The organism is Alteraurantiacibacter aestuarii (genome assembly GCF_039523595.1).
GTDB classification, from domain to species: Bacteria; Pseudomonadota; Alphaproteobacteria; order Sphingomonadales; family Sphingomonadaceae; genus Alteraurantiacibacter; species Alteraurantiacibacter aestuarii.
Genome location: NZ_BAAAFP010000002.1, coordinates 788,449 through 1,009,559, shown reverse-complemented (window position 1 = coordinate 1,009,559; position 221,111 = coordinate 788,449). Strand labels below are relative to the sequence as shown.

The window sequence follows — 221,111 nt, the reverse complement described above, 5'->3', positions numbered from 1 at the left end:
TGCCGCACGGCACCAGCGCGGATGAGCCATTATCAATCTGCCAGTCGACGAAACGTCGGAAGGCCACTTCATCAAACGATCCGTCGCGAAAAGGAGTCGCCAGAGCCGGAATCGAGCCTGAGAACATGGGTATACCTCTTGCATTGTCCCCAAAAACGAGGCCTTTGCCCCTCAAACACCCTGTATGGGGAGCACTTGTTCAGCCCCTGATAAGGAGAGGCCCACCATTATGTCCAGCATGGTTCGTTCTGCTATGCCCCCCCTTGTGATCGCCCTGCTGCTTGGCGGCACGGTCGCCCTTCCCCTTTCGGCCTGTGCGCAGCCCGCGAACGACGCGGCGAATAACTGGGAGGAAGCGCGCGCCAGCCTGGTCGCCAGCGGCCCCGGACGGATGGCTCCTGAAATTGCCCGCTGGGAACGGCTGACCGGCAATGCGGATCTCAACTTCGCCGATTATGCCAATTTCCTGCTCGCCAACCCCGGCTTCCCCGATCAGGACCGGCTGCGCGGCTATGCCGAGGGCCGCCTGCGCGAGGAATTCGTGCCGCCGGAACAATTGCTGGCCTTTTTCGCCCGCTATGAGCCGGTGACCAATCAGGCCAAGGCGCATTATGCGCTCGCACTGGCCGGGGTGGACCCGGTGGCCGCGCAGGCAAGAGCCGTCAACGCCTGGCGCGAGGGTGAGATGAGCCCGACGGCCGAAGCAACCATTTCCGCCATGCATGGCGACGCCTTGTCTCAGGCAGACCATGATGCGCGCATGGATGCGCTGCTGTGGCAGCGGGACCGCGAAGCCGCAGAGCGCCAGCTGGTGCGCACGTCCGACGCGCGCCGCCCGCTGTTCGAAGCGCGGCTGGCCATCCTGCAGGGCGGTGATGGCGCCACCACCGATCCGGCGGCGCTGACCGATCCGGGCTATCTGTACAATCGCAGCCGTGAACTGCGCCAGGAAGGGCGCCGGTCAGAGGCGATTGCCCTGCTCACCAACCGCCAGCCGCTGGCTCATCTGCCATTCGACCAGACCGCATGGGTGGAAGAACTGCTCACCGTTGCGCGGCTTGCCGATGCCCGCAGCGCGCAGGCGATTGCCGCGTCGATCGACGATGCCTTCGTGCCGGGAGAGGATATCTCCCGCCAGACATACAAATTGCGCGACGATTACACCTCGCTGATGTGGCTGGGCGGGACAAGGGCGCTGTGGGAACGCGGCGCCAGTGCCGCTGCCGCTCCGCTGTTCTATCGCTACGGCGCCGCCGCGCGCACGCCGCAGACACGCTCCAAGGGCTTTTACTGGGCCGGCTATGCCGCCAGCCAGGCAGGGGATACCGCCGAGGCGAACCGTTATTACGAGATGGCGGGCCAGTATGGTGACCGCTTCTATGGCCAGTTGGCGCTTGCCGCGATGGGCCGCGACCTGCCCAGCTTTGCCGGATCGCCCGAAGGTGCCATCGCCCCTGACGAGCGCGCCGCATTCCTCTCCGCCCCATTGACCGCAGCCGTGGCCGAAGTGGCCCGCGATGCGCCGTGGCGCACCGGTATCCGCTTTTACCGCGCGATTGCCGACCAGGCCGAAACCATGAGCGAGCATCTGCTGGTGGCGGAACTGGCCCGCGACATCGGCAGGCGCGATCTGGCCGTGAACCTGGCCGATGCGGCGATGGCCGATGGCCACGATGGCTTCACCCAGATCGGCTATCCGCGGCTGGATGTTCCGGCCGGAACGGACTGGACGATGGTTCACGCCATTACCCGGCAGGAAAGCCAGTTTGCCGAAAATGCCATCAGCCATGCAGGGGCCACCGGCCTGATGCAGCTGATGCCCGGCACCGCGCGCGAGGAAGCGGGCCGTGCAGGCATACAGTACATGTCCGCATCGCTGATCGATGATCCGGCGTATAATATCCGCCTTGGCTCCAACCATATCCAGCGCCTGCTGGCCCGCTATGACGGGTCCTATCCGCTGGCGGTGGCGGCTTACAACGCTGGTCCCGGCAATGTGAACAAGTGGCTGCGCGAGAACGGCGATCCGCGCACCGGGCAGATTTCATGGACCGAATGGATCGAGAAAATCGGCTTTTTCGAGACCAAGAACTACGTCCAGCGCGTGCTGGAAAACGCCGTGGTCTATGAACACCTCTATCCCGATCAGGCCGGTCGCACCCGCACCCTGGCCGATTTCCTGCGCTGAGCGCGCCCGCCGGATTCGTGAAGCCCGCCAGCAATCCCATCACGCCAGCCGGTCTTTCCGCGCTAAAGGCCCGCTATGACCATTTGCTGGGCACGGAGCGGCCCGAGATTGTCGCCATTGTAAGCTGGGCGGCGGGCAATGGCGATCGCAGCGAAAATGGCGACTATATCTATGGCCGCAAGCGCATGCGCGAGATCGACCGCGAACTGGCTTTTCTGGCGCGGCGGATGAAGGCGGCCAAGGTCATCGTCCCTTCCGAACAACCCGACCACAGCCGCATCTGGTTTGGCGCCCATGTCACCATCGCCGATGAGGATGACAATCAGCGCAGCCTCACCTTGGTGGGCGATGACGAGCAGGATGCATCGAAGGACATGGTCGGCTGGAGCGCCCCCATCGCCCGCGCGCTGCGCGGGGCAGCCATCGGCGATCTGCGCACCGTCCGCCTGCCCGGCGGCACGAAGGAATGGGAAGTGGTGGAAATATCCTATCCGCCCTCACCCCAACAGGGAAACAGCTGATGCGCTCGACATTCTCAGAGGCCACCGTGCGGCTGTATCATCTGGACGGCGCGGCGGAGGGCGGCGCGGTCACCACATTGTTCTACGGCACGCTGGAGCAGGCGCTGCAGATGGCCGCAAACCAGCCCGAGGATATGCAGGAGGGCCTGTATCTGGCGACGGACAATGATGTGGTGGCCTATCTGGACATGCATGAGGGCTGAAAGGCTGGCTTAAAGGCTGGCCGAACCACGGGCTGAAAAGTTTATTTCAGAACCTGTGTGACAAATCCCCCCGCAGGTGGACTATCCTTGCACCAGGGGAGGAAATTTCCGCAGTGCAACGCGCCCACATCAGCCAGGATGAACAATATGCCGAAGCGGCTGCCAGTTTTGGCGCCGCCATCCAGCGATTGGCGCGCGGCTATGAAGCCGATGCCGATCTCTGCCGCGATCTGGTGCAGGATATTCACGCCGCCCTGTGGCGCAGCTTCGCTTATTTCGAACAGCAGTGCTCCATCCGCAGCTGGGTGTACCGCATCGCGCATAATGTTGCCGTCAGCCACATCCAGCGCAGCCGACGCCAGCGCGGCGGTGGGCTTGAAACGCTGGAGGTGATCGAGGAACTGGCCGCGCCGGACAACCCGGAGGCCGAGACGGGTGAAGCCCAGATGGCTGCCCGCCTGCTGGCCACCATTCACCGGCTGGCCCCCACTGACCGGCAAGTGATGCTGCTGTTTCTGGAAGATCTGACCGCTGCCGAAATTGGCGAAGTTACGGGCCTTTCCCCCACCGCAGTCAGCAGCCGCATCCACCGGCTGAAGGCACTGCTGGCCAAGCCCTATGCCGACAAGGAGATCGACTGATGTCACCTGAAGATGAAGCCCGCCGCAGCTGGCAATCAAGCGGCTCCGCAAGCGCACTGCCCCCGCTGGAAGAATTGCGCACCCGGGCCGACACATTCCGCCGCAAGATCCAGCGGCGCAATCTGATCGAGTATCTTGCCGGCGTCTTGGTGTTGCTGGGCTTTGGATGGATGGTGATTGTCGGCCCGCTGCCGTGGACCCCGGCGGTGATCCCCGCGGCAATCATTCGCCTGGGGTCAGCGCTGGTCATGATCGGCACGGTCTTCACCCTGTGGCAGCTGCATCGCCGCACCGCGCCGCTCGATCCACCGGTGGATGGCGGGCGCAATTCGGTGCTCGACTATCAGCGTGCGGAACTGGTGCGCCAGCGTGACGCGATAGACAGCGTGTTCTACTGGTACATCCTGCCCTTCGTGCCTGGGCTGGCTGTGCTCCTGCTCGCCCCTCTCGCCCTGTCACCGCAGATTGGCGAATTGTCCTGGTTCAAGGTCGTGCTGAAGGTTTCGCTTGCGCCGCTGGTGTTCGCCGCAGTGTGGTGGCTGAACAAGCTTGGCGCCCGGAAGCTGCAGGCCATGATCGACGAGATCGACGCGCTGCGCCGCGAGTAGTCCCTGACCCGGCAGTAGCTTACTCAAAAGCAAAGGCGGGCGCGGAGGGTATCCGCGCCCGCCCTTCCTGTGTGAACCGCGCGGGGCCTATTCGGCCTTGTCGGACTTTCCAGCCTTCTGAGCCCCGCCCTTTTCCGAAATCTCGGCTACCGGCGGAGTATCCACCTCCAGCGCAGCGCTGGCCTGCGCCAGCGGCGCTGCGGGTGCATATTCGCTGCTCGCCGCGCCTTCGACCAGCTTGCCGAGCGAGGAACCGTCCAGTCCCAGCTCCTTCATCAGCCCGTCCAGGACCGGCGCCTGCGCGCGGTAGGACAGGGCTGCTGCCACCGCATCGCTGGCCAGATTGCCAGTGCTGCCCCCGCCGCCAGATGTGGTGCCCGGCGCGCCGCTGCGCTGGGTCAGGCCGTCAACCTGGACGATCTTGATTGAATCGATCGCTTCCAGCGGCTTGGCACTTTCGCGCACCAGTTCGGGCAGGACCTTCAGCAGTGCCAGCTTGGTTTGCAGGCTGATCTGATCGGACGAAAGCAGGTTGGCCGCTTCATTGATCGCCCGCTGACCGGCTGCTTCCACCTCAAAGCGAACGCGGTCCGCTTCGGCGCGCAGGATTTCGGCATCGGCATCGCCCTTGGCCGCCAGACGGCTGGCCTCGGCGCGGTTGGTGGCGGCATCCTTTTCCGCCTCGGCCTGGACCTTGACGCCGATGGCGTCGCGCTCAGCCACCTTGGCGGCCTCGATCAGTTCGATGCGCTTGTCGCGCTCGGCAATCTCCGTCTCGCGGCTGGTGGTCACCGATTCCTCGGCTGCCACGGCCTTGGCGCGGGCGGCATCGGCTTCGGCCTTGGCCTGGCTTTCCTCCCGGCTCTTGTTCTGAACCGCGATCTGCTGCTCCTGACGGGCGATTTCGAGCGCGCGGGCCTGATCGATCCGCGCCTCTTCCACCAGCCGGTCGGCCTCGATCTGCTGCGCATCGACCTGCTTCTTCGCCTCGATCCGGGCGGAATCCGCTTCCCGGCTGCGTTCGGCCTGCTCTCGCGCCACTTCGGAGCCTTGCTTGGCCCGGCGCATTTCCACTTCGCGCTCCTGCTCCAGCCGGGCGAATTCGTTGTCGCGGCTGATTTCGAACGAGCGCTGGTCGGCTTCGAGATTCTTGGTCTCGATCTGCACGCGCGTGTCCATCTCGATATCGTTGCGCAGCTTCTTGCGCGCCTCGATCTGCTCGGTCAGCTTGGTCAGGCCCTCGGCATCAAAGGCGTTGTTGGCATTGAAGTGTTCGATACTGGTCTGGTCCAGCCCGGTCAGCGAGACCGATTCCAGCTCCAGTCCGTTCATCGACAGATCGTTGGACGAAACCTGCTGCACCTTCTGCACGAAGTCGGCGCGCTGTTCGTGCAGCTCATTCATGGTCATACCCGCCGCGACCGAGCGCAGCGCATCGACGAACTTGCCTTCCACCAGATCCTTCAGCGCCTCGGGCTGCATGGTGCGCTGGCCCAGCGTCTGCGCGGCCATCGCAATGGCCTCGGCATCGGGCTTTACGCGCACGTAGAACTCGGCCTTCACGTCGATCCGCAAGCGGTCGAGCGTGATCAGCGCCTCGGCATCGCGCCGCACCACGCTCAGCACCAGCGTGTTCATGTTGACCGGCATGGTTTCGTGGAACACGGGCAGCACCAGCGCGCCGCCGTTCATCACCACTTTCTCACCCCCGGCACCGGTGCGCACAAAAGCGGTCTCCTTGGACGCGCGCTGGTACAATTTGATGATGAAGATAAACATCGCCAGGAAGCCGATGACTCCGGCACCGCTCAGTATCACGGTGGTGCTCAATAGATTTTCCATGTCCTCTCCTTATTCGTAAACTGGTCAGCTGAGCGGGGCGAGCGTGCGCTCAGCCACCGAAATGCCAAAGAATATCTGTGCTTCGCGGCGCACCAGCAGCAGCTCGTCGCCTTCGTGCAATTCACTGTTCGCGTCGTGCGGCTCCACCATCACGTGGTGCGTATGGCCGAACTGATCGCGCACGCTGGCCCGCGCCGGATAGCCCGTGCGCGCCGTGCCGGTGGTGATCTGCGCCCGCCGCCCGACCAGCGTATTCAGCGCCACCGCACTGGTCTCATCCCTGGGCAGAATGCGCGCCAGCGGCCGCACCAGCGCGCTGGTGACGGGCAAGGTCGCGCCCAGCGTGATCACCGCTGCCAGCCAGCTGTACAGCGGCGCGCCGGTCAGTCTTTGCGCCAGTGACTGAATGCTGACACCAATGCCCGCAAACAGGAACAGGAACACAATCAGCCAGATCAGGAACGGCACCCGGCCAATACCCAGAAGCGTGGTAACCGCGCCCAGCACGCCCACATCCGGCAGACCATCCGCCGATGCGTGCGCATCCAGGTCCGCGCTGACATCAGCGTCCAGATCGACATCCACATCAGAACCGGAATCCAGATCACCCAGACCGATGATCTGCAGCAGCGAAAGCAGCAACATCGCGCCCAGCGCTATGGCGAACGGCAGGTTGTGATCGGCCAGTAAACTCATGGTAATACCGGCCACTGGCAACCGCCTTCGGCCCCTCCCCTGTTCTTTGCTTCTGCCTCAATCATTTAGCGGAAACAGTGGGATAAAGCCAGATAAACCGGATTTGGAAGTATCGATTCCGGAGCTACTTGATCGCCGGAATACGGGATCGATCGCGCGGGCTGAATGCCCGGCTGAAAACCACCACGAATGCCGGGACGAATACCGGGACGAATGTCGCGCCCCCTTGCCCGTGGACCCGGGAACGCTAGAGCAAGGACATGCGCTTCATTCTTGCAGCATCTGCCCTGATCCTGATCGCCGCTCCCCTTGCGGCGAAGGACAGTCTTGGCGTGTTTGGCGACTGGGGCGCGTTTCGCGATGCGCAGATGCCGCGCTGCTATGCCATTGCCGCTGCGCAGGGCACGGGAGCGGGAACGCGTTCGAGAGAATACGATCCCTTTGCCAGCGTTGGCACATGGCCAAGGCGGCAGGTCCGCGGGCAAGTGCACTTTCGCCTGTCACGGCAGGTTCGCGATGGTGCGGCGATCACGCTGACAATGGGCAGCAGCCGGTTCGATCTGAGCGGTGACAACGGCAATGCATGGGCGAAGGATGCGCAGATGGATGCCCGGATCGTGGCCGAAATGCGTGTCGCCTCGACCATGCGCGTATCTTCGCGCGATAGGCAGGGGCGCCGGTTCACGGACAGCTACAGCCTTGATGGCGCCGCCACGGCGATGGATGCCGCCAGCGTGGGCTGCGCTGCCGGCTGACACGAAAAGCGGGCCGGAGATTGCTCCCCGGCCCGCCATTTCACCTGTTCATTCTGATCAGGAACGCCTGATCAGAAGCGATATCCGACACCAACCACGAACTGGTGACGGTCGAGATCGACATTGAAGCGATCGCTTTCCAGCCCGCTGGGAGCCTCGAATTCGCCTTCCTTGTAGTTCGAATAGCGATATTCGCCCTTCAGGAAGAGGTTTTCGTTGATGGCATGCTCAATGCCGGCACCCACGCGCCAGCCGTCCAGATCGACGTCGGTATCGACATCGGTGGTGTTGTCAGTGGCCAGGATGTTCATCTGCGCATTGGTGTAGCCACCCTTGGCATAGATCAGCGTGGAGGGCGTGGCGAGAAAGCCGACACGCGCACCGACATAGAGATCACGGCCAGCTTCGACATTGCCGACACCGAAATTGGTGAAACCGGTGGTGTCAAAATCGGTCGAGGCTTCGGATTCCATCCATTCGCCTTCGACACCCACGACCACGCCATTCATGGCGAAATCATAGCCCAGGCCGACGCCGTAAGTGACGTCTTCGATCGACTGGTCGACATCGTTGTTGTTGTCGATGTCGGTCGTGCTGCCGGGGCGCACGATGTCATATCCGGCCAGAACTTCCGCGCGCGGGCCGGTGAAGGCCGTGTTGTCCTGCGCGGCGGCAGGCATTGCGACAGCACCGGCAGATGCGGCGGCGAGGATGATTGCGAGACCCTTGTTCATAGTAAACTCCATTCATTGGTCCACACGGTCTTGCCGTGCTTGGACTGGCTGAATGGGTAGAAACGCACTTGGTTTCCTGAACCTCACACAACAAATAAATTGTTGTTTTTTAGCAACATACTTGTTCGACCAACTGCATTTCCTGATCGACAAACGGTTGGAACCGCTTGCTGCCTGCGACGTTCGCGCGAGCAAAATTCAGGCAAATTTTTTTCGTGGCACCGGGAACTGGCGAACAAGTTTTGCGTCGGGCGGCGCGCCACCCTATATGCCCCCCATGCCAGACACTGCCCTTATGCCGATTGCCGGACAATTCGATCCGGTTCCCGTCGCGCGCGATATCACGCCGCGTGCCGATGGCCGCGTCGATGTGCTCGGCCTGCCCAAGAAGCGGATAGCCGAACTGTTTGCCGAGGCCGGGCTGGACGCCAAGCAGGCCAAGCTGCGGGCCAAGCAGGTCTATCACTGGCTGTATCACCGGGGCGTGACAGACTTTGGCAAGATGACCGATATCGCCAAGACCATGCAGCCCTGGCTGACCGAGCGCTTCGTGATCGGCCGTCCCGACGTGGTTGAAGCGCAGCATTCCACCGACGGCACGCGCAAATGGCTGCTGCGGACCGATGACGGCCACGATTATGAAATGGTCTTCATTCCCGATGCCGATCGCGGCACCTTGTGCGTGTCCTCGCAGGTTGGCTGCACGCTCAACTGCACCTTCTGCCACACCGGCACGATGCGGCTGGTACGCAACCTCACTCCCGGTGAAATCGTCGGGCAGGTGATGCTGGCGCGCGATGCGCTGGGCGAATGGCCCAAGGGCAAGATGGATTTCGCCGACGATGAGAGCGAGAGCGAATACACCGCCGATGGCCGCCTGCTGACCAACATCGTGATGATGGGCATGGGTGAGCCGCTTTATAATTACGAGAACGTGCGCGATGCGCTCAAGCTGGTTATGGACGGCGAAGGTCTGGCCCTGTCCCGCCGCCGTATCACGCTTTCCACCAGCGGCGTGGTCCCGATGATGATCAAATGCGGTGAGGAGATCAACGTCAACCTCGCCGTCTCCCTGCATGCCGTGACCAAGGAAGTGCGCGACGAGATCGTGCCGATCAACAAGAAATACGGCATAGAGGAATTGCTCCAGGCCTGTGCCGACTATCCCGGTGCCAGCAATGCCCGCCGTATCACGTTCGAATATGTGATGCTGAAGGACAAGAATGACAGCGATGCCGATGCGCGCGAGCTGGTGCGCCTGATCCGGCACTATAATCTGCCTGCAAAGGTGAACCTGATCCCGTTCAACCCTTGGCCCGGCGCGCCGTATGAATGCTCCACGCCGGAACGTATCCGGACGTTTTCCAACATCATCTTCGAAGCGGGCATCAGCGGCCCGATCCGCACCCCGCGCGGGCGCGATATCGATGCCGCCTGCGGCCAGCTGCGCACCGCCGCCATGAAGAAAAGCCGCGCCGAGCGTGACCGCGAAGCGGCGGAGAGCGCGGCGCAAGAATAATAGGCGATAATAATGGGCGATAGGGCAACCCTTGATTTCTATGAGCGCGAAGCTCCCAGCTACACGCTGAGCGGGCGCGAAGGGCCTGCCCGCCACCTCGATAACTTCCTCAGCCGCCTCGCGCCCGGCGCGCGCATTCTGGAACTGGGCTGCGGCGGTGGCAGGGATGCTGCGCATATGCTCAAGCGGGGCTTTGATGTGGTGCCGACAGACGGTTCTGCCGCGATGGCGAAGAAAGGTCAGGAGCGGATCGGCATTGCCGTGCAGGTCATGCGTTTCGATGAGCTTGACGCGGTAGAAGAGTACGACGCCGTCTGGGCGCATGCCTCGATCCACCATATGCCCTTCGACGGCCTTCCCGATGTCCTGCGCCGCATCGCCCGCGCACTGAAGCCCGGTGGTTGGCATTATGCCAATTTCAAGCTGGGTGAAGGCGAGGCGCGCGACACATTCGGGCGGCTGTATAATTTCCCCCCTGAAGAGGAATTGCGCGCCGCCTATGCCGCCATTCCCGATTGGGACTTTGTCGACGTATTGCGGTATGAAGATGGCGGGCTGGACAAGGTGATGCGTGACTGGATGGCGATAACGATGCACAAGAAACCTGCATGAACCATCAGGTGCTCGCCCTGTGCACCGGTTCCGCCCGCCCCTTTCGCGGCGATGAGCAGAGCGCGATCGCCAAGCAGGCCGTTACCGGCACATTGCCCATTACCGCCGCCGGGCTTGCAGGCGATGAGCAGGCGGACCTGGTCCACCACGGCGGGCCGGACATGGCGCTGCATCACTATCCGCTCGACCATCACGATTTCTGGCGCGAGCAATTGGGCGATCATCCCTTGCTGGGCGAGCCGGGCTCCTTCGGATCCAACCTGTCCGTGCACGGCCTGACCGAAAGCGAAGTGCTGCTGGGTGACCGCTACCGCCTTGGCACGGCGCTGATCGAAGCCTGCCAGCCGCGCCAGCCGTGCTGGAAGATCGAGCACCGCTTTGGCCGCAAGAAAATGGTCAAGACGATCATGGCCAGCGGGCGCTGCGGCTGGTTCTACCGCGTGATCGAGGAAGGCGAGGCGCAGGCCGGGGACACGCTGTGCAAGGTCGATGATGGCCTCGAAGGCTGGAGCATGGCGCGCATCTTCGAAGCCATCTGGGGCACCTCCACCCCGCAGGACCCGGCCTTGCTGCGGGAAATCAGCGAACTGGGCCCGCTGGCAGACAAATTGCGCGCCAAATTGCATGCCAGGCTGGCGGCGGAATAGGCGGGCAGAGCCTCCACTCGTCGCAATATTCGAACTTTTTGCCCTGACTTGCCTATTACAACAAGCCGTTCATCTGACGTTGGGGATACATGAACGATTTCGAGCATTCGGGATTTAACAACAACCGGATTCGAAAGGTTCACATCATGCGAAAGAGCATTCTAGCAATCGCCGCTGCCGCTATGGTTCTTCCCGCAGCACCTGCGGCCGCTGACCCGCCCCGCTGGGCGCCTGCCTATGGCCAGCGCGACAATGATCGTCATCACGGCGATGACCGGCGCGATTACCGGCGCGACGATCGCCGCCAGAGCCGCGTTTATGATGATCGCGGGCGCTACATCGAACCGCGCCGTATCAGCCGCAATGACCGCGTCTGGCGCGGCGACGACAACCGCTATTACTGCAAGCGTGATAATGGCACGACCGGCCTGATCATCGGTGCCGCAGGCGGCGCCTTGCTGGGCCGCGAGATTGACGGCGGGCGCGACCGCGCCGTCGGCACGATCCTTGGCGCTGCCATTGGTGGTCTGCTCGGCCGCGAAATCGATCGCGGTGAGGCGCGCTGCCGCTGATAATACGAGCAACTGCCCGGTCCTGATCTTTGCGGCGTCCTCTCTGTCCCCTCGAGAGGGCGCCGCAAACTCTTTGGGGAAAGTGCTGGCCCCGTGCCCTACCCGCATGCCCTGCCCGCTTTCCTTCCGACCTGATCGCAGGTGCCTTTTGGAGGCATGGTCACGGCGGCAATGTTAGTATACGGACAAAGTCAAATAGTGACACCGGAGAGTCCCCGAATGATCGAAACCGCTTTGGTCTCCTGCGATGACCACCTCGATTTGAACATGCTGCCCGCCAATGTGTGGGCCGATCGCATGAGCGCGAAATGGGGCGACCGCGCTCCTCGCATCGCGGTGCAGGAGAACGGCTCTGCCCTGTGGATGGCCGATGGCGAGAGCTGGGGCTTCTGGTCGGGCAAGCCGATGGGCTTCAAGGGTCCCAAGCCTATCCACACCGCCTATGATCGCGGTGGGATAGAGGATGTGACCGATCTGCGCGCGGGCAATCCGCAGCTGCGCCTGCAGGACATGGACCGCGACAATGTGTGGGCGCATCTGGTGTTTGGCCCCGTTACCAGCATCAAGACGCAGGATGAGGCTTTCATGAAGGCCTGCTATTCCGCCTATAATGACTGGCTGTATGAGGAATTCTGCCCGGTTTCGCCGGATCGCCTGATCGGCGTGGCCATGCTGCCCCCGCATCCAGAAGCGGCGGTGGAAGAACTCACCCGCCTCGCCAGGAAGGGCGGATGCCGCCAGGCCAATCTGCAGATCGCCGTGGCCGAGCCGCGTCTGGACGACAAGCGGTGGGAGCCGCTGTTCGACCTGCTGGAGAAATCGGGCATCGTGCTGTCCTTCCACGTTACCGTATTCCCCGGCGTGACCAAGGCCTTCGACAAGTACAAGGGCAGCCCCGGCGCCACTTTCCTGCACGCCAAGATGTTCATCGACCAGTTCCTCGATCCGTTTGTGGATCTGTTCGCCTGGGGCATTCTGGAACGGCACCCGGATCTCAAGATCGTGATTGCAGAGGCTGGCATCGGCTGGGTTCCGTGGGTGGTGGAAGAGCTGGACTACCGCCATTTCCGCCTGTGGGAATGCAAGGAATTCTGGGACGACAAGGGCGGTATTCCGCACAAGATGAAGCCGTCAGAAGTGTTCAAGCGGCAGGTCTATGGCACCTTCCAGCAAAGCCCCACGGCGATGCGGCTGATCGAGTTCTGGGGACCGGAAAACATGCTGTGGGCCAGCGACTATCCGCATCCCGACAGCATCTGGCCCAACTCGGTCAAGACCATTGCCGAGACGATGAGCCAGCTGGACCAGAGCACCATCTGCGGCCTGGTGGGCGGCAATGCTGCCAAGCTCTATGGCCTCGATCTCAGCCAGGCGACGGTGAAGGCCCGCCTGCCAATCGGCAACGAAAAGGCCGCCGCCTGAGCTGAGGCTGTCAGGCCGGCTTTTGCGGGGTGTCGTCTATCGGAGTGGCCGGTCCATGCTCCGGCATGGGCAGGATCAGGCCGAGCAGCGGCAGGACGATCATCGCCGCGCCCGATACCAGGAAGGCGGTGGCGATGCCGTGTGCGTCGGCGAAATGGCCCCACAGCCAGCTGCCGATCGCTATGCCGCCAAATGTCACGCTGCTGACGAATGCGGTCACGCGGCCCACGATGGCGCGCGGGGCCCACATCTGGCCTGCCACGGCAAAGCCGGAAAGCGCCTGAACCCAGCCCGCCCCGGCAAGAACCAGCAGGATCAGGATCGGTATCAGACCGGGGTTGAGCGCCACCAGAACGCAGCCGGAACCGTACAGAATGCCCGATGCGCGGATGATCTGCTCGGCATTGAAGCGGGAACGGAAGTAGGTTGCGCTGGCCGCTCCGATCACTGCCCCGCTGCCCAGCGCTGCCAGCAAGATGCCATAGACGAATGAGCCTGCGCCCAGCGTCTGGCTGGCGAACAGCGGCATCACCGCCCACGCCGCCGCACCGGTGCAGGTGAAGGTGAAGCCGCGGATCATGATATTGCGCACTTGCGGGGACGCCACCGCGAAGCGCAGCCCCTCTGCCATCACCGGCCAGATCCTGCGCTTGGGCTTGGGTTCCGCAGGCGGCAGGCGCCAGCGCCACAGCAGCGCGATCACCAGCGCATAGGCCGAGGCATTGGCGATGAAGGCCGCGCTGGCCCCGCCCCACGATGTGATCGCCCCGCCCAGCGCCGGACCAAAGCTGCGCGCTACGTTGAAGCCAAGGATGTTGAGCGCCACCGCCGCGGCCAGCTCTGCGCGCGGGACCACGAAATTGACCGAGGATGCCACCGCCGGAATGATGCAGGCGACCCCGCAAGCCAGCACTGCGGTGAGCACGATGATCGCCGCCGGTCCCGCCGCATCGGCCTGCACCAGCACCGCCAGCAGCAGCGACGCCAGCAGCATCACCGACAGCGCGGCCATGAGGATCTTCTTCTTGTCGACCATATCCGCCCATGCCCCGGCGGGCAGGCCCAGCAACATGATCGGCAGATTATAGGCGGTCTGCACCAGCGCCACGATATCGGCAGGCTGGCCCGCCTGTGTCAGGTGCCAGGATGCGCCGACAGACTGGATGGTATTGCCCAGATTGGCCATCAGACTGCCGGCGATGAGCACCAGAAAGGCGCGGTGCCGCAGTGGCGCGAATGTCTTGGAGTTCTGCATCGCAATGGGTGTGGCGCGATTGCCTGCCGTGAGCAAGATGCCGCGCCGCGCCCGGCAGATATATGCACATTGTCTTTCGTATCCTTTTAGGATACTTGAACATCATGCATCTGGCCGGACAGAAACTGCGCGCCTGGCGTGAAGCGCATCAGCCGCCGCTTTCGGCGGAGGACTTTGGCGCGCGGTTCGGTGCGCCCAAACCCTGGCCCAGCCGCACCATCTATGGCTGGGAAAGCAAGGGCAAGATCGCCCGCCCGGCCATTCAGAAACGCCTGGCCCAGTTGGGCATATGCCATCCCGCAGACTGGCTGGAACCAGCCCCCGGAACCGATACGCCAATTTCGAAAGCAGCGCCCCGCATGACCAGCGACACCCATCCCTTTTTCGACATGCACCGGCACGGCTATGTCCGCGTGGCCACCAGCACGCCGCAGGTCCGCACCGCCGACATCGCCTATAACACCGCCGGTATCATCGAGGAGTCGGAGCGCGCCCATGCGGCGCATGTGGACCTGCTGGTCTATCCGGAAATGTGCATCTCCTCCTACATGCTGGATGATCTGGTGATGCAGACGGCGTTCCTCAAAAAGGTCGAGAGCGCGGTGGCGCAGATCGTTGCCGCCAGCCGCGACCTTTCCCCCATACTGCTGGTCGGCGCACCGCTGCTTGCCAATGGCCAGCTGTATAATTGCGCGCTGGTGATCGCCGCGGGCAGATTGCTGGGCGCTGTGCCCAAGAGCTTCCTGCCCAATTACCGCGAGTTCTATGAGAAGCGCTGGTACGCCTCCGGTCGCAATGTCACCGGCGGCACGATCACAGTGAATGGCGAGGCTGTGCCGTTCGGCGTGGACCTGCTGTTCGCATCGACCCGCGATGAGCGTTTCAAGCTGCATATCGAGATTTGCGAGGACATGTGGTCACCTGCCCCGCCCTCCATCGCAGGCGCGCTGGCAGGCGCGACGATCTGCGCCAATTTGTCCGCTTCCAACATCGTGATCGGCAAGTCGGATGAGCGGCACCTGCTGGCGCGCAGCTCATCCTCACGTCTTGCCTGCGCCTATGTCTATTCCGCCGCCGGACATGGCGAGAGCACCACCGACCATGCGTGGGACGGCGAAGGCATGATTTATGAGCTGGGCGAATTGCTGGCGGAAAGCGAGCGCTTCCGCCGCCGCCCGGAACTGTGCATCGCCGATGTCGATTGCGAGCGCATCTATGGCGACCGCATCCGCCACAAGACTTTCGACGATGCGATCGATGAAGCGGGAAGGCCGGAGAAGCGCTTTCGTTTCATAGATATGCCGCATAATCCCGAACATGGCGATATCGGCCTGACCCGGCCTATCGCCCGCTTTCCCTTCGTGCCTGACCGGGAAAACCGGCTGGACGAGGATTGCTATGAAGCCTTCAACATTCAGGTGGACGGGCTGATGCGGCGGGTCGAGGCGACCAGTCCCATGAGCCTGGTGATCGGCATTTCGGGCGGGCTGGATTCAACCCATGCGCTGATCGTGGCGGCCAAGTGCTGTGACCGGCTGGACCTGCCGCGCAGCATGATCCGCGCCTATACCATGCCCGGTTTCGGCACCACGGAGCACACCAAGTCCAACGCCTGGAAGCTGATGGAGGCATTCCACGTCACGGCTGAGGAAATCGACATCAGGCCGGCGGCCAACAAGATGCTGGAGGATATCGGCCATGCCTTTGCCGATGGTCACCCGGTCTATGACGTGACGTTCGAGAATGTGCAGGCGGGCATGCGCACCGATTACCTGTTCCGCCTGGCGGGGCAGCACAATGGCTTTGTGATCGGAACGGGCGACCTTTCGGAGCTGGCCTTGGGCTGGTGCACCTATGGCGTGGGCGACCATATGAGCCACTATGCGGTCAATTCCGGCGTCCCCAAGACGCTGATCCAGCACCTGATCCGCTGGGCCATCCGCTCCGAGCAGTTCACTCATGAAACCGACGCGATACTGGATGCCGTGCTCAATACGGAGATCACGCCAGAACTGGTGCCGATCGGCGCAGACGGCGCGGTGCAAAGCACCGAAAGCGCCGTGGGGCCTTACGAGCTGAACGATTTCTTCCTGCACAATATCATGCGCTGGGGCCTTAGCCCGTCAAAGGTCGCCTTCATGGCATGGCATGCCTGGCGCGATGCGAGCCGCGGTGAATGGCCGCCGCATTTCCCGGCGGATCTGCGCAATCAGTACGATCTGGCCACGATCAGCAAATGGCTGGAGAATTTCCTGCGGCGCTTCTTCCAGTTCAGCCAGTTCAAGCGCAGCGCCATTCCCAACGGCCCCAAGGTATCGAGCGGCGGCGCCCTGTCCCCTCGCGGAGACTGGCGCGCGCCGAGCGATGCCGTGGCCGATGTGTGGCTGGAGGAATTGCGGCAGAACCTGCCGCATTAGGGCTGGCCTTCCGCAATAGGGCTGGCGCTAGTTCGCCGGACTGATCCTGAGCACCACCCCATCGGCCATGTCCGACAGGACATACAGATTGCCGTCCGGGCCGTTGCGAACATCGCGCCAGCGCTGGCCGAGATCCTTGAGCAGAATTTCAGGCTCACCCCGCGGCATGCCGACAACGTCCGTGTCATAGCGCAGCAGGCCCTGGGTGAAGCTGGCGAGGAACAGGTCGCCGTGCCAGTTTGCGAACTGCGTGCCATCGTAGAATGCCAGATTGCCCGGATTGAGCGAGGGCGGGCCATAGACCAGCACCGGATCGATCATGCCGGGACGGTTGCGGATGCCTTCCTGCTGTGTCCCATCGTAATGAAAACCCTGCGTCACCGTGATCCAGCCGTAATCGCCGCCGCGCGTGATGCGGTTGACCTCGTCCCCGCCGCGCGGACCGAACTCGCTCTCCCAGATTTCGCCGGTCAGCGTGTTGTAGGTCAGGCCCAGCGGGTTGCGGTGGCCGGTCGACCACACTTCTGACGCGTGACCTGCCAAGCCCACCCACGGATTGCCCGCAGGAACGGAACCGTCATCGTTGAGGCGCAGGATCTTGCCGATGTGGTTGCTCGGATCGCGCACCAGCTCACCGTAATTGCGATCGCCGCTGGTGATGTAGAGATAGCCGTCCGGATCGAACAGGATGCGGCCGCCGAAGGAGCCGAAGGCCGGCCCCTGCCCGCAGCAGCGTTCTGGCTGCGTCTCGGAGCCGTACCAGGGCGTGGACACGAAGATATCCTCGACATTGGTCAGCGCGTGGGCGCCATCCCAGCGCGCCCGCATCACGGCCAGCGCCTGTTCCTTGCCGTCAGGACTGTTCTTGGAATAGGCCATGTAAACCAGCCCGTTCTCGGCAAAATCGGGATGCAGGGCGATATCCATCAGCCCGGCGATGCCGACCGCGAACACATCCGGCAGGCCGGAAATCGGCGTGGGATCGAGCACGCCATTGCGAATGAGGCGCAGACGGCCCGGGCGTTCCGTCACCAGCATTCCGCCATCGGGCAGGAAGGCCAGGCCCCACGGATGATCCAGTCCGCGCGCGACCACATCGACGTCAAAATCGGCCTGTGCGGTCTGGAACGACCATGGCCCGGTTGCCAGATCAGTGCCCTGGAATGGCGGCGGACCGGGAGGCGGCGCTGCCGGCGCATCCTGTGCCATCGCCGCGGCGCTCCACATAGCCAATGCCGAAACGGCAGCCAGAGCCTTCAAACCCTTCATATTCAGTCCTTTCCCTCCGCCGGTCCATTCATCGGGACCGCCCTTTGTCCGTATCCTATGCACTTGCTGCGTGCGGCACAATGACTCTGTCCGAAATGAACCACAGCGGCTTTACTTTCTTATCCCGGCTGGCTGTGCTGGAAGGAGCCTATGCAGGAATTCTCGCCCACCACGACCAAGGCCGTCCTGATCACCGGGGCCGCGCGCAGGATCGGATCGGCAATCGCCCGCCGCTTTGGCGACGCGGGCTGGCATGTGGTGGTACATTGCAACAGATCCCTCGATGCAGCCCAGGCGCTCGCCAGCAGCCTGCCCAGCGCGCAAGTGGTGCAATGCGACCTTGCCAATGGGGATGCGGCCAAGGCCATGATCGCAACTCTGGCCGGGCAACTGGCTGACTGGCGCGTGCTGGTGAACAATGCATCGGTTTTTGCAGAGGACGATGTAACCGCCCTCGATCCGGCCACGAACACAATGGCCATGCAGGTCAACGCAGTCACTCCCGCCATCATGGCACAGGCCTTCCTGAACGGCGCCCGATCATGCGCGGGGCGGCGGGTGATTCAGCTGACCGACCAGAAGCTGGCCAATCCCAATCCGGATTTCTTCAGCTACACGATGAGCAAATATGCCGCCGATGGCGCAGCGCGGATGATGGCCATGGCTTGCGAGCCCGATGACCGCGTCTATCGCCTTGCGCCCGGCGCCATTCTGGCCAGCCATGACCAGACCCCTGCCGAAGCCGAAACATCGCACCGGATGAACCTGCTGGGTCGGCGCACCGCTGCGGCGGAGATTGCCGATGCGGCGCTGTTCATGGCCGCAGGACCGCTCACCAGCGGGCAGGCGATATTTGTCGATTCAGGCCAACATCTGCTGTCGCAACCGCGCGACGTGCTGTATCTTGCGCGTGGAGAGGATTAACAATGGCCAATCCGAACAAGCCGAAGAAGCGCCACGCGCTGTCCACGCGCATCTGGCACTGGGTCAACGTGCTCAGCGTGAGCATATTGTTCATGTCCGGCCTCAACATCTCCAACGCCCACCCGCGCCTGTATTGGGGCGACTGGGGATTTGCGGCGGAGCAGGCATGGCTGTCCGTCCCGCGCTTTCCCGGCTGGGCCACTATTCCGGGCTATTACAGCCTCGCCTCCGCGCGCGACTGGCACGTGGTGTTCGCCTGGGTCTTCGCCCTTGGCCTGCTGGTGTTCATGATCCGCGCGGTGATGAACGGCCATTTCCGGCGCGACCTGTTCACCCGCCTGGCCGACTGGAAGCCGTCTGCGATCTGGCATGACATTCGCCAGCACCTGAAGCTGAATTTCGATCATGGCGCGGGCAAGTTCAATTTCCTGCAAAAGGCGACCTATGGTGCGGTGATCTTCATCCTGCTGCCGCTGATGATCTTTACCGGCCTGGTGATGAGCCCCGGCGCGGAAGCTGCCCTGCCCTGGCTGGCAGAGCTGCTGGGCGGCAGGCAGAGCGCGCGTTCGATCCATTTCCTGTGCGCCTTCGGACTGTTCGGCTTCTTCGTGGTGCATGTTGTGCTGGTCCTGCTGTCGAACCCGATCAAACAGCTTCACGAGATGATTACCGGAGGCGAGCACGATGAAGCGGCGTAATTTCCTGGCCGCAATGGGCGCGGCTTTCGTGGCCGGCTGTTCGAAGATCGGTGACAGCGAGCTGTTCGGTTCGGTTGTCGATACCGCAGAGAGCTGGCATCGCGGCATTCACCGCGCGCTGGGCATGGGGCGTATCACCATGGCGCCGGAATTCACCCGGGCGGACATCTCGCCCTTCTTTCGCGGCAATGGCAGCACCAATGTCGAAACACCCGAATATGCCGAAGCACTGGCTGGCGGTTTTGCCCAGTGGCAATTGGCCGTCACCGGCCTTGTCGACAATCCGCTGAGCCTGTCGATGGACGATATCCGCGCCCTGCCCCAGCGCACGCAGATCACCCGGCATGACTGTGTGGAAGGCTGGAGCGCGATCGGCGAATGGACCGGTCCGCAGCTGTCCGCCATTCTGGATATGGCAGGCGTGGAGGACGGGGCGAACTTCGCCATCTTCCATTGCGCGGACAAGCTCAGCGGCGCTGACTATTACGAGAGCTGCGACATGGATGATGCCCGTCATCCCCAGACAATCGTGGCGCATCTGCTGAATGGAGAGCGGCTGCCGGTGATCAATGGCGCGCCCTTGCGCATGCGGATCGAACGGCAGCTGGGCTACAAGCACCCCAAATATCTGACCGGAATCGAACTCGTCTCCAGTCTGGAGCAGGTGGGCGATGGCAAGGGCGGATATTGGGAAGATCGCGCCGGATACCAGTGGTATGCGGGGATCTGACGCCTAACCGGGATAGCGCTCCAGCGAATTATTCCACGACAGCGCGATCATCTGCTCCAGCACGGCCAGATCGATATCGGCCAGCTTGTTGACATACAGACAGCCCTTGCCGCGACTGTATTTGCCCATCTTTTCACGCAGGGCAGCGAATGGCGCCTCATCACCAGCGGCCGAACAGCTAAGCAGGTAGAGCGAATGCTTTGCCTTGCGCGGTGAAAAGCCCACGCGGCAGATGTCACCTTCACGCCCGCTGTCGTATCTATAATGATAGCTGCCATAGCCGATGATCGTTGGCCCCCACATCACCGGATCGACGCCGGTGACATTGCGAAATAGCGCATCGAGGACTTTTGCATCCTCGCGTTTTCCAGGGTGTTCCACCGCCGCGATAAAGGCATCTGCGCTGGTCTGCGTTGGCTGGGTCTTGTTGGTCGACATGGCGCGGCATCTTATCGGGCGATTGACAGGCTGCAAGGCGGCATTCAAACCTGCGTACTGACATTCCAACTGGGGGAGACGTGCCGCTCATGTGGCTGCTCGACAAAATGCTGAACAAGCTGATCCGTAGCGGACAGCTGATAATCACCGACTATGATGGCAAGACCTATGAATATGGTCCCGGCGGCGATGGCGATCCGATTCATGTGCGCCTGACCAACAAGAAGGCTTCGGGTCATATTGCCCGCTATCCGCAGGTTGGCGCTGGCGAGGCTTTCATGTGGGGCTGGCTGCACGTCGATCCGCCGCATGACATTCGCGACATGATCCTGTTCGTCACCGCCCAGTCAAAGGCGCATGGCGACCGCGCCCTGCAACCGCAGGGACCGCTGAAGCGGATGGCGCAGAAGGCCGCCGCCAAGGCCGACAGCATCAATCTGAAAAGCAAGGCACGCAAGAATGCCGAGCACACCTATAATCTGACGCGCCGCCTGTATGAGCTGTTCCTGGATGAGGACCGGCAGTACACCATGGGCTATCACCGCGACCTGAATGACAGCCTGGAAAAGGCCCAGCTGGACAAGAAAGCCCACATCGCCGCCAAGATGTATATGCAGAAGGCGCGAGAGATGGATCGCCCCTTGCGCGTTCTGGATGTCGGCTGCGGCTGGGGCGGCCTGGCGCTGTACCTGCACAAGCATTACGGCTGCGAAGTGCTGGGCGTTGCCCTTGCGCCTGACCAGATCGCCTTCTGCAAGGAACGCGCGAAGGCGCTGGGCGTGGATGACAAGGTCAAGTTCGCGCTGATGGATTACCGCGATGTCGAGGGCGAGTTCGATCGCATCAGCTCTGTCGGCCTGCTGGAGCATGTCGGCACGCCGCACTACCCGCAGTTCATGAAGAAGACGCATCAGCTGCTGGTCCATGACGGGGTGATGTTCAGCCATTGCTGCGGCCGCGCGGGCCCTCCCGGCTTTACCGATGCGTGGACGCGCAAGTACATCTTCCCCGGCGGCTATATCCCCGCCCTGTCCGAATTGGTGACGGAGAGCGAGAAGGCCGGCTGGCAGATCATGGACGTGGAGGCGATGCGCTTCCACTACAGCCACACGCTGGAGGAATGGTACAAGCGCACCGTCATGCACCGGGAAGAAATTACCGAGATGTATGACGAGAAGTTCTACAAGATGTGGCTGTTCTACCTCGCCGGGGCCGAACAGAGCTTCCGCAACGGCACGCTGGTCAACTGGCAGATCCAGTATGTGAAGGACCGCGCCGCAATCCCGATGACAGGCGACTATGTCTATGAGGAAAGCGCCCGCCTGCGCGCACTGGAAGAGCCGCCCGTGTGGCATCTCGATCCGGCACTGAAGGAAGCGGCGGAGTAGGAAGCGGCGGAGTAGGCCAAAAGTAGGGAACAAGCGCGATGAAACGACGATCTGCTCTGGTTGCGCTTGCTCTGCTCAGCCCTGCTGCCGCGCTGGCCCAGCAGCCCCCGCCCGTGGGCATTTCTCCGGTCACGCTGGCGGCAGAGCCTTATCACTTTGACACCGCCGAAGTGCACGGCATCGCCGTATCCGTGGTGGCGAAGGATTTCGGGCGCCCGTTCGCGATGGAATTCCTGCCCAATGGCGATCTGCTGGTGGCGGAGCGCGCAGGCAATCTCAGGATCATCCGCGCGGCGATCACACCGGGCGCGGTGATGGACACCGCGCCGATTGCCGGAATGCCGCAGCCGGGCACATCGCAGGGCAATTTCGGCCTGCACGATCTCGCCGTCGATCCCGGTTTTGCCAGCAACGGCCTGATCTACTGGACGTGGAATATTCCCGTTCCCAATGCCGAGAACCCGGAAGAACCGCCCCAGCAGGGCCGCCTTGCGATCATGCGCGGCAGGCTTACGGCTGATGGCCTGTCCGGCGTGACGACCGTCTTCGCCATGGAGGAACCCGGTTATGCGGGCGGATCGCGGCTGCAGGTCACCGCCGATGGGATCATCTGGATTGCCACCGGGGCGCCCTTTGGTGCCTCCGGACAGGACATGGCCAGCCCGCATGGCAAGGTGCTGCGGATCAACACCTATGGCTCGATCCCGGCGGACAATCCCTTTGTGGGGCAGGCAGGCGCGCATCCCGCCATCTACTCGCTTGGCCACCGGGACCAGCACGGCCTGACCATTCACCCGGCAAATGGCGATGTGTTCACTGCCGAGCATGGCCCCAATGGCGGCGATGAGGTCAATCTGATCCGTGCGGGCGGCAATTATGGCTGGCCCGCCTATACCTTCGGGCGCAATTACGATGGCACGCCGATGGGTGTCCCCATGCAGGGAGAGGGCATTACCGATCCGCTGTTGCTGTGGCAGCCGTCCATCGCGCCCTCCGGCCTGCTGTTCTATACAGGCGCGGCATTTCCGGCGTGGCAGGGCAACCTGTTCATCGGCAGCGCCCGGCGCGGAGAGATCAACTTTACCGGCGGGCTGGAGCGGATTGTCTTCAACGACCAGTTCGGCGAGCTGCGCCGCGAGCGCCTGCTGACCCAGCTGCACCAGCGCATTCGAGACGTGGTGCAAGGCCCCGACGGGCTGATCTATGTTCTCACCGATGGCAATGAGAATGCCGTGCTGCGCATTGCGCCCGGCGAATAGCGCGCTAGGGCGCATGATATGTCTGCTTCTGAAAAACTGATCGATCGATTGCTCGGCAAGCTCGTCCGCAAGGGCAGCCTGCGTGTCACCCATGCCAGCGGCGTTACCCGCACATTTGGAACGCCGACGCAGGGCTTCCCCGATATTGGCGTGCGCTTTGTCGACAAGAAGGTGGCGCGCGACATCTTGCTCGACCCCCGCCTTGGTGTGGGGGAGGCCTTCATGGACGGGCGCATCGTGATCGAACATGGCGATGTGATGGGTCTGGTGTCGCTGATGCGGGCCAACAATCGCTGGGAAGACAATATCCGCCTCGCCCCGCCCTCCCTGCCGCGGCGCATAAAGGGCCGGATCAGCTCTGCCCTGCGCAGCGTCAACAAGCCGGGCAGCAGCAAGAGCAACGTCGCCCATCACTATGATATCGGCAATGATCTGTACCAGCTGATGCTCGACCCGGAGCATATGCAGTACAGCTGTGCCTATTGGACGGATGAGACCGAAACACTGGCGCAGGCGCAGGAAGCCAAGCTGGCGCATATCGCCGCCAAGCTGAAACTGCAGCCCGGCAACACGGTGCTGGATATTGGCTGCGGCTGGGGCGGCATGGCGATCTTCCTTGCCAGCCGCGCCGATGTGACCGTGCTGGGCATCACGCTGAGCGAGGAACAGCTCGCACTGGCCCGCAAGCGCGCAGAGGCCGCCGGCGTGGCCGACCGCGTCACCTTCGAGCTGGTCGATTACCGCGATCTTGCCGCGCGCGGGGCCACATTCGACCGGATCGTTTCTGTCGGCATGTTCGAACACGTCGGTGTGCCGCAGTTCGAGACGTATTTTCGCGCCTGCGCCAACATGCTCAGCCCGGACGGCGCCTTCCTGATGCACACGATCGGCCGCATGGGAACGCCCGGACGCACCGATGCCTTTACCGACAAATGGATCTTCCCCGGCGGCTATATCCCCGCGCTGAGCGAGACCGTGGCGGCGAGCGAGAAAGTGCGCCTGATCGCCAGCGATGTGGAGACGCTGCGGCTGCATTATGCGCGCACCATTCGTGAATGGTATGTGCGCTGCGTGGACAAGCAGACCGAGATAGAGGCGCTGATGGATGCGCGCTTCTATCGCCTGTGGACCTTCTATCTGGCGGGCGCGGCCACCGCGTTCGAGCATGGATCGATGTGCAATTACCAGATTCAGTATGTGCGCGATCGCCACGCCCTGCCGCTGACGCGCAGCTATATCGAAGAGGCAGAGAAGCGCCTGCTGAACAGCTGAGGCCCGCCGCATGGCCCAGACCGCCCATTCCCAATCCACACCGCTGACCCGCGCGAGCATTTTCGCGCAGGCCTGGCCCATCATGCTGGGGCAGGCCTCGATCCCGCTGGTGGGCGTGGTGGATGCCACCGTTATCGGGCGCACGGGCGATGCTGCCGCGCTGGCCGGCGTGGCACTGGGCGCGACGGTGATCGGCCTGATATTCTGGAGCTTTGGCTTTCTGCGCATGGGCATGACCGGCCTGACCGCCCAGGCGGATGGAGCGAATGACCGGCAGGAGGTGGAGGCGCTGCTGCTGCGGGCGCTGCTGATCGGCTTTGGCATTGGCCTTGCCCTGCTGGCGCTGCAATGGCCGCTGGGCAGCCTTGCCTTCTCACTGCTGGCCGGGGGCGAGGATGTGACGGCTGAGGCCAGCCAGTATGTCTCCGCCCGCTTCTTTGGCGCGCCCGCTGCCCTGTGCGTCTTTGCCATCAATGGCTGGCTGCTGGGCCTTGGTCGCACGCGGTCCGCGCTGGTGCTGCAAATCGTCATGAACATCGTCAACGTCATCGCCGATCTGGTGCTGGTGTGGGGATATGACATGGGCGCGGCTGGCGTGGGCATCGGCACCGCGCTGGCAGAATGGACCGCGCTGGCAGTGGGCCTTGTGCTGGCAGGCCGCGTTGCGGGCGGGTCCTTTGCCGCCATCATCCGCCGCATGCCGCGCAGCGCCATCATCGATCCTGCAGCCTTGAAACGGCTGTTCGCAGTCAACCGGGACATCATGATCCGCACGCTCGCGCTGCTGTTCATGTTCACCTGGTACGCCAATGCCGGGGCGCGGCTGGGCACGGTGCAGTTGGCGGCCAACCATGTGCTGCTGCAATTCATCAACATGGCCGCCTTCGTGCTCGATGCCTTTGCCTTCACGGCGGAGAGCCGCGTGGGCAATGCCATCGGCGCGCGGTCCAAGGCCACTTTCCTGCGCGCGGTCAGGCTGGCGGGCGAGTTTTCCCTGGCCGCGGCGCTGGTGCTGAGTGCGGTGTTCCTGATTGGCGGTCCGGCGGTGATCGGCTTCATCACCACCGATCCGCTGGTCCGGGCAGAGGCGATGCGCTTCATGCCCTTCGCTGCGCTGGTGCCGCTGATCGGCATGCCCAGCTGGCTGCTCGACGGCATCTTCATCGGCGCCACGCGTGGCCGCGCGCTGCGCAATGCCGGCGTATTGGCAACGCTGCTCTATCTGGCGCTGGACCTGGTAATGAGGCCGCAAGAAAATCTGGGCGTATGGATCGCCTTTTCAGCGAGCTATTTCTTTCGTGCCGGTGCGCTTGCGCTTTACCTTCCGGGCCTGCTTCGTTCGCTAGATTGCGGCGATGCAGCAAAGATGCTTGACGAGGGACCCCACAACAATGCTCAATAGGACCATGAACATGGCTCACCTGCGAATCAAATCGATAACCCGATGGCTTGGCGCGCTGGTGCTGGTGCTTGGCATCAGTCTCATGGCCAGCGTGCCCGCGCAGGCCGCTGTGCAAGTGTCCTTTCACAGCTTCAACGGATCGGTCCTGTGGGGCCGCTATCCGCACACCTTCGTGGTGTTCCAGGGCGTGCTGGATGACACCGGCCAGATGGTGAATGAGAATTTCGGCTTCTCTGCCAAATATACCACGCAGGCGATAACCAGCGGCCCGGCTGAACATGAGATCATCGTGGAGGAACAGCGCACGATCGCGGACACCAACCGCCACTTCACCATCACCGTATCCGATACGAAATACCGTGAACTGCGGGCCGAGGTGGAGCGCTGGCGCAACCATCCGGGGCGATATTACGATCTGGACGAGCGCAATTGCATCCACTTCGTTGCCCGCATGGCCCAGCTTGTCGGCCTGCAGGTCGATGTGCCCGAAGACTTCCTCCGCCGCCCGAAGGCCTGGCTCAATTACATCACCCGCAACAACCCGCAACTGCACGCCCGCGAGATTGATTGACCATCTGATTGGTGATCTGCGTTGCGACAAGCCGCGCCGCCTGATAGGCGCGCCGCGACCCGAATTGCGGAGCAACCAATGTCCGATATCAAGCGTGTAGTCCTCGCCTATTCCGGCGGCCTCGATACCAGCGTGATCGCCAAATGGCTCGAAACCGAGCGTGGCTATGAAGTCGTCACCTTTACCGCCGATCTTGGCCAGGGTGAGGAGATCGAGCCTGCGCGGATCAAGGCGCGCGCGATGGGTATTCCTGACAAGCACATCTACATCGAAGACGTGCGCGAGGAGTTCGTGCGCGATTTCGTGTTCCCGATGATGCGCGCCAATGCCCGCTATGAAGGCGATTACCTGCTGGGCACCAGCATTGCCCGCCCGCTGATTTCCAAGCGACTGGTGGAGATCGCGCATGAGACTGGCGCCGATGCCATTGCCCATGGGGCCACCGGCAAGGGCAATGACCAGGTACGGTTCGAACTCTCCGCCTATGCGCTCGACCCGGACATCAAGGTGATCGCCCCCTGGCGCGAATGGGAACTGACCAGCCGCACCGCGCTGATCGCCTGGGCCGAGGCGCACCAGATTTCCGTGCCCAAGGACAAGCGCGGCGAAAGCCCGTTCTCCACCGATGCCAACCTCCTGCACACTTCGTCCGAAGGCAAGGTGCTGGAAGACCCGTGGCAGGAAACGCCGGACTATGTCTATTCGCGCACGGTCAATCCGGAAGACGCGCCCGACCAGCCCGAATATATCGAGATCGGCTTCGAAAAGGGCGACGGCGTGTCGCTCAATGGCGAGGCCATGAGCCCCGCCACCCTGCTCACCGCCCTCAATGACCTTGGCCGCAAGCACGGCATCGGCCGGCTCGACCTGGTCGAAAACCGCTTCGTCGGCATGAAGAGCCGCGGCATGTATGAGACGCCCGGCGGCGAGATTTACGCCCGCGCGCACCGGGGGATCGAACAGATCACGCTGGATCGCGGTGCCGCCCACCTCAAGGACGAGCTGATGCCGCGCTATGCGGAGCTGATCTACAACGGCTTCTGGTTCAGCCCGGAGCGGGAGATGCTGCAGGCTGCGATCGACCTCAGCCAGCAGAAGGTTGAGGGCACTGTCCGGCTCAAGCTGTACAAGGGCAATGCCATGGTGGTTGGCCGCAAGAGCCCCGCCAGCCTCTATTCCGAAGCGCATGTGACGTTTGAGGACGATGCGGGTGCCTATGACCAGAAGGACGCCGCCGGCTTCATCAAGCTCAACGCCCTGCGGCTGCGCCTGCTTGGCCAGAGGGACCGGCGCGGCTAACGGCGCAATGATTTCACCCGGTGCGGCGAGCTGTTGAGTTTTCCACCCTTGTCCACCGGCAAAATCACAAAAAGTGGATAAGTCGGCTGCCCCGGTCTTGCCCGACTCGCCTCCCCTGCGCATCTTCAGGTCATCGAAAGCGGAAACGGATTTCCACCCAGGATCGCCTGCCGATCCGAAGCGGAGAAACCAGCCACGATCGACGCGGCGCTGGTAGCCAGCGTGGAGTAGGAAAGAGGACCGGATCACCCGCAAGGGAGGCCGCAATCGGACTGTTGATCCCACCTGGAAATCAACGACGGAAAGGCCGGATCTGCAAATCTGGTTGCCGATGGAAAGGTGATGCCCCCTGGCACCCCCGTTCCGCTCGAGGCAGCAGGACGCGCGATACGGTCTCGGATCGAAGCGAGGCAAGGGACAGGTCTTTCGAGATCACACCCGGCCAAGACAAGATCCGGCACCGGCGCGAGCGCCGGACGACAGAACCATCGGCTTGCCGAAGGTGATAACGTCAGGCGTAAAGTATCCTCCGGGATCCACACGTCGGTGAGAGTGGGGTCGGCAGCAATGCCGGCCCCATTTCTCTTTTCAGACGCCTTTCCTGCCCGCCGCATCTTCATCGATTCTCCTTCGCCTGCGGGCCAATTCGTTCCTGGCGGGGCACGGTTCTCCCCAAATTTGCGACCGGATGCCCCTTTCCAGCGTTCACTCGCCCGCCGCCGGGTGGCGCATTTCCACCCCGCAGCGTATCTGCACCTCCCATGACGGCCCCTAAAGCCCACTCGCTGCGCACGCAGCTGGCCTTTGCCGCCACTGCCCTTCTGGCCCTTGGCGGGGCCGTGGGCGCTGGCCACGCGCAGACCGCGGATTCGGTTGCAACGGCGTCCAGCGCGGCGCTCACCAGCAACCCGTCGCTGCCGGTCTTCACCCCTTCTGCCGAGCCTGCTTTCGACCAGGCGTTCGACCATCTGGACGGCGCCGCCGCCGATCCCGTTCTGCCGCCCCATGCGGTGGACATCACCGCCATCGACCCGGCCGTGGAAGGCGAGGCGCAGAGCCTGGGGCGCGGCGTTGCATCCTATTACGGCCGCCGCTTTGCCGGTCGCCCCACCGCCAGCGGAGAGGCGTTCGACCCGCAGGACCTCACCGCCGCACACCGCAGCCTGCCATTTGGCAGCCGCGTGCGGGTGACCAACCCGCATAATGGCCGATCGGTCGTGGTGCGCATCAACGACCGCGGACCGTTCGTGGCGGGCCGCCTGATCGATGTCTCGCGCATCGCGGCAGAGCAGCTGGGCATGATCCAGTCCGGCCATGCCACGGTGGAGCTGGAACTGCTCAACGGCTGATCGGTTGCGCGGGCGCGCCGTGCCCGGTAGCATTGGCGCACCATGTTCGTGCCCTTGTGGATCATCATCGCCAACGCCATGCTTGTGGCCTTTCTGATCACCAGAGCCATGCGCTCTGGCGGGGGTGACATGCTGGAGCGCCAGCGCCGCACCGCCCCCACCCACTCCGCTGCCGACGAGCACCGGCTGATGACCCTGCCGCAGGTGCAGCAGGCGATGGCCAATGGCCACAAGATCGAGGCGATCCGGCATGTGCGCGAAGCCAGCGGCATGGGCCTGAAGGACGCCAAGCAGATGGTCGAGCGCCACTTCCCGCGCTGACGCCCCTCCCCGCTTGCCCCCTTGCCCGGAGCGGCCGGGGTTTACACAAGTGACACGGTGTCAACTCCGCGCCTCTCCCGATTTTGCTGTTATCTCAGTGTCTTGCGGTGATTTCCGGGCGGAGCGTATCCTACAGGCGAAAGAAATATCCTTAGCAATGTAGGAAATTATCCTGCGTGCATTGCCTTGGCACGCCCTGGCCCGACCTGGCCCGCCCTGGCCCGACCTCAGCCCACTCCGCCCGCCTCAGCGACTGGCGGCGCGCTTGCGGCCCCCTGCGGCATCGGCGGCGTACCAGCTGGATTTGTTGACGAAGGCCCCCTCGGCGGCCTGCGTGTCCTGCGGCGAGGCGCCCAGATCCACGGAGGTACCCGGAAGCCCCTCGCCCGCTTCCCAGTCCAGAGAGGCCACTTCGATCCGTTCCAGCAGCCGGTCAAACGCGGCGGACGAATATTCGCGCGCCACCTGCGATCGCCCCACGCTCCAGGGGTTGGAGAGCACCCACGTGGCCAGCCGGTTATCGAACTTGCGCACCGTGCCCACCAGCTCCCCGTGATAGAAACGCGGCTCCTCCATCCCGTTGATCGCCCGGTCCATCACCGCATGGGCGAGCTGGTGAAAGCCCATTTCCAAGGCCACCTCCCACCCCAGGTCGAACGGCGTGTTCCGCAGGCGATTGCGCAGGGTGTAAGCCGAAGTCCGGCTCATCCCCACATGCCGCGCCGCGCAAGACACCGATTGCGTCGCCGCCAGCTCACGCAGGAACAGCACCATCTTCTGGCGGGTCCACTGGTTGTGGCGGGGTTTGGGGGCGGATGTGGGGAGTTTGCTCATGGCCGGAACACCTCTTCATTGCGCCGATGGCGAGCGAGCTGCTCGGACGTGGTGCTGGGACCGATGCCAATGCGACCAGCAGTGACTTGAACCACCCAGCGACACACATGCTCGCGCATTTCGGGCTCACTGGCCGGGGACTTTGGGAAATACATTAGCTTGCCTCATGGATTGCGGTTTGAGGCAACGAGTGAGGCACATTTACGAGGGTGTAGGAAACTAAAAATACCTAGCAAAAATGTCCTGCGCCATGCGGTTATATTGGCTAGAATGATAATCCTTGAATTTGAATTTCCCAATGTCCCCGAGTTTAGCTCTGACCACCGAACCACTTGTCGACTGCCCATTCTCAATAAGAATGCGCATCAATATAAGAAAGCTGTTTATGTATGTGACAGTCAGAACGCGCTCAGGCACGTTTCGATCTGTAACCCAACGGGCGTTTCCAATTTGACTCTTGAATGCAGCCAAGACTTCATTGATTGCTGACTTGCAAAACTCGACATAGTCCTCAAGCGCAGCCTCATCGTGGTCGAGCAAACGCTCCTGTGTTTCAGATGTTAGCTTCGCAAATAAGCTGTCCGTACCGCTCAACTTTACGAGAGGGGCTAAGCCATAGCTTACAATAGAAGTAGTCTTTAATAGACCCTGCTCATAGAAAAAGCGCTCCACATGTCCTTCTAATGGCCCCTCATCTGCCAAACGCTGCATAACTTTTTTAGCTATCGCCTCGTTGCCGAAGGGCTTCAAAATCGTTTGAATTTCTTGCCGGAGAGCCTTCGGAGCGTTGGTTTGATTCGAGTTAATGTTGAGAAACATGCCAGCCTCAAAACGCTCGCGTTCAGCAGTCGATAGGTTGCCCGGAAATATAACTGCTGTGACGAGAAGGTTTTGGTTATTTCGCAATCCAGCAATTATCGGATCATCGTCCTTTGCTACATAGTAGGAATAGAGCCTATGCTGACCGTCAATCACTCCCAATGAATTCGGAGAGCGAGGAAGTCCAATTTTTACAGGAGATGTTTTTGTAAGCTTCGAAATATCTACCGTTTTGCCATGTTCATCAACTGGATGAACATTATCCGGAAGGGTCGCGACCAGATTGTTTATAAAAACGGTTTTCTCGGTACGCAATTTCTTGCGGATTTGTTCGACTTTACCTTTTTGCAGCATACGTTGATAAGATTCTGAGGAGCCTCTCCAGCCGTCGCGACGAACAACATAGGCTCGCTCCAAAAGCGAAGCTGGATCAGCATAAAATGAGACGACCTTAAAGCCTTTAGGAAAACCCGACGATGCTTCCGGAAGTATCGATCCATCATACGGATCAGAAGCGCCTTTTTTGGGAAATGCGCCATTCACACCAACATCATCAGGATCAATTCCTAAAAATTGGAGTACCTCTTTCTTTGTTGATAGTTTTGCTATGCCCGTAATTTTCTCAAAATACTTTAAGTTGGGATATTCCATATAGATTGGCTCAGGAACATTCGCCTTCGTCACAGAACTTGGCGGATTTACTGTATTATAGACGATCCTTATGATAAAATTGTCTCGATGGTATGAAGTTGAGACTGCATCCGCGAATTCCTTTGACTTCGAGACAAGAAAGTCAAAGAACTTCAGGGGATCCGACGCTATTTTTTGAAATAGGATGTGTTTCTTTTTTAGATGATCACCGACCTTACCCATTGCGGATATGGTATGCTCAATCAAAATTACGACGTTATCGCCGACGTAAATGTCGTCGAAGTCGCCCGTACTCCCGTCATAAGTAAACTCACGATCAGAGAGGCTTCCAATCCTCTCAAAACCGATATTTCTGAAGACGGCGCGCCCCGAGGTGTAGTGTCTACGGCGAAACCGCTCCTCTTTGGATATCTTAGGCTTCTTTTTCCGCGGCATTTGTCCAGAGCCCTTCATTCTCTTCCAGCCATTCTTCAGGAACCTTTGCGACTTGCTGGCCCGGCCTTGGGTGGGCAGTTGGCTTGCCGAAGTCCCTAATAGAAAGGTCGCCATCAAGAGCCAAAGCCACTCTTTGCCGCGCGAGCTCTGCGTAACGTGGATCCCGATCTATCCCGATTGCGTTACGCCCGTTGATAACTGCAGCGACTGCGCTGGTGCCAGCACCTACAAACGGATCGAGGACTGTGTCCCCAGGCTGAGTTAACGCTAAAATGCATCTTTCAGCCAGCTCGACGGGGAATTGACACGGATGAAACGTTTTCTCGGGATGATTCGCTTTAACATTTGGCAAATCCCAGATCGGCTGAAGCTTAAGACCAACCTCTGGCTCGAAGGTCCAGAAATCTGATGGATTCTTCCCTTTTGAGTTGCCACTAAGCCTTCCCGCCTTCGCACCCTTAGTAGAAGGATGCCGCTTGCCTGGATAAAGCTGCCGAACTCGCACCTTGTCTAAATTAAAAACTGGCGCGTCGGACTTACTCCACCAAAGCAGTGTTTCATATCTGCCTGAAAATCGCGAGGTTGCGTTCAACCCGAAATTGAAATGCCAAATAATCCTATTTTTTAACTTAAAACCGAGATCTTTAAAAATTGAATAAAAGAAATAGTCTAATGGAAAAACTTCTCCTCCTTCGACATAATTCCCAGTCTGCCAACAGATCGATCCGTTGTCGGAAACTTTTTTAGCTGTTTGCTGAATTATTGGCTTCAACCACTCAATATATTCATCAATCGAGCGGCGATGGTCCCGCTCGTATTCCTTCCCGATATTGTATGGGGGGGAGGTTAAAACCAGACGGCAAGATTTGTCTTCAATATCCTCCAAGGCATCCTCGGCTGCTGACGATATTATCTTGCCAGTCGGAGTGCTTGCTGCTTCTTGGTTCAAATTCCGTTCCATCCAAATGCTAATACAAATAAAAATCGATTCAGCTGCAAATCTCTGACGTTATATCCTGTGGATAGACTTTTTCTTCATCGACGGTCTACTGAGCTACCACCTACCGCCGCAGCATCCCCGCAAGGTATTGCCCGGTAAAAGACCGCACCTCCTTCGCCACCTGCTCCGGAGTCCCCTCCGCAACAATTTCACCCCCGCGCACACCGCCATCCGGCCCCAGATCGATCACCCAGTCGGCGGTCTTGATCACGTCGAGGTTGTGTTCGATCACCACCACGGAATTGCCCTGGTCCACCAGGCGGTGCAGAACTTCCAGCAGTTTGCGGACGTCTTCGAAGTGGAGGCCGGTGGTCGGTTCATCGAGGATGTAGAGCGTCTGCCCGGTGCTGCGCCGGGCGAGTTCCTTGGCGAGTTTGACGCGCTGCGCCTCTCCGCCCGAGAGCGTGGTGGCCTGCTGGCCGACCTTGACGTAGCCCAGCCCGACCTCGTTCAGCATGTGCATCTTGTCACGGATGGGGGGCACGGCCTTGAAGAATTCCTCCGCGTCCTCAATCGTCATGTCGAGCACGTCGGCGATGGACAGGCCCTTGAACTTCACCTCCAGTGTTTCGCGGTTGTAGCGTTTGCCGTGGCATGCCTCGCACGTGACGTAGACATCGGGCAGGAAGTGCATCTCTATCTTGATCAGCCCGTCGCCCTGGCATGCCTCGCACCGGCCACCCTTGACGTTGAAGCTGAAGCGGCCCGGCTTGTAACCGCGCGCGGCGCTTTCGGGCAGGCCGGCGAACCAGTCACGGATATTGGTGAAGGCACCGGTATAGGTGGCGGGGTTGGAGCGCGGGGTGCGGCCGATGGGCGACTGGTCGATCTCGATCACCTTGTCGCAGAATTCCAGCCCGGTGATCTTCTCATGCGGGCCGGCGATGACGCGGGCGTTGTTGAGCGTGCGGGCGGCGCCGGCGTGCAGCGTATCGATGGTGAAGCTGGACTTGCCGCTGCCCGATACGCCGGTGACGCAGGTGAACGTGCCCAGCGGAATGGCGGCGGTGACGTTCTTGAGGTTGTTGGCGCAGGCGCCGTGGACTGTCAGCTTGTGGCCGTTGCCCTTGCGGCGGGTGGCCGGAATGGCGATTTCCCGCGTGCCGTTGAGATAGGCGGCGGTGAGGCTGTTCTTGGCCTTGAGCACTTGCTTGAGCGTGCCCTGCGCCACCACCTCGCCCCCGTGCACGCCTGCGCCGGGGCCAAGATCCACCACATGGTCCGCCGCGCGGATGGCGTCCTCGTCATGCTCCACCACGATCACGGTATTGCCCAGGTCGCGCAGGCGCTTGAGCGTTTCCAGCAGGCGATCGTTGTCACGCTGGTGCAGGCCGATGGAGGGTTCATCCAGCACGTAAAGCACGCCGCTGAGGCCGCTGCCGATCTGCGATGCGAGGCGGATGCGCTGGCTCTCCCCGCCCGAAAGCGTGCCGCTGGTGCGGTCCAGGTTGAGGTAATCCAGTCCGACGTTGTTGAGGAAGCCGAGCCGCTCGACAATTTCCTTCAATATGGCCTTGGCGATCTGGTTCTGCGTGTCGGTAAGCTGCGCGGGCAGCGCCTCGAAGAACTCCAGCGCATCGCCCACGGACAGGCGCACGGGCATGGAGATATCGCGCCCGGCGATCTTCACCGCGCGGGCCTTTTCATTCAGGCGCGCACCGCCGCATGTCTCACACGGCTGGGCGGTCTGGAAGCGGGACAGCTCCTCGCGCATCCACGCGCTGTCGGTCTGCAGCAGGCGGCGGTTGAGGTTGCCGATCACCCCTTCGAAGGGCTTGTGCACGGTATATTCCTTGCGCCCGTCCTTGAAGGTGAGCGCCACGCGCATGCCTTGCGTGCCGAACAGGATGATGTCGCGCTGGTCGCGCTCCAGCTCGTTCCACGGGGTGGTCAGGTCGAAGTCATAGGCCTTGGCCAGACTGCCCAGCACCTGCATGTAATAGGGGGACGGCGGGTTGGACTTGGCCCACGGCACCACCGCGCCCTTCTTCAGGCTCAGCTCCTCATTGGGGACCACAAGCTGCGGATCGAACAGCTGCTTTTCACCCAGCCCGTCACAGGTGGAGCAGGCACCCTGCGGCGCGTTGAAGCTGAACAGGCGCGGCTCAACCTCCTCGATGGTGAAGCCGGACACCGGGCAGGCGAATTTCTCGCTGAAGACGATGCGGTTGGCGGGCATGCCGGCGCCTTTCATGGCACCCCCCGCAGCGCCCTCTTCCTCACGGCCCGGCACCACGCCATCGGCCAGGTCGATATAGGCCAGCCCGTCGGCCAGCTTCAGCGCCTGCTCGAAACTGTCGGCCAGCCGCGTTTCCATGCCGGGCTTGACCGCGATCCGGTCCACCACAACCTCAATGTCGTGCTTGAACTTCTTGTCGAGCGCGGGCGCCTCCTCGATCGGATACATCTCGCCATCGATGCGCACGCGGGTGAAGCCGGATTTCTGCCATTCGGCCAGCTCCTTGCGGTATTCCCCCTTGCGGCCCCGCACCACCGGCGCGAGCAGATAGGCGCGCGTCCCCTCGGGCAGTTCCATCACCCGGTCGACCATGGTGGAGACGGTCTGCGCCTCAATCGGCAGGCCGGTGGCGGGCGAATAGGGCACGCCCACCCGCGCCCACAGCAGGCGCATGTAGTCATATATCTCTGTCACCGTCGCCACGGTGGAGCGCGGATTGCGGCTGGTGGTCTTCTGCTCGATGGAGATGGCGGGGGAAAGCCCGTCAATATGCTCCACATCGGGCTTCTGCATCATCTCCAGAAACTGCCGCGCATAGGCGCTCAAGGACTCGACATACCGCCGCTGTCCCTCGGCATAGATGGTATCGAACGCGAGGCTGGACTTGCCGCTGCCGGACAGGCCAGTGATCACGATCAGCGCATCACGCGGCAGATCGATATCAAAACCCTTGAGATTATGCTCGCGCGCGCCGCGCACGGAAATGTGTGTGAGAGCCATAGAAGCTGAATGTTCCGCAAATGTTCAATTGGGTCAAGAGGGACGTTTGGTGGTAATCAGCCAGCGCCCGGCAGTCCCCAGACCATGTGGGGGACGCAGGGAGGATTGCAACTTGGCAAATAATATTCCCAGCGTGCTTTGACGAGCGCCGGGGTTAGGGGTGCCGCATTCATGCTGGTCAGGATATAGGACCCTCCATGACCCGCCTGATCCTGCTCAACAAACCCTTTGGTGTCCTCTCGCAGTTCAGCGGGGGGAAGGATGATTCTCCGCATCCTACTCTGGCGCAATATGTCGATCTGCCAGGGATCTATCCGGCGGGCAGGCTGGACCGCGATAGTGAGGGCTTGCTGTTGTTGACCGGCAATGGCGCGTTGCAGGCGCGCATTGCGGAGCCGAAGCACAAGATGCCCAAGACCTATTACGCGCAGGTGGAAGGCGTGCCTGATGCCAAGGCTCTGGCGCATTTGCGCCACGGGGTGCGGCTGAAGGACGGGGTGACTGCTCCTGCGCTGGTACAGGCGATTGATCCGCCCGCATTGTGGGACCGCGATCCGCCGATCCGCTTTCGCAAGAACGTGCCCGACAGCTGGATTTCTCTGACCATCACCGAAGGGCGCAACCGGCAGGTGCGGCGGATGACGGCGGCGGTCGGCTATCCCACCTTGCGGCTGGTGCGCTGGCAGGTGGGCGACTGGAGCGTGGAAGGCCTGGCGCCGGGCGAATGGCGCGAGATCAGCGTGTAGGGCCCGGAGCATGAGCCACCGCCTGTTCATCGCCATCCGCCCGCCCGTGGCCGTGATCGACAGCCTGATCGATACGATGGAGGGGCTGGACAACGCCCGCTGGCAAAGTGAGGAGCAGCTGCACCTGACCTTGCGCTTCGTGGGCGAGGTGGAGCGTCCGCAGGCCGAGGATCTGGCGCTGGCGCTGGCACAAATCCGCTTTGCGCCCTTTGCCATCAGTATTGCCGGTGTCGGCCATTTCGAAACCAAGGGCGCACCGCGAACCCTCTGGGCACGGGTGGAGCCATCGCGGGATCTTTCGGATTTGCAGAAGCGGGTTGAACAGGCCTGCCGCGCCGCCGGGCTGGAGGATGAGACGCGCAAGTTCGTGCCACATATCACCCTGGCCCGTCTCGACCGGTCCGCCGCTGGGATCGGCGCTTGGCTGGCGCGTCACGCCCGGCTGCACGCGCCGCCGTTCATCGCCGAGAATTTCGTGCTGGTGGAAAGCCACCTGTCCACTGGCGGATCGATCTATCAGGACGTGATGCGGTTTCCTTCCTGATGCCCCAACAGGCGGGGACGCGGCCTATTTCACTGGCGACACCGATCGATCGTACCTATGTGCAGGTTTCAGCTGAAACTGGCCCCGGTGGCCCAAAAACAACGGATCTCGCCCCATGAACGATGCCTCGACTGCACCAGTCGTCCCGTCCACCGTCCCGCAAGCCACCGGCGCCTTTGCGCAATTGTCCGCATTGCCGTTCCACGCGCCCGATTTCACGGCCATTGCTGACGATGAATATGAGGCCGCCATCGTGCGGGCCATTTCCGTCTATCTGGCCGAGATCGAGCAGATAGCCGCCAATCCGGACGCGCCGTCATTCGCCAACACAATTGTGGCAATGGAGCGTGCGGGACAGGTGTTCGGCCGCATCTATTCCGCCTTTTCGCAAAAGGTCAGCGCCAATATCAATCCCTCGCTGGCCGCCGCCGATACCGCCATCGCCCCGCAAGTGGCGGCGATGATGGATGCGATCTACCTCAATGCTGATCTGTTCGCCCGCGTGAAGGCAGTTTTCGATGCCCGCGCGGCCCTGTCGCTGACGGGCGAGGATGCCATGCTGCTGGACGTGACCCATCAGGATTTCGTCCACCGCGGGGCGATGCTGGATGAGGCCGCAAAGACGGAGCTGCGGCAGATCAATACGCGGCTCTCCACCCTGTCCTCTGCCTTTTCCAAGACGCTGACCGCAGGCAGCATCGCCGGGGCACTGGTGGTGGACAGCCGCGAGGAACTGGCCGGGCTGACCGAGGCCGAAATCAGCGCCGCAGCCGGTGCCGCCCGCGAACGGGGTCTGGCGGGGAAATATGTCCTGACATTGCAGAACACCACCTCGCAGGCGCTGCTGTCCAGCCTCGACAATCGCGACGTGCGCGAGCGGCTTTACCGCGCCAGCATCCAGCGCAACCAGGGCGGCGAATTCGATACGCTGGCCTCCACGGCGGAAATGATCGCGCTGCGCACGCGCAAGGCCCAGCTGTTTGGCGAGCCCGATTATGCCAGCTGGGAAATGTATGACCGCATGGCCACCAATCCGGCCAGGGCGCTGGATTTCATGCGCCAGATGGTCCCCGCGCTGGCCGCCACGCAGGAACGCGAAGCAGCCCTGTTGAACGATCGGATCGCGCAGGACGGCCACAACTTCACCGTGCAGCCGTGGGACTGGCCCTATTACGCGGAGAAGATCCGGCAGGAGCGCTACAGCCTGGATGAAAACGCCATCAAGCAGTATTTCGTGGTCGACCGCGTGCTGGAAGACGGCGTGTTCTACATGGCCGAGAAGCTCTATGGCCTGTCGTTCGAAAAGCGCACCGACATCCCCGTCTATCACCCCGACGTGAGCGTCTATACGGTGTTCGACGCGGACGGATCGGAGCTGGCGCTGTTCTATTTCGATCCCTTCGCGCGCGAATCCAAGCGCGGCGGCGCGTGGATGAACAGCTTCATCGAACAGAGCCACCTGCTCGGCCTGAAGCCCGTTATCGGCAACACGCAGAATGTCTCTCCGCCGGCCGAGGGCGAACCGGCACTGGCCAGCTTCGATGACGTGACCACCATGTTCCACGAATTCGGCCACGCGCTGCACGGCTTCTTCGCCGATCAGCAATATCCCTCGCTCTCGGGCACCAACACCGCGCGCGACTGGGTGGAATTTCCCAGCCAGTTCCATGAAAACTTCGCCGTGCTGCCCGAAGTGCTGGGTAATTATGCTCGCCACTGGCAGACCGGGGAGCGGATACCCGATGCGCTGATCGATGCTGTCGACCGCGCCAGCAAGTTCAACCAGGGCTATGCGCTGGGCGAGAATCTCACCGCATCGCTGCTGGACATGGAATGGCACGCGCTCAAGCCGGGTGAGGCACCCGATGACGTGATGGCGTTTGAAGCGGCAGCACTGAACGGTCTTGGCCTGCGCACCGATCTGGTCCCGCCGCGCTATCGCACGCCATACTTCCGGCACATTTTCGAACATGGCTATTCGGCGGGCTATTACTCCTACCTGTGGACCGAGGCGCTGCACCACGATGCCTATAGCTGGGTCCGGGAAAATGGCGGGATGACGCGGGAAATGGGCGAACATATCCGCAAGACCTTCCTGGGTCTGGGCCATTCCAAGGGCTATGAGCAGATGTACCGCGATTTCACCGGGCGCGATCCGCGCGTGGAACCCCTGCTGGAGGCGCGCGGCCTGCTGGCCGCCTGACCTCAGCTGATTGAAAGTGCGCGCGTGCCCGGCTCTCCCAGCCAGCGCGCGCGGGTTTTCCAGACCTGACCTATCGTATCGGGCGAAAGCGCCACTTCAGGCGGCCCGCTGGCGTGCAGCGCGCCGCCATCCAGCACCAGCACATGATCGGCATGGTTCATCGCCAGCGGCAGATCGTGCAGCACCAGCACCACGCCCACTCCGCCCTGCGCGGCTGAGCGCAGGTGCCTGAGCATGGCCAGCTGGTGCCCCAGATCGAGCGCGGCGAGCGGCTCATCCGCCAATATCCAGCGTGGGCCACTCGCCAGCACGCGCGCCAGCAGCGCCCGCGCCTTTTCGCCGCCGGACAATGTGGCGATGGGGCGCTGCGCAAAACCCGCCATCCCGGTGGCTTCCAGCGCGGCGTGCACCGCCTGAATGTCGCTGTCCCCATGTGGTAGGCGGCCCAGCGTTGCGAGCGCTTCTACCGACAGGTTCCACGCCACTTCACCCGCTTGCGGCAGGTAACCGATGGCACGGGCGCGCTGCCTTGCGGGAATGGCGGAGAGCGCCTCCCCATCGAGCAGAACCTTGCCCGATGCAGCGGGCAACAGCCCTGCCAGCGCGGCCAGCAGCGTGGATTTGCCCGCGCCGTTGGGGCCGCAGATTGCCGTGACTGTTCCGGGCCGGAAGGTCGCAGTAATACCCCGCAGCACACTTGCTCCGCCCAGTTCCACACACAGGTCCTGCACTTCCAGCATCACGCCAGCTCCCGCCGCATTTTCAGCAGCAGCCAGAGGAAGAACGGCGCGCCGATCAGACTGAGCGCGATGCCGAGCCTGAGTTCGCTCACCAGCGGCAATATACGGCACACCATGTCCGCCACCAGCACCAGCAGCGCCCCTGCCAGCGCACTGGGCGCGATCAGCCGCGAGGGGCGTCCGTCGGTGAGCGGGCGCACCAGATGCGGCACGATCAGGCCGACAAAGCCGATGATCCCGGCCACCGCCACGCCGCTGCCCACGGCAAGACCGGTGCCGACGATCATCGCCCAGCGCAGCCGCGCCGGGTTGATGCCGAGCGAGCGCGCAGCCGCCTCCCCCAAGGTCAGCGCGTCGAGCGATTTGCCTGCCAGCATCAGAACGCCAATACCCGCCAGCGTCAGCGGCGCGGCCAGCCAGACATCGTTCCAGCTGCGGTCTGTCAGCGCGCCCATCAGCCAGCTGACGATCTCGCTCATGGCAAAGGCATTGGGGGCCATGCTGATGGCGAGCGAGGTGAGCGCACCGGCCAGGCTGGCGATCATCATGCCCGCCAGCGTAAACAGGGCAATACCGCCGCTGCGGCCCGCGATCAGCGCCAGCAGCGCCATCGCTCCGCCCGCGCCGACCAGCGCGAACAGCGGCAGCAGCAAGCCGCTCGCAAGCCCCAGCCACAGCGCCATGACAGCGCCCAGCGCCGCGCCCGGGGCGATGCCGAACAGGCCGGGATCGGCCAGCGGATTGCGCAGATAGCCCTGCATCGCCGCGCCTGATGCGCCCAGCCCCGCGCCGATGACGATCGCCAGCAGCCCGCGCGGCAGGCGCAGCTCCATCACGATCAGCGCGGCATTGGGGGTGGCAGCAGGATCGATCCACACCCGCCCCGCCAGCAGCGAGAGCGGCAGGGCAATGGCCAGCAGCAGGGTGAAGAGGAGGACAGGCCGGGTCATATGCTGGCGCGCACCTGAGCCAGCCGCGCCAGCGCGCGGATGATGGTGGGGCCGCCGCAATACAGCAGCGCGGGATCGAAATCGCGGTATGCAGTGCCTTGCATCTTGCCCAGGACCTGATGGGTCAGCATGCGTTCGTCACTGGCGGCAAGAACCAGCGCGGGCGGATCGGCCAGCACGGCTTCGAGCGGCAGATAGGCCCCCTGCGCAAGCCCGCGCGCGGCGGAATGAAGCGCAAAGCCGCTGTGATCCAGCATTCGGGCGATCAGGCTCTCAGGCCCCGGTACGATGCCGCCTTCCTGCCACATCAGGGTGGACATGGGCGGGCCGTAGTGGGCGGATTGCCGCCATGCCGTCTCCACCTGCCGGACCAGCTCCTCTCCCGCCGCCGCATCCCCCGTCAGCGCGGCTAGCTGGCGGATCTGCGACAGGCTGTCCTCCAGCGTGGAGGCAATGCCGATGGTCTCCACCTGAATGCCCAGCCGGTCGAACGCGGCGCGGCTGGCGGGCGGCAGGAAGCTGCCCGCCACCACCACATCGGGATCGAGCGCCAACACTTCCTCCACCGTGCCGCCGGTGATGGCGAAGCGGCGCGCCTGTTCCAGCGGCATCGATGTGGCCGCCGGATCGTGGCTGTAATGCGATATCGCCAGCAATTGTCCCGGCGCGGCGACTTCTGCCAGAATCGCATCGCTGCACGGGTTGAGGCTGACGACGGTGGGCGCATCGCCCTGCTCGCGCTTTGGCGCGGATTGGCACCCCGCCAGCGCCAGCAGCAGCAGGCCAGCCAGCACCCTCAAAGCCTCACCCTCACGCCGATGTAGGCCGCGCGGCCTTGCGTGCCATATCCGGCGGCGGTCTGGTATTGCTCATCCCAGATGTTCTCAATGCGGCCATAGATCTCGAATACTTCAGAGACGTTCCAGTGCGCGCGCAAATCCACCAGCGCATAGCTGCCCAGCCGCACACTGTTGGCAGGATCATCGAAGCTGGCAGAAACCACGCGCAGATCTGCGCCGAGATAGAAAGCTTCATATCCAATCGCCTCCCAATCCAGCGTGAGAGTGCCCGCATGGACGGGGCGGCGCGCCAGCCGGTTGCCCTGGTACAGCGCGCCTGCCGTACGATCCCGCGTATCGATATAGGCCCATGCAAGCCGCGCATTCACGCGCTGGGTGACACCGGTTTCTGCCTCTACTTCAACACCTTGCGCGCGGGCCAGACCGGTGTTGTCATAAGTGCCGAACGGCCTGTCTGTGCAAATGCCCGTGCTTTCACCAAAGCAGGAAACAAAGCCGATCAGGTCCGAACTTTCACGGCGGAACAGGGTGACAGCCATGGATGTGCGGAAGTTCTGCACACCCTTTTGCAGCGAAACGTCAAAGCTTCGGCTCCGCTCTGGCCGCAGGGCAAAATTGCCATAATCGGAATGGAGCTGGAACAGGCTGGGCGCCTTGAACCCCTCTCCATAGCTGGCCTTGGCCTGCCAATCAGGGGCGAAGGAATATGATGCATCCGCCCCAAGGTTCCAGACCCCGCCAAAATCCCGATGATCCTCGCGGCGCACGCCTGCATGGACCTGAAAAATCTCCCCGCGATGGCCCACTTGGACAAAGGCTGCACGGCTTGCGGTGCTGGCCGGCGCATCGAACAGCGTGGCAAAGCGGCTGCGGTCCTGTTCCGCGCCAAATTCCAGCCATGTCCGGTCTGCGCTGTAAAGACCGCTTCCGCCCAGCTGCCAGTCGCCGCGAATCTCCACCCGCTCGCTGCGGCCATCGCTGTTGAAATTGGCATCCGGGCCAACATCGCGATCAAATATCGCCCGCCTTGTTTGCGAGCGTGAATAAGCCGCGGTGATAGTCAGCCGATCGTCCCAATAGGTCAGCGCAGCCCTGCCCGCCCCCAGCTTTGAGCGCTGATGCTCATTGGTATCCGCCAGCTGATAGTCAGGAGCGGGAAAGCCATCGAGATCGGCCCGCGCATCCGCATGACGATAGGATGCTCGCATCTCCAGCCCGTCCACAATCCGGGCGCGCATCTGTCCGCCAGCCTGCCACTGGCGCAACGCATCGGCCTCCGTGCCGTTTGCAGCGGCGGAGATGCCTCCACTTTCCAGAAAGGCGGCCTTGGCAGACGCTTCAAAGGGGGAGGAATAATATCCGCCAGCTGCCTGCGCCGTGAGACTGTCAGGCCCGCCATATTCCGCAGACACTGGCACTTCATTCCACAGGTGATCAGTGGACATGGCAACCACGCCGCCCATCGCCCGGCTGCCCCAGACCGTACTGTTGGAACTGCGCTGAATCTCGATCCTGGAAATTCCCGCCGGCAACATGGCGGCAAAATCATAGCCGCCACCCGGAGTAGCCACATCATTGATCGGCACACCATCCAGCAGCACCAGCGTCTGATCAGCCTCTGCCCCGCGAATGCGCAGCGACGTCAAGCCTCCCGGCCCGCCATTGCGAGAGAAGGTAACCCCCGGTGCGCGTTGAAGAATGCGGGTAAAATCGCTGCCCTGAACCGCATAGATCTCTTCGATGCCGATAATCGATACTGGCACGTCCAGATCATCGACATGCGTGCGCCGACCGTTGACGACGATCGCGTACATATCGTCAGGTGCCGGATCAGCGAAAACGATGGAGGTTCCTTCCTCCTGGGCCTCCTCGTCATCCGCTTCCTGCGCATGGGCAGGCGCGGCACAACAAGCCATCAACCCGAAAAAGGCCAGAATTCTTCGCACAAGATCCCCCACACCGTGAACGCACAAGAGCCGTTCAGGGCTGGAGGCTTGCGCGCCGCGCCCATGCGCCGCGCGTCCGCTTCCGCTGGCAATCGGTACACCCCGCCCGCTGCCGAACGACCGCCTGACGGAACAGGTCTCCTGGCTCGCCGGATCGCCGCGCCCTCCCGCCTTCCCGGTGCCATCCTTGCAGAGGGCGGCCAGTGGCATGATGGGAAAGCGCTCCCCGGTCACAGTTGCGGGGGCAGCGCAGGATTTGAACCTGCTTCCCTCACCGCCCCATTTTGCAAAGGAGCAGCGGTCCGGCCTCCCGGACATTCCGTGACGATGCGGCAGTGTTAGGCCGCGCGCACTGTTCGGGCAAGTTTAACACCTCACCCCTATACGTCCCGATGTGAGACGCGCGGATCGGAGCCGAGGCGCGATGTCAGGATTCGCGATACGCGCCCAAGCGCGAGTTATCGCATGTTTGGGATTTGCCGCGCTGACCTTTGTTGATGGCCTTGATGATGAACGCCCACGGGACTTTTCGGCGCGGATGACGCGCCGGGGTCGCTCGCGTTCCATCGCCCGGCCGATGCAGCGCAGGATCATCTATCGGCGCATGGGCATTCTGGCCGCAGCGATGGCTGTTCCGGCGATGGCCGCCCCTCCCGGCGGTGACGCGCGCGATCATGTGCAGGTGCGCTTTGCCCTGGCCGATGTGCCGCAGGTCATGGCGCGGCAAGAGCCGGCCCGGCTTGTCCAGACAGAGAGTTCCGCCCTGCCCGCAGCGCTGGAGCCGGCATCCCGCCTTATGCCGCAGCCCGCCAGCGGTCCGGCGGCTCCATCCCTGACGGTGACCGGAAGTCTGACCGACATCACCCGGGCAGAGCAATGCATGACCATGGCCATCTATTACGAAGCGGCGAGCGAAAGCGTGGACGGCCAGCGCGCGGTGGCGCAGGTGGTGATGAACCGCGTCAGCCATCCCGCCTATCCCAACAGCGTGTGCGGCGTGGTGTTCCAGGGGTCGGAGCGTGCTACCGGCTGCCAGTTCAGCTTCACCTGCGACGGATCGCTGTCACGCCAGCCGGGACAGGCCGCTTGGCTGCGTGCGGGCCGCGTGGCGCGCGCGGCGCTGGGCGGTTTTGTCTATGAGCCGGTTGGCCTGGCCACGCATTATCACACTGACGAGGTCAGCCCCTACTGGGCCGCCAGCCTGCAACAGGTGAGCCATATCGGCGCGCATCTGTTCTATCGCTGGCGCGGTGCATCGGGCCGCCCATCGGCATTCACCGCCAGCTATCGCGGCGGCGAACCACTGCCGGTGCGCAATTTTGCCAGCGCCACCTATGTTCCGCAGCGCGAACTGATCCCGGCGGCTCCCGCCGCTACGCCGCCCGCCAGCGAAGCGCTCGCCGCTTCCACGACCAGCGCGATCAGCGCGATCAGCGCGCCGCCTGCGCCAGTGCGTGCAGCGTCAGCGGTACAGGAAAATCTTCCCATGCCTGGCAGCGTGCGGTCTGAATATCAGCAAAGCGGGCAGTGGCTGAAGCAACCCTGACCCCGCCACGCGGTGCCTGCAAGCCATTGAAAAGGCTGACGCGGAAACCGCCGATATTTATCGACAATAAATCGGAAACCATTTGCGCGAACCTTCGCTTAGCCTAGGCTTCCTATAAGGCTGACCCCGGCGCTGCGCATGCGGTGCCCTTGATCGTCAGGACGCCCTAAATGACCATTCGCTTTGCCGCACCCAGATCTTCGATCCGCAACCGCATGGACGAAGTCGAGGTGCACCAGGCAATTGCGCTGCCTGCAAATGACAATGGCACGCGCCACGCCAGCGAGACGATGCTGCACGCCGCCCTGCGTCATTTTGCCCAGCACGGACTGGCCGCTGCCAACCACGCCAGCAAGCAGGCGCAGGATGCCCGCGATGCCGGGGACGAGCAGGCCTATGCATGGTGGCTGGACATTTGCCGCGCGCTCGACCGCCGGATGGCTGGCAGGCTGGAAAAAGGCGACGCTTCTGACCTGCAGATTAAGGCCAACTAGGCATTTGCCCGGAAGATGGCTGGTTAACAAACCAGTGACCTATCCACAGTAAAGGTGAACGCGACAAAAAAAAGGAGTCGCGAGATTACCAGCCTGGAGGACTTTCTGGCCGCCAAGTGCGGTTTTGATGCCAAGGACATGAGCGTCCGCGACCAGTTGTCGCAGACCCTGCACCTGCGCCCTACCGGTCTGGCTATCGGTGCTGTCTGCGGTGCCGGTGCAGGGCTGGTCACTGCGATAACCACCTCTTCTAAGACATTGTTCTGGTCTGCCTGCCTGTTGATTGCGCTGGCAGCCATCCGTGTCGGCATGGCTTATGGTGCGCGATCGCTGCAAGGAAGCCTGGGTGACTGGCTGCGCTATGTTTATCCCGCCGGAGCGCTGGCCTATGCCGCAATCGCCGGTTTCACCGCAGCAATGGCCATCCATCATGCGACCAATCCCGATCTTCAGGTGCTGCTGGTGGGGTATGCGCTGCTGTTTGGTGCAGGGATTGCGGTTGGCAATGCCGGGCGCCCGTTGATCGCGCTGGGGCAGATGGGACTGACCTTCCTGCCCATCGTGGTCGCATCGCTTGTCAATGGCAGCCCCCCCTATCTCGTGCTCGCGGCAATCCTTCCAACCCTGACCATCGGCCTGTCAATCGTGACGCTGAATGTGTTTTCAACGCTTTCTCGCCAGGTTCGCAGCGCCCGGCGCAACGCCGAACTGGCCGAGCACCTTCACCTGCAATCGCGCACGGACATCGTTACCGGCCTGCTCAACCGCACCGGCTTTTCTGCCGAGGCCAAGCAGGTTCTCGGCCGCGCCGATCCGGATGCCCGCATCGCCCTGTTCTGGCTGGACATGCACCGCTTCAAGGAAGTGAACGATTCACTGGGTCACAAGATGGGTGACAAGGTACTGAAGGAAACAGCCCACCGTTTGCGCGCGCTTACCGCACCCGGAGCGGTGCTGGCGCGCTTTGGCAGCGATGAATTCCTGCTGCTGGACACATTTGCCAGCGCTCGCGAAGCGGAAAATCTCGCCGGCCTGCTATCCAGCGAGATGGCTGCCCCCATGCGGCTGGGCGGACACCGGATCGAATCCGGCGCTTCGATCGGCATGACTTCGCGAATTGATGGCGAGCAGACGCTGGACGAGATGATGCAGCAGGCAGATCTGGCGCTGTATCATGCCAAGGCCGCAGGCAGGCATCAGATCTGTCAGTTCGCCCCTTCGATGACGCGCATCCTGGTGCGCCGCAAGGAGATTGAGGCAGAGCTGCGCGCCGCGATCCAGCGAGATGAACTGTCGATCTATTTCCAGCCGATACTGGACCTTTCCAGCGGTCGCATCCGCAGCTTTGAAGCGCTGGTACGCTGGTTCCACCCGGAAAAGGGGGAGCTGGCACCGGAAGAATTCATCCCCGTGGCCGAGGAGACCGGCCTGATCATCACGCTGGGCAACTGGATCACCCGGCAGGCTGCACTCGCCTGCGCCAAATGGCCCAATGACATCACCGTGGCGGTCAATCTTTCACCCATCCAGATCAAGGCGCCGGGCGCGGCGCTGGGCATATTGCGGGCACTGGACGATGCCGGGCTATCCCCCGAGCGGCTGCAACTGGAAGTGACCGAAAGCCTGTTCCTGGAAGACGATGAATCCACCGCCGCCTTCATGGATCAGCTGTCTGGCGAAGGCGTGCGCTTTGCGCTCGATGATTTCGGAACCGGCTATTCCTCTCTGCACTACATCAACAAATATCCTTTCCGCACCATCAAGGTGGATCGCAGCTTCGTGTCCGGTCCCAATATCGGGCGCCACAGCGATGCGATCATTCGCGCGGTGGCGGAAATGGGATCGACGCTGGGCATGGAGATTGTCGCCGAAGGGCTGGAAACGGTCGAACAGGTGCAGATCGTGCGCCGGGCGGGCTGCACGCTGGGCCAGGGCTATTACTTCAGCCGCGCGGTGCCAGAGCATATGGCGGCCATCCTGCTGACCGAAGAGGCAGACCGCCTGGGGCTGACGCGGCTCGCCAGTTGACTGGCGCGAGCCAAAGGGGTCAAGCCGGGCTATAATCGCCTTGAAGCGATCAATATTGCACCGCAAAATCGCTATTGCGAACTGATAGCAGAAAACTCTGCAAAATAAGGGACTTTCGCGGTTGCAAAGGCCGGGTGGCGCGCTTAGGGCCGCTTCTGAACTTGTGCCGAATCCCCTGGCGGACGCGGGGCGGCACACCATGTTTTCGCCTGCATACGCGCCCGCGCAGGATGAAGGACACAGGTTGCTCATGGCCCGTAACAAAATCGCGCTCGTCGGCGCCGGCATGATCGGCGGCACATTGGCTCACCTCGCAGCGATGAAGGAAATGGGCGACGTCGTCCTGTTCGACATTGCCGAAGGTATGCCTGCGGGCAAGGCGCTGGACCTGTCGCAGGCCGCTCCGGTTGAGGGTTTTGACTCCAGGCTCAAGGGCACCACCGATTACGCCGATATCGCTGGCGCAGACGTGGTGATCGTTACCGCAGGCATCCCGCGCAAGCCGGGCATGAGCCGCGACGATCTGCTGGGCATCAATCTGAAAGTGATGAAAGCCGTTGGCGAAGGCATCAAGGCCAACTGCCCCGATGCGTTCGTGATCTGCATCACTAACCCGCTGGATGCGATGGTGTGGGCGCTGCGCGAATTTTCCGGCCTGCCGCACAACAAGGTGGTGGGTATGGCAGGCGTTCTGGACTCTGCGCGCTTCCGCCACTTCCTCGCCGATGAATTCAACGTCAGCGTGGAAGACGTTACCGCCTTCGTGCTGGGCGGCCACGGCGATACCATGGTGCCCGTGCTCGAATATTCGACCGTTGCGGGTATTCCCGTGCCAGACCTCATCAAGATGGGCTGGTCCACGCAGGAAAAGATGGACGCCATCGTCCAGCGCACCCGCTCTGGCGGCGGCGAGATCGTGGCTCTTCTGGGCAATGGCTCGGCCTATTATGCCCCCGCAACCTCGGCCATCCAGATGGCCGAGAGCTATCTCAAGGACAAGAAGCGCGTCCTGCCCTGCGCCGCCTATCTCGAAGGTCAGTATGGCGTGGACGGCCTGTATGTGGGCGTGCCCATCGTGATCGGCGCCGGCGGCGTGGAGCGCATTGTCGAGATCGAACTGGACGAGGCGGCCAAGGCCGGCTTCCAGGTCAGCGTCGATGCGGTCGAGGAATTGCTGGCGGCTTGCAAGGCACTGGATAGCTCGCTGGCGTAAATGAGCGGTCTCTGCCTCCCGCTCGGACTCTTGCTGAGCATCTTTGATGCAGCAATGACCCACGACGGGTGGTTCGCTCCCCGAGTTGGAGATGGATTGGGGCAGTTAATTCCGTGGATGGCAGGCCCTCCAGTTCTGCTGGCTGGGCTTATACTTATGGCAATTTCCTACCCATTTATTCGATCATCCGGCCATGCCAGCGACGATCAAGACAAGGACACAAGATGAGCATCCTCGTAAACAAAGACACCAAGGTCATCACGCAGGGGATGACGGGTGAAACCGGCACGTTCCACACGCAGCAGGCGCTCGATTACGGGACGCAGATGGTGGCGGGCGTGACGCCGGGCAAAGGCGGCTCCACCCACCTTGGTCTGCCCAATTTCAACACGGTGAAGGAAGCCGCGGCGGAAACCGGCGCGACGGCTTCTGTCATCTATGTGCCGCCGCCCTTTGCGGCAGACGCGATCCTTGAGGCTATCGACGCCGGGATCGAGCTGATCGTGACCATTACCGAGGGCGTTCCCGTGCTCGACATGGTGACCGTGAAGCGCGCGCTTTCGGGCACCAGGTCGCGCCTGATCGGCCCGAACTGCCCCGGTGTGCTGACACCCGGCGAATGCAAGATCGGCATCATGCCCGGCTCCATCTTCTCCAAGGGCAGCGTCGGCGTGGTCTCACGCTCCGGCACGCTGACCTATGAAGCCGTGCACCAGACCACTGCGGTGGGCCTTGGCCAGACCACGGCAGTGGGCATTGGCGGCGATCCGGTCAACGGCACCAACTTCATCGACGTGCTCGACCTGTTCCTCGATGACCCCGAAACGAAGTCGATCATCATGATCGGTGAAATCGGCGGCAGCGCGGAAGAAGAAGCGGCAGAATTCATCAAGCAGGAAGCCGCCAAGGGCCGCTCCAAGCCGATGGTCGGTTTCATTGCCGGCCGCACCGCCCCTCCCGGACGGCGGATGGGCCATGCCGGTGCCATCGTGTCCGGCGGACAGGGCGGCGCGGATGACAAGATTGCGGCGATGGAAAGCGCGGGCATCCGCGTTTCCCCCAGCCCCAGCGAGCTGGGCACCACGCTCGACGCGTTGCTGAAGGAACTGGTGTGACCTTCATCGCTTTGATGAAGGTATAATCACTTCCCAACCAAGGACCCGCCCCATGGGTAATGAAGCGCAAGATTTCCTCCCCGAACTGGATAGCCAGGACGGACCGCAGCAAGGCCCCAGCTGGGCCAGCACACGCTGGCCGCTGGATTTTGGCGGCGAGGATGATCTGACCGGGGCGATGGACCCCACCACCATGACCATCGCGGTGAAGCAGGCGGTGGCTCAGGCAGGCAAGGCGAGCGATCCCGAAGCGATCGAGAAGGCGGCGGATGCCTCCATCCGCGCCATGCTGCTGATCCGTACCTACCGCGTGCGCGGCCATCTGGCGGCGGACCTTGATCCGCTGCACCTGTCGCACCGCGAATTGCCGCGCGACCTGACGCTGGAATGGCACGGCTTTTCCGGCGCGGCGCTGGATGAAGAGGTGTTTATCGGCGGAAACCTGGGCTTCCACTGGATTACCCCGCGCCATCTGGTGGAGATCCTGCGCAAGAATTACTGCGGCCATGTCGGCCTGGAATACATGCATATCTCCGACGTGGAGGAGCGCCGCTTCCTGCAGGACCGGATCGAGGGGCCGGACAAGGTCATCCAGTTCACGCCGGAGGGCAAGCGCGCCATTCTGGGCGCGGTGATCCGCGGCGAGGAATATGAAAAGTTCCTCGGCAAGAAATATGTCGGCACCAAGCGCTTTGGCCTTGATGGCGGTGAGAGCATGATCCCGGCGCTGGAAGCGGTGATCAAATATGGCGGCTCACTGGGTGTGCGGGAAATCATCTATGGCATGTCCCACCGTGGCCGCCTGAACGTGCTCGCCAATGTCATGGCCAAGCCGTACAAGGTGATCTTCCACGAATTTTCCGGCGGCAGCGCCAATCCTGACGATGTGGGCGGTTCGGGCGATGTAAAATACCACCTGGGCACCAGCACTGACCGTGAGTTTGACGGTATTTCCGTGCACATGTCGCTGGTCCCCAATCCAAGCCACCTCGAAGCGGTCAATCCCGTGGTGCTGGGCAAGACCCGCGCCCAGCAGGCGATCCGCGACGATCTGTCCAAGCACGATCAGGTGCTGCCGGTGCTGCTGCACGGCGATGCCGCCTTTGCCGGACAGGGTGTGGTGTGGGAATGCTTCGGCCTTTCGGGCGTCCGCGGATATTCCACTGGCGGCTGCCTGCACTTCGTGATCAATAACCAGATCGGTTTTACCACCAGCCCACAATTCGCCAGATCGTCACCTTACCCGTCAGACGTAGCCAAGGGCGTGCAGGCGCCCATCCTGCATGTGAACGGCGACAATCCCGAAGCGGTGACCTTCGCCTGCAAGCTCGCCATCGAATACCGCCAGCGCTTCAAGCGCGATATCGTGATCGACATGTGGTGCTATCGCCGGTTCGGCCACAATGAAGGCGATGAGCCCAGCTTCACCCAGCCGCTGATGTATGAACGGATCAAGCAGCATCCGCGCGTGAGCGAGCTGTATTCCGAGCGGCTGAAGGCCGAAGGCGTGATCGAGGAAGGCACCGCGCCCGCGATGCGCCAGGAATTCATCGACCATCTCGAAGAGGAATTCGAGGCCGGCAAGAGCTACAAGCCCAATGAGGCGGACTGGTTCGCCGGTCGCTGGAGCGGGCTGCACAAGCCAGCCGATCCCGAAAGCGCGCGCCGCAACGTGCACACCGCGATCGAGAAGAAGCTGTTCGAAAGCCTTGGCCGCACGCTGACCACGGTTCCCGCCGAACACACCATCCACAAGACGCTGCAACGTGTGCTGGATGCCAAGGCAAAATCATTCGAAACAGGCACCGGCTTTGACTGGGCCACTGCCGAGGCGCTGGCATTCGGCAGTCTGGTGACCGAGGGCTTCGGGGTGCGCCTGTCCGGGCAGGATTCGGGCCGCGGCACCTTCAGCCAGCGCCACGCCATCTGGATCGACCAGAATACCGAGAGCAAGTACATCCCGCTCGCCACCCTGCCGCACGGCAAGTTCGAGGTGTATGACAGCACCCTGTCCGAATTCGGCGTGCTCGGCTTCGAATATGGCTTTGCCCTGGCCGATCCCAAGACGCTGGTGATGTGGGAAGCACAGTTCGGCGATTTCGCCAATGGCGCGCAGGTCATCATCGATCAGTTCATCGCATCGGGTGAGGCCAAGTGGCTGCGCGCCAATGGTCTGGTGATGCTGCTGCCGCACGGCTTCGAGGGTCAGGGACCGGAGCATTCCTCCGCCCGGCTCGAGCGGTTCTTGCAGCTGTGCGCCAACGACAACATTCAGGTGTGCAACATCACCAGTCCGGCCAATTACTTCCACGTCCTGCGCCGGCAGATGATGCGCCCATTCCGCAAGCCGCTGATCATCATGACGCCCAAGAGCCTGCTGCGCCATCCGATGGCCAAGAGCGATGCCGACAAGTTCATGGGCGAGAGCCACTTCATGCGCATCCTTTCCGACAAGTCGCCAATCGACGATGCCAAGGTGCGCCGCCTGGTGCTGTGCAGCGGCAAGGTCGCCTATGACCTGATGGAAAAGCGCGATGCGGAAGGGCTGGACGACGTGTCCATCGTCCGTCTGGAACAGCTCTACCCATTCCCCGGAGAGCCGCTGGCCACGCGCCTCAAACGCATGACCGGGCTTGAACAGGTGATCTGGTGCCAGGAAGAACCGCGCAACAACGGCGCATGGTTCTTTGTCGACAACCAGATCGAGAATGCGCTGACCGCCGCCGGACACACCGGCATGCGCCCGCGCTATGCCGGGCGCGAAGTGGCGGCATCGCCTGCCACAGGGTTCGCCAAACGCCACCAGATGCAGCAGGAGGAGCTGGTTGCCGATGCGCTCGGCCTGTCTGATCGCTCCGCCGCCGCAAAACGCAAATCCACAGCCAGCTAGTCAGGCCCAAGGGAAATCCAATCATGGCCCATGAAGTCAAAGTCCCCACGCTGGGCGAATCCGTTACCGAAGCCACTATTGGCGAATGGCTGAAGAAGCCCGGTGATGCAGTCGCCCTGGACGAGCCGATTTGCAGTCTGGAGACAGACAAGGTTGCAGTGGAAGTGCCCGCCCCTGTGGCCGGTATCCTCAGCGCACAGCTTGTGGCCGTGGGTGACACGGTGGAAGTTGGCGCAGCTATCGCGCAGATAGAGGCTACCGATGGCGCCGCCGCGCCTGCACCCTCGCCCGCGCCTGCCGCTGCTGCACCGGCCCCGTCTCCGGCCCCCGCTCCGGCCGCTATTGCCAAGGAAGCCGCGGACGATGATGCCGGCGATCCGCAGACGCTGTCCCCCGCCGTGCGCCGCGCGGTTCTGGAACATGGGGTGGACCCCAGCACCATCAAAGGCACCGGCAAGGATGGCCGCCTGACCAAGGAAGACGTGCTGGCCGCCGCCAAGGCCAAGAAGGATGGCGGCGCGGCAGCGCCTGCGCCCTCGCCCGCACCGGCCGCCGCAGATGCCGGCGCCACGGGTGAGCGCACTGTCGAGCGGGTGAAGATGACGCGCCTGCGCCAGACCATCGCCAAGAGGCTCAAGAGCGCGCAGGACAATGCCGCCCTGCTGACCACGTTCAACGATGTGGACATGACCGCGGTGATCGAGGCGCGCAACCAGTACAAGGACATGTTCGCCAGGAAGCACGGCATCAAGCTGGGCTTCATGTCGTTCTTCGCCAAGGCCGCCTGCCTGGCGCTGAAGGATGTCCCGTCGGTCAATGCGCAGATCGAGGGCGACGAGATCCTCTACCATAATTTCGTCGACCTCTCGGTCGCGGTCAGCGCGCCCAACGGGCTGGTTGTGCCGGTGGTGCGCAGCGTGGACCAGATGAGCTTTGCCGAGATCGAGCTGGCCATCGCCGAATTCGGCCGCAAGGCCAAGGAAGGCACGCTGACCATGGCAGACATGCAGGGCGGCACCTTCACCATCTCCAACGGCGGCGTGTTCGGATCGCTGATGTCGACCCCGATCATCAACCCGCCGCAGAGCGCCGTGCTTGGCCTCCACCGGATCGAGGATCGCCCCGTCGCCGTAAATGGCCAGGTGGTGATCCGCCCGATGATGTATCTCGCCCTGTCCTACGACCACCGCATCATTGACGGACGCGAGGCAGTGACTGCGCTCAAGATCATGAAGGAAGCGATCGAAGATCCGATGCGGATGCTGATCGACCTTTGAGGAAGAAGTGATGGCTGACAATTACGATTTCGACGTCCTGTTCATCGGCTCTGGCCCCGGCGGTTATGTCGGCGCGATCCGCGCGGCGCAGCTGGGGCTGAAGACGGCCTGCGTGGAAAGCCGCGAGACGCTGGGCGGAACATGCCTCAATGTCGGCTGCATTCCTTCCAAGGCGATGCTGCATGCGTCCGAATTCTATGACGCGGCGGCCAATGGCATGATGGCCAAGATGGGCGTGGACGTGACGCCAAAGCTCAACCTTCCGGTGATGCATGATCAGCGCAGGGATGCGGTCAAGCAGCTGACCGGCGGGATCGAATATCTGTTCAAGAAGAACAAGGTCACCTGGATCAAGGGCTTTGCCAGCTTTGTCGATGCGCACACGGTGAAGGTTGGCGATGCCACCTACAGCGCGAAGGAAGTGGTGATCGCCACCGGTTCCTCCGTCACCCCGCTGCCCGGCGTGGACGTGGACAATGACAAGGGCGTGGTGGTCGATTCCACCGGCGCGCTGGAACTTGCCGCCGTGCCAAAGCACATGGTGGTGATCGGCGGCGGCGTGATCGGGCTGGAGCTGGGTTCGGTCTGGCGCAGGCTCGGCGCGAAAGTCACCGTGGTGGAATTCCTCGACCAGTTGCTGCCCGGCATGGACGGCGATATCCGCAAGGAAGCCGCCAAGGTCTTTGCCAAGCAGGGCATGGAACTGAAGCTGTCTACCAAGGTCACCGGCGTTGCCGTGAAGGGCAAGACCGCCACCTTGACGCTGGAGCCTTCCGCAGGCGGCGCGGCAGAGACGCTGAAGGCGGACTGCGTGCTGGTTTCCATCGGACGCAGGCCCAATACCGAAGGGCTCGGGCTGGAGAATATCGGCCTGGAGACCAACAAGCGCGGCCAGATCGAGATTGACGGAGAATTCCGCACTTCGGTGGCCGGTGTGCGCGCCATTGGCGACGTGGTCCCCGGCCCCATGCTCGCCCACAAGGCCGAGGATGAGGGCATTGCGGTGGCCGAATGGATCGCCGGACAGACCGGCATCGTCAACCACGATGTGATCCCCGGCGTGGTCTATACCTGGCCGGAAATGGCCGGTGTCGGCCTGACCGAGGAAGCCGCGCTGGAGAAAGCCGGCGGCGACAAGGCCGCGATCAAGGTCGGCAAGTTCCCCATGCTCGCCAACAGCCGCGCCAAGACCAATCATGAGCCGGACGGCTTCGTGAAGGTGATCGCCGATGCGCAGACGGACCGCGTTCTGGGCGTGTGGGCCATCGCCTCTGTCGCCGGAACGATGATCGCCGAAGCCGCGCTGGGCATGGAGTTCGGCGCGACCAGCGAGGATATCGCCTATACCTGCCACGCCCACCCGACGCACTCCGAAGCGATCAAGGAAGCGGCAATGGCGGTGCGCGGCAAGCCGATCCATATGTAAGCGCCAGCATGGCAGAGCTTTCCCCCTTCCACCTCGCCTTCCCGGTGCATGATCTGGCGGCGGCGCGGGCGTTCTGGGGCGGCGTGATGGGCTGCCCCGAAGGGCGCAGCTGCGAGACATGGGTGGATTTCGACTTTTGCGGCCACCAGATCGTGACCCACCTCGTTCCCGGCTGCGACCGGCGCGATGAAGCCAGCAACCCGGTGGATGGCCACGGCGTGCCAGTCCCCCATTTCGGCATCGTGCTGTCGATGGTGGAATGGAAGGCGCTGGCCGCGAGGCTGACGGACGCGGGCGTGAAATTCGCGATTGCGCCCTACATCCGCTTTGCCGGCCAGCCGGGCGAGCAGGCGACCATGTTCTTCCGCGATCCATCGGGCAATGCGGTGGAAATGAAGGCCTTTGCCGACCGGTCAAAGCTGTTCGCGACACGCTAGCGCTGCGGCGCCCGCCCCGCTAATCACTGCCAATGGGTATCCAACAAACAATGCAGCGCTTCGCGCGCTGGCACATCTGGCTTGGCTGGCTGGTCGGCGTGCCGATCCTGATGTGGACGATCAGCGGGCTGGTGATGGTGGCGCAGCCTATCGAGACTGTGCGCGGCGATCACCTGCGTGCCGATCCTGCGCTGATCGAGACTGCGGGTCTGGTCTTCCCCACCCGCATCGGCACAGCGCGCAGCATCTCTCTGGTCAATCAGGTGGATGGCCCCGCGTGGATCGTGACCGAGGAGGATGGCGGGCAATATCGCTATTCCGCCACCGATGGCACTCTGATCCCGCCGGTGATCGAGGATGAGGCGCGGCGCATTGCGCTGGCGGCCTATGCCGGCGATGCCGCGCTGGAGACGATCACCTATTTCCCCTCCGACGTGGTGCCCGGCGATCTGCGCCTGCCCACCGCATCCTGGCAGGCCCATTTTGCCGACGGGACCAATATCTACATTCACAATTCCACCGGCCAGCTGCTGGCGGTGCGATCATCTTGGTGGCGCGTGTATGATTTCATGTGGGGCCTGCACATCATGGATCTGCAGACGCGCGAGGATACATCGCACCCGGTACTGATCATCTTCGCCCTGCTGGGCGTGATCGGTTCGCTGCTGGGCTGCGTGCTGATGTTCCGCCGCCGCAAGGCAAAGGTGCGGGTCAAGGCACAGGGTCAGGACTGAAGCATGACTCCGCCGCTGCTTCCTGCACTGCCGCCGTTGCTCGATCTTGCGGGCACGGCAGTGTTCGCGCTGACCGGAGCGTTGATCGCCGCGCGGCTGCGGCAGACATTCGTGACGCTGTGCTTCTTTGCGCTGGTGACGGGGGTTGGCGGCGGATCGGTGCGCGATGTGCTGATCGGCGTGCCCGCCTTCTGGCTGCGCGATCCGTGGGTGGCTCCGGTGATCCTGGCCACCGCGCTGGTGGTGTGGTTCACCCCGCACCGCATCTGGGACAACAGACTGCTGGAATGGGCCGATGCCGCCGGGCTTGCCGCCTTTGCGGTGCTGGGCACGGCCAAGGCGCTGGCCTTTGGCGTGGCGCCTGTTCCGGCGGTGATCCTGGGCGTGCTGACAGGTTGTGCGGGCGGCATTATCCGCGATGTGGTGGCGGGCGTGCCATCGATCATGATGCGGCCCGATCTTTACGTTACAGCCGCAGCACTTTCGGCCACGCTGACCGCGATCTTCGTCTATCTGGGAATGGGTGACTGGTGGAGCTGGGCCATCGCCGCATGCGCAGGTTTTGCCCTGCGCGGTGCGGCGCTGATTTGGCATCTTACCCTGCCCGCCTATTCGAGGGACACCTAACCGCCAAAACTGGCTTCGTAGCCCTCTTCACCGGGCAGCGGACCGCCGGGATAGGCCGGACGCGGATCATCGCGCAGGTCCTGGTCAATCACTGCGCTACTGCTGCTGCCTTGTGAACCGTGCGTACTGGCGCGGGCCGCAGCGTATTGATCATCGGACCACTGGCGGTCATCGCCCGAAAACTGCGTATCGCCGTCTGCGGAATAGGAGAAATCGTCACCCATATCGATGCTGCGGATACGGCCTTCATTGTCGATCCGGCAGGAGAAATAGTCGCCGCTGCTGAGCGATCCGGACACGTTCCAACCGCTGGAATCACGCGCGGCATTGTCCACGCTGTCCACCCGGTCACGCCCGCGTTCGACCTGATCCACGCACATGTCCACCGCGCGGTCCATGCCGCCCGACGACCAGGAGCGCTCAGGGCGGGCCGGTTCGCGGTAACGCACGTCATTATCGCGCACACGGGTGCGGTCATAGGTGCGGTCACGGTTACTGGAGGCAGAGCTGGCAATGGCGGCAATCGTACCCAGCACCAGGACGCCAGCGATCACATCGCCCGTATTCACTCCGCGACGATCGCGGCGCCAGCGGTGGTTCTGCACATTGCCGGCATCGCCATCATAGGCGACCACGGCGGCAGAGGTTCCACTGGCAACATGCGGGAGTTGCGCGGCGGCCACGGGGATGGCGGTCATCGACGTGGCGGCCAGCGTTGCGGCGGCAAGGGCGAATTTGTTGCGGATCACGGCCATTGGCGGCTTCCTATCTTCAGTCTGTTGCGCAGCCCCATCATATTGGGGGCCGACTTTGTCATTGACACAAGAGATAGGCGGCCCAGGCTTGCATTAGCCTGAACCGCCTTTCCCGGGAGATTCATGTCTCAGAGGCCGCGGATGCCGCGATAGTCGATGTCGACCACCCGGCCACGGCGGAAGTCGCAGGTGAAGCGCCCTTCATCCCAGCCTCTGTTGCGGGAATTGCGGCCACGATAATCGTTGGTGCGCACTGCAATCCTGCCGGTCACTTCGAAACCGCCGCGTTCACGCTCGACATCGCGGATCTGGGTCACGTCGGCACGGCCACCGCCCCAGCGTTCTGCCTGGCGTTCAGCGGCCCGTACGCACTGTTCTACCGCGCGATCGGGATTGCCGCGGCCATTGTAGCCATAGCGACTGCCCGAACGACGATCGTCATACCGATCCCGGTCGTTATAGCGCCGGTCATTGTAGTCGCGGTCATTGTAACGGCGATCGTCATAGCGCCTGTCGTCATAGCGGCGGTTGTTGTCGCTGGAAGCGATCACGGCGGCAAGGCCACCCAGGATCACCGCTCCGGCAATGACTTCGCCCGTGCTGATGTGATTGTTATTGCGGTGGTTGCGGTCCTGGGCGTTGGCAGGAGCTGCCATGCCCACGGCCAGCGCGCCAGCCGCGACGGTTGCAATCGTACCCTTGGCAAGAGCTTTGGAAATGGACTTCATGGTCGTTCTCCTCAATCGTCCAGGTGACCATCTGTCACCCATGAGGAGAGTTATAGGCATGCCACGGTGAGGTGACGCTGAACTCGCGTGTTAGCCAGCGTTCACAAAAGTGTTAGCTTTTATGAACAGTTATTCGGGTGCGTCCAGACCCGTCCAATATGCAAGAAAACCCATGATATCCGCGGCTTCGGCAATCGCCTTGTCGGTCGGCTTGCCCGATCCGTGGCCCGCGCGCGTCTCTATGCGGATCAGCTGCGGGCGCTCCCCGCGTTCAGCTTCCTGCATCGCGGCGATATATTTGAAGCTGTGGCCCGGCACCACGCGGTCATCGGTATCGGCAGTGGTCACCAGCAGCGCGGGATAGTCCACCCCGTCCTGAATATTGTGCAGCGGGGAATAGGCGCGCAGGATGCGGAAGTCCTCCTCGCGGTCAGGATAGCCGTAATCGTCCACCCAATAGCGCCCTGCGGTCCAGCGATCGAAGCGCAGCATGTCCATCACGCCCACGCCGGCATTGCCCGCTGCGAACAGGTCTGGCCGCTGGTTGACGACCGCGCCCACCAGCAAGCCGCCGTTCGATCCGCCCTGTATCGCCAGCCCGCCTTGCGCGGTGATGCCCTGTGCGATCAGATATTCACCCGCAGCGATAAAATCATCGAAACTGTTCTGCTTGCTGGCGCGGCGACCGCCATCGTGCCACGCCTTGCCATATTCGCCGCCGCCACGGATGTTGGCCACCACATAAGCCCCGCCCGCCTCCACCCACGCCAGGCGGCTGGCGGAAAAGCCGGGGGTGAGCGAAATGTCGAAACCGCCATAGCCATACAGCAGCGTGGGCAGCGGTTCTCCCGCTTCGGCCAGATCGCGGCGGCGCATGATGAACATGGGCACGCGCGTGCCGTCCTTGCTGTGATAGAAGCGCTGCTCGACCACGAAATTGTCAGGATCGAAGGCCATCTCCGGCTGGGCGAAGATGGTCGTCTCGCCGCTTGCCACGTCCATGCGATAGATGGTGGGCGGGCGGTTGAAACTGGTGAAGCTGTAGAACGCCTCATCATTGCCGGGGTGGCCGGAAAACCCGCCCACGCTGCCGATCCCGTCCAGCGCCACTTCGCCCGCCTCTGCTCCGTCCAGAGTGTAGATGCGCACGGCAGAGCTGGCATCGCGCAGATAGGACAGGATCAGGCGGTCCCCGACGATCGATGCCCCGTCTATCGGCTGGTCCTGCTGCGCCACCACTTCGCGCCACTGCGGATGGCCGGCCGCCAGATCGATGCTGACCACGCGGTAGAGAGGTGCGTCTTCGTTGGTGACGAACCACAGCCGGTCACCGATACCGTCGATGAATTTCCACGCATTGTCGAAGCCGGTCACCAGCGCACGTGCGGTCCAGTCCCCGCTGCCGGTATCGTCCAGACTGACCGCATGAATTTCATAGCGCGCATCGGTGCCGATGGATGAGGTGATGATCGCCCAGCGGCCATCATCGGAAACGCTGGCGCTGTGGTTGCGTTCTGGGTGATCGGGGGTGGAGAAGACCAGTTGGTCGCTTTCCTGCGCGGTGCCCAGGCGGTGGAAATAGACTGCCTGATTGTAGTTCAGCGCCTGAAAATCCTCGCCTTCCTCCGGCTCGGGGAAGCGCGAGTAGAGAAATCCCTCCTCCCCCACCCATGCAAGGCCGGTGAACTTGGCCCAGCGGATCTCATCCTGCCGGACCTCGCCAGTCGCCACATCCAGCACCCGCAGGATGCGCCAGTCGGTGCCGCCATCCTGCACGGAGTAGAGCAATTTGGAGCCATCGGGAGACGGCGCCCAGCCCGACAGCGCGGTAGCCCCGTCATCGGCCCACTGGTTGGGATCGATCAGCAGGCGCGGCGCCGCATCCAGCGTATCGCGCACATACAGCGGAGACTGGTTCTGCAGGCCCGAATTGCGCGAATAGAAATAGCGCCCGCCGCGCTGGTAGGGGGTGGAGAAACGTTCGAAATCGAACAACTCGCTGATGCGCGAGCGGAACCATTCGCGCGCGGGCAGCCGGTCCAGGAAGGCGTTGGTAAGGGCGTTCTGCCGCTCCACCCAATCGGCCACTTCCGGGCTGTTACGGACATCGTCTTCCAGCCAGCGATAGGGGTCGGCAATCGTCTCGCCAAAAATGGTCTCGGTCGCGTCGCCGCGGCGGGTCTTGGGATAATCTGGTGCGCTCATACCCAGCGCCTTAGCGCGATTGGCCAAGGCGGCAAGACGCGATGCACTGCGGACCGGCAGCGCCAAAGGGATCGGGGACATACAAAAAGGCGGTCGCAATCGGATAGAATGCAACCGCCTTTTGAAAGGGTCCGAAGGATCGCGTGCTTACGCGTCTTCGTATTCGTCCTCGGTCATCACCGGGCCGCTGTCCTGGCCCTTGGCGTCCACGTCACGGTCAACCAGTTCGATGATCGCGATGGGGGCAGCGTCCGAAGCACGGAAACCGGCCTTGATCACGCGGGTATAACCGCCTTCACGGTCAGCATAGCGAGCTGCCAGAACGTCAAACAGCTTCTTCAGCTGGGTTTCGTCCAGCAGGCGCGACTGCGCCAGACGACGGTTGGAAAGGCCGCCACGCTTTGCCAGCGTGATCAGCTTTTCAATATAGGGGCGCAGTTCCTTGGCCTTGGCCGTGGTGGTGGTGATCTGCTCATGCTTGATGAGGGCCGCCGCCATATTGCGGAAAAGGGCCTTGCGATGGCCGGTCTTGCGGCTCAGCTTGCGGCCTGAATGTCCGTGACGCATAATTCAATACTCCGTTCGATAAAGGCCCGTGTCAGGTAGCCAGTAGCCGGTGCCAATCAGGGCCGACACCTTCGCCCTTGTGGTAAGTCCCCGCCACTGGCGGGGACTCCCGAAAGGATTAACCCAAGGAGATTAACCGAGCAGCTCTTGTTCGAGCTTCTTGGCCATTTCCTCAATGTTCTCAGGCGGCCATCCGGGGATGTCCATGCCAAGACGCAGACCCATGGAAGACAGCACTTCCTTGATCTCGTTGAGCGACTTGCGGCCGAAGTTCGGCGTGCGCAGCATCTCGGCTTCGGTCTTCTGGACCAGGTCGCCGATATAGATGATGTTGTCGTTCTTGAGGCAGTTGGCCGAGCGAACCGACAGTTCCAGCTCGTCCACCTTCTTGAGGAGGTAACGGTTGAGCTGGTTGGTGTCGCTTTCTTCCGGCTGCGCGGCAACGCCGATCATGGCGCTGGTCGGCTGCGGAATGCCGTCTTCGAAGTGGACGAACAGCGTCAGCTGGTCCTGCAGGATGCGTGCGGCATAGGCCACAGCATCTTCAGGAGTGACGGTGCCGTCGGTCTCGACAGTCAGGCTCAGCTTGTCGAAGTCCAGTTCCTGGCCAACGCGGGCCTTGTCGACCTTGTAGCTGACCTGCTTGATCGGCGAGTAGAGCGAATCCACCGGGATCAGGCCGATCGGCGCATCGGCCGGGCGGTTCTGCACAGCAGGCGTATAGCCGCTGCCGCTGTCCGCGGTCAGTTCCATGTTCAGCGTCGCGCCTTCGTCCAGGTGACAGATCACCAGATCGGGGTTGAGCACTTCAATGTCACCGGTCACGGCGATGTCACCGGCGGTTACTTCAGCCGGGCCGGTGGCGGAAAGCTGCAGGCGCTTGGGGCCTTCACCTTCCATCTTCAGCGCGATCTGCTTCACGTTCAGGACGATATCGGTCACGTCTTCACGCACACCGGCGAGTGACGAGAACTCATGCAGCACATTCTCGATCTTGATCGAGGTGATGGCGGCACCCTGAAGGCTGGCGAGCAGAACGCGGCGCAGCGCATTGCCAAGCGTCAGGCCATAGCCGCGTTCGAGCGGTTCGGCGACGAAGGTGGCCTTGCGCTTCTTGTCGCTGCCTTCCTTGATTTCGAGGCTGTTGGGCTTCTTGAGTTCCTGCCAGTTCTTCATATTGACGGACATGGACTTCCCCTAAAGGCTTAAGTTTCGGCGGCAAAGGCCGCGGAGCGTCTGGGACGCCGCGGCCGATGCGAATGACTGTATGCGGGACCGTTTTACCGGCCTCGCGGGCAGGTTCGGATCAGACGCGGCGGCGCTTGGATGGCCTCACGCCGTTATGCGGTATCGGTGTGACGTCGCGAATGGAGGTGATGGTGAAACCCACCGCCGCCAGTGCACGAAGAGCGCTTTCACGGCCCGAGCCCGGACCCTTGATCTCAACTTCCAGGGTGCGCACGCCATGTTCGGCGGCTTTCTTGCCGGCGTCATCCGCAGCTACCTGAGCAGCATAGGGAGTGGACTTGCGGCTACCCTTGAAGCCCATCGTGCCAGCGCTGGACCAGCTGATTGCATTGCCCTGTGCGTCGGTGATGGTGATCATCGTGTTGTTGAAGCTGGCGTTGACATGCGCAACACCGCTTGAAATGTTCTTTTTATCGCGGCGCCTAACGCGGCCTGGTTCGCGTGCCATGGTACGTATTCCTCTTTATCTGCAGCAGAAGGGAAAAGCTTTGGGACTGGCCCGAAGCTTACTTCTTCTTGCCTGCGATAGGCTTGGCCTTGCCCTTGCGGGTACGGGCGTTGGTATGGGTGCGCTGACCACGGACGGGCAGGCCCTTGCGATGACGCAGGCCGCGATAGCAGGCCAGGTCCATAAGGCGCTTGATGTTCATCGCCGTGTTGCGGCGCAGATCGCCTTCAACGGTGACATCCGCATCGATCGTTTCACGGATCTGCAGGACTTCCGCATCGCTCAGATCCTGCACGCGGCGGGAATGATCGATACCAAGCTTGTCGGCGATTTTCTTGGCCGTGGTCGGGCCGATACCGTGAATGTAAGTCAGCGCCACGATAACGCGCTTGTTGGTGGGGATATTTACCCCGGCAATACGAGCCACTTAAATCTCCTGCTCCACAGGGGATAAATCCCCTATCTCATAGCGTAAAGGTCGAACGCTTGACCGAAAACTGCGCCACAACAGCAATCAGCCCGGATGGCGCGCATCTGTGGCTGCCGCCTGCCGGACCGGTTTCCGATTAAACGAATGGAAGCCGCAAGTAGGGCGATTCGCCACTCGCGTCAAGCGCGCAAAGGAGCCGCAGGAAAGTTCCTGCGCCTCTGCATGGCACTTGGTGACATCACTTATAGCGCGGCATTACCCGCTCGTCAAAAACACTGTGCTGAAATTGTGGATTCTAGGGAGCCGGGGCCGGTCCGCCCAGCGCAGCAACAAGTCCGCCGAGGAATTCCGCCTGCACCCGGTCAACCACCGGCGCCAGGGCCTCCAGCGACTGGCGCGACTGGCCGCCGACCACATAATCCCACGTGATCAGCGTCCCCTCTCCCGTATCGGCCAGCGTTACGGTGAGCGTGCCGGAAAGGCCTTCAGCCTGCAGCGGACCCAGCGCACCCACCATGCGCAGCGTCGATCCGGGCATGACCATCACCACCCGCATATGTTCGGCAGACCCGGGCGCGCGGTCATCTTGTGCGGGGATCACCTCGCAAAAACAGCCGCCGGCGCGCGGATCGAGCGAGAGATTGGCCGAATTGCCGGACCAGCTGTGGGTCCACCAGTTCTGCGGCTCCACCAGCATGGACCAGGTGGTGGCGAGATCGGCAGAGACTACGGCCTGGTTGCTGGAGGCAAAGCCCCCGCCAGCAGACGGAACAATGTCAGCAGATGCAGGGGATGCCGCCGCAATGGCCGCCAGCCCGACAAGAATTACCCGCATGATGAAAGCCCCTTGCGAATTCTCCGTCCCGGCGGATGACTAGCAAGTCTCCGCCGGATCGGAAAGCGCAGGAGCGATCAGCTGGCCAGGACTTTCTCGATCGCCTTGGTCACAACCGCGATATCGGCCATGCCATCAATCCGCGTGACGATGCCCAGAGCATCGTAATGCGGCAGGATCGGCGCGGTCTTGGCCCGGTATTCGGCCATGCGCGTGCGCACGGTTTCCTCATTGTCGTCCGGACGACGCTTGAATTCCTCGTGGCCACACTTGTCGCACACGCCAGCCACTGCGGGCTGCTTGAAGATATCGTGATAGCCCTCGCCGCAATTGGCGCAGGTGAAGCGACCGATGATCCGCTCAACCAGAGCATCCTCGTCCACGTCCAGTTCGATCACATGGTCAAGCTTGCGGCCGTTCTTGGCGAGCAGTTCGTCCAGCGCCAGTGCCTGCGCTTCGGTGCGCGGATAGCCATCGAAGATGGCGCCGACATCGGCGCCCATTGCGGCCAGCTCGGCATCGATCAGGTCGGAGACGATCTGGTCGGAAACCAGCTCACCCCGGTCCATCACCTGCTTGGCCTTGATGCCAACGGGCGTCTGCGCCTTCACCGCGGCGCGCAGCATGTCTCCGGTGGAGAGCTGGCGCATGCCGTGATGCTCGACAAGCAGGCTGGACTGGGTGCCCTTGCCCGCCCCTGGAGGGCCAAGAAGAATGATGTTCATGGCGTTCGAAACTCCCCCGTGCGGCACGTCCTTGCGCGGTTAGCGCAGGCGTCCCTTCAACTTGGCCTTCTTGATCAGGTCACCATACTGGTGAGCCAGCAGATGCGACTGGATCTGGCTGATCGTATCGACAGTGACGTTCACCACGATCAGCAGGCTGGTACCGCCAAGGAACAGCGGAACGCCGGTCTGCGCGATCATGTATTCCGGCACCACGCACACCACGGTGAGGTAGATCGCGCCGACCACGGTGATGCGGGTCAGCACATAATCGAGATAATCGGCGGTCCGCTTGCCCGGGCGAATGCCGGGGATGAAGCCGCCGTTCTTCTTCAGGTTCTCCGCCGTGTCTTCAGGGTTGAAGACCACTGCGGTGTAGAAGAAGCAGAAGAAGATGATGCCCGCAGCATACAGCGCCATGTACAGCGGCGCGCCGTGGGTCAGATACTGGTTGAGCGTCTGGATCACGCCGAAGAAGGCGCTGTCCGAATCCACCGAATTGCCGGCGAACTGGCTGATCGTCAGCGGAAGCAGAAGCAATGAGCTGGCGAAGATCGGCGGGATAACGCCGGCGGTGTTGAGCTTGAGCGGAAGATGCGAGCGGTCCGCCTGCATGCCGCCGCGCTGCTGGGCGCGCTTGGGGTACTGGATCAGCAGGCGCCGCTGGGCGCGCTCCATGAAACAGATGCCCAGGATCAGCACCACGATCATGCCGATCAGGCCGATAACGATACCGGTGCTGATCGAGCCTTCGCTGTAGCCTGAGAACAGATTGCTGGTGAACGTCGGGAACTGGGCGACGATACCGGCCATGATGATCAGCGATACACCGTTGCCGATGCCGCGGGCGGTGATCTGCTCACCCAGCCACAGCAGGAACATGGTGCCGCCAACCAGAGAGATCACCGCGCCGACGCGGAACATCACGCCCGGTGCAACCACTGCCTGAACGCCGCTCTGCGCGCCGAATGCTTCCAGGCCCGAAGCCAGGAACCAGCCCTGGATCGCGCACAGGAAAACCGTGCCGTAACGCGTGTATTGGTTGAGCTTCTTGCGCCCTGCCTCGCCTTCCTTCTTCAACGCCATCAGCGACGGGTGAAGAGAGGCGGCCAGCTGGATCACGATGGAAGCGGTAATATAGGGCATCACGCCCAGAGCGATCAGGCTCATCCGTTCCAGACCACCGCCGGAGAAGGTGTTGAACAAATCGAGGATGCCGCCGCGCGCCTGATCGTACAGCGTCTCCAGGATCAGCGGATTCACGCCGGGAAGCGGAATGAAGCTGAGGAAACGGAAAACGATCAGCGCACCAATGGTGAAGAAGATGCGCTCACGCAGCTCCGTTGCCTTGCTGAAATTGGCGAAGCTCAGCGAGCTGGCGATGTTGTCGGCGCGTGATGACATGGAAAGAATATGCCTTGCTGTGCGTCCAAACCGGACCGCGTTCCGGCCCAATATAGGGCCTGATCCGCGATGTCGAACCCCCCGGACAAATCATCCCCGCAGCAATTGGCAAAAAATGCCTGCTGCGGGGACTGATTGACCGGTTACTTGGCGGGCTTCAGGCCGACCTTGCTGTTGGCCTTGTTCACTTCGCGGCGGGCCGTCTTCTTCTCATGCTCGCTGGGCTGGGCAGCGGGAAGTTCGACCGAACCACCGGCCTTTTCAACCGCAGCCAGAGCGCCCTTGGAGGCGCCGGCAACCTTGAACGATACCTTGGCGGTCAGTTCACCCTTGGCCAGCAGGCGAACGCCATGCTTGCCGCCACGGGCAACGCCGGCAGCCTTGAGAGCTTCGTGATCGATGACCTTCTTGCCGTCGAGCTTCTTCTCGTCGATCAGCTTCTGCACGGTACCAACGTTCACTTCGGCATAATCCTTGCCGAACGGATTGTTGAAGCCACGCTTTGGCAGACGCATGTGAAGCGGCATCTGGCCGCCTTCGAAGCCCTTTACGGCAACGCCCGAACGGCTCTTCTGGCCCTTCTGACCGCGGCCGGACGTCTTGCCCTTGCCCGAGCCGATACCACGGCCCACGCGCATGCGGTTCTTGCGTGCGCCTTCGTTGTCACGGAGTTCGTTGAGTTTCATAGTTTGCACTCGCTTTCGCTTTGTTCGCGCTGAAATAGTGGCGGCCCGGTACATGCCCGGGCCTGCCTGGTCAAATGCCTTGCGGCTTAATCGACGACCACTTCCACCATGTGCGGGAGCTTCTTGAGCGCTCCGCGCACTTCGGGAGTATCCTGCAGCTCAACAACCTTGTGCATCTTGTTGAGGCCCAGACCGATGAGGATCTGGCGCTGGATCTTGGGACGACGGATCGGCGAACCGATCTGCCTGAGCTTGATGGTTTTCTTCTCGGCCATCTTGATTACTCCGCGATAGCTTCAGCAGCGGCTTCGGCCTCTGCTTCGCTCGCGCCGCCGCGACCCAGAAGGTCGGCGACTTTCTTGCCACGACGCTGGGCAACGGACTTCGGAGAAGTCTGATGTACCAGCGCGTCGAAAGTGGCGCGGATCATGTTATAGGGATTGGAGGTGCCGATGGACTTGGTCACAACGTCGGCAACGCCAAGGCTTTCGAAAACTGCGCGCATCGGACCACCGGCGATGATGCCGGTACCCGCAGGTGCCGAACGAACATTCACCTTGCCGGCACCGAAATGGCCCATGCCATCGTGATGCAGCGTGCGGCCGTCCTTGAGCGGAACGCGAACCATCTTCTTCTTGGCAGCAGCAGTCGCCTTGTTGATAGCTTCCGGCACTTCGCGTGCCTTGCCGTGGCCAAAGCCGACGCGGCCCTTGCCATCGCCAACCACGACCAGTGCAGCAAAACCAAAGCGCTTGCCGCCCTTCACCACCTTGGCGACGCGGTTGATGTGGACGAGCTTTTCGATCAGCTCCTCACCGCCATCATCGTCACGGCCACCGCGGCGATCGTCACGGCCACCACGGCCACCGCGTCCACGGCCACCTTCGCGGTTGCCATCACGGCCACCGCCGCCACCAGCACCGCCGCCACGACCACGGCCACCGCGATTGTTCTCGCGCGGCTGGGAAGGAGCGCCGGTATCGGCAGACTCCGTTGCCGCAGCTTCGGTTGTTTCGGCCACATTGGGTGCAACTTCTGCCGCAGCAGGAGCATTTTCCACCGGAGCCTGCGGGGTGGCGTTTTCTTCTGTGTTGTTCTCGTCAGCCATCATCAGAACTCCAGGCCGCCTTCGCGGGCAGCATCGGCCAGCGCTTTTACGCGGCCATGAAACAGGAACCCGCCGCGATCGAACACGACAGTGGAGACGCCAGCCTTCTTGGCGGCAGCGGCAATATCCTTGCCCACCTTGGCAGCGGCATCGACATTCGCGCCCGAGATCTTTTCACCCAGGGTTGAGGCGGCAGCAACAGTGCGGCCGTCCTTGTCATCGATGATCTGCGCATAGATGTGCCTGCCCGTGCGGTGCACGGAAAGGCGCGGCTTGGCGCCGGAACGCTTCTTGAGCGCGGTGCGCACGCGGCGGCGGCGGCGCTCGAACAGGGAAAGCTTTGCCATCTTACTTCTTCTTCCCTTCCTTGCGGAAGATATACTCGCCGCGATATTTCACACCCTTGCCCTTGTAAGGCTCCGGCTTACGGAATTCGCGGATCTCTGCGGCGAACTGCCCGACAGCCTGCTTGTCGATCCCGCTGACTTCGATCGTCGTCTGGTCAGGGGTCTTCACTTCAAGCCCGGCGGGCACGTCAAGATCGACATCGTGGCTGAAACCGAGCTGCAGCTTGAGCTTGTTGCCCGTAGCCGTTGCACGATAACCAACGCCGTTGATCTCCAGCACCTTGGTGTAACCCTCGGTCACACCTTCGACCAGGTTCGATACCAGAGTGCGCTGCATGCCCCAGTAGGAGCGGGCGCGCTTGGTCGAATTGGCCGGCTTGACGCGGATCACGTCGCCCTCGACCTGATAGTCGATATCATCGACCAGGCCGATGGTCAGGGTGCCCTTGGGGCCCTTCACGCTGAGCGTGCCGTTATCGATCTGCGCGGTTACGCCACCAGGGATGGCGACCGGCTGTTTACCAATGCGGCTCATCAGAACACCTCCGCGAGCACTTCGCCGCCCACGTTCTGGGTGCGCGCTTCGGCATCCGAAAGCACACCACGAGGCGTCGAAACGATGGAAATGCCAAGGCCGTTGCGCACCGGAGCGAGTTCCTTGGAACCCGAATAGACGCGGCGGCCAGGCTTGGAGACACGGGCGACATGCTTGATAGCAGGCTCACCCTCGAAATATTTCAGTTCGATACGCAACGCCGGGTGCTGACCCGAAGCGTCTTCGCTGTAGCCACGGATGTAGCCTTCGCGCTGAAGCACTTCGAGGACGTTTGCACGCAGCTTTGAAGCGGGCGAAAGGACGGAATCCTTCTTCGCCTGCTGGCCGTTGCGGATACGGGTGAGCATATCACCCAGGGGATCGGTCAATGCCATGTTCTAGATCCTCACCAGCTCGACTTGGTCACGCCCGGAATCAGACCCTTGTTGGCCAGATTCCGCAGTTCGATCCTGTTCAGGCCGAACTTGCGATAATAGCCGCGCGGGCGGCCGGTGGTGGTGCAGCGGTTGCGCACACGTGTGGGGTTACCATTCCGCGGGATCTCGGCCATCTTCAGGCGAGCCATCAGACGCTCACTCTCATCGAGCGATTCATCATCGGCAACAGCCTTGAGACGGGCGTACTTCGCCGCGTACTTGAGGACGAGAGCCTTACGCTTCTCGTTCTTGTTTATGGAACTCAGTTTCGCCATTGGACTTAAGCTCTCCTGCGCCGCTTACGCGGCAGCCTTTTCTTCTTCGGCTTCTTCAGCCGGGAACGGGAAACCGAACAGACGCAGCAGCTCGCGCGCTTCGTCGTCGGTCTTGGCGGTGGTGGTCACGATGATATCCATCCCGCGCACCTTTTCGATCTGGTCGTAGCTGATTTCCGGAAAGATGATCTGCTCCTTCAGGCCCATGGCATAGTTGCCATTGCCGTCGAAGCTGTTCGGATTCAGCCCACGGAAGTCGCGAATGCGAGGCATTGCGATCGTCACCAGGCGGTCGAGGAACTCGAACATGCGGTCACGGCGCAGGGTTACCTTGCAACCGATCGGCATGCCTTCACGCAGCTTGAACTGCGCGATTGACTTCTTCGCCTTGGTGATCACCGGCTTCTGGCCAGCAATCAATTCCATTTCTGCGGCAGCAATCTGGACCTTCTTCTTGTCCTGACTCGCTTCGCCAACACCCATGTTCAGCGTGATCTTTTCCAGCTTGGGCACCTGGTTCGCGTTGGTGTAACCGAATTTCTCGGTCATCGCCTTCGTGATCTGATCATTGTAGCGCTGCTTCATGCGCGGTGTGTAGACTTCAGCCATCGATCGTCTCCCCGGACTTGACGGCTACACGGACCTTCTTGCCGTCACGCTCTTCAAAGCGCACGCGGGTCGGCTTGCCATCCTTGGGATCGGCAACGGCAACCTTGCCAATCGCCATCGGAGCAGGAGCACGTTCAATGCCGCCCTGCGGGTTTGTCTGCGTCGGCTTGCGGTGACGGGCAGCGACATTCACGCCCTCAACCAGGACCTTGCCTTCTTTCGGCATGACCTTGGACACGGTGCCGGTACGGCCCTTGTCCTTGCCCGACAACACGACGACCTTGTCGCCCTTCTTGATCTTTGCGGCAGCCATTACAGCACCTCCGGAGCAAGCGAGATGATCTTCATGAAGCCCTTGGAGCGCAGTTCACGCACCACCGGGCCGAAGATACGGGTGCCGATCGGCTCCTCGCTCTTGTTCACGAGAACAGCGGCATTGCTGTCGAAACGGATCACGCTGCCGTCGGGACGACGAACGTCCTTGCGGGTGCGCACGATCACGGCACGGTGAACGTCACCCTTCTTAACACGGGCGCGTGGCTGGGCTTCCTTGATGGAAACCACGATCACGTCCCCGACAGACGCGGTACGACGCTTGGACCCGCCCAGCACCTTGATGCACTGGACGCGCTTTGCGCCGCTGTTGTCCGCGACGTCGAGATTGGATTGCATCTGGATCATTGATCCGGTTCCTTCTCATTGGCTTTCCGGGACTTGGCGGTGCCAGCCCGGGAGTTCCTAACGACTAAAATCAGTTGCTTGCTTCTTCGACTTCCAGGTCGGCCTCTACAGCCTGCCCCTTGCTCGCAGTCACACGGTCGAGGACCTTCCACGTCTTGGTCTTGGAGATCGGTTTGGTCTCCTCGATGCGGACGGTATCGCCTTCGCTGAATTCATTGGCTTCATCGTGCGCGTGATACTTCTTCGAACGCTTGATGATCTTCCCGTACAGCGGGTGCTTCACGCGGCGTTCGACCTTCACGGTCACGGTCTTGTCGGTCTTGTCGGAGGTGACGGTCCCGGTCAGGATACGCTTCGGCATCGTTAACTCCTTAAGCCTTGGCGGCTTCGGCAGAGGCGCTGTTGGCGCGCTCTACCTGAAGCGTCTTGATCTGCGCGATACCGCGGCGAACTTCCCGGACCCGAGCAGGACGCTCAAGCTGGTTGGTCGCGCTCTGGAAGCGCAGGTTGAACTGCTCACGCTTGAGCTCGGTCAGAGCAACAGCGAGCTGGTCGTTGGTCTTGGTGCGAAGATCTTCGATCTTGGACATGACTTATGCTCCCAGGTGCGAGGTGTCGCCCAGACGGGCAACGACCTTCGTCTTGATCGGCAGCTTCATCGCCGCACGGCTGAAAGCTTCAGCGGCCAGCGGGCCGGGAACGCCGTCGAGCTCGAACAGGATACGGCCGGGCTTCACGCGAGCGGCCCAGAATTCGATGCTGCCCTTGCCCTTGCCCTGACGCACTTCAGCAGGCTTCTTCGACACCGGAACGTCCGGGAAGATGCGAATCCAGAGGCGACCCTGGCGCTTGATGTGACGCGTGATGGCACGGCGCGCAGCTTCAATCTGGCGTGCAGTGATACGCTCGGGTTCCATGGCCTTGAGACCATAGGAGCCGAAATTCAGATCCGTACCGCCCTTGGCCAGGCCATGGATACGGCCCTTGAAGGCCTTGCGATACTTGGTTTTCTTCGGTTGCAGCATTGCTTTACCCTAACCTCAACGAGCCGGACGGACGCCGGAAGTCTGTGCTTCCATCATCAGCCGGTCCTGTGCCATCGGATCGTGGCCAAGGATTTCGCCCTTGAAGACCCAGACCTTGATGCCGATGATGCCATAGGCGGTGAGCGCCTCGGCTTCGGCGTAATCGACGTTGGCACGCAGTGTGTGCAAAGGCACACGGCCTTCGCGATACTGTTCCACGCGGGCGATTTCAGCACCGCCCAGACGGCCCGCACACATGATCTTGATGCCTTCGGCACCCAGACGCATGGCAGACTGCATCGCGCGCTTCATCGCCCGGCGGAACGCCACGCGGCGAACCAGCTGATCGGCAATGCCCTGCGCAACGAGCTTGGCATCGATTTCCGGCTTGCGGATTTCAACGATGTTCAGCTTCACTTCGCTCGACGTCATCGTGGCCAGCTTGGAGCGCAGCTTTTCGATGTCCGCACCCTTCTTGCCGATGATGACACCGGGACGTGCAGCATAGATCGAAACGCGGCACAGCTTGGCCGGACGCTCGATCACCACCTTGGAAATCGCTGCCTGGGGCAGGTTCGCCATGATGTACTTGCGGATCTCGATATCTTCCTTGAGCAGCTGACGATAGTCAGAGCCCTCGGCGTACCAGCGGCTGTCCCACGTGCGGTTGATCTGCAGGCGGAGGCCGATCGGATTGCTTTTATGACCCATCTTAAGCCTCCTCTTGCTCGCGCACGACAATCCGCAGCCGGCTGAACGGCTTGAGGATGCGGGTGGACTTGCCACGGCCGCGCGTCGCGAAACGCTTCATGGTGACAGACTTGCCAACACTGGCTTCGGCCACGACCAGCGCGTCCACATCCAGGTTATGGTTGTTTTCCGCATTGGCGATGGCCGATGCGAGAACCTTCTTGGCGTCAACTGCCATGCCGCGCTTGGAGAAGGAGAGGATGTTCAGAGCATCTTCTGCCTTCTTGCCACGGATCAACGCAGCCACCAGGTTCAGCTTCTGGGCCGAACCACGAATGGTGGTGCCAACAGCCAGCGCCTCGTTATCGCCGACGCGGCGGGGTGATTTTGCCTTGCCCATTATCGCTTACCCTTCTTGTCGGCAGCGTGGCCGGGGAAGGTGCGCGTGGGCGCAAATTCACCGAGCTTGTGACCGACCATGTCCTCACTAACGGACACCGGAATAAACTTGTGGCCATTGTAGACGTTGAACGTCAGGCCGACGAAATCGGGAAGCACGGTTGAACGGCGCGACCAGGTCTTGATCGGCTTGTTGCTGCTTGCTTCCTGAGCGTCCTGCGCCTTCTTCAGCAGGTGAAGATCGACGAACGGACCTTTCCAGACGGAACGTGCCATCTTCGCTTACCTCTTCTTTTTCGCGTGACGCGAACGGATGATCATCTTGTCCGTCTGCTTGTTCTTGCGGGTACGGGCGCCCTTGGTCGGCTTGCCCCACGGCGTAACTGGATGACGGCCACCCGAGGTACGGCCTTCGCCGCCACCATGGGGGTGATCAACCGGGTTCTTGGCGACACCACGCGTCAGCGGCTTTACGCCCATCCAACGCTTGCGGCCGGCCTTGCCCAGGTTCTGGTTCTGGTTGTCGGGGTTCGAAACCGCGCCAACCGTACCCATGCAATCACCACGAACGTAGCGCTGCTCACCCGAATTGAGGCGCACCATAACCATGCCGCGGTCACGACCGACCAGCTGCACATAGGTGCCCGCCGAACGGGCGATCTGGCCGCCCTTGCCCGGCTTCATCTCGACATTGTGGCAAATCGTGCCGACGGGCATCTGGCCCAGCAGCATGGCATTGCCAACCTTGGTGTCGACCTTTTCGCCAGCGATGATCGTGTCACCCACGGCCATCCGGTTCGGCGCGATGATATAGGACAGCTCACCGTCGGTATATTTGATCAGGGCGATGAAGGCAGTGCGGTTGGGATCATATTCGATCCGTTCCACGGTTGCTTCCATGTCCCACTTGCGGCGCTTGAAGTCGATAAATCGATACTTCTGCTTGTGCCCGCCGCCAATGCCGCGGCTGGTCACATGGCCCTTGTTGTTGCGGCCACCGGTCTTGGTCAGACCCTTGGTGAGAGACTTGACCGGCTTGCCTTTGTACAGGTCGGACTTGTCTACCAGGATCAGGGCACGGCGTGCCGGGCTGGTCGGGTTATAGTTTTTCAATGCCATCGGATCAGCTCACACCTTCGGTGATGTCAATCGACTCGCCTTCGGCCAGCGTGACAATCGCCTTCTTCATGTCGCTGCGCTTGTAGGGCTTGCCCTTCCAGCGCTTCGTCTTGCCTTTGTGGACAATGGTGTTCACGCCCGTGACCTTCACGTCGAAGAGAGCCTCAACCGCATCCTTGATCTGCGGCTTGGTCGCTTCTCCGGCCACCTTGAACACAACGGCGTTATGTTCGGAAAGCAGGGTTGCCTTCTCGGTGATATGGGGGGCGAGGATCACGTCGTAGTGACGCGCGTCCACTTCGCTCTTCTTAGCCATTGAAACGCGCCTCCAGCTTTTCGACAGCGGCCTTGGTCAGGACCAGCGTATCGTGATTGAGGATGTCATAGACATTGGCACCCACGGCCGGCATCACATTGACACCCGGCAGGTTGCCAGCGGCCAGGCGGAAGCCGTCTTCGACAGTATCGCCATCGATCACCAGCACCTTGCCGTTCCAGCCATTCTTGCCGAACGTTGCTGCCAGCGCCTTGGTCTTGGCATCCGAGAGCGACAGGCTGTCAACGACCACCAGGCCGTTGTTTGCCTTGCTCGACAGAGCCATGCGCAGGCCGAGAGCGCGGATCTTCTTGTTGAGCGACTGCTCGAAGTCACGCTTGCGGGCACCGTGGGCCTTACCACCACCGATGAAGATCGGAGCAGCGCGGTCACCATGACGGGCACGGCCGCCGCCCTTCTGCTTGCCGAACTTGGCACCGGTACGGGCAACGTCGGAACGTTCGCGCGTGGGACGGGCGGTGGCACGGCGGTTCTCGAGCTGCCAGGTAACAACCCGGTGCAGGATATCCGCGCGCGGCTCGAGGCCGAACACGGCATCGCTAAGCTCGATGTCGCCCGACGCCTTGCCGTCGATTTTCTGGACCTTGACCTTCACGATCAGGACTCCTTGCTCTCGCCGTCGGCGGCGCCGTCAGCGTTGTTCTCATCGGCAGCCACACCGGAATTCTGTTCCTCAAGCAGCGTTGCTTGCTGCTCCAGGGTCACTTCGGGCTGCACTTCATGCTCAGCTGCACCCTCGACCAGGCCGGGAGTTGCAACGTCATGCTCGGGCTGCGTGCTCTTCTTTTCCAGGATCGCACCGGGGAACGGCACGCCTTCGGGAAGCGCAAGCTTCACGGAATCGCGAACCATCAGCCAGCCGTTCTTCGAACCGGGCACAGAGCCCTTCACGAAGATCAGGCCACGCTCGGCATCGGTCCGCACAACTTCCAGATTCTGCTGGGTGCGCTGACGATCGCCCATGTGGCCGGCCATCTTCTTGTTCTTGAAGACCTTGCCCGGATCCTGGCGCTGACCGGTCGAACCGTGCGAACGGTGACTGATCGAAACACCATGGGTAGCGCGCAGGCCCTTAAAGCCCCAGCGCTTCATGGCACCGGCAAAACCCTTGCCCTGCGTGTGACCGGTGATGTCCACCTTCTGGCCGGCAATGAAATGCTCGGCAGAGATGGTGGAACCTACCGGAAGCAGGCCGTCTTCATTGTCTACGCGGAACTCGGCGACACGCTGCTTCAGACCGACTTCAGCCTTGGCGAAAGCTTCGCGCTGCGGCTTGTTGACGTTCTTCTGCTTGGCCTCGCCTGCACCAACCTGAACCGAGAAATATCCATCGCGGTCTTCAGTACGGTGAGCGGTGACCTGGCAATCCTCAAGCGCCAGAACGGTGACAGGCACATGCCGGCCATCTTCCTGGAACAAGCGGGTCATCCCGACTTTCTTCGCGATCACGCCAGTGCGCATGATCCAAACTCCTAAACAGAGGCCTGCCGGACCATCCGACAGGCTTGCACAGCCCAATATGTGATGCATCGCCCCGTCCGGGCTGAGGTGCCCTCCCCTGTGCGGGAGAGAGCGAGACGGGGGACGCAGACCCGGACCATGTTTTCCCGAAGGAAAGATCCGGCGGTATCCCAATGTCTTGCATGAACTTGCGATCATGCGGGGCCATTGAGGGCCCCTGGAATTTCGCGGTCCGTTTACAGTCCGGACCGAAGACCTGCGGCGAAATTAAGCGAGCTTAATTTCAACGTTCACGCCAGCTGCGAGATCAAGCTTCATCAAAGCATCGACCGTCTGGGCGTTGGGCTGCACGATGTCGAGCAACCGCTTGTAGGTGCGCACCTCGAACTGCTCGCGCGACTTCTTGTCGATATGCGGGCCGCGGTTCACGGTGAACTTCTCGATACGCGTCGGCAGAGGAATGGGACCCCGAATAAGTGCGCCAGTGCGGCGAGCAGTGTCCGCGATCTCACCAGTTGCCTGGTCGAGCACGCGGTGATCAAACGCCTTGAGGCGAATACGGATATTCTGAGCTTCCATGTCCATTACCGATGCGAAAGAGCCAAAGGGAGCCGAAACCCCCAAAAAACAAGAGACCGCCCCGCCTCACCGCGCCTCTTTCGAAGCTTCGGGAAGGGGCGGCCCCCTAGAAATCTCCACCGACCGAATCCCTTAAAGATCCGGTCGGTGGCGAGCCTATATTACTTAGTGATCTTGCTGACAACCCCCGAACCCACGGTACGGCCGCCTTCGCGAATTGCGAAGCGCAGACCTTCGTCCATGGCGATCGGTGCGATCAGCTTGACCGAGATCGTAACGTTGTCACCAGGCATGACCATCTCGGTGCCCTCGGGGAGGATCACTTCGCCGGTCACGTCGGTGGTGCGGAAGTAGAACTGCGGGCGGTAGTTGGCGAAGAACGGCGTGTGACGGCCACCTTCATCCTTCGACAGCACGTAGACTTCGGCACTGAATTCAGTGTGCGGGTTGACCGAGCCGGGCTTGGCCAGAACCTGACCACGCTCAACTTCTTCACGGCCAACGCCACGGATCAGGGCGCCAATGTTGTCACCAGCTTCACCGCGATCGAGCAGCTTGCGGAACATTTCCACGCCGGTCACGACGGTCTTGGCAGTGTCCTTGATGCCGACGATTTCAACTTCGTCGCCAACATTCACAATGCCGGTCTCAACGCGGCCGGTCACAACCGTACCACGACCAGAGATCGAGAACACGTCTTCGATCGGCATCAGGAAGGGCTTGTCGACCGGACGGTCGGGCTGCGGGATGAATTCGTCAACAGCGTCCATCAGGGCGATGATGGAGTTCTTGCCGATTTCATCGTCACGGCCTTCCAGAGCGGCCAGGGCGGAACCCTTGACGATCGGAATGTTGTCACCGTCGAAATCGTAGCTGGACAGCAGCTCGCGGATTTCCAGTTCGACCAGCTCGAGGATTTCCTCGTCGTCGACCTGGTCAACCTTGTTCATGTACACGACCAGAGCCGGCACGCCGACCTGACGGGCGAGCAGGATGTGCTCACGGGTCTGCGGCATGGGGCCGTCGGCAGCGTTCACCACCAGGATCGCGCCGTCCATCTGGGCAGCACCGGTGATCATGTTCTTCACATAGTCAGCGTGGCCCGGGCAATCGACGTGTGCATAGTGACGTGCAGCGGTTTCATATTCGACGTGTGCGGTCGAAATGGTAATGCCGCGCTCGCGCTCTTCGGGAGCCTTGTCGATGTTGGCGAAGTCGACGGCAGCGCCGCCGTGGATTTCAGCCATCACCTTGGTGATTGCGGCCGTCAGCGTGGTCTTGCCGTGATCGACGTGACCGATGGTGCCGATGTTGCAGTGCGGCTTGTTCCGCTCGAATTTTGCCTTTGCCATTGTTCCAATAACCTTCTTAGTTCGAATCTGATTTTTTAAAGATCAGGCGGGCACCCGCTGAATCAGGCGCCGCCCCTAGACGTTGAGCCGGCCTTACGCAAGCTTCTCCTTGACCTCTGCCGCAACATTCGCGGGCACTTCGTCATAATGGGAGAACTGCATCGAGTACTGCGCGCGGCCCTGCGAGAACGAACGCAGTTCATTCACGTAGCCGAACATGTTGGCCAGCGGCACGAATGCCTCGACCGCCTGTGCGTTGCCGCGCGTGTCGGTGCCCTGAATCTGGCCACGACGGGAGTTGAGATCGCCGATCACGTCACCCAGATATTCTTCAGGCGTCACAACTTCGACCTTCATCACCGGCTCAAGCAGTTTGATGCCGGCCTTTTCAGCCGCTTCACGCATGGCGCCGCGACCGGTGATTTCGAATGCCACCGTGCTGGAGTCGACGTCATGGTATTTGCCGTCGAGCAGCTCGATGGTGAAATCGATGATCGGGAAGCCAACGAGATAGCCGCTTTCGGCCTGCTCGCGCATGCCCTTTTCGATCGAGGGGATATATTCGCGAGGAATATTGCCGCCCTTGATGACATCTTCAAAGACGATGCCCTGCCCGCGCTCACCCGGGGTGACCCGGACCTTGGCTTCACCGAACTGACCCGAACCACCCGACTGCTTCTTGTGGGTGTAGGTAACTTCGACGGAACGACCCAGGCTTTCACGATAGGCCACCTGCGGTGCACCGACATTGGCCTCAACCTTGAATTCGCGGCGCATGCGGTCAACCAGGATGTCGAGGTGAAGCTCGCCCATGCCCTTGATGATCGTCTGGCCCGATTCATGATCGGTCGAAACGCGGAACGAGGGATCCTCGGCAGCCAGGCGGTTGAGGGCAACGCCCATCTTTTCCTGGTCGGCCTTGGTCTTGGGCTCCACCGAAAGCTCGATAACCGGCTCGGGGAATTCCATCCGCTCGAGGATGATCGGCTTGGCAGGATCGCACAGCGTATCGCCGGTGGTGGTTTCCTTCAGGCCAGCGATGGCGACGATGTCACCGGCAAATGCCTCATCGATGTCTTCGCGGTTGTTGGAATGCATCAGCAGCATGCGGCCGATCTTTTCCTTCTTGTCCTTGACCGAGTTGAGCACGGTGCCCTTGGCCAGACGTCCCGAATAGATGCGGGTGAAGGTGAGCGAGCCGACGAACGGATCGTTCATGATCTTGAACGCCAGTGCGGAGAACGGTGCGTCATCCCTGGACGGGCGCATTTCTTCGGTTTCACCGTCGAGCAGCACGCCGCGAATGGCTTCCACGTCGGTCGGCGCGGGCATGTAATCGACCACCGCGTCGAGCAGCGGCTGAACACCCTTGTTCTTGAAGGCAGAGCCACACAGAACAGGCACGAAAGCCTGCTCCAGCGTACCCTTGCGGATCAGGCGCTTCAGCGTGGCCGCATCGGGGATGTTGCCTTCCAGATAGCTTTCCATGATCTCGTCATCCTGTTCGACGACAAGCTCGATCATCCGCTCACGATATTCGGCGGCCTTTTCGGCCATGTCTGCCGGGATATCGACATAGTTGAAGGTGGCGCCCAGGCTCTCGTCTTCCCACACGATGCCGCGGTTGTTGACCAGGTCGACAACGCCGAGCAGATCAGCTTCCGCACCGATCGGGAGATAGAGCACCAGCGGCTTCGCGCCGAGGCGCTCCACGATGCTGTCCACGCAGTAATAGAAGTCCGCGCCGGTGCGATCCAGCTTGTTGATGAAGCACATCCGCGGAACCTTGTACTTGTCCGCCTGGCGCCACACGGTTTCGGACTGCGGCTCAACGCCGGCAACGCCGTCAAACACGGCGACCGCGCCATCGAGCACGCGCAGCGAACGTTCGACTTCGATGGTGAAGTCCACGTGTCCGGGCGTATCGATGATGTTGATGCGGTGCTCGGGGCCCTGGCCGTCTTCCGCCTTCCAGAAAGTGGTCGTCGCGGCAGACGTAATGGTGATCCCGCGCTCCTGCTCCTGCTCCATCCAGTCCATCGTCGCAGCGCCATCGTGCACTTCGCCGATCTTGTAGGACTTGCCGGTGTAGTAAAGGATACGCTCGGTAGTCGTGGTCTTGCCGGCATCGATGTGGGCCATGATGCCGATATTGCGATAGCGCTCCAGCGGATAGTCGCGGGCCATGTGAAATTCCTCGGTTCGTAAGGGGCAACCCTGGTCAGGCTGCGCCCCATATAGTTATAAATGTGACCGCTTGAAGACCGGGGACGCCGCCCCCGGCCCTCAACAGCGAAGCACTACCAGCGCCAGTCCTTACCAGCGATAGTGGCTGAACGCGCGGTTGGCATCGGCCATGCGGTGCGTGTCTTCGCGCTTCTTCACGGCATTGCCGCGGTTGTTGGCAGCATCCATCAGCTCTGCCGAGAGACGGGCAGCCATGGTGGTTTCCGCACGGCCGCGGGCAGCACCGATCAGCCAGCGAATGGCCAGCGCCTGGGCACGCTCGGGGCGAACTTCCACAGGCACCTGGTACGTGGCACCGCCAACGCGGCGGCTGCGCACTTCAACCGAAGGCTTGATGTTGTTCAGGGCCTCATGGAAAGTTTCCACCGGATTGGTCTTGGCGCGAGCCTCAACCGTTTCCAGCGCGCCATAAACGATGCGCTCTGCAGTGGACTTCTTACCGTCCAGCATGAGGTTGTTCATGAACTTGGACAGTACCTCATCACCAAACTTGGGATCAGGCAGGATAACCCGCTTTTCGGGACGACGACGACGTGACATATCTTAATTCCTTATCCCGAAAGCTTACTTAGGACGCTTCGCGCCGTACTTCGAACGGCTCTGCTTGCGATCCTTCACGCCCTGCGTATCGAGTACGCCGCGCAGCACATGGTAACGCACACCGGGAAGATCGCGCACACGGCCGCCACGGATCAGCACAACGGAGTGCTCCTGGAGGTTGTGGCCTTCACCGGGGATGTAGGCGATGACTTCGCGCTGGTTGGTCAGACGAACCTTGGCCACCTTGCGCAGAGCCGAGTTCGGCTTCTTCGGCGTGGTGGTGTAAACGCGGGTGCAAACACCGCGCTTCTGGGGGTTCTCTTCCATCGCAGGCACTTTGCTCTTGGCCTTGACGGGATCGCGGCCCTTGCGGACCAGCTGGTTGATCGTCGGCATATTCTCTCTTCACCTAGCTTGCTGCGACGACGACATTATCATCGCAGGTCACCTCATCCGGGCGCGAAAGCGGTACCCGCTCTCACATTGATGAGGTTCCGGCCTGGCCACACGGCTCACAAGGACTGGCCCTGCAAATCGGCGGTTTGGCCTGAAGGCACTACCGGCCCGAATGGATTGTTCTTGGATCGCGCTTCCGTCCGCTTCGTCATTCCCGCGAAAGCGGGAAGCCAGCGAAACAAGGGAGCCGCCGCAAGGCGACATCCCGTGAAGCACGAGCCGAAAACACTCCACCCGAGCACTTGAGCACCGGGTTACTTTGACAGGCCACCCCAATTGAAAAAGGAGCCTTGGCGAGTCTCCCCGCAAGGCCCCCGATTAAAAATGGGACAAAACCGCCAATGTTCAGCTCTGTTTGACCAAGGAGGAGCGAACTCCGTCTCGGTCGAGCGGGCCTTTAGGGTGATTCCCCCCTCCGGTCAATCCCGGTCCCGGTCGCGCGGCCGGTCCCGATCACGGCTACCGTCACCGCGCGCTGGGTAATTGGGCATCCGCGTTCCGCGCGGCGGCTCGTATGAGCGGCCTTCATAATGGCGATAGCGCTCCATATTGCGCGCGGGAGGCTGGCGGTAGAAATGGCCCGGATCGGCCCGGCGATAGGCGCTGGAGATCATGTCGAGCCGGAAATAGAAATATCCGTCCGTCCCCCAGTAGCCATCATAGAACGGTCCGTAAAACCCGTCATACCACACGCTGTAAGGGTGACTGTACCAGCTCATCCCCACGCCATAGGTCATGTGATTGGCGCAGCCGACAAGCGTCAGCGGAGCGGCAACAGCCAGACCGAGCAGAATGAGCGGGCGTTTCATCAAGGGTCTCCATATCTGCGCCCCACCCAGCGTGGGGCCCGATCCATGGAGGGCCTGCGCGACAAGCGCGTTAGCCCAGCTTGCGACCATGGAGAGTGTTCAATGCCCTATTGTGACGGACAACGCTTTGCGCGCGCGCAAAGTTGGTTTGGGAGGGGTGTTTGGAGCGCGGGACTTAACCGACAATGGCCTGCTCTATCTGACGTTGGAGGAGCGGACTCCCGTTTCGCATTAACGCGACTTGGGACGGGATTGGGGTCGGTGGCACAATACTGACATCATACAAAAATCACATTAACTCAATGAACCAGTCATCGCCATGCTGCCTCATATTCTTAAGCAGGGGGCGCTTTTCATCATCTGACAATGAGGGATGCTCTCTTACCGCAAAAAAAATGGCGCGCCTCACGAATTCAGGGACATTACCAAAAACATGAATTGCAAGCCGACGAATTCGCGCTCGGTCTAGGCAAGGATACCCCAGAGACACCACTTCACGAAAAAAGAGCATGCAGTCCAATTGAAGGTGATTGTCCACAATTTGGCGCACATAGCGCGTTTCTCTGAATGCATCATGCGCGGCAAGACGTAAAACCGGCACCTGAAGAGGGTAGGCACAATGCTCCCAAGCCATCTCATCAAATAGGACGCGCCTGATTTCATCACACTCTTCTGCTGAAAATTTGGCAGCTTCCTTTACAAGGGCGTCAGCTATGTAAAAGATGGCAGTCAGCCTGCGATCCAGTAATAACTTAAGAATCTCAACATCATGATCGACGTAAACAAAAAATTTTACTGCCAACTTAAGCTTTGACTCAAACTCATGTTCTTGACAAATATTTATTTCACTTAATATCGCCCCCTTTCCTATCTTCTTAATATTTTTTAGAGCATCTTTTCCTGGTTCTTTATAAAATTTTGATATTGATCCTTTCCCGCTAACCTGAGCCAGCCTCTGCACTTCGATCTTTTTTTCGAGGTCTATTGCCTCATGCTCACCACCCTGAAAAAGATTGGCAATCTCCGCCACTTCTTCCGGATTAACTATCTTCGAAATAGACGTCTTCCGACTGTTGAGCGACAAACCCTCTTCAGCCAGCAGAGTTGTCAATAACTCGACTGCCTTTAGTGCCTCGAAGCGCGTCTCTGTAAAGATACGAAAATCATCTACGTATCGAATAAAGACAATGTTCGAATCATTCAATTTTCGATCGACCTGGAGAAGTGTTGCCTCGGACAATATTCTACTTGCATCCGAGCCAACAGGAATACCAAAGCTCCGTCGATCACCTGCCCAAAACAGAAGCACTTCCCTTATCAATGCGACATATTTTGGCTCTATTCCAATATTGAGAAGATGGTTTTCAAGGGTGTGATTGCCAATTCGATCGAAGAAATTTGCGATATCGGTTATGATTTTCCATTTACCAATTCGCTCAGAAGAAAGTTCCGAAGACCGTCTTCTAAAACTGTCATAACCAAAATTGGCGTCAAAAATTTCCTCCGCAAGATCTGATTTTCTATGTGAATGTATCACATTGTCTTGTTTGCTAATTCTTTTACTCTCTATATTATCGAAAGTAAGCAATGATAGAGCCAAATACTTTACTGCATCAAAAGGATCGAGCCACGCCACCTCTCTAAAGGTACTCTCGTCTTTAGCGACCAATCCGCGGCGAGCAGAACCTATACGAGCATCTTGAAGGTTCGCGGACTTAAGAAATTTAAGCGTTTGATTATAAGCCTCTTTTCGGAAACTGTCTTCGTTTTCTCCTAGAATGCTGCTCTCGATTGAGCGTGAAAATATCGGTGGTCGAAAAACATCGTCTGTACCCTTATTGAGAATTCTAGCGATAGCCATGTCTATCGCAGATTTCACCTTTTCGAATTCGGCTTTGTCCAATTTCGCCTCCGCCTATTCTCAATTCTTACAATGCCACACAGACAGTAATTATCTTGAACTTTAAATCTAACTCAAATGACTACAATCACTAGATCAACAAATATCCACGCTTTCCTACACCCGTCCCCTTATGCCAGCGCTCATGGCATGAATACACGCAACCCCCGCAAAATCGCCCGCCAGGGCACGTCCTATATGACGACCCGCTCCGGTGAGGCACTCGATCCCGCTGATCCGCTACTGGATTTCGCGCCGGTTCCGCATGCGGCTCCGCGCCGCAATTCGATCACGGCGGAGCGGCAGCGGGCCTTTATTGCGCATCTGGCGGCCACGGGCATTGTCACCTCTGCCGCCAAACATATCGGCGCGAGTATGGAGGCGCTGTACAAGCTGCGGAAGCGCCCCGGCGCGCAGGAGTTTGATGCGGCGTGGGATGCGGCGGTGGACCGGGGGGTGGCGCGGCTGGAGGATACCGCTCTGGCCCGTGCAATCGAGGGGGAGGAGCGGCTGGTGGTCTCTGCGGGCAAGGTGGTGGGCAGCGAGCGGCGGCATAATGAGGCGCTGGTGATGTTCCTGCTGCGCAATCGCCGGGCGGATCGCTATGGCGCGGATATTCGCCCCGGCCACCCGCTGTATGAACGCATCCGCGCAGAGGTTCTGGCCGCATCCCAGCTGGAGCGGGCGCACGATGAGCGCAGTGTGCTCGAAAGCCTCAACGCCAAGCTCGACCTGTTTCGCCAGCGCGAGGAGGCGGTGCAGGTGTTGCTGGAGGACCAGCGCGCGGCCAGGCAGCCGCCGGGGACGTGACAAACTGTTACAAACAAAGTCAACGAGAGGTATGGCTTCCGGGAGAAAACTCCCATAAACTCCCCTGCAAACACCCTTGGGAGAGGAACCTTACCATGACCCGCAACGGTCTTACTTCACGTATCGCCATCGCCGCCGCCGCTCTGGCCGTGGCATTTACCGCACCTGCCGCCATGGCCCAGTCGCGCCCGGCGGACCTCACCGTCCTGCCTCCGGTGCCGACCGACTACACGCCGGAAAAGACCAGCTGGGGTGACTATAATTTCACTGGCACCTGGCCGATTGAAAAGCTCAACGAAGGCCGCATCCTGTTCCAGCGCCCTGCCCAGTATGGCAACCGCTTCTGGGTAACGGATGAGGAATTCGAGCGGCGGCTGGCAGCAGCGCGCGGCAATGACGGCAATTTCACCCAGGCCAATGAAAACGGCATCGGTGCCGGTGGTACGCAGGGCCTGGCCGAATGGTTCGAAGGCGCCGATTTCGGCAAGCGCACCTCCATGCTGGTCAGCCCGGCAGACGGCCAGCTGCCCGCCCTGACGCCGCATGGCATGGAACTGTTCCGCGAAGGCCGTTCCGGCTGGGTGCCCGGTCAGGCGTATGACTGGGTGGACGATTTTGACAGCTGGGACCGCTGCGTGTCGCGCGGCTTCCCCGCCTCCATGTATCCGTTCCGCTACAACAACGGCATCCGCGTGTTCCAGTCTCCGGGATACATCACCATCGTGCTGGAAATGCTCGGTACGCGGGTGATCAAGATCTATGACAGCAAGGAAGAGGCGCAGGCCGCCGGCTGGGACGATGCAGTGGAAGCCTGGATGGGCAATTCACGCGCCTGGTGGGAAGGCAAGACGCTGGTGATCGAGACGACCAATATCGTTTCCGGCGATGCGGCGACCGACGATGTGTCCAAGCGCTCTGCCAGCCCGCTCAACATGGCCACGCAGTTCACCGGCACGCTGGATGTTCCCGCCTTCAACACCGTGCCCATGAGCACGCAGGCGATGACGGTGGAGCGGCTGACCATGACCGGCCCCAACGCCATCGTGCACGAGCTGACCTATTCCGACCCTGAGGTCTATACCCAGCCCTGGACCACCCGCATCGAGTGGTCGCGTGACGAGGAATATGAATTCTTCGAATATGCCTGCCATGAAGGCAATTACATGCCGCGCGACTATATCAGCGCCAGCCGCGCACAGCAGGCGCGCATTGCCGCGGGCGAGGAAGAGGCGGTGACCGCCGAGAATGATGACCGCGCACGCTTTGCCCAGCCGTTCGACTGGGATCCGGGCGTAGGCCCCCGCCCCGGCTTCGGTGGCGGCTGATAAGCTGGGTCATGCAGGCCGGATCTGATCCGGTAGCCTGAACATCAAAAAGAGGCCCCGATCCACTGCGGATCGGGGCCCTTTTTCATGGCTTTTTCATCGCTTGCCGGATCTGAGCGACCTTGCGCCCTTCACCAGGCCCGGTCATGCCGAGGTCCGGGATCAGAGGCTGCGCAATCAGTCTGCCGGTGCAGGCCTGAATGTCGGCGGGCCGCCATCATAGTTCTCGTCGCCTTCAAAACCGTCATCGACAGGTTGCAGGCCTTCGACCACCTCGATCTCGAACGCACCGCCCGAACCGATGGAGCTGGCGTGCAGGCGCAGCCGTTCCAGCCAGCCCGGCTCATCCGCCAGCGGGCCAAGATCGATCGCGATGCGCGAATTGAGGCCTTCTCCGCCATCGTCGTCGCTCATCAGGCTGGCAAAGCCGATCGGCGTCTCCAGCCCCAGTTCGAGGTAGGCATCGACATTGCTGCCAAAGTCATCCTCCGCAAACAGCGGCGTGGTCATGTTGAAGGTCACCTCTCCGCTGCCCGAGCGGATGGCGGCGATGGCTTCCTCGGTCAGCTGGTAGGTGATCTGCGAGGGATCGATCGAACCGTTCTCATACCCCTCTCCCAGCGTACCGGACAGGCGCTCGCCCAGCCCGATCGCCTGCTGCGGCGATTGCAGGACGGGGAAACTCGCCGCGGCAACGCGCAAGGTGTATTCGCCAGACGTGCCTTCGAATGGTTCGGCCTTGATCGTATAGGTGCCGCTTTCGGGCAGGACGAAACGCAGCAGCGCGTTCAGCCCTTCCCCGCCATCGTCATTGCTGGCCAGCGGCTCGCCATCGGCCGTGCTGCCCTGAAAGATCGACAGCGTGGGATCGATCAGCTCATCATTGGCGATCATCGCCACTTCCAGCAGCTGGCCTTCCTCACCGTGGATGGTGAACAGGTGGCTGGTCCCTTCGGACAGCGTGTCCCGCGTGGTGGAATCGAAGCTCACCGCGCGGGTGGGCGCGGGGCGATAGGCGGAGGGGCGCAATTGCAGCTCAAACCTGCCGGTGGTCTCCTCTCCGGAGAAGAAGGCATAGGAACTGACCATGATTTCAATCTGCTGGCCTTCCTGCGAGAAGATGCGCGCGCGTGAGGCCAGGCCTTCGCCGCCATCGTCATCTTCGGCCAGCACTTCGCCGCTGGCGACATCGGTGACGGTCAGCATCGGATCAAGGTCCGACCCTGCTGCCGGGATCACATCGATCAGCAGCGATGTCATGGGCGCGATGGTATAGCGGTATCGCACAGGGGTGGTGCCCACCTCATCGGTAAAGATGCGCACTTCGCTGGCTGCGTCATCCAGATTGCGAACATCTTGTGCCGATGCACAAACGGGCGCGAGGATAGCCGCCGCGCCGGCCAGAAGTGCAGCCTTGCCAATCCTGAAAACCATGTAATTCCCCCTTCAGATCATTGCCCGCGCGGGCAATCACCCACAGGCACCATATTGTGCCTAGCAGGTCAAAGATTAATCGGGCCTAGAGGCTCCATTCATCTTCCAGCAGGCCCCATAGCCACGTGTCGCACCAGCCCAGATGCGTCTTCATCGCATCGCGCAGATGCGCCTCGCGGGTGAAGCCCAGCCCCTCCAGCAAACGGTTGGAGGGAATATTGCGCGGGTCGACATCGCCAAAGATGCGGTGGACGCCGTCAACCCGGAACAGATGGGTGATCAGCGCGGTCAGGCATTCACGGGCAATGCCCTGCCGTTCATGCCCCGGCACGATCATGTAGCCGATTTCCGATATTTCCCGTCCCGCCTCGCTGGCTATCACGCGCAGCACCGGATCGCCGCCGGCATGGGGCACCGCCACCCATGTGCGCCCGCCCCAGCCGCGATCGAACAACCAGCTGCGCAAATCGTTGACATTGTCGAACGGACCGCGGCTCCAGTACCGCATCAGATCGGGATCGCTGTAGGACTTGAACAGCACGTGCTCATCGCCCGGCTGCAATGGCCGCATGGTGAAGCGGGTGGTGGTGAGGGTCGGCACGGTTTCCATTGTGGAGAGCGATAAACGCTCACGCAGCGACCGCAAGGCCGAACGGTCGCCCGCAGCGGGGGCAGCCTGCCTGCCCGTCCAGTCACAGGATGGACGCGCGGATGCGCGGGCGAACACCTATTGAGTCAGATGCTCGACGAGCGCCTTGACCTTCTTCTGCCGCCATTGCGGGCGCGGGGCGATCAGCCAGTATGCGCGGCGGCAATCTTCTTCTTCGGCCAGCTTGATGAGGCGGCCATTCTCCAGCGCCTCCGCCACCAGGGGGAAAGGCATGATCGTGCGGCCAAGGCCCGCCAGTGCGGAGGACAGCGCCTGTCCGGCATTGCCCACCTGCAACAATGCATCGGTGCCTTCGGGCGCGGGGAAAGCGGGCCAGCTGATCCAGCCATCGGCGGCACCTGAAGCGATGGCACCGGGCGCGGCCACAGTCACGCGGCGTCCGGGGGCCAGTTGCACGCCTTCCAGCTCTCCCGGTCCCTCCACCAGCCGAATGGCGACATCGAGGTTGGCCTCGGTAAAGTCGGCATCCTCATCGGCGATCAGCTGATATCGCACTTCGGGGTTGTTCTGGCGGAAACTGGCAAGCCGCGTGGCCAGCCACTGGGAATAGAATTCGCGCGGCACGGCGATAGTATAGTTGGAACTGGACTGGCCAGACTGCATCGCCTGCACGCTTTCCTCAAAGCGCAGGAAGCCTTCGCGCAAGGGATCAAGCCCGCTGACCGCTTCATCGGTCAGTTCCAGCCCCTTTGACGTGCGCCGAAACAGCACCACGCCCAGCACATCTTCCAGCGCGCGGATCTGCTGGCCCACGGCGGCAGGCGTCACCGCCAGCTCATCCGCTGCACGGGTGAAACTCAGGTGCCGCGCGGCGGCATCGAATACGCGCAAGGCGTTGAGGGGCAGATGGGTGCGCTTCATGGGAAGCCGCGCTGTAATGCGGCGGACCTGCGGGGGCAAGCGCAACAGAGCTTGACCGATTGCACCTGAAACTACAGGAAGCAGCCAACCGTCCTTTCCTGCCGGAGCATATCATGAAGCGCCTGCTTGCTGCCTTCTCCCTTTGCATACTTGCCCTTGCCGGCCTTGCTGCCAATCCGGCGCAGGCACAGAGCTTGCTGGAAGGGCGCTTTGCGGATGATGTTCCGACGCTGGAACAGGTGGTGGGCCACGCCACCGGCACGCGCATCAGCTCTCCCGAAGAGGCGCTGAGCTATTTGCGGGCGCTGGAACAGGCTGCACCGGACCGGTTCCGTCTGGTCCAGTATGCCACCAGCTGGGAAGGTCGCCCGCTGGTTTATGCGGTGGTCACATCAGCCGCCAACATGGCCCGCATCGATGCGGTACGCGCCGATCTGTCGCAGCTGGCCAATGGCACCTCCCCGCAGGCGCTGTCGAATATCCTGCCGGTAACGTGGCTGTCCTATGGCGTGCACGGGGACGAGATTTCCTCCACCGATGCCGCGCTGGTGCTGGCCTATCACCTGCTGGCCGCACAGGGTGATGAGATGGTCGATACCATCATGGGCAATTCGGTGGTGATCATCGATCCCAGCCAGAACCCCGACGGGCGCGGCCGCTTCGTCAACAAGTACCGCGAGCAGCTGGGCATTCAGCCCTTCGCCGATCGCTATACGGCGGGCCATGACCAGCCCTGGCCGGGCGGCCGTTTCAACCACTACCTGTTCGACCTCAACCGTGACTGGTTTGCGCTGACCCAGCCCGAAACGCGCGGCAAGATCACCGCCGTGCGCGAATGGCAGCCGGTGGTGCTGGTGGATGCGCATGAGATGGGCGGCGATTCGTCCTATTTCTTCCCGCCATCCGCCGATCCCTTCAATCCCAATGTCACGCAGGGCCAGCGCGCCAAGCAGGTGCTGCTGGGCCGCAATGTGGCCGCTGCAATGGATGGGCTGGGACAGACCTATTACACGCGCGAGGTCTTTGACCTGTTCTATCCAGGCTATGGTGACACATGGCCCACGCTGAACGGTTCGATCGCCATGACTTACGAGCAATCCAGCGCGCGCGGGCAGGTGTGGGAACGCACGGACGGGTCCATGCTGACCTATGCCGACGGGGTGCGCAATCACTTCATCACCACGCTGGCAACGGCGGAAACGGTGGCGCGCAATGCCGACATGTTCCTGAACGATTATGCCGACTATCGCCGCAGCGCGATCGGCGGCGCGGCGGGCACGGGCCACTATGTGATCGATCTGGCGCAGCGACGGTGGAACGGTGAACAGCTCGCCCGGCGGCTGGCGTTTCAGGGAATTGCCGTGCGCCGCATCGAAGGCCCGGCCAGCGCCTGCGGGGTCAATTATCCGCGCGGCTATCTGGCGGTTGATCGCCGGCAGGGCGCGGCGCGGCTGATCCGCAGCCTGCTCGATGCCAATACCGATTTGCCGGCGGACTTCGTTTCCGAACAGGAATCGCGCCGCAACCGCGATCTGGAGCATGAGCTGTATGACACCACGGCGTGGAGCGTGGGCATGATGTCCGGTCTCGACGTCGCGCTGTGCAACACCGTGGCGGGCGGGACCGCCATCACCGCAGAGGACCCGCTGCCATCGATGGCGGCGGACGCGGGCGCCTTCGGGCTGGCCGTGCCGTGGACCGACAGCGGCCAGGTCAGGCTGGTGGCGCAAGCGCTGGCTGCCGGGCTGGAGGGCCGCTCCACCGATGCCGCATTCACCATTGGCGCGCGCGAATTCCCGCGCGGCACGGTGGTGTTCTCCCGCGCCGACAACCCGGACACCATCGGCGATCTGACCTCGCTCGCCCGCCAGATCGGCGCGGAAGTGGTGGCGCTGGACAATGGCTGGGTGGATGACGGGCCAAACCTTGGCTCGGACCATTTCGTGCGCCTCGCCATGCCCAAGGTGGCGATGGTGTGGGATGACGGCGTCAACCCGACATCGGCCGGCTCTGCGCGCTATACGCTGGAGCAGCGGCTGGGCATTCCCGTCGCCCCGATCCGCTCCGGCACCCTGCCCGTGGCCGATCTGGCGCGCTATGACGTGCTGATCGTGCCGGAAACAGAAGGCAGCCTGGATGAAGCCGCACGCGGCGCAATCGCCACCTATGCCCGCGAAGGCGGCGTGGTGGTGGTGCTGGGCAATGCCATGCTCGGCTTCACCGGCAGCGAGAATGCGCTGTTCGCCACCGCGCGCGAAACCGTGCTGGGCGGAGAGCCTTCCAAGGAGGAGGAAAACCCCGCAACGATGGTGGCGGGTGAAGCCATCGCAGACGAGGCCGCCTATCGCGCGGCCATAGCCGACAACGCCCGCCGGCCCGATACGCTGCCCGGCGCGCTGCTCCACACCGCCATCGATTCCGACAATTTCCTGTCCGCCGGATATGACGATGCCGCGCCGGTGGTATTTGCATCGGGCGATCTGGTGTTTGCCCCGCTCAACCGCGACGATGGCATGAATGTGGTGCGCTTTGCTGCCGCCGATAGCCTGCTGGCGAGCGGTTATGTGTGGGACGAAAACCGCCGCCAGATGGCCTTCAAGCCGTTCCTGATGGCGCAGGGTGCGGGCAGCGGGCTGGCCATCGGCTTCACCCATGATCCCACCGTGCGCGGATATCTGGACGGGCTGGACCTGCTGCTGGCCAATGCGGTGATTGTGGCGCCCGCGCGGGTACGCTGAGCCAGTTTGACCGGACCTGAGCTGAGTTGGGCTGAGTTGGGCGGAGTCAGGCTAAGCCTGGCTTGGCCTGACCCAGGTCAGATCGTCTCTGCCGGAGCGGACAGCGGGAAGAAGGGGATCGCCACTTCGAACAGGGTGCCGTCGCTTTGCGCAAAGGTGAAATGGCCTTCCATCGCGCCGTAATTGGTGGTGAGTTCGCAGCCGGACACGTAATCATGCGTCTGGCCGGGAGCCAGAATCGGCGTTTCGCCAACCACACCCTCACCATCGACCACATTCACCATTCCGCGCGAATCGGTGATGCGCCAGTGGCGTGTGCGCAGCTGCACCGTGTCTTCCCGGTTGTTCTCCAGCCGGATATGGTAGACCCAGAACCACCGCCCGGCCTCCACGCGCGATTGCTCGGGCATGAAGTTTACCGACACGCGCACCGTCACGCCGGCCGTGATGGCGACATGCTGGAACAGCAGGTTCATGGCGTCTTTGATCTTCATGAGTCGGGAGCGTAACGGGTTTGACGCCCGCGGCAAGGGGCCAGCACTCAATTCGTCGCAGCCGATTGCGAAAGTCCTGCCCTGATCATCGCCAGCGGTGCCTTGAGCGACCAGCTGATCCCGCTGCTGGCATAGTCAATGCCCGCCTCCCCGCCAAAGAACCGCCGTGGCACCTCGGCAATCAGCGTGCTGCCAAAGCCGGTCTGCTCGGGAGCGGTAACCTGCGGGCCGCCGGATTCGGTCCAGTGCATGGAGAAAAGCCCGCCCTCTTCGTCCACTTCCCAGCCGATCGACACCTGCCCGCCACCCGCCGACAAGGCGCCATATTTGAGCGAGTTGGTGGCCAGTTCATGCAGTGCCATGCCGATGATCTCCGCCGCGCGGGGGTTGAGCGGAAATTCCGATCCGCTGATGGTGATCTCACCGGGAGCATCCATCACGAATGCCAGTTGCAGGCGCGCCAGCTCTTCCACCGGAACTTCCCGCCATTCGCGCCGCACCAATATGTCCTGATTCACCGCCAGACTGCGTATCCGGTCCTGAAAGCGGGCGATGAAGCCGTCATTATCCTTCACGCTGCGGCGGATCAGCGCCTGGATTGTGGACAGCATGTTCTTGGAACGGTGGTTCACTTCCATCAGCAACAGGCGGATCTGCTCTGCCTGTTCGCGCTGCTCGGTAATGTCCGTATTGGTGCCGAACCACCAGATGATATTGCCGTGTTCTTCCCTGATCGGCTTGGCGCGGCTGAGGAACCAGCGATACTCGCCTTCCTTCGATCGCAGCGGGAAGGTATCCTCCCACTCCTCACCGCTTTCGAAGCAGGATTTGATATGCTCGCGCACGCGGTCCACGTGATCGGGGTGATGCACCTTGGTCCAGCCCCAGCCGCGCATATCCTCAAGCGTGGTGCCGGTGTAATCGTACCAGCGCTTGTTGTACCAGATGATGTTGCCACTGGGCTCGGCGATCCAGGCAAAAGGGGCGATATTGTCCGCCAGCATGTGGAAGCGCGCCTCGCTCTGACGCAACCGCCGCTCGCGCTCCAGAACCTGCGTTGCATCTCGGGCGATCTTGCTCGCCCCGACAACATTGCCGTCCTTGTCATGCACAGGCGAGACGGTGACCGAAACATCGATCAGCCTGCCCGACTTGTGCCGACGCTTGGTGAAGAACTGGCCCACGCGTTCGCCTGCGCGGATGCGGGTGAGGATATTCACTTCCTCGTCCAGCCTGTCATCCGGCAGCAATTGCACGATCGACTGGCCGACCATCTCTGCTTCGGAATAGCCGAACAGGCGCACCGCAGCAGGGTTCCATGACAACACCGTGCCATTGACGTCCTTGGCCACGATCGCGTCATCGGTCGATTCGACCAGTGCCGCGTAGAAATCCGAAATTTCAGCCACGTGCCATGCGTCCCAGCCCGTATGTTATTTTCCAGCGATCACAGATATATGAGGCTGTGACGCAAGGGAATTCAAATTGTTGACGGTGGGTTACAGCCCGGCCTTGCCCAGTGCCTGATCCAGATCCTCGATCACGTCGAGGGGGTCTTCCAGCCCGACATTGATGCGCAGCATGCCTTCGAACACGCCCATCGCATCGCGGCCCTCCTCGCCCATGTTGGCGTGGGTGGTGCTGGCGGGGTGGCACATCAGCGATTTGGAATCGCCGATATTGTTGGAGATATCGACCAGTTCCAGCGCATCCAGAATGGCGTGCGCCTGCGCCCTGCCATCGACCACGAAGCTGAAGATCGGGCCGAAATTGTCCATCTGCCTGGTCGCCAGATCGTGCTGCGGATGGCTGGGCAGGCCGGGGTGGAGCATGGTCGGCACGCGGCCTTCGATGGCGCGGGCCACTTGCAGCGCGTTCTCGCTCTGCCGTTGGGCCCGCAGGTCGAGCGTTTCCAGACCCTTCATCACCACCCATGCGTTGAAGGGTGAGCAATTGGGGCCGGTGTTGCGCTGGAACGGCAGCAGCACGTCATTGATCCACTGCGCGCTTCCGCACACGGCCCCGGCCAGCACGCGCCCCTGCCCGTCCATCAGCTTGGTGGCGGAATAGGCGACGACATCGGCGCCAAATTCCATCGGTCGCTGCAAGGCGGCGGTGGCAAAGGCATTATCCACCACGCTGGTGATGCCATGCGCGCGGGCCAGACCGCAGATGAACGCCAGATCGGCAATATCCATCGTCGGATTGGCCGGAGTCTCAAAGAAGAACACCTTGGTATTCGGCCTGATCGCGGCTTCCCATGCGGAATTGTCGCGCGCATCCACAATGGTGGTCTCGATCCCGAATTTGGGCAGCAGAGTGTCCACCAGCCAGCGGCACGAACCAAAGGCGGCGCGCCCGGCGACAACGTGGTCGCCTGCGGAAAGCTGGCACAGCAGGGCTGTGGTCATGGCGGCCATGCCGGTGGCCTGCATGCGGCATGCCTCGGCCCCTTCCAGCGAAGCGATACGCTCCTCGCACATCGCCACGGTGGGGTTCTGCAGGCGCGAATAGGTCATGCCCTCGGCCTCACCCGCAAAGCGCGCGGCTACCGTGGCGGCATCGTCATAGGTATAGCCGCTGGTGAGGAACAGCGCCTCGCTCGTCTCGCCCTGTTCGCTGCGCCATGTGCCCGCACGCACGGCGCGCGTGGCCGGGCGCCAGTTGGAAGTGATGGAGCGATCTGTGCCGGTGGTCTTTTTCATGGGTTGCGCGTTTAGTGGCACTGCGCGCGGCGGGCAAGCGTGCTCCTATGTCTCGCCCTGACGCAACCACTTGAGCGCACCCACCTCCAGCCCCTTGAACTTGGGCCAGCCATCGCGGTCATCGGCCAGAGGGGCCAGCAGCAGCGGAGCGTCATCGGGCAATTGCCACTTGGCCCGGTGATAGAGCTTTGAACGGGTAAGGTCGGATCGAACCAGCCACATGCCATCAGCTAGCGCCTGCGCATCGCCGTGAAAATCAAAGCCGGACGGCAGGCCTTCGGGATTATCGAACCACAACAGGTAAAGATTATCAGTCATATGCTTAAAAAGGCACGGTAAGGCGTGAAGTTCCAAGGCCGGTTGATCGGCGTTTGTGTTGGGCTGCGGGAATGCTATCGCCAGCGGTGATGAGCGAAGCGCCCCCGCATCCCGTTGATCCGATCCGCTGGAACATCGCGCTAGCGGCGCTGTTTGCGGGGTTGTGCGCAGTGCGGCTGACCCTGCCCTCCGCTCTGTTCTTTGATGAAGTGCATTACCTGCCTGCCGTGCGCAATCTGCTGGATTTGTCCACCGCCACCAATCTGGAACACCCGCCGCTGGGCAAGCAGATGATCGCACTGGGCGTGCTGGTGTTTGGCGACAATACGCTCGGCTGGCGGATCATGTCGCTGATATTTGGCACGCTGGCGGTGTTTGCCGGGATGCGCGCCATGTGGTTCGCCAGCGCCACCCGGGCAGCCAGCGTGCTGACAGGCTTCTTCCTGATCACCGGCTTTCCGCTGCTGGTGCAGGCGCGCATTGCCATGCTCGATATCTTCATGGCGGGCTTCATGCTGCTGGCGCTGTGGATGTGCGCGGGCGCGGTGCGAGAGCATGAGACCGCGCGCTGGCGGCTGGCGATTGCCGGCGTTGCCCTGGGCGCGGCGATGGCCTGCAAGTGGAACGCCATTCCGCTAGCGATGATGCCCGGCCTCGCCTTCATCATCGCCCGCACATGGCAGGCAAAATGGCACTTTCTCACCAGCAATCGCGGCTGGCCGATTGGCGGCATGACCTTGTGGGAGGCGGCCATCTGGCTGGGGCTGGTGCCGCTCGCCATCTATGCGCTCAGCTACTGGCCGTTCCTGTTCTATGCCGAGGTTTCGGGCAATCCATCGGGCCTGATCGCGCTGCATGCGCAAATGCTCGACCTGCAGACGCAGGTGCTCAAGCCGCATCCCTATCAGAGCCAGTGGTGGCAATGGGCGAGCAACTGGCGGGCGATCTGGTATCTGTATGAACAGGCGGACGGAGCGCAGCGCGGCGTGCTGCTGATCGGCAATCCACTGTCATCGCTGCTGGCCCTGCCCGCGCTGGCGTGGTGTGCGTGGGCAGGATGGAAGGACGGGCGGCGGGACTGCATGGCGCTGGCACTGCTGTATGCGGTCAGCCTGGGCCTGTGGATCGTGGCCCCCAAGCCGGTGCAATTCTATTATCATTACCTGCTGCCGCACTGCTTTGGCATGGCGGCGCTGGCGCTGGCGACGCAGCGATTGTGGCAAAGGGGGGAGCGGCTTGCCCCTGCCGTCATCGTTGGCGGATCTGCCGCGCTGTTCGCGTGGTTCTACCCCATTCTCACCGCGGCCCCGCTGGACGGCGAGATGGCGTTCCTGCGCTGGGCGTGGTTGCCCGGCTGGCGCTGATCTTCAGCCCGGTAAATGCACTGCGCCGCAGCAGCGCGGGATGTCCCGCACCACTGCGGCGTTTGCAGCCTCAGGCTTGTTGTACGGCGTTAGACGACAGCGCGGCCGCCGCCCTTGGGGCCGACCAGCATCCAGGCGATGAAGCCCACCACCGGGAAGACGATGATACCCAGCGACCACAGCAGCTTGCCGACAACGGATTCGCCGCTGGTGACCACGTTGTAGATTGCGTAAATGTCCAGAAGAAGGACCAGAACACCAATGATTTCCATGACTTGCTCCTGACGGTTTGAGGCGTAGCCTTGCGCCCTTCATGTCCGTTGGAACGGATGGAAATCGTTTCTGGTTCCGAGAAACTTAGCGGAAGCGGCCCCACACGAACTTGCTGGACAGGGCATAATTCCACACCGATGCCAGCACCACGCCCACCAGCGCGGCGATCCACCAGCGGAAGCCATTGGCTTCCAGCATCGATGATACGGCCACATTGGCGAAGGCACCCACGGCGCAGGTGGCGCAGAATTTCAGCCAGCCATAGAACAGACCCTCTGGCCCCGACAGCTTCTGGTCGCGGTAGGTGAGCAGGTTGTTGAGCCAGAAATTGAACGTCATCGCCACGATCGTGGCCACCGCCGTTGCCAGGGTGAACCCTGTCAGACCGGTGCGGAAAAGCGATGCCAGCACGGCCATGTGGACGAACACGCCCAGCCCGCCCACGGTGCCGAACAGGGCAAAGCGCGTGGGGATGTAGCGCCCGAAATAGCGCTCATACAGTCCGGCGACGAAATCCAGGACCACGCCGTGATCCAGCTTGCTTTCACCTTCGAGGCGCTCGGCAAATTTCAAGGGGAATTCCTTTACTGTCAGCTGCGGCTTGGCCGTCGCCAGAATGTCGAGCATGATCTTGAAACCAATGCCGGAAAGATGTTGCGCCTGCTTGCGCAGCTGATCGGTGCGCAGCAGGAAGTATCCGCTCATCGCGTCGGTCAGTTCGGTGCCGGTCAGCTTGCGCGCCATGGCATTGGCAAAGCGACTGCCCTTTTCGCGGCCCGCGCTGGACAGGCCATCGGCATTGCCGCCCTCGGCAAAACGGCTGGCATAGGCGAGATCGGCCTCGCCCGATTTGACTGCGGCGAGCATGTCTTTCAGCAGCGCCGGATCGTGCTGGTGATCGGCGTCCATCACCGCCACGAAAGGCGCGGCAGTGGCGCACATCCCCTCGATCGCGGCGCTGGCAAGACCGCGCCGGCCAATGCGCTGGATCACGCGGATGCGCGGATCGCTCTGGCCGATGCGGCGTGCCTCTTCGGCGGTGCCATCGGTGGAATTGTCATCGACGAACACCGCTTCCCAGCCCGAAGGGCCAAGCGCGTCTTCCAGCCGCCGAACCATCGGGGCGATATTGCCCTTCTCGTTCAGGGTGGGCAGCACCACCGCGAGTTCGAGCGGCAGGGCAACTGGCGCGGTGCTTTGTGCAGCTGGGCGCAGATCTGTGTGCGTCATGTCCATGGGCCGGTGCGGTACATGGTTAATGCTAACAGATCGTTGACGGTTTACAGAAGATCAACGATCGCATCGCCGATTTCTGCAGTTCCGGCGCCGCCGCCAAGATCGGCACCCTTCACGCCTGCTTCCAGCGCCTTTGCCACTGCCGCCTCAACTTGCTGCGCCTGTGCCTCCAGCCCCAGCGAATGGCGCAGCAGCATCGCAAGGCTGAGGATCATGGCCATCGGATTGGCCTTGCCCGTGCCGGCAATATCAGGCGCGCTGCCGTGGATCGGTTCATACAGTCCGAAAGTGCCGAAGTCCGTCTGCGCTTCCCCCAGCGATGCGCTGGCGAGCAGGCCGATGGAGCCCACGCACATGCTCGCCTGGTCAGACAGGATGTCGCCAAACAGATTGCCCGTTACCACCACATCGAACTGGCCGGGATTGCGGACCAGCTGCATGGCGGCATTGTCGACATACATGTGGCTGAGTTCGACATCGGGATATTCGGCGGATGTCTCTATCACCACGTCGCGCCACAGCTGGCTGGTTTCCAGCACATTGGCCTTGTCCACGCTGCACAGACGCTTGTCGCGGCCCTGCGCGGCGCGGAACGCCACATGGGCGATGCGGCGCACCTCGTCCTCGGCATAGGACATGAAATCGAAGCCCTGACGGCGACCGTCATCCAGAGTGCGGATGGCCTTTTCGCCAAAATACACATCGCCATTGAGTTCGCGTACGATCAGCAGGTCGATCTCGCGCGCCACTTCAGGACGCAGGGCAGACATGTCCTCCAGCCCCGGAAACATGGTGGCGGGGCGCAGGTTGGCGAACAGCGTCAGCGCCTGGCGCAGGCCCAGAATGGCCTGTTCGGGGCGCAGGTGCCGCTCCAGATTGTCACACGAGGGATCACCCACGGCGCCAAACAATATGGCATCGGAGGCCTTGCACAGCGCCAGCGTCTCGGGCGGCAGGGGATGGCCATGCGCCTTGTAGGCAGCGCCGCCGACATCGGCGTCAGCGGTCTCGATATCGGGCAGATCCAGTGCCGCCAGCACCTTCTTGGCCTCTGCCATGATTTCCGGGCCGATACCGTCCCCGGCCAGACATGCGATCTTCATTTGGCGACTTTCATTCTATTATCCGTCCCAGCAATTCTCTCAAGCGAGCGCGCGCGGCCATAACATCGCCGCGCCTGTCGGCAAGCAGGTAGTGCTCCAGCGGGGCCGCCAAAGCGTCCATTTCCACCAGTAATTGCGGCAGGTCGCCTTCGGGACGGGTGGCCTCCCCGCCATAGCCCAGCTCGCGCAGCAGCAGCACCTCATAGCCGATCAGCGCACTGGTCCAGCCGCGCGCCGACGGTGCCTGGCAGATCGCATCGAGCAGCCCCCCCAGCGCCGAATGCAGCGGCGGGTAGGGCTGGCGTTCGGGCAGGGCGGTGGCGGTCAGCGCGCAGGTCCAGCCAATGGCGCTGGCGAGCAGCGGCTCCGTGATGAAAGGCCCGCGGCTGGCGATCAGTTCGGGTCTGGCAAAGGGCAGCTGACTTTCAGACCGGGCGGAGATCTGCACCTCCACCAGATTGCCGGGGATCATCACCGGGCGCAGCTGCCGCCCGCGCCCGCCCGCGACATAGGCCGCCACCAGCCCGTATTCCTCGGTCAGGAAACGCGCGACGACCGCAGTTTCCCCATGCTGGCGGGATGCGACGAGGATGGCGGGGGCGCGGATGTGCATAGGATCATGCATGTGCCGCTTTCGCGCCAGAGCTGCAAGGAGAGCGGCCCGCAAGGAGGTGGCATTTGTGCGCGGGGCTGTATTTCGATATTGTCGGGCCCATCCCTGGGGAGAGGAAAGCATCATGTTGAAGATTGCAGCCATGGCAGCAGCCGCGCTTGCCAGCGCGGGCCTTTCATCGCCGCTACAGGCGCAGGAGGGCGCGCTCAGCCCGGTGCAGCAGGAATTTTATGCCGAATTGCTGGCGATGGGCGATGTGTGCAGCGAATTGCCGCAGTTCCGCGTACACAAGGATGACCTGCAAGGCTGGGTCACCCAGAACCTTGCCAGTTCCTCCGAAGATACGCTCGACACCGTGCTGGACCTGCGCGCGGCAAAGATCGAAGCGATGCAGGCCGATACCCTGGCCGTGCGCGAGATGCCGCCCGGGGCGAGCCGGACACGCGCGGTGAGCGAGCATTATGCCGATGTTGTGGGGCGCTGCCTGCGCATGGCCCAGCATGACGAGGCCGGACGCTTCTTCCAGCGCAACTGAGCCATTTGCGGTGATTGGCGCCTGACGGACTGCACCATCAGGCACACCCTCAGGCCGCGCGGCCTATTTGGCCAGCTTTGCCTCAAGCGCGGCGATCTTCGCTTCGAGCACGTCGCATTTTTCGCGCGCGTTGGCGGCCATGTCCTTGACCGCGTCAAATTCCTCGCGGCTGACGAAATCCATGCCGCCCATGGCCTCCCTCATTTTCTCACGCGCAGTGTCGCGCGCCTCGCGGGTCATGCCCGCAAAGGTGCCGGCCGCGCTGTTGGCCAGTTTGACGAAGTCGGCGATGATCGGGTTTTCGCTTTGCATGGGACCTATCTGGTATTGTGATGCGCTCTTGGCAAGCTTTCACAACTCGAAACGTTGCACGGCGTTGCTTACCTCAATCTCGCTGGCATCGGGATTGGCGTCAAGAAACTGCCAGTTGAGCACGCTGGCAAACAACACCCACGCCAGATAGGGCAGCAGGATGATCCCGGCCGCCGGGCGTACTTTCCAGAACAGCCACACAGTCACTGCCAGCGCCACGTCCAGCGCGATCAGTACCGCCAGCGCCAGTGCAATGTCATGTTCCGCAAAGAAAATCGGCGACCACGCCAGATTGAGCGCGAATTGCACCACGAAGGCGAGGATCGCCAGCACGCGCATGCGGGCACCCCAAGCGGCGCAGACCATCGCCAGCGCAACGCCCATCATCAGGTAGAGGGTTGCCCAGACAATGCCGAATGTGGCGGGGGGCGGATAGATCGCGGGCTTTACCAGCGCATCGAACCACGGATTATTCGCCGCGCTTCCAGCCACTTGCCCGGACAGGAAACCCAGCAGCAGCACGGTTGGCACCAGAAACAGGGACCAGCGAAGCAGGCTGGCGCGCAATTGCGCGGGGGACGCGAGGCGGTTCATTGAAGCTCCTGCATGTCGGGCGGTTTCACGCCGCGAGAATCACGTAAGTCATTGTGACCGCACGGGGCTGTTGGCGCAAGCGGGCGAAAGGCCGCATTCCGGGTGCGAGCGGTCAATCTCCGCCTCTCTGCGCCGATATGAGGAATTCCACGTTGCCTTCGGTGCCCTTGATCGGGCTTTGGGTGATGCCCTGGATCCGCCAGCCTTCGCCTTCCAGCCATGCCTGCACCTCATCGCACACGCGCTGGTGCAGCGCCTCATCGCGCACGATGCCGCCCTTGCCCACCTCGCCGCGCTCCACTTCGAACTGCGGCTTGATCAGCGCCACCAGCTGGCATGTGGGCGCAGCCAGTTGCAGCGGCACTTCCAGCACCTTGCGCAGCGAAATGAACGATGCATCGCACACCACCCAGTTGCAGGACCGATTGATGATATCGGCGGTCAGCGCACGGGCATTGGTCTGTTCCAGCACGGTGATGCGGTCATCGCCGCGCAGCTTCCAGTCCAGCTGGTTGGTGCCGACATCCACCGCGAACACATGCTGTGCCCCGTGATGCAACAGCACCTGCGTGAACCCGCCGGTGGAGGAGCCGATATCCATTGCCACCGCGCCAGACGGATCGAGTCCGAAATGCTTGATCGCACCGTCCAGCTTGACCCCGCCGCGCCCGACCCAGGGATGATCGCGGCCCTTGAGGACAATCTCGGCATCCACCGGAACCTGCTGGCCCGGCTTGGCCACGCGCTGTTCCTTCACGAACACGAGGCCCGCCATCACCAGCGCCTGCGCGCGGGCGCGGCTATCCGCATGCCCCAGATCGACCAGCAGCTGATCGATCCTTTTCCTGGCGGTCTTGCCTGCTACGTTCTTGCCTGTGGCCATGGGAAGGGCGATAGGGGGCGATGCGCTCTCGCGCCAGATTTGAATTGTCATAATGATAAGGCAGATGGGCGCCATTTTGTTGAGACTGAAGGATTGCAGACCCATGCATTTACGCAGCATTTCGGCCCTTTTCATCGGCACGGCACTTCTGGCCGCCTGCTCCTCCGGTGAGGATGTGAGCGAGGAAGAAGTGCAGGCTCCCGAGCCTGTGCTCACCTCCACCCCTGTTGCCACCGCCGCGCCCGATGGCTCTCCGCTGGCCGAAGGACAATGGACGATTTCGGAAGATGCCAACGGGGCGAGCGCCAGCTTTGGCCCGGCGGGAAGCGATGCGCTGGTGGTGATCGCCTGCACCACCGCCAGCCGCGCGCTGAGCATGACGGTGGCGGGCAGTTCCGATGGCACGCAGCCTTATGTGATCGAAGCGGGCGGCACCGCCGCGCGGCTGGATATGGTCTCCACCGGCGGCACGCTGCCGATGATGCGCGCCGATATTGCGCGCGATGCACCGGTGTTCGGCGGCTTCGTGATGCCCGGCCAGGCCGTGTCCATCACCGCCCCCGATGGATCGATCCTGCGCCTGCCCACGGCACCCGGCATCCGCCGCGTGTTCGAGGCCTGCGCATGAGGCCAGTGCTGACACGCAGTCCTTTTTCGGCGGCGCTGGCGGGCCTTGCCTGCATGGCGCTGTCTGCCTGTATCCCGGCATCGAGCGAACAGGCACCCGCGCCCAGCCCGGCCCCCGCGCCAGTCAGCGCGCCGCCGCCCCCGCCTCCGACGATCTCGGTCGTGCCCATCCTGCCGCTGCCGGATGACTGGGCAGAGCAGCCGCGCACGGCGGGCGACTGGACCTATGTCCGGAATGAAGGCGGCTCCGGCGCGCGTTTCATCGATGACAGCGGCGCGACGTTGCTGGTGATCGGCTGTTACACAGACACCAGGCGGGTGCTGATCGGGCGCCCGGCGCAAGGCCTGCCCGAAGCACCCAGAATGGATATCCGCACGGAAACCGCGCAGCGTGCCGCCAATCTCACCCGCGGGCAGGACGGCGCGAGTGTGACCTGGGCATTTGAGGGCAGCGATCGCTTCCTTGACGCCATCGCCTTTTCACGCGGCCATTTTGCCGTGGGCGTGACAGGCGCGGCTCCGATCTATCCGCCAGCCTATCCCGAAATCACCCGCGTGATCGAGGATTGCCGATAGAATTTGTGCGAAGCAACAATTCTGACTGTGAAAAAGATTTTTACAAGTCTTGTTTTGTGGCCGGCAAAGATTCACAACTGCAATCAAGGCCAGCGGTTAACGCGGTCTTCGCCCACGGTGATACGGCCCGGTAAAACGGTTTGGGGTGTTGGCTTAATAGCGCGAAAGGAGGTGATCCGATGTCTCATGGTTCAGCAAGGGGGTCGGTACAGTTCCACACAAGGCATTATCGGTACTAGAAACATTACCGGTAGAGGCTTTGTGGGCGGCACTTCCGGCCGCTGACCATGAAAAGGGCGGTTCCTCGTTTCGCGAGGGCCGCCCTTCTCATTTGCGGTCTGTCAATTGAAAGGCGTTTTGCCTGTGGCCATCGCAATCACTGCGAGTGGGCGCAGCCCGCGCCAGACGCTATTTCTTCTGGCCGCCGTCCGCACCCGCCTTCTTGTCGGCGGCTTCCTTCCTGGCGGCTATGGCAGCGGCTTCCTTCTTGGCGATCGCTTCCTTGTCATTCTGGTCAGACATGCGTTCCTCCTCCACTTGAATCGGTTGGCTGGAAGACGGTCATACACTGTCGCTGCACACCTTGCATGCATGTCCACTTTCTATTCGCCACTTTGCCCGCTAGCAGTCGAACAGCAAGAATAGCGGTTTTTACGAAAATTTCAAAATCAGCTTCCAATTTGGAATAATTGGTCATATCTGACGCCTGATTTGTAAGGATTGATAATAATGGCGACTTTCGCGGATTCCCCCGCACTCGATTTTGCCCGTATCGAGCACCCTGCCCCGACCGATGCCGCCACCCGCGCGGCGGCGATCGCCGATCCCGGCTTTGGCAAGGTGTTTACCGATCACATGGTCTCTATCGACTGGGATGAGGGAACTGGCTGGCACAATGCCACGCTGTGCCCGCGCGGCCCCATCGCGCTCGATCCCGCGGCATCGGTGCTGCATTACGCGCAGGAAATCTTCGAAGGGATGAAGGCCTACCGCCTCGATGATGGATCGATGGCGCTGTTCCGGCCCGACCAGAACGCCCAGCGTTTCAACGATTCCGCGCGCCGGCTGGCGATGCCGGAAATTCCCGAAGAGCTGTTTATCGAAGCCGTGCGCCAGGTCGTTACCGCTGATGCCGACTGGTTCCCGCAGGTGGAAGGCGGATCGCTGTATATCCGCCCGTTCATGTTCGCCAATGAGCCATTCCTGGGCGTGCGCCCGGCCAAGCAGTACAAGTTCCTGGTGATCCTTTCCCCGGCTGGCAATTACTTCAAATCGGGCGCTCCGGCGGTCAGCATCTGGGTTTCGAGCGATTACACGCGCGCGGCGCCGGGCGGCACGGGTGCGGCCAAGTGCGGCGGCAATTATGCCGCCAGCCTTGTCCCGCAGGCCGAAGCCATCGCCAAGGGTCACGATCAGGTGGTGTTCCTGGATGCGGTGGAGCGCAAATGGATCGAGGAACTGGGCGGCATGAACCTGTTCTTCGTGTTCGATGACGGCAGCATCATCACGCCGCCGCTTTCCGGCACGATCCTGCCCGGCATCACCCGCAACAGCCTGCTGACGCTGGCGCGCGACGAAGGGCTGAACATCCGCGAGGAACGCTACAGTCTCGACCAGTGGCGCGAAGATGCGGGCAGCGGGCGGCTGACCGAAACCTTCGCCTGCGGCACCGCTGCGGTGGTCACGCCGGTGGGCAAGGTTGCGGGCAAGGATGGCGAGTTCACCATCGGCGGCGGCGGCCCTGGCCAGATGACCAGCAAATTGCGCGAACGGCTCGTGTCCATCCAGCGCGGCGGGGCGGCAGACCGCCACGGCTGGGTCATGCGGCTGGGCTGATCGATGTTGCGCATTTTCCGGATCATCGCCCTTGTCGAAGGGGTGACCACGATTGCCCTGTTCCTGGTGGCCATGCCGCTGAAATACTGGGCGGGTAATCCCATGCTGGTGCCGCCTGTGGGGATGACGCACGGCGTGGCCTGGCTGGCCTATCTGGCGGCGATGATCGCCTGCCTTCCGGGCAAGGGCTTTTCCGGCTGGGAATGGGCGCGCACCTTCATCGCCGCGCTGTTTCCATTCGGCACATTCCTGAATGATCCGCTGATCCGCGGCAAACAGACAGCGCGCCCTGTAGTCTAGGCGGTAATCTAGTTCCGATCAGCCGTCGAGGTCGCGCCAGCGCCATTCGCGCGCTTCGCCCATCGGGATTTCACGGGTCATCTGATCGGCCAGTTCCAGCGCACGGGAAAAGGCCTGCTCTCCGGTCCCGTCCTCAGCCTCTGCGGGGAAGGCGGAGCCGAGGAAACCATTCACCGCGCGGCGTGAAACCATCACGATATTGCGGCTGGCATCGCTGCCGTCATCGACATTCACCAGCACGCGCTGGATGGCCTGCGACCCTTGCAAAACCGCAATCCGGTGCTCACCCGCAAGCACATCGGCAAAGCGATAGGAACCATCCGCGCCCGTCACCGTCGTCAGGCCCAGCTCGGCAATTTCAAGCTGGACGGCGGCGGCAGGCTCCCCGCGTGCATCATAGACCGTGCCGGCAATGTCCCCGGCCTGCGCGCCGCTGGCTGCGCAAAGCGATGAAACACCAAGGAGGAAAGCTGCAATCCGCACGTGAGGAACCCGTTCTGGCGCCAGCGAATCTGCGCGGCACCTTCAGGCCCATCAACAGCCGATCAACATGACAGCCAGATTACAGTTGATGACATTTTGTTGACCATCCCCCTGTTGACCGTGCCCATGTTAACATTCCCGGGCGCCTCACCCCTGTTTCAGCCCTTCCAGCACCAGCGCGCTGGCCCGCTCGCCAATCATGATGGCGGTGGCGTTGGTGTTGCCCTGCGGAATTGTCGGCATGATCGATGCATCGGCCACCCACAGCCCGTCCACGCCCTTTACGCGCACGTCTGGCGTGAGCACGGCCATCGGATCATCGGCTGCACCCATCCTGGCCGTGCCGACGGGATGGTACATGGGAATGGTGGCGGCGCGCACATAGGGCGTCAGCGCCTCCGCCCCCACAGCTGCGGCACCGGGGCGCACTTCGCTGGTGACTTCGCCCGCAATCGCGGCCTGTGCCATGATCCGCCGGGCGATTTCCAGCCCCTCGATCAATTGCGCCTCATCCTCCGCCTCGCCCAGCAGCTGGTGCTCGATACGCGGCGGCGCGGCGGGATCGGCGCTGGCAAGCGTCAGCCGCCCGCGCGCCTCTGGCCGCATCAGCGCCACGAAGGTGGAGACGGAGCTTTCCTTGCGCAGCTCCAGATTGCCCGTGGGCGTGACATCGAAGGCGAAGGCAGAGAACGCCAGCTGGATATTGGGCGCATCCAGCCCTTCGCGCGTGCGCACGAAAGCCTGCGCATGGCCGATGCCGGTGGTCAGCGCGCCTTTGCGGGCGAACAGGAATTTGAGCACGCTGCGCACGCCAGCCAGCCCGCGGCTGTCATCGTTGAGCGTGTGGGCGGCAACTTCATTGACCAGATGCACGCCGGGATGTTCCTGCAGATTGCGCCCCACGCCCGGCGCATCCACCACCACATCTATTCCGTGTTCACGCAGGTGATCGGCAGGGCCAATGCCCGACAGCATCAGCAGGCGCGGGGTGTTGAGCGCGCCTGCGCACAGCACCACGCCCTCGCTGGCGGTCAGTGTGATCAACGCGCCCGCGCGCTTGAGCGTGACCCCGCTGGCGCGGCCATCGGTAATCTCGATCTTGTGCACCTGCGCCTCAAGCAGGATTTCCAGGCTGGCGGGCTTGTTCTTCAGATATCCGGCAGCGGTGGAGGAGCGCAGGCCCGCGCGCTGCGAGAGCTGGATATAATCCACACCTTCATTGTGCTGGCCATTCAGATCGGGCGAGCGTGGAAAGCCCGCCTGCTGCACAGCGTCTATCCAGTGATCGGTGACATCGTAGCGGGAGCGGACTTCGGACACGGCAATCGGCCCGCCCTGCCCGCGATAGTCATCAGCCCCGCGCTCATTATCCTCCATCCGGCGGAAGTAGGGCAGCACGGATGCATAGTCCCAGCCGGACGCGCCCAGCTGCGCCCAGCGGTCATAATCATAGGAATGGCCGCGAATGAACATCATTCCGTTGATGGACGAACCCCCGCCCAGCCGCTTGCCCGCAGGCCACACATCGGGCCGCCCGCCAACGGACGCATCAGGCTCGGCCTTGTACATCCAGTCAAAATCGGGCGTGTGGACGATGCCGCTCATCAAGGCAGGCACGGCGGAGCGGATGTCCTTGTGGCTCTTGCCCGCCTCCACCAGCGTGACGCGCTTGCCCGCCTCGGCCAGCCGCACGGCCATGGCCATGCCCGCGCTGCCGCCGCCGATAACGATAATGTCTGCCTGCTGTGCCAAGTCGCTCTCCCTCAATTCCCGCGTGATGGGCAAAAGCAGCATTCCCCGCAAGGGTGCTGCGCGCTATTCCACCTGCCATGAGCGACAGAGCGATCATGCAGCGCAGCGCGGGTGACAGGCTGACCCTGATAGAGAGCAGCTTTGCCCGGCTGGCGGGCAGGCCGCTCGTCCCGCCCGGCAGCGATCTGTGGAGCGCCGCCAATGCCATCGTGGCGCACGGCCCGCAGGACCCGCCGCTGTTCTTCTATGCCAACGCGCAGGCGCTGGAACTGTTCAGAATGAGCGCCGCCCGGTTCATCGGCCTGCCCAGCTACAAGAGCGCCGAGCCGGGCCTGCGCGAGGAGCGCGCCGCCATGCTCGCCCAGCTGGAAGCGGAGGACATGGTGACGAACTATCGCGGTATCCGCATCGCGGCGGATGGCACGCGCTTTGTCATCGAGAATGCGGTGGTGTGGAATCTGATCGACGAAGCTGGCCAGCGACACGGCCAGGCGGCAACATTTGCGCAGTGGTCGCCAGTCCCGGACTAGACCGGCACCACTTCGATCACGCTGTGGCCATTGGGATTGGGCGTCACGCGGTCGATGCGGAAACCGGCGGAGGTGAACAGGGCCTCGAAATCCGATTGTTTGCGTTCGCGCCCCGTGTCCCACACCATCATCGCGATATCGGTGCCGATGCTCTCATCGGGCTGAGGAATATCGGACAGCAGGTGATCGATCACAGCCAGCCTTGCGCCCGGCTTCATCGCCGCCCTGATGCTGCCCAGGATTCGCCGGCATTCCTCATCGTCCCAATCGTGCAGGATCTGCTTGAGGATATAGAGATCGGCCGCTGGCACTGCTTCAAAGAAACTGCCGCCCACCAGCTCCACCCGCTCCGCCAGAGGGGATGCCTCCACTTTCGGGCGGGCGATTTCGATCACGTCGGGCCGGTCGAACACGATGCCCCTGGTGCCGGGATATTCGCCCAGAATGGCCAGCAGCATATCGCCCATGCTGCCGCCGATATCGGCCACGGTCTCAAACGGCTGGAAGCGGTGCTGAGAGAAGATGAAACGCTGCACACGCCGCGTCATGAAGCCCATGAACTGGCCGAAACCGGCCGCCATGTCGGGATGCGAATGAAAATAGTCGAACACCGGTTCGCCATAAGCCTTCTCGAACGGGGTCTTTCCTTCGCGCAGGGCCGGCAATAATTGCGCGCAGGCGCGGCCGGATATCTCGACATTGGTCAGAAAGCCCGATGCTTCCAGCATCATGGCGGTGCGGCTGCTGCCCCGCACCAGTCCGTCCGCGTCCAGTTCCAGCATTTCATGCGCCGCCAGGAAATCGATCATGCGGCCCAGCAGGTCCGCCGGAATGTCGCCTGCGTCGGCCAGCTCGGCCACGCTGACCGGTCCCTCCAGAATCCGCGCCGTCACGCCCGCGCGGTTGAGGGCATTCATCACCGCCGTGCCGAACACGGCCTGATTCAGCCAGTTGAACAGGTCATCGGGATTATCGAAATATCGCCCGAATGCGCGTCTCTTGTCCGTCATCTGATCCTCCCCCAGCCTGGTGAGGTTTAGGCCGGGCAGGCGCACAAAGCAAAACCCTGCCCCCGTTAAACTTTCCCTTGCTTGCAGGCCGCGCTAGGCAGTCCGATCTTTGCTGGCATTGACCACGCAGGTTTGAGGAGCGCACGCCCAATGTCCGATGTCTATACCCCGCCCAAGGTCTGGAGCCCTACCGAGAGCGGAGGCCAGTTTTCCGGCGTCAACCGTCCCACCGCCGGTGCGCGGATGGAAAAGGAGCTGCCGCAGGGCGAGCATCCGTTCCAGCTCTATTCGCTGGGCACGCCCAATGGGGTGAAGGTGACGATCATGTTCGAGGAGCTGCTGGAGGCGGGTTTTTCGGGCGCGGAATATGATGCCTGGCTGATCAAGATTTTCGAAGGTGACCAGTTCGGGTCGGGCTTCACCGATCTCAATCCCAATTCCAAGATCCCCGCCCTGCTCGACAAGAGCGGGCCGGAACCATTCCGCGTGTTCGAAAGCGGTGCGATCCTGATCCATCTGGCGGAAAAGTTCGATTTCCTGCTGCCCAAGACCAATCCCGCGCGCGCCGAAACGCTCAGCTGGCTGATGTGGCAGATGGGCAGCGCGCCCTTCATCGGCGGCGGCTTTGGCCATTTCTATGTCTATGCGCCCGAACGCTACAAATACCCGATCGATCGCTATGCGATGGAAACCAAGCGCCTGTTCGATGTCGCCAACATCCAGCTGGGCAAGACCGAATATCTGGCGGGCGAGTACTCGATTGCCGATATCGCCGCCTATTGCTGGCTGGGGAACCTCTATCACGGCGCTTACAACCGCTGCGATATCTTCCTGGGCCTGGACGAATATGAAAACGTCGGCCGCTGGGTAAAGGCCATCGACAAGCGCCCCGGAGCAATCCGCGGGCGCCTCGTCAATTCGCAGGCGATGGCAGAACGCCACTCCGCCGCCGATTTTGACAAGGTGGAGGATCGCAGCCTGTTCGATCCGGTGCGCAAGCGCGCCGACGTCTAGGCCACGTGTTACAAGGCCGGATGATGAAAACCGGCGGCGGAGGCACCAGCCCCCGCCGCCGGTTTTGCATCAAAAGCGGAAGCTGGCCTCTGCCCCATAGATGCGCGGACGTGCCTTGAACACGAAGCCGCCGGGTGAGAACTCGGCGTTATACTCCTCGTTGAACAAATTGCTGGCGAAGGCATACAGCCCCCAGCTGTCATTCTCCACGCCCACACGGGCATTCACCAGATTGACCGGATTGCGCACCGTGGAATTGGGCACATCCCACCACGTCCGCCCGGTCCGGCGATAATCGACACGCATCAGCAGATCGAGATTGTCGGTCAGCGCAGGCGTGAACTGCGCCCCCAGATTGACGGTGGAGCGGGAGATCAGCGGCGCTTCATTGCCGATCACGGTGGGATCGGGGAAGGCCTTGATATCGCTCCACGTGAGACCCCATGCGGCAGAAAGCTCAACATCGCGGGCAGGCCGCAGCGTGGCTTCCAGTTCCAGCCCCTTGATCTTGGTCTTGGGCACATTGCCCAGGTTCTGCGTGGAGTTTGCCGCAAGGAAGACGAAGAAATAGCTGTTCTTCGATGTCGTGGTGTAGACCGCGCCGTTCAAGGTGAGCATGCGGTCCAGAAGCTGGGACTTGAAGCCCAGTTCGAAGGTGTCGGCCGTTTCCGCATCATAGATGTCCGATACGCCGACAATGCCATTGTCGAAGGCCACGCCGCCCACGCCCGTCTGGTTGAAACCGCCCGAACGGAAGCCGCGCGAATAGCCGCCATACAGCGTCACCTCATCGGTGGGCGTGTAGGTCAGCGTTACCTTGGGTTGCAGATCGTCGAAGCTGATCTGGCGCACATCGCCTGTCGCGCCCTGCGGGAAGCCGGGCACATTGGGCAGGAAGGCGGTGGGGGTCAGCGTGGTCTGGCGGCGCTTGTCGTGATCGTAGCGCAGCGAGGCATCGGCGCGGAACATGTCGCTGAACTGATAGCCCACGTTGGCGAACAGCGCCCAGGCGAAATTGTCCTGCTCATCGGCCAGAAAGCTGGATTGCGGGTTGAGCGGGTTGGTGCTCGGCTCACGGTACACGGGGAACACGCCCGCGCCGGTATCCACCATGTTGCCGGTGGAGATATAGCGGTCGGTGGCGATCAGATAGCCGCCGAACATCCAGAACAGATCCTGATTGGAAGGCGATTCAAAGCGCACTTCCTGGCTGAAAGCCTCAACATCCAGGAACTGGCTCTGGTTGAGGTCGAAGCCCAGACCCAGGCCGAAACCGAAGGGCGAATCCGCCGGACGGAAGAAGAAGCTCTCCTCTATCGGGCGGAAGTCGAAGGCGTCGCCGGTAAGGATTTCTTCCAGCCAGTCATACGAGGTGATCGAGGTGACGGTGAAGCCGTCCCCTTCGAAGGTGAGCTTGGCCGAGATATTGTAGATATCGCGGTCATTCTGTCCGGCATTGTTGACCTGCACCGGCAGGCTGGTGTCATTCACATCGTTGACGATGTTGAAATACAGCGCCTGCGTGCGCAGCTGGTCCATCGATGCCCGCAGGTCGAGCTCGATATTGTCATTCAGGTCGAACATCAGCCGCCCGCGCAGCGAGAGGTTCTGGACCGGATCGGCCTCCTCGCCCAGATAGGTATTGGGGATGTATCCGTCCGTGTCCTGGAACGCACCCGACAGGCGGAAACCGCCGGTTTCGCCCACCGGACCGCTCACCCCGCCGCGCAGGGAAAAGCCAAAGCCATTGTCGATCCCGGCGGTAAGATTGCCCTCCAGCTGGTCGCCCGGCTCCTTGGTGGTGACGATGATCGCCCCGCCAATGGCGTTGCGGCCATACAGCGCGCCCTGCGGACCCTTGAGCACTTCGATCTGTTCGATATCGAACAACTGCTGGTTGAACTGGGCCGGATTGACCTGCAACACGCCATCGACAACCACCGCCACCGATGGCTCGCTGTTGCGGGCCTGGGTAATGCCGCGAATGATGACGAAGGCATTACCCGCGTTCTGCGTTTCCACCAGATTGACGTTGGGCGTCAGCGCCACGAAATCGGCCGGGCGCAGGATGCGCGCATTGTCGATCGTCTCGGCCCCGAAAGCGGTAATCGCAACCGGCGTATCCTGCAGGGAATCGGCGCGGCGAAGGCCCGTCACCACAATGGTATTGCCGCCCTGCGACGCTTCGCCTTCCTGCGCGGCAGGATCGTCCTGCTGCTGCGCCGCAACCGGCGCGGACATGGAGATTGCAACCGCCAGAGCCGAAACCCCGGCAAACGCACGTGTTTGACTGATTTTCATTTGATCCTCCCACCTGTTTTATTTTTTTGAAACATAGACCATTTCCCGGACGCGGCCAAATAGGTTTGCCGTTTGTCCGCCGTTGCTTTCGCAGGCCGAGACGGGAGCCTTCGCTGCCAGTGTTCGGGCCAGAAAAACATCCGGTCTGGACGGTGGACAAGGTCCCGCGACCCCAAACGCACCCTTTTCATCTGCGGCGGGCGCTCTATATGGGCGCATCCGTGCTGGGGCGTGGCCAAGCGGTAAGGCAGCGGCTTTTGGTGCCGCCATGCGCAGGTTCGAATCCTGCCGCCCCAGCCAATTCCTTCGAATGACCTTGCAGAAGGATCGAACCGCAGGTTCGGAATCGAAGATGAACGAGCCCGCAGGGCGAAGACAATCCTGCCGCCCCAGCCAGTTCCTGATCCTTGAAGGTCAATCCGTGCGGCGGTTGACGATGGCCAGGCCCGCCACCGTGGTGACGCTGGCGGCCAGCACCGCCATGGCAGCGCCGGCAGAGCCGTGAATGTCGATCAGCCAGATCAGCGCGACCAGCGCGGCGGCGGTGGGCACGGCGCGCAGCAGGAAATTGGTGAATGCCCGTCCGCGCGCCACCAGCAGCGCCTCCAGACTGGCACCCACCAGCTCTATCGCAGCGGCAGCCGACAGCAGGATCATGGGCGTATAGGCGGCGATGAAATCGGGCCCGGCAATCACGCCGATCAGCCAGCGGCCCGCCAGCAGCGCGAACAATATCGCGCCGATCCCGGTAATCACGGCGATGATGGTGATGCGCCGCACGATGGCGCGCGCCGCTTCGGGAGAGCGGACAAGTTCGGGATAGGTGGCGCGCAGCAGCGCCTGCGCCAGCTTGAGCAGGCCTTCGCCCAGTTGCGCCGCCACGCGGTAAATGCCCGCCAGCGCCGCTCCGCCCAGCGCGCCCACCAGCAGTACCAGCAATTGCCGCGATGCGATCAGCAGCATGCCCGAAAGCGCGGTTCCGACCACGAAGCTCCATGTCTTGCCATCGGCGGCGGGCACGCGGCTGAGGCTGAAATGGCGCCAGAAAATCGGCTGGGTCTGGCGCGCGAAGTACCAGTACATCGCCGCTGTCGCCGCTTCGGATGCGGCCCATACGATCAGGAAGGCGGTGATGCCGGGGGCCAGGAAGGCGACGATGATCGCCCCGATCACACGCACGATGGAAGTGACCGAATCCGCCGTGGCCGCGCGGGCATAGCGATCATGCAGGCGCAAGATCCCGGTGGGTGTGGAGCGGACGGAAAACAGAAACACCAGCGTGAAGAAAAACGCCGTCAGCCGCAATTCACGCGGCAGGGGCAGCCAGTCACCGGCCAGCCACAGGATCAGCGCGGCGGCTATGGTGCCAACAATGATGGTCAGCGCATCCAGCGCCAGCGCAAAGCCTGTGGCATCGCCGATTGTCTTCTTGGTCTGGCCCCAGCGGACCACCACCTGCCATGTCTGGAACGAGGTGAAGCCGACCAGCGCCTGCGCAAAGGTGACCACCAGGATGAACTGGCCAAATCCGGCCAGGCCCAGCGCCCGCGTGGCCAGCGCCAGATAGACAAGGCTGAGCGCCGCGTTGATGCCGCGCGCGCCCATCAGCCAGCCGGTATTGGTCAGAGCGCGCTTGATCATGTGCTGCCTTCTATCACTTCGCGCCCCCTGCCCCAGAAGACGGACAAATGCAAAAGCCGCATTTGCAAATGCTCCAATTGCAAAAACCGGGCAGGACGATAGGTCTGGCAAAGGGAAACAGGAGTCACCATGCCAGACAACACGATCCGCCTCAGCTTCATGAAACTCAATGTGGCAGAAATGGAGCCTGCGCTGGCCTTCTGGCGCGATGCCTTCGGCTTTACGGTGCGCCAGACCTATGATGAGGAGGCATTCCTCGAACACATCCTCAACCTTCCGGGGCAGGAGGCAGGGCCCAGCCTGATGCTGGTGCAGACCAAGTTCCCGATGGATGTCACCGTGGGACCCGGCCACGGTCCGCTTGGCATCACCTGCAGCGATATCGTCACCACGCTGGAATGCGCGATTGCCGCGGGCGGCGTGAAGACAATGGAGATCACCGAAGTCGCTCCCGGCATTCGCGTCTGCCTGGTGAAATCACCGCAAGGGCATGAGATCGAGCTGGTGCAGGCTGGCGGATAACGCCATGTCCGCACCCTCTGGCGCCAAGCCCAACTTCGTCTTCATCCTGGCCGATGACCTCGGCTTTGCCGACCTGTCCTGCTATGGGCGGGAGGATTACCAGACGCCGGCGATAGACGCGCTGGCCGATGGCGGCATGCGCTTCACCCATGCCTATGCCAACAGCGCGGTATGCACCGCCACCCGCGTGGCGCTGATGACCGGGCGCTATCAATACCGGATCGCGATCGGGCTGGAAGAACCGCTTCAGGGCCGCGATATCGGCCTGCCGCCAGCGCACCCCACACTGCCATCGCTGTTGCAGAACTGCGGCTATCACACCGCGCTGGTGGGCAAATGGCATCTGGGCGAATTGCCCCGCTATTGCCCGCTCAAAAGCGGCTTTGACGAGTTCTGGGGCATTCGTGGCGGCGGGGTGGATTATTTCACCCACGAACTGCACGGCAAGAATGACCTGTGGGACGGGGAGACCAATATCGAGCGGGTCGGCTATCTGACAGACCTGCTGGGTGATCGCGCGGTGGAAGTGCTGGAACAGCGCGCGAAGGGCGATCAGCCGTTCTTCCTCAATCTCAACTTCACCGCCCCGCACTGGCCGTGGGAAGGTCCCGATGACGAGGGCGAAGCCTTGCGGTTGAAGGCCCGGACCGATGATCCCATGCCGATCATCCACTGGGATGGCGGCGACATGGCCACCTATGCCGCGATGATGCGCAATCTGGATGAGAATGTGGCCAAGGTCACCGCCGCGCTGGAGCGTCTGGGATTGGCAGACAACACCGTGGTGGTGTTCACATCGGACAATGGCGGGGAGCGTTTCTCTAAGACCTGGCCGTTCAACGGCCGCAAGACCGAGCTGCTGGAAGGCGGATTGCGCATTCCCGCCATCGTGCGCTGGCCGGGGCTGGCCAGGCCCGGCAGCGAGAATGACGTTCCGGTGATGACGATGGACTGGCTGCCCACCTTCCTGGCGGCGGCAGGCGGCGCGCCCGATCCGGCCCGCCCGACCGATGGCCTCGATATTCGCAGCGCCATTGCCGGCCGCAACCTGCCGCAGCGCACCTTGTTCTGGCGCTTTGCCAATCATGACCAGAAGGCGGCGCGCCGCGGAAACCAGAAATACCTGCAGATCGGCACCAATGCCTTCCTGTTCGATGTGGTGGCTGACCCGATGGAGCGCGCCAATCTGAAGGAGCGGCGGGCGACGGACTTCCACTCCCTGCGCGCGGAATGGAACAGCTGGAACGCCACCATGCTGCCACCCGATCCGCAGGCCGGGCGGCACGGCTTTACCGGTGCGCAGCTGGCCGAATATTACGGCGTGGACAGCTAGGCAGGGACGGTCTTGCGCGTGCGCCGGATGGCGGGATAGTCAGGATCGTCCAGCACGCTGGAGATCAGGAAATCCTCCACCAGATTGCAGTTGGGATCAGTGCCCAGATCCTTGCGGAAATACAGCATGCGCCAGTCTTCCAGCGACTTGAGCATGATCACGTCCTTGCGCATGGCTGGCGGCAGGATCGCGTCCGACAGGCTGGCCACTCCCAGCCCGCGATCGAGCATGGCCGCCATCACATCATAATATTGCGTATGGCCGATGATGTGGCGCGGGATGATCCCGTGCCGTTCGTAATTGCGCAGCACCTCACGCTCCTGCTTGCTGGTGGCCTTGGGCAGGATGAAGGGCAGCTTGTTGAGCGCCTCGGCAGTCATCGGCAGGTCATGCCCCTCGGCATATTTGCGGTGGCCGTAAACGCCCCCGCGCACCATCGCCAGTTCGCGAAACTGGTTGAGCACGGGATGATCGGCGCGCTGGTTGATCAGGGCGAAATCGAACTGGCCGCTTTCCACCGCGCGGATCAGCTGGCCAAATGGCCACTGCGCCTCGAACTCCAGCTCTATGTCCGGATGGGCGCCAAAGAACTGGTCCAGCTTGCGCCGGACATAGGCATCGAACATGCCCTGCCCCACCAGAACCTTGAAGCGGACCTTGCGCTCAACCTCCTCGCAATTCTTGCGGCGGTGCGCCGCCAGCACCTCGCCCGCAATCTGGAACTTGCGCAGATCGTCCAGGAAGGCCAGCCCCTCTGCCCGCAAGGTCGGGCGGCGACCCGGCTTGCGATCGAACAGTTCCACGCCCAGCTGCTCCTCCAGAACCTTGATCTGGTTGCTGACCGAAGCCTGTGAAATTCCTAGCAATTCCGCGCTGCGGCCAAAGCTGCGAGTGGTGGCGAGGCTGGAGAAGACTTCCAGCTGGCGAAGAGTGAATGGCAGGCTTGGCATTATGGGTCCTTTCCGCACCTATAACTTCAAACCTATCTATTGTCATCACTTTGCCATGCGTTGCTATTGAACCGGATCAGGCGGCATTCCCCCGCCAAGTTGTTTAGGGGGAGGAAAACCTAGCATGTCTCTTACAAAGAGTTATGCGCGTCAGTCGGCGCGCAATACGCGTATTTGGCTCACTTGCGGTGCAAGCGCATTGGCCATGGTTCTGGGGTCCACAGCCGTTCAGGCGCAGGATGCAGATGCAGACGACACCGAGGAAAAGGGTGATACCATCCTCGTCACCGGTTCGCGTCTGGCCATTCCATCGGGCATGGATACGGCCAATCCGGTGACGTCGATCAACGAAGAGGAAATCGACAACCTCGATCCGGGCACGCTGATCCAGGCGATGAACAACCTGCCGATCTTCGTGAACAACGATACGCCCAACAGCAACGCAGGCTTCTTTGCCCGCGCCGGCACCGGCAACCTCAACCTGCGTGGTCTTGGCGTGAACCGCACGCTGACACTGCTCAACGGGCGCCGGGTTTCGCCGACGACCGCCTTTGGCGGTGCCGATATCAACCTTATCCCTGCCGCCATGCTCAAGGGCGTGGAGAACGTGACCGGCGGCGCTTCGGCAGCCTACGGTACCGATGCTGTCGCAGGCGTGACCAACTTCCTGCTCGACACCCGGTTCACCGGCCTGGAAATCAATCTGCAGGGCGGCATCACCGAACGGGGCGACGGCGACAATTACGAAGGCAGTATTTCCTACGGTACTTCCGTCGGCGATCGCGGCCACCTGCTGCTGTCGGCAGAAGCCAACAAGATGAACGGCATTTTCGATTACAGCGGCCGCAACTGGTACCAGGCCTTTGGCCTGCTCGATTCAGATGGCGACGGCATTGATGAAGTGTGGCCGAATGTTCATTCGTCGCGGGTCAGCTTTGACGGGATTGTCAGTCAGGCGGGCTTCTCGCTGAATGGCTATCAGTTCGATGGCGACGGCCCCGCCACCCCCTATCAGCTGGGTGTGGCATCCGATGGTACTGTCGGTGGCTTCGATTCCCGCACCTCGGGCGGCAACGGGGATGACATCAACTGCGGAGAAGTCTGCAACGTCTTCCCCGATACGGATCGTTATTCGCTGTTCGCCTATTTCGACTACGAACTGACCGATAATTTCAAGGTCTTTGCGCAATATATGCGCGGCTACAGCCACCTGTACGAAAACGCCACTCCGCGCGGTTCGTTCGTCGGCTTCCCGACCACGCTGACGATCTATCAGGACAACTTCTTCCTCAACCGCGATCATCCCGAAATTGCCCAGGCGATGGAGGACGAAAATGTCGCCTCCTTCGCACTGCGCCGGATGTGCTCTGTCGAGGATTGCGGCAATCTCTATTACGAGGAATGGAGCACGCAGAACATCGGAACGGTCGGCTTCGAAGCGGAAATCGACAACAACGGTTTCCTCGATGGCTGGCGTGTCGATGGCTATTACCAGTACAGCCATTCCCAGAAGAAGTGGGACCAGTTCGGCCTGCGCGTGGACCGCATCTTTGCTTCAATCGATGCCGTGGACGATGGCACTGGCAACGCAGTTTGCCGTGTAACCCAGTTCGGCAGCACCGATTTCCCCGGTTGCGAGCCGATCAACCTGTTCGGTCGCGGCAATGCCAGCCCCGAAGCGGTTGATTACGTGACCGGCATGGACCCGGGCCAGCAGATCACCACGCCGCTGTTCTTCGCGGATTCGGGCTTCGATCTGGGCATCACCGATTCCTACACATCGACCCCCGGCAAGCGTGCGATCACCACCTTCGAACAGCATTTTGCCGAACTCAGCTTTGCCGGCAACGTGTTCGATCTGCCGGCCGGCCCAGTGTCGCTGGCCTTTGGCGGGTCCTATCGTCAGGACTCGATCTACCAGGTCAACCGTGACCCGGCCAATCCGACCTCCAACCACGATAGCGGACGTCCGGTGCTCTGCTCGGGCGAGTCGCCCGGCCTGCGCGGCGTGAGCGGTGACTGCAACAACACCGTGGCCACGCAATATTCGAAGGTTTCGAATATCCGCGGCGGAGCGGACGTGAAGGAACTGTTCGGTGAAGTGCTGCTGCCGATTTTCGATACCGGAAGCGGGCAACGGGCAGGTCTCAACATGGCCGGTCGCTGGGCCGACTATGAAGGCTCAGGCACGATCTGGTCCTACAAGACCAGCCTCGACTTCTCGGTCTATGAAGACCTCAGGCTTCGCGGCACCTACTCGCGTGACGTTCGCGCTGCGAACCTCAACGAACGGTTCAACAAGACCGGCGGCATCGGTACGGTCACTGATCCGCGTATCTCGCAGGCCGATATCGATGCCTGTAATGCGCTGAACGATCCGGACCTGGCCTGTAGCGCCAGCTACAGCGTCACCACCTTCTCTGGCGGCAACCCCAACGTCGCCCCGGAAAAGGCCGACACGCTGACCGCAGGTGTGGTGTTCCAGCCAGACTTCCTGCCCGGCTTCTCGGCATCGCTGGACTGGTTCCGGGTGGATGTGAAGGGCGCCATTGGCCAGGTTGGCCTGTCCGAAGTTGCCCGTCGCTGTTACGAAGACGAGGATCCGATTTTCTGTAATCTGATCACCGAAAGCACATCACAAGTCACAGACGCCGGCGGCTTCCCGCTGATGCAGCTGGTTGGCGACCAATTTGTCAACGTCGCCAGATCCTATGTCGAAGGTATCGATCTCGAACTCGGCTACAACACCGACATCGATATTCTTGGCGGCGGTGACGAGCGGCTTTCGCTGCGCGGCTTTGCCACCTGGCTGCTGGAACGCTCGAACACGGGTGCCGCTACTCCGGCGAACAACTTCGACCCTCAGCCGACCAGGCTCGACGGCTTCGGATCGTTCCCCAAGTTCAGGGGCACGGGCTTCGTTTCCTACAACAACGGGCCGTTCAACGCTGTCTTTACCGGCCGCGTCATCGGCAGCAGCCTGATCCAGAACATCGCCACGCAGGGCGCAACCGGGATCACCGTCGAGAACAACCAGATCCCGTCAGTGTTCTATGTCGATACAAGGTTCAACTATGATCTGGATATCGGGAACACCCGGGCCCAGCTGTCACTGTCGATCACCAATCTGTTCGACAAGGACCCGCCGGTTGTGGCGACCTACAGCTTCTTTACCGCAGCTGCGACGCAGACCTTCAATTCCCTGCATGACGTTCTGGGACGTCGCTATACGCTGGGTGTGAAGTTCCGCATGTAAACTTTGCACGGCAGGCTCAGCCGTGCCAATTGGCAGGGTCGGTGTCCCACCATAACACCGGCCCTGCCCTCCCATTTCTCCCCGACCCATTACAAGAAGGGTAAGCTGATCTTGACCGAGCGGAAAACAACTTCCGGGATGACGCGCCGGAATGCCATCAAGGGCGCAATCGGCACCGCCGCATTGACGGTCAGCATTCCGGGGCTGGCCCATACGCCCGGCCGCAAGCCCAACTTCCTGTTCATCATGGCTGACGATCTGGGTTATGCCGACCTGTCCTGTTACGGGCGGCGCGAATACAGAACGCCGGTTCTCGATAGTCTGGCCGCGCAGGGCATGCAGTTCATGCATGGCTATGCCAACAGCGCCGTATGTTCCTCCACCCGCGTGGGGCTGATCACCGGGCGCTATCAATATCGCATTCCGGTGGGCCTGGAAGAGCCGCTGGAAAATCCCGACCTGGGCATGGACCCGTCGCATCCGACCATGCCCTCCCTGCTCAAGCAGCAGGGCTATCACACCGCGCTGGTGGGCAAGTGGCACATGGGCCGCCTGCCCAATTTCGGCCCGATGAAGAGCGGTTATGACGAATTCTGGGGCAATCGCGGCGGCGGGGTGGATTACTTCACCCACAAGATCGCCGGTGCGAATGACATGTGGGACGGCGACGTCCAGATAGAGGAAGTCGGCTATTATACCGACCTGCTGGCCGATCGCTCCATCGAATATCTCGAAGCGCGCGCGCAGGAAGCGGACAAGCCGTGGCTGCTGTCGCTGCACTTCACCGCGCCGCACTGGCCGTGGGAAGGCAATAATGCCAGCGGTCAGGCTGAAAGCGAGCGGCTCGACCAGCAGCCCGCCACCGACGATCTGAACATCACCCATTTCGATGGCGGCACGATGGCGACCTATGCACAGATGGTCACCAGCATGGATGCCAATATCGGCCGCATCCTGACCAGGCTGGCTGATCTTGGGATGGAACAGGATACGGTGGTCATCTTCACCAGCGACAATGGCGGGGAGCGTTTCTCCGACACATGGCCGTTCAAGGGCATGAAGACAGAGCTGCTGGAAGGCGGCATTCGCGTGCCGCTGATCATCAAGTGGCCGGGGCTGACCGCACCGGGATCAACCAGCGATGTGCCCGCCATGTCGATGGATTTCCTGCCCACCATGCTGGCGGCAGCAGGCGGCGCGCCCGATCCCGCCTATCCCAGCGACGGCATAGACCTGCATCCGGCGCTGGCCGGGATCACCCTGCCCGATCGCACCATGTACTGGCGGTACTGGAGCAAGACCCAGCGCGCTGTGCGCCGCGGCCGCTATAAATACCTGAAGATCAATGAGAACGAATTCCTGTTCGACGTGATCGAGGACCCGCAGGAGAGGGGCAATCTGAAGGATCGCCTGCCCGATGTCTTTGCCGATCTGAAGCAGGCATGGATCGAGTGGAACGGGCACATGCTGCATGATCCCAATGCCCGCAGCTATGGCTTTGAGCCGCGCCATCTGGCCGATCACTACGACTGGAACAGTTAGAACGAGGTTCCGACCTTGGGAGAGGGGGCGGGCGAGCTGGGCAACCGGCTCGCCCGTTTCGTTTGGGCCCGTTTCGTTTTGGCCTGAATCGTCTTGGACTGATTGCTATCAGTTGGCCGGTGCCTGTACGCCCTGTCCGCCTTGGCCGCCGTGCCCCTCTTGGCCGCCCTGCATGGCCACGCCGCCGATCATTCCCTTGTTCATGACCCCCAGCACGGTGATCAGCACGGCAATGATCAGCGCCGGAATGGCGGCTGCCAGCATGATCGTCTCCAGCCGCAGCGATGCCGCCAGTGCCATGCCGCCCAGCGCCGGGAAGATCACCCCGCCAAAGCGGCCCATCGCCCCGGCCCAGCCAATGCCGCTGCTGCGCATTTCGGGCGGATAGCCCAGCGTGGCCAGATTGTTGATGCCGGTCTGTCCGCCCACCTGGCAGAAATTCCACACGATCAACGCGGCGATCACCATCACCGCCACTTGCGCATCGACCTGGCCGATGGCGTAAATCGCCAACGCATCAACCACGAAGAACACCGCCAGCACCTTGTACGGATTGATGCGGTCCATCAGCCAGCCCATGGTCAAAGTGCCCGCCGCACCGCCAAAATAACCGATGATCATGTAATAGGCGAAGTCGGTCAGCGGCACATCGCGCATTTCCAGCATGAAGGTGGCCAGCCAATTGGCCAGCAGCGCAATATTGCCCAGCGAGAAGAAGCAGATCGCAAACAGCAGGATCGTCTGCATGCGGAAGCGCGGACCGAACATGGCGAGCGGACCCAGCCGCTCCACTTCGGCCTGATCGCCCATATGGAACACTTCATTGCCGGTCAGTTCGACTGCCGGATCAAGCCGCCGCAGCATCCCGGGAATGCGCGGATCGGCGCTGTTGCGGTTGACGCGGAAGGACACGCTTTCGGGGATGGTCAGCAGCAAAAGCATTGCCGCCAAGGGCACAATCCCGCCAATGATGAAGAAAATCTGCCAGCCGTGATCTTCCAGCAGCAGCGTAACCATGAAACCGCTGCCCAGATTGCCGCCCGAAAAGCACACCAGCGCAATCGACATGAACAGCGCGCGGCGGCGCTTGGGCGTGGCCTCGGCAATGATCGCCAGACCAACAGGCAGCATGGCGGAAAAGAAGATGCCGGCAATCCCGCGCAGCACCGCCAGCATGGTAAAACCGCTGGACCATGCAGCCCACAGGGTCAGCGAGCCAAAGGCCAGCAGGCACAGCGCCAGCACCGGCTTGCGCCCGATCCGGTCAGCCAGCGGGGGAATGATGATCGCGCCCAGCAGCATGCCCCATTGCTGATTGGTGACGACGGGGGCCATATCGACCGATTCGCCGCCCAGCCCCACGGCGATGGCGGGCAGGATCTTGCCCAGAAAATACATGTCGAACCCGTCCATGAACAGGACGATCGAACAGACAATCAGCGTCACGATCTCGCGCCAGCCGATGTCTCTCTCATCGATGAAGGCGGCGACATCAAAACGGTGTTCGCCAGTGGCACCTGCGGCCATTATCGCCCCCTCCCAAGGACAGTGTCAAAGGGGGAGAGTGGCGGCGCGCAGGCTCCGCGTCAATGCGCCGCTTGTATCAAACTGTGGCCGGATCGGCGCGTCAGGGCGCGCTGCGGGCGATGCTGGCTTCTGCCAGGATCAGCGAGAACCGCCGCTTGCCGTCAACCCAGCGCTTCAGCGGGGTCCAGCCGCCTGCCAGCAGCAGCATGTTCTGGCTGCGGCGCCTGAACTTGTGGCTGTTTTCCGTGTGAATGGTTTCCCCCGCCTGCATGGTGAAGGATTTACCCGACACGTCGAAGGATAAATCCTGCGCCGCCTGCAGATGCATCTCGATGCGGGCGAAAGTGTCATTCCAGCGGGCCTTGTGGCGCAGCTTGTCGACCGGGATCGTGCCGTCCAGCTCGCGGTTGATGCGCCGCGCCAGATTGAGGTTGAACTGCGCCGTCACCCCCTTCGCATCGTCATAGGCGGCGATCAGCGTATCCCTGGACTTCACCAGATCCATGCCGATCAGCAGTTTTGACTGGCTGCCCAGCGTTTCCCGCATGGATCGCAGCAGGTCCACCGCCGTGCGCGGAACCATGTTGCCGATGGTGGAGCCGGGGAAGAAGCCCAGCTTGGGCATGTCCGCCACTTCGGCAGGCAGCGTGACCGTTCTGGTGAAGTCTGCCTCCACCGGATGGACCGGCAGGCCGGGGAAGTTGGCAGACAGCTCCGCCGCTGCCGCGCGCAGGAAATCGCCCGCGATATCCAGCGGGACATAGGCGCCCGGATCGATCGCCCCCAGCAGCAGCGGGGTCTTGACCGAGGAGCCGGAGCCGAATTCCACTACCGCCCTGCCCGGCCCGATCAGATCGGCAAACTCGGCGCCGCGCGCCTGCAATATCTCGGTCTCGGCGCGGGTCGGGTAATATTCGGGGAGGCGGGTGATATCCTCGAACAATTGCGATCCGGCATCGTCATACAGCCAGCGCGCTGGCACAGCCTTCTGGCGCTGCGCCAGCCCGGCGAGCACGTCGGCACGAAAGGCACGGTCAACGCCGCCCTCATCCCGGTCGACAAGGCGGATTTCGGTTATGGCAGTCATCAGATATCTCTCGCCAATCGCAGTCCGGTGAATTGCCAGCGCTGCTGCGGATAGAAGAAGTTGCGATAGGACGGGCGCGAATGGCCACGCATGGTGGCGCAGCTGGCCCCCTTGAGCACCCACTGACCGGCCATGAACTTGCCGTTATATTCACCCACCGCGCCCTCCGCAGGCCGGAAGCGCGGGTAAGGCAGATAGGCCGAACGGGTGAACTGCCAGCAATCGCCGAACAGCTCGCCCGATCCGGTGGGCAAAGGGGGCGCGGCTTCATCCAGCTGGTTGCCTGATGCGGCATCGAAGCCCAGCTTATCCTGCCCGCGGGCAATCGCTTCCCATTCGAACTCCGTCGGCAGGCGCGCACCTTGCCATATGGCACCGGCCCAGCTGGCGAAGGCATCGGCCTCGTAATAGGAAATATGGCAGACCGGCGCATCGGGATCGCGGTCCTGCCAGCCCTGATGGGTGAAGTGCTGGCCATCGCGCCAATAAAGCGGCGCGGCAATATGCATGCGGTTCACCCATGCCCAGCCATCGGACAGCCACAGCGCCGGAGTTCGATATCCGCCATCGGCGATGAATGCGTCCCAGTCGCGATTGGTCACCAGCCGCCGCGACAGGGCAAAGGGTTCCAACAGCGCGCGGTGCACCGGCCCCTCATTGTCAAAGGCAAAGCCTTCATCCTGATGGCCGATGCGGGCGATGCCGCCGGGATGCTCCAGCCAGCCATCATCCTGCGCCTGCGCCTTTGCCGGCTGCCCACCCCACATGGCGGGGCCGAGCGGATTGCGGAACAAGGCGTGCTTGATGTCGGTCAGCAGCAATTCGATGTGCTGCTGTTCATGGGCGATACCCAGTTCGATCAAATCGGCCACGGCGGGATCGGCCACAGCGGGATCGGCCAGCAGCGGCTCCATATGTGCATTCACATGCGCGCGCCATTCCAGCACCTGCGCCAGTGTCGGCCGCGAGAGCATGCCGCGCCGCGAGCGCAATATGCGATCGCCCTCCGCCTCGTAATAAGAATTGAACAGGAACGGCCATTGCTCGTCAAACAGCCGGTATCCGGGGAGGTGATCGCGCAGCAGGAAGGTTTCCCAGAACCATGTGACATGCGCCAGGTGCCATTTGGCGGGCGAGGCATCGTCCATCGACTGGATCGTGGCATCGGCTTCGGACAGCGGCGCGCACAGCGCCTCGCTCATCGCCCGCGTGGCGAGGAAGCTGTGTGCGAGATCTGGCATGCCCTGGGCATGCGGGCGGGTAGTGGCTTTGGGCAAACACCCCTCCTGCGGCCTGTCAGCGTGCATTCGCAATAATGCACGGGACGGTTACCTATAGAAACCCCGACCTAGTGCCGGGTTCCGCAGAAATTATGCAGGCGCCCGCTTCAGGCGGCCAGGCGAACGCGGTTCCTGCCGCCCTCCTTCGCCCGGTAGAGTGCGCTATCGGCACGCGCCAGCATCGCATCGGCGTCTTCACCGGGGCGCAGGCTGGAGATGCCGATAGAAACGGTCACCATCGGCAGGCCCCCCAGCGCACTTCCGGTTTCAATCGCGCTGCGCAGCCTCTCTGCCAGTTGCCCTGCACGGTTCTGATCGACACCGGGCAGCAGCCAGACGAATTCCTCCCCGCCGATGCGGCCCACCAGATCCGCGCCGCGCACTTCGCAGCTGGCCAGCTGGGCCACGCGGATCAGCACTTCATCGCCAGTGCGGTGGCCGTGGCCATCATTGACCGCCTTGAAATGGTCGATGTCGAACATGAGGACGGCAAGCGAACTGCCGCCGCGATGGGCGTTGTCCACCAATCTGCCCAGCCGGTTCAAGGTGCAGCGACGATTGGGCAGGCCGGTCAGTGGATCGGTATTGGCCCGCCTGTTGGCCTCTGCCGCCAGTTGCACCGCGCGGCCGCGCGCAAGCTCGATCGCTTCCTCGCGCCGGACCTGCTGCGTCACATCCATGGCCACGGCGAACAGGGCGATACGTGCGCCGCTGTCATCAAATTCATTGAGGATGGAGATGTGAAGGGTCCTCTCCTCGCCGCCCCCGGGCCGGACACGGTAATGAAAATCATAAGGCTTGCGGTCATCGCGGTGTCTGGCGATCTGGCCGAACAGCTCTTTCCCGCGATCAGGCAGGCTGTCGCGCACATCGCCCGGATCGGGTGCCAGTTCACGCGGGAGGCCGTTCATTTCCAGCATGCGCTCAGACCAGTCCTGCGTGTGCTTCCGCAGGTCGTAGCGCCAGCGGCCAATGCCCGCCAAGGTCTCTGCCAGATTGAAGATGGTCAGGTTCTGGTGCAAGGCCTCGTTGCGCCTTCGCAGCGTCTCCTCCAGCTTGTCCCGCGATAGCAGCAGCGCCGCAAGCGGCAGCGATGCCGCCAGCATCACCAGCATCAGCGCCTGCAGATACAGGCCGGCATTGAACGGGGTGAAATCCAGAAATGCCGCAGGATTGTGCCCACCCAGGCTGCGGACCGTGGCCGCCACGCCATAGGCGATAATACCCCAGGCTGCGCCCAGCTGGCCAAAGCGGATGGCGATTGCAAGAATACCGATCACCAGCAGTGGCGTGAGCGAAATATGGGGAATGGCCAGCACGATGTCGGCCAGCAGCACCAGCAACAGGAAGGCGAGCAACAGTCCTTTCAGCGACAGACTGCCGCTGATCGCCACTTTCTGATCGCCAAATCCCAGATATTGCCGAAGGAACAACAGCACGGGTGTGCCGGCAAGAATGCCCAGCACGCTGGCCAGAAACCACCACGCCAGTTCAGGCAGGGTGGGATCAGTGCGAAACGGGAAGGAAATCAGCGCGCTGGCCAGCGCTCCTGCCACAGCGGCCAGAAACAGGCCGGCGATGTGCGCAAATGTTCGCGGCAATTGCCCACGCCCGCCCAGCACCAGCTTGCCAATTCTGGTGCATATGAAAGCCTCGACAATGGTGGCAAAGGCCAGCGCCATGCCGTTGACCAGGGGCAGGTCGATCAGCAGGGAAGTGGTCAGCTGGGCGATATAGAGCGCCAGCAACAGGCCCGGCCATTGGCGCATGGGGTGGGCATGCAGGGCCGCAACCGCCACCGCGCTGGGCAGCCAGATGATCAGCACGGCATTATATTCGGAGCGCAGCTGCAACGTACCCAGCGCGAACAGGCACCAGATTACACCGGTAAGTATGGGGCCCAAAAAGGGCCTCAAACGCTCCATCAATATGCTCCTGAGTCCCTCAAGGGAGGAACTATAGGAGCAGATGATGATCGTCCGGGTTACACAGCCTAGGTGTTACCACTTACAGGCGCGGCACATCATCCACCTGTTGCGGTGCCGAACTTCCTGCCGGTGAGGCCCAGCCTTGTCAGGCTGCGTCGGCCTGCCGCTCGCTGAGTTCCAGGTTGAGCATTTCAGCCAGGGTGAACGCCAGTTCCAGCGATTGCGCGGCATTGAGGCGCGGATCGCAATGCGTGTGATAGCGATCGGCCAGGCCGGCATCGGTGATAGCCACCGCGCCGCCGGTGCATTCGGTCACGTCCTGTCCGGTCATTTCCACATGGATGCCGCCGGCATGGGTGCCCTCTGCCCGGTGAACCGCGAAGAAGCCCTTCACTTCGGACATGATCCGGTCGAACGGGCGGGTCTTGTATCCGCTGTCGGACTTGATGACATTGCCGTGCATCGGATCGCAGCTCCACACCACCGGATGGCCTTCGCGCTTTACCGCGCGGACCAGCGGGGCAAGCCCGGCTTCCACCTTCTCATGGCCGAAACGGCTGATCAGCGTCATGCGTCCCGGCTCACGCGCAGGATTGAGCAGGTCGAGCATCTTGATCAGCGCATCGGGAGACAGGCTGGGACCGCACTTCATGCCGATGGGATTGTTGATCCCGCGCATGAATTCCACATGGGCGCTGTCCTCAAAGCGGGTGCGATCACCGATCCACAGCATGTGGGCCGATGTGTCGTACCATTCACCGGTCAGCGAATCCTGCCGCGTCATCGCTTCCTCGTAAGGCAGCAGCAGCGCTTCATGGCTGGTGTACAGGCTTGCCATCTTGAGCTGCGGCTGATCTTCGATGTCGATCCCGCACGCTTCCATGAAATCGAGCGATTCACCGATCCGGTCGGCGATGGACTTGTACTGTTCGGACCAGGCGCTGCGGCCCATGAAATCCAGCGTCCACTGATGCACCTGGCGCAGATTGGCATAGCCGCCCGTGGTGAAGGCACGCAGCAGGTTGAGCGTGGCGGCAGACTGGCTGTAGGCGCGCAGCATGCGCTGGGGATCGTTGCGGCGCGTGGCCGGATCGAATTCGATCCCGTTGATAATATCGCCGAAGTAGCTGGGCAGCTCCACGCCGCCCTGCACTTCTGTTGCGGCGCTGCGCGGCTTGGCAAACTGGCCCGCCATACGTGCCACCTTCACCACCGGCATCTTGCTGGCATAGGTCAGCACGGCCGCCATCTGCAGGATCACCCGCAGGCTGTCGCGAATGTTGTTGGGCGTGAATTCGGCAAAGCTTTCCGCGCAATCGCCGCCCTGCAACAGGAAGGCTTCGCCCGCCGTCACATCGGCCAGCTTGGCCTTCAGCGCGCGCGCTTCACCGGCAAACACCAGCGGAGGAAAACCGGACAGCACCTTTTCGGCGTCGGCCAGTTCCGCCGCATCTTCATAATGCGGCAGGTGCTTCGCCTCGAAACGGTCCTGCTTCCAGCTATCGGGTGTCCAGTTTTTTGCCACGTCACTTCGTCCAATGCAGCAGGGCCCGGAAATAGCCGAGTCCCGCATTAAATGTTTAGGGGGAGGCAGCATCTAACCCCGAGTCGGGCCAAGGGCAAAGGTTACTTGCGTTATTGTTCCAAGGCTAACCAGGCGCCCGATCGCCCGGAGGCAGGATCACCAGCCGGAATCCGCGCTCTGGCGCAAGATAGCGCTGCGCAAGCTGGCGAATCTCTTCGCGCGTAGTGCCCAGGTAATCGACCGGCAGCGTGGGCAGGTTGAGCACGCGATAAGGATCGAATGCCGAACCTTCCATCTGGTTGAGCCAGAATGTGTGGCCGGTCTGCGCGCGGGCAATGTTCTGGCGCACAGGTTCGATCACCCGCGCCAGCTCATCCTCGGTCGGCCCCTTGTCGGCCAGATCGGCCACGATCCGGTCGGCCTCGGCAAAGAAGTCGTCGATATCGCCCGGCTCCAGTTGCACTAGCGCCAGCACATGGCCGCCGCTTTCCATGTCGAGCGGCCAGCTGGAACTGGCGAAGGGCGCATAGGACGTGCCCGATCGCTCGCGCAGCCCGTCCAGCAGGCGATTGGCGACCAGCTGCGCCAGCAGGTCCAGCTTGCGCGCCTGCGGCAGGCCGGCAGATCCGCCGCCGGTGGGCCATGCGATCAGCGCCGCGGCCTGGTTGGCCTCGCCAGAATGGTTGATCACCATTGGCGTGTCATTGGGCGGCGGGAAGCCGACACCGCGTGTTGCAACCCGTTCAGGAAGCTCGTCGCGCACGGCCAGCGCGCCAAATGTGCGGCTCAGCGCGTCCACCGTGGCATCGCGGTCGATATCGCCGAAAACGTCGACCTCTATCTGCCCTTGTGCCAGCAGGCGCGACCATACGCGGCGAAACTCGCCGGCGGTGGCGCTGCGCAGCTGATCGGGCGTGGGCGTGGCAAAGCGCGCGTCCATCCCGCGCAGCAGGTAATCCAGATCGCGGTTGATCACGCCATTGGGATCGCCGTCGAACGAATCGTAAGTCAGCAGGGCGCTGGCCTTGGCGCGTTCCACCGGCGCCACATCCCAGCGCGGCTGCGCCAGCTTGGCGGCGAACAGATACAGCTGGTCCGCCAGATCCTCTGCCCGGGTAATCCCTTCGAATTCAAAGGCCGCATCGCCAATGCTGAAACCGAATGTCAGCTTGCGCCCGGTGGCGAGCCGGTCCAGCTCGTTCTGACCCAGCGGACCGATGCCCGAATTGACCAGCGCGCGGCGGCCCAGATCGGCATAGACACCCTCATCGGCCTCGAACCCGCGCCAGCCGGCACCAAAGCGCACGCGCACGGTGACACGGCCCGGCTCATTGTTGCTGTCGCGGATCAGCGCGCGAACGCCATTGGCAAAGGTCAGCTTCTCGACATTGCTGACAAGGCCGGGACCAAGCGGTTCGGAAACCACCGGAAGTGTCGGATCACCGATCGGCGGAAGGTCGGCAAAGCTGATCGCCTCGGCATCGCTGCGCGCGGCGCTGCTGGCGATGGCAGGCGCGCTCAGCGCGGCACGGAACTGCGCCTCGTTCGCCACGCCCAGATCGGGCACCAGCATCACGCCGCGCACTACAGTGCCGGAAAACAGGCGCTGCGTGTGTTCGAGAATGGCCTGCGGAGTGAAGCGGTCACGCATGGCGCGAAACACTTCGAGGAATGTCTCGGGCGCGGCCACGGCTTCGCGAATGTCGACCGCATTGACCAGATTATCGGCCAGCTGACTGCCGGCCTGAATCCGCTCCTGACTGACCATGTCGACAAAGGCGACATCGAACTGCGACAGTTCGCGGGCGATTTCTTCCTCGCTGGGCGGCTGTGTCACCGCATCTGCGATCACACCGCGGACATCGGCCAGCGCGGCTTTCCAGTCATCGGTAAGCGGGGTGACAACGACATAAGTGCCATCGGCCGACCGGCTGATCTTGTCCTGCTGGATACCGGCGAACAGATAGCTCGCCCCGGTGCGGGCATTTTCCTCCAGCCGCCGGTTGAGGATCGATTCCGCCACCGAATCGATCAGCAGGCCGCGGTTGTATTCCAGATTGTCGACCACCTGGTCCCAGTCGCGCAGGATCGCATAGGTCAGGCTGAGCGGCTGGCCCGGCTCGATCAGGACGCGCACTTCGCCCACCGGATTTTCCGGATCGGCCCCTGCGGGCGCCTGCGGATCGCCGAAATCGGGTTCGGGCGTCACCGGTCCGGCAACCTGCCAGTCGGCAAAATTGCGTTCGACCAGCGCGGCCAGCACTTGCGGAGAGGCATCGCCCACCAGCACCACCACGGTGTTTTCCGGGCGGTACCAACGCTGATGGAAAGCGCGCACGGCTTCGGGCGTGGCGTTCTGCAGAGAGTTCACCGTGCCGATCGGCGGGCGATCCGCCAGCCGCTGTCCGCTGAAGAAAGTCTCACGCGTGGCGATCGAAATGCGTTCGTCCGGACCGGCGCGCTCCCGCCGTTCGGCCAGCACGATGGGCAGGTCGCTCGCCAGGTCCTGCGCGCTGAGCGTAGGGGCCTGGATCATCCCGGCAAACAGCCGCGCACTGTCCTCCAGCGTATCCCGCCGGGCATTGGGCAGGTCCAGCTGGTAAACCGTGTGCGTGGGGCTGGTGATGGCGTTGGTATCATTGCCAAAGCCCGCGCCCAGCCGCTGGAAATAGGGAATCGCCTCACCCGGACCGAAATCGCGCGACTGACGGAAGGTGAGGTGTTCGATCAGATGGGCAAAGCCCAGCTCGTCATCATTCTCATGCAGCGAACCTGCATCGATGCGCACGCGGATGGAAATCTGGCACGGCGGCACGCCGTTCTGGCGCACGGCATAGCGCACGCCATTGGGCAATTCGCCAAACAGCCATTGCTGGTCCACCGGAATATCCGTGCCGCGATAGATCCACGGATCGTCAGGCATGTCGAATTGCGGCACATCCTGCGGGCCGGAAACCCCCAGCGTGCAATCGGACTGGGCCAGCGCCGGTACGGGAAGGAGCAGCAGGGCCGGCAGGAAAGCGCGGGTGAAGCGCGAAAGAAATGTCATCACGGTGCCTAATTGGCCTTGGAGGAATGAAGGCTTGGTGAATGGTGCGCTCGATGGCTGCCACCACGATGGCCGACGAGTTGTGATTGGGGCAAGCCAAATATTGCTGCCTTGTGGTCCGCCGTGCGCGCCCCTACATCGCCGATATGTTCATAGAGACCGAAACCACACCGAACCCGGCAACGCTGAAATTCCTGCCCGGCCAGCAGGTCATGCCTTCGGGCACGCGCGATTTTGCCAATCCCGAGGATGCGGAAGCTTCTCCGCTGGCGCAGGCGCTGTTCGATACAGGCGAAGTGACCGGCGTGTTCTTCGGCAAGGATTTCGTATCCGTCACCGCCGGACCGGGCGCGGACTGGTCCGTACTCAAGTCGCAGGTTGTGGTGGTGCTGCTCGATCATTTCGTCAGCCAGGCGCCGCTGTTTACCGGCGGCGATGCCAGCGGCTTTTCGGTCCCGGCGGATGACGAGCTGGAGATTGCCGACGATCCCGCCCACGCGGACATCATCGAACAGATCAAGGAATTGCTGGAAACCCGCATTCGTCCGGCTGTGGCGGGTGATGGCGGCGATATCCGCTATCGTGGTTTCCGCGACGGCGTGGTCTATCTGCAGATGCAGGGCGCATGCTCCGGCTGTCCCAGCTCCACCGCCACGCTCAAGCACGGTATCGAAGGCCTGCTGAAGCATTATGTGCCCGAGGTGAGTGAAGTCCGCGCCGCCTGATCCAGACGGAGTTTTTCATGGCAGATGTTCTTTCCGATGGCTCGCTGAACCAGCTGTTCCGCGAAGCCCGCACGCATCAGTATTTCGATGGCCGCGAAGTCAGCGATGAACAGATCCACGCGATCTGGGAGCTGGCGAAAATGGGTCCGACATCGATGAACCAGCTGCCCGCACGCATCGTATGGTGCAAATCGGATGCGGCGAAAGAGCGGCTGGCCGCCCATGCCGCGCCGGGCAATGTCGAGAAGGTCAGGAATGCTCCTGTCTGCGCGATCGTGGCGATGGACGTGGATTTTCACGAGCAGCTGCCGCAGCTTTTCCCGCACGGCAATGGCAAGGCGATGTTCGACGGCAAGCCGGAAGCGCGTGAAACATCGGCCTTTCGCAATTCCTCGCTGCAGGGCGGCTATCTGATTCTGGCCGCGCGCGCTCTGGGGCTGGATTGCGGTCCTATGTCGGGCTTCAACAACGCCGCTGTCGATGCGGATTTCTTTGCCGACGATCCCAGCTGGAAAAGCAATTTCATCTGTTCGATCGGTTACGGCGATCCCACGCGCCTGCATGAGCGCAGCCCGCGCCCGGACTTCGGTGCATTCAACCGCCTGATCTGATAGCATCTGCCGATGCGAATACTTGCCATAGACAGTGCCACCGAAGCCTGCTCCGCAGCCTTGTTCGATGACACGACATGCATCGCCTCCTTCCACAAGGTGATCGGGCGCGGCCATGCAGAAACGCTGGTGCCCGCCATCGCCAATTTCCCCGGCAAGGGCCGCGCAGACCGTATCCTTGTTTCGCTCGGCCCCGGCAGCTTTACCGGCGTGCGCATAGGCCTGGCCGCCGCGCGCGCATTGGGGCTGGCATGGGATGCGCAGGTGCTGGGCTATCCCGCTCTGGCGCTGGTGGCGGCGATGGCCCGCGCGCAGCATCCCGGCCCGGTCACCGTGTGCATGGCCGCCGGACATGGCGAATACTTCGTGCAGAATTTCTCCGCTGACGCAATTGCGCAAGACACCGTCCGCTCGCTCACGCCCGAACAGGCAAGTGCAGCATGTCGGCACCAAGTAATCGCGGGCAGCAAGGCACAGCAACTGGCCGCAGCGCTGGGCGGCGATCACCGTGCAATTGATCTGCTGCCCGATGCGAGCCAGTCATTTCTGCTGAGCGATGACGTGCTCGCCACCGATCTTTCGCCCATTTACGGGCGCGCTCCCGATGCCAGATTGCCGGGGGTGAAAGCATGATGGATGCGCTCGATGCCATCATGCAGGTGATGGAAGCATCGTTCGATCCTGCCTATGGCGAGGCGTGGAACAGGCGGCAGGTGGGTGACACGCTGACCATGCCGGGCACTTTTTTTCTGCTTGCCGATGGCAATGGCGCCGAACCCCGGGCGATGGAGGATACGCGCGGTTTCGCCCTTTCCCGCGCCGCCGCCGAAGAAGAGGAATTGCTGCTGATTGCCGTGATGCCGCAGGCACGCGGATCGGGAGTTGGCTCAGCTTTGATGAAACGCTTCCTGGATTGTGCCCAAATACGTGGTTCTAAAAGACTTTTTCTTGAAATGCGGGACGGGAATCCAGCCGTCAAACTATATCAAAACCATGGGTTTGAGGAGGTTGGTCGCCGGATCAATTACTATCGATCCGGAATAGATGGCCCGTTTGATGCGATTACCTTTGCAACAATACGTGGTTAGAGACAATTTCACCGAAAAATAATCCGGTTTACCATCCCTGCCTCTTGTAATCGTGTGAATGATGTTGCAGTGGCGACGAGCATAGCCAATCGAAGACGATGGCTGGCATTAGTCAAACGGTCGCAAAATAAAAATAAGAGGAACCCATGGATAACCTTGAAAACGACATGAACGAGATGTTGATTACGCTAACCTCGGACATCGTCACCGCGCATGTCGCCAATAACAATGTTGATGTGTCTGACCTTCCAGTACTTATTCAGAGCGTTTATGGCGCTCTTTCTGGATTGGGCTCTGTAGAAGCGAAGGAAGAACGTCCCGAGCCAGCAGTAACGATTCGCGCATCGATCAAGAACGATCACGTCGTTTGCCTGGAAGATGGCAAGAAGATGAAGATGCTCAAGCGTCACCTGATGACCGATCACGGCATGACCCCGGACGAATATCGTGCCCGCTGGAATCTGCCTGCCGATTATCCGATGGTCGCCCCCGATTATGCGGAAAAGCGCCGCGAACTGGCCAAGAAGATCGGCCTTGGCCGCAAGCCCGGCCAGCGTCGTGGTCGCCGCAAAAAAGTGGTTTGATTGAACACTATCGACCAATCCGGTTGAAAAGACGCCCCGCCCCTTACATAGTGGCGGGGCGACTTGTTTCGAACCGGGATTATTGATTTTGCACCAGCCTATCGACCTAGAAGCCTTGTGCGCTGAACGTGGCCTGCGGATTACAGAGCAGCGCCGCGTGATCGCCCGGGTCCTGTCGGAGAGCGACGATCATCCTGATGTGGAGAAGCTGCACGCGCGCTCTTCCGCCATTGATCCCAAGATCTCCATCGCCACAGTCTATCGCACGGTGCGCCTGTTCGAAGAGGCGGGCATTCTCGATCGCCATGATTTCGGCGATGGCCGCGCGCGCTATGAAGCTGCGCCGGAGGCTCATCACGATCATCTGATCGATGTCGAAACGGGCAAGGTGGTCGAATTCGTCGACCCCGAGCTGGAGGCGCTGCAACGCACGATTGCCGAGAAGCTGGGCTATCGCCTGGTTGACCACCGGATGGAGCTGTACGGCGTCCGCATCGACCGCGAGGATTGAGCCAGCAGATCTCGGCTGGCGATGGCTGCTCGTAATATTGCGGGCGGCCGGCTGGCTGCTGCTGTTCGCAATCATCATCATTCCGCACCTGCTGTGCACGCTGCTGGGCCGGCGCGATCTTGTGCCCCCGCCTTTTCTGGGCGGACTGGCGCGGATCAGCGGGGTGCGCGTGCGCATTGTCGGCAAGCCTGCACAGCGGGCGCTGCTGCTGGCCAATCATCAAAGCTGGCTGGATATTCTGACGCTGGCCGGGGCCAGCCGCACCGCCTTTGTGGCGCAGAGCGGCCTGTCCACCCATCCCGTGCTGGCGTGGCTGTGCCTGCAGAACGCCACGCTGTTCATCAGCCGCGACCAGCGCGCCACCGTGGCAGAGCAGGTGGCGCAGGTGACCGACCGGCTGGGCAAAAGACGGCTGACGATCTTTCCCGAATCCACCACCAATGATGGCACCGGGCTGCTGCCCTTCCGGTCATCGCTGCTCTCTGCAGTTGAACGCCTGCCCGCCGATATTCCGGTGCAGCCGGTGGCACTAGATTATGAGGATACGCCCGCAATGGTGTGGTTCGGGGATGAGCCGGGACTGGACAATTTCAAGCGAATCCTCGCCCGCACAAAGCCGATCCTGCTGACCATCCGCTTCCTTGACCCGCTGACGGGCGATGAAATGACCAATCGCAAGACCATGGCGGCAGCGGCACAGGCGAAGATCGAGGCCGCGCTGCGCTTCTGACGCGCGCTTTGATTTCCGCTGCGCAATGACCTAAAGGCCGCGCCCATGCCACACAGCAATCCTCCCAGGACCTACCGGGTCAAGAGCTTCGGCTGCCAGATGAACGTCTATGATGGCGAGCGCATGGCCGAGATGCTGGCCGAGCAGGGCATTACCGCCGCGCCCGAGGGTGAGGAGGCGGACCTGGTGGTGCTCAACACCTGCCACATTCGCGAGAAGGCGGCGGAGAAGGTCTATTCGGATATCGGCCGCCTGGTCAAAGCGGGCCGCAAGGTCGGCAAGGATCCGATGATCGCGGTGGCCGGCTGCGTGGCGCAGGCCGAGGGTGAGGAGATCATGAAGCGCGCACCGGCGGTTTCCATGGTGGTCGGCCCGCAGGCCTATCACCGCCTGCCGGCGATGATCGCCAGGGCCGCAAACGGAGAGCGCGCAACCGATACAGACATGCCGGAAGACGCCAAATTTGCTGCACTTCCGGCGCGGCGCAAGGTTGGGCCATCGGCATTTCTGACCGTGCAGGAAGGGTGCGACAAGTTCTGCACCTATTGCGTGGTTCCCTATACGCGCGGCGCAGAAATATCGCGCCCTTACAGCGATTTGCTGCGCGAAGCTGAGGCGCTTGTGGAAGCCGGCGCGCGCGAGATCACCTTGCTGGGGCAGAACGTCAATGCCTGGCGCGGAGAGAATGCCAGGGGCCACGCCGTGGGCCTGGGAGAATTGATAAAAGAGCTGGACAAGCTCCCGAAATTGCAGCGAATTCGCTATACCACCAGCCACCCCAACGACATGGACGAAGGCCTGATCGCCGCGCATGGCGAGGTGCAGAAGCTGATGCCGTACCTGCACCTGCCGGTGCAGAGCGGATCAGACCGGGTGCTGAAAGCGATGAACCGCAGCCACACGGTGGACAGCTACCTCAAGCTGCTCGAGCGCTTTCGCGCAGTGCGCCCCGACATCGCGCTGTCGGGTGATTTCATCGTCGGCTTCCCCGGAGAGACCGAGGCCGAGTTTGCCGAAACGTTGCAGGTGGTGGACGCGGTCCGCTACGCCTCTGCCTTCAGCTTCATGTATTCGCCCCGCCCCGGCACGCCTGCCGCCAGCATGGATGGCCAGATCGCCCGCGAGGTGATGGAAGAGCGACTCCAGCGCCTGCAGGCATCGCTGGGCCGCGATCAACATGCCTTCAATCAGGCCAGCACCGGCAAGACCTGCGACGTGCTGATTGAACGCAAGGGCCGCCGCCCCGGCCAGTGGCTGGGCAAGTCGCCCTGGCTGCAATCGGTGTTCTTCGAAGGTGCGGAGGCCGATGCGATGCAGATCGGCGACATGGTGCATGCCCGGCTGGGCGAAGCCGGACCGGCCTCGCTCAAGGGGCAGGTGCTGTCCAGCCAGGCCTGATCGGCCTGTTCAGGGGCGCAAATGGAACGCTCCGCCATTTCTCGCCAGTTGGGTCCGGATGACAGAGCTGGGATGACAGAGCTGGGATGACAGAGCTGGGATGACAGAGCTGGGATGACAGAGCTGGGATGACAGAGCTGGGATGACAGAGCTGGGATGACAGAGCTGGGATGACAGTCATGTGACTATCCACCGCTTGCTTGCATCGCCCATCTTGCCTGAGCCGCAAGCGTGCCTATTCTTGTGTCCATCATCGCCGAAGGGAGCACATGACCCGCAAAGCACACAGCGCCGAAAGTTCGGCCGCAATCGCCCACCCCGAAGATCGCCGCGATCATGGTCGCCGAACGCGGGTGGAGGTCAAATTTGAGGAACAGACCGTGCTGGGCGCGCTGTTCGGTGAATTTGATGCCAATCTGGTGCAGATCGAAAACCGGCTGGGCGTGTATATCGGCGCGCGCGGCAACAAGGTTGTGATCGAGGGGGCCGAGGACGATGTCGCCCGCACCCGCGATGTGTTGCTGAAACTGCACGATAAATTGCTGGCCGGTGAGGAAATGGATGCAGGGGCGATCGAGGCGCTGATCGCCATGTCGAGCGAACCCACGCTGGACGGGATCATCGATACCACGGCGGAATTGCCCTCTGTCATGATCCGCACGCGCAAGAAGACCATCGTGCCGCGCACCGCCAAGCAGGCCGAATACATGCGCCTGCTGGCCAGCCGCGACGTGATCTTCGCGCTCGGCCCGGCAGGTACGGGCAAGACCTATGTGGCGGTGGCGCAGGCGGTCAGCCAGCTGATTACCGGCAGCGTGCAGCGCCTGATCCTGTCTCGGCCCGCGGTGGAAGCGGGCGAAAAGCTGGGCTTCCTGCCCGGTGACATGAAGGAGAAGGTCGATCCCTATCTGCGCCCGCTTTACGATGCGCTGTTCGACTGCATGCCGCCAGAACAGGTGGAGCGGCGGCTGGCATCGGGCGAGATCGAGATTGCCCCGATTGCCTTCATGCGCGGACGCACGCTGGCCGATGCCTTCGTGATTCTGGATGAGGCGCAGAACACCACCAAGGAGCAGATGAAGATGTTCCTCACCCGCTTTGGCCAGAACAGCCGGATGGTGGTGTGCGGCGATCCGCGGCAGGTGGACATTCCCGGCGGCGACCGGATGAGCGGCCTCGCCGATGCGGTGGCGCGGCTGGAAGGCGTGGACGGTATCGGCGTCACCCGCTTCACCACCGCAGACGTGGTGCGCCACCCGATCGTGGGCCGCATTGTCGAGGCCTATGAGGGTGAGAATGCCCTTCCGTGATGATCAAATTGCCGCCCGCATGATGGAACTGGCCTGATGGAACTCGATTGCGAGATCGAGGCACCGTGGAGTGCCGATACCGACTGGGAAGCGCTGGCGCTCAGGGCCGTGCAGGCCGTGCAGGCCATCGCGCCCCAGCTGGCCAATCCGCGCCTTGCCACCAGCCTGACGTTCACCTCTGACGCGCAAATTCACGCGCTCAACCGCCAGTGGCGCGATCGCGACAAGCCCACCAATGTGCTGTCCTTCCCCATGCTGACCCGGGAGGACCTGCTGGCGCTGGACGAAGAAGGCCCGCCGGTGTTGCTGGGCGATATTGTGCTGGCCCAGGAAACCTGCGCGCGTGAGGCGGCACAGAAAAGCATCGCAATTGCCGATCACACATCCCATCTGATCGTCCACGGCCTGTTGCACCTTGCGGGATATGATCACGAAATCTCTCCCGCAGAGGCAGAGGCGATGGAACAATTGGAAGTTAAGACGCTTGCGCTTATGGGAATTGCAGACCCATATAGTGCGATAGAAGACGAATAGGCCCGACTGCGGCCAACAAACTGCGGCCAGTAAGAGGAAGTGACAGGGGCAATGCCCGAGATTACCAGGAACGGCGAAACCCAGCAGGGAGACGCAGACAGTAGCGGCGGATTGTGGAACGCAATCCGGTCACTCTTCGAAGCCAATAACATCACCTCCTTCCGCGAGCAGCTGGAAGAAGCGATCGACGAGCATGAGGATGAACAATCCACTGCTGGCCGGTCGGAAGAGAAGGCTGCCGGCGACATGTCTCCGGTTGAGCTGACGATGCTGCGCAACCTGCTGCATTTCAGCGAAAACGATGCCGATGACGTGGCCATCCCGCGCGGTGAGATCATCGCCATTCGCGCCGATGCCAGCTGGGATCAGATGGTCGCCCTGTTTGCCGAACATGGCCATTCCCGCATGCCCGTTTTCCGCGAGCAGCTGGATGATGTGATCGGCATGATGCACATCAAGGACGTGTTCACCTTCCTGGCCGAAAAGCGCGATCCGCCAGAGGACTGGACCACGCTGATGCGCCAGCCGCTGTATGTGCCGCAGGCGCGCGGCGCGCTGGACGTGCTGGCCGACATGCGCAGCCGCCGTGTTCACCTGGCGATTGTGGTGGACGAGTTTTCCGGCACTGACGGGATCATCACCATCGAGGATCTGGTCGAGGAAATCGTTGGCGACATCGAGGATGAGCATGACGATGCCCCGGTCGAACTGGTGGTGCCGATCGGTGATGGCATGTGGGATGCCGATGCCCGCGCCGAACTGGACGACGTGGCCGAGCGAATCGGCGATCCGCGCATCGCCGAAGTGGAAGAATCGGTCGATACGCTGGGCGGCCTCGCTTTCATCCTGGCCGAACAGGTGCCGCAGCCCGGCGCCATGCTGACTCATCCCAGTGGCTGGCGGATAGAGGTACTGGCAGGCGATGAAACGCACGTCACGCGCCTGCGCCTGCATGCTCCCAGCGAGCGTGAGGACGACAAATCTGCGGATTGATCGGGTTTTTCTTCGCACTTGCGCAATAACCCGCTCGACATGAGTTGCATATTTCTGAACATAGGGTCGGGATGAGACGATTGCCGCCCCTTCGCGCCCTGGAGGCCTTTGTACGTGTCGTGCGCCTTGGATCGGCGCGTTCGGCGGCCAGTGAGCTGGGGCTGAGCCCGTCAGCGCTGTCGCGCCGCATCACCAATCTGGAAGAATTCACCGGCCGCAAGCTGTTCTCGCGCACGGGGCAGGCGATGAAGCTGACCGATGAGGGGCGCGCTTTCTACGATGCCGTGGCCCCGCATCTGGAAACGCTGGCGGCGGCGGTGGAATCGCAGTCTGAGAACTTCCAGCTGCTGCGTCTGCGGCTGGGTGTGATGCCGCTGTTCGGCACGCAGCGCCTGTTCCCGCGCTTGCCCGAATTGCGCAGCCTGCATCCGCGCCTGCATCTGGACATCGACACCAGCCCGCATCTGGTGGACCGCGTGGGCGATACGCTGGATGCGGCGATCACGCTGATGACCGATCCCGACCCGTCGTTCCACGCCGTGCAGCTGGACCAGAACACCGTCCATGCCATCTGCAGCAAGGAGCTTGCGGCACAGCTTGGACCAAAGCCGGACCTTGCCACGCTGGAGAAGCAGACCTTCCTGGTGCACACCGACATGGCGCTGAGTTTCGAGGCGTGGAAGAAGGCGCTCGGCTTTGAAAAGCTGCGCCCGGCGGCGATTGACCACTACGATTCGGGCCAGCTGATCCTGGAGGCCGCGGCGCAGGGTCTGGGCATTGCCATGATGCATGACGATCATATGGAGCGGAACAACGATCCGCGCCTGGCCAAGCTGTTCGATGTGTCCGTGGCCAGCCCCTACAGCTACTGGTTCATCTGCCGCCCGGTCGATCTGGAAGCGCGCCCGGTGCGCATTTTCCACGATTGGCTGGTTACCGCAGGCCTCTAGCCTCACGCCGGGATTTGCGGCACAACCCTCGCATTCAGGAATGCAGATTCTGATATGAGGGGAACATCATGAAATTCGTCAACACGATCCTGGCCGCCGCATTGGTGGCCGTAAGCCCGACTGCCGTCAGCGCCCAGATGCGCGCGCTCAGCGATCCGGTGGTGCCGCATCCCGATCCCGAAAGCCTGTTCTCCAGCTCCGATCCCGTGCTCCATCGCAACAAGCAGGCGGCGCTGCACATCCAGCGGGAGCTGCTCAAGTGCAATGAGTGGGCGCGCGCAGGCGAATGGCTGACCGACGCCTATATCCAGCACAATCCGGTCGCCGCATCGGGTCTGGAAGGGGTGATCTATTACTTCGTGGAAATCGCCAAGCGAGAGCCGCTTAACCCCTGCCCCGCGCTGAGCGCCGAGGACCCCAACGGCGTGGTCGCGGTGATGGCGGAAGGCGATTACGTCACCATCCTGACCCGCCGCATCATGCCCTATGCGGATAATCCGGCCGAGAGCTACACCACCACCTGGTTCGACACCTGGCGTTTCGTGGATGGCAAGGCGGACGAGCATTGGGACCCGGCCACCCTGCCCACCGCCGCTCCGCCGCAGCCAACCGGCGTGGCGGCGATGAATGCCGAACAGCTGGCGCAGCGCATGGCCGACCGCGAGGCGATCGAGGCACGCATGTGGGCTTATGACCGCAGCCTCGATAATTACGATCCGGAAGCCTACGCCGCCAACTTCACCCCGAATGGCGCATTTGGCCGCACACAGGGCCGCGAAGCGCTGGCGCAGATGATCCGTGATCTGGCAGCCGGTCAGGAAGAACGCCGCCAGCAAGGCGTGGCCATCGCCAAGATGCACCACTTCACGATGAACCAGTGGCTGGAATTCACCGGGCCGAATTCCGCGCGCTATCACTATTACCACCAGACCGTGTTCGGCACTGGCGGAGCGGTAGGCAGCGCCACCGCTCCCGTGGTGGCAGCAGCCGGTCAGGGCGTGGACGACCTGGTGAAGGTCGACGGCGAATGGCTGATCCAGATGCGCAACGTGGCCCCCACGCGCGAGCAGGAATAACCCCCTGCGCATCCTCCCTGCGGGAGGATGACCGCGCAAGGGCTCGAAGAACCCTGTTACCCGCGACCAAAGAAGCGCGAGATGTCAAACCAGACATCTCGCGCTTCCTGCGTCTGGGGATCGATCACGCGCAGCACATCGAATGTGCGGCCATCGATACGGTGCACTTCCTGCGACTGGCTTTGCAGGCCCAGCAGGCGCAGGATTTCATATTCCTGCGCCACGCTGGACACCACATAGGCATCGTCCGGCCCGGTCCCGCCCGCAGAGGCGAGCACGGTGGGCGCATCGGGCGGCAGCAGGCAGCCCGAAAGGCCCGCCGACAGGGTGCCAGCCAGCAAGGCCGCCGCAAGTCGGCGGGCGATCATCAGCTGATGGTGGCCTTGACGATCTTGCCGGGTTCGCGCGGCGGCTCACCCTTGGGCAGGGCGTCGACATGTTCCATGCCGCTCTCCACTTCGCCCCAGACGGTATATTGCCGATCCAGGAAACGGGCATCGTCCAGGCAGATGAAGAACTGGCTGTTGGCGCTGTCGGGCACCTGCGTGCGCGCCATCGAGCATACACCGCGCGAATGCGGCGCGTCGTTGAATTCTGCCTTCAGGTCAGGCTTGTCGGAACCGCCCATGCCGGTGCCGGTGGGATCACCGCCCTGCGCCATGAAGCCGGGGATCACGCGGTGGAACACCACGCCATCGTAAAAGCCTTCGCCCACCAGTTCCTTGATCCGCGCAACATGCCCCGGCGCAAGGTCCGGCCGCAGCTTGATCACGACGTCACCGCCCTCACCATTGGCAGTTTCGAGGGTGAAGGTAAGCTTTTCGTCGGCCATGCAATATTCTCCTTTGATAATTTGCGTGGGGGTATAGGCGCAATGGCGGCAAAGTCACCCCGCACCGGTGCGGGCGGCTTGCTTTTGTGCGCGGCGGCATTAGGCCGTGGATCATGTCTCAAACCGATCTCCAGGAACTCGAAGACGAGAACGCCGTGCAGGGCGAGGGAGAGGAGTTTGACGAGGAAAACCGCCTCAAGCCGGAATTCGTGCGCGCCGTACGCGATGCGCTGGAGGAGGAGGACGAGAGCCGCGCCTATGAGCTGGTGGAACCGCTCCACCCGGCCGACATCGCCGACCTTCTGGAACTGCTGGAACCGGGCGAACGGCGCGAACTCGCTTCTGCCATAACCGATTTGATGACCGGCGACGTGATCGCCGAGCTCAACGATTACGTGCGTGAAAGCATGGTGGAGGCGCTGCCCGCCTCCGCCGTGGCCGAAATCGCCGAACAGCTGGATACCGACGATGCCGTCCAGTTGATCGAGGATCTGGACGACGAGGACCAGCAGGCGGTTCTGGCCGAGATGGACGCCGAGGACCGCGCAGCCATCGAATCGGCGCTCGCCTACCCGGAGGAATCCGCCGGCCGCCTGATGCAGCGCGAGCTGGTGGCCGTGCCCGAACACATGACCGTGGGCGATTTGATCGATTATCTGCGCGATCATGACGACCTGACCACCGAGTTCTGGGAAGTGTTCGTGGTCGATCACCGCCATCGCCCGATCGGCACCTGCCAGCTTTCATGGGTCATGCGCACCCCGCGCCACATCCCGCTGACCGATGTGATGAAGCGCGACCAGACGCTGATCCCCACGGACATGGATCAGGAAGAAGTGGCGCTGCGGTTCCAGAAATACGCGCTGATCTCCGCCGCCGTGGTCGATGAGAGCGGGCGGCTGGTGGGCCAGCTGACAGTCGATGATATCGTCCACATCATTCAGGAAGAAGCGGGCGAGGATGCCCTGCTGATGTCCGGCGCGGGCGAAGGCGACATTAACGAGCCGATCCGCGATGCCTATTTCGCCCGCGTGCGCTGGCTGATCGCCAATCTGGGCACGGCGCTGGTCGCCAGCCTGATCATCGCCGCATTCGGCGCCGCGATAGAGAAGCTGGTGGCGCTGGCCATTCTGATGCCCGTTGTCGCCAGCATCGGCGGCAATGCCGGCACGCAGACGATGGCGGTGACCGTGCGCGCCATCGCCATGAACCAGCTGACCAAATCCAACACCAGGCGCATGCTGTGGCGGGAATTTCGCGTGGCCCTGCTCAATGGCGTGACCGTGGCGGCGCTGATCGGCATGGCAACGGCGGTGATCTTCACCCCGCAACTGGGCGCAGTGATCACCACCGCCGTGGTCATCAACATCGTCACCGCAGGCCTGGCCGGTGTGGCGGTGCCAGTGATTTTCGAGCGGCTGGATCAGGACCCCGCCGTGGCCAGCAGCGTGTTCGTGACCATGATAACCGATTCAATGGGCTTCTTCGCCTTCCTGGGGCTCGCCGTGGCGGCTGGCCTGGCCGTCTGACAAAGCAGCGCTGTCACACCGCAGGGGCGGTGATTACCTGCCCAGCCAGTGGCGCATGCCGAACCAGCCCAGGACGATAAGCCCCACCACGTTGCAAAAGGCGACCACTCCCCAGAATGCCCAAGGCTGATTGGCAAAGGGAATACCTTGCACATTCATGCCCAGCAGCCCGGTAATGAATGTCAGCGGCAGGAAGATGAAGGCGACAATCGCAATCATCAGACTGCGCTGATCAACCAGTTCCGCGCGCAGATCGGTGAGTTGTTCATGCAGCAAGGCGGCGCGTTCGCGGATCGCTTCCAGTTCCTCCGCCATTCTCGAAAAACGGTCCGCAGCCTCGCGGATGTGAAGGCGGTCATCGTCGGCAAGCCAGTCCACTCTCAGACCGGCCAGAGTCAGCAGCGCATCCCGGTTGGGAGCGATAAAGCGCCTGAAGGCGATGGCCTGGGAGCGGATTGTCGCGATCCGGCGGCGAAGCTGGTAAATATTGCCTGCTTCGAGCTCGCTCTCGCAATCGTCAACATCGTCACCAAGGCTTGCCACCTGAGGGTCCAGACCATTGCTGATGGACTGGGAGAACGCCGCCACCAGATCGCCGCAATCGGAAATTGCGCCGGCCTTCATCGCCGTTGCAACCTGGCTGGTTGCGGCAAGGCCGCGGCGGCTGACAGAGATCACCCTGTCGCCGTGGACCCACGCACGAATGGAAACCAGCCTGTCGCCATCGGGAGCTGGCAGCGCCGCTGGCCCCCTCAGATTGATCAGCGCGCCATCCTCGATCTGGTCGCACCTGGGCCGGGTTTCCGATGCGACAAGGGCGGCAAACACGACGGCGGGAATGTCCGTCCGCTGAATTTTCAGCGAGATATCGGCATCGCTTGCCTGCTCGATATGTTCCCACAGCAAGGCTGCGCCATCCACCGCCACGTCCTTGCCCTCGGCAAGTTCACGGACAACATTGTCGCCGGATCGGACGAGGACAAAACCAATCATTCTGGCGGAGCGCCCGATGGCGCCATTATTCCGGCTTTACCGGCGCGGATTCAATCTCTGCACGGATCGTGGGCAATGTCTCAATGCTCTTGGCAGGAGCACTCTCATCCTCACCCGCCATTCCCTTGCGGAAGCTGGTAATGCCCTTGCCGAAATCGCCCATCGTCTCTGAAATGCGGCCCCGGCCGAAAAGGACCATCGCAACCACCAGTACTATGACCCAATGGGTCAATGACAGACTTCCCATAATTGCTCCTTGCGCGAAAAAAGCTTCGCCAGATGAGCGGCGTATTTAGTCCTGTCCCTCGCATTGTTCCAGTGCCCCGGTGCGCCGGATGCATTATTCGATTCCGCCAGTGCCCGGCGATCGAAATCCGGCCCGCTCGCCAGCCAGTCATGCCACAGGCAATGCCCCGCCCGTATCACCGCCCGCATTGCCGCAGAAAAGGCAGGATGGGGCACAGGGGCTTTCGCATTTCCGCCCGAAACCCTATCTCCCTCCCCATGCCGCTCAACATGACCAAGATCGCCTACAAGGCCGCCTCGCTGGAAGAGGTGCAGGACTGGTTCAGCGGAGATGAGGCGCAAAAGCGCGTGCGCACACGCTACCTGCCAAAGCGGCATGCGGAGATGGAAGGCGGATCGCTCTATTGGATATTCCAGGGCGCGCTGGTGGGCCGATCGCCCATTGTGGGCTTTGAGCAGCGCGACAGCGACGGGCACTGGGACATCATCCTCGAAAACCGTTTCATCCTCGTCCACCCGCAGGCCAAGCGCGGCCATCAGGGCTGGCGCTACCTGACCGAAAAGACCGCGCCAAAGGACCTGGCCGCCGGCGAAGTGGCGGGCGATGCGATGCCCGGCGTGCTGGTACGCAAATTGAGCAAACTCGGGCTGGTCTAGCGCGGGATCGCCTTGCGCCCTGCCCGAATGCATGGCCGCCGCATCTGTCCTGCGAACACGGCCCTTCGCCAATTACGTATTTGGGCCGATCAGCATGGGCCTTATCCTCCAAAGCTCAAGCGCGAAACCGCAAGAGCAGGAGAAGGCCAATGCCCAAACGCCGGATAATCCATTCCGACAACAAACTGATCGATTCGATGGCGGAATTTCCCACCCCTTCGCAAGGCAGCACTTCCGGCGGCGAGGTGAACAGGCTGGTGGGTGCGCGCGCCGAGATGAACCGTGTGATCGATCCCGATGACAGGGAACGCGCCATCGGCAGCGACAATCCTGCCGAAGACGCCCTCAAAGGCCGCAAGACCAGCACCAAGATCCAGAGCGATCGCACCAGGCGCTGATCGTCCCGCCGGATTCTCCGCGTAATCAGGCTATCGGGGCGTTCAGCTCATCGCTTCCATGCTGGCGAGTTTGTACAGCGCCTGCTTGTAATCATCGGGCGGGGCTGCACCTTGCAGGATATATTTGCCGTTGACCACGAATGTGGGGACGGAGGTGATCTGGTTTTGCAGCCCGCGCTGCTCCTCCATTTTCACCGCTGCGGACAGCGCCTCATCGTCCAGCGCGGCGGCGGCGGCTTCGCGGTCGAAACCCTCGGCTGCGGCTATATCGAGCAGCACTTCGCGGTCGGAGATATTGCGGCGTTGCTGGAAATAGGCGCGGAACATGGCCTTCTTCAGCCTCACCTGAGCGTCCGCATTCGCGACGGTCAGCGCCCAGCGCAGCAGCATGTGCGCCTGATGCGTGTTCCACACCATCAGCACCGGCTCCTCCCCCTCGCCCGAATAGGCCATGGGAAAGCCCGCTTCCGCGCCCGTCGCCTCCACATTGCGGCGCATCTGCAAAACGTCCGCCGGGGTCTTGCCATAGGCCTTGGCCAGCAGGTCCACCTGATTGTGGCCCTCGGGGCCCATCTGCGGGTTCAGTTCGAACGGCATGAAGCGCATTTCCACGTCCACATCGCCCGCCAGATCGGCCACGGCCTGTTCGAACTGGGTGCAGCCGATCGCGCACCAGGGGCACACCACGTCGGACCAGATGTCCACGGTCAGTTTATCGCTCATGTCTCTTGCTCCAGCCACCATCTCAGCAGGTGATTGGCAATAGCGTGTCTGGGCGGCGGAATGAAGCTGGTGGCATCGCGTCCATGCTCCATCGCCTCCGCCACTTCGGCGCGGGTGAACCAGCGCGCGTCCTCCAGCTCGGTATAATCCACCGTCAGATCGCGCTGATCGGTGAAACCGTGGCAGCCGATCATCAGTTGCGACGGGAACGGCCACGGCTGGCTGGCAATATAGCTGACCGAATGGACGGTGACGCCCGCCTCCTCCAGGACTTCACGCGATACGGCCTGTTCGATGGTTTCCCCCGGCTCGATAAAACCGGCCAGCGCGGAATAGCTGCGCGCGGGGTAATGCGGGCCGCGGCCCAGCAGCAGCTCGCCCCCGTTCGCAGTGGAGTTCTCCACCAGCATGATGGCGACGGGATCGGTGCGCGGGAAGTGCTGTGCTTCGCAGGAAGGGCAATCGCGCTGCCAGCCGCCCTTGGCCAGCACGGTGGGCGCGCCGCATTTGGCGCAGAACCGGTGCCGCGCGTGCCAGTCCACCAGGCTGCGCGCACCGCCGTACAGCGCCAGTTCTCCCTGCGAGAGACGCGAGATCGCCGCCCAGCTCTTGCGGTGGGCATAGGCGGGCAGGTCATCGCCCTCATTCGGCACAGCGGCAAAGGCGGGCGCGCCATCCTTCAGGCCAAGGAAAACCACATCCGCATCGTCTGCCAGCTGCCCGAAACCGGTCCACACCAGCCGGTCATCCGCGTCCAGTTCGGGCGCAAGGCCATCCAGCGCCAGCAGCAGTGCATCGGGACCGGCGCGCAGCTGCGCCAGCCTGTCAGCATCGGTGCGCAGGTGATCGGCACGGTCCAGCCCGTGCGCGGCAAAGGAAATCTCGGCAGCCATTATCGGAATATCGTCTGCGTTGCGGCGTCGGTGGCCGCCAGCACGGGGAAATCGGTGTAAACCGGATAGGCGCCGGAGGGCATGTACTGGGTCATCAGATTGTGCCGGAGGCCGGATTTGAGGTTGACCAGGCCGGCCGTTCCCGCCGCGCCAAACCAGCCAAACAGGCCATCGGCATCGTCAATCCCGACCAGTCCGCCCGCGCCAAAGCCGAACTTGCGCTCACCAAAGCTGAAGCCGCCATCGGGGGCGAGCGTATCGGGCAGGAGGTTGGACGTGGCGAGGCGCACGCTGGCCTCGCTCATCACGCGCACACCATCGATTGCGCCATAGCCCGCCAGCATCATCAGGAAGCGGTCATAATCGCTGGAGCTGGAGACCAGACCCGCCCCGCCAAAGGGGAAGGCGGGTTTGTCCAGAAAGATCGAACTGTCGGGCAGGTCGATCGGCAGCAGTTCGCCTTCCAGCACGAAGTAATTGGCGGAAAGGCGGGCCTTCTCGCTCTCTGGCACGCGGAAGAAGGTACTGGTCATGTCGCAGGGGGTGAAGATGCGCTCCTGCAGGAAGGTATCGAACGCCTTGCCGGTGACCACTTCGATCACCCGGCCCAGCAGGTCCAGCCCGACGGAATAGGACCAGTGCGTGCCCGGCTGATAGACCAGCGGCGCGGCGGCAAGCTGGTGGGCAAAGGCCTCCAGGCTGGGAGCCGGCCTGCCGCTGAAAATCCCGTCCGGCAATGGCAGGCGGGTGACCTGGCCGGGCACCAGTCCATTGGCATTGTAATAGGCCGCGATCGGTCCCTGCTGGACGATCGAATAGCCAAGGCCAGACGTGTGCGTCAGGCAGTGGCGCACGGTGATGGGGCGCACGGCGGGCTCCAGATTATCCGCCGTGATCGCGCCGTCATATTCCTTTTGCACCTGCATGTTGGCAAAGGCGGGAATGATTTCGGCAATCGGCTGGTCCAGCGTCAGCAGGCCATCTTCAATGCACATCATCACCGCCATGGCAGTGACCGGCTTGGTCATCGAATAAATCCGGTAAAGCGAATCCGGCCCCGCCATCAGGCCGCTGGTAAAGCTGGTATTCCCGGCGGCGATGAAGGTGGGACTGGCCTGCGCAAAGCCCAGGCCGGCTACCATATTGGCCACCTTGCCATCCTCCACATAGGAATCGACCATGCGGCGCACGCGCGGCCAGCCGCCATTGGCCAGCGCCATCGCCGGGCTTGAAAACGGGGCGGCAGAAAGCGCCGCGCCCGCACCCAGCATGGCAGTGCTGCGCAGCACCGCGCGCCGCGAGAGACTTGCGGCCAGAACCTGGCAGGCGTTCACATGATTTCTCCGGGTATTGATCCAGTTCGAGCGGGGACAGTAGCAGGCGATTGCAGCCCCGCAAGGCCGACGGATCACTGGCATAAATCTGGCGCAACACTTGTCAGACTTCACTGTCTTATCTATATAAGACACATGCTCAATATTGTCTCCATACTCATCGGATTGCTGTCACTGGTGATCGTGATCCCGTCGCAAATTCCCCTGCTTGGCTGGGGCAACTGGCTGGCGCTGCCGCTGGTTGTGGTGGGCATTGCCATCGGCGCGCTTTCGAAATCGGACAGTGGCCGCAATTTCTGCCTGATCATCTTTGCCGTGGCGGTGGTCCGCCTGTTGCTGGGCGGCGGCGTCCTTTAAGCGCGCGCCAGCGCCAGCCGCGCTGCCTTGGCGAACAGCGTCGGCAGGCCGGCAGCTTCGATTTCCGCCACCGGCCACCACTCGCCCCCGGTCAGGCCGGATGGCTCACCACAATCATCCCCGGCATGGATCGCCACGCCCAGTTCCAGGTGGAAATGGGTGAAGCTGTGCCGCACCACGCCGCCCGCGCGCCACGCGCCTGACAGCGGGGCCTCCTCATCGCCGTCACTGCCCGCAGACCAGCCATCATCGGGCAGAGCGCGCATGCCCCCCAGCATGCCCCTGCCCGGCCGTGTGACCAGCCAGACATGGCTGTCCCGCTCTATCCAGAAGGCGGTTCCGGTGCGCGACGGCTTGGGCTTCTTGGCCGCCTTGACCGGCAGGCGCAGCGGGTCGCCCGTTACCCTGCCCTGACAGACTTCCTGCAACGGACACAACAGGCACCTGGCATCGCGCGCGGTGCAGATGGTGGCGCCCAGATCCATCATCGCCTGCGCGAAATCACCCGATCGCTCGTCCGGCGTAATGCTGTCTGCCCGTTGGCGGATGATCTTGCGCGATCCGGGCAGCGGCTCCTCTATCGCGAACAGGCGTGAGACCACCCGCTCGACATTGGCATCCACCACCACGGCGCGCCGGCCAAAGGCAATCGCCGCAATCGCCGCTGCGGTATAGGCGCCCAGCCCCGGCAGCTGGCGCAGTTCCTCCTCGGTATCGGGAAAGCCGCCCATGGCCGCCACTTCGCGCGCTGCGGCCACAAGATTGCGGGCGCGCGAGTAATATCCAAGGCCCGCCCATGCCGCCATAACCTCCTCCTCCGGTGCAGCGGCGAGAGCCTGCACGTCGGGCCATCTCTGGGTAAATCTGCTGAAATAGGGGGCAACGGCGGCGGTGGTGGTCTGCTGCAACATCACTTCGGACAGCCACACGCGGTACGGATCGGGCAGCGCACTACCGGGGGCCGCGCGCCACGTCAGGCTGCGCGCATGATCGGCGTACCAATCCAAAAGCAGGCTGGCGACCCTATCCTCCATGCCCCGGTCATGGCATAGCCATCCGCGCAATGGAACGCGACAGCGACAAGCCTGAGAAGAAGTCCCCCGCAAAGGCCCCTGCAAGGGGTCCTGCCAAGGGGAAGCCGAAACCCTATGAGCGCCCGCGCGGCGGCATGGCCAGACCCGTGTCCGAACTGGTTCCGCAGATCGGCCGCGCCGCTTTTCGCCGTTTTGGCTTTGTCCAGGCATCGGTGGTGACGCGCTGGCCGGAAATCGTGGGCGAAACCCACGCCAGGGTGTGCGCCCCCGAATCGATCCGCTTCCCGCCGGGAGAGAAGGCCGACGGCATCCTCCAGCTGGTGGTGAAGCCTGCTCACGCTCCGCTGATCCAGCACGTCATTCCCGAAATAATCGAGCGGGTGAACCGTTTCTTCGGTTATAAGGCCGTTGCCCGCGTGAAAATGCGGCAAGGTGAGGTTAAGCCACAGAATGCTGAGGCAAACAGGGCTGCGCCGGTGTCGCTCAAACCCATTCCGATGGAACTGGGTGACAGCCTGCGCGATATTGGCGACCCCGAACTGCGCACGGTGCTCGAATCGCTGGCGCGCTCGATCGGGGCAAGAGAGGACGAAGGCAGATGAAACGCGCCATTCTGGCAGGGCTGTTGCTGGCAGCAGCACCGCTCACTACACTCAGCGGGCAAAATGCGCGCACGCAGGACTGGGGCGCCACTTTTTCAGAAACTGACGGCGGCCACCGTCTGGGCAATCCCGATGCGGCGACCAAGCTGATCACCTTTATCAGCTATTCCTGCCCGCATTGCGCCAATTTTGAACTGCAATCGGATGCGCCCCTGCGGCTCAACTATATCCAGACCGGCCAGGCCAGTCTGGAAGTGCGCCACGTGATCCGCAATCCGCTGGATCTGGCGGCGGTGCTGACCACCGAATGCGGACCGGAAAGCAAGTTCTGGGGCAATCACCGCACCATGCTGCGCGCGCAGGAGCGCTGGCTGCAGGTGGCGATAGAGGCCACTCCGGCACAGACCCAACGCTGGACCACCGGCACGGTGGGCGCACGCATGCGCGCCATCGCCTCCGATCTCGACTTCTACGAACTGATGGAACCGCGCGGATACAGCTCTGTGCAGCTGGACCAGTGCCTGACGGATGAAGCAGCCGCACGTGCCGTTGCCGAGCGCGCGCGGGCAGACAACACAAGGTGGGAAATTCCCGGCACGCCAAGCTTCGCCATCAATGGCGCCATGGTCGCCGGAGTGCACGATTGGGCCAACTTGCAGCGATCGCTGACCGCGGCGGGCCAATAGGTGGGCATATCCTGTGCAAAAGCCCGTTTTGCCCGCAACCCGTATTTTGAGAACCCCTGCCCCTTGGGCTAGCCTTTTCCCGACAAGCAAATGACTGGATTGACCTGATGACCATGCTGCGCAGCATCGCCCTTGCCACTATTTCCGCCCCGCTGTTTCTGGGGCTTGCCGCCTGCAGTTCAGAGGATGACGCCACCGGCAGCCTGACGGCAGAGCCCATTGAGTCCATCGCAGCCCCTGCCGGCAGCGACTGGAACCTGCAGGCCGTGCGTACGGAGCAGGCCGGCTGGCTGGTGGGCAATCCCGATGCACCGATCAAGCTGGTCGAATATGGCTCGCTCACCTGTCCCGCCTGTGCGCAGTTTTCCATGGACGGATCGCGCAAGCTGCATGAGGAATATGTCGCATCGGGCCGCGTCAGCTATGAATTCCGCAGCGTGATGATCCACGGCGTGGTCGACCTGCTGCTGACCCGCGCGCTGGAATGCTCCCCGGTCACCGCCGCCGTGCCGATTGCCGACCAGATCTGGGGCGATCTCAACGCCGTGACCGGTCCGTTCCAGAACAATACCGCCGCACTGGAAGCCGCCAACAGCCTGCCCAATGACCAGCGCTTCCTGGCGCTGGCCGAAGCAGGCGGAGTGGGCGAGTTCTTCGCCGCGCGCGGGATCAGCCGCGATCAGACCGCTGCGTGCTTCAACGATGTCGCCGCCATCCAGACGCTGGCTGAAACGACCCAGACCGTGTCGGAAGAAGCGGGTGTGACCGGCACGCCCACGTTCTTCCTCAATGGCCAACGCCTCGATGGCGCCAACTGGGCCAGCGTCGAAGCCGCGCTGCAACAAGCCGGCGCCCGCTGAGCGGCGCGGGATAAAGGCACAGCCGGATGCAGATCAGGAAGCTCAGACTCTCAGGGTTCAAGAGCTTCGTAGAGCCGGCTGAACTGCGCATAGAACCGGGGCTGACGGGGGTTGTCGGCCCCAATGGCTGCGGCAAGTCCAACCTGCTGGAGGCAATCCGCTGGGTGATGGGTGAAAACTCGCCCAAATCCATGCGCTCTGGCGGAATGGAGGATGTGATCTTCGCGGGCACCGCCACCCGCCCTCCGCGCGATTTTGCCGAAGTTGTCCTCCACGCCGCCGATGATCAGGGTGAGGAGCTGAACGTCACCCGCCGGATAGAGCGCGGCGCGGGCAGCGCCTACCGCGTCAATGGCAGCGACGTGCGGGCCAAGGACGTGTCGCTGGTGTTCGCCGATGCCGCCACCGGCGCGCATTCGCCCGCGCTGGTCAGCCAGGGCAAGATCGCCCAGGTCATCGCCGCCAAGCCTGCCGAACGGCGGATGATGCTGGAAGAGGCAGCAGGTATTGCCGGGCTGCATGTCCGCCGCCGCGATGCCGAAAACAAGCTCAACCAGACGGAGCGCAATCTCGCCCGGCTGGAGGACCTGATGGCCGGACTGGACAGCCAGATATCGTCGCTTCGGCGGCAGGCGCGGCAAGCCGAACGCTACAAGGAACTGACCGCCACCATCCAGATTGCCGAGGCGCGGCTGCTGTTCGCCCGGTGGCGCGATGCGGCATCGGCGGCGGAGGCTGCCCGCGAACAGGCCAAGCTGGCCGATGGCAAGGTGGCCAGCGCACAGGAAGCGGCCAGGCAGGCGCAGAAGCTGCAACACGAGCTCGCCCAGAAGCTGGCCGATTTGCGGGAGGAACTGGCCGACCGCCGCGATGATGCCAGCGCCCACGGTCACCGCATGGCGGCGCTATCCACCCAGCTGGAAGCCGCCCAGCAGCGCCTCGCCGATCTCGACCGCCAGAAGCAGCGGCTGGAAGAAGATCGCGGCGAGGCTGACCGGATGACGCGCGATGCCGCGCAGGCGCTCAAGACGCTGGAACAGACGCTGGCCGCAGGGGAAAAGGCGCTGGCGGAGGATGAGGCAAAGCGCCCCGCCCTGCTCGCCAGATCCGAAGATATGGACCGCGCCGGCCGCACTGCCGAACTGGCGCTGGCCAAAGCCACAGCGGATCACGCCGGGGTGGAGGCCGAGTGGCGGGTGGCGGACGCTGAACTGGCGCAGGCGCAATCGCGGCTGGACCGGCTGGACCAGGACGCGCGCCGCCTGACCGCTCAGCGCGAAAGCCTGAGCGAGGAAGGCGATCCGCAGCAGGCGGTCACGCAGGCCAGGGGCAATGCCGAACATGCCGCCGCCCGGCTGGAGGAATTGCGCGCCCGGCTGGAAGCAGAACGCGCCCGCAAGGATGCGCTGACCGCGCAGCGCGATGCCGCCGCCAGCGCGCTATCGTCTGCCCGGGCCGAACTGGCGGGCGTGGAGCGCGAGTTTCAGGCGCTGGAACGCGACCGGGCAGCGCGCGCCAAGCGGCAGAGCAGCCAGCACGGCCTGCCCTCCGCACTGGACAAGCTCTCGGCCGAAAAGGGCTATGAGCGCGCGCTCGCCGCAGTGCTTGGCCGCGATGGCAAATCACCATTGGGGATGCCGGAGAAGGCTGCCGAAGGGCGGTTCTGGACCGGCTCCGCCGTGCCAACCAAGGTGGCGGACAGTCTGGCCGATCATGTGCGCGCCTGCCCCGATCAGCTCGCTGCCCGCCTCGCCCTGGTGCATGTTGCCGATGCGGACGACGGGCGCGTGCTTTCGCCGGGCGAATGGCTGGTGACACGCGATGGTTTCCTGCGCCGCTGGGACGGCTTCATCGCGCGCGGGGAAGGCGCTGCCGAGGCTGCTCGGCTGGAAGCGGACAACCGCTTTGAGGATCTGGAAGGCCAGTTGCCAGCGCTGCGGGAGGCTCTGTCCGCTGCGCAGACCATGCATGAACGGCTGAGCGAGGAAGCATCAGAGCTGCAACGCGAACTGGTGGCCGTGGAGCGCGCGGTGAATGAAGCCGCAGAGGCGGAGCGTCAGGCCCTGCGCGCGCTCGATCAGGCAGAGGACCGGCGCGAGCGGTTGGCCGCGCGGCTGGAGGAAATCGCCGCCGCCGAACAGGAACTGGCCCAGCAGCGCACAATTGCCGAAAGCGAAGTGAAGGCCGCGCAGGACAAGCGCGCCGCTCTGCCCGATCCGGCGAGCGGGCGCGCCTCGCTGGATGCTGCGCGCGCGCGGCACGAGGCGGCGCGTGAGGCGGTGCAGGCGGCAATGGCCAGCCTTGCCGCGCATGATCAGGCGCTGGCCGTGGCGCGTGAACGTGTGGCGGCCCAGCGATCGGACAAGAGCAACTGGCAGGCGCGCGCTGGCGAGGCGGCGCAGCGACTGGCGGGCATGGCCGCGCGGTTCGAGGAGATCGAGGAAGAACGCGCCGTCACCGCAGCCAAGCCCGAAGGCCTGATGCGTGAGATTGAGGGCGGTGAGGCTGTGCGCGCCCGGCTGGGGGCGGAACTGGCCGCCGCCGATGCCGCAGTGAACGCCGCGAATGAGGAAATGCGCGTGGCCGAAGGCGCGCTGCATGAAGCCAATGAAGCGCTCTCCACCGCCCGGGAAAACCGCGCCACACTGGCCGCGCGCGCGGAAAACGAGGAATCCCGGCGCGAGGAAATGGCGCGCATTTCGGGCGAGCGCTTCCAGTGCCCACCCTCGCTGCTGGGCAGCAGGCTTGCGTTCGATACCGAGCAGGTCAAGGATTCCTCCGCCGAAAGCGAGGAGATGGACCGGCTCGTCACCAGCCGCGAGCGGATCGGCCCGGTTAATCTTGTGGCTGCCGACGAGCTGGCCCGGATCGAGCAGGAACACGGTGCCAGCGCCGCCGAGCAGGAGGAGCTGGCCGAGGCGGTCAACCGCCTGCGCGGATCGATCGGCAATCTCAACCGTGAGGGGCGCGAGCGCCTGCGCACGGCGTTCGAGGCGGTGGACGGCCACTTCCGCCACCTGTTCACCCGCCTGTTCGAAGGCGGACAGGCGCATCTGGCGCTGATCGACAGCGATGATCCGCTGGAGGCTGGCCTGGAAATCTACGCCCAGCCACCGGGCAAGCGCCTGCAATCGCTCAGCCTGCTATCGGGTGGCGAGCAAGCACTAACCGCAACCGCGCTTATATTTGCGCTGTTTTTAACCAATCCGGCACCAATTTGCGTGCTGGACGAGGTCGATGCGCCGCTCGACGATGCCAATATCGATCGCTTCTGCGACCTGCTCGATTCGATGGTGAAGGAAACCGACACACGCTATCTGATCGTCACCCATAATGCCGTGACGATGAGCCGCATGCACCGCCTGTTCGGCGTGACCATGGTGGAAAAGGGTATCAGCCGCCTCGTCAGCGTGGACCTTGGCGCGGCCGAGGAACTGCTGGCGGCGGAATAGCCCGTTATGGCCGGACCTGCGACCTTTCGTCGCCTGACGAAATATCTGTCCGATCCGCTGGAACAGCCCGTGTGGCCCGAAGGCATCTGCCTGGCGACATTCGATCCAGAGCGTGATGGTGACCATGTGCACGCGCTGCTGACGCAGATCTATGCCGAAGCGAGCTCCCCCCTGCCTGCTCTGGACGCATGGCGCGACTGGCTGCTGACTGATCCCGACTATGCGCCGGACACGATCTTTCTCGCCCGTGGTCCCGGCAAGGCGCTGGTTGGAATCTGCCTGTGCTGGAAAAATGCCTTCATCAAGGACCTCGCCGTTGCGGCCAGCCATCGCCGGCACGGCATCGGCAAGGCGCTGCTTCTCCACAGCTTCGCCCATTTCGCGCAGCACGGATACGAATCGGTCGAACTGAAGGTGGAAATTGCCAACCGGTCGGGGGCCGAACGACTCTACCGCAGTCTGGGCATGACCGACATGGGCCGCTGACCGGCAGCATCGCCGCGCAGTGCATCACAAATAGCTCGCGCCAACATCCCCCAGGGCTGATATCTTTGCCAGCAAGGGAGACGAGGCATGGACGATTTCACACGGCGGCAGGCATTGGGAGCGGCAGGCGCTGCGGGCCTGACCGTGGTAGCACTGGCCACGCCAGCCGCAGCGCAGGGTGCAACACAAGGTGCAGCACAGGACGCGCTTGTGCGGCCCCCGGCCTTCTCCGCGCTGCATGAACCCCGGCCCCTGCGCTTCGATCCGGCCCGGCTGACGGGCCTTTCAGAGCGGCTGATCACCTCCCATTGGCAGAACAATTACCAGGGGTCCGTGCGCGCGCTCAATGTGGTGGAGCAGCGGCTGGCCGCAGCCATGGCAGACCCCGATTTCCCCGCGCCGGTCTATGGCGGGCTGAAGCGCGAGGAACTGCACCGCACCGGCTCCGTCATCCTGCATGAACTCTATTTTGACGGACTGGGCGGCGATGGCGAAAAGGGGGGATCTCTGGCCGTTGCGCTGGCCGCCGCATTCGGCAGCATCGATGCGTGGGAAGCAGAGTTTCGCCGCACGGCGATGAGTCTGGCGGGCGGATCGGGCTGGTGCATTCTTGCCTGCAACCAGCACACCGGGTCCCTGCATAATTACTGGGCCTGGGATCACATGCACGGCGCTATCGCGGGCGTTCCGCTGATCGCGCTGGATATGTATGAGCATAGCTACCACATGGATTATGGCACGGCAGCGGCGCGCTATGTCGATGCCTTCATGGCCAATCTGGACTGGGAAATCGTGGAGGCGCGATATCAGGCGGCGCTGCGCTGAGCCTCAACCCTCTGCGGCGATGCTCTTGCCCATGCTGATACGTTCCTCCGCCTGATAGCCCAGCTTGCGATAGAATTGCGCAGTGGCATGATTGGTGGCGCGCACCTGAAGGTTCACCTTGCCACACCCCATTGCCGCCAGGCGCCGCTCGGCCTCGGCAATCAGCATGGAGCCGATGCCCTTGCGGCGGGCGGACTGGCTGACGGCAACCGCATACAGCCATCCCCGGTGACCATCATATCCGGCCATGGCGGTGCCGATAATCTCGCCATCCGCTTCGGCGATCAGCAGCAGCTCCGGCTGGACTTTCAGCTTTGCCGGGATGGCGAATTCGGCGCGGTTGCGCGCGGGATCACCGGGAAATGCCTCCTCCCAGATCGCGCGGACGCCATCGAAATCACCGTCCTGATAGGTCCTGATGCTGGCCATTTCGCTGCCCATATCAGTCCAGCACGGCCCTGGGGCCGGGTCCCTTCAGGCCCAGCCGATCATCCTTGTTGTACAGCTGGCATTTCTGCAGGCTGAGACAGCCGCAGCCGATGCACTGATCCAGCTGGCTGCGCGTGCGGGTGAGCAGGAGGATCTTCTCATCGATCTGCGCCCGCATGCGGCGGCTGATCTTCTGCCAGTCATGCTGGGTGGGGTTGCGGCCTTCGGGCAGATTCTTGAGCTGATCCTCAATCTCCGCCAGCGCCAGCCCCAGCTTCTGGGCGATCAGGATAAAGCTGACCCGGCGGATGTCGGAGCGCAGGAACTTGCGCTGATTGCCGCTGGTGCGCAGCGGCTGCAACAAGCCCTTCTCCTCATAAAAGCGGATCGCCGATACCGCCACGCCGGTGCGGCTGGCCAGCTGGCCGATCGAAATGAACTTCTCAGGCCCCAACATAAAGTTTTCCCCAATCTCTTGACCTCAACTTAGCTTTAGATTGCACAATGGGCAAACGGTGATTCGCAAAGTCATTATTCGGTCGCGAATTACCCAATGATGACAAAGATTTGTGCAAAGGATTTCAAGGATGACATCAACCATGCCCAAGGGACGCATCGAACATGTGAATCTGACCGTCAGCGACATCGAGCGCTCGGCCGATCTGTTCAGGGAGTTGCTGGGGTGGCAGCAGCGGTGGCGCGGCATGGCCCAGCGCGGCGGTGAAACCATCCATGTGGGAGAGGCGGACACCTATCTGGCGCTCTACACTGACGGCAAGGATCATGCAGGCCAGCAGAAGGGCAAGCCGATGAACCATGTCGGCCTGCTGGTGGATGATCTGGACGCTGCCGAACAGATGGTGGTGGCAGCCGGGCTGGAGCCGTTCGGCCACGACGACTACGAACCGGGCAGGCGGTTTTACTTCTTCGACTGGGACGGGATCGAGTTCGAGGTGGTCTGCTATGGCTGACCCGATAGGACCCGGATTTTCTGATCCCGCCGGCCTGAACCGGGATCGCTTCAGAAGCTTTCTTCGTAAACCCGCGAAATGTCTCCGCCCCACGGGCCGTTGAACTTGTCCAGCAGGCGCTGGGCGGGGACTTTGCCGCTCTTCACGATCTCGTGCAGCGGCTCGAGAAAACCGGCTTCGCTGTCACCGGCATCGTTCAGCCGCGCGCGCGATACCAGCCCGCGGTCGGCAATGGCGAGCACTTCGCCCGCCAGATCGCGCAGCTTGCGGCCGCCCGGAATGGGTGCATCGAGCGCCATCCTGGGCACCGCATTGCGCAGCTCCTCCCGCTCTTCCATCGTCCAGTCCTTGACCAGATCCCACGATGCATCCAGCGCGGTCTGATCATACAGAATGCCGACCCAGAAGGCAGGCAGGGCGCAGATGCGGTTCCACGGGCCGCCATCGGCGCCACGCATTTCCAGGAAGCTTTTCAGCCGCACTTCGGGGAATGCGGTGGACAGGTGATCCCACCAGTCGCTCGGCATGGGCAGTTCGCCCGGCAGCGCAGGCAGTTCGCCCTTCAGGAAATCGCGGAAGCTTTGCCCGGAGGCATCGATATATTTGCCGTCGCGGAAGACGAAATACATCGGCACGTCGAGCATGTAATCGACATAGCGCTCATACCCGAAGCCATCCTCGAACACGAAGGGCAGCATGCCCGTGCGGTGCGGATCGGTGTCGCTCCAGATATGGCTGCGATAGGACAGGAAGCCGTTGGGCTTGCCTTCGGTAAAGGGCGAATTGGCGAACAGCGCCGTGGCCAGCGGCTGCAATGCCAGAGAGGTGCGGAACTTCTTGGCCATGCAGGCCTCGCTCGCATAATCGAGGTTCACCTGAATGGTGCAGGTGCGCAGCATCATGTCCAGGCCCAGATCGCCCACGCGCGGCATATGCCGCAGCATGATGTCATAACGGCCCTTGGGCATGATCGGCAGTTCGGCGCGGGTCTTGTCCGGCCACATGCCGAGTCCCAGGAAACCGACGCCGTGCTCCTCACCCACGATCTTGCATTGCTGCAAATGGCGACCGGTCTCGGCGCAGGTCTGGTGCAGGTTTTCCAGCGGCTGGCCGGACAGTTCCAGCTGGCCTGCGGGTTCCAGGCTGATGGTGCCGTCATCGCCGCTCATGGCGATGACCTTGCCGTTCTCCTCCACCGGTTCCCAGCCGAACTGGCGCATGGACATCAGAATGTCGCGAATGCCGCCGGGCTCGTCATAGGACGGGGCGTGCTTGTCAGCCTTCTTGAAGACGAGCTTTTCATGCTCGGTGCCAATCCGCCAGGCAGCAGGCGGCTTTTCGCCGTCCTGCATTGGCTGGACCAACTGGTCGCGGCTCTCGATCGGCCGCTCCCCCCCATCTGACGCCTTGCGCGTGCTCATGCCAAGGCCGTTAGGAGATGCGGCGCGGCTGCGCCAGTATCAAATTGTGTTTGTCCAAAATGCATGTCGCTCACGTCCGATTTCAGTCAGGCCCAATCGCCGCATGTGCCCATCCACAGCGCGGTGGAGGCGACAGCCGCGGTCTCCCCGCGCAGGATACGCGGGCCAAGCGAAATGGGGCGGGCTTGCGGATGCGCGCGAATCGCATCCCGCTCCGCATCGTCAAATCCGCCTTCAGGGCCGATCACCAGCGCAGCCGGACCAGTATGGGCGGCGAAGGCTTTCGCGGCGCTTTCCCCGCCCTGCCCTGTAGCCAGTTCATCGGCGAAAAACAGCGCGCGATCTTCGGGCCAATCGCGCAGCAGGGCGTCCAGCTTCGTCACTTCGGCCAGTTCGGGCAGAGCGGTGCGGGCGCATTGTTCGGCAGCTTCGGTCACAATCGCGCGGGCGCGCTCGGCATTGAGCTTGTCCGCCACGCAGCGCCGCGTGAGCACCGGCACGATGCGCGCCACGCCCAGTTCGGTGGCTTTTTCCAGCACCATGTCGAAGCGGTCCTTTTTCAGCAGCGCGGGGCACAGCCAGAAATCGGGCACCGCTTCACGCTTGCGAAGCAGTTCGACCGGATCGAGCACAAGGTTACGTTTGGAGGCGGAGACAACGCGCGCCGACCATTCGCCCGTCAGATCGTCGCACAGGATCACGCCGTCCCCCTCACCCACGCGCATCACGCGCAGCAGGTAATGCGCCTGCGGACCGTCGAGCGTGATCTGGCTACCTGCGGACAGCGGCCCATCCACGAACAGGCGCGGGGCGCTGCGCGGCGGCCAGGCCGGAACCATCGGGCGAGGCGCGGCCACGATCAGCCGCGCTTTACTGCGCGCGTGGCGATGAAGGGCGGGAACAGCGCGCTGAGTTCGTGGAGCTGCGCCCAGCCATCCTCGAACATATCGCTCAGCATCAGCCCGGCCTGCAATTGTCCGCCGATCTGCGTTTCCAGCGTGTGGCTGAAACACAGCGTGGGATCATCGGCCAGCATCTTCTCACGCTCGTCCTCGGGCAGTTCGAAGTCGCTGTATGGCAGCGCATGGCGCGCAACCAGCTCGCCCCGGTCCATCGCCAGCTGATCGAACACGAAGAACACCGGATTGTAGAAACCGGTCATCAGAATGCCGCCGGGACGCAGCACGCGCGCACATTCGCGCCACACGGGCATGACTTCGGGCGCAAAGGCGGTGGAGCACGGGTTGAAGACGATATCGAAGCTGGCGTCCTCAAAGGCGGAAAGATCATGCATGAAACCCTGCACGGTACGGATGTGCAGGCCTTCGCGCTCAGCCACCTCGGCATCGCGGCCCAACTGGCCTTCGGACGCATCGAGGCAGGAGACATTCGCCCCGGCTGCGGCAAAGACCGGGCATTGCTGCCCGCCGCCTGATGCAAGGCCCAGCATGTCCTTGCCGGCAATATCGCCAAACCATTCACGCGGGACGGGTTTGGTCGGGGTCAGCAGGACGTCCCAGTCACCCTTGCGTGCACGGGCGATGGTCTCCGCGTCGACCGGGATCGACCACATGTCGCCGTCCTCGACCCGCTGGTTCCAGCCTATCCGGTTATGTTCGCGCGCATCAATCATGCCATTTCCCCTAGCGAAGCCTTCCACCCTGCGTCCAACATCTTTATGGGCCTTGCGCGTGACCGATACCATTACTCCCGATAGCGAACACCGCGGCCTTGTGGGCCTGCTGCCCGCATCCCTGCGCGATTATGCCCTGCTGGCGCGGTTTGACCGCCCGATCGGCTGGTGGCTGCTGTTCTGGCCGTGCGCCTGGGGCGTGTGGCTTTCGGGAGCGGGTCTGCAATGGCAGATGATCCTGTGGCTGCTGCTTGGCTCCATCGCCATGCGCGGCGCGGGCTGCGTCTATAACGATATCGTCGATGCCGATCTGGACCGGCAGGTTGCGCGCACCGCCGTTCGCCCCGTGGCCAGCGGCAGGGTGAGCCTGAGGGCGGCGTGGACGTGGCTGCTGGTGCTGTGCGCGGTGGGCCTGCTGGTGCTGCTGCAACTGCGCTGGGAGGCGCAGCTGGTGGCTTTGGGCAGCCTGGCGCTGGTGGCGGCCTATCCGTTCATGAAGCGCATCACCCACTGGCCGCAGGCGTGGCTGGGGCTGGTGTTCACCTGGGGCGCACCGGTTGGCTGGATGGCCATGCGTGGAGACAGGCTGGACGTGATGGCCGCGCTTTATGCCGGGGCCTTCTTCTGGTGCATGGCCTATGACACGATCTATGCCCTTCAGGACCGCGAGGACGATGCGCTGGTGGGTATCAGGTCCAGCGCGCTGCGGCTGGGCGATCACGTGAAACTGGGCGTCAGCGGCTTTTACGCAGCGTCAGTCGCATGCCTTGCCCTCGCCTTCTGGCTGCTGCGGGCGGACTGGGTGGCCCTGCTGGCGCTGATCCCGGCGGCGGCGCATTTTGCCTGGCAGGCGAGCACGCTCGATCCCGCTGACGGCCGCAACCCTCTGGAACGCTTTCGCAGCAATCGCTGGGCTGGCGCACTGGTAGCAGCCGCCTGCCTTGTGGTCGGCAACGCCTGAACCACGCAGGTTGGCTGCGCTATTCCGCGGGCTGTGGCTGCGGCGCAGCGGGGCGCGGATTGGCGCGTTTGAGCAGTTTGGCCAGCAGCGAGGTGATCAGCCCGTGTTCCTGCATCCATGCATGGTATTCACGGTACTTGGCATCCTCACCCAGCAAATGCGCCTCTTCGGTGCGGGCGCGCCAGTAATAGATGCCGCTCACCACACCCAGGAAGAAGGTGTTGCGGATCACATCGACCATTGAACCGCTGGTGACGAGGAACGGCATGGACGAACACCACCAGAACAGGTTCTTTGACAGATAGGCCGGGTGGCGCGTGAAGCGGTACGGCCCGTTGGTCAGCACGCCGCGATAGGTGAGGTTGGAAAAGCGGATGCCAAAGGCGATGGTCGCCCAGGCATAGATGGCGGTCAGGAAGGCCAGCCAGCCGGCCCAGACCCACAGCAGCATTTCATGGCCATCGAACCAGTATCCCCAGCCGGCGGTGTTGTATTCGTACTGGATCATCCCGCCATTGCCCATCAGGCCATAGACCATCGGCGGATAGCACAGCAACGCGGCCAGCCAGCCTGCCAGAAAGGGATTGCCGCTGCGGATATGCGCATCGAGCGGACGCAGGGTGAGCAGGTAACCCACGGTGCCGATCTGCACATCGATCACGAACAGCAGTTCGAACAGGATTGTGCCCACCAGCACCGGATTGCCCGCAAGCTGCGCCAGATCGGCATCCACGACGGCGGCAAAACCGGGCGGCAGGATGGAGATCATGAAGGCGCCGAAAAAGCCCTTGATGATCCAAGCCCGCCAGTGCTTCTTGACCTCATGCGTGTCCCACGCCTCGCGCCCCAGCAGCATGGCGCCAAAATGCCAGGCATGGTCGCGCGGCTTCTTCATCACCCGGTCGAGCCAGATGACATAGGGAACGGACAGGATGAACATGGGCACGGCGGCAACGCCGATCACCCGCATGGCGAACAGATATTGCCCGTCCCAATACCAGCGGCCCAGACAGTAGATCAGGCCGATCACCGCCCATGTCGCCCATAGCCCGGCCAGCTTGGTGGCGGACACGTCGATCACTTCGGAAATTTTGCGGCGTTGGCTCCAGTCGATCCCGGTGGATGGGTTACGATGAACCTTGTCCACCAGCAGCGACCATGCAGCCATCGCAAGGCCGGAAAGGATCATGGCGACCAGCGCGGAATAGGGGCCGGACATCCGCTCGGACGGGCCGGGCAGGCCGAAAGCCAGCACCAGATCGGGCCAGGCGCGGCACAACGCGATATAGCTGAGCAACGTGCCCAGGCCGACAAATCCCACCCACGGGGATACGTCGCTGGCAGGTGGCTGCGTGGCGGTGGCAGGTTGCGCGCTCATGGCGCCGCCCTAACCGCAAAAGGGTTAAAAGGCGGGTAACGGACGCACAAATTTAGCGGTCAGCGGCGGCTCAGCGCCAGGCTGTGATCCGCCCGCTGTCATCGAGGATGTAGAGCGTGTTGTTGGCCACCACCGGAGGCAGCGAGACAGGGTTGCCCAGCTCGGTAAAGACCGTGGTTTCCCCCGTCGTCACATCGGCATAGCGCACTTCACCGCGCGAACTGGCGATCCACAGGCGGTTGCTGGCCAGCACCGGGCCGGTCCAGAAGATCGGACCTTCGCGGTCTTTCGCATTGCGCCACGCATCCAGCTGGGTGACCCAGCGAATGCGGCCACTGGCACGAGCAATCGCGAACAGGCGGGCATCGTCGGTCAGGGTGAATATCCATTCCCCGGCAATCGCGGGGGTGGAAATGCCGGCCAGCGTCAATTCCCAGATCCGCTGTCCGGTGGTCAGTTCATAAGCGGCCATGCGGCCACCCTGCCCCAGCGCGAAGACCTGGCCATTGGAGATGATCGGATCGGCATCGACATCGGTCAGCGCGCCAACCTGCGTGGAAATAGAGGTACGGGCCAGCGCATCGTACCACAGGTCGCGGCCGTTTTCGTAGCGATAGGCCACCAGCTCACCCGAGGAATAACCGGCCACGATCGTGCCCTGCCCTGCGGCGGGAGCAGCCACGCCGAACACGCCGGACTGGCTGGACGATGCGGCATCCTGCCACAAAGGCGCGCCATCAGCGATGGCCAGCGCGTGGATCTGGTTGTCCTGCGTCATCACATAAACGGCATTGAAGGCCACGGTGGGCGAACCGCGCAGCGGACCGGCGGGCTTCTTGCGCCACTGTTCGTCACCGCTGTTGGCGTCCAGAGCCACAACATCGCCAGTGCCGCTGGTGGCAAACACCTTGCCATCAAAGAAGGTGGCGCCGCCGCCGAATGTGGCATCGTTCAGATCACCGGAAACCTGGATACGGTGCGACCAGCGACGCGCGCCGGTGGCAGCATCGAAAGCATGGATCACGCCGTCGGAATCGACCACGAACAGCTTGCCGTCACCGATCACCGGTGCGGCGGCCAGACGGCGGGTCTTGCTGCTGCCGGCGATATCGACGGTCCATGCGCGCGCGGGTGCGGCGGCAAGCGTGACATGGCCGGATGCCTTGGAGGCGGTGCGCCCGGCCTGCGGCCAGTCAACATTGGTTTCCGGTGTTGGCAGCACGACCGCAATACTGGCGAGTTCCGGATCGGCCGAAACATCGCTGGCGATCCGCGAGAGAATAGGCTGGCGATTGCCAACGCTGGGTGTGTTGGGAGAATCGTCTCCGCCGCCGAATATGCTGCAGGCACTCAGCACCATTGCAGAAACGGCAATCGTGCCAGCGGCGCGAAGGCGCGCGAGAGACGGTAGCATTGGCATATGATTATCCTGGTTCATGAGGCTTGGCTTCATTGCGCCGCGCCCTGTGCTTGTTCAGCATCATCGCCGCGCATTTCAGCCAGCGTTTCCTCAACATCCTCGACCGCATCGAAGCCCAGCAGGCCGGCAAGCTGGCGGGTGCGGGCGCGCAGGCTTTGCGGCACATCCTCATCCTTGGCGATCTGCACCAGCAGCGGCCCGGCCTGATCCTCACGCCCCTGCGCCAGATAGGCCATCGCCACCAGTTCCCCGGCACTGCCGAACCAGTCACTGTCAGCAACCGCCAGCGGCCCCAGCCGATCGATCACCGCCTGCGGTTCCATATCGTCAAACTGGATAGCGACGGAGCGCACGGTGGCGGCATCGCGCATGGGCGGCGGTGCGTCGGCATTATTGGCCACGCGGTCATAGAAGGCGACGGCGTCCTGCGGGCGGTCCTGCTCCAGCGCGATGGCGGCGCGCAGCATGTTGGCAGAAGCCATTGCGCCCGGGCTGCCATCTGCGGAAAGCGCGGCCAGCTCCTCATCGGCGACGGACAGATTGCCCGCATCCAGCTCATCAATGGCCAGCACCAGCTGCTCGGACTGTTCTTCCAGCGAGGCTTCCTGGCTGGAATGCCAGTAGAGATATCCGGCGAAACTCGCCAGGCCCAGAGCCAGGACAATCCCTGCCGTGACGCCATATTTCTTGAATGCCGTGCCAACAGTATCGTTGCGCACAGCCTCATCCACCTCGCGCATGAGCATCTCCTGCTCAAGGTCGCGGGTCTCCGGCTTGCCGGATTGAATGGTCACGGACGGGGTTTTGGGAGTTTTTGCCACAATCTTCTTGGTAATGGTTAAGCCTGATGGCCGCGCTGTTTAGCGCAAGGACGGGTCAATTCAATTGCGGATTTCAGCCTGTCCCCCAAAGGGTGAACCGCGGCTTAAGCCGATTTCGGTGCTGACTGGCGATTCATCAGCCCCCAATAGAGGGCATGATAGCGCTCGCTCATGGCCAGCGCATCATATTCCGCACGCGCCTTCGTGCGGTTGGCCTGGCCTATGCGCTTGCGCTCTGGGGCATTGCCGGTCAGCTTCCACAGCGACTGGATCAGCGCCTCCTCATCACCGGGATCGACCAGATAGGGACCGTTGTCGGAGGAGACCATTTCGCCAAGGTCCCCCACGCGCGGCGCCACCACCGGCAGGCCGCCCGCCATCGCCTCCACCACGGAAATGGGGAATTGCTCTGAATGCGATGACAGGGCGAAGATATCGAACAGGCCGACCAGCTTTTCCGGCTGGGCGATGAAGCCGGGCAGGTGAACGCGGTCTTCCACCTGCAATTCCTGCGCCAGCGCCAGCAGTCTTGCGCGCTCCGGCCCCTCGCCCACAATCACCAGCTGCCATTCGGGCGGCATGCGCTTGATCGCGCGCACCAGAGCGCCAAGGTTCTTGACCTCGCGCAGGCCGGCCAGGGAGCCGATCCAGAATTCATCCCTGTGCTTCACCAGCCCGGGCAGGATGTCGCGCTTGGGCGGCGCGGCATAGCTGCGCGTATCGATGCCATTGGCGATTCGGCGCACGCGGGTGCGCGGCTGCTGCCACACTTCCAGCGCGATCCGCTCCAGATTGCGCGACGGCACCACCAGCGCTGCCGTGCGCCCCAGCGCAATGCGGCGATACCAGTTGCGGCTGGTCTTCAGCCTGATCGCTTCATCCTCGTTGAAGCCATCCTCATGATGCACCAGCGGCGGCAGCTTGTGGACATCGGCGAACAATGTGTGCGCCATCACCGCATCCATCGCGCCCCAGTTATAGGTGCAGATCAGGTCATAGCCCGCCATCGCAGCGGCGATCTTGCCCAGCCGTCCGGGAGTGGGCCTGCCGCTCAACGATGGAAATTTTGGCCAGGAGACATGCACCCTTGGGGAGAGCAATTGCGCCGCGCCGCGCTTTGCCAGATCGCCGGAGACAATGGCGTGATCCGCCTCCTTCCCCCAGCGGTTGATCAGGCGCACGCAGCGCACTTCCTTGCCGCCTGCATCGAAAGTGGAATGCAGGTGGAGGATGCGCGGCCGATCACCCGATGCGCTCATGCAATCTTGTCCAGCAGGCGAGCGATGGCGGCCAGCGCCTCCGGCTCGTCCAGTGTCGGCGTGTGGCCGGTGCGGGCGATGGTCAGCGTTTCCATCCCGGCGATTTCAGCCTTCATCCTCTCCAGCGTCCGGTCAGACAGGATATCAGACAATTCGCCGCGCAAGGTCAGCGTGGGCTTGCCTGACAAGGCCTTGAAAAACGGCCACATATCGACCGGCTCCGCCGCTTCGCTATCGGTGAAGGGGTCGGCGATGCGCATGTCATAATCGAAGGTGATGCGGCCACTATTGCCGACATACATCAGCCGCTTGGTGACACGGAGCCATTCCGAAATCGAGAAATCGGGATAGGCCTCGCCCACATTGTCACGCAGCGCGCGGGCAGCGTGCATCCAGGTGGGATAGCTGCGGCCCTGCCCCACATATTCGCGGATCCGCGCCAGGCCCGTCTCCTCTATCACCGGACCAATATCGTTGAGCACCGCGCCCGCCAGCCGGTCTGGCCATTGCGCGGCCATCAGCGCGGCGACAATGCCGCCCAGCGATGTGCCGATGACCACCACCCTGTCCAGCCCGGCCTGGGTGAACAGCGCATCCATGTCCGCCACATATTGGGCGGGCGCATAGGTGGAGGTGTCCTTGGCATAATCGCTGTCACCGCGTCCGCGCAGATCGACGCAGATCAGCCGCCACTGCCCGGCAAATGCCTGGGCAATCGGTTCAAAATCGCGGGCGTTGCGGGTCAGGCCGGGAATGCACAGGATCGGCGGGCGATCGGCGGGACCGGCATAATCGCGGTAATGCAGCTTCAGACCGTCTGCACTTTCCCAGAATTGATCCTGCCAGGCCTGATCGCTCATGATGGCTTCCATGCGTCCCTTTGAATCAACATCGCTTGCGCTGCGCCCGTTCCAGCGCCACTAATGCCAGATGCGCGCCGAACCGCAAGCCGCCCCCTATCGCCCCGATCCGCAAATCACCACCATTGCCCAATGGATTGGCGATGGAGTGGACGCAGCGTCGTTTCCGCAAACGCTCCTTCGCTTTCGTAATCAGCGGTGGGACAAGGCGGTTGGGCTGGGCAATCTGACGGACAGCGAATGGACAGGCCATTTCGGCCGCTTCGAACCCTTGCCGCAAAATCTGCCCCGCCCGCTGGCGCTGAAATACCACGGCCACCAGTTCCGCGTGTATAATCCCGAGATTGGCGACGGGCGCGGCTTCCTGTTTGCGCAGTTTCGCGATGCATCGGGCCGCCTGCTCGATCTGGGCACCAAGGGCAGCGGCACCACGCCCTACAGCCGCAGCGGCGACGGGCGGCTGACGCTGAAAGGCGCGGTGCGCGAGATTCTCGCCACCGAGATGCTGGAGGCGCAGGGCGTCAACACCTCCAAGACTTTCAGCGTGGTGGAGACAGGTGAGGAGCTGACGCGCGGGGACGAGCCATCGCCCACCCGCTCCGCCGTGCTCACGCGCCTGTCGCATTCGCATATCCGCATCGGCACCTTCCAGCGGCTCGCCGCCTTCCAGCAGGACGATAATCTGGCCGCACTGGTCGATTATTGCCTGGCACAATTTCCCGGCCCTATGCCGCCCGCCGATGCACCGGGGCGCGAGCAGCCGGCGATCATCCTGATGCATCAGGCGGTGGAACGGCTGGCGGACCTTGCCGCATCCTACATGGTGGCGGGGTTTGTCCACGGCGTGCTCAACACCGACAACATGAACATCACCGGGGAGAGCTTCGATTATGGCCCGTGGCGCTGGCTGCCGCGCTGGCAGCCGGAATTCACCGCCGCCTATTTCGATCATCAGGGCCTGTATGCATTTGGCCGCCAGCCAGAAGCGCTGCGCTGGAACCTTGGCCAGCTGGCCATCGCCCTGCGCCGACTGGCAGACAGCGAGCCGCTGATCGCCGCGCTCGACCGCTTTGGCGAATGCTACCAGGCCAACATGATCCGCCGTTTCTGCTGGCGGCTGGGCGTGGAAAGCCGCGGGCTGGAGCATGACGGGCAGCTGATCGATGCTGCGGAAAAAGCCATGCGCGCGGGCGATATCGGGCCGGACATCTTCTACTTCGTCCATCGCGGCGGACGCAATGCCAGCGGCGATCTGGCGCAGGCTCTTGCAGGATATGAGGCCGTGGGCGAACAGGACAGCTACTGGGACGGGCCGCAGCCCGAAGCCATGCTGATCGAAGAGGTAGAGAGCATCTGGGACGCGATTGCCGGGCACGATGACTGGTCATTGCTGCATGCCAAGGTGGCGGCGCTGCGGCAGATGGGCAATGCCCTGGGCGAGCCGCCCGCCCCCGCCGGGCACGCCTGACACATCCACCCGCCGACCGGCAAAATCACGCTGGCAGTTGCATCTGGAACCATTCATGGCCAAATCGCGGCCAGACCCGTAAAGGGATAGAAAATTGCATCAGACGATCAGATGAGAGGTCCGCAGGCTTGTCCATGACAGAACTGGTTTCTTACGAACCTGCAACAGGCGAAGAACTTTGGCGCGGCGCGCATGGCGATGTGGACAAGATTGTCGGCGTTGCCCGCCGGGCCTGGCCGCAGTGGGCAGCCCAGTCGCTCGCCACAAGGATCGAACTGGTGCGCCGCTTCGTCAACGAACTGCGCAAGGAACAGGATGAATTCGCCGAACTGATCGCGCGTGAGACGGGCAAGCCAATGTGGGAAGCCCGCACCGAAGTGGAAGCGGTGATCGCCAAGGTCGAAATCTCCATCCGCGCCTATGCCGAACGCACCGGCCAGCGCAAGCTGGACAGCGGGCTTCAGGGCACCGCTGCGGTTCGCCACAAGCCGCATGGCGTGATGGCGGTGCTGGGGCCGTACAACTTCCCCGCGCACCTGCCCAACGGCCACATCATCCCCGCGCTGATCGCCGGCAACGCCATCATCCTCAAGCCGAGCGAGAAGACACCGGCGGTGGGCGAAGCGCTGCTGAAATACATGAACCGCGCAGGCATTCCCTCTGCAGTGGTACAATTGCTGATCGGCGGCCCGGAAGAGGGCAAGGCGCTGGTCGCCCATCCCGATGTGGACGGCGTATTGTTCACCGGATCGGCGCAGGTCGGCATTGCCATCAATCGCAAGCTGGCGACCGAACCGGGCAAGATCCTGGCGCTGGAAATGGGCGGCAACAATCCGCTGATCGTGTGGGACACGCCCAAGCTGAATGATGTTGCCGCGCTGATCGTGCAATCGGCCTTCACCACCGCCGGGCAGCGCTGCACCGCCGCGCGGCGGCTGATCGTGAAGGATACTATGTATGACGAGGTGATCGATCACCTCAAGAAACTGGTCGACCGGCTGATCATTGGCGGCCCGTTCGATGATCCACAGCCCTTCATGGGGCCGGTGATAGACAATCGCACGGCAGACCAGCTGACCGAGAGTTTTCTGTACCTGCTGTCCAACGGCGGCAAGGCGATCAGCCACATGCGGCGGCTGGACGAAAACCGGCCCTTCATCACGCCCGGCATGATCGACATCACCGACATGGCCGAACGTCCCGACGTGGAGCTGTTCGGCCCTTTGCTGCAGATCATCAAGGTGGACGATTTCGACAAGGCCATTGCCGAGGCGAACAACACCCGTTTTGGACTTTCGGCCTCTCTGGTGGGTGGTACGCCGGAGCAATATAACCGCTTCTGGGCCAATATCCGCGCCGGAATCGTGAACTGGAACAGGCCGACCAATGGCGCATCCTCCGCTGCCCCGTTCGGCGGCATCGGATTTTCAGGCAATCACCGTCCAGCGGCCTATTACGCCGCCGACTATTGCGCCTATCCGGTCACCAGCACGGAAATGGAGCAGCCGCGCGCCAGCGTGGGCGTGGGGTTCAAGGACCAGTAAGAAACCGCGCGAAAAGAGGTAATCAGCGCCCGTTGGTGACCAGATCGACATCCGTGCCGCCGCCCGGATGCGGGCGGACGAACACCATATAGCTGGCCCTGCCTCGCGTGCCGCCCAATATGTCATCGCCGTCCTGGATCACCCGCTGGGCGGAAAATCCATCGGCAACGGCTCTGGTATAATAGAAATCCATCACGTCGCCTGCATCCACCGGCGTGGTGAAATTGACCACCCGCAGTGCGCAGGGCGATGCATCCGTGCCCGCCGCTTCATGCACCGCGCCGCGCGGATAGACCGGGAAGGCCTGCGGCATGCGGGCCGCCCATATGGCCGAGAATTCTGCCTGCGCGGCGCAATCGCCATTACCTTCGCCAGCGGAGGCAGCGCGGGCGGCCACGCTCAGCGCGGCTTCTGGCGGAAGTTCGCCATCAACGCGCGTTGCCGGCGGGGCGCTGCGCATGGCGCTGTTGCCGCCCACCAGTTCGACAGCCTCGGTACGCGCGGCCAATATGGCTTCTGCGCCCTGATCCGGGAAAGGAACCGAGCCATCCTGACCGGCCAGGCTGGCGGCCATATTGCCGGTGTTGCGGTTAACCATGTCGGGATCGACCAGGATCTGGTCTGCCAGCGCGCCCGACATCAGCGGGTCGGAGGTGTCGATGGCAAGTTCGCTTTCTGCCTCCTCCTGCTCCGAGCATGCGCACAGCAGCAGGACAGGCGCTGCGATCAGCGCAAGAGAACGCAAGGCTGGCATGGGGCGACAGATCATGGCCGCCAGCCTTACCGGCAAATCACCAATAGCAATTTAACGCGGCGAAATAGCGCGGCGAAATAACCCGGCGAGATTACCCGATGGCCGATTGAGCACCTCTTGCCGGCCGAGGTTTCAAGGCGTCCGCGCAGCTTGCGCCACGCGAACGCCTTGGCGCGACCCCCTGAATACGACCCTGAGGCCGCGCTCAGGCTCTGGTCCACCAGGGAAAGACCAGGCCAATTCTGTGATTGAAACGACCGAATCCAACAATCGATCCCTTTGTCTTTAATGGAAAAAATCTGAACCGCTGGCAAGAGGGCGGAAAGCTTGCCCCTACAAGCGGCAAGGCGTAGCTGTAGTGCGATGAGCGGGGGACAATCGCAGCAGGATCACACGGGCAAGGGGTCCGCCCTGGCCTATGCGCTGGGCGCGCATGCGGTGTGGGGCTCCATGCCGCTGTACCTGATTCTGGTGCAGACCGTACCCAGTCTGGAATTCGTCGCCTGGCGACTCGTCTTCACCCTGCCGCTGTGTTTCGCCATATTGTTATGGCGTGCAGGTGGGGAAGAATTGCGCGCCGTGCTGCGCGACCGGCGCACGGTGCTGACGCTGCTGGGCAGTTCGGCGATGATCGGGATCAACTGGTTCCTCTATGTCTGGGCCATCCAGCACGGCCATGTCTATGCCGCCAGCCTTGGCTATTACATCCTGCCGCTGAACATGATGCTGCTGGGGATGGTCTTCCTGAAGGAGAAACTGACCGGGCGGCAATGGGCTGCGGTGATCCTGGCCGCGATTGGCGTGACGGCGCTGGCCGCAGGGGCGCTCACCACCTTGTGGCTCAGCCTGTCGATGGCGATGACGTTTGGCATTTACGGCCTGCTGCGCAAGACGGTGAAAGCAGGTCCGCTGGTGGGGCTGACGGTCGAATCGATGATCCTGATGCCCGTGGCGCTGGGCATTGTCGGATGGTACTGGGCCAGCCCGCAAGGCCCGGCACTGGCGCAAGGCACGGGCGTGGCGCTGGCGGTGGCGGGCAGCGGGCCGATGACGGCCATCCCGCTGCTGATGTTCGCCACGGCGGCGCGGCGCATGCCCTATACGGTGATCGGCTTCCTGCAGTTCACATCGCCCACCATCGTGTTCCTGATGGGCCTGTTCGTCTTTGGGGAGGATCTGAAACCGGCGCAGCTGGCCTGTTTCGTCATGATCTGGGCCGCCGCGGCGCTGTTCACGTGGGAGCTGTTCAGGCCGAAACCCAAAGCCAGGGCAACAACTGCCTAACTGGCAAAGCGCCAGCGCAGGGTCTCGCCAGCGTGGAACGGCACCAGCTGCGCGGCACCCACATCCATCACCTGCGGCACGGGGCAATCGGCGCGCTCCAGCGTCACGCTCTGCCCGTTCACCGGCAGGCCGTAAAACGCCGGACCGTGGAGCGAGGCAAAGCCCTCGAACCTGTCCAGCGCGCCTTCATCCTCGAACACGGTGAGATAACTCTCCAGCGCGAAAGGGGCGTTGAAGATACCCGCACAGCCGCAGGCGCTTTCCTTGGCTTCGCGGGCATGGGGGGCGCTGTCCGTGCCCAGAAAGAACTTTGCACTGCCAGAGGTGGCTGCACGGCGCAGCGCCAGCCGGTGCTTCTCCCGCTTGGCCACGGGCAGGCAATAGGCATGTGGACGCATCCCGCCCACCAGCATGGCATTGCGGTTGATATGCAGGTGCTGCGGGGTGATGGTGGCGGCAACATTGGCAGATGCGCCTTGCACGAAGGCCACGCCTTCCTCGCTGGTCAGATGCTCGAAAATCACCTTGAGCTGCGGCAGGTCGGCAATCAGCGGGGCCAGAATACGATCGATAAACACCGCCTCCCGGTCAAAGATATCGACATCGGCGCTGGTCACTTCACCGTGCACGCACAGCGGCATGCCGATCTCGGCCATCACCTCCAGAACGGCGCGGATATTGGCGATGTCCGTCACTCCGCTGGCTGAATTGGTGGTGGCCCCTGCGGGATAGAGCTTGGCGGCGGTGAACACGCCTTGGGCAAATCCGCGGCGCATCTCTTCAGTATCTGTGCTGTCGGTGAGGTAGGCGGTCATCAGCGGGGAGAATTCCATGCCCGCAGGAACGGCGTCCATGATCCGCTGGCGGTATGCCCGGGCGGAAGCCACATCCACCACTGGCGGGGAGAGGTTGGGCATCACGATGGCGCGGGCAAACTGGCGCGCGGTGTGGCCCACCACGCCTGCCAGCATGGCGCCATCGCGCAAATGAACGTGCCAGTCATCTGGCCTGCGAATGGTGATGGATGATGTCATGCCCCGCCCTTGCCATATTCACGCCGGGTGCAAAAGAGGCTCACAGCCGGGAGCGCACCAGCAGCGGCTTGAACAGTTCGCGGCTGGGGCGGATCAGGATCACCAGCACGCCCGTGGCCGCGATGGCGGCCCCGGCAATCAGGAACACGCCCACGCGGTCTCCGGTAATGGTGGCACCGGCGATAATGGTGAAGATCGGCGTCATCAGCGTCAGCGGTGCTACCAGATTGGCATCGAAGCGCTGGATCAGCCGGAAATAGAGCGTGTGCGCACCCAGTGAGACGATCACCGCGGAGAAGAACAGCGCCGCGGCCAGTGGCCAGCCGCCCGCCACGCTCGCGGCGATCTGTCCCTGCTCGGTCAGCGCGGACAGCGGGATCAGCACCACGCTGGACCCCAGCGCGGCCCACGCCTGCAGGCGCAGCGGCGACAGGTCGATCCGCTTGAGCTGGACCGATCCCATCGCCCCCACCACGGCAGAGGCAAAGACGAAGACCAGCCCCACCCCGCCCGACCATCCTGCGGGCGAGGCCACCGCCACCAGCACGCCGATGAAGGTCAGGGCGATGCCCAGCCCTCGCCTCCAGGCGATCTTTTCCCCCAGTATGGCGATGGCGAACAGCACCGTCAGCGGCGCGCCCGACAGGCTGATGACGGCAGAGGCGGAAGGGCTCGCCTGCTGCAAGCCGATGAACAGCAGCGCGAAAGACCCGCCGCTGACGGCAAATGTCACCAGCATCACGCGCAGCAGTTGGGGCGGAACGGGCCGCAGCCAGCGCGCCAGCAGCACCAGCACCACGCATGATCGCGCGGCGGCATAGAACAGCGGCGGCACGCCCATGTCGCCCACTACCAGTCGGCTGACCACGACGTTGAGAGCCCAGACAAGGCAGATCACGGTCAGCAGCAGGAATGCACGAATAGGCATGATGGGGCAGCCGCATAGGCCTTTCGCGGCCCCAGACCAATCCTGACGAGCGCGGCGATGGCGAAAAACGAAAGGACCGGAGAGGCATCCCGGAAAGAAAACATTGAATCCCTCCCGCTACGTGCCACCTATTCACCTATGCCAGCAGAACGCCTCTTTTCCCGCGCGGTCCTCCGCATCGCTCCTGAAACCGGCGGCGAGGATGTTGCCGATTTCCTCCAGGGCCTCGTCACCAATGACGTGAAGGGCCTGTTGCCCGTTTATGCCGGATTGCTGAGCGCACAGGGCAAGACGCTGTTCGACTTCATTGTCTGGCCGGGCAGCGGCGATTCGCTGCTGCTGGATTGTGAGGCGGACGCGGTCCAGGATTTGGCCAAGCGGCTTTCCATGTACCGCCTGCGGCGCAAGATCTCGATTTCCCGCGCGGATGAGCTGGGCGTGTACTGGCAGGCCGAAATGGGCGATGGCGGCGCGCCCGATCCGCGCCATGCAGGGCTTGGCCAGCGCTGGATCGCCGTGGCGCAGGACGATGACGAGTCTGCCGACGATGCCTGGCTGAAACACCGGCTGCGCTGCGGCGTGGCGGAAGGCCTGGAGGAACTGGGCGATGTGCTGTGGCTGGAAACCAATGCCGCCGACCTGCACGGCGTCAGCTTCACCAAGGGCTGCTATGTCGGGCAGGAAAACACCGCGCGGATGAACTGGCGGCAGAAGGTCAATCGCCGGCTGGTGGTGGTCCCGCTGGAGATGTCAGAAGAAAAGCGCCGCAAGGCAGCCTACCCTGAACTGGGGCTGGCGGTGGATCACCTGCGGGTGGACGATATCCCCGCGGAGCTGGCGCCTGAATGGATGAGCCTTACACCGCCTGGCGACGACTAGGCCGCTCAATCACCGGCGATATCACCGGCCTTCTTGAAGGATGCAGTCATCATTGCGGTTGCCCGATCGCGCGATGTCTGGCGCTTCACGCCCAGCGATTCGGCCAGTTGCTGGCCCATCAGCGCCTCACCCAGCGCCAGCAGCACCAGCGTATAGGTGGTTTCGTGCATGGTCCGCTCGGCCCCGGGCTCCAGCTCCTGCGGATGCAGTTCGTCCACCAGCTGGTGGATCGTCTCGACAATCGGGTTGAGCGCATCCTCATTGCCCGACAGCAGCATCCAGCTGGCCAGCGCGCCGCCGCCCTCGCGGTCAAACGCATCGAAGGTCAGGTCCACCACTTCGCGCGGCGTGCCGATACCCGCCCGCGTGGCGCGCACCGCATCGCCGATGGTATCGCACACCGATCCGGCCATATGCGCGGCGAGCGCCTTTTGCAGGCCTGCGGCAGAGCCGAAATGATGCAGCAGATTCGCATGGGTGCGGTCAATGCGCGTGGCCACGGCCTTCAGCGTTACCGCCTGCGGCCCCGCCTCGATCAGCAGGTCACGCGCAGCGCCCAGTGCCGCCGCGCGGCTTTCCTCTGGAGAGAGTCTTTTTCTTATTGACATTGGTGTTAATAATTTCCAATTCTGACGCCATGAACGCACCCACGAAGTTTGACGTAGATGTGACAGAGGGCACTGGCAAGGCAGGCACATTCCCCGAAGGCCTGGCCATTACCGTGCGCAACCGCCGCTTTGGCCGCGATGACGCCGCTACGCGCTGGTGGCTGAACGGCGATCCCGTGGCCACGGCCTGGCACACTGCCCTGTCTGCCACCTTCCCCCGCGGGGAGGCGCTGTTCATCGAAGCGGTCAAGGCACATCGCGATGGTGTGGACCCCAAGCTGGCGCAGGAAATCCGCGCCTTCGTGAAGCAGGAAATCAACCACACGCGTGAACATCTGGCCTTCAATCGCGGCGCTGAGCAGGCGGGCTATGACCTGTCGCGCATCGATGCCAGGGTCGAAAGTCTGATCGGCGATGTATTCGCGCGCAAGCCCATCGTGTGGCTGGGCATCACCATCGCGCTGGAACATTTCACCGCCATGTTCGCGCATGAATTCCTCACCCATCCCCGGCACTTTGTCGGCGGCGACAGCGAGCAGGTGGAACTGTGGCGCTGGCATGCGGCAGAGGAAATCGAGCACAAGGGTGTCGCCTATGACGTGTGGCTGCACGCCACCCGAGACTGGAGCCGGTGGAAACGGTGGAAGGTGAAGAGCCTGCTGATGGTGCACATCACCCGCAGCTTCATCACCAATCGCAGCAAGGACTGCCTCGATCTGTTGAGACAGGACGGCATCACCGGCTGGCGGGCAAAGCTGCGCCTGATGACATATCTGTTCGTCAGGCCCGGCATCCTGCGGCGAATATTCCCTGCATGGCTGGCCTATTTCCTGCCGGGATTTCATCCGTGGAATCAGGACGACCGGGCACTGATCGCGCTGTATGACAGCGAATATTCGGCAGCGAACCTGTCCGCCGAGCCTGCATAGCTACAGACCCGGCGGCAGATAACCTCTGCGGCAAGAAATCAGGCGACCAGTTCAGGCCGGTTTACGGTTGGCTTCAGAGCGCATTTGCGCGTCCACATCCGCTTCCCCGTCACCCGCCCCGCCCGGCTCAACCCGCTCATCCAGATTGAGGGCATAGCGCCGCGCCAGCACCATCTGTCCGCCGCGGCCCAGCGCATGAGTCGGGTGGATTTCTCCGGTCTCGCGAAAACCGGCCTTGCGCAAAACCGCGCCGCTGGCCGGATTATCGAGGTAGTGCCCGGCCTGAACGCGCCTGACGCCCAGCATGCGAGCGATCTGCAGTATCCCGCCCAGCGCCTCTGTCGCATAGCCCCGCTTGCGATAGCCGCGCGCGATCCAGTAGCCGATTTCGGGCACATCCTCGCTGCAATCCATGCCGATCTGGCCGATCAGCGGCGCGCCATCGACACCCGGCAGCACAATTGCCAGCCGCACATCCATTGGATCGCGCTGTGCCGCGCAATATGCCCTGGCGTCGTCCTCTCGGTAAGGCCACGGGGCACGCGCGAGCATGCGCACCAGACCGGCATCATTGATGCCGCGGTAAACCTCGCGCCAATCCTCCGGGAAAGGCGGCCTCAGGAACAGGCGCTGCGTACGCATGAACATCGCGTTTCTCCTCCATCGCCCCCGCCCGCCTGTCCTACCAGCGGTGCGTGACGTGCATGTTGCGAAGGAGAAAACAAAAAAAGGAGACGGGGCGGCCCCATCTCCTTCGCGAATGCCGGGCTATTTGCCGCCCGACAGGGGCCATCCCGGTGGATGACCCCTTCCTTGGATCATCCGATTATTCGGCTGCCTGCGCCATGGCGTCGACCGACACATATTTGCGGCCGAGCTTGCCATCGTGGAAACGCACGTGGCCTGCTTCGAGCGCAAACAGCGTGTGATCCTTGCCCATCCCGACATTCACGCCCGGATAGACCTTGGTGCCACGCTGGCGAATAATAATGTTGCCGCCGATCACTTCCTGACCGCCGAACTTCTTCACGCCGAGGCGACGACCGGCTGAATCGCGACCATTGCGCGACGAACCGCCAGCTTTTTTATGTGCCATCTCGTCTTACTCCGTATCCACCCGGTAGTCCGGGATTATTCCTTGTCGGCCTTGGCGGCCGGCTTCTTGGCGGGGGCCTTCTTGGCAGCAGGCTTCTTGGCAGCGGCCGGCTTCTTGGCCGGTGCAGCCTTTGCCTCAGCGGCCTGGGGAGCTTCCTTTGCAGGAGCCTCAGCCTTCTTTGGCGCAGCCTTCTTGCCTTCACCCACGCCCACGATGCGCAGCAGGGTCATCTGCTGGCGGTGGCCGTTCTTGCGGCGATAGTTGTGACGGCGACGTTTCTTGAAAACGATCACCTTCTCACTCTTCGCCTGGGCGATGATCTCTGCCGAGACCTTTACCTTGGCAACATCCGCCATGTCGGCGCCTTCGCCGGCCAGCAGGACATCGCCCAGCTCGATCGTATCCCCGGCCTCACCAGCCAGTTTCTCGACCGCGATCTTGTCTCCTTCGGCGACGCGATATTGCTTGCCGCCCGTGCGCACAACTGCGAACATGGTGCTTGTTCCGTTTCTTTAGGTGTCTTTGACGCGGGGCCATCCCACTACAACGACAAAAAAGGCGCCCGAGTAGGGCACCGCAAAGTGAGCCGCCCGATATGCCAAGCTCGTGGCGCTGTCAACAAGAAGGCACCTATTTTTGCATGGATCGACGGGCTTTTTGCATGGCTGGAAAGTCTCTTGATCCCGCGCTAAGGCAGAATCCATGAGGTCGCGCAGCATTCCATTCACCGGCAGTATCACTGGCAGGATCATTGGCACTCTGTTCGCGCTGGGTGCCAGCCTGCTTGCGGCAGGCTGCGCTACGCCGCAGGAATATCCCAGTCTGGCCGTGCGCGATATGGAGCGATTCTCCGGCAGCATGCTGCCAGCGCCCGTATTCACCCCCGCCCCCACAGCTCCCGCCACGCTGGCGCAGCTTGCCAGCCTGACAGAGACCGCACGCACCGCCCATGCAGGCTTCCTCACCGCCGTGCAGACCGCACGATCGCGTGTGCAGCCCGCACGCGGCGCAGCGGTGGGCAGCGAAAGCTGGTCCGTGGCCCAGGTCGCGCTGGCTGATCTGGAATCAAAACGCAGCAATGCGCTGATCGCGCTCGCCGATATTGATCGCTTGTATGTCGATGCCGCGGTTGAGGGCGGTGAAATTGCGCGCATTGGTGCGGCCCGCGACGATATTTCCGCTCTTGTCGATGAACAGAACCAGCTGATCGCAGGCCTGGTGGATTCGCTTAATTCATGAATCTGGCATGCGAGACATGCCCGGTGCGCGACAGGGCAGCGTGCGCAGTCCTGAATGACGGGGCCCGGGACGACCTTGCCCGATCGGGACGCACACGCAAGCTAAGGCGCGGGGATATACTTTTCTCCAGGGGCGAGGAGGATGCCGCCTGCGCCATGCTGGTTTCGGGCGCGCTGAAGATCGCCACCTTCGACACCGAGGGTAACGAGCACATTCTGGCGCTGGTTCATCCCTCCGGCTTCATCGGTGAATTGTTTGCCCCGTTTGCCACCTACGATGTGGTGGCGCTGACGGACAGCGAACTGTGCGTGTTTCCGCGCAGCGAGATGTTGCAGGCGCTCGATGAGAATCCCAAACTCGCCAAGGCATTGCTGCGCAGGACCGAAGAGGAATTGCGACGCAGCCGGAAATTGCTGGAACTGAGCGGCCGCTCCAGCGCGATCGGCCGAGTCGCGAGTCTGATTCGCGGCATGGCCGATGCTGCCAGCAAGACATCGTGCCATATGGCGCAGAAATTCGACCTGCCGCTGACGCGCGGAGAAATGGCCAATATGCTGGGGTTGACCATCGAAACCGTCAGCCGCAGCCTGACCAGGCTGGAGCGCGAAGGGATTCTGCGGCGGAATGGTGTGCGCGGGATCGAATTAATCGACCCCGCGCAGTTGGGACTTATGGGCTGAACCGGTCGTCGCGTGAAAGTTCAGCTCACTATAGCGGCAATGGTCACAACCGCCACGCCCCAGATCAGGACCAATACAGGGAGGATCAATACCTGCACTGATGCCTGAGCTGCTGAATTATGACCGGAAATCGTCGTGATTCCGTCCTGCTGGAAACGCGCCCAGCTCTTCGCCCTGACGGGTGACTGAGGGGCCAGCTTCGTCCAGATCGTCGGGATTCCGAAACCGGCGATGATGAGGAAGATAATCACTCCCATCGGCAGGATCAGACCGGGATTGCCAAAGCAAAGACCGGTGACGAGCATGAAAGACAGGTAGCAACCCACGGTGGCGATATAGAGGCCGCGGGGCAGTTCGAAACTGCGATCCACGATGGTGGGCCGGTGCGCGGCAGGCATCGCGGTATGCACGATGGCATGCTGGGCAATCGTTTCGCGGCTGAGTTTCTCGACCATCTCTCACTCCTGTCTCTTCCAAAACAAGAATGATGCATTGCCTCGCGAACTACCTTGATCGCGGTCAAAACGGTAAATCTATTGCGCCCAGCGCGCCAGATCGTCGTGGTCCTGCTCGCGCGGTTCGATCCAGTGCCAGCCATCGGCGCGCTTTTCACGCTTCCAGAACCAGCTGTCCGATTTCAGATGATCCATCGCGAAATCGACCGCTTCGATGGCTTCGCGGCGATGCTTCGCGGCGGCAGAAACCAGCACGATCGGCTCCCCCACGTGCATCACGCCGGAGCGATGGACGATCAGCATGCCCATCAGGTCAAACCGCTCAATCGCGGAATCGGCCAGTTTCTCCATGCCCGGCAGGGTCAGCCTTTCGTAGTGCAGCAGTTCCAGCGCTTCCACGCCGCTGTCACCGCGCACTTCGCCCACAAAGGTGCACACGCCGCCAAGGCCGGGATGGGCATTGGTGAACGGCCCCACGAATTGTCCGGGATTGAACGGCTGGGTCAGCAGCCTGACATCACGCGCCATGGTCAGCCGCCGCTGACAGGGGGCAGCAAGGCGACCTCGTCCCCGTCCACAGCGGACAGGGAGGTCTTGTCGGCCAGCACCTGCCCATTCACCGCGATGCGGGTGCGATCCTGCTTCACGGCATCGGCCAGCGGCCCCTGCAATTCATCGCACAGGCCCTGCCAGTCGAGCGGTCCCTCGAGCTGCTTGTCACTGACACCGGCCAGATCGGCCAGCTTGCCCAGGAAAACGAGTGTCACAGCCATCGCGGCCCCCTCAACATCAGCCGCCGGTCATCGACATGTGGCGCGGCTGCGCAGGGCCAGATCCGGCCTCTATGCGGAAGTGGTGCTTCTCCGGCTTGATCCGCATTGCCTCATCCAGCGCCAGAGCAAGCTGCTCATCGGGCGAATCGGAACGCAGGGCCGCGCGCAGATCAACCTTCTCCGCGCCGCCAAGGCAGGCAAACAACTCGCCCGTGGCGGTCACGCGGATACGGTTGCAGGTGGCGCAGAAATTATTGGTCAGCGGAGTGATGAAGCCCAGCCGCCCGCCGCCGGTTTCACGAATGCGGACATAGCGCGCCGGGCCGCCGGTATCGTCCTTCACGTCTTCCAGCGTCCACATCGCCTCCAGCCGGTCCCGAATGACCGGCAGCGGCAGGTAGTGATCCACACGCTCGCCATCGACCTCGCCCAGCGGCATGACTTCGATCAGCGTCATGTCATGACCGTTGGCATGCGCCCATTCGACCAGGAAGGGGATCTCCTCCTCGTTGATGCCCTTGAGTGCCACCGTGTTGATCTTGACCTTCAGGCCCGCTTCCCTGGCGGCGGCGATGCCTTGCAGCACCTTCACCAGCCGGTCGCGGCGGGAAAGCTGCTCGAACAGCACCGAATCCATCGTATCGAGGCTGACATTGATGCGTTTGACGCCCGCTGCGGCAATATCGTCGGCAAATTCTGCCAGCCGCGTGCCATTGGTGGTGAGCGTGAGTTCTTCCAGACCATCGCCCAGCTTGCGGCCCAGCGCCTGAATCAGCTGGATCACATCGCGGCGGACCAGCGGCTCCCCGCCGGTCAGGCGGATCTTGGTGATGCCGCGATCAATGAAGGCGAGGCCGAGCTTGTGCAGCTCCTCCAGGCTGAGAACATCCTTCTTGGGCAGGAAGGTCATCATCTCTGGCATGCAATAGGTGCAGCGCAGATCGCAGCGATCCGTCACCGACAGGCGCAGATAGGAAATCCGGCGGTTGAAGCCATCGACCAGGGGGGTGGAACAACTCATCGCCTGCCTATCTAGTCCACCTGAGCCGCAATTGCATCCACTTGCAGGATTTGCCCGGTCACACCCGGCGCGCCGGTCAGATAGTCCACCGCCTGGGCAACCGCAGCATCATCGCCGCCGGCAATGGCGTTGACCCGGCCGGGTGCCGCCTCGCGCGCCAGATCCTGGATCGCGGCGATGCGCCATTGGCTGTGCGTGTGGTCGGCATCGGGGAATATCACCACCGCGGCCAGTTCCTCGCCATCGTCCACCGCAATATCCGCCCACATGCCTTGCCGGGCGAACAGATCCCGCACTTGCGGGGCCAGATCGCGGTGGAACAGGGCGGCTGAGTCCAACGGGCTGGCGGGCCATTGCACAGCGCGCAGATCGAATTCCACCATCAGCGGCGATCGCGCGTCAGAGTGATGCCGATCTGCTCATCCGCCTCGCTCAGCGCCAGCTTGACGATCTTGACGCTCACCTGCTCGACTCGGCTGTCCTGCAGGAACAGCGTTTCGCAAACGTGGTCGGCCACCGCCTCGATCAGCTTGTAATGCGTGTCACCCAGCGCTTCCGAACAGGCGAATTTCAGGTCCATGTAATTCTTCGACGCATCGAGCGGGGTATCCGCGTCATAATGGTCTGCCACCTTGAATTTCACCTGCACGGTGAACTTCAGCGGCTGCGGCTGGCCGGTCTCTTCGGAATAGATGCCCGTATGGATATCATGCACGAAGTCGGCGAGTTCGAGGATGAGGCTATCTGCCATGCGCGCCCCACTGGCACCACCCCGGCCAATTGGCAAGAAAGCATGGCCTTCACCGCCATTAGCCGGTGTTGACTGACAGCCGCGGATATGACCAATTTGCCGCCAGAGATCGAGGGGAGAAGTGATTATGGCAACGCTACCTGCAAGCACTGGTTCGCGCTGGGTCAAATGGATCGGCGCATTCGCATTGGGCGGTGCAATACTTGCGGTGCTGATCGCCGTGACCTCGCTCACCCTCGCTCGCTATGACATGATCGACAAGCTGAGCGGCTTCATCGGTTTCATGATGCTGCTCAACCCGGCGCGCGCGCTGGCGGTGATCGCCGCCATCGGCCTGCTGCTGGCTTTCGTGCGCAAGACCGGCCCCAAGTGGCAATCCGCCACTGCGCTGGTGCTTTCGGGCGGCCTGCTGGTGGTGATCTATTACGCCGTGATCCTGCCCGCCGGGGAAGCCCCGCCGCTGCATGACATCACCACCGATGTGGACGATCCGCCGCAGTTCCAGACGCTGGAACTGCGCGCCGACAATCTGATTCCGTTCCAGAGCGAGGAAGAATGGCGCGCCGCGCACCGCACCGGATATCCCGATATCGGCCCGGTGGTGATCGACAAGAGCCCCAGCGAAGTGCTCGCCAATGCCCGCGCGCTGGCAGAAGGCAATGGCTGGGACATCGCCAGCATCGATATTCCTGCAGGCCACATGGAGGCCACCGCCTATGCCGGCTACCTGCGCTTCAGGGATGACGTGATCGTGGAGGTCACCCCCATCGACGATGGCAGCACCCGCGTGGACATGCGCTCCGTCAGCCGCGTTGGCCTGTCCGATCTTGGCTATAACGCCAAGCGGATCGAAGCCTTCCTGGCCGAATTGCAGACGCTCTAGCCGTCGTTTTTCCAGCGGGCAAAGATGGCGGTGGGCAGCAGCCTGCCGTTGTCCTGCCCGCCCGCACCCTCTTCGCGCACAGCCAGTTCGCCGTGTTCCACCGTGCCCGGAAGACCGGCAAAGGCTTCTGCCAGCAGCCCGCCAATGGCCAGCGATGACATGCGCACGGCATAGACGGTGAGGAAGCAGAAGCGGCTGTCCGCATCCAGCAGCTGGCGGCATTCGCCGATCAGACCGGGCAGGCCTTCCTCCAGCCGCCAGACCTCACCATTGGGGCCGCGTCCGAATTTGGGCGGATCGAGGATGATCCCGTCATATCGCTTCTCTCGCCGCACTTCGCGCGCGGTGAACTTGCCTGCATCGTCGATCAGCCAGCGGATCGGCCGGTCCGTCATCCCGGAAAGCGCCGCATTCTCTCGCGCCTGGGCGACCGACTTCTTGCTCGCATCGACATGGGTCACGGGGCCGCACTGGCTCAGCGCCAGCGATCCGGCACCGGTATAGCCAAACAGGTTGAGCGTGCTGGCATCATCGCGGCCCGCCAGCTGCGCGCGCATCCATTCCCACACCGGGGCCATATCGGGGAAGAAACCCAGGTGGCGGAAGGGCGTGCACTGGGCGGTGAAGCGCACCTCCTGCCAGGACAGCGGCCAGCCTTCGCCGGGCACGCTCTTGCTGAAATGCCAGCGGCCGCCGCCGTCTTCATCCGATCCGGGCACGAATTCGCCATGCGCCTGCCATTCCGGCCCGTCTTCATCGAGCCGCGGCTGCCACATCGCCTGCGGTTCGGGACGGATGAAGCGGAACGGACCATAGCGTTCCAGCTTGCGCCCGTTGCCGCTGTCCACCAGGCCATAATCGGCCCAGGCAGCGCCTTCCATCAGTATCGGCTGGTCAAGGAGATCGGCCATCAGCGCCTCCTATGAACTCGGCGTCGCACGCTCCGCCACGAAGCTGGCAACGGCATCATAATCACCCGGCAGTTCAACCACGGCTTCCTGCCGGTCAAACAGATTGCCGATGCGAGAGGGCAGGTGCGGACGCATGCCCGTGGCCCGTTCCACCGCATCGGGGAACTTGGCCGGATGGGCCGTGGCCAGCGTGACGATCGGCACGCTGGGATCAATGCCGCAGTTGCGCGCGCCGTGCAGGCCGATGGCGGTATGCGGGTCGATCACCTCGCCGCAGTTCTCCGCCGCCCATGCCATCGCCCGGACCATGTCATCACCGTCCGCGCGCACGGAGGTGAACAGCGCCGCTGCCCCTTCGCGCTGGGCATTGGTCAGTTGCATGGCCTTGCTCGCTTCAAACCCGCGCATCTGCTCGGCCAGCGCCTTGCCATCGCGCCCGCCGCAATCGAACAGCAGCCGCTCGAAGTTGGAGGAGACCTGGATATCCATGCTGGGCGCGGCGGTGGGAGTAACCGTTCCGGCCGAGTAATCGCCCGTGGTCAGGGCGCGGTAGAGGATATCGTTAATGTTGGTGGCCACGATCAGCCGCTCTATCGGCAGGCCCATCTGCGCCGCGACATAGCCGGCGAACACATCGCCGAAATTGCCCGTGGGCACGCTGAAGGCAACCTTGCGATCGGGCGCGCCAAGCTGGAGCGCGGCGGCGAAATAATACACCACCTGCGCCATCAGCCGCGCCCAGTTGATGGAATTGACCGCACTGATGCGAAAACGCCCGGTCATGGCATCATCCACGAACATGCGCTTCACCATCGCCTGGGCATCATCGAAGCTGCCTTCGATGGCGATATTGTGCACATTGGGCGCGCGCACGGTGGTCATCTGCCGGCGCTGCACGTCACTGACGCGGCCCTTGGGATGGAGCATGAAGATATCCACCCGCTCCCGCCCGGCGACCGCATCAATGGCGGCGGAACCGGTGTCGCCGCTGGTCGCGCCAACGATGGTCAGGTGGTCCTGATTCTTCTGCAGGAAATGTTCGAACAGGCGGCCCAGCAATTGCAGCGCCACATCCTTGAACGCCAGCGTGGGCCCGTGAAACAGCTCCAGCAGCCAGTGCTGCTGGTCAAACTGCGTCAGCGGGGTCACCGCCTCATGTGCGAAGCGGCCATAGGCGCGCGTGCACAGGTCGCGCAGCTCATCCTCTGTCAGGCTGGGCGTGACGAAGGGCAGCATCACCCGCACCGCCAGCTCAACATAGGACAGGCCGCGCATATCGGCGATCTGCGCCGCAGTGAAGCGCGGCCATTCCCGCGGGACATACAGCCCGCCATCGGAGGCGAGGCCGGCCAGCGTCACCCCTTCGAAATCGAGCGCCTGTGCGCTGCCTCTGGTCGAAATATATTCCATTGCGAAAGCGCGGTTAGCGCCAGCGGCGGCGCAAGGCCAGTATATAGATGACCAGCGCGGTCAGCGCGAAGAAGAACCACTGCCCGGCATAGGCCAGATGGTTGTTGGGCAGGTCGGCAGGATCGGGCGTGGCATTGGGCTCAAGCCCTTCCAGTGGCGGGTCCGCCACGATGCGCCAGCCCCGCTCTCCACCGCGCGCCACGATCCCCTCTACCTGGCCCTGCGTCCATTCGGCCAGTTCGGGATCCCGCGACCATCCAAGGACAAGATCGACCTCCTCTGGCAAAACAGCCGAGGCGGAAGGAGCGCCAGCTTGCGATCCCGTATCCGGACTGCCGGTGGTGCAGGTGACGATATGGGCCCAGCCCGCGACGCCGCGCGCGTTGCGCCCCGAAATGCTCGAAGCGTCACGGCCCTGATCGCAATAGAAGCTTGCCCTGCGAAACAGGGCATCAGGATCGCCGAAATTGCCGAGTACCACCTCGTCATCGGCAATCTGCGCCTGATAACGGGCGATCAGCGCTTCTTTCTCATCCAGCCGCCCCAGCTGCCAGAAGCCCAGCGCGATCATGGTGGCGACGGCGGCCAGCACAATGATGGTGGGAATGATCGGAATCTTGCGCGTCATGACAAGTCACTTCCATCATGGCGCTGTGCACGGGCATGTTCATGCCGGTGTTCAGCCGCATTGCTGCGAAATTCGCGCACCAGCAGCGCCCCCTTGGACAGCCTGAGGCCCGCAACCACCCCGCCCACGATCAACGGCAGCCACAGGACCACGTGCAGCCACCACGGCGGATCGAAGGTCAGTTGCAGCCAAATGGCCAGCCCGACGACTATTGCCCCGACGATCAGCGTCAGGAAGGCCGCTGGCCCGTCCCCCACGTTGAAGCGGGAATAGTCAAGGCCGCAGCCTGTGCAGCGCGGGGCAAATTTGATCGCCCCGTCGAACATCGTCCTGGCTCCGCAGCGCGGGCACAAACCGAAAAGGGCAGCCTCACCTAAAGCGGGCTGCCCTTTGCGAGTGTCTGGAAGGTCAGTCACGAGATCAATGGATCTCTGCGCCCCAACCGCCCCAGACGTAGACGACGATGAACAGGAACAGCCACACCACGTCAACGAAGTGCCAGTACCAGGCTGCGGCCTCAAAGCCGAAGTGCTGGCGCGGGGTGAAGTGGCCCAGATAGGTGCGGCGCAGGCAGACGATCAGGAAGATCGTGCCGACCAGCACATGGAAGCCGTGGAAGCCGGTGGCCATGTAGAAGGCCGAGCCATAGGTGTTGGTGCCGAAGGGGAACGGCGCGTGGCTGTATTCATAGGCCTGGATGCTGGTAAACAGGATGCCCAGGGCAATGGTCAGCCACAGGCCCTTCTTCAGCCCGTCACGGTCGCCGTGGATCAGCGAGTGGTGCGCCCAGGTGACCGTGGTGCCGGAGCACAGCAGGATCAGCGTGTTGAGCAGCGGCAGGTCGAATGCGTCGAGGACGTGCAGGCCTTCCGGCGGGAACTTGGCCAGCATGGCCGCGCCTTCTTCGCCAATCAGGTTGCGCGTCACACCGTCAATTACTTCCAGCGGCGCGGGGAACAGGGCGAAATCGAACCAGCTCCAGAACCAGCCGACGAAGAACATCACTTCCGAAGCGATGAACAGGATCATCCCATAGCGCAGGTGCAGCTGCACAACCGGCGTGTGATCGCCAGCCTGCGCTTCCTTCACGATATTGGAGAACCAGGAAAAGAAAGTGGCAATCAGGCCGGCGACACCAATGCCCAGCACCAGATGCCAGCTGGCCATGTCATGCATGAACAGCACCATGCCGCTGGTAAAGATCAGCGCAGAAGCTGCACCGATCAGAGGCCAGATATCGGGAGCGAGAATGTGATAATCGTGGTTCTTGGCGCCAGCCATGATGTCAGTCCTGATTAGTCGTTTCGTGAAGGCCCTTAAAGCGCGGAAGCCGCAGGGTCCAGAGCCTATCAGTCGGTTATTGCACGGTGGAATGTGTAAGACAGGGTAATCTGTTCCACACCTTCCATGTTCGGATCGTCCAGAGCCTTTGGATCGACGTAGTAAAGCACCGGCATACGGACCTCCTGGCCCGGTTGCAGGGTCTGCTCCGTGAAACAGAAGCACTGGATCTTGTTGAAATAGATTCCGGCCTGCTCAGGCTCCACATTGAAGGTGGCCGTGCCGGTGATCGGTTCGCTGGAATTGTTGCGCGCGGTGTAGGTTGCCATGTCGCGCTGGCCGATGGTGATTGTATCGGTCACCTGAACCGGTTCGAATGTCCACGGCATATCGCTGGCGGTATTGGCATCGAAGCGGATCGAATAGGTCTTTCCGCCCGCGCTTTGCGCCATGCGTGCGGCCAGGTCCGCTTCGGCCTCAGTCGCCACCTGTGTGGTGCCGGCAAAACCGGTGACGCGGCAGAAAAGATTATACAGCGGCACCGCGGCAAAACCCAGGCCCAGCATGGCCAGCGCCATGCCGAACGCCATCAGCATGGTGCGGCGATTGCGGTTATCGAGCGCGCCCGCAGCCATCAGTCACCCATCCTCACGATCGTGATCGCATAGAAAAGCGCGACGAAGCCAAACAGCACCAGTGCGAACACCAGATTGCGGGCCTTGCGCCGGCGGGTGAATTCTTCCTGTTCCTGCGGGGTCATGAGAGGATCATCCTGTCTGCCACCAAAGCGGTGAAAAGCGCGAAAAGATACAGCACCGAATAGGCGAACAGCCGCTTTTCGGGCTTCATGGTATCGCCGGGAACCGAGGTGCGAAAGCCCACGGGCACGGACAGTGCCAGAAACAGGCCGGAAAGTGCCAGCGCCGCAATTCCGTAGATCGCGCCGGTGCCGCCAATTGCCCACGGCGTCAGGCTGATCAGCAGCAGGCCGATGGAATAGGCGAAGATCTGCCTGCGCGTGCTCTTCTCGCCCGCGACCACCGGCATCATCGGAATGCCGACCTTGGCGTAATCCGTCTGCACGAACAGCGCCAGCGCCCAGAAATGCGGTGGGGTCCAGATGAAGATGATGGCAAACAGCAGCAGGGGCATGGCGGTGATATCGCCCGTCACCGCGACCCAGCCGATCAGCGGAGGAAAGGCCCCTGCCCCGCCGCCAATGACGATATTCTGCGGCGTGCGCGGCTTGAGCCACATGGTGTAGACCACGGCGTAATAAACGATCGACACGGCCAGGATGATCGCCGCCAGCCAGTGGATCGCCAGCCCCATCACACCCACGGACGTGCAGGACAGCAGCAGGCCGAAATCGCGCGCATCCTCGCGCCGCATCCTGCCTTGCGGAATCGGGCGCTTGGCGGTGCGCTTCATCCCGGCATCGAGATCGGCCTCCCACCACTGGTTGAGCGTGGCCGCGCCGCCAGCACCCAGCGCAATGCACAGGATTGCGGTGAAGCCGAGAACCGGGTGGATATGGCCGGGAGCTGCCAGCAGGCCGGCAAGCCCGGTAAACACCACCAGGCTCATCACGCGCGGCTTGGTCAGGGCGAAGAAATCGCGCCATTCGGCAGGCATGGTCTGAACAGGGGCGGCGGTTATGGCCATGGCGATTGTCTTTTACGGCTCCAACTCAACGGGAGGTCATTTGCAAGCAGGGGCGCGGTCGTTCCCGTCCGCGCCCCCACCCCTTTTCTTGTACCCCGAACGCGCCGGGGACACTGCGATCAGGCCTTGGCCGGAGCCTGGCTGATGTGATCGTTGGAGGAATGGTGGTCCTCGATCACGGGCAGCGTTTCGAACTGGTGGAACGGCGGCGGGCTGGACAGCGACCACTCAAGCGTGGTGGCGCCTTCGCCCCAGTAATTGGCTTCCGCCTTCTTGCCCGCGATCAGCGCATAAGCGGTGTTCACGAAGAAGATCAGCATGCTGCCCGCCATCACGTAATAGCCCAGGCTGGAAATGTGGTTCCAGTATTCGAAGGCCGGCGTGTAGTCCGGATAGCGGCGCGCCATGCCCTGCAGGCCCAGGAAGTGCTGCGGGAAGAAGATGATGTTCACACCGATGAAGAAGATCCAGAAGTGCAGGTGGGCGAGGAATTCGGAATGCATCCGGCCGCTCATTTTCGGGAACCAGTAATACCAGCCCGCGAACAGCGAGAACACCGCACCCATCGACAGCACATAGTGGAAATGCGCCACCACGTAATAGGTATCGTGCAGGTTGTCGTCGATGCCGCCATTGGCCAGCACAACGCCGGTCACGCCGCCAACGGTGAACAGGAAGATGAAGCCCATCGCCCACACCATCGGTGATTTGAATTCAATCGATCCGCCCCACATGGTGGCGATCCAGCTGAAGATCTTGATGCCGGTGGGCACCGCGATGACCATGGTTGCGGCGGTGAAATACATCTTCGTATTCACGTCCAGGCCCACGGTATACATGTGGTGCGCCCATACGATGAAGCCGACCACGCCGATGGCGACCATGGCATAGGCCATGCCCAGATAGCCGAACACCGGCTTCTTGGAGAAGGTCGCCACGATCTGGCTGATCATGCCGAAGCCCGGCAGGATCATGATGTACACTTCGGGGTGCCCGAAGAACCAGAACAGATGCTGGTACAGGATCGGATCACCGCCACCGGCCGGATCGAAGAAGGTTGTGCCAAAGTTGCGATCGGTCAGCAGCATGGTGATGGCAGCGGCCAGAACCGGCAGCGCCAGCAGCAGCAGGAAGGCAGTGACCAGCACCGACCACACGAACAGCGGCATCTTGTGCAGCGTCATGCCGGGGGCACGCATGTTGAAGATGGTGGTGATGAAATTGGTCGCGCCAAGGATCGAGCCTGCGCCCGCAAGGTGGAGCGAGAAGATCGCGAAATCGACTGCCGGCCCGACAGAGCCGCTGGTCGACAGCGGAGCATAGACGGTCCAGCCCGTGCCCGCGCCATTGCCGACGCCGCCCGGCACGAAGGCCGAGAACATCAGCGAGCAGAAGCCGGCAACCGTCAGCCAGAAGGAGATGTTGTTCATGCGCGGGAAGGCCATGTCCGGCGCGCCGATCATCAGCGGCACGAACCAGTTGCCAAAACCGCCGATCATGGCCGGCATGACCATGAAGAACACCATGATCAGGCCGTGTGCGGTAATCAGCACGTTCCACATGTGCCCATTGGCATCGAAGCTGGCTTCGCCGCCCATGAACTCGACCCACCAGCCCAGCACCTGGATGCCCGGCTGCGCCAGTTCGGCACGCATGATGCCCGATACAATGCCGCCGATGATGCCCGCGAAGATCGCGAAGATCAGGTACAGCGTGCCGATGTCCTTGTGATTGGTGGACATGAACCAGCGCGCGAAAAAGCCTGGCTTGTGATCCGCATCATGTGCGTGATCGTCGTGGTGGGCATCAAAGCCTTCAGCAGTCGTGGCCATATTCGTCTCGGACCTTGGTCTATCGTGTCAAACTTACAAATTCGAATGGCGAAATCAGGATTGCGCCTGAGCCGCGTCGGCTGCGGCAATCTCTTCCGCCGGAACAGCAACTTCTGCTTCGGGCGCCGGAGCTGCCGCCGGTTCAGCCGGTACGGCCGCAACCGCGCCGGGGAGTGTACCGCCCTGGCTCAGCACCCATGCTTCATATTCAGCCACGGGACGCGCTTCGATGGCGATCGGCATATAGCCATGACGCGCACCGCACAGTTCCATGCACTGGCCATAATAGATGCCCGGCTCGTCGATCTGCAGCATCTTTTCATTGATGCGCCCCGGGACGGCATCCATCTTGAACCACAGCGAGGGGACGCCAAAGGCATGGATCACGTCCTTGCCGAAGGTCTGGATACGGATCGGCACGCCAACCGGCACAACCATGCGATTATCCACCGCCAGCTGGTGCGGTTCACCGGAAGACAGCGCATCTTCATCGCTCAGCATGTTGGAAATGACTTCGAAGCCGCCATTGTCCACATATTCATAGCCCCAGTACCACTGGTAGCCATTGGCCTTGATGGTCAGCGCATCTTCGGGCGGGCTCTGATACTGGCGAGCCAGCAGGGTGATGGACGGAACGGCGATCACCAGCAGGATGATGACCGGGATCACCGTCCAGATAATCTCGATCAGCGTGTTGTGGCTGGTCTTGGATGCCACCGGATTACGCGACCTGCGATAGCGCGCCACCACCCACAGCAGCAGGCCCAGCACGAACAGGCTGATCACGGTGATGACCGGCATCAGGATCGCATCGTGCATCCACAGCGCATAATCGCCATTGGCGGTGTGCTGAGGCTGGAAAGTCATCGATGCCAGCATGTCTTCATTGGCCGAAACCGGCTGTCCGACGATCATGTCTGCACCGTAATGTTCAAACGCTGGAGCCGCATCGGCAACAACCGCACCCTCAACCGCTGCATCGGCGGCAACTGCCTCGACAGCCTCGGTCTCCTGCGCGAATCCGGTAACCGGGGCAGTAAGGAATGACACGGCCGCGGCCATAATTACCATGATATGCAGCCGCTTGCGGGCGATCTCGCCGAAATTCATCTGTCCAACGCTTTCCGTTCTGTTGCGGGCGCAATAGGCCCAAATAGCCCCGAGAAAAGGCCTTATCGGGCGGGCCTATACGCCCGCTTGCCCCATGCCTCAAGCGCTTCTAGGGAGATTTTTCACGAACTACCATGCAGGCTTTGGTCCTGTATGCTGATGATCCACCGAAAGGCGCATTCACAAATTATGACCGAAGAAGAGGTCCTTGCCGAATTTCGCAGCTGCCACGCCTTGCTGGAGGGGCACTTCAAACTCTCCTCTGGCCGCCATTCCGCGCATTACCTGCAATGCGCCCGCGTGCTGATGAACCCCGAGCGTGCCGGGCGGCTGGCGCTGGCGCTGGTGCAGTCGATCCCGCGCGAGATTCGCCAGAAGATCGACCTGGTGGTCTCACCCGCAATGGGCGGACTGATCATCGGCCATGAGGTAGGCCGGGCGCTGGGCAAGGACGCGATTTTTGTGGAAAGACCCACCGGCACGTTCGAACTGCGGCGCGGATTCGCCATTCCCGAAGGCGCAAAAGTGCTGATGGTCGAAGATGTCGTGACCACCGGCCTTTCGAGTCGCGAAGCCATGGAATGCGTGCGGGCCGAGGGCGGTGACGTGATTGCCGAGGCGGCGCTGGTGGACCGGTCTGCGGGCTCTGTTGATCTGGGCGTGCCGTTCTTCCCGCTGGTGGCGATCAACTTCCCCACATATGCCGAGGATGAGGTTCCAGCCGATCTGGCCAAGGTGGCAATCACCAAGCCCGGCAGCCGCGACCTGAAGAAGTGACACAGGTGCTTCGCCCCGGCCGGCTCAGATTGGGCGTGAACATCGATCACGTCGCCACCATTCGCAATGCGCGCGGCGGAGACCATCCCGATCCCGTGCGCGCGGCGGAAATCGTCGCCCGCGTGGGCGGCGATGGCATTACCGCCCATCTGCGCGAGGATCGCAGGCACATTCGCGACGATGACCTGCGCCGAATACAGGCCGCCACCAACCTGCCGCTCAACCTGGAAATGGCCGCGACCGAGGAAATGCTCGCCATCGCCCTGGCGCACATGCCCCACGCCGCCTGCATCGTTCCCGAAAAGCGCGAGGAGCGCACGACCGAGGGCGGCCTGGATGCCGCCGGCCTGCACAACCAGCTGGCCCCGATTGTCAGCCGCCTTGCCGATGCCGGCATTCGCGTCAGCCTGTTTATCGAGGCGAGCGAGCGCCAGCTGGAGGCCGCCATGCGGCTGGGCGCACCAGTGGTGGAGTTTCACACCGGCGAATACGCCCATGCCCATCTGGACGGCGACGGCGAGAAGCTCTCCGCCGAACTGAAGCGCCTGACCGATATGGCCGCGCTGGCCGCCAAGAACGGGATTGAGCCGCATGCCGGCCACGGCCTGACCTATGAGAACGTCCAGCCGATTGCCGCAATCCCGCAACTGGCCGAGCTCAATATCGGCCATTATCTTGTGGGTGAGGCGGTGTTCGTTGGGCTTGAGGCAGCCGTTCGCCGCATGCGCGACCTGATGGATGATGCGCGGTGAGGATCGATCTGTGATCATCGGAATGGGATCGGACCTCTGCAACATAGAGCGTATCGCCAATTCGCTGGAGCGTTATGGCGAACGGTTCGAGGCGCGCGTCTTCACCGATATAGAGCGCGCCAAGGCCGCGCGCCGTCCGCACACGCGCGCGGGCACCTATGCCAAGCGCTTCGCCGCCAAGGAGGCTTTCAGCAAGGCCGTGGGAACCGGTTTCAAGCGCGGCGTGTTCATGAAGGATATCGGCGTGGTCAATGCTCCATCAGGAGCGCCGACCCTGCACCTTGAAGGCGGCGCGGCGGCGCGGCTGATCGAACTGACGCCCGCAGGTCACACGGTCACCATACACCTGACCCTGACCGACGATCATCCGTGGGCGCAGGCCTTTGTCATTCTGGAGGCGCACAGCCTGTGAATACCCAATCGGACACTGGCTCCCCCCCGGCGGAGAAGACCGATGAACCCGGCCGCATCAACTGGCTGGCGGAGATCCGTGGCCTGTTGCTGATGCTGCTGGGCGTACTGGCCTTCCACACCTTCATCGCCAAGCCGTTCTACATCCCGTCCTCCAGCATGATGCCCAACCTGCTGGTGGGTGACCGGCTGATCGTGTCCAAATATCCCTATGGCTGGAGTTGGGTGTCCGCCAGCTTCCACATCTTCCCGCGCGATGACTGGCGCATTGCCCCGTCCACACCCGAATATGGCGATATCGTGATCGTGGTGCCGCCGGGCAGTTCGGAGGATTACATCAAGCGGGTGATCGGCCTGCCGGGTGACACCATCGCCATGGTCGACGGGCAAATCATCCTCAACGGCGAGCCGGTGCCGCAGGACATGGAGCCGCCTGTCCGCCTGCCCGCCGAGCACCAGAATATGTGCGACGGCATACCCTGCATGCGCGATTTCGAGGAATATCGCGTGCGGCTGGAGGATGGCAGCGTAGTGTTCGAGCCGCCGACTTACCGCGAAACATTGCCCAATGGCGCAACCTACCTCATCATCGATCACCGCGAAGGCATCTACGACAATTTCGAGGAGCTGGTGGTGCCCGATGGCCATGTGTTCCTGATGGGTGACAACCGCGACCATTCGGCTGACAGCCGCGTCTATGTGGGCGGCGGGCTGGCGGGCCCGGTTCCCATCGCCGATGTGGGCGGACGGGCGGAGTTCATCAGCTTCAGCCTGGACGGGCGGGCGAGCCTTAATCCCTTGACATGGTTCACCTCTCTCAGGCCTGATCGCGCATGGTCCAGCCTGCGACCTGCGCTGGACGTGGGAGAAGCGAGTCATGAGTAGCGATCCACAGGGCGCAGAGCCGAATATCGGCGCCAGCCCGACGCGCATCAGCAACCCCGAACTGCGCCATGAAGCCAGCCGCGCTGCGGTGTGGATCGGCATGGTCGGCCTGGCTGTGTTGACCGTTTACATATCGCAAAGCCTGCTGGTGATTTTCGGCGCGATGGTGTTCGCCGCGATGATCGACGGCGGCGTCCGCCTGCTGGGACGGGGCCTCAAGATCGGGCGCAGCTGGCGCATCGCCATCGTGCTGGTGTCCAGCGTCGCCTTCCTGATCTGGCTCGGCTGGTTTGCCGGATCGCAGATTTCGCAGGAGGCCGCGCAGTTTCCGGCCATTGTCGAAACGCAGATGATCCAGCTGTTCGAATGGCTGGACACGCAGGGTTTCGCCATCGACATTTCAGACGTGCAGGGCCTGATCGGTCAGGCCATCAGCGGTTTTGGCACCGTCACCCGCGCACTGGGCGGCATATTGGGCGGCCTCACCACGCTGGTGGTGGTGGCCATCATCGGCATTTACGTGGTGATCGAGCCGCGGCTGTATGAACGCGGCGTGGCATGGATGATGCCGGCTGAGAAGCGCCATGAATTCTACATCACCGTCAGCATCATGGCCTATACCATGCGGCGGCTGATGTTCGGCCGCCTTGTCGGCATGGTGGTGGAAGGTATCTTCACCTGGGCGATGCTGGCGCTCTATGGCGTGCCGATGGCCGCGCTGCTGGGCATACTGACCGGCCTGCTGGCCTTCATTCCCAATATCGGCGCGGTAATTTCCGGCGTGCTGATGGTGCTGGTGGGCTTTTCCGGCGGCACGGAGATGGGGCTTTATACGATCTTCGTCTATTTCCTGATCCAGAATATCGATGGCTATGTGATCATCCCGATGATCGCCAAGAAGACTGTGGACCTGGCGCCTGCTCTGGTACTGGCGGCGCAGCTGATCATGGGCATATTGTTCGGCATATTGGGCCTGTTCCTGGCCGATCCGCTGCTGGCGATGATCAAGGTGGCGCTGGAACGCCGGGCGCAGCAGAACGAGGATGGCGATCAGGCGGTGATCCGCGCAAAGGAAGAAGCCGTGGCGGCGCTGGGCGATGCGTAGGTTCCTCTACACCATAGTCATCCTGATCCTGGTGGTGGCGGTCACGCTGTTCGTGCTGCGGATTTACAGCAAGGAGCTGACCCAGCTTACCCTGGTCCCGCGCACGGAATTCGTCCCGCAGGATGCGCTGGCGGACAATGCCTATACCAATCCGGACATGTGGTTCTCCCGTCCCGGCATGGGTGCGCCCAATGATCCGGCGCGCTGGCAACCGCAGGAGGCCGAAGGGTCTGTGCCGCCGCCTGCGGTCAATGACACGCCCCTACCGCGCTTTGCGGTTTTCTTCGTCCACCCCACCAGCTTTACCGACAACCGGGTGTGGAATGCTCCGCTCGACGATGAGCCATCGCAGGACCTTGCCCGGCTGCTGGTGCGCGGTCTGGGCAGCGCTTTCAATCAGGCGAGCGAAATCTGGGCACCGCGTTATCGCCAGGCCACTTTCGGCGCGTTTCTTTCCGACAGCGACGAAGCAAAGCAGGCGGTGGATGCCGCTTACCGCGACGTGGACCTGGCCTTCACCTATTTCCTCTCCAGCATTGATGCGGATATGCCGATCGTGTTGGCCGGGCACAGTCAGGGATCGCAGCATATCCTGCGGCTACTGAGGGAGCGCATTGCCGGCACGCCGCTGCAACAGCGCATCGCCATGGCATATCCCATCGGCTGGCCAATATCGGTGGAACACGATCTGCCCGCCCTGCCCCTGCCTGCCTGCGCCACGGCCCAGCAGGCCGGCTGCATCGTCAGCTGGGCCAGTTTTGCCGAACCGGCGGACCCCGGGATCATGTTCTCGCAATATGCGGGCAGCACCGGCTTTGATGGAGAGCTGCGCGGCGACAGCCCGATATTGTGCACCAATCCGCTATCCGGCGCGCCCGGCGGCAGCGAGCCTGCAGGGGCCAATCTGGGTACGCTGGTTCCCAGCGATGATCTGGGCAGTGGCGAACTGGTGACAGGTGCCGTGCCCGCGCGCTGCGACGATGCCGGTTTTCTGCTGATCGGCGATCCGCCGGAAATGGGCACCTACGTGCTGCCGTTCAACAATTACCACGTCTATGACATCCCGCTGTTCTGGCGGTCCCTGCAACAGGATGTGGTGCGCCGCGTGGCAGCGTGGGAGCAGGGAAGCTGATTACCGAAAGCGCAGCGGAGTTTCGCGATGCACTGCCAGAAGGCGGCGCGCTGCTGGGGCTGGATCTTGGCACCAAGACCATAGGCACCGCCTTTTGCGACGCGCAGTGGAGCTTCGCCACGGCGGGCAAGACGCTGGCCAAGGGCAAGTTCACCAAGGACAAGGCCGCGCTGGAAGTGCTGATTGGCCAGCGCAATGTGAAAGGCATCGTCATCGGCCTGCCGCTCAACATGGATGGCAGCGCGGGGCCGCGTGCGCAGGCCAGCCGCGCCTTTGCCCGCAACCTGGCGGTGCTGGAGCTGCCGGTGCTGCTGTGGGACGAGCGCTGGTCCACCACCAGCGCCGAACGGGCGATGATCTCGCAGGATTTCAGCCGCGCCAAACGCGCCGAGAAGATCGACAGCCACGCCGCCGCGATCATCCTGCAAGGGGCGATAGACCGGCTGGCCGGGGGTATTCTGTAGGCCGCAGCAGTATCTAGGCCGCAGTAGCCAGGGCGGCGCGGCGATTGGTCGCCTCGCCCGCAATCAGGCGGCTGCCATTGCCTTCTGCCCTTCGCCACAGCGCGTCGCGCTCCGCCACCGGCAGAATGCCTGCCTGCGCTTCCAGCGCCGTCAGCCGCATCCGTTCGCTGGGATGGTGGCGGGCAAAGTTCTCCGCCAGATCGCGCGCGTCATCGCCGCCCAGACCAACCGCCACGCGCAGGAATATCTCGCTGCCGCCGGGACTGATGACGCCTGCAATCTCATCCTTCTCGACATCGAAGCGATACTGGTCGAGCCAACCCTGCGCGCCGCCCGAGTGCATGATGTTGAGCGAGACGGAGAGGCTTTGAGGCGGCAATTGCGAATGCACATCACGGTGCGCGCGGTAATGCATCAGCTTGCCCGGATCGAGGGTCGATCGTTCGACAAAACGCAGCCCGGCCTTTTCTCCGATCACGCCCTCCACCGCCTCATAATCATATTCGTAATAGTCGGACGCATAGCCCGGCCCGAAATAGCCGAGGGTGAGGAAATCGAAATTGTGATCGTGCGGCAATTCATAGCTGAAGGCAGAATGGCCCGATGCGCGGAACACGTAGTCCTGCTGCGAGGGCCAGAAATTGGCCCGCAGGAAGAATTCGCGGCCCAGCGGTGAAAGCATCACCACCTGCGCGCCGTAGGAGCTGGCGTCTTCCTCACCGCCTGCAGAATCCTTGAGTTCGGCCAGCATGATGTCGGCCAGGAACTGGCGATCATTGCCCAGACGGCGCAGCCAGCGCGCGGCGGACAGCAGCGATTCCTCCTCCTGCGGGTGGAAACCATCGCTCTTCAACGCCTCTACGCAATCACCCAGCGAGCTGGTTGCATCGTCGCGGTAGTCGATCACTCTTGGCATTATTGTGTCTCCAGTTCGCGCAATTGCGGATGGGTTTCCAGCAGCTGGGCGCGCAGCGCGCCGGCCGGATCGGACAGGCCATCCTCCATGTCGCGGGCAATTTGGCAAAGCAGGGTGAAGCCCTGCGCGGTGTCCAGCGCCAGACATTCACGAACCGCCTGCCAGCGCAGGCTTTCGTCATGCTCATCGCGCGCAAGGCGACTTAGGACAGGCGGCGCCTTTGTACATTCCATGCGGCCGAGCAGCGTGACCATCATCTCCTTGCGACTGGTGGCCAGACTGCCCGATGACTGGTGCAGCAGGCGGCCGGTCTCCCGGCAATATTCGCGCCCCGGCTGCGGCGGTGCGCCCACCTGCAACAGGCGCAATGTGACCAGCCTTGTCTCGACCGTTTCGGCAATCAGCATCTCGCTGGAACAGTCGAATGCCAGGCGCACACCGGCGCGCAGGGTGATGGGTTCCTCACTGAAGCTCACCAGTTCGCGCGGGCCGTGAATGCGCAGGATGCGCGCACTGGCCGATCCGGCCAGCGTGGCATCATAGCGCAAGGCATCGCTGAAGGTGGCACAGGGATACTCAAACGTGCCCGGTTCGCGGGCCTGAAGGAGCATTTGCGCGCGCCCGGTCTTGCCCAGCAGAATGGTGGATGCGCGACCATCATACCCATTGCGGAAGGGCGGATGGCCCAGCCAGTTGCCGGACAGAGCGGCGCAGAAATGGCTCACAAGCGCGCTCATCAGCTGCTCAGCCGCGCCCTGGCCGGTGAAGATGTCTTCGAGAAGCGGGCAATCCTCCAGCGCCGCGCCTGTGCCGAAATTTTCGAATTCGGCCAGTGCCTGGGCCACGCCTTTTTCGGCGCGCCAGTCATCACAGGCCACTTTCATCGCGGCCTGGGCCTGACGCTGCGGGGCTCTGTTGCCCCGCAGCGCCGCGATGCTGGGATCAATACGCATCGCTGCGACCCTGGCGCCTCAGAACAGACCGCCGCCGGGAGGCGACGATTCGTAAACGATGGTGGCGATGACAACGATCGTATCGTCATGGCCGGGGTTGGGAGTGCGCATGGAACCGAACATTCCGGTGATGGTGTTGAGATCAGGCAGGCTCGCCAGATCGATCTTGGGCAGTTTCATATTTTTTTCTCCGTCTGCCGGCGGAGCCCCGCGCCCCGCCTGCCTATGGAGTGGCGGGAAGCGGACAAGGAGTTAAATTAAATGATTGTAATAGATTGAAAATCAATGACTTGCGCGAGTGATAATCAGGACCAGGCCGTCCGATTCATGACCGTGGTATGGCAAAGCAAAGCGCAAGGCGTCGGCGCGCGCGCGATCGAGAATCTGCGGTGGGATATGCGGATCATGCAGAATCACGTCGGCACTGCCGAGCAGGCGGGCCTGCCGCAGGGTCAGCTCCTCCGGGTCATCGCTGGCAATGGTGATTTCGATGCGGCCTGCCTCGCCGGCATTCGCCGCCCCGTGCAGCCAGTCCTCGATACGGCCTGCCGCCCCTGCCCGCAGCGGATCGAGCGGGCCACCTGCGGTCAGCGCATTGTCGAGCGCCTGGCGCCTGTCACCCATGCGCGGCCAGCGCTGTTTGATCCGGTCGCGCAGGGAATTGAGCGCGCTGGCCAGATCGCCCAGATCGGACGGCAGCAGCCCTTCCAGCCGCAGCCGCAATTGCTTGGCAAGTCCCGCCGATGCGCCCGATGTGCCGATGGCCACGATCACCGGATCGCGTTCCAGCAGGCTGGGCGTGGTGAAATCGCACAGGTCCGGTCGGTCCACCACATTGACCAGTAACCCGGCGCAGCGCGCGCGAATGGCATCGCCCTCGCACGCGGACTGACTTTCATGCGCGATGAAGGCCAGCCGGGCGCCTTTGTCGATGCCTTCCTGCAGATCGCCGATCACCAGCCCCCCGGCCCGTTCGACAAGCCGCTGCTTGGGTTCGGCCATCGGCCCGTCTCCCAATACGATAACCGGCTGTCCGGTCAGGCGGTGGAAGAGCGGGAGCGATCGCATGGCCTGTTCCTATCTCAGTCGAGCCATTCGGGCACGCGCTCGGCAGCGTAGATATCTTCTGGCAGGATACGGTCTGCCACGCTGGCCACGCGGTCCCCATCCACCATCACCTCGGCCACGAAGCCGCGCGAATTGTAGGATGATGCCATGGTCGCGCCATAGGCTCCGGCGGTGCGGAATACCGCCAGGTCGCCCGCTTCCAGCGCATCCATCTCACGCCCCATAGCGAAAGTGTCGCCGGTTTCGCAGATCGGGCCGACGATATTGGCGGTCATCCGCTGGCCGGTGGGCTCCACCGCGTCAAAATCATGCCAGGCGCCATAAAGCGCGGGCCGCGCCAGATCGTTCATCGCCGCATCGACAATCACGAACGGATCGCGGTTGGCATTGCGCTTCACGCGGATCACTTCGGTCAGCAAAACACCGGCATTGCCCGCAATCACGCGGCCCGGTTCGAACATCAGCGTCACGTCCCAGCCCTTGGTCGCGCGGGCAACCATGGCGCCATATTCGGCCGGGCTGGGCATCACTTCGCCCGCCTTGTAAGGCACGCCCAGTCCACCGCCCAGATCGACATGGGTCACCGTGAAGCCAGCGGCGCGAATGTCCGCCATCAGCGCGCCCACCTTGGCAAATGCCTCCTCCAGCGGAGCAAGATCGGAGAGCTGGCTGCCGATATGCACCGCAAGTCCGCGCATATCGAGGCCGGGAAGCGCAGACAGCCGCGCATACATGCCGGCAGCCTGATCAATCGGCACGCCGAACTTGTTGTCGCTCTTGCCGGTGGAAATCTTCTCATGCGTTCCGGCGTCGATATCGGGATTGACCCGCAGCGCGCAATGGGCGGTGCGGCCTGCGGCATCGGCGATGCGGGCCAGCTCCACGCCTTCTTCCTCGCTCTCGATGTTGAACTGGCCGATTCCCACATCGAGGCCCTGCATCATTTCCCGGGTGGTCTTGCCAACACCGGAAAACACTATGTCCGATGCGGGCATGCCAGCGGCCAGCGCGCGCGCCAGCTCTCCACCCGATACCACGTCAGCGCCAAACCCCTCGCGCTGCATCACGCGCAGCACGGCAAGGTTGGGGTTGCTCTTCACCGCAAAGGCCAGATGGATCTTGCCCAGCGGCGTCAACGCTTCGCGAAACACCCGTGCGTGGCGTTCAAGCGTGGCGCGCGAATAGACATAGACGGGCGTGCCAAATTCCTCGGCAATGCGCGACATAGGCACGTCTTCGGCGTGCAGCTCGCCGTTCTTCAGCTGGAAATGGTCCATATTTAAAACAGTCTAACCTTCGGGCGGGAGATCAAAGGGATCGTCCTCGCGTTCTTCGGATTCGCGGCGCAATTCCACGCTGCGTTCGGGCACGGCCTGCGGGCTGGTTTCAAGCAGCTCGGACGATGTCAGCGGATCTGTCGCACCGTGCGGAGCAGGCGGCAGCGATGCGCCCTCCAGCGGTTCCAGTTCGCCCATCTGGCCACAGGAACACAGCATCAGCGCCAGGGCCGCTATGGCCGGTTTCTTCATCGCTCGGCCTCCAGCTGTGCACGCGCCTCTGCCACGCGGGCGCGCACCTGATCGGGCGCAGTGCCGCCATAAGAAGCGCGTGCGGCCACGGAAGCCTCCACCGACAAGGCGGCATAGACCCGCTCGTCAATCCGGGCATCGATGGCCTGCAAATCGTCCAGCGGCAGCGCATCCAGCGCGATTCCGCGGCTTTCCGCCAGCTTGACCGCAGCGCCGGTGATGTGATGCGCCTCACGGAACGGAATATTCGCCGCGCGCACCAGCCAGTCTGCCAGATCGGTTGCCGTGGCATAGCCAAGCTCTGCCGCCTGGCGCATGCGTTCGGTCCTGAAAGTGCTTTCCGCCACCATGCCGGTCATCGCCGCGATCGACAGGCCGAGCAGCTGCGCGGCTTCGAAAACCGGCGGCTTGTCGTCCTGCATATCCTTGGAATAGGCGAGCGGCAGGCCCTTCATCGTCACCATCAGAGCAGTGACACAGCCCACGATCCGCCCGGCATGGCCGCGCACCAGCTCTGCCGCATCGGGGTTTTTCTTCTGCGGCATGATGGATGAGCCGGTGGAGAGCGAATCGGCCATGCGCACAAAGCCGAAAGGCTGGCTGGCCCAGATCACGAATTCTTCCGCCAGGCGGGACAGGTGCAGGCTGCACTGCGCCGCGGCCTGCAGGAAATCGATGGCGAAATCGCGGTCCGACACGGCATCCAGGCTGTTGCGCGTGGGCGCATCGAAGCCCAGCGCCTGCGCGGTCATTTCCCGGTCTATCGGAAAGCCGGTGCCAGCCAGTGCCGCGCTGCCCAGCGGGCTTTCATTCATCCGCGCGCGCGCATCGGCAAAGCGCGAACGGTCGCGCCGCATCATCTCGTAATAGGCCATCAGGTGATGGCCCAGCGTCACCGGCTGTGCGGTCTGCAAATGGGTGAAACCGGGCATGATGGAACCGGCATGCGCCTCTGCTTGCGTCACCAGCGCATCCTGCAGCGCGGCCAGCCCGGCATCGACATCGTCCATCGCCTCACGCACCCACAGGCGGAAATCGGTCGCCACCTGGTCGTTGCGGCTGCGCGCCGTATGCAGGCGGCCAGCAACCGGGCCGATCAGTTCGGCAAGGCGGCTCTCGGTGGTCATGTGGATATCTTCGAGGTCCCAGTCCTCGGGCACGCCATTGGCTTCATACTCGCCCGAAACGCGCTCCAGACCGTCCAGAATCGTCTGTGCATCGTCTGCGGTCACAATGTCGCAGGCGGCCAGCATCGCCACATGCGCGCGGCTGGCGGCGATGTCCTGTCGCCACAGGGCTTTGTCGAACGGGATCGATGCGTTAATCTCACGCATGATGGCAGACGGCCCTTCCGCGAACCGCCCACCCCACATGCTGTTGGAGGCACTACCCTTGCTCAAGACGAAAAAATTCCCTGCATTCCTGGCCTGCCTGATGGCTGCCGCTCTGGCGGGTTGCGATACCGGGGAGGCAGACCCCGCGCAAGGCGGCGAAGAAGTCTCTTCGGAAACCGGAGTCGAGGAATTCACCGGCACGCTGGACCGCACCTTTGCCGGAGAGGCGATTCCGGCGGTGATGCTGAGCGACCCGGCAGGCATCACGATGGAGCTGGCCGATAGCGGCGACAGGCCCATCCTGCTCAATTTGTGGGCCACCTGGTGCGCGCCCTGCGTGGTGGAAATGCCGCTGCTGGATGCGCTTGCGGGCGAGCTGGGCGAAGACGTGCGCGTGCTGACGGTGAGCGAGGACCTGTCCGGAGCCGACGCCGTGGTGCCGTTTTTCGAGGAGCGGGGCTTTACCAACCTGCCGCGATGGATGGACCCTAACAACGATCTGGCGATTGCCTTTGGCGGCGGCGCGGTGCTGCCGCTGACGGTGCTGTATAATGCAGACGGCAAGGAAGTGTGGCGCGTGATCGGCTCCTATGACTGGGGCAGCGAGGAAGCGCGCGTGCTGGTGCAGGAGGCTTTGGCCGATGACGGGTAAACCCCAAGACTCGCAGTTCTGCCGTGACATACAGCGGCGGCGCTTTCTTGGCGCCTTTGCCACCGGGATTGGTGGGACAATGCTGGCGGGCTGTGGGTCAAGCGCATGCGCGCAGGCAGCAGTGGCGGCGGCCTGCCGGGTAACGCCCACAGAGATTCGCGGGCCATACCCCGCAGATGGCGTGGGCGGGCGCGACGCACGGATCAACGTGCTCGACCTCGCCGATGTCCTGCGCAGTGACATTCGCCCCAGCTTTGCCGGGCTGGAAGGTGAGGCTGGCGGCGTTCCGATGCAGATCGAGCTGGAGCTGACCCGTTCGGACGATGATTGCGCAGTGCTGGCACGCCGCGCGATCTATCTGTGGCAATGCGATGCAGGGGGCGAATATTCGCTCTATACAAGGCGCGACGTGAACTATCTGCGCGGGCTACAACCCACCGACACGGCGGGCACAGCGCGTTTCAGTTCCATTGTACCGGGCTGTTACGGCGGGCGCGCACCGCATCTGCATGTCGAGATTTTCAGCGATGTGGAAGCAGCGATGGGCGGCGTTGCGCCGCTTCTGGTATCGCAGCTGGGCTTGCCGACCGGACCGTGCGAGGAGGTGTATGGCGACCGCGCGCTTTACGGTGACAGCGCCGCCAATCTCGCCCGCTGGCCTGCCGAGCGCGACTGGGCATTCAGGGGCGATGACCGCAGCCACATGATGCTGGCGATGGAGGGCGATGCACAGTCCGGATTTACTGCCCGGGCGCGGATTGCCCTTTCGGCCTGAGTGCTTCGTAATCGGGAAAGGCAAGGCCCAGCCTGCCCAGCGGTGATCCGGCCATGCCTGCCACCAGCATCGCCTTTATCGCCGGGCCTGGCGCAATGCGCGATGCCGGTGCCAGCAGCAGGTCGCGCAAGGCTGCCGGTGCACCTTTGTGCGACTGATAGAGCGGGGTGAAAGCCGCTGTCAGCCTTTGATACAGCCGCACATGCGCCTGCCGCAGGGCAATCGCGCCATGCAGGCGCGCTTGCAGGTCACCCTCCCCCGCCAGCCCCAGAGCCAAAGCCCAGGCATCCAGCAGCGCCATGTTGGCACCCTGCCCCAGCTGCGGGCTGGCCGAATGCCAGGCATCACCGATATGGATCAGCCGCGCTTCCACCGGCGTAGCGAAGGTGCGGTGCGCATAGCGGGCAAATGTCATCTGATCGGCGCTGGCGATCTGCGGCAGGATCGTCTCGCACTGTGGCCACAGGCCGCGCACCTCATCCTTCCAGCATTGCAGTCCATTGGCCTGCCACGCGGCATGATCCTGCTGTTGCAGGGACCAGAAGAAGGAGAACTCCCGCCGCCCGCCGCTGTGGCGCACACCGGTGGGCAATATCCCAACCATGCGGTGCGCTGCTTCATATCGCTGTTCCAGCAAGGTGAGGTCAAATGCGCCGTCCTCCGGCCATTCCAACGTGGTCCACAGCGCGCCAAAGGGTAGATACTGGCCTTGCGAGGGTGTCAGCGGGGACCCGACGCCCAGACAATCAACCAGCAGATCATGGCTGGCGGGCGCATCGCGATTGGCAAATCGAATGATCCGCTGGCCCGTGCCTTCCTCGCTGGTGCAGATCTCATGATCGGTCAGCACGGGGATCTTTTCCGCCAGCACGGCAGAATGAAGGAGATCGAACAGGCTGGCGCGGTGGATGCCGAGGCCGAAAACGCCGGGCACGGAAAGATCGGCATAATCCGCCTCCAGCACCGCTTCCCCTTCGCGGTTCAGCCCGTGCAGGCGCTGGATCGGCGCACCCCTGGCAACGGCGGTCTGCGCCAGGCCCAGCCGCGCGAGCACGGCCAGGCCGGTGGGCTGGATCATCAGGCCGGAGCCGACCGGGCGCGGCCGGGCAAAGCGATCGTACAGAGTGACGCGGTGCCCCTGCCTGTGCAGCAATAAAGCCGAAGCGAGTCCGGCAATTCCGCAGCCGGCGATGGCGATATCGAGGCGGTTCATCGCGCTGGCCTAACAGCGGAGCGAAGAAACTTCCAACACTGGGTCTTCCCAGCGCCGCAAGCTTGCGCTAGGGGCCGCGTCGCTATTGCGATAGTGGGGCGATTAGCTCAGTTGGTAGAGCATCTCGTTTACACCGAGAGGGTCGGCGGTTCGAGCCCGTCATCGCCCACCATTTTCGACCAGGCAAAGCCATCTGGCGGATGGTTTTCAGATCGGAAATTCCCACTGCAAATGAAGCCGGAATAACGGCCCGCGGCTCTGCTGCCCCTGCGATCAGGGCGTTCACACCAGTTGCGCGGCGTTCTTGCCCATTTCATCAAAATAACGGGCCATGCCATCGGTTGCCTTGTCGCTCAGCGCGATGAAGGCGCGGCGGCGATCGGTGTCATCCTCCACCCTCTCCAGCAGTCCGGAATCGGTCATCTGGCTGATCCAGCGCAGCGCGGTGGTGGGCGGCACGCCCGATGCAATGCACAAGGAAGTGACCGAAACACGGTTATGTTCAACCCGCGCGGCGGTGAGATCGAGCAGCATGTCCCACGCGGGATCGGCAAACAGGTCCCCATCGAAGAAGCGCGCCCGCAGCTGCCGCTGATGGATGATCCGGCGCACCAGCCGGGGATCGGGCAATGGCGGGCGGGTGGAACGCACCAGCCGGTCGCTCGACGATTGCTTGTCACCGGTTGATTGCGGGCCGCCCGCCTGCTCGTCAAACCGAAAAGCCCGTGTGGGACTGCGGACACTGCGTCCAGATTCTGCAGGCTCTCCCATCCGTTCCAGCTTCTCGGAAATCTGGTTCACCTGCTCCGTCAGGCGCAACAGGGTAAGCCGGTCTTCATCGGACAATTCGCGCAGGCGCAGATTGGGAATGCGAGCCAGCATCTGCCCCAGCGCGATCACCCGTTCGGCCCGCCGCGGACTGACGAGGATTTGCGGATCGGACTGCGAACAACAGGCAAACACATCCTCCAGCCCGTCCACGCTGGTGGAAATCACCAGGCGCGCACCAGAGCGCGCGGCGCGCGTATCGAGGCGGGAAAGCGCGGCCAGTCCCTGTGCACCGGGCAGCGGGCAATCGATCAGGATCGCTTCCCCCAGGCTGCGGGGATCGCCTTCGAGCAATTGCGCCAGAGAACCGCATTCGCGCATTCCCAGTCCGGCGGATTCGACATCGGCGCAAATCTCGTCCCGCAGGCGGTCATCATCGGCAAACACCGAAACAGCAAACGGCAGGCCAACCGCATCGGCCACGGCACCATAGGCAAAATTGACCTGACCCATCGAAGAACTCCCTGATTCGTATTGGAACAGGATGAGAACAAATGGGGATCGTGTCAAGAATTGTGTGGTCGGTAGCGGGACCGGTCGGCGTGATCAGTCCGCGAAAGGATCGCGCACCAGTATGGTGTCGTCGCGCTGGGGGCTGGTGGACACGCTGGCCACCGGGCAATCGATCAGTTCCTCGATCCGGCGAATGTACTTGATCGCCTGCGCGGGAAGGTCAGCCCAGCTGCGCGCACCCACGGTGGTGCCTTCCCAGCCCTCGATCTCCTCATACACCGGCTGCACGCGGGCCTGATCGGCGGCGTGGGCGGGCAGGTAATCGAGCATCTGGCCATCGAGCATGTAGCCGGTGCATATCTTGATCGTCTCAAACCCGTCGAGCACGTCGATCTTGGTCAGCGCAATGCCGGTGACGCCGGAAATGGCGCAGGTCTGGCGCACCAGCACCGCATCGAACCAGCCGCAGCGGCGCTTGCGGGCGGTAACGGTGCCGAATTCATGGCCCTTTTCGCCCAGTGTCTGGCCGACTTCATCCTCCAGTTCGGTGGGGAACGGGCCGGAGCCGACGCGGGTGGTGTAGGCTTTGACGATCCCCAGCACGAAGCCTGCGGAGCTGGGGCCAAGGCCCGATCCGCTGGCCACGGTGCCGCTGACCGTGTTGGAGGAGGTGACGAAGGGATAGGTGCCGTGATCGACATCGAGCAGCACACCCTGCGCGCCCTCGAACAGGATCTTCGCCCCGGCCCGCTTGACCTCGTTCAACCGCTTCCACACCGGCTGGGCGTATTGCATCACGAACGGCGCAATCCCGCGCAGCTTTTCCAGCAGGGCGGCGCGATCGATCGGCGGCTCGCCAAAGCCGGCGCGCAGCGCATCGTGATGCGCGCACAGACGGTCCAGCTGGGGTTCCAGTTCGTGCAGGTGGGCAAGGTCGCACACGCGGATGGCGCGGCGGCCCACCTTGTCTTCATAGGCCGGGCCGATGCCGCGTCCGGTGGTGCCGATCTTGCCCTTGCCGGCGGCAGCTTCGCGCATCACGTCCAGCTCACCATGTACGGGCAGGATCAGCGGGCAATTGTCGGCAATACCGAAGTTCTCCGGCGTGATCGCAACGCCCTGCCCTTCCAGCCGGGTAATCTCGTCCTTCAGCGCCCACGGATCGAGCACCACGCCATTGCCGATCAGCGACAATGTGCCGGTGACGATGCCCGAAGGCAGCAGGCTGAGCTTGTAGGTGGTGTTGCCGACAACCAGCGTATGGCCGGCATTGTGCCCGCCCTGGAACCTGACGACGACATCGGCGCGAGACGCCAGCCAGTCGACAATCTTGCCTTTGCCTTCATCGCCCCACTGGGCGCCGATCACGGTTACGTTGGCCATGGGTACACTCCTCCACCCTGCCAGGTGGATCCGAAGGCGTCCTTCGACAGGACTCGACGCCGGGATGAGACAGGCCGGAGCAGCGCTCCGATTGCGTTGCGCGGCCTAGCGTGGCGGTATGCAATGTCAACCGCAGATGGTGGAAACGGGCGCCATCGCGCCCCGGTCATGCACAATTCATGTGCCCGCCAGCATTGCACGCATGTTGAACAGGAGCGACCCCGTGCGAAAACTTGCCCTGACGCTGATTGCCGCCGCACTGGTGGTGCCGGCCATGCCGCCGCTGTCCGCCGCCATCAACGCGCAGAGCCGGGATGCCACCATGCAGACGCTGGCCTATGGCAGCGACGATGCGCAGACGCTGGATTACTGGCCCGGCGCATCGCTGGATGCTCCGCTGGTGGTGTTCGTCCACGGCGGCGGGTGGAAGCGCGGGGACAAGACCATGATGCGCCGCTCCGCCAAGCTGGAGCATTGGCAGGCGCTGGGTTACGCCGTCGCCTCCATCGATTACCGCCTTGTGCCGGATTTCACCGTGGAGCAGCAGGGCGCCGATGTTGCCGCCGCGCTCGCCTTCCTGCGCCAGCGCGCCGCGACGCTGCACTTCGATACAGGGCGTATCGCACTGATCGGCCACAGTGCGGGCGCGCACCTGGTGGCGCTGGTGGGCACTGATCCGCAATATTTTCGCGGTGCAGGCCTGCCGATGGATGCGGTGGCCGGGATCATCCCGCTGGACGGGGCGGCCTATGATGTGCCCGACCAGATGGACGAGAATGCGCGGCTGATGGGCAATACCTATCGCCAGGCGTTCGGCACCGATCCGGCACGCCAGCGGGCCTTGTCGCCCACGCTGCACGCCGCCGCGCCCAATGCTCCGGAATTCCTGATCCTGCATGTTCAGCGCGAGGACGGTACGCGCCAGAGCGGGGAGCTGGGTGCGGCCCTGCGCCGCGCCGGAACGCCCGCCACGGTACAGGGATTTTCCGGCCGGGGCCTGCGCGGGCACCGGGCCATCAATCGCGATCTGGGAGAGGCGGATTACCCGGCAACCGCGGTAGTGGATGCATTCCTGGCGCGGATATTCGCCCGCTGATCAGCGCGCGGCTGCACCCCGGCGGCTTTGCTTTTGCTGCGGCCATGCTAAAGGCGCTGCCATCATGACCAGCTTGCCGATCTGCGTTGCCGCACTTTACCAGTTCACGCGCTTTACCGATTGCGCGGCGGTGCAGGCACCGCTGCAGCAGGTCTGCGATACGCAGGGCATCAAGGGCACCATCCTGATCGCGGAGGAAGGCATCAACGGCACCATCGCCGGAACCGATGATGCCATTGCCGCGGTGCTGGGTCACATCCGCGCCCTGCCCGGCTGCGCCGATATCGGAATCAAGTTCTCGCGCGCGGCAGAGATTCCCTTCATCCGGATGAAAGTGCGGCTGAAGAAGGAGATCGTGACGCTGGGCCAGCCCGGTGTCGATCCGGTGGGCGACGTGGGCACCTATGTCGATCCGCAGGACTGGAACGCGCTGATCGCAGACCCGGACACGATCGTGATCGACACGCGCAACGATTATGAGGTTTCGATCGGCCAGTTCGAAGGCGCGATTGATCCCAGGACCACCAGTTTCCGCGATTTCCCCGCATGGTTCCGCGCCCGCCGGGCAGAGCTGCTGGGCCGCACCAACAAGCCCAGGGTGGCGATGTATTGCACCGGCGGCATTCGCTGCGAAAAGTCGACCGCCTTCCTGCGCTCCGAAGGGATCGAGGACGTCTATCACCTGAAGGGCGGCATCCTCTCCTACCTCGAACATATCCCCGAGGAGGAAAGCCGCTGGCGCGGTGAGTGCTTCGTGTTCGACGAACGCGTCAGCGTGGGTCACGGCCTGCAGCAGGGCGATTACACGCTGTGCCGCGCCTGCCGCCACCCTCTGGATGAGGAGGACCGGGCTTCGGAATTCTATGAAAACGGCGTGTCCTGCCCGCATTGCCACGCTCAGCGCACGCCGCAGCAGCGCAGCCGCTATGCCGAACGCCAGAAGCAGATGCGGCTGGCAAGGAAGCGCGGCCAGGCGCATGTCGGTGCAAGGCTGGCCGGTACGGATGACCGATAGGCCGGTCTTCTACAGCTTTCGCCGCTGCCCCTATGCCATGCGCGCACGATTGGCATTGCAGAACAGCGGCATAGCGATCGAACACCGGGAGATCGTGCTGCGCGACAAGCCTGCGCATATGCTGGAAATCTCTCCCAAGGGCACGGTGCCGGTGCTGTTGTTGCCGGATGGACGCGTGCTGGAGGAAAGCCTCGATATCATGCGCTGGGCACTGGCGCTGAGCGACCCCGAAGGATGGCTGAGCGGCACTGACGATGCACTGATCGCCGCCAATGACGGGCCGTTCAAGCAGCACCTCGACCGCTACAAATATCCCTCGCGCTTTGATGGCGCCGATCCGCTGGAACACCGCGCGGGAGGCCTGGCGATCCTGCAAGATCTGGAGCAGCGGCTGGCGCAGCAGCCATTCCTGTGCGGACCAACCCGCAGCTTCACCGATGCGGCCATCGCGCCCTTCGTGCGGCAATTCGCACATACTGACCGGGACTGGTTTGTTGCACAGCAATTGCCAGCCTTGCAGGCCTGGCTGGAGAGCTATCTGGCATCGGACCTGTTCACCGCGATCATGGCAAAGCACCCGATTTGGGTGCCGACCGACTAATCTGGCCGACTGATCTACAGCGCGACCGGCTCTTCGCCCTGCAACACGTGGGAGCAGCCCAGCTTTGCCGGATCATCCTGTTCCGAAAGCGCCGCCAGCGTGCGCCAGCCTTCGCCGCGCAACTGCGCCGCAGCGCCGCGATCATGGCCCAGCGGCAGGAACACCTTGGCGCCGAGGTCCTCATTACCCTTCACCGCCTCGACCAGTTCTTCGGGGTAGAGCGAGAAGCCGGTGGCAGGCTCGTTACTGCCGCCGATCATGTAGGTGCCGCCGCGGCCCAGCGCACCGCGCACGCCATCGGCAAAGATCGTGAAGCCGAACCAGCTCTGATATTCAAAGCCGTGGCGTTCTGACGGATCGAGCGTCAGCCGCGCCTTGCCCGCCACGCGTGCGGCAATCTGGCGCAGGCCTTCCAGCCGGGTGGCCAGCGCCCCGCCGGCATCGAAGGCGGCGAGTTTCTCGGCGGCTTCCTCGAACGGTCCGCTGGCGAACAGCAGCGGGATATACGCCTCGCCGCCCGCTTCCTTCAGCCCGCCTGCATCCTTGGCATCCAGCTCGCGGCGCACGGCATCGCGCTGCTCGGGATCGAGCGGACAGGTATCCTGTGCCAGCGTATCCACCAGATCCGGCAGGGTGAAATCGACAGAGATGCCGGTGGCACCGGCAGCTTCGAGAGCGGCAATCGCCAGCTCTACCATTTCGCCTGCCGCAGCCGCGCTGTCACTGCCGATCAGCTCCGCGCCGATCTGCAGGTTTTCGCGCCGCGGCTCCAGCTGGTCCCCGGCGATGCGCACCACCTGCCCAGCATAGCACAGGCGCAGCGGGCGCGGCGTGGTGGCAAGGCTGGTGGCGGAAATGCGCCCGACCTGTGCGGTAATGTCCGATCGCAGCGCCAGCGTGCGCAGGCTCTTGGGATCGACGAAGCGGAACATGTGCCGCGTCAGCAGGCCATCGGTGCGACGGGCCATGCTCTTTTCAAATTCGATAAGCGGAGGGCGCACACGGTCAAAACCGTGCGCGCCCATCACCGCCATTGCAGCATATTCGATACGGGCTGCCGCTGCCGCGCTTTGCGGCAGGCGGTCTTCCAGCCCTTCGGGCAGCAGGTCCGATGTAGGATCGTTCATCACCCGCAAGCCCCTAGCGCCTTCCACGTCAGAAAGACAACGCCTTCACGACCTTCACGCCTTCGATTTTGCTGGCCTTGTCGATCACATCGGCAGGGATGCGCTGGTCAACCGAAAGCAGCAGCACAGCTTCCCCGCCCGCTTCGCGGCGACCAAGGTGGAAGGTGCCGATGTTGATTCCGGCCTCACCCATCAGCGAGCCCATACGGCCGATGAAGCCGGGCGCATCCTGGTTGACGACATAGAGCATGTGGCCATCCAGATCGGCTTCGATCCCGATACCGAAGATCTCCACCAGACGCGGTGCGTTTTCGCCGAACAGCGTACCGGCAACCGAACGCGGTCCCTGGCTGGTGGCCACGGTCACGCGCAGTAGCGTGTGGTACACGCCCTCGTGCTCGTAACGGACGGAACGGACCTGCAAGCCGCGCTCCTTCGCCAGGTAAGGCGCGTTGACCATGTTCACCGTGTCCGAATAGTGGCGCATGAAGCCGGCCAGAACCGCACCTTCGATCGGCTTGCCGTTGAGTTCGGCAGCAGCGCCCGAACGCTCGATGGTGATTTCGGTCAGATTGCCGTGAGCCAGCTGGCTGACCAGCGAGCCGAGCTTTTCCGCCAGCGCCATGTACGGCTTCAGCTTGGGCGCTTCCTCGGCGCTGAGCGAAGGCATGTTGAGCGCATTGGTAACGCCGCCGGTGAGCAGGAAGTCGCTCATCTGTTCGGCCACCTGCAAGGCCACGTTGACCTGCGCTTCAGTGGTCGATGCACCCAGATGCGGGGTGCAGATGAAATTGGGCGTGCCGAACAGCGGGCTTTCCTTGGCCGGTTCCACTGCAAACACGTCCAGCGCGGCGCCTGCCACATGGCCGCTGTCGAGCGCTTCCTTCAGAGCGACCTCATCGATCAGCCCGCCGCGCGCGCAATTGACGATGCGCACGCCCTTCTTGGCCTTGGCCAGACGATCACGGTTGAGGATGTTGCGCGTCTCATCGGTCAGCGGCGTGTGCAGGGTGATGAAATCGGCCCGTTCCAGCAGCTGTTCCAGATCGACCTTCTCCACGCCCATTTCCACGGCGCGTTCGGGCGTCAGGAAGGGATCGTAGGCGACAACCTTCATCTTCAGGCCCAGCGCGCGCGATGCGACGATGGAGCCGATATTGCCGGCGCCGATCAGGCCCAGCACCTTGCCGGTGACTTCCACGCCCATGAAGCCGTTCTTCGGCCACAGCCCCTGCTGCGTCTGCGCATTGGCTTCCGGAATTTGCCGGGCCAGTGCGAACATCAGGGCGATGGCGTGTTCGGCAGTGGTGATGGAATTGCCGAACGGCGTGTTCATCACCACCACGCCCTTTGAACTGGCGTAGGGGATGTCGACATTGTCCACGCCAATGCCGGCGCGGCCGATGACCTTCAGATTGGTGGCCGCATCGAGGATCTCTGCCGTCACCTTGGTGGAAGACCGAATGGCGAGGCCATCGTACTGGCCGATGATGGCGATCAGTTCTTCGGGCGTCTTGCCGGTGATGACGTCCACATCGCAGCCGCGATCTTCAAAGATCTTGGCGGCATTGGGGTCCATCTTGTCGGCAATGAGTACTTTGGGCTTGGTCATGGGAATTCTCCCGTAAAATGAGAACAGGCGCGCGAAAGGGGGATGTGTGGCGTCGCCGTTTGAAAAAGGGGATAGCGGGCCCCGCACGAAGCGGGGCCACGCCGGTCAGCTTTACAGCGTGCCGTTCTTCAGGGCTTCATAAGCCCATTCGATCCACGGCAGCAGGCGCTTGATATCCTCGGCTTCCACCGAACCACCGCACCAGATGCGCAGCGACGGCGGAGCATCGCGGTAGCCGTTGAAATCATAGCCGATGTCCATTGCTTCAAGCTTGGAAGCGATGGTCTTGGGCACAGCTGCCTGCTCTTCAGCGGAGAGGTTGTCATACCACTCGCCCTGGAAGACCATGCACACACCGGTGTTGGTGCGCTGGGCGGGATCGGGAACCATGTTGCGCAGCCAGGGCGTGCTCTCGATCCAGTCGGTCACGATCTTGGCATTGGCATCGGCACGTTCGAACATCGCCTTGCGGCCACCGATCGACCTGGCCCATTCCAGCGCCATGATGTAATCTTCGGTCGCCAGCATGGAGGGGGTGTTGATCGTGGCGCCTTCGAAGATGCCGGTGTTGATCTTGTTACCCTTCTTCAGGCGGAACAGCTTGGGAAGCGGCCATTCGGGATCATAGCTTTCGATCCGCTCAACCGCCTTGGGGCTGAGGATCAGCATGCCGTGCTGCGCTTCTGAGCCCAGCACCTTCTGCCAGCTGTAGGTGGTGGCATCGAGCTTGGCCCAATCCATCTCCATCGCGAACACGGCGCTGGTGGCATCGTTGATGGTGATGCCTTCGCGGCCCGGCGCAAGCCAATCCGTATTGGGGATCTTCGCGCCCGAAGTGGTGCCGTTCCAGGTGAAAACGACATCGTTTTCCTGGGGGATCTGCGCAAGATCGGGAATATGGCCGTAATCGGCGTCCAGCACCTGCAGGTTGGGCAGCTTGAGCTGCTTGACCGCATCCTGAATCCACACGTTGCCGAAGCTTTCCCATGCGGCCACAGTTGTCGGGCGGTTGCCCAGCATGGACCACATCGCGCATTCCAGCGCGCCGGTATCGGAGCCGGGCATGATGCCGACCAGATAATCATCGGGAACGCCGAGCAATTCCTTGCTCAGGTCGATGGCATATTTCAGCCGGCCCTTGGCATATTTGGAGCGATGCGAACGTCCCAGGCTCTTGATATCGAGCTTGTCGAGCGACCAGCCGGGAAATTTGCAGGTGGGTCCGGATGAAAAAAACGGGCGCTCCGGACGAAGCGTAGGTTCGGTACTCATTTGTATTCTCTCCTTGCAGAGAGCTCGCGCGGCGTTGGGACCGCGTGGCCCGTCGGCGGCCCTAGGCGGATGCCGATCTGAGTCAAGCGCGATTATGATTTCTGCACCGCTGCGCGCGCTCGCCATCCGGAAATTAGGAAAATATTAACCACAGGTCCGCCAGAAACATCAGTATGACCCGCTTTGCCATCATCGCCATGTCGGCTGCACTGCTATCCGGATGCTCGGTCGTGCCCGAATCACGCGGGCAACAGCGCGCTGCGCCCCGCGCGCAGCAAAGCGTTACCGTTGCCACCGCCGCCCGCCCGCAGGAGAGCCAGTGCCTGACCCGGCTTGGCCAGGCAGGTGTGCAGTTCTCCCCCCTTCCCGATCGCTATACTGGTGAGGGGTGCAGCAACATCGGCACTGTCCAGCTGACCGCGCTGCGCAGCGATATCACCACCATGGCGGTCAGCAATATCGGCCCCGTGCAATGCGATGTGGGCAATGTCTTTGCCAGCTGGGCACGCTTCGGCGTGGACCGCGCCGCCCGCCAGCTGCTGGGATCGCCGCTGCAACGCATAGAGACCATGGGCAGCTATTCCTGCCGCAATGTTGCCGGTTCCGCGCGCCGATCCGCCCATGCCACCGCCGGAGCCATCGATGTGGCCGCCTTCATCCTGGCCGATGGCCGCCGCATCAGCGTGGCCGATGACTGGAACAATGGCTCTTCGGCAGAGCGGGAGTTCCTGCGGGTGGTGCAAGGCAGCGCGTGCCGCCGCTTTGCGACCGTGCTCGGCCCTGAATACAACGCCGCCCACCGCGATCATTTCCACGTCGAAGGGGTGATGGAGGGCAGTTCGTTCTGCCGTTGATCTGGCCCGTGCCTATGGCCGCCGAGGGCTGAGGACAGAGCTATTCGCCAGCCAGCCGCGCACGCGGGGCCCGCTCACCTTCGTCGAATGTCTGGTAGGTGGCACTACCGTCCACGTCGTAATTGGCTTCCAGACGCAGGCGCACCACTTCGGCGGCATGCTGCGCGCCGAGCTTTTCCATCATGTTGGCGCGGTGGATTTCCACTGTACGCGGACTGATTTCCAGCGCCCGGGCAATCGCCTTGTTGGAACATCCCTCGCTCAGCCATTCCAGCACTTCACGCTCTCGCTTGCTCAGCGTGCCGATCCGCTGGCGGGCTTCCACCAGCCGGCGGCGTGCTTCGGCATGGCGGCCCGCATCGACCATCACATGCGTGGCCATGCGGCTGAACTCCTCCTCGTTCAGGGGCAGGCGCAGATAATCGAGCGCACCGGCCCTGATCGCCTGCACCACCTCATCCACATCGGGCGCGTGAGAGGCGGCGACCACCGGCAACCAGACACCGGCATCGCTGAGCCGTTCGAGCAGGCTGTCCACCCCGCTGGTGAGGATACTGTCGCAGGCGATGATCACGCCTTTCGTGGGCGACATCATCAGCAATTCGGCGATATCCGAATAGACCTCTGCATGATGGCCGAGCGAAAAGGCCAGGCGTGAATGTTCCGCGCGAAGACGGCTGTCGCCGCCCAGGATGTGAAGTGTGAGTCGTTTTTCCATGGCTCAGATATGTGCAGCCATTGGCGGGGCCTGGCACGAAAGGTCTGAACCATAACCAAGCAAATATACCTGCCGGGCGACTGTTTTTCGGGAGAATTGCACGATTGAATTCCATCCATTGTGGAGCGGAATTCGGTATTATCCCGGAAAGGAAGTCTACTTATGATGTTTTCCCTAGGTAGAGACACCTAGTTGTTGAGGCAATTCAACGAG

At 62.6% G+C, this 221,111-nt stretch carries 232 protein-coding genes, 2 tRNA genes and 1 riboswitch (2 of these 235 only partly in view); of the genes, 100 read left to right on the top strand and 134 right to left on the bottom strand.

The window, feature by feature from the left end:
* Positions 1–127 carry the 5' portion of a 4-hydroxy-tetrahydrodipicolinate synthase gene (gene dapA / locus ABDZ98_RS08480; RefSeq protein ID WP_160589702.1) on the bottom strand. The gene continues 755 nt to the left of window position 1, outside the view, so the window shows 127 of its 882 coding nt (coding positions 1–127); the start codon lies at positions 125–127; the stop codon falls past the left edge of the window.
* A gap of 102 nt (positions 128–229) precedes the next feature.
* Here dapA and ABDZ98_RS08475 point away from each other — a divergent pair, with 102 nt between their 5' ends.
* The 5 genes from ABDZ98_RS08475 to ABDZ98_RS08455 all read left to right on the top strand — a co-directional run bounded on the left by ABDZ98_RS08475 (position 230) and on the right by ABDZ98_RS08455 (position 4,161).
* On the top strand, positions 230–2,188 hold the full coding sequence (locus ABDZ98_RS08475) for a lytic transglycosylase domain-containing protein (RefSeq protein ID WP_160589703.1): 1,959 nt from the start codon (positions 230–232) through the stop codon (positions 2,186–2,188).
* A 17-nt stretch (positions 2,189–2,205) separates the two neighbouring features.
* Positions 2,206–2,709, top strand: coding sequence for a GreA/GreB family elongation factor (locus ABDZ98_RS08470; RefSeq protein ID WP_160589704.1), 504 nt, complete (start codon positions 2,206–2,208; stop codon positions 2,707–2,709).
* Complete coding sequence (locus tag ABDZ98_RS08465; RefSeq protein WP_160589705.1) at positions 2,709–2,912, top strand: hypothetical protein; 204 nt, start codon at positions 2,709–2,711, stop codon at positions 2,910–2,912. The genes ABDZ98_RS08470 and ABDZ98_RS08465 overlap by 1 nt, the downstream gene beginning before the upstream one ends.
* Positions 2,913–3,025: 113 nt before the next feature.
* Positions 3,026–3,553 (top strand): sigma-70 family RNA polymerase sigma factor, encoded by a 528-nt coding sequence (locus ABDZ98_RS08460; protein WP_160589706.1) that lies wholly within the window; start codon positions 3,026–3,028, stop codon positions 3,551–3,553.
* Positions 3,553–4,161, top strand: a complete 609-nt coding sequence (locus tag ABDZ98_RS08455) for a hypothetical protein (protein WP_160589707.1) — start codon at positions 3,553–3,555, stop codon at positions 4,159–4,161. The genes ABDZ98_RS08460 and ABDZ98_RS08455 overlap by 1 nt, the downstream gene beginning before the upstream one ends.
* 87 nt (positions 4,162–4,248) lie before the next feature.
* Here ABDZ98_RS08455 and ABDZ98_RS08450 read toward each other — a convergent pair whose 3' ends face one another.
* Together ABDZ98_RS08450 and ABDZ98_RS08445 are read right to left on the bottom strand one after the other, a co-directional pair.
* A complete protein-coding gene (locus tag ABDZ98_RS08450) occupies positions 4,249–5,940 on the bottom strand; it encodes a flotillin family protein (RefSeq protein WP_419866760.1) in 1,692 nt (563 codons plus the stop codon).
* A gap of 87 nt (positions 5,941–6,027) precedes the next feature.
* Complete coding sequence (locus tag ABDZ98_RS08445; RefSeq protein ID WP_337190143.1) at positions 6,028–6,714, bottom strand: YqiJ family protein; 687 nt, start codon at positions 6,712–6,714, stop codon at positions 6,028–6,030.
* Positions 6,715–6,959: 245 nt separating this feature from the next.
* Here ABDZ98_RS08445 and ABDZ98_RS08440 point away from each other — a divergent pair, with 245 nt between their 5' ends.
* Positions 6,960–7,454 (top strand): invasion associated locus B family protein, encoded by a 495-nt coding sequence (locus tag ABDZ98_RS08440; protein WP_160589709.1) that lies wholly within the window; start codon positions 6,960–6,962, stop codon positions 7,452–7,454.
* A 71-nt stretch (positions 7,455–7,525) separates the two neighbouring features.
* On the opposite strand, the gene ABDZ98_RS08435 is transcribed toward ABDZ98_RS08440, so the two are convergent.
* On the bottom strand, positions 7,526–8,188 hold the full coding sequence (locus tag ABDZ98_RS08435) for an outer membrane protein (RefSeq protein WP_160589710.1): 663 nt from the start codon (positions 8,186–8,188) through the stop codon (positions 7,526–7,528).
* Positions 8,189–8,465: 277 nt separating this feature from the next.
* Between ABDZ98_RS08435 and rlmN the strand changes: the two genes are divergently transcribed.
* The 5 genes from rlmN (at position 8,466) to ABDZ98_RS08410 (ending at position 12,960) form a co-directional block, all read left to right on the top strand.
* Positions 8,466–9,707 carry a dual-specificity RNA methyltransferase RlmN gene (gene rlmN / locus ABDZ98_RS08430; RefSeq protein WP_160589711.1) on the top strand — a complete coding sequence of 414 codons (1,242 nt, stop codon included), beginning with the start codon at positions 8,466–8,468 and terminating at the stop codon, positions 9,705–9,707.
* Positions 9,708–9,719: 12 nt separating this feature from the next.
* The gene (locus tag ABDZ98_RS08425; protein ID WP_202385919.1) at positions 9,720–10,319 is read left to right on the top strand and encodes a class I SAM-dependent methyltransferase; all 600 of its coding nucleotides are present in this window, start codon (positions 9,720–9,722) and stop codon (positions 10,317–10,319) included.
* Complete coding sequence (locus tag ABDZ98_RS08420) at positions 10,316–10,966, top strand: MOSC domain-containing protein (RefSeq protein ID WP_160589712.1); 651 nt, start codon at positions 10,316–10,318, stop codon at positions 10,964–10,966. The genes ABDZ98_RS08425 and ABDZ98_RS08420 overlap by 4 nt, the downstream gene beginning before the upstream one ends.
* Before the next feature lie 146 nt (positions 10,967–11,112).
* Positions 11,113–11,538, top strand: coding sequence for a glycine zipper 2TM domain-containing protein (locus ABDZ98_RS08415; RefSeq protein WP_160589713.1), 426 nt, complete (start codon positions 11,113–11,115; stop codon positions 11,536–11,538).
* Positions 11,539–11,757: 219 nt separating this feature from the next.
* Positions 11,758–12,960 carry an amidohydrolase family protein gene (locus ABDZ98_RS08410; protein ID WP_202385920.1) on the top strand — a complete coding sequence of 401 codons (1,203 nt, stop codon included), beginning with the start codon at positions 11,758–11,760 and terminating at the stop codon, positions 12,958–12,960.
* 10 nt (positions 12,961–12,970) lie between these two features.
* On the opposite strand, the gene ABDZ98_RS08405 is transcribed toward ABDZ98_RS08410, so the two are convergent.
* Positions 12,971–14,215, bottom strand: coding sequence for an MFS transporter (locus ABDZ98_RS08405; protein ID WP_160589714.1), 1,245 nt, complete (start codon positions 14,213–14,215; stop codon positions 12,971–12,973).
* A 359-nt stretch (positions 14,216–14,574) separates the two neighbouring features.
* Between ABDZ98_RS08405 and ABDZ98_RS08400 the strand changes: the two genes are divergently transcribed.
* On the top strand, positions 14,575–16,632 hold the full coding sequence (locus ABDZ98_RS08400) for an NAD(+) synthase (protein WP_160590219.1): 2,058 nt from the start codon (positions 14,575–14,577) through the stop codon (positions 16,630–16,632).
* 27 nt (positions 16,633–16,659) lie between these two features.
* On the opposite strand, the gene ABDZ98_RS08395 is transcribed toward ABDZ98_RS08400, so the two are convergent.
* Positions 16,660–17,901, bottom strand: a complete 1,242-nt coding sequence (locus ABDZ98_RS08395; protein WP_160589715.1) for a PQQ-dependent sugar dehydrogenase — start codon at positions 17,899–17,901, stop codon at positions 16,660–16,662.
* Between the two features lie 150 nt (positions 17,902–18,051).
* Between ABDZ98_RS08395 and ABDZ98_RS08390 the strand changes: the two genes are divergently transcribed.
* The 3 genes from ABDZ98_RS08390 to ABDZ98_RS08380 are packed head-to-tail and all read left to right on the top strand — an operon-like array spanning position 18,052 to position 20,253.
* Positions 18,052–18,825, top strand: a complete 774-nt coding sequence (locus ABDZ98_RS08390) for an SDR family oxidoreductase (RefSeq protein WP_160589716.1) — start codon at positions 18,052–18,054, stop codon at positions 18,823–18,825.
* Positions 18,826–18,827: 2 nt separating this feature from the next.
* The gene (locus ABDZ98_RS08385) at positions 18,828–19,523 is read left to right on the top strand and encodes a cytochrome b/b6 domain-containing protein (RefSeq protein ID WP_160589717.1); all 696 of its coding nucleotides are present in this window, start codon (positions 18,828–18,830) and stop codon (positions 19,521–19,523) included.
* Positions 19,510–20,253 (top strand): molybdopterin-dependent oxidoreductase, encoded by a 744-nt coding sequence (locus ABDZ98_RS08380; protein WP_160589718.1) that lies wholly within the window; start codon positions 19,510–19,512, stop codon positions 20,251–20,253. The genes ABDZ98_RS08385 and ABDZ98_RS08380 overlap by 14 nt, the downstream gene beginning before the upstream one ends.
* A gap of 3 nt (positions 20,254–20,256) precedes the next feature.
* On the opposite strand, the gene ABDZ98_RS08375 is transcribed toward ABDZ98_RS08380, so the two are convergent.
* Positions 20,257–20,691 (bottom strand): DUF1801 domain-containing protein, encoded by a 435-nt coding sequence (locus ABDZ98_RS08375; protein ID WP_160589719.1) that lies wholly within the window; start codon positions 20,689–20,691, stop codon positions 20,257–20,259.
* Between the two features lie 89 nt (positions 20,692–20,780).
* Here ABDZ98_RS08375 and ABDZ98_RS08370 point away from each other — a divergent pair, with 89 nt between their 5' ends.
* From ABDZ98_RS08370 to ABDZ98_RS08335, 8 genes are all read left to right on the top strand, one after another.
* Positions 20,781–22,079, top strand: a complete 1,299-nt coding sequence (locus ABDZ98_RS08370; RefSeq protein ID WP_160589720.1) for an SAM-dependent methyltransferase — start codon at positions 20,781–20,783, stop codon at positions 22,077–22,079.
* A 38-nt stretch (positions 22,080–22,117) separates the two neighbouring features.
* Entirely contained in the window at positions 22,118–23,338 is a 1,221-nt protein-coding gene (locus ABDZ98_RS08365) for a PQQ-dependent sugar dehydrogenase (RefSeq protein WP_160589721.1), read from the top strand.
* Between the two features lie 18 nt (positions 23,339–23,356).
* Entirely contained in the window at positions 23,357–24,610 is a 1,254-nt protein-coding gene (locus ABDZ98_RS08360; protein WP_160589722.1) for an SAM-dependent methyltransferase, read from the top strand.
* 10 nt (positions 24,611–24,620) lie between these two features.
* Positions 24,621–26,012 carry an MATE family efflux transporter gene (locus ABDZ98_RS08355; protein WP_237437362.1) on the top strand — a complete coding sequence of 464 codons (1,392 nt, stop codon included), beginning with the start codon at positions 24,621–24,623 and terminating at the stop codon, positions 26,010–26,012.
* 10 nt (positions 26,013–26,022) lie between these two features.
* Positions 26,023–26,583 carry a hypothetical protein gene (locus ABDZ98_RS08350; protein WP_237437363.1) on the top strand — a complete coding sequence of 187 codons (561 nt, stop codon included), beginning with the start codon at positions 26,023–26,025 and terminating at the stop codon, positions 26,581–26,583.
* A gap of 78 nt (positions 26,584–26,661) precedes the next feature.
* Positions 26,662–27,882 (top strand): argininosuccinate synthase, encoded by a 1,221-nt coding sequence (locus tag ABDZ98_RS08345; protein WP_160589723.1) that lies wholly within the window; start codon positions 26,662–26,664, stop codon positions 27,880–27,882.
* Positions 27,883–28,643: 761 nt separating this feature from the next.
* On the top strand, positions 28,644–29,231 hold the full coding sequence (locus ABDZ98_RS08340) for a septal ring lytic transglycosylase RlpA family protein (RefSeq protein WP_160589724.1): 588 nt from the start codon (positions 28,644–28,646) through the stop codon (positions 29,229–29,231).
* Between the two features lie 42 nt (positions 29,232–29,273).
* Positions 29,274–29,552 (top strand): ribosomal protein L7/L12, encoded by a 279-nt coding sequence (locus ABDZ98_RS08335; RefSeq protein WP_160589725.1) that lies wholly within the window; start codon positions 29,274–29,276, stop codon positions 29,550–29,552.
* Between the two features lie 246 nt (positions 29,553–29,798).
* Here ABDZ98_RS08335 and ABDZ98_RS08330 read toward each other — a convergent pair whose 3' ends face one another.
* The 4 genes from ABDZ98_RS08330 to uvrA form a co-directional block, all read right to left on the bottom strand.
* Positions 29,799–30,386, bottom strand: a complete 588-nt coding sequence (locus ABDZ98_RS08330; RefSeq protein ID WP_160589726.1) for a hypothetical protein — start codon at positions 30,384–30,386, stop codon at positions 29,799–29,801.
* Positions 30,387–30,605: 219 nt separating this feature from the next.
* On the bottom strand, positions 30,606–32,309 hold the full coding sequence (locus tag ABDZ98_RS08325; RefSeq protein ID WP_160589727.1) for a DGQHR domain-containing protein: 1,704 nt from the start codon (positions 32,307–32,309) through the stop codon (positions 30,606–30,608).
* Positions 32,269–33,252 carry a DNA-methyltransferase gene (locus ABDZ98_RS08320; protein WP_160589728.1) on the bottom strand — a complete coding sequence of 328 codons (984 nt, stop codon included), beginning with the start codon at positions 33,250–33,252 and terminating at the stop codon, positions 32,269–32,271. The genes ABDZ98_RS08325 and ABDZ98_RS08320 overlap by 41 nt, the downstream gene beginning before the upstream one ends.
* Before the next feature lie 100 nt (positions 33,253–33,352).
* Complete coding sequence (gene uvrA, locus ABDZ98_RS08315) at positions 33,353–36,250, bottom strand: excinuclease ABC subunit UvrA (protein WP_160589729.1); 2,898 nt, start codon at positions 36,248–36,250, stop codon at positions 33,353–33,355.
* Between the two features lie 197 nt (positions 36,251–36,447).
* Here uvrA and ABDZ98_RS08310 point away from each other — a divergent pair, with 197 nt between their 5' ends.
* From ABDZ98_RS08310 to ABDZ98_RS08300, 3 genes are all read left to right on the top strand, one after another.
* On the top strand, positions 36,448–36,996 hold the full coding sequence (locus tag ABDZ98_RS08310; protein ID WP_160589730.1) for a pseudouridine synthase: 549 nt from the start codon (positions 36,448–36,450) through the stop codon (positions 36,994–36,996).
* A 10-nt stretch (positions 36,997–37,006) separates the two neighbouring features.
* Complete coding sequence (thpR, locus tag ABDZ98_RS08305) at positions 37,007–37,540, top strand: RNA 2',3'-cyclic phosphodiesterase (RefSeq protein ID WP_160589731.1); 534 nt, start codon at positions 37,007–37,009, stop codon at positions 37,538–37,540.
* Positions 37,541–37,655: 115 nt separating this feature from the next.
* Positions 37,656–39,743, top strand: coding sequence for a M3 family metallopeptidase (locus ABDZ98_RS08300; protein ID WP_160589732.1), 2,088 nt, complete (start codon positions 37,656–37,658; stop codon positions 39,741–39,743).
* 2 nt (positions 39,744–39,745) lie between these two features.
* Here ABDZ98_RS08300 and ABDZ98_RS08295 read toward each other — a convergent pair whose 3' ends face one another.
* The 4 genes from ABDZ98_RS08295 to ABDZ98_RS08280 are packed head-to-tail and all read right to left on the bottom strand — an operon-like array spanning position 39,746 to position 44,149.
* Positions 39,746–40,483 carry an ABC transporter ATP-binding protein gene (locus tag ABDZ98_RS08295; protein WP_160589733.1) on the bottom strand — a complete coding sequence of 246 codons (738 nt, stop codon included), beginning with the start codon at positions 40,481–40,483 and terminating at the stop codon, positions 39,746–39,748.
* Positions 40,483–41,433, bottom strand: coding sequence for a FecCD family ABC transporter permease (locus ABDZ98_RS08290; protein ID WP_160589734.1), 951 nt, complete (start codon positions 41,431–41,433; stop codon positions 40,483–40,485). The genes ABDZ98_RS08295 and ABDZ98_RS08290 overlap by 1 nt, the downstream gene beginning before the upstream one ends.
* Entirely contained in the window at positions 41,430–42,227 is a 798-nt protein-coding gene (locus ABDZ98_RS08285; RefSeq protein ID WP_337190161.1) for an ABC transporter substrate-binding protein, read from the bottom strand. Before ABDZ98_RS08285 ends, ABDZ98_RS08290 begins: the two co-directional genes overlap by 4 nt.
* A 2-nt stretch (positions 42,228–42,229) precedes the next feature.
* Entirely contained in the window at positions 42,230–44,149 is a 1,920-nt protein-coding gene (locus ABDZ98_RS08280; RefSeq protein WP_160589735.1) for a TonB-dependent receptor plug domain-containing protein, read from the bottom strand.
* Between the two features lie 163 nt (positions 44,150–44,312).
* Positions 44,313–44,476, bottom strand: a riboswitch (cobalamin riboswitch).
* A 241-nt stretch (positions 44,477–44,717) separates the two neighbouring features.
* Here ABDZ98_RS08280 and ABDZ98_RS08275 point away from each other — a divergent pair.
* From ABDZ98_RS08275 to ABDZ98_RS08225, 11 genes are all read left to right on the top strand, one after another.
* A complete protein-coding gene (locus ABDZ98_RS08275; protein ID WP_202385922.1) occupies positions 44,718–45,725 on the top strand; it encodes a cell wall hydrolase in 1,008 nt (335 codons plus the stop codon).
* 170 nt (positions 45,726–45,895) lie between these two features.
* On the top strand, positions 45,896–46,219 hold the full coding sequence (locus tag ABDZ98_RS08270) for a hypothetical protein (protein ID WP_160589737.1): 324 nt from the start codon (positions 45,896–45,898) through the stop codon (positions 46,217–46,219).
* A gap of 54 nt (positions 46,220–46,273) precedes the next feature.
* Positions 46,274–48,247, top strand: a complete 1,974-nt coding sequence (locus tag ABDZ98_RS08265) for a putative bifunctional diguanylate cyclase/phosphodiesterase (protein WP_337190145.1) — start codon at positions 46,274–46,276, stop codon at positions 48,245–48,247.
* Between the two features lie 250 nt (positions 48,248–48,497).
* Positions 48,498–49,460, top strand: coding sequence for a malate dehydrogenase (gene mdh, locus ABDZ98_RS08260; protein ID WP_160589738.1), 963 nt, complete (start codon positions 48,498–48,500; stop codon positions 49,458–49,460).
* A 224-nt stretch (positions 49,461–49,684) separates the two neighbouring features.
* Positions 49,685–50,575 (top strand): succinate--CoA ligase subunit alpha, encoded by an 891-nt coding sequence (sucD, locus tag ABDZ98_RS08255; protein WP_160589739.1) that lies wholly within the window; start codon positions 49,685–49,687, stop codon positions 50,573–50,575.
* Between the two features lie 52 nt (positions 50,576–50,627).
* Entirely contained in the window at positions 50,628–53,465 is a 2,838-nt protein-coding gene (locus ABDZ98_RS08250; RefSeq protein WP_160589740.1) for a 2-oxoglutarate dehydrogenase E1 component, read from the top strand.
* Positions 53,466–53,488: 23 nt separating this feature from the next.
* Entirely contained in the window at positions 53,489–54,742 is a 1,254-nt protein-coding gene (gene odhB, locus ABDZ98_RS08245) for a 2-oxoglutarate dehydrogenase complex dihydrolipoyllysine-residue succinyltransferase (protein ID WP_160589741.1), read from the top strand.
* A gap of 10 nt (positions 54,743–54,752) precedes the next feature.
* Positions 54,753–56,168, top strand: coding sequence for a dihydrolipoyl dehydrogenase (lpdA, locus tag ABDZ98_RS08240; protein ID WP_160589742.1), 1,416 nt, complete (start codon positions 54,753–54,755; stop codon positions 56,166–56,168).
* Between the two features lie 8 nt (positions 56,169–56,176).
* Complete coding sequence (locus ABDZ98_RS08235; RefSeq protein ID WP_160589743.1) at positions 56,177–56,605, top strand: VOC family protein; 429 nt, start codon at positions 56,177–56,179, stop codon at positions 56,603–56,605.
* Positions 56,606–56,637: 32 nt separating this feature from the next.
* Positions 56,638–57,339: a PepSY domain-containing protein gene (locus ABDZ98_RS08230; protein WP_160589744.1), complete on the top strand. Its 702-nt coding sequence runs from the start codon at positions 56,638–56,640 to the stop codon at positions 57,337–57,339.
* Positions 57,340–57,342: 3 nt separating this feature from the next.
* The gene (locus ABDZ98_RS08225; RefSeq protein WP_160589745.1) at positions 57,343–57,966 is read left to right on the top strand and encodes a trimeric intracellular cation channel family protein; all 624 of its coding nucleotides are present in this window, start codon (positions 57,343–57,345) and stop codon (positions 57,964–57,966) included.
* Here the strand turns inward: ABDZ98_RS08225 and ABDZ98_RS08220 are convergent.
* The 37 genes from ABDZ98_RS08220 to ABDZ98_RS08040 form a co-directional block, all read right to left on the bottom strand.
* A complete protein-coding gene (locus ABDZ98_RS08220) occupies positions 57,963–58,721 on the bottom strand; it encodes a hypothetical protein (RefSeq protein ID WP_160589746.1) in 759 nt (252 codons plus the stop codon). The genes ABDZ98_RS08225 and ABDZ98_RS08220 overlap by 4 nt on opposite strands.
* Before the next feature lie 128 nt (positions 58,722–58,849).
* Complete coding sequence (locus tag ABDZ98_RS08215) at positions 58,850–59,449, bottom strand: hypothetical protein (protein WP_160589747.1); 600 nt, start codon at positions 59,447–59,449, stop codon at positions 58,850–58,852.
* A gap of 129 nt (positions 59,450–59,578) precedes the next feature.
* Positions 59,579–61,654, bottom strand: a complete 2,076-nt coding sequence (locus ABDZ98_RS08210) for a prolyl oligopeptidase family serine peptidase (RefSeq protein WP_160589748.1) — start codon at positions 61,652–61,654, stop codon at positions 59,579–59,581.
* A gap of 147 nt (positions 61,655–61,801) precedes the next feature.
* Complete coding sequence (gene rplQ, locus ABDZ98_RS08205; protein ID WP_160589749.1) at positions 61,802–62,221, bottom strand: 50S ribosomal protein L17; 420 nt, start codon at positions 62,219–62,221, stop codon at positions 61,802–61,804.
* 132 nt (positions 62,222–62,353) lie between these two features.
* Positions 62,354–63,409, bottom strand: coding sequence for a DNA-directed RNA polymerase subunit alpha (locus ABDZ98_RS08200; protein WP_160589750.1), 1,056 nt, complete (start codon positions 63,407–63,409; stop codon positions 62,354–62,356).
* A gap of 118 nt (positions 63,410–63,527) precedes the next feature.
* The gene (rpsK, locus tag ABDZ98_RS08195) at positions 63,528–63,917 is read right to left on the bottom strand and encodes a 30S ribosomal protein S11 (protein WP_160589751.1); all 390 of its coding nucleotides are present in this window, start codon (positions 63,915–63,917) and stop codon (positions 63,528–63,530) included.
* 58 nt (positions 63,918–63,975) lie between these two features.
* Entirely contained in the window at positions 63,976–64,344 is a 369-nt protein-coding gene (gene rpsM, locus ABDZ98_RS08190) for a 30S ribosomal protein S13 (RefSeq protein WP_160589752.1), read from the bottom strand.
* Positions 64,345–64,642: 298 nt separating this feature from the next.
* Complete coding sequence (locus ABDZ98_RS08185; protein WP_160589753.1) at positions 64,643–65,182, bottom strand: SRPBCC family protein; 540 nt, start codon at positions 65,180–65,182, stop codon at positions 64,643–64,645.
* Between the two features lie 77 nt (positions 65,183–65,259).
* Positions 65,260–65,907, bottom strand: a complete 648-nt coding sequence (locus ABDZ98_RS08180) for an adenylate kinase (RefSeq protein ID WP_160589754.1) — start codon at positions 65,905–65,907, stop codon at positions 65,260–65,262.
* Between the two features lie 39 nt (positions 65,908–65,946).
* Positions 65,947–67,311 (bottom strand): preprotein translocase subunit SecY, encoded by a 1,365-nt coding sequence (secY, locus tag ABDZ98_RS08175; RefSeq protein ID WP_160589755.1) that lies wholly within the window; start codon positions 67,309–67,311, stop codon positions 65,947–65,949.
* A gap of 143 nt (positions 67,312–67,454) precedes the next feature.
* A complete protein-coding gene (gene rplO / locus ABDZ98_RS08170; RefSeq protein ID WP_160589756.1) occupies positions 67,455–67,997 on the bottom strand; it encodes a 50S ribosomal protein L15 in 543 nt (180 codons plus the stop codon).
* 86 nt (positions 67,998–68,083) lie between these two features.
* Entirely contained in the window at positions 68,084–68,272 is a 189-nt protein-coding gene (gene rpmD / locus ABDZ98_RS08165; RefSeq protein WP_160589757.1) for a 50S ribosomal protein L30, read from the bottom strand.
* A gap of 5 nt (positions 68,273–68,277) precedes the next feature.
* On the bottom strand, positions 68,278–69,108 hold the full coding sequence (gene rpsE / locus ABDZ98_RS08160) for a 30S ribosomal protein S5 (RefSeq protein WP_160589758.1): 831 nt from the start codon (positions 69,106–69,108) through the stop codon (positions 68,278–68,280).
* On the bottom strand, positions 69,108–69,452 hold the full coding sequence (gene rplR, locus ABDZ98_RS08155; protein WP_160589759.1) for a 50S ribosomal protein L18: 345 nt from the start codon (positions 69,450–69,452) through the stop codon (positions 69,108–69,110). Before rplR ends, rpsE begins: the two co-directional genes overlap by 1 nt.
* A 1-nt stretch (position 69,453) precedes the next feature.
* The gene (gene rplF / locus ABDZ98_RS08150) at positions 69,454–69,987 is read right to left on the bottom strand and encodes a 50S ribosomal protein L6 (RefSeq protein WP_160589760.1); all 534 of its coding nucleotides are present in this window, start codon (positions 69,985–69,987) and stop codon (positions 69,454–69,456) included.
* Positions 69,987–70,382, bottom strand: a complete 396-nt coding sequence (rpsH, locus tag ABDZ98_RS08145; RefSeq protein WP_160589761.1) for a 30S ribosomal protein S8 — start codon at positions 70,380–70,382, stop codon at positions 69,987–69,989. Before rpsH ends, rplF begins: the two co-directional genes overlap by 1 nt.
* 11 nt (positions 70,383–70,393) lie before the next feature.
* Positions 70,394–70,699 carry a 30S ribosomal protein S14 gene (rpsN, locus tag ABDZ98_RS08140; protein ID WP_160589762.1) on the bottom strand — a complete coding sequence of 102 codons (306 nt, stop codon included), beginning with the start codon at positions 70,697–70,699 and terminating at the stop codon, positions 70,394–70,396.
* 24 nt (positions 70,700–70,723) lie between these two features.
* Positions 70,724–71,308: a 50S ribosomal protein L5 gene (rplE, locus tag ABDZ98_RS08135; RefSeq protein ID WP_160589763.1), complete on the bottom strand. Its 585-nt coding sequence runs from the start codon at positions 71,306–71,308 to the stop codon at positions 70,724–70,726.
* A complete protein-coding gene (rplX, locus tag ABDZ98_RS08130; protein ID WP_160589764.1) occupies positions 71,301–71,621 on the bottom strand; it encodes a 50S ribosomal protein L24 in 321 nt (106 codons plus the stop codon). The genes rplE and rplX overlap by 8 nt, the downstream gene beginning before the upstream one ends.
* The gene (rplN, locus tag ABDZ98_RS08125) at positions 71,621–71,989 is read right to left on the bottom strand and encodes a 50S ribosomal protein L14 (RefSeq protein ID WP_160589765.1); all 369 of its coding nucleotides are present in this window, start codon (positions 71,987–71,989) and stop codon (positions 71,621–71,623) included. The genes rplX and rplN overlap by 1 nt, the downstream gene beginning before the upstream one ends.
* 70 nt (positions 71,990–72,059) lie before the next feature.
* On the bottom strand, positions 72,060–72,350 hold the full coding sequence (gene rpsQ / locus ABDZ98_RS08120) for a 30S ribosomal protein S17 (protein WP_160589766.1): 291 nt from the start codon (positions 72,348–72,350) through the stop codon (positions 72,060–72,062).
* Between the two features lie 10 nt (positions 72,351–72,360).
* Complete coding sequence (gene rpmC / locus ABDZ98_RS08115; RefSeq protein ID WP_160589767.1) at positions 72,361–72,579, bottom strand: 50S ribosomal protein L29; 219 nt, start codon at positions 72,577–72,579, stop codon at positions 72,361–72,363.
* Positions 72,580–72,582: 3 nt separating this feature from the next.
* Positions 72,583–73,014, bottom strand: a complete 432-nt coding sequence (gene rplP / locus ABDZ98_RS08110) for a 50S ribosomal protein L16 (RefSeq protein ID WP_160589768.1) — start codon at positions 73,012–73,014, stop codon at positions 72,583–72,585.
* Positions 73,015–73,029: 15 nt separating this feature from the next.
* Complete coding sequence (gene rpsC, locus ABDZ98_RS08105; protein WP_160589769.1) at positions 73,030–73,725, bottom strand: 30S ribosomal protein S3; 696 nt, start codon at positions 73,723–73,725, stop codon at positions 73,030–73,032.
* Between the two features lies 1 nt (position 73,726).
* Positions 73,727–74,104: a 50S ribosomal protein L22 gene (gene rplV, locus ABDZ98_RS08100; RefSeq protein WP_160589770.1), complete on the bottom strand. Its 378-nt coding sequence runs from the start codon at positions 74,102–74,104 to the stop codon at positions 73,727–73,729.
* A complete protein-coding gene (gene rpsS / locus ABDZ98_RS08095; RefSeq protein WP_160589771.1) occupies positions 74,104–74,379 on the bottom strand; it encodes a 30S ribosomal protein S19 in 276 nt (91 codons plus the stop codon). The genes rplV and rpsS overlap by 1 nt, the downstream gene beginning before the upstream one ends.
* 6 nt (positions 74,380–74,385) lie before the next feature.
* Entirely contained in the window at positions 74,386–75,222 is an 837-nt protein-coding gene (rplB, locus tag ABDZ98_RS08090) for a 50S ribosomal protein L2 (RefSeq protein ID WP_160589772.1), read from the bottom strand.
* Positions 75,223–75,226: 4 nt separating this feature from the next.
* Entirely contained in the window at positions 75,227–75,538 is a 312-nt protein-coding gene (locus ABDZ98_RS08085; RefSeq protein WP_160589773.1) for a 50S ribosomal protein L23, read from the bottom strand.
* Positions 75,531–76,154, bottom strand: a complete 624-nt coding sequence (gene rplD, locus ABDZ98_RS08080) for a 50S ribosomal protein L4 (protein ID WP_160589774.1) — start codon at positions 76,152–76,154, stop codon at positions 75,531–75,533. The genes ABDZ98_RS08085 and rplD overlap by 8 nt, the downstream gene beginning before the upstream one ends.
* 2 nt (positions 76,155–76,156) lie before the next feature.
* Positions 76,157–77,020, bottom strand: coding sequence for a 50S ribosomal protein L3 (gene rplC / locus ABDZ98_RS08075; RefSeq protein WP_160589775.1), 864 nt, complete (start codon positions 77,018–77,020; stop codon positions 76,157–76,159).
* A gap of 267 nt (positions 77,021–77,287) precedes the next feature.
* A complete protein-coding gene (gene rpsJ, locus ABDZ98_RS08070; protein ID WP_034905023.1) occupies positions 77,288–77,599 on the bottom strand; it encodes a 30S ribosomal protein S10 in 312 nt (103 codons plus the stop codon).
* A 161-nt stretch (positions 77,600–77,760) separates the two neighbouring features.
* Positions 77,761–78,951: an elongation factor Tu gene (gene tuf, locus ABDZ98_RS08065; RefSeq protein WP_160589776.1), complete on the bottom strand. Its 1,191-nt coding sequence runs from the start codon at positions 78,949–78,951 to the stop codon at positions 77,761–77,763.
* Between the two features lie 93 nt (positions 78,952–79,044).
* Positions 79,045–81,138, bottom strand: coding sequence for an elongation factor G (gene fusA, locus ABDZ98_RS08060; RefSeq protein WP_160589777.1), 2,094 nt, complete (start codon positions 81,136–81,138; stop codon positions 79,045–79,047).
* A 129-nt stretch (positions 81,139–81,267) separates the two neighbouring features.
* Positions 81,268–81,738, bottom strand: a complete 471-nt coding sequence (rpsG, locus tag ABDZ98_RS08055) for a 30S ribosomal protein S7 (RefSeq protein ID WP_160589778.1) — start codon at positions 81,736–81,738, stop codon at positions 81,268–81,270.
* 24 nt (positions 81,739–81,762) lie between these two features.
* Positions 81,763–82,134 (bottom strand): 30S ribosomal protein S12, encoded by a 372-nt coding sequence (gene rpsL / locus ABDZ98_RS08050; RefSeq protein ID WP_160589779.1) that lies wholly within the window; start codon positions 82,132–82,134, stop codon positions 81,763–81,765.
* A gap of 479 nt (positions 82,135–82,613) precedes the next feature.
* Complete coding sequence (locus ABDZ98_RS08045; protein ID WP_160589780.1) at positions 82,614–83,003, bottom strand: hypothetical protein; 390 nt, start codon at positions 83,001–83,003, stop codon at positions 82,614–82,616.
* A 289-nt stretch (positions 83,004–83,292) separates the two neighbouring features.
* On the bottom strand, positions 83,293–84,906 hold the full coding sequence (locus tag ABDZ98_RS08040; protein ID WP_160589781.1) for an RNA-directed DNA polymerase: 1,614 nt from the start codon (positions 84,904–84,906) through the stop codon (positions 83,293–83,295).
* A gap of 147 nt (positions 84,907–85,053) precedes the next feature.
* On the opposite strand from ABDZ98_RS08040, the gene ABDZ98_RS08035 reads away from it, so the two are divergent.
* Both ABDZ98_RS08035 and ABDZ98_RS08030 read left to right on the top strand, forming a co-directional pair.
* Positions 85,054–85,713: a hypothetical protein gene (locus ABDZ98_RS08035; RefSeq protein WP_237437364.1), complete on the top strand. Its 660-nt coding sequence runs from the start codon at positions 85,054–85,056 to the stop codon at positions 85,711–85,713.
* Between the two features lie 95 nt (positions 85,714–85,808).
* Positions 85,809–87,038 (top strand): hypothetical protein, encoded by a 1,230-nt coding sequence (locus ABDZ98_RS08030; RefSeq protein ID WP_160589782.1) that lies wholly within the window; start codon positions 85,809–85,811, stop codon positions 87,036–87,038.
* A gap of 177 nt (positions 87,039–87,215) precedes the next feature.
* Here the strand turns inward: ABDZ98_RS08030 and ABDZ98_RS08025 are convergent, their stop codons facing one another.
* The 3 genes from ABDZ98_RS08025 to ABDZ98_RS08015 all read right to left on the bottom strand — a co-directional run bounded on the left by ABDZ98_RS08025 (position 87,216) and on the right by ABDZ98_RS08015 (position 90,003).
* On the bottom strand, positions 87,216–88,472 hold the full coding sequence (locus ABDZ98_RS08025) for a hypothetical protein (RefSeq protein WP_160589783.1): 1,257 nt from the start codon (positions 88,470–88,472) through the stop codon (positions 87,216–87,218).
* Positions 88,473–88,557: 85 nt separating this feature from the next.
* Positions 88,558–89,082 (bottom strand): GNAT family N-acetyltransferase, encoded by a 525-nt coding sequence (locus tag ABDZ98_RS08020; protein WP_160589784.1) that lies wholly within the window; start codon positions 89,080–89,082, stop codon positions 88,558–88,560.
* 117 nt (positions 89,083–89,199) lie between these two features.
* A complete protein-coding gene (locus tag ABDZ98_RS08015; RefSeq protein WP_160589785.1) occupies positions 89,200–90,003 on the bottom strand; it encodes a LysR family transcriptional regulator in 804 nt (267 codons plus the stop codon).
* Between the two features lie 113 nt (positions 90,004–90,116).
* On the opposite strand from ABDZ98_RS08015, the gene ABDZ98_RS08010 reads away from it, so the two are divergent.
* Positions 90,117–92,741: a M14 family metallopeptidase gene (locus tag ABDZ98_RS08010; protein WP_160589786.1), complete on the top strand. Its 2,625-nt coding sequence runs from the start codon at positions 90,117–90,119 to the stop codon at positions 92,739–92,741.
* A gap of 77 nt (positions 92,742–92,818) precedes the next feature.
* On the opposite strand, the gene apaG is transcribed toward ABDZ98_RS08010, so the two are convergent.
* The 4 genes from apaG to ABDZ98_RS07990 all read right to left on the bottom strand — a co-directional run bounded on the left by apaG (position 92,819) and on the right by ABDZ98_RS07990 (position 96,258).
* Entirely contained in the window at positions 92,819–93,217 is a 399-nt protein-coding gene (apaG, locus tag ABDZ98_RS08005) for a Co2+/Mg2+ efflux protein ApaG (protein ID WP_160590231.1), read from the bottom strand.
* A gap of 65 nt (positions 93,218–93,282) precedes the next feature.
* Positions 93,283–94,644, bottom strand: a complete 1,362-nt coding sequence (locus ABDZ98_RS08000) for a PAS domain S-box protein (RefSeq protein ID WP_337190146.1) — start codon at positions 94,642–94,644, stop codon at positions 93,283–93,285.
* A gap of 90 nt (positions 94,645–94,734) precedes the next feature.
* The gene (locus ABDZ98_RS07995; protein ID WP_160589787.1) at positions 94,735–95,940 is read right to left on the bottom strand and encodes a trans-sulfuration enzyme family protein; all 1,206 of its coding nucleotides are present in this window, start codon (positions 95,938–95,940) and stop codon (positions 94,735–94,737) included.
* Between the two features lie 45 nt (positions 95,941–95,985).
* Positions 95,986–96,258, bottom strand: a complete 273-nt coding sequence (locus ABDZ98_RS07990; protein WP_160589788.1) for a hypothetical protein — start codon at positions 96,256–96,258, stop codon at positions 95,986–95,988.
* 89 nt (positions 96,259–96,347) lie between these two features.
* Here ABDZ98_RS07990 and ABDZ98_RS07985 point away from each other — a divergent pair, with 89 nt between their 5' ends.
* Positions 96,348–97,622: a glycosyltransferase family 39 protein gene (locus ABDZ98_RS07985; RefSeq protein ID WP_160589789.1), complete on the top strand. Its 1,275-nt coding sequence runs from the start codon at positions 96,348–96,350 to the stop codon at positions 97,620–97,622.
* Between the two features lie 89 nt (positions 97,623–97,711).
* Here the strand turns inward: ABDZ98_RS07985 and ABDZ98_RS07980 are convergent, their stop codons facing one another.
* The 4 genes from ABDZ98_RS07980 to recO form a co-directional block, all read right to left on the bottom strand.
* Positions 97,712–97,894: a PLD nuclease N-terminal domain-containing protein gene (locus tag ABDZ98_RS07980; protein WP_160589790.1), complete on the bottom strand. Its 183-nt coding sequence runs from the start codon at positions 97,892–97,894 to the stop codon at positions 97,712–97,714.
* A gap of 85 nt (positions 97,895–97,979) precedes the next feature.
* Positions 97,980–99,131, bottom strand: coding sequence for a glycosyltransferase family 2 protein (locus ABDZ98_RS07975; protein ID WP_160589791.1), 1,152 nt, complete (start codon positions 99,129–99,131; stop codon positions 97,980–97,982).
* 44 nt (positions 99,132–99,175) lie between these two features.
* Positions 99,176–100,234: a 3-isopropylmalate dehydrogenase gene (leuB, locus tag ABDZ98_RS07970; RefSeq protein WP_160589792.1), complete on the bottom strand. Its 1,059-nt coding sequence runs from the start codon at positions 100,232–100,234 to the stop codon at positions 99,176–99,178.
* A gap of 10 nt (positions 100,235–100,244) precedes the next feature.
* Entirely contained in the window at positions 100,245–100,847 is a 603-nt protein-coding gene (recO, locus tag ABDZ98_RS07965) for a DNA repair protein RecO (RefSeq protein WP_160589793.1), read from the bottom strand.
* Positions 100,848–100,971: 124 nt separating this feature from the next.
* On the opposite strand from recO, the gene ABDZ98_RS07960 reads away from it, so the two are divergent.
* Positions 100,972–101,382, top strand: a complete 411-nt coding sequence (locus ABDZ98_RS07960; protein WP_160589794.1) for a hypothetical protein — start codon at positions 100,972–100,974, stop codon at positions 101,380–101,382.
* A 63-nt stretch (positions 101,383–101,445) separates the two neighbouring features.
* Here the strand turns inward: ABDZ98_RS07960 and ABDZ98_RS07955 are convergent, their stop codons facing one another.
* The 3 genes from ABDZ98_RS07955 to ABDZ98_RS07945 all read right to left on the bottom strand — a co-directional run bounded on the left by ABDZ98_RS07955 (position 101,446) and on the right by ABDZ98_RS07945 (position 103,171).
* Positions 101,446–101,694 carry an accessory factor UbiK family protein gene (locus tag ABDZ98_RS07955; protein WP_160589795.1) on the bottom strand — a complete coding sequence of 83 codons (249 nt, stop codon included), beginning with the start codon at positions 101,692–101,694 and terminating at the stop codon, positions 101,446–101,448.
* 39 nt (positions 101,695–101,733) lie between these two features.
* On the bottom strand, positions 101,734–102,288 hold the full coding sequence (locus ABDZ98_RS07950; RefSeq protein WP_160589796.1) for a TspO/MBR family protein: 555 nt from the start codon (positions 102,286–102,288) through the stop codon (positions 101,734–101,736).
* Positions 102,289–102,400: 112 nt separating this feature from the next.
* The gene (locus ABDZ98_RS07945) at positions 102,401–103,171 is read right to left on the bottom strand and encodes a TlyA family RNA methyltransferase (RefSeq protein ID WP_160589797.1); all 771 of its coding nucleotides are present in this window, start codon (positions 103,169–103,171) and stop codon (positions 102,401–102,403) included.
* A 103-nt stretch (positions 103,172–103,274) separates the two neighbouring features.
* On the opposite strand from ABDZ98_RS07945, the gene ABDZ98_RS07940 reads away from it, so the two are divergent.
* The 4 genes from ABDZ98_RS07940 to ABDZ98_RS07925 all read left to right on the top strand — a co-directional run bounded on the left by ABDZ98_RS07940 (position 103,275) and on the right by ABDZ98_RS07925 (position 106,510).
* A complete protein-coding gene (locus ABDZ98_RS07940) occupies positions 103,275–103,799 on the top strand; it encodes a hypothetical protein (RefSeq protein ID WP_160589798.1) in 525 nt (174 codons plus the stop codon).
* Positions 103,796–104,374: a hypothetical protein gene (locus tag ABDZ98_RS07935; protein ID WP_343806471.1), complete on the top strand. Its 579-nt coding sequence runs from the start codon at positions 103,796–103,798 to the stop codon at positions 104,372–104,374. Before ABDZ98_RS07940 ends, ABDZ98_RS07935 begins: the two co-directional genes overlap by 4 nt.
* Positions 104,375–105,103: 729 nt before the next feature.
* Positions 105,104–106,210 (top strand): branched-chain amino acid aminotransferase, encoded by a 1,107-nt coding sequence (locus ABDZ98_RS07930; RefSeq protein WP_160589800.1) that lies wholly within the window; start codon positions 105,104–105,106, stop codon positions 106,208–106,210.
* 3 nt (positions 106,211–106,213) lie between these two features.
* Positions 106,214–106,510: a DUF3817 domain-containing protein gene (locus ABDZ98_RS07925; protein ID WP_160589801.1), complete on the top strand. Its 297-nt coding sequence runs from the start codon at positions 106,214–106,216 to the stop codon at positions 106,508–106,510.
* 18 nt (positions 106,511–106,528) lie between these two features.
* Here ABDZ98_RS07925 and ABDZ98_RS07920 read toward each other — a convergent pair whose 3' ends face one another.
* Entirely contained in the window at positions 106,529–106,993 is a 465-nt protein-coding gene (locus ABDZ98_RS07920) for a carboxypeptidase regulatory-like domain-containing protein (RefSeq protein ID WP_160589802.1), read from the bottom strand.
* Between the two features lie 147 nt (positions 106,994–107,140).
* Positions 107,141–108,787, bottom strand: coding sequence for an FAD-dependent oxidoreductase (locus tag ABDZ98_RS07915; protein WP_160589803.1), 1,647 nt, complete (start codon positions 108,785–108,787; stop codon positions 107,141–107,143).
* 35 nt (positions 108,788–108,822) lie between these two features.
* Between ABDZ98_RS07915 and ABDZ98_RS07910 the strand changes: the two genes are divergently transcribed.
* Positions 108,823–109,275: an MEKHLA domain-containing protein gene (locus ABDZ98_RS07910; protein ID WP_202385923.1), complete on the top strand. Its 453-nt coding sequence runs from the start codon at positions 108,823–108,825 to the stop codon at positions 109,273–109,275.
* Here the strand turns inward: ABDZ98_RS07910 and ABDZ98_RS07905 are convergent.
* Entirely contained in the window at positions 109,272–110,285 is a 1,014-nt protein-coding gene (locus ABDZ98_RS07905; RefSeq protein ID WP_160589804.1) for a methyltransferase, read from the bottom strand. The two genes, ABDZ98_RS07910 and ABDZ98_RS07905, sit on opposite strands and share 4 nt — an antisense overlap.
* A gap of 150 nt (positions 110,286–110,435) precedes the next feature.
* Between ABDZ98_RS07905 and yghU the strand changes: the two genes are divergently transcribed.
* A complete protein-coding gene (gene yghU / locus ABDZ98_RS07900) occupies positions 110,436–111,299 on the top strand; it encodes a glutathione-dependent disulfide-bond oxidoreductase (RefSeq protein WP_160589805.1) in 864 nt (287 codons plus the stop codon).
* A gap of 69 nt (positions 111,300–111,368) precedes the next feature.
* Here yghU and ABDZ98_RS07895 read toward each other — a convergent pair whose 3' ends face one another.
* Positions 111,369–113,600, bottom strand: coding sequence for a TonB-dependent receptor (locus tag ABDZ98_RS07895; protein ID WP_237437366.1), 2,232 nt, complete (start codon positions 113,598–113,600; stop codon positions 111,369–111,371).
* 225 nt (positions 113,601–113,825) lie between these two features.
* Here ABDZ98_RS07895 and ABDZ98_RS07890 point away from each other — a divergent pair.
* Positions 113,826–113,900, top strand: a tRNA-Gln gene (locus tag ABDZ98_RS07890).
* Between the two features lie 114 nt (positions 113,901–114,014).
* On the opposite strand, the gene ABDZ98_RS07885 is transcribed toward ABDZ98_RS07890, so the two are convergent.
* A complete protein-coding gene (locus ABDZ98_RS07885) occupies positions 114,015–115,241 on the bottom strand; it encodes a lipopolysaccharide biosynthesis protein (RefSeq protein WP_160589806.1) in 1,227 nt (408 codons plus the stop codon).
* 129 nt (positions 115,242–115,370) lie between these two features.
* Here ABDZ98_RS07885 and ABDZ98_RS07880 point away from each other — a divergent pair, with 129 nt between their 5' ends.
* Both ABDZ98_RS07880 and ABDZ98_RS07875 read left to right on the top strand, forming a co-directional pair.
* Positions 115,371–115,763, top strand: coding sequence for a VOC family protein (locus ABDZ98_RS07880; protein WP_160589807.1), 393 nt, complete (start codon positions 115,371–115,373; stop codon positions 115,761–115,763).
* Positions 115,764–115,767: 4 nt separating this feature from the next.
* Positions 115,768–117,096, top strand: a complete 1,329-nt coding sequence (locus ABDZ98_RS07875) for a sulfatase-like hydrolase/transferase (protein WP_237437367.1) — start codon at positions 115,768–115,770, stop codon at positions 117,094–117,096.
* On the opposite strand, the gene ABDZ98_RS07870 is transcribed toward ABDZ98_RS07875, so the two are convergent.
* Complete coding sequence (locus ABDZ98_RS07870) at positions 117,093–118,046, bottom strand: LysR family transcriptional regulator (protein WP_160589809.1); 954 nt, start codon at positions 118,044–118,046, stop codon at positions 117,093–117,095. The two genes, ABDZ98_RS07875 and ABDZ98_RS07870, sit on opposite strands and share 4 nt — an antisense overlap.
* A 205-nt stretch (positions 118,047–118,251) precedes the next feature.
* Here ABDZ98_RS07870 and ABDZ98_RS07865 point away from each other — a divergent pair, with 205 nt between their 5' ends.
* Together ABDZ98_RS07865 and ABDZ98_RS07860 are read left to right on the top strand one after the other, a co-directional pair.
* Positions 118,252–121,302, top strand: coding sequence for a TonB-dependent receptor domain-containing protein (locus tag ABDZ98_RS07865; RefSeq protein WP_160589810.1), 3,051 nt, complete (start codon positions 118,252–118,254; stop codon positions 121,300–121,302).
* 138 nt (positions 121,303–121,440) lie between these two features.
* The gene (locus ABDZ98_RS07860) at positions 121,441–122,844 is read left to right on the top strand and encodes a sulfatase-like hydrolase/transferase (RefSeq protein WP_160589811.1); all 1,404 of its coding nucleotides are present in this window, start codon (positions 121,441–121,443) and stop codon (positions 122,842–122,844) included.
* A gap of 108 nt (positions 122,845–122,952) precedes the next feature.
* Here ABDZ98_RS07860 and ABDZ98_RS07855 read toward each other — a convergent pair whose 3' ends face one another.
* The 6 genes from ABDZ98_RS07855 to ABDZ98_RS07830 form a co-directional block, all read right to left on the bottom strand.
* Positions 122,953–124,371 carry an MFS transporter gene (locus ABDZ98_RS07855; protein WP_160589812.1) on the bottom strand — a complete coding sequence of 473 codons (1,419 nt, stop codon included), beginning with the start codon at positions 124,369–124,371 and terminating at the stop codon, positions 122,953–122,955.
* A 100-nt stretch (positions 124,372–124,471) separates the two neighbouring features.
* Positions 124,472–125,458, bottom strand: coding sequence for an L-histidine N(alpha)-methyltransferase (gene egtD / locus ABDZ98_RS07850; protein WP_160589813.1), 987 nt, complete (start codon positions 125,456–125,458; stop codon positions 124,472–124,474).
* Positions 125,458–126,699 (bottom strand): ergothioneine biosynthesis protein EgtB, encoded by a 1,242-nt coding sequence (gene egtB, locus ABDZ98_RS07845; RefSeq protein ID WP_160589814.1) that lies wholly within the window; start codon positions 126,697–126,699, stop codon positions 125,458–125,460. Before egtB ends, egtD begins: the two co-directional genes overlap by 1 nt.
* Before the next feature lie 146 nt (positions 126,700–126,845).
* On the bottom strand, positions 126,846–128,663 hold the full coding sequence (locus ABDZ98_RS07840; protein WP_160589815.1) for a sensor domain-containing diguanylate cyclase: 1,818 nt from the start codon (positions 128,661–128,663) through the stop codon (positions 126,846–126,848).
* Positions 128,664–128,811: 148 nt separating this feature from the next.
* Complete coding sequence (locus ABDZ98_RS07835; RefSeq protein ID WP_160589816.1) at positions 128,812–130,191, bottom strand: class II 3-deoxy-7-phosphoheptulonate synthase; 1,380 nt, start codon at positions 130,189–130,191, stop codon at positions 128,812–128,814.
* A gap of 124 nt (positions 130,192–130,315) precedes the next feature.
* Entirely contained in the window at positions 130,316–133,240 is a 2,925-nt protein-coding gene (locus ABDZ98_RS07830; RefSeq protein WP_160589817.1) for a M16 family metallopeptidase, read from the bottom strand.
* A 146-nt stretch (positions 133,241–133,386) separates the two neighbouring features.
* Between ABDZ98_RS07830 and ABDZ98_RS07825 the strand changes: the two genes are divergently transcribed.
* From ABDZ98_RS07825 to ABDZ98_RS07765, 13 genes are all read left to right on the top strand, one after another.
* Positions 133,387–133,965 (top strand): NifU family protein, encoded by a 579-nt coding sequence (locus ABDZ98_RS07825; RefSeq protein ID WP_160589818.1) that lies wholly within the window; start codon positions 133,387–133,389, stop codon positions 133,963–133,965.
* Between the two features lie 17 nt (positions 133,966–133,982).
* Positions 133,983–134,576: a malonic semialdehyde reductase gene (locus ABDZ98_RS07820; RefSeq protein ID WP_160589819.1), complete on the top strand. Its 594-nt coding sequence runs from the start codon at positions 133,983–133,985 to the stop codon at positions 134,574–134,576.
* A gap of 12 nt (positions 134,577–134,588) precedes the next feature.
* On the top strand, positions 134,589–135,209 hold the full coding sequence (gene tsaB, locus ABDZ98_RS07815; RefSeq protein WP_160589820.1) for a tRNA (adenosine(37)-N6)-threonylcarbamoyltransferase complex dimerization subunit type 1 TsaB: 621 nt from the start codon (positions 134,589–134,591) through the stop codon (positions 135,207–135,209).
* The gene (locus tag ABDZ98_RS07810; RefSeq protein WP_160589821.1) at positions 135,206–135,664 is read left to right on the top strand and encodes a GNAT family N-acetyltransferase; all 459 of its coding nucleotides are present in this window, start codon (positions 135,206–135,208) and stop codon (positions 135,662–135,664) included. Before tsaB ends, ABDZ98_RS07810 begins: the two co-directional genes overlap by 4 nt.
* A gap of 146 nt (positions 135,665–135,810) precedes the next feature.
* Entirely contained in the window at positions 135,811–136,248 is a 438-nt protein-coding gene (locus ABDZ98_RS07805; RefSeq protein ID WP_160589822.1) for a Ros/MucR family transcriptional regulator, read from the top strand.
* 88 nt (positions 136,249–136,336) lie between these two features.
* Positions 136,337–136,759, top strand: a complete 423-nt coding sequence (locus tag ABDZ98_RS07800; protein ID WP_160589823.1) for a Fur family transcriptional regulator — start codon at positions 136,337–136,339, stop codon at positions 136,757–136,759.
* Positions 136,760–136,796: 37 nt separating this feature from the next.
* Positions 136,797–137,489, top strand: coding sequence for a lysophospholipid acyltransferase family protein (locus ABDZ98_RS07795; RefSeq protein ID WP_237437368.1), 693 nt, complete (start codon positions 136,797–136,799; stop codon positions 137,487–137,489).
* Between the two features lie 45 nt (positions 137,490–137,534).
* A complete protein-coding gene (gene miaB / locus ABDZ98_RS07790) occupies positions 137,535–138,887 on the top strand; it encodes a tRNA (N6-isopentenyl adenosine(37)-C2)-methylthiotransferase MiaB (protein ID WP_160589824.1) in 1,353 nt (450 codons plus the stop codon).
* Positions 138,888–139,156: 269 nt separating this feature from the next.
* A complete protein-coding gene (locus ABDZ98_RS07785) occupies positions 139,157–140,197 on the top strand; it encodes a PhoH family protein (protein ID WP_160589825.1) in 1,041 nt (346 codons plus the stop codon).
* Positions 140,198–140,233: 36 nt separating this feature from the next.
* Entirely contained in the window at positions 140,234–140,731 is a 498-nt protein-coding gene (gene ybeY / locus ABDZ98_RS07780; RefSeq protein WP_160589826.1) for an rRNA maturation RNase YbeY, read from the top strand.
* A gap of 51 nt (positions 140,732–140,782) precedes the next feature.
* On the top strand, positions 140,783–141,724 hold the full coding sequence (locus tag ABDZ98_RS07775; protein ID WP_160589827.1) for a hemolysin family protein: 942 nt from the start codon (positions 140,783–140,785) through the stop codon (positions 141,722–141,724).
* A gap of 71 nt (positions 141,725–141,795) precedes the next feature.
* Positions 141,796–142,674, top strand: coding sequence for a LysR substrate-binding domain-containing protein (locus ABDZ98_RS07770; protein WP_160589828.1), 879 nt, complete (start codon positions 141,796–141,798; stop codon positions 142,672–142,674).
* A gap of 68 nt (positions 142,675–142,742) precedes the next feature.
* On the top strand, positions 142,743–143,750 hold the full coding sequence (locus ABDZ98_RS07765; RefSeq protein ID WP_160589829.1) for a nuclear transport factor 2 family protein: 1,008 nt from the start codon (positions 142,743–142,745) through the stop codon (positions 143,748–143,750).
* Between the two features lie 56 nt (positions 143,751–143,806).
* Here the strand turns inward: ABDZ98_RS07765 and ABDZ98_RS07760 are convergent, their stop codons facing one another.
* Both ABDZ98_RS07760 and ABDZ98_RS07755 read right to left on the bottom strand, forming a co-directional pair.
* On the bottom strand, positions 143,807–144,118 hold the full coding sequence (locus ABDZ98_RS07760; RefSeq protein WP_160589830.1) for a DUF4919 domain-containing protein: 312 nt from the start codon (positions 144,116–144,118) through the stop codon (positions 143,807–143,809).
* On the bottom strand, positions 144,118–144,582 hold the full coding sequence (locus ABDZ98_RS07755) for a peptidylprolyl isomerase (RefSeq protein WP_160589831.1): 465 nt from the start codon (positions 144,580–144,582) through the stop codon (positions 144,118–144,120). Before ABDZ98_RS07755 ends, ABDZ98_RS07760 begins: the two co-directional genes overlap by 1 nt.
* 113 nt (positions 144,583–144,695) lie before the next feature.
* Between ABDZ98_RS07755 and mgtE the strand changes: the two genes are divergently transcribed.
* Entirely contained in the window at positions 144,696–146,111 is a 1,416-nt protein-coding gene (mgtE, locus tag ABDZ98_RS07750; RefSeq protein WP_160589832.1) for a magnesium transporter, read from the top strand.
* Between the two features lie 33 nt (positions 146,112–146,144).
* Here mgtE and ABDZ98_RS07745 read toward each other — a convergent pair whose 3' ends face one another.
* Both ABDZ98_RS07745 and ABDZ98_RS07740 read right to left on the bottom strand, forming a co-directional pair.
* Positions 146,145–147,104 carry a CorA family divalent cation transporter gene (locus ABDZ98_RS07745; protein WP_160589833.1) on the bottom strand — a complete coding sequence of 320 codons (960 nt, stop codon included), beginning with the start codon at positions 147,102–147,104 and terminating at the stop codon, positions 146,145–146,147.
* A gap of 25 nt (positions 147,105–147,129) precedes the next feature.
* The gene (locus ABDZ98_RS07740) at positions 147,130–147,351 is read right to left on the bottom strand and encodes a twin-arginine translocase TatA/TatE family subunit (RefSeq protein ID WP_160589834.1); all 222 of its coding nucleotides are present in this window, start codon (positions 147,349–147,351) and stop codon (positions 147,130–147,132) included.
* A 269-nt stretch (positions 147,352–147,620) separates the two neighbouring features.
* Here ABDZ98_RS07740 and ABDZ98_RS07735 point away from each other — a divergent pair, with 269 nt between their 5' ends.
* Positions 147,621–148,007, top strand: coding sequence for a DUF1489 family protein (locus ABDZ98_RS07735; protein ID WP_419866758.1), 387 nt, complete (start codon positions 147,621–147,623; stop codon positions 148,005–148,007).
* Positions 148,008–148,156: 149 nt separating this feature from the next.
* A complete protein-coding gene (locus ABDZ98_RS07730) occupies positions 148,157–148,405 on the top strand; it encodes a hypothetical protein (protein WP_160589836.1) in 249 nt (82 codons plus the stop codon).
* A gap of 42 nt (positions 148,406–148,447) precedes the next feature.
* Here the strand turns inward: ABDZ98_RS07730 and ABDZ98_RS07725 are convergent, their stop codons facing one another.
* Genes ABDZ98_RS07725 through ABDZ98_RS07715 form a run of 3 tightly spaced genes read right to left on the bottom strand, consistent with a single transcriptional unit; the run spans position 148,448 to position 151,355 of the window.
* Entirely contained in the window at positions 148,448–149,128 is a 681-nt protein-coding gene (locus ABDZ98_RS07725; protein WP_160589837.1) for a DsbA family oxidoreductase, read from the bottom strand.
* The gene (gene nudC / locus ABDZ98_RS07720; protein WP_160589838.1) at positions 149,125–150,021 is read right to left on the bottom strand and encodes an NAD(+) diphosphatase; all 897 of its coding nucleotides are present in this window, start codon (positions 150,019–150,021) and stop codon (positions 149,125–149,127) included. The genes ABDZ98_RS07725 and nudC overlap by 4 nt, the downstream gene beginning before the upstream one ends.
* The gene (locus tag ABDZ98_RS07715) at positions 150,021–151,355 is read right to left on the bottom strand and encodes a serine hydrolase domain-containing protein (RefSeq protein WP_337190147.1); all 1,335 of its coding nucleotides are present in this window, start codon (positions 151,353–151,355) and stop codon (positions 150,021–150,023) included. Before ABDZ98_RS07715 ends, nudC begins: the two co-directional genes overlap by 1 nt.
* Positions 151,356–151,490: 135 nt before the next feature.
* On the opposite strand from ABDZ98_RS07715, the gene ABDZ98_RS07710 reads away from it, so the two are divergent.
* Positions 151,491–151,712, top strand: a complete 222-nt coding sequence (locus ABDZ98_RS07710; protein WP_160589840.1) for a hypothetical protein — start codon at positions 151,491–151,493, stop codon at positions 151,710–151,712.
* Here the strand turns inward: ABDZ98_RS07710 and ABDZ98_RS07705 are convergent.
* Entirely contained in the window at positions 151,709–152,746 is a 1,038-nt protein-coding gene (locus ABDZ98_RS07705) for an A/G-specific adenine glycosylase (protein ID WP_160589841.1), read from the bottom strand. The two genes, ABDZ98_RS07710 and ABDZ98_RS07705, sit on opposite strands and share 4 nt — an antisense overlap.
* A gap of 29 nt (positions 152,747–152,775) precedes the next feature.
* Between ABDZ98_RS07705 and ABDZ98_RS07700 the strand changes: the two genes are divergently transcribed.
* The 6 genes from ABDZ98_RS07700 to ABDZ98_RS07675 all read left to right on the top strand — a co-directional run bounded on the left by ABDZ98_RS07700 (position 152,776) and on the right by ABDZ98_RS07675 (position 159,657).
* Complete coding sequence (locus ABDZ98_RS07700; RefSeq protein WP_160589842.1) at positions 152,776–153,348, top strand: DUF721 domain-containing protein; 573 nt, start codon at positions 152,776–152,778, stop codon at positions 153,346–153,348.
* The gene (locus ABDZ98_RS07695) at positions 153,345–154,034 is read left to right on the top strand and encodes a thioredoxin domain-containing protein (protein ID WP_160589843.1); all 690 of its coding nucleotides are present in this window, start codon (positions 153,345–153,347) and stop codon (positions 154,032–154,034) included. Before ABDZ98_RS07700 ends, ABDZ98_RS07695 begins: the two co-directional genes overlap by 4 nt.
* A 107-nt stretch (positions 154,035–154,141) precedes the next feature.
* The gene (locus ABDZ98_RS07690) at positions 154,142–154,894 is read left to right on the top strand and encodes a thioredoxin domain-containing protein (protein ID WP_160589844.1); all 753 of its coding nucleotides are present in this window, start codon (positions 154,142–154,144) and stop codon (positions 154,892–154,894) included.
* 26 nt (positions 154,895–154,920) lie between these two features.
* Positions 154,921–158,346 carry an AAA family ATPase gene (locus ABDZ98_RS07685; protein ID WP_160589845.1) on the top strand — a complete coding sequence of 1,142 codons (3,426 nt, stop codon included), beginning with the start codon at positions 154,921–154,923 and terminating at the stop codon, positions 158,344–158,346.
* Between the two features lie 6 nt (positions 158,347–158,352).
* Positions 158,353–158,832, top strand: a complete 480-nt coding sequence (locus tag ABDZ98_RS07680) for a GNAT family N-acetyltransferase (RefSeq protein WP_160589846.1) — start codon at positions 158,353–158,355, stop codon at positions 158,830–158,832.
* 87 nt (positions 158,833–158,919) lie between these two features.
* Entirely contained in the window at positions 158,920–159,657 is a 738-nt protein-coding gene (locus tag ABDZ98_RS07675; protein WP_160589847.1) for a superoxide dismutase, read from the top strand.
* A gap of 3 nt (positions 159,658–159,660) precedes the next feature.
* Here ABDZ98_RS07675 and ABDZ98_RS07670 read toward each other — a convergent pair whose 3' ends face one another.
* Positions 159,661–160,086 carry a GNAT family acetyltransferase gene (locus tag ABDZ98_RS07670; RefSeq protein WP_202385926.1) on the bottom strand — a complete coding sequence of 142 codons (426 nt, stop codon included), beginning with the start codon at positions 160,084–160,086 and terminating at the stop codon, positions 159,661–159,663.
* Between the two features lie 13 nt (positions 160,087–160,099).
* Positions 160,100–160,543, bottom strand: a complete 444-nt coding sequence (soxR, locus tag ABDZ98_RS07665) for a redox-sensitive transcriptional activator SoxR (RefSeq protein WP_160589849.1) — start codon at positions 160,541–160,543, stop codon at positions 160,100–160,102.
* A gap of 142 nt (positions 160,544–160,685) precedes the next feature.
* Between soxR and ABDZ98_RS07660 the strand changes: the two genes are divergently transcribed.
* A complete protein-coding gene (locus ABDZ98_RS07660) occupies positions 160,686–161,057 on the top strand; it encodes a VOC family protein (RefSeq protein ID WP_160590242.1) in 372 nt (123 codons plus the stop codon).
* 50 nt (positions 161,058–161,107) lie between these two features.
* On the opposite strand, the gene ABDZ98_RS07655 is transcribed toward ABDZ98_RS07660, so the two are convergent.
* From ABDZ98_RS07655 to ABDZ98_RS07645, 3 genes are all read right to left on the bottom strand, one after another.
* Positions 161,108–162,478, bottom strand: coding sequence for a glutamate--cysteine ligase (locus tag ABDZ98_RS07655; RefSeq protein ID WP_160589850.1), 1,371 nt, complete (start codon positions 162,476–162,478; stop codon positions 161,108–161,110).
* Positions 162,479–162,564: 86 nt separating this feature from the next.
* Entirely contained in the window at positions 162,565–163,317 is a 753-nt protein-coding gene (locus tag ABDZ98_RS07650; protein WP_160590244.1) for a 16S rRNA (uracil(1498)-N(3))-methyltransferase, read from the bottom strand.
* A gap of 20 nt (positions 163,318–163,337) precedes the next feature.
* A complete protein-coding gene (locus ABDZ98_RS07645; protein WP_160589851.1) occupies positions 163,338–164,111 on the bottom strand; it encodes a class I SAM-dependent methyltransferase in 774 nt (257 codons plus the stop codon).
* Positions 164,112–164,169: 58 nt separating this feature from the next.
* On the opposite strand from ABDZ98_RS07645, the gene ubiA reads away from it, so the two are divergent.
* Positions 164,170–165,072, top strand: coding sequence for a 4-hydroxybenzoate octaprenyltransferase (gene ubiA / locus ABDZ98_RS07640; RefSeq protein WP_337190148.1), 903 nt, complete (start codon positions 164,170–164,172; stop codon positions 165,070–165,072).
* A 19-nt stretch (positions 165,073–165,091) separates the two neighbouring features.
* Here the strand turns inward: ubiA and ABDZ98_RS07635 are convergent, their stop codons facing one another.
* The 5 genes from ABDZ98_RS07635 to ABDZ98_RS07615 form a co-directional block, all read right to left on the bottom strand.
* Positions 165,092–166,450 (bottom strand): DUF1295 domain-containing protein, encoded by a 1,359-nt coding sequence (locus ABDZ98_RS07635; protein ID WP_160589853.1) that lies wholly within the window; start codon positions 166,448–166,450, stop codon positions 165,092–165,094.
* Between the two features lie 70 nt (positions 166,451–166,520).
* Positions 166,521–167,864, bottom strand: a complete 1,344-nt coding sequence (locus tag ABDZ98_RS07630; protein ID WP_237437370.1) for a PQQ-like beta-propeller repeat protein — start codon at positions 167,862–167,864, stop codon at positions 166,521–166,523.
* Between the two features lie 35 nt (positions 167,865–167,899).
* A complete protein-coding gene (locus ABDZ98_RS07625) occupies positions 167,900–168,664 on the bottom strand; it encodes a tetratricopeptide repeat protein (protein ID WP_160589855.1) in 765 nt (254 codons plus the stop codon).
* 131 nt (positions 168,665–168,795) lie between these two features.
* Entirely contained in the window at positions 168,796–169,950 is a 1,155-nt protein-coding gene (locus ABDZ98_RS07620) for a glycosyltransferase family 4 protein (RefSeq protein ID WP_160589856.1), read from the bottom strand.
* Complete coding sequence (locus ABDZ98_RS07615; protein ID WP_160589857.1) at positions 169,947–170,810, bottom strand: alpha/beta fold hydrolase; 864 nt, start codon at positions 170,808–170,810, stop codon at positions 169,947–169,949. The genes ABDZ98_RS07620 and ABDZ98_RS07615 overlap by 4 nt, the downstream gene beginning before the upstream one ends.
* Positions 170,811–170,880: 70 nt before the next feature.
* On the opposite strand from ABDZ98_RS07615, the gene ABDZ98_RS07610 reads away from it, so the two are divergent.
* On the top strand, positions 170,881–172,278 hold the full coding sequence (locus ABDZ98_RS07610) for a protein adenylyltransferase SelO family protein (RefSeq protein WP_160589858.1): 1,398 nt from the start codon (positions 170,881–170,883) through the stop codon (positions 172,276–172,278).
* Positions 172,279–172,412: 134 nt separating this feature from the next.
* On the top strand, positions 172,413–173,822 hold the full coding sequence (gene astD, locus ABDZ98_RS07605; RefSeq protein WP_160590246.1) for a succinylglutamate-semialdehyde dehydrogenase: 1,410 nt from the start codon (positions 172,413–172,415) through the stop codon (positions 173,820–173,822).
* 22 nt (positions 173,823–173,844) lie between these two features.
* On the opposite strand, the gene ABDZ98_RS07600 is transcribed toward astD, so the two are convergent.
* Positions 173,845–174,576, bottom strand: a complete 732-nt coding sequence (locus ABDZ98_RS07600) for a hypothetical protein (RefSeq protein ID WP_160589859.1) — start codon at positions 174,574–174,576, stop codon at positions 173,845–173,847.
* A 363-nt stretch (positions 174,577–174,939) separates the two neighbouring features.
* Between ABDZ98_RS07600 and rarD the strand changes: the two genes are divergently transcribed.
* On the top strand, positions 174,940–175,860 hold the full coding sequence (gene rarD, locus ABDZ98_RS07595) for an EamA family transporter RarD (protein WP_160589860.1): 921 nt from the start codon (positions 174,940–174,942) through the stop codon (positions 175,858–175,860).
* On the opposite strand, the gene pyrC is transcribed toward rarD, so the two are convergent.
* The gene (gene pyrC, locus ABDZ98_RS07590; RefSeq protein WP_160589861.1) at positions 175,857–176,894 is read right to left on the bottom strand and encodes a dihydroorotase; all 1,038 of its coding nucleotides are present in this window, start codon (positions 176,892–176,894) and stop codon (positions 175,857–175,859) included. The two genes, rarD and pyrC, sit on opposite strands and share 4 nt — an antisense overlap.
* Positions 176,895–176,934: 40 nt before the next feature.
* Positions 176,935–177,822 carry a DMT family transporter gene (locus tag ABDZ98_RS07585; protein WP_160589862.1) on the bottom strand — a complete coding sequence of 296 codons (888 nt, stop codon included), beginning with the start codon at positions 177,820–177,822 and terminating at the stop codon, positions 176,935–176,937.
* Between the two features lie 138 nt (positions 177,823–177,960).
* On the opposite strand from ABDZ98_RS07585, the gene ygfZ reads away from it, so the two are divergent.
* Positions 177,961–178,701: a CAF17-like 4Fe-4S cluster assembly/insertion protein YgfZ gene (gene ygfZ, locus ABDZ98_RS07580; RefSeq protein ID WP_160589863.1), complete on the top strand. Its 741-nt coding sequence runs from the start codon at positions 177,961–177,963 to the stop codon at positions 178,699–178,701.
* A 5-nt stretch (positions 178,702–178,706) separates the two neighbouring features.
* On the opposite strand, the gene ABDZ98_RS07575 is transcribed toward ygfZ, so the two are convergent.
* Positions 178,707–179,309, bottom strand: a complete 603-nt coding sequence (locus ABDZ98_RS07575; RefSeq protein WP_160589864.1) for a TetR/AcrR family transcriptional regulator — start codon at positions 179,307–179,309, stop codon at positions 178,707–178,709.
* Between the two features lie 29 nt (positions 179,310–179,338).
* Between ABDZ98_RS07575 and ABDZ98_RS07570 the strand changes: the two genes are divergently transcribed.
* Positions 179,339–180,238 (top strand): metal-dependent hydrolase, encoded by a 900-nt coding sequence (locus tag ABDZ98_RS07570; protein ID WP_160589865.1) that lies wholly within the window; start codon positions 179,339–179,341, stop codon positions 180,236–180,238.
* Between the two features lie 51 nt (positions 180,239–180,289).
* Here the strand turns inward: ABDZ98_RS07570 and ABDZ98_RS07565 are convergent, their stop codons facing one another.
* The 3 genes from ABDZ98_RS07565 to rplU form a co-directional block, all read right to left on the bottom strand.
* Positions 180,290–180,886: a GNAT family N-acetyltransferase gene (locus ABDZ98_RS07565; protein ID WP_160589866.1), complete on the bottom strand. Its 597-nt coding sequence runs from the start codon at positions 180,884–180,886 to the stop codon at positions 180,290–180,292.
* Positions 180,887–181,064: 178 nt separating this feature from the next.
* The gene (gene rpmA, locus ABDZ98_RS07560) at positions 181,065–181,334 is read right to left on the bottom strand and encodes a 50S ribosomal protein L27 (RefSeq protein WP_160589867.1); all 270 of its coding nucleotides are present in this window, start codon (positions 181,332–181,334) and stop codon (positions 181,065–181,067) included.
* A 35-nt stretch (positions 181,335–181,369) separates the two neighbouring features.
* Positions 181,370–181,828, bottom strand: coding sequence for a 50S ribosomal protein L21 (rplU, locus tag ABDZ98_RS07555; protein ID WP_160589868.1), 459 nt, complete (start codon positions 181,826–181,828; stop codon positions 181,370–181,372).
* Between the two features lie 208 nt (positions 181,829–182,036).
* On the opposite strand from rplU, the gene ABDZ98_RS07550 reads away from it, so the two are divergent.
* Together ABDZ98_RS07550 and ABDZ98_RS07545 are read left to right on the top strand one after the other, a co-directional pair.
* Entirely contained in the window at positions 182,037–182,573 is a 537-nt protein-coding gene (locus ABDZ98_RS07550; RefSeq protein ID WP_160589869.1) for a hypothetical protein, read from the top strand.
* The gene (locus ABDZ98_RS07545; RefSeq protein WP_160589870.1) at positions 182,570–183,253 is read left to right on the top strand and encodes a Crp/Fnr family transcriptional regulator; all 684 of its coding nucleotides are present in this window, start codon (positions 182,570–182,572) and stop codon (positions 183,251–183,253) included. The genes ABDZ98_RS07550 and ABDZ98_RS07545 overlap by 4 nt, the downstream gene beginning before the upstream one ends.
* Positions 183,254–183,273: 20 nt before the next feature.
* Here the strand turns inward: ABDZ98_RS07545 and ABDZ98_RS07540 are convergent, their stop codons facing one another.
* The 6 genes from ABDZ98_RS07540 to ABDZ98_RS07515 form a co-directional block, all read right to left on the bottom strand.
* Positions 183,274–183,708: a hypothetical protein gene (locus ABDZ98_RS07540; protein ID WP_160589871.1), complete on the bottom strand. Its 435-nt coding sequence runs from the start codon at positions 183,706–183,708 to the stop codon at positions 183,274–183,276.
* Positions 183,709–183,786: 78 nt separating this feature from the next.
* Positions 183,787–184,236 carry a molybdenum cofactor biosynthesis protein MoaE gene (locus ABDZ98_RS07535; RefSeq protein ID WP_160589872.1) on the bottom strand — a complete coding sequence of 150 codons (450 nt, stop codon included), beginning with the start codon at positions 184,234–184,236 and terminating at the stop codon, positions 183,787–183,789.
* Positions 184,237–184,238: 2 nt separating this feature from the next.
* Positions 184,239–184,481 carry a MoaD/ThiS family protein gene (locus ABDZ98_RS07530; RefSeq protein ID WP_160589873.1) on the bottom strand — a complete coding sequence of 81 codons (243 nt, stop codon included), beginning with the start codon at positions 184,479–184,481 and terminating at the stop codon, positions 184,239–184,241.
* 16 nt (positions 184,482–184,497) lie between these two features.
* Complete coding sequence (gene moaA, locus ABDZ98_RS07525) at positions 184,498–185,502, bottom strand: GTP 3',8-cyclase MoaA (protein ID WP_160589874.1); 1,005 nt, start codon at positions 185,500–185,502, stop codon at positions 184,498–184,500.
* A gap of 11 nt (positions 185,503–185,513) precedes the next feature.
* Positions 185,514–185,885: a Rossmann fold domain-containing protein gene (locus tag ABDZ98_RS07520; RefSeq protein WP_160589875.1), complete on the bottom strand. Its 372-nt coding sequence runs from the start codon at positions 185,883–185,885 to the stop codon at positions 185,514–185,516.
* Positions 185,885–186,253: a dihydroneopterin aldolase gene (locus ABDZ98_RS07515; protein ID WP_160589876.1), complete on the bottom strand. Its 369-nt coding sequence runs from the start codon at positions 186,251–186,253 to the stop codon at positions 185,885–185,887. Before ABDZ98_RS07515 ends, ABDZ98_RS07520 begins: the two co-directional genes overlap by 1 nt.
* A 127-nt stretch (positions 186,254–186,380) precedes the next feature.
* Here ABDZ98_RS07515 and ABDZ98_RS07510 point away from each other — a divergent pair, with 127 nt between their 5' ends.
* Positions 186,381–187,136, top strand: coding sequence for a DUF1499 domain-containing protein (locus ABDZ98_RS07510; RefSeq protein WP_160589877.1), 756 nt, complete (start codon positions 186,381–186,383; stop codon positions 187,134–187,136).
* Here the strand turns inward: ABDZ98_RS07510 and ABDZ98_RS07505 are convergent.
* The 10 genes from ABDZ98_RS07505 to coxB all read right to left on the bottom strand — a co-directional run bounded on the left by ABDZ98_RS07505 (position 187,133) and on the right by coxB (position 195,934).
* A complete protein-coding gene (locus ABDZ98_RS07505; RefSeq protein WP_160589878.1) occupies positions 187,133–188,047 on the bottom strand; it encodes a class I SAM-dependent methyltransferase in 915 nt (304 codons plus the stop codon). The two genes, ABDZ98_RS07510 and ABDZ98_RS07505, sit on opposite strands and share 4 nt — an antisense overlap.
* Positions 188,048–188,056: 9 nt before the next feature.
* Positions 188,057–189,457 carry a threonine synthase gene (gene thrC / locus ABDZ98_RS07500; RefSeq protein ID WP_160589879.1) on the bottom strand — a complete coding sequence of 467 codons (1,401 nt, stop codon included), beginning with the start codon at positions 189,455–189,457 and terminating at the stop codon, positions 188,057–188,059.
* A 13-nt stretch (positions 189,458–189,470) separates the two neighbouring features.
* Complete coding sequence (locus ABDZ98_RS07495) at positions 189,471–190,085, bottom strand: SURF1 family protein (protein ID WP_160589880.1); 615 nt, start codon at positions 190,083–190,085, stop codon at positions 189,471–189,473.
* A complete protein-coding gene (locus ABDZ98_RS07490) occupies positions 190,082–190,411 on the bottom strand; it encodes a DUF983 domain-containing protein (protein ID WP_160589881.1) in 330 nt (109 codons plus the stop codon). Before ABDZ98_RS07490 ends, ABDZ98_RS07495 begins: the two co-directional genes overlap by 4 nt.
* Before the next feature lie 94 nt (positions 190,412–190,505).
* Complete coding sequence (locus tag ABDZ98_RS07485) at positions 190,506–191,366, bottom strand: cytochrome c oxidase subunit 3 (protein WP_160589882.1); 861 nt, start codon at positions 191,364–191,366, stop codon at positions 190,506–190,508.
* Between the two features lie 68 nt (positions 191,367–191,434).
* The gene (locus tag ABDZ98_RS07480; protein ID WP_160589883.1) at positions 191,435–192,001 is read right to left on the bottom strand and encodes a cytochrome c oxidase assembly protein; all 567 of its coding nucleotides are present in this window, start codon (positions 191,999–192,001) and stop codon (positions 191,435–191,437) included.
* Positions 192,001–192,126, bottom strand: coding sequence for a hypothetical protein (locus ABDZ98_RS07475; RefSeq protein WP_272916778.1), 126 nt, complete (start codon positions 192,124–192,126; stop codon positions 192,001–192,003). The genes ABDZ98_RS07480 and ABDZ98_RS07475 overlap by 1 nt, the downstream gene beginning before the upstream one ends.
* A complete protein-coding gene (locus tag ABDZ98_RS07470) occupies positions 192,123–193,031 on the bottom strand; it encodes a heme o synthase (protein WP_160589884.1) in 909 nt (302 codons plus the stop codon). The genes ABDZ98_RS07475 and ABDZ98_RS07470 overlap by 4 nt, the downstream gene beginning before the upstream one ends.
* Before the next feature lie 119 nt (positions 193,032–193,150).
* A complete protein-coding gene (gene ctaD, locus ABDZ98_RS07465) occupies positions 193,151–194,863 on the bottom strand; it encodes a cytochrome c oxidase subunit I (protein WP_160589885.1) in 1,713 nt (570 codons plus the stop codon).
* Between the two features lie 54 nt (positions 194,864–194,917).
* The gene (gene coxB / locus ABDZ98_RS07460) at positions 194,918–195,934 is read right to left on the bottom strand and encodes a cytochrome c oxidase subunit II (protein ID WP_419866761.1); all 1,017 of its coding nucleotides are present in this window, start codon (positions 195,932–195,934) and stop codon (positions 194,918–194,920) included.
* 228 nt (positions 195,935–196,162) lie between these two features.
* Between coxB and pyrE the strand changes: the two genes are divergently transcribed.
* Genes pyrE through ruvX form a run of 7 tightly spaced genes read left to right on the top strand, consistent with a single transcriptional unit; the run spans position 196,163 to position 201,499 of the window.
* Positions 196,163–196,750: an orotate phosphoribosyltransferase gene (gene pyrE, locus ABDZ98_RS07455; RefSeq protein WP_160589887.1), complete on the top strand. Its 588-nt coding sequence runs from the start codon at positions 196,163–196,165 to the stop codon at positions 196,748–196,750.
* A gap of 5 nt (positions 196,751–196,755) precedes the next feature.
* Positions 196,756–197,502 (top strand): pyridoxine 5'-phosphate synthase, encoded by a 747-nt coding sequence (locus ABDZ98_RS07450; protein WP_160590248.1) that lies wholly within the window; start codon positions 196,756–196,758, stop codon positions 197,500–197,502.
* A 10-nt stretch (positions 197,503–197,512) separates the two neighbouring features.
* Positions 197,513–197,914 carry a holo-ACP synthase gene (gene acpS / locus ABDZ98_RS07445; protein ID WP_160590250.1) on the top strand — a complete coding sequence of 134 codons (402 nt, stop codon included), beginning with the start codon at positions 197,513–197,515 and terminating at the stop codon, positions 197,912–197,914.
* On the top strand, positions 197,911–198,798 hold the full coding sequence (gene lepB, locus ABDZ98_RS07440; protein WP_337190149.1) for a signal peptidase I: 888 nt from the start codon (positions 197,911–197,913) through the stop codon (positions 198,796–198,798). The genes acpS and lepB overlap by 4 nt, the downstream gene beginning before the upstream one ends.
* Positions 198,791–199,903, top strand: a complete 1,113-nt coding sequence (locus ABDZ98_RS07435; RefSeq protein WP_160589888.1) for an AI-2E family transporter — start codon at positions 198,791–198,793, stop codon at positions 199,901–199,903. Before lepB ends, ABDZ98_RS07435 begins: the two co-directional genes overlap by 8 nt.
* On the top strand, positions 199,896–201,035 hold the full coding sequence (locus ABDZ98_RS07430) for a DUF3089 domain-containing protein (RefSeq protein ID WP_160589889.1): 1,140 nt from the start codon (positions 199,896–199,898) through the stop codon (positions 201,033–201,035). Before ABDZ98_RS07435 ends, ABDZ98_RS07430 begins: the two co-directional genes overlap by 8 nt.
* Entirely contained in the window at positions 201,017–201,499 is a 483-nt protein-coding gene (gene ruvX, locus ABDZ98_RS07425) for a Holliday junction resolvase RuvX (protein ID WP_337190150.1), read from the top strand. The genes ABDZ98_RS07430 and ruvX overlap by 19 nt, the downstream gene beginning before the upstream one ends.
* A 13-nt stretch (positions 201,500–201,512) precedes the next feature.
* Here ruvX and ABDZ98_RS07420 read toward each other — a convergent pair whose 3' ends face one another.
* The 7 genes from ABDZ98_RS07420 to argH form a co-directional block, all read right to left on the bottom strand.
* Entirely contained in the window at positions 201,513–202,415 is a 903-nt protein-coding gene (locus ABDZ98_RS07420; protein ID WP_160589890.1) for a transposase, read from the bottom strand.
* The gene (locus ABDZ98_RS07415; RefSeq protein ID WP_160589891.1) at positions 202,415–203,368 is read right to left on the bottom strand and encodes a hypothetical protein; all 954 of its coding nucleotides are present in this window, start codon (positions 203,366–203,368) and stop codon (positions 202,415–202,417) included. Before ABDZ98_RS07415 ends, ABDZ98_RS07420 begins: the two co-directional genes overlap by 1 nt.
* 18 nt (positions 203,369–203,386) lie before the next feature.
* A complete protein-coding gene (locus tag ABDZ98_RS07410) occupies positions 203,387–203,548 on the bottom strand; it encodes a hypothetical protein (RefSeq protein WP_160589892.1) in 162 nt (53 codons plus the stop codon).
* Between the two features lie 102 nt (positions 203,549–203,650).
* Positions 203,651–204,436, bottom strand: coding sequence for a precorrin-2 dehydrogenase/sirohydrochlorin ferrochelatase family protein (locus ABDZ98_RS07405; RefSeq protein WP_160589893.1), 786 nt, complete (start codon positions 204,434–204,436; stop codon positions 203,651–203,653).
* A gap of 14 nt (positions 204,437–204,450) precedes the next feature.
* Positions 204,451–205,713: a diaminopimelate decarboxylase gene (lysA, locus tag ABDZ98_RS07400; RefSeq protein WP_160589894.1), complete on the bottom strand. Its 1,263-nt coding sequence runs from the start codon at positions 205,711–205,713 to the stop codon at positions 204,451–204,453.
* A gap of 12 nt (positions 205,714–205,725) precedes the next feature.
* Complete coding sequence (locus tag ABDZ98_RS07395; RefSeq protein WP_160589895.1) at positions 205,726–205,965, bottom strand: hypothetical protein; 240 nt, start codon at positions 205,963–205,965, stop codon at positions 205,726–205,728.
* Positions 205,962–207,338, bottom strand: coding sequence for an argininosuccinate lyase (argH, locus tag ABDZ98_RS07390; RefSeq protein ID WP_160590256.1), 1,377 nt, complete (start codon positions 207,336–207,338; stop codon positions 205,962–205,964). Before argH ends, ABDZ98_RS07395 begins: the two co-directional genes overlap by 4 nt.
* Positions 207,339–207,399: 61 nt before the next feature.
* Between argH and ABDZ98_RS07385 the strand changes: the two genes are divergently transcribed.
* Positions 207,400–207,951 carry a TlpA family protein disulfide reductase gene (locus ABDZ98_RS07385; protein WP_160589896.1) on the top strand — a complete coding sequence of 184 codons (552 nt, stop codon included), beginning with the start codon at positions 207,400–207,402 and terminating at the stop codon, positions 207,949–207,951.
* Complete coding sequence (locus tag ABDZ98_RS07380; RefSeq protein ID WP_343806398.1) at positions 207,941–208,726, top strand: peptidase associated/transthyretin-like domain-containing protein; 786 nt, start codon at positions 207,941–207,943, stop codon at positions 208,724–208,726. Before ABDZ98_RS07385 ends, ABDZ98_RS07380 begins: the two co-directional genes overlap by 11 nt.
* On the opposite strand, the gene ABDZ98_RS07375 is transcribed toward ABDZ98_RS07380, so the two are convergent.
* Positions 208,692–209,939: an FAD-dependent oxidoreductase gene (locus ABDZ98_RS07375; protein ID WP_160589898.1), complete on the bottom strand. Its 1,248-nt coding sequence runs from the start codon at positions 209,937–209,939 to the stop codon at positions 208,692–208,694. The two genes, ABDZ98_RS07380 and ABDZ98_RS07375, sit on opposite strands and share 35 nt — an antisense overlap.
* 96 nt (positions 209,940–210,035) lie before the next feature.
* On the opposite strand from ABDZ98_RS07375, the gene ABDZ98_RS07370 reads away from it, so the two are divergent.
* A tRNA-Val gene (locus tag ABDZ98_RS07370) sits at positions 210,036–210,111 on the top strand.
* A gap of 110 nt (positions 210,112–210,221) precedes the next feature.
* Here the strand turns inward: ABDZ98_RS07370 and ABDZ98_RS07365 are convergent.
* Together ABDZ98_RS07365 and ABDZ98_RS07360 are read right to left on the bottom strand one after the other, a co-directional pair.
* Positions 210,222–211,220, bottom strand: coding sequence for a helix-turn-helix domain-containing protein (locus ABDZ98_RS07365; RefSeq protein WP_160589899.1), 999 nt, complete (start codon positions 211,218–211,220; stop codon positions 210,222–210,224).
* A gap of 93 nt (positions 211,221–211,313) precedes the next feature.
* Positions 211,314–212,603 carry an adenylosuccinate synthase gene (locus ABDZ98_RS07360; RefSeq protein WP_160589900.1) on the bottom strand — a complete coding sequence of 430 codons (1,290 nt, stop codon included), beginning with the start codon at positions 212,601–212,603 and terminating at the stop codon, positions 211,314–211,316.
* 223 nt (positions 212,604–212,826) lie between these two features.
* Here ABDZ98_RS07360 and ABDZ98_RS07355 point away from each other — a divergent pair, with 223 nt between their 5' ends.
* The 3 genes from ABDZ98_RS07355 (at position 212,827) to ABDZ98_RS07345 (ending at position 215,315) form a co-directional block, all read left to right on the top strand.
* Positions 212,827–213,699 carry an alpha/beta fold hydrolase gene (locus ABDZ98_RS07355; protein WP_160589901.1) on the top strand — a complete coding sequence of 291 codons (873 nt, stop codon included), beginning with the start codon at positions 212,827–212,829 and terminating at the stop codon, positions 213,697–213,699.
* Positions 213,700–213,763: 64 nt separating this feature from the next.
* The gene (gene trhO, locus ABDZ98_RS07350) at positions 213,764–214,714 is read left to right on the top strand and encodes an oxygen-dependent tRNA uridine(34) hydroxylase TrhO (protein WP_160589902.1); all 951 of its coding nucleotides are present in this window, start codon (positions 213,764–213,766) and stop codon (positions 214,712–214,714) included.
* A complete protein-coding gene (locus ABDZ98_RS07345) occupies positions 214,704–215,315 on the top strand; it encodes a glutathione S-transferase (protein ID WP_160589903.1) in 612 nt (203 codons plus the stop codon). Before trhO ends, ABDZ98_RS07345 begins: the two co-directional genes overlap by 11 nt.
* A 14-nt stretch (positions 215,316–215,329) precedes the next feature.
* On the opposite strand, the gene ABDZ98_RS07340 is transcribed toward ABDZ98_RS07345, so the two are convergent.
* From ABDZ98_RS07340 to ABDZ98_RS07330, 3 genes are all read right to left on the bottom strand, one after another.
* On the bottom strand, positions 215,330–216,442 hold the full coding sequence (locus tag ABDZ98_RS07340) for an ATP phosphoribosyltransferase regulatory subunit (protein WP_160589904.1): 1,113 nt from the start codon (positions 216,440–216,442) through the stop codon (positions 215,330–215,332).
* Between the two features lie 28 nt (positions 216,443–216,470).
* The gene (gene serA, locus ABDZ98_RS07335; RefSeq protein WP_160589905.1) at positions 216,471–218,054 is read right to left on the bottom strand and encodes a phosphoglycerate dehydrogenase; all 1,584 of its coding nucleotides are present in this window, start codon (positions 218,052–218,054) and stop codon (positions 216,471–216,473) included.
* Positions 218,055–218,165: 111 nt separating this feature from the next.
* On the bottom strand, positions 218,166–219,326 hold the full coding sequence (locus ABDZ98_RS07330; RefSeq protein ID WP_160589906.1) for a phosphoserine transaminase: 1,161 nt from the start codon (positions 219,324–219,326) through the stop codon (positions 218,166–218,168).
* Positions 219,327–219,499: 173 nt separating this feature from the next.
* Here ABDZ98_RS07330 and ABDZ98_RS07325 point away from each other — a divergent pair, with 173 nt between their 5' ends.
* Positions 219,500–220,180 carry an extensin family protein gene (locus ABDZ98_RS07325; protein ID WP_160589907.1) on the top strand — a complete coding sequence of 227 codons (681 nt, stop codon included), beginning with the start codon at positions 219,500–219,502 and terminating at the stop codon, positions 220,178–220,180.
* 40 nt (positions 220,181–220,220) lie between these two features.
* Here the strand turns inward: ABDZ98_RS07325 and ABDZ98_RS07320 are convergent, their stop codons facing one another.
* A complete protein-coding gene (locus tag ABDZ98_RS07320; RefSeq protein ID WP_160589908.1) occupies positions 220,221–220,898 on the bottom strand; it encodes a response regulator transcription factor in 678 nt (225 codons plus the stop codon).
* 205 nt (positions 220,899–221,103) lie between these two features.
* Positions 221,104–221,111 carry the final stretch of a proteasome-type protease gene (locus ABDZ98_RS07315; RefSeq protein WP_160589909.1) on the bottom strand. 754 nt of this gene lie beyond the right edge of the window, so the window shows 8 of its 762 coding nt (coding positions 755–762); its start codon lies beyond the right edge, outside the window; it ends in the stop codon at positions 221,104–221,106.

Bases quoted from the DNA above. Each gene is read 5' to 3' on its own strand.
- ABDZ98_RS08475 (WP_160589703.1), top strand. From the start codon at position 230: ATGTCCAGCATGGTTCGTTCTGCTATGCCCCCCCTTGTGATCGCCCTG.
- ABDZ98_RS08465 (WP_160589705.1), top strand. From the start codon at position 2,709: ATGCGCTCGACATTCTCAGAGGCCACCGTGCGGCTGTATCATCTGGAC.
- ABDZ98_RS08455 (WP_160589707.1), top strand. From the start codon at position 3,553: ATGTCACCTGAAGATGAAGCCCGCCGCAGCTGGCAATCAAGCGGCTCC.
- ABDZ98_RS08450 (WP_419866760.1), bottom strand. From the start codon at position 5,940: ATGTTTATCTTCATCATCAAATTGTACCAGCGCGCGTCCAAGGAGACC.
- ABDZ98_RS08440 (WP_160589709.1), top strand. From the start codon at position 6,960: ATGCGCTTCATTCTTGCAGCATCTGCCCTGATCCTGATCGCCGCTCCC.
- ABDZ98_RS08435 (WP_160589710.1), bottom strand. From the start codon at position 8,188: ATGAACAAGGGTCTCGCAATCATCCTCGCCGCCGCATCTGCCGGTGCT.
- rlmN (WP_160589711.1), top strand. From the start codon at position 8,466: ATGCCAGACACTGCCCTTATGCCGATTGCCGGACAATTCGATCCGGTT.
- ABDZ98_RS08425 (WP_202385919.1), top strand. From the start codon at position 9,720: ATGGGCGATAGGGCAACCCTTGATTTCTATGAGCGCGAAGCTCCCAGC.
- ABDZ98_RS08420 (WP_160589712.1), top strand. From the start codon at position 10,316: ATGAACCATCAGGTGCTCGCCCTGTGCACCGGTTCCGCCCGCCCCTTT.
- ABDZ98_RS08415 (WP_160589713.1), top strand. From the start codon at position 11,113: ATGCGAAAGAGCATTCTAGCAATCGCCGCTGCCGCTATGGTTCTTCCC.
- ABDZ98_RS08410 (WP_202385920.1), top strand. From the start codon at position 11,758: ATGATCGAAACCGCTTTGGTCTCCTGCGATGACCACCTCGATTTGAAC.
- ABDZ98_RS08405 (WP_160589714.1), bottom strand. From the start codon at position 14,215: ATGCAGAACTCCAAGACATTCGCGCCACTGCGGCACCGCGCCTTTCTG.
- ABDZ98_RS08400 (WP_160590219.1), top strand. From the start codon at position 14,575: ATGACCAGCGACACCCATCCCTTTTTCGACATGCACCGGCACGGCTAT.
- ABDZ98_RS08395 (WP_160589715.1), bottom strand. From the start codon at position 17,901: ATGAAGGGTTTGAAGGCTCTGGCTGCCGTTTCGGCATTGGCTATGTGG.
- ABDZ98_RS08390 (WP_160589716.1), top strand. From the start codon at position 18,052: ATGCAGGAATTCTCGCCCACCACGACCAAGGCCGTCCTGATCACCGGG.
- ABDZ98_RS08385 (WP_160589717.1), top strand. From the start codon at position 18,828: ATGGCCAATCCGAACAAGCCGAAGAAGCGCCACGCGCTGTCCACGCGC.
- ABDZ98_RS08380 (WP_160589718.1), top strand. From the start codon at position 19,510: ATGAAGCGGCGTAATTTCCTGGCCGCAATGGGCGCGGCTTTCGTGGCC.
- ABDZ98_RS08375 (WP_160589719.1), bottom strand. From the start codon at position 20,691: ATGTCGACCAACAAGACCCAGCCAACGCAGACCAGCGCAGATGCCTTT.
- ABDZ98_RS08370 (WP_160589720.1), top strand. From the start codon at position 20,781: ATGTGGCTGCTCGACAAAATGCTGAACAAGCTGATCCGTAGCGGACAG.
- ABDZ98_RS08365 (WP_160589721.1), top strand. From the start codon at position 22,118: ATGAAACGACGATCTGCTCTGGTTGCGCTTGCTCTGCTCAGCCCTGCT.
- ABDZ98_RS08360 (WP_160589722.1), top strand. From the start codon at position 23,357: ATGTCTGCTTCTGAAAAACTGATCGATCGATTGCTCGGCAAGCTCGTC.
- ABDZ98_RS08355 (WP_237437362.1), top strand. From the start codon at position 24,621: ATGGCCCAGACCGCCCATTCCCAATCCACACCGCTGACCCGCGCGAGC.
- ABDZ98_RS08350 (WP_237437363.1), top strand. From the start codon at position 26,023: ATGGCTCACCTGCGAATCAAATCGATAACCCGATGGCTTGGCGCGCTG.
- ABDZ98_RS08345 (WP_160589723.1), top strand. From the start codon at position 26,662: ATGTCCGATATCAAGCGTGTAGTCCTCGCCTATTCCGGCGGCCTCGAT.
- ABDZ98_RS08340 (WP_160589724.1), top strand. From the start codon at position 28,644: ATGACGGCCCCTAAAGCCCACTCGCTGCGCACGCAGCTGGCCTTTGCC.
- ABDZ98_RS08335 (WP_160589725.1), top strand. From the start codon at position 29,274: ATGTTCGTGCCCTTGTGGATCATCATCGCCAACGCCATGCTTGTGGCC.
- ABDZ98_RS08330 (WP_160589726.1), bottom strand. From the start codon at position 30,386: ATGAGCAAACTCCCCACATCCGCCCCCAAACCCCGCCACAACCAGTGG.
- ABDZ98_RS08325 (WP_160589727.1), bottom strand. From the start codon at position 32,309: ATGAAGGGCTCTGGACAAATGCCGCGGAAAAAGAAGCCTAAGATATCC.
- ABDZ98_RS08320 (WP_160589728.1), bottom strand. From the start codon at position 33,252: ATGGAACGGAATTTGAACCAAGAAGCAGCAAGCACTCCGACTGGCAAG.
- uvrA (WP_160589729.1), bottom strand. From the start codon at position 36,250: ATGGCTCTCACACACATTTCCGTGCGCGGCGCGCGCGAGCATAATCTC.
- ABDZ98_RS08310 (WP_160589730.1), top strand. From the start codon at position 36,448: ATGACCCGCCTGATCCTGCTCAACAAACCCTTTGGTGTCCTCTCGCAG.
- thpR (WP_160589731.1), top strand. From the start codon at position 37,007: ATGAGCCACCGCCTGTTCATCGCCATCCGCCCGCCCGTGGCCGTGATC.
- ABDZ98_RS08300 (WP_160589732.1), top strand. From the start codon at position 37,656: ATGAACGATGCCTCGACTGCACCAGTCGTCCCGTCCACCGTCCCGCAA.
- ABDZ98_RS08295 (WP_160589733.1), bottom strand. From the start codon at position 40,483: ATGCTGGAAGTGCAGGACCTGTGTGTGGAACTGGGCGGAGCAAGTGTG.
- ABDZ98_RS08290 (WP_160589734.1), bottom strand. From the start codon at position 41,433: ATGACCCGGCCTGTCCTCCTCTTCACCCTGCTGCTGGCCATTGCCCTG.
- ABDZ98_RS08280 (WP_160589735.1), bottom strand. From the start codon at position 44,149: ATGGCTTGTTGTGCCGCGCCTGCCCATGCGCAGGAAGCGGATGACGAG.
- ABDZ98_RS08275 (WP_202385922.1), top strand. From the start codon at position 44,718: ATGACGCGCCGGGGTCGCTCGCGTTCCATCGCCCGGCCGATGCAGCGC.
- ABDZ98_RS08270 (WP_160589737.1), top strand. From the start codon at position 45,896: ATGACCATTCGCTTTGCCGCACCCAGATCTTCGATCCGCAACCGCATG.
- mdh (WP_160589738.1), top strand. From the start codon at position 48,498: ATGGCCCGTAACAAAATCGCGCTCGTCGGCGCCGGCATGATCGGCGGC.
- sucD (WP_160589739.1), top strand. From the start codon at position 49,685: ATGAGCATCCTCGTAAACAAAGACACCAAGGTCATCACGCAGGGGATG.
- ABDZ98_RS08250 (WP_160589740.1), top strand. From the start codon at position 50,628: ATGGGTAATGAAGCGCAAGATTTCCTCCCCGAACTGGATAGCCAGGAC.
- odhB (WP_160589741.1), top strand. From the start codon at position 53,489: ATGGCCCATGAAGTCAAAGTCCCCACGCTGGGCGAATCCGTTACCGAA.
- lpdA (WP_160589742.1), top strand. From the start codon at position 54,753: ATGGCTGACAATTACGATTTCGACGTCCTGTTCATCGGCTCTGGCCCC.
- ABDZ98_RS08235 (WP_160589743.1), top strand. From the start codon at position 56,177: ATGGCAGAGCTTTCCCCCTTCCACCTCGCCTTCCCGGTGCATGATCTG.
- ABDZ98_RS08230 (WP_160589744.1), top strand. From the start codon at position 56,638: ATGGGTATCCAACAAACAATGCAGCGCTTCGCGCGCTGGCACATCTGG.
- ABDZ98_RS08225 (WP_160589745.1), top strand. From the start codon at position 57,343: ATGACTCCGCCGCTGCTTCCTGCACTGCCGCCGTTGCTCGATCTTGCG.
- ABDZ98_RS08220 (WP_160589746.1), bottom strand. From the start codon at position 58,721: ATGGCCGTGATCCGCAACAAATTCGCCCTTGCCGCCGCAACGCTGGCC.
- ABDZ98_RS08215 (WP_160589747.1), bottom strand. From the start codon at position 59,449: ATGAAGTCCATTTCCAAAGCTCTTGCCAAGGGTACGATTGCAACCGTC.
- ABDZ98_RS08210 (WP_160589748.1), bottom strand. From the start codon at position 61,654: ATGAGCGCACCAGATTATCCCAAGACCCGCCGCGGCGACGCGACCGAG.
- rplQ (WP_160589749.1), bottom strand. From the start codon at position 62,221: ATGCGTCACGGACATTCAGGCCGCAAGCTGAGCCGCAAGACCGGCCAT.
- ABDZ98_RS08200 (WP_160589750.1), bottom strand. From the start codon at position 63,409: ATGTCCGTCAATATGAAGAACTGGCAGGAACTCAAGAAGCCCAACAGC.
- rpsK (WP_160589751.1), bottom strand. From the start codon at position 63,917: ATGGCACGCGAACCAGGCCGCGTTAGGCGCCGCGATAAAAAGAACATT.
- ABDZ98_RS08185 (WP_160589753.1), bottom strand. From the start codon at position 65,182: ATGCGGGTAATTCTTGTCGGGCTGGCGGCCATTGCGGCGGCATCCCCT.
- ABDZ98_RS08180 (WP_160589754.1), bottom strand. From the start codon at position 65,907: ATGAACATCATTCTTCTTGGCCCTCCAGGGGCGGGCAAGGGCACCCAG.
- secY (WP_160589755.1), bottom strand. From the start codon at position 67,311: ATGTCATCACGCGCCGACAACATCGCCAGCTCGCTGAGCTTCGCCAAT.
- rplO (WP_160589756.1), bottom strand. From the start codon at position 67,997: ATGAAACTCAACGAACTCCGTGACAACGAAGGCGCACGCAAGAACCGC.
- rpmD (WP_160589757.1), bottom strand. From the start codon at position 68,272: ATGGCCGAGAAGAAAACCATCAAGCTCAGGCAGATCGGTTCGCCGATC.
- rpsE (WP_160589758.1), bottom strand. From the start codon at position 69,108: ATGATGGCTGACGAGAACAACACAGAAGAAAACGCCACCCCGCAGGCT.
- rplR (WP_160589759.1), bottom strand. From the start codon at position 69,452: ATGGCAAAGCTTTCCCTGTTCGAGCGCCGCCGCCGCCGCGTGCGCACC.
- rplF (WP_160589760.1), bottom strand. From the start codon at position 69,987: ATGAGCCGCATTGGTAAACAGCCGGTCGCCATCCCTGGTGGCGTAACC.
- rpsH (WP_160589761.1), bottom strand. From the start codon at position 70,382: ATGGCATTGACCGATCCCCTGGGTGATATGCTCACCCGTATCCGCAAC.
- rpsN (WP_160589762.1), bottom strand. From the start codon at position 70,699: ATGGCGAAACTGAGTTCCATAAACAAGAACGAGAAGCGTAAGGCTCTC.
- rplE (WP_160589763.1), bottom strand. From the start codon at position 71,308: ATGGCTGAAGTCTACACACCGCGCATGAAGCAGCGCTACAATGATCAG.
- rplX (WP_160589764.1), bottom strand. From the start codon at position 71,621: ATGGCTGCCGCAAAGATCAAGAAGGGCGACAAGGTCGTCGTGTTGTCG.
- rplN (WP_160589765.1), bottom strand. From the start codon at position 71,989: ATGATCCAGATGCAATCCAATCTCGACGTCGCGGACAACAGCGGCGCA.
- rpsQ (WP_160589766.1), bottom strand. From the start codon at position 72,350: ATGCCGAAGCGTATCCTGACCGGGACCGTCACCTCCGACAAGACCGAC.
- rpmC (WP_160589767.1), bottom strand. From the start codon at position 72,579: ATGTCCAAGATCGAAGATCTTCGCACCAAGACCAACGACCAGCTCGCT.
- rplP (WP_160589768.1), bottom strand. From the start codon at position 73,014: ATGCTGCAACCGAAGAAAACCAAGTATCGCAAGGCCTTCAAGGGCCGT.
- rpsC (WP_160589769.1), bottom strand. From the start codon at position 73,725: ATGGGTCATAAAAGCAATCCGATCGGCCTCCGCCTGCAGATCAACCGC.
- rplV (WP_160589770.1), bottom strand. From the start codon at position 74,104: ATGGGCAAGGCAAAATCACCCCGCCGCGTCGGCGATAACGAGGCGCTG.
- rpsS (WP_160589771.1), bottom strand. From the start codon at position 74,379: ATGGCACGTTCCGTCTGGAAAGGTCCGTTCGTCGATCTTCACCTGCTG.
- rplB (WP_160589772.1), bottom strand. From the start codon at position 75,222: ATGGCATTGAAAAACTATAACCCGACCAGCCCGGCACGCCGTGCCCTG.
- ABDZ98_RS08085 (WP_160589773.1), bottom strand. From the start codon at position 75,538: ATGGCTAAGAAGAGCGAAGTGGACGCGCGTCACTACGACGTGATCCTC.
- rplC (WP_160589775.1), bottom strand. From the start codon at position 77,020: ATGCGCACTGGCGTGATCGCGAAGAAAGTCGGGATGACCCGCTTGTTC.
- rpsJ (WP_034905023.1), bottom strand. From the start codon at position 77,599: ATGGAAGCTCAGAATATCCGTATTCGCCTCAAGGCGTTTGATCACCGC.
- tuf (WP_160589776.1), bottom strand. From the start codon at position 78,951: ATGGCAAAGGCAAAATTCGAGCGGAACAAGCCGCACTGCAACATCGGC.
- fusA (WP_160589777.1), bottom strand. From the start codon at position 81,138: ATGGCCCGCGACTATCCGCTGGAGCGCTATCGCAATATCGGCATCATG.
- rpsG (WP_160589778.1), bottom strand. From the start codon at position 81,738: ATGTCACGTCGTCGTCGTCCCGAAAAGCGGGTTATCCTGCCTGATCCC.
- rpsL (WP_160589779.1), bottom strand. From the start codon at position 82,134: ATGCCGACGATCAACCAGCTGGTCCGCAAGGGCCGCGATCCCGTCAAG.
- ABDZ98_RS08045 (WP_160589780.1), bottom strand. From the start codon at position 83,003: ATGAAACGCCCGCTCATTCTGCTCGGTCTGGCTGTTGCCGCTCCGCTG.
- ABDZ98_RS08035 (WP_237437364.1), top strand. From the start codon at position 85,054: ATGAATACACGCAACCCCCGCAAAATCGCCCGCCAGGGCACGTCCTAT.
- ABDZ98_RS08030 (WP_160589782.1), top strand. From the start codon at position 85,809: ATGACCCGCAACGGTCTTACTTCACGTATCGCCATCGCCGCCGCCGCT.
- ABDZ98_RS08025 (WP_160589783.1), bottom strand. From the start codon at position 88,472: ATGGTTTTCAGGATTGGCAAGGCTGCACTTCTGGCCGGCGCGGCGGCT.
- ABDZ98_RS08020 (WP_160589784.1), bottom strand. From the start codon at position 89,082: ATGGAAACCGTGCCGACCCTCACCACCACCCGCTTCACCATGCGGCCA.
- ABDZ98_RS08015 (WP_160589785.1), bottom strand. From the start codon at position 90,003: ATGAAGCGCACCCATCTGCCCCTCAACGCCTTGCGCGTATTCGATGCC.
- ABDZ98_RS08010 (WP_160589786.1), top strand. From the start codon at position 90,117: ATGAAGCGCCTGCTTGCTGCCTTCTCCCTTTGCATACTTGCCCTTGCC.
- apaG (WP_160590231.1), bottom strand. From the start codon at position 93,217: ATGAACCTGCTGTTCCAGCATGTCGCCATCACGGCCGGCGTGACGGTG.
- ABDZ98_RS07995 (WP_160589787.1), bottom strand. From the start codon at position 95,940: ATGAAAAAGACCACCGGCACAGATCGCTCCATCACTTCCAACTGGCGC.
- ABDZ98_RS07990 (WP_160589788.1), bottom strand. From the start codon at position 96,258: ATGACTGATAATCTTTACCTGTTGTGGTTCGATAATCCCGAAGGCCTG.
- ABDZ98_RS07985 (WP_160589789.1), top strand. From the start codon at position 96,348: ATGAGCGAAGCGCCCCCGCATCCCGTTGATCCGATCCGCTGGAACATC.
- ABDZ98_RS07980 (WP_160589790.1), bottom strand. From the start codon at position 97,894: ATGGAAATCATTGGTGTTCTGGTCCTTCTTCTGGACATTTACGCAATC.
- ABDZ98_RS07975 (WP_160589791.1), bottom strand. From the start codon at position 99,131: ATGGACATGACGCACACAGATCTGCGCCCAGCTGCACAAAGCACCGCG.
- leuB (WP_160589792.1), bottom strand. From the start codon at position 100,234: ATGAAGATCGCATGTCTGGCCGGGGACGGTATCGGCCCGGAAATCATG.
- recO (WP_160589793.1), bottom strand. From the start codon at position 100,847: ATGCACATCCGCGCCCCCGCCATCCTCGTCGCATCCCGCCAGCATGGG.
- ABDZ98_RS07960 (WP_160589794.1), top strand. From the start codon at position 100,972: ATGTTGAAGATTGCAGCCATGGCAGCAGCCGCGCTTGCCAGCGCGGGC.
- ABDZ98_RS07955 (WP_160589795.1), bottom strand. From the start codon at position 101,694: ATGCAAAGCGAAAACCCGATCATCGCCGACTTCGTCAAACTGGCCAAC.
- ABDZ98_RS07950 (WP_160589796.1), bottom strand. From the start codon at position 102,288: ATGAACCGCCTCGCGTCCCCCGCGCAATTGCGCGCCAGCCTGCTTCGC.
- ABDZ98_RS07945 (WP_160589797.1), bottom strand. From the start codon at position 103,171: ATGGCCACAGGCAAGAACGTAGCAGGCAAGACCGCCAGGAAAAGGATC.
- ABDZ98_RS07940 (WP_160589798.1), top strand. From the start codon at position 103,275: ATGCATTTACGCAGCATTTCGGCCCTTTTCATCGGCACGGCACTTCTG.
- ABDZ98_RS07935 (WP_343806471.1), top strand. From the start codon at position 103,796: ATGAGGCCAGTGCTGACACGCAGTCCTTTTTCGGCGGCGCTGGCGGGC.
- ABDZ98_RS07930 (WP_160589800.1), top strand. From the start codon at position 105,104: ATGGCGACTTTCGCGGATTCCCCCGCACTCGATTTTGCCCGTATCGAG.
- ABDZ98_RS07925 (WP_160589801.1), top strand. From the start codon at position 106,214: ATGTTGCGCATTTTCCGGATCATCGCCCTTGTCGAAGGGGTGACCACG.
- ABDZ98_RS07915 (WP_160589803.1), bottom strand. From the start codon at position 108,787: ATGCTGCTTTTGCCCATCACGCGGGAATTGAGGGAGAGCGACTTGGCA.
- ABDZ98_RS07910 (WP_202385923.1), top strand. From the start codon at position 108,823: ATGAGCGACAGAGCGATCATGCAGCGCAGCGCGGGTGACAGGCTGACC.
- ABDZ98_RS07905 (WP_160589804.1), bottom strand. From the start codon at position 110,285: ATGACGGACAAGAGACGCGCATTCGGGCGATATTTCGATAATCCCGAT.
- yghU (WP_160589805.1), top strand. From the start codon at position 110,436: ATGTCCGATGTCTATACCCCGCCCAAGGTCTGGAGCCCTACCGAGAGC.
- ABDZ98_RS07895 (WP_237437366.1), bottom strand. From the start codon at position 113,600: ATGAAAATCAGTCAAACACGTGCGTTTGCCGGGGTTTCGGCTCTGGCG.
- ABDZ98_RS07885 (WP_160589806.1), bottom strand. From the start codon at position 115,241: ATGATCAAGCGCGCTCTGACCAATACCGGCTGGCTGATGGGCGCGCGC.
- ABDZ98_RS07880 (WP_160589807.1), top strand. From the start codon at position 115,371: ATGCCAGACAACACGATCCGCCTCAGCTTCATGAAACTCAATGTGGCA.
- ABDZ98_RS07875 (WP_237437367.1), top strand. From the start codon at position 115,768: ATGTCCGCACCCTCTGGCGCCAAGCCCAACTTCGTCTTCATCCTGGCC.
- ABDZ98_RS07870 (WP_160589809.1), bottom strand. From the start codon at position 118,046: ATGCCAAGCCTGCCATTCACTCTTCGCCAGCTGGAAGTCTTCTCCAGC.
- ABDZ98_RS07865 (WP_160589810.1), top strand. From the start codon at position 118,252: ATGGTTCTGGGGTCCACAGCCGTTCAGGCGCAGGATGCAGATGCAGAC.
- ABDZ98_RS07860 (WP_160589811.1), top strand. From the start codon at position 121,441: ATGACGCGCCGGAATGCCATCAAGGGCGCAATCGGCACCGCCGCATTG.
- ABDZ98_RS07855 (WP_160589812.1), bottom strand. From the start codon at position 124,371: ATGGCCGCAGGTGCCACTGGCGAACACCGTTTTGATGTCGCCGCCTTC.
- egtD (WP_160589813.1), bottom strand. From the start codon at position 125,458: ATGACTGCCATAACCGAAATCCGCCTTGTCGACCGGGATGAGGGCGGC.
- egtB (WP_160589814.1), bottom strand. From the start codon at position 126,699: ATGCCAGATCTCGCACACAGCTTCCTCGCCACGCGGGCGATGAGCGAG.
- ABDZ98_RS07840 (WP_160589815.1), bottom strand. From the start codon at position 128,663: ATGGAGCGTTTGAGGCCCTTTTTGGGCCCCATACTTACCGGTGTAATC.
- ABDZ98_RS07830 (WP_160589817.1), bottom strand. From the start codon at position 133,240: ATGACATTTCTTTCGCGCTTCACCCGCGCTTTCCTGCCGGCCCTGCTG.
- ABDZ98_RS07825 (WP_160589818.1), top strand. From the start codon at position 133,387: ATGTTCATAGAGACCGAAACCACACCGAACCCGGCAACGCTGAAATTC.
- ABDZ98_RS07820 (WP_160589819.1), top strand. From the start codon at position 133,983: ATGGCAGATGTTCTTTCCGATGGCTCGCTGAACCAGCTGTTCCGCGAA.
- tsaB (WP_160589820.1), top strand. From the start codon at position 134,589: ATGCGAATACTTGCCATAGACAGTGCCACCGAAGCCTGCTCCGCAGCC.
- ABDZ98_RS07810 (WP_160589821.1), top strand. From the start codon at position 135,206: ATGATGGATGCGCTCGATGCCATCATGCAGGTGATGGAAGCATCGTTC.
- ABDZ98_RS07805 (WP_160589822.1), top strand. From the start codon at position 135,811: ATGGATAACCTTGAAAACGACATGAACGAGATGTTGATTACGCTAACC.
- miaB (WP_160589824.1), top strand. From the start codon at position 137,535: ATGCCACACAGCAATCCTCCCAGGACCTACCGGGTCAAGAGCTTCGGC.
- ABDZ98_RS07785 (WP_160589825.1), top strand. From the start codon at position 139,157: ATGACCCGCAAAGCACACAGCGCCGAAAGTTCGGCCGCAATCGCCCAC.
- ybeY (WP_160589826.1), top strand. From the start codon at position 140,234: ATGGAACTCGATTGCGAGATCGAGGCACCGTGGAGTGCCGATACCGAC.
- ABDZ98_RS07775 (WP_160589827.1), top strand. From the start codon at position 140,783: ATGCCCGAGATTACCAGGAACGGCGAAACCCAGCAGGGAGACGCAGAC.
- ABDZ98_RS07770 (WP_160589828.1), top strand. From the start codon at position 141,796: ATGAGACGATTGCCGCCCCTTCGCGCCCTGGAGGCCTTTGTACGTGTC.
- ABDZ98_RS07765 (WP_160589829.1), top strand. From the start codon at position 142,743: ATGAAATTCGTCAACACGATCCTGGCCGCCGCATTGGTGGCCGTAAGC.
- ABDZ98_RS07760 (WP_160589830.1), bottom strand. From the start codon at position 144,118: ATGATCGCCCGCCGACTTGCGGCGGCCTTGCTGGCTGGCACCCTGTCG.
- ABDZ98_RS07755 (WP_160589831.1), bottom strand. From the start codon at position 144,582: ATGGCCGACGAAAAGCTTACCTTCACCCTCGAAACTGCCAATGGTGAG.
- mgtE (WP_160589832.1), top strand. From the start codon at position 144,696: ATGTCTCAAACCGATCTCCAGGAACTCGAAGACGAGAACGCCGTGCAG.
- ABDZ98_RS07745 (WP_160589833.1), bottom strand. From the start codon at position 147,104: ATGATTGGTTTTGTCCTCGTCCGATCCGGCGACAATGTTGTCCGTGAA.
- ABDZ98_RS07740 (WP_160589834.1), bottom strand. From the start codon at position 147,351: ATGGGAAGTCTGTCATTGACCCATTGGGTCATAGTACTGGTGGTTGCG.
- ABDZ98_RS07735 (WP_419866758.1), top strand. From the start codon at position 147,621: ATGACCAAGATCGCCTACAAGGCCGCCTCGCTGGAAGAGGTGCAGGAC.
- ABDZ98_RS07730 (WP_160589836.1), top strand. From the start codon at position 148,157: ATGCCCAAACGCCGGATAATCCATTCCGACAACAAACTGATCGATTCG.
- ABDZ98_RS07725 (WP_160589837.1), bottom strand. From the start codon at position 149,128: ATGAGCGATAAACTGACCGTGGACATCTGGTCCGACGTGGTGTGCCCC.
- nudC (WP_160589838.1), bottom strand. From the start codon at position 150,021: ATGGCTGCCGAGATTTCCTTTGCCGCGCACGGGCTGGACCGTGCCGAT.
- ABDZ98_RS07710 (WP_160589840.1), top strand. From the start codon at position 151,491: ATGCTCAATATTGTCTCCATACTCATCGGATTGCTGTCACTGGTGATC.
- ABDZ98_RS07705 (WP_160589841.1), bottom strand. From the start codon at position 152,746: ATGGAGGATAGGGTCGCCAGCCTGCTTTTGGATTGGTACGCCGATCAT.
- ABDZ98_RS07700 (WP_160589842.1), top strand. From the start codon at position 152,776: ATGGAACGCGACAGCGACAAGCCTGAGAAGAAGTCCCCCGCAAAGGCC.
- ABDZ98_RS07695 (WP_160589843.1), top strand. From the start codon at position 153,345: ATGAAACGCGCCATTCTGGCAGGGCTGTTGCTGGCAGCAGCACCGCTC.
- ABDZ98_RS07690 (WP_160589844.1), top strand. From the start codon at position 154,142: ATGACCATGCTGCGCAGCATCGCCCTTGCCACTATTTCCGCCCCGCTG.
- ABDZ98_RS07685 (WP_160589845.1), top strand. From the start codon at position 154,921: ATGCAGATCAGGAAGCTCAGACTCTCAGGGTTCAAGAGCTTCGTAGAG.
- ABDZ98_RS07680 (WP_160589846.1), top strand. From the start codon at position 158,353: ATGGCCGGACCTGCGACCTTTCGTCGCCTGACGAAATATCTGTCCGAT.
- ABDZ98_RS07675 (WP_160589847.1), top strand. From the start codon at position 158,920: ATGGACGATTTCACACGGCGGCAGGCATTGGGAGCGGCAGGCGCTGCG.
- ABDZ98_RS07670 (WP_202385926.1), bottom strand. From the start codon at position 160,086: ATGGCCAGCATCAGGACCTATCAGGACGGTGATTTCGATGGCGTCCGC.
- soxR (WP_160589849.1), bottom strand. From the start codon at position 160,543: ATGTTGGGGCCTGAGAAGTTCATTTCGATCGGCCAGCTGGCCAGCCGC.
- ABDZ98_RS07660 (WP_160590242.1), top strand. From the start codon at position 160,686: ATGCCCAAGGGACGCATCGAACATGTGAATCTGACCGTCAGCGACATC.
- ABDZ98_RS07655 (WP_160589850.1), bottom strand. From the start codon at position 162,478: ATGAGCACGCGCAAGGCGTCAGATGGGGGGGAGCGGCCGATCGAGAGC.
- ABDZ98_RS07650 (WP_160590244.1), bottom strand. From the start codon at position 163,317: ATGGTTCCGGCCTGGCCGCCGCGCAGCGCCCCGCGCCTGTTCGTGGAT.
- ABDZ98_RS07645 (WP_160589851.1), bottom strand. From the start codon at position 164,111: ATGATTGATGCGCGCGAACATAACCGGATAGGCTGGAACCAGCGGGTC.
- ABDZ98_RS07635 (WP_160589853.1), bottom strand. From the start codon at position 166,450: ATGAGCGCGCAACCTGCCACCGCCACGCAGCCACCTGCCAGCGACGTA.
- ABDZ98_RS07630 (WP_237437370.1), bottom strand. From the start codon at position 167,864: ATGCTACCGTCTCTCGCGCGCCTTCGCGCCGCTGGCACGATTGCCGTT.
- ABDZ98_RS07620 (WP_160589856.1), bottom strand. From the start codon at position 169,950: ATGAGCGCATCGGGTGATCGGCCGCGCATCCTCCACCTGCATTCCACT.
- ABDZ98_RS07615 (WP_160589857.1), bottom strand. From the start codon at position 170,810: ATGAGCGATCAGGCCTGGCAGGATCAATTCTGGGAAAGTGCAGACGGT.
- ABDZ98_RS07610 (WP_160589858.1), top strand. From the start codon at position 170,881: ATGCGCGCCGAACCGCAAGCCGCCCCCTATCGCCCCGATCCGCAAATC.
- astD (WP_160590246.1), top strand. From the start codon at position 172,413: ATGACAGAACTGGTTTCTTACGAACCTGCAACAGGCGAAGAACTTTGG.
- ABDZ98_RS07600 (WP_160589859.1), bottom strand. From the start codon at position 174,576: ATGCCAGCCTTGCGTTCTCTTGCGCTGATCGCAGCGCCTGTCCTGCTG.
- rarD (WP_160589860.1), top strand. From the start codon at position 174,940: ATGAGCGGGGGACAATCGCAGCAGGATCACACGGGCAAGGGGTCCGCC.
- pyrC (WP_160589861.1), bottom strand. From the start codon at position 176,894: ATGACATCATCCATCACCATTCGCAGGCCAGATGACTGGCACGTTCAT.
- ABDZ98_RS07585 (WP_160589862.1), bottom strand. From the start codon at position 177,822: ATGCCTATTCGTGCATTCCTGCTGCTGACCGTGATCTGCCTTGTCTGG.
- ygfZ (WP_160589863.1), top strand. From the start codon at position 177,961: ATGCCAGCAGAACGCCTCTTTTCCCGCGCGGTCCTCCGCATCGCTCCT.
- ABDZ98_RS07575 (WP_160589864.1), bottom strand. From the start codon at position 179,309: ATGTCAATAAGAAAAAGACTCTCTCCAGAGGAAAGCCGCGCGGCGGCA.
- ABDZ98_RS07570 (WP_160589865.1), top strand. From the start codon at position 179,339: ATGAACGCACCCACGAAGTTTGACGTAGATGTGACAGAGGGCACTGGC.
- ABDZ98_RS07565 (WP_160589866.1), bottom strand. From the start codon at position 180,886: ATGTTCATGCGTACGCAGCGCCTGTTCCTGAGGCCGCCTTTCCCGGAG.
- rpmA (WP_160589867.1), bottom strand. From the start codon at position 181,334: ATGGCACATAAAAAAGCTGGCGGTTCGTCGCGCAATGGTCGCGATTCA.
- rplU (WP_160589868.1), bottom strand. From the start codon at position 181,828: ATGTTCGCAGTTGTGCGCACGGGCGGCAAGCAATATCGCGTCGCCGAA.
- ABDZ98_RS07550 (WP_160589869.1), top strand. From the start codon at position 182,037: ATGAGGTCGCGCAGCATTCCATTCACCGGCAGTATCACTGGCAGGATC.
- ABDZ98_RS07545 (WP_160589870.1), top strand. From the start codon at position 182,570: ATGAATCTGGCATGCGAGACATGCCCGGTGCGCGACAGGGCAGCGTGC.
- ABDZ98_RS07540 (WP_160589871.1), bottom strand. From the start codon at position 183,708: ATGGTCGAGAAACTCAGCCGCGAAACGATTGCCCAGCATGCCATCGTG.
- ABDZ98_RS07535 (WP_160589872.1), bottom strand. From the start codon at position 184,236: ATGGCGCGTGATGTCAGGCTGCTGACCCAGCCGTTCAATCCCGGACAA.
- ABDZ98_RS07530 (WP_160589873.1), bottom strand. From the start codon at position 184,481: ATGGCTGTGACACTCGTTTTCCTGGGCAAGCTGGCCGATCTGGCCGGT.
- moaA (WP_160589874.1), bottom strand. From the start codon at position 185,502: ATGAGTTGTTCCACCCCCCTGGTCGATGGCTTCAACCGCCGGATTTCC.
- ABDZ98_RS07520 (WP_160589875.1), bottom strand. From the start codon at position 185,885: ATGGTGGAATTCGATCTGCGCGCTGTGCAATGGCCCGCCAGCCCGTTG.
- ABDZ98_RS07515 (WP_160589876.1), bottom strand. From the start codon at position 186,253: ATGGCAGATAGCCTCATCCTCGAACTCGCCGACTTCGTGCATGATATC.
- ABDZ98_RS07510 (WP_160589877.1), top strand. From the start codon at position 186,381: ATGGCAACGCTACCTGCAAGCACTGGTTCGCGCTGGGTCAAATGGATC.
- ABDZ98_RS07505 (WP_160589878.1), bottom strand. From the start codon at position 188,047: ATGGCCGATCTCCTTGACCAGCCGATACTGATGGAAGGCGCTGCCTGG.
- thrC (WP_160589879.1), bottom strand. From the start codon at position 189,457: ATGGAATATATTTCGACCAGAGGCAGCGCACAGGCGCTCGATTTCGAA.
- ABDZ98_RS07495 (WP_160589880.1), bottom strand. From the start codon at position 190,085: ATGACGCGCAAGATTCCGATCATTCCCACCATCATTGTGCTGGCCGCC.
- ABDZ98_RS07490 (WP_160589881.1), bottom strand. From the start codon at position 190,411: ATGTTCGACGGGGCGATCAAATTTGCCCCGCGCTGCACAGGCTGCGGC.
- ABDZ98_RS07485 (WP_160589882.1), bottom strand. From the start codon at position 191,366: ATGGCTGGCGCCAAGAACCACGATTATCACATTCTCGCTCCCGATATC.
- ABDZ98_RS07480 (WP_160589883.1), bottom strand. From the start codon at position 192,001: ATGGCTGCGGGCGCGCTCGATAACCGCAATCGCCGCACCATGCTGATG.
- ABDZ98_RS07475 (WP_272916778.1), bottom strand. From the start codon at position 192,126: ATGACCCCGCAGGAACAGGAAGAATTCACCCGCCGGCGCAAGGCCCGC.
- ABDZ98_RS07470 (WP_160589884.1), bottom strand. From the start codon at position 193,031: ATGGCCATAACCGCCGCCCCTGTTCAGACCATGCCTGCCGAATGGCGC.
- ctaD (WP_160589885.1), bottom strand. From the start codon at position 194,863: ATGGCCACGACTGCTGAAGGCTTTGATGCCCACCACGACGATCACGCA.
- coxB (WP_419866761.1), bottom strand. From the start codon at position 195,934: ATGGTAATTATGGCCGCGGCCGTGTCATTCCTTACTGCCCCGGTTACC.
- pyrE (WP_160589887.1), top strand. From the start codon at position 196,163: ATGACCGAAGAAGAGGTCCTTGCCGAATTTCGCAGCTGCCACGCCTTG.
- ABDZ98_RS07435 (WP_160589888.1), top strand. From the start codon at position 198,791: ATGAGTAGCGATCCACAGGGCGCAGAGCCGAATATCGGCGCCAGCCCG.
- ABDZ98_RS07430 (WP_160589889.1), top strand. From the start codon at position 199,896: ATGCGTAGGTTCCTCTACACCATAGTCATCCTGATCCTGGTGGTGGCG.
- ABDZ98_RS07420 (WP_160589890.1), bottom strand. From the start codon at position 202,415: ATGCCAAGAGTGATCGACTACCGCGACGATGCAACCAGCTCGCTGGGT.
- ABDZ98_RS07415 (WP_160589891.1), bottom strand. From the start codon at position 203,368: ATGCGTATTGATCCCAGCATCGCGGCGCTGCGGGGCAACAGAGCCCCG.
- ABDZ98_RS07410 (WP_160589892.1), bottom strand. From the start codon at position 203,548: ATGAAACTGCCCAAGATCGATCTGGCGAGCCTGCCTGATCTCAACACC.
- ABDZ98_RS07405 (WP_160589893.1), bottom strand. From the start codon at position 204,436: ATGCGATCGCTCCCGCTCTTCCACCGCCTGACCGGACAGCCGGTTATC.
- lysA (WP_160589894.1), bottom strand. From the start codon at position 205,713: ATGGACCATTTCCAGCTGAAGAACGGCGAGCTGCACGCCGAAGACGTG.
- ABDZ98_RS07395 (WP_160589895.1), bottom strand. From the start codon at position 205,965: ATGAAGAAACCGGCCATAGCGGCCCTGGCGCTGATGCTGTGTTCCTGT.
- argH (WP_160590256.1), bottom strand. From the start codon at position 207,338: ATGTGGGGTGGGCGGTTCGCGGAAGGGCCGTCTGCCATCATGCGTGAG.
- ABDZ98_RS07385 (WP_160589896.1), top strand. From the start codon at position 207,400: ATGGCTGCCGCTCTGGCGGGTTGCGATACCGGGGAGGCAGACCCCGCG.
- ABDZ98_RS07380 (WP_343806398.1), top strand. From the start codon at position 207,941: ATGACGGGTAAACCCCAAGACTCGCAGTTCTGCCGTGACATACAGCGG.
- ABDZ98_RS07375 (WP_160589898.1), bottom strand. From the start codon at position 209,939: ATGAACCGCCTCGATATCGCCATCGCCGGCTGCGGAATTGCCGGACTC.
- ABDZ98_RS07365 (WP_160589899.1), bottom strand. From the start codon at position 211,220: ATGGGTCAGGTCAATTTTGCCTATGGTGCCGTGGCCGATGCGGTTGGC.
- ABDZ98_RS07360 (WP_160589900.1), bottom strand. From the start codon at position 212,603: ATGGCCAACGTAACCGTGATCGGCGCCCAGTGGGGCGATGAAGGCAAA.
- trhO (WP_160589902.1), top strand. From the start codon at position 213,764: ATGACCAGCTTGCCGATCTGCGTTGCCGCACTTTACCAGTTCACGCGC.
- ABDZ98_RS07345 (WP_160589903.1), top strand. From the start codon at position 214,704: ATGACCGATAGGCCGGTCTTCTACAGCTTTCGCCGCTGCCCCTATGCC.
- ABDZ98_RS07340 (WP_160589904.1), bottom strand. From the start codon at position 216,442: ATGAACGATCCTACATCGGACCTGCTGCCCGAAGGGCTGGAAGACCGC.
- serA (WP_160589905.1), bottom strand. From the start codon at position 218,054: ATGACCAAGCCCAAAGTACTCATTGCCGACAAGATGGACCCCAATGCC.
- ABDZ98_RS07330 (WP_160589906.1), bottom strand. From the start codon at position 219,326: ATGAGTACCGAACCTACGCTTCGTCCGGAGCGCCCGTTTTTTTCATCC.
- ABDZ98_RS07325 (WP_160589907.1), top strand. From the start codon at position 219,500: ATGACCCGCTTTGCCATCATCGCCATGTCGGCTGCACTGCTATCCGGA.
- ABDZ98_RS07320 (WP_160589908.1), bottom strand. From the start codon at position 220,898: ATGGAAAAACGACTCACACTTCACATCCTGGGCGGCGACAGCCGTCTT.